The sequence below is a fragment of the Orbaceae bacterium lpD02 genome (genome assembly GCA_036251875.1).
Classification (GTDB): domain Bacteria; phylum Pseudomonadota; class Gammaproteobacteria; order Enterobacterales; family Orbaceae; genus Orbus; species Orbus sturtevantii.
On record CP133960.1, the window covers coordinates 1,499,459 to 1,730,144 of the forward strand.

Below are 230,686 nucleotides of genomic sequence, written 5' to 3' on the forward strand. Positions count from 1 at the left end.
GCTCAAGTGCAAGTACCCAGCCGTGCGCGGTACAAGTATAAAGCCTATCATTGACTTTTAACGGAGTATTTTCGTTGGTTAACTCAACCGGATCATTATCGGTTGGTAAGTCACCGGTTTGAATACGCCACACTTCTTGCAAATTACCAATATTATCAGCTGTAATTTGATTCAATTTTGAATAATGTAAACCGGCATTAGTCCCACCATAAGCAGTCCAGTTATCACCCGCGGCTTGCTGTGGGTTAACGGTTACTAACTCTTTCGGTACGATTTGACCGGTTATGACACCTGGTGAGGTAAACAATGAAGCAAAACCAGCAATAAAAGTGATGATAACACTGGTTGATAAGAGTTTTGGCGCCAAACTTACAGATCCATTAATTAACGGTTTTCGCCACCAAGGTAATAAAAGTAAAATACCAACAATAAACCACACCCATAATCTTGGTACTAATTGCCACCAGTTAAGTCCGACTTCCCATAAAGCCCAAATCGTCGAAATAGCTAAAACAAAAGCAAAGAGCGTTAATGCTGATGCACTACGCTTAAGTAACAATAACGCAGTAAATAAAATCGCGATCCCACATAACAAATAATACCAAGAGCCACCAAGGCTAATAAGCCAACCGCCAGCGATGATCAATATTACAGACATCAATATCAAAATAATCGCAGTTAATATTAATAATAGCTTGTTTTTACGCATAAACCCCACCAATATATTGTTTAGATTATCTACCGATGAGTTTACACCGATTGCGTAATTAAAAAAGCATAAAATAGCGTTTTACTCTTTTATTTGAGGTAAAAGTAATAATAGCGAACAGCTAACTAAACTTTTGTATTATAGGTGATTATTTGAATGAGGAGATCGCGTAAATTGACAATGATATTTTTAAACGAGTTAAGTTAACGATTAAATTTATTGACTTACCAAGCTGCTTTGCTTAGGCTTTGATATCTATGCCCTGCTTAAATAGGTTATCAACCTGCACATCTGTCAATTTAAATTCCGTTTGAATCATGCCTATAAATGTTGAATCACGACAAAATTCCTGCGCGGTTTCCCATGCCGTTTTAACCGTAACACGTTCAATTGTATCATCAGCAAGCGCATTGATATAATTATCAGCAGATTGATAAAGTGATGAACCATCATCTAATTTTGTCAATCTTAAAATAGTTAGCATTTGGAAGCGGTTTAATAACTGTGGAATTTGAGCTTCAATTTTTGCCCTAATTAAGTCTTGCGCTTTTTTTACTAACTCGTTAGCTTCTAAATTCGATATTGCGATTAAATCACCAGTAATATAGCTATCTTGAGAACCATCGCTTTCATAAGCATAAACTTCATTATTACTATTTTTAAAATATTTCATAGTAGCTATTCTCCTTATTTACCGTAATTCAAACCATGATGCTATATTATTAGATGCTGATGCTACTTTATATGTCTCACCAACCGGAATGATTATATCGAGTGATGCCGAAACGTATGAACCATTAGAATTAAAGCCACTCCCATATTTTGTTACAGGCACATCATTCACCCACACATTGAGAATAACAACACGCTTACCTGCACCATAATCGTTAGAAGCAACAGATAGAAATATTGGGGTTCCAGTCGTATTTGTATATGTTGTGTTTAGTGATCTTGATGCTGTAACATCGTACCACCGTTGGTTAATACCAACACCGTACTGATAATTAGATATGTTTGAAGTTGTTATAACCTCTTTCCAAGATTCCCATTCCCATTGCCACCCACTGCCAGAATTCCGATATCCACCAAAACGCTGATATGTTGTATTATCTTGATATAAGGTTAGCACTACGCCATTAACGTCATATAATCTGCGTTCAACCCTTAATATACCAGACCAAACCTTAGAATCATCAGGGGTGTATTGGTAATTTCCAGCTAAAGTAAACGATTGATTAGCACAAATCACATGGGTCGAGACCAATGGAGTTCCCACTTCAAGTAGTGGTGAACTAGAATATAGTCCCCCCATTCCTTGAGTTAAGATATCGTTACCACCTTGCTGTAACTTTGCAGTAAAGTTGGTATCGCCCGTTACCGTTCCGCCGTTAAATTGACTAACACTAATATCGCCATCAACAAGTACTTTTTTATCATTAATAAAAAGATTGTTATCGTTGTTACTGATAGCTGCCTTACCAATATTTATTGAATTCACAACATCAATGTTCGACGTTTGCAGCTTTCCAGTAAAGTTTGTATCACCCGTTATAATTCCGCCGTTAAATTGATTAACATCACCATCAACAAGTACCTTTTTATCATTAATAAAAAGATTGTTATCGTTGTTACTGATAGCGGCCTTACCAATATTTATTGAATTCACAACATCAATGTTCGACGTTTGCAGCTTTCCAGTAAAGTTTGTATCACCCGTTATAATTCCGCCGTTAAATTGATTAACATCACCATCAACAAGTACCTTTTTATCATTAATAAATAGATTACCTGTTAACGTTCCACCAGTTAGTTTTAAAGTATTTGATAAGTCGACATTACTCGCACTCTGCTCAGCTTGTTGGGCAAATTTGGCTGCTTCATCTTTACTATTTTTAGCATTTAGGGCGCTAAGGTTAGCGTTTTCTTCTGCTTCGCTAGCTGTCTGAACAGCAGTTTCAACTTCAACCGCTAATTGTTTCACTGTCGAAATTTGATCCGTTATATCTTGTGCTACTAGTTGAGCGGTTTTAGCGCTATCAATTGCCAAACCACTGTTAACGTCTGTTTCACCTTTTGCCTTGAGTGTTAGAGTTAAAGCATCATTAACTTGCTGCGCTACTTGTTTTACGTCTATCGCCGTATCATCAACACCAATTTTAACATCTTGAATACTTTTCGCGACGTCCTCAGCTGTCGCTGCAAATTTTTTACTATCGTCGCGAAGTGCGGTAACTTGTGCTAAAATTTCAGGCGTGATCTCATTTTCATTAGGATTAAGTAGGTAATCATTTAATGAACCGTCTAATGAATCAGCATAAATATCAATAATGCCGACACTAGCAGGCGAAAAACCTGGCCTTACAATCACCACCTCATATTTACCGACTTGAGCGTCAATTGAATAAAAACCCTCTTTAGTTGTGGTGGTTGAAACCACTTTATTTAATACTGTATTGGTATTTTTTAACGATCTCAGTTCAATTACTGCATCTGCAATAATTTGACTTGCACCGTCAGTAAGCTTACCCGATATTTTTGCCATTTTATTTTTCCTCTTTTTAGGCATAAAAAAACCGCCGAGGCGGTTATCATTTAGAAATTCTAATTATTGAAAATATTTATCATAAAAATCGCATTTTATATAGGCAATTTTTCTTATTCTTGTGAATTTACCATACCATGTAGGAAAAGGAGGGAAAAGGCTCGTTTCTGTTGAATACCTAGTTGTAGATGATAGAACGTTAATGGAAATTTTTTTATCTCCAGCACAAATAAACTTTGACCATTGAGAGGTTGTTATATCGTACCCCTCATGTTCCCATCTTCCTGGTCTAGTTTCTCCCCATACCTGTTCGGTTTTCCAATAACCAGGTTTCACTTCATAATATCCATCCTGCCACTCTGTATAACCATCTTTCCATACATACTTACCGTTTTCCCAAATATATTTCCCAGGAATTGAAACATATTTACCTGGAACTCTAACTGTTTCTGAAGGAACCCAAATTTTATTTGTTATATAACCATGTTCTGGTCCATAATATTTACGTATAGGTGTTGTTGAATAATTTCCATCAACCTCACACATACAAGCTTGGACAGCAACATTTTGAGTAAAGCTTTGAGACTCAATATTAGTATCAAAAATATCTATTTTTAAGGGTAAACACTCATTATGAAAAATAGGTTGATTATTTTTGTTATATATACAAAAACCGTACTTAGGAATATCAGGTGTTTTGTTACTAAAGATATAAAGAATGAAATCTGCTCTATTTATTGCGCTAAATACCTTAATTGACCATTTCCCATTTAAAATAACATAATCAAATAATAACCCTTGGCAACCTTGGCCATTTGCGGTTCTGACAAATGCAATAATTGAGTTGTCTGACTCAATATTAGTTTCTATAAGTTTTTTTTCATTACAATCCAAGTTAAAACAATTAATTAAATATAGAGAAATTGGAGTAATATTAGGTGATATGACGGTTCCATTGGTATTATTCAACAATAATCCAAAATTCATTTTACAGACTCCATATAAACAATTAAACAAATTGAAACAGGGATTTCATTCCAATAAATTTCATTATTTCTAACAACTATTCGTGTATTTATTTCTCCTCCGCCATAAAAATCTTGATAATTACAAGCAATATATTTTAATTCATAGCCATCTTCTAAAGGATACCTTTTCGAGCCATTATCTTTTACATACGTAATATCCAAAATATAGCTAAAATCAAGGTTACTTATTTCTTCCATTGGCTGATTTCTAAAATAGTTCATAATTCCATAATTTGACATAATACACCACTTAAGTTAGCTTATTTATGATAGTTTCCCTAATTTGACTTTGATATAACCCTTTTCATCATATACAGTTATAGTTTCACTATTAATATCCATTCTACCACCACTACGAGATGCAGAAATATTAACTAAACCATATTGATCAACCTTAAAACAGTTATTAATATTAATTTCTCCTCCATAAAATTTACCCGCATTAACTTCTCCACCATTGATAATCGGCGCATTAATCTCCGTCCCAGCGGTAATACGATCGCCTCTAATCGTGCCTTCGGCAATGAGATCACCATCAAGGAATAGTTTAGGTTCAACCCATTTACCGCCATCGTACATTTTGGCTTCTTTATGGCTGATTTGACCTTTTGGGTCTAAGGCATAAACCATCAATACCGCATCTCGTGCTGGGTAAAAGCCAAAATTAGCTAAGAAGAGCTTATTAGCCTCGTCATTGGCTGGGAATATGCCATCGTCAGTTTGTAGACGGAACATACCGCCAGCACCATTTTCAGCAATTAGCGTTTTTGTATTGGCAATCAGCATCTCTGAACGGCCAACCACATTAATGGCATTAACCCCATACCAATATTCGCTATCAGGCAAACAGTCTTGGTCGACCATTGTCATTCCACGGCCGAGGTAATAACTGCGAGCTATTACTTCCTCCTGAGTTCGCCCTTTATAAAATTCATACTGAGTACCTAAGCTACTTATTGTAGTTGTGATCGGACGGATCGCAACGCTTGATAAACTTGGAGTGAGTAAAATTTGTGCTGGTTTAGCGGGTGCTGCTATTGAAAAGGCGATCACCGTTTCATCGCCAAGTTTTCCCTGCTCACTTACACCGCGCACGCTAGCATTAAAGTGACCTTGTTGTAAGTCAGTAATATAATATTCGGTGCTATTAATCACTTGCCGGCTTATCAATAGATCATCACGTAATATTTTAACCTCAAACTGTAAATTATTTACGCTACGTGGCGTTGACCAGCTTAAACGCCCCTGATAACGATCTGATTCAGGCATTACTTCAATTTGCAGCTGTTCAACCGGCGGAACCGCGAGACCAAATGCACTGCTAGTCTCATTTTCAAATATAGCGCCAGCATCAACAATTGCCTCTTTATTTGGTTGATGTTCGAGCGCGGTAATTGAATACGATCCATCATCATTTTCACCTATTTTGAGTGCTTTAAATAAGCGTGGTTTTAATGCTGGATCGATTAGCATCCAAACTGACCATTTATCGGCAAACACGTCATCAACTAAAACTAACTGATTTGGATTTGGCTGCGCTTGAACGGCTACTTTAACTAACTCAACCTGCGAATTGGTATAGGTTAAATAGGCACTACTGATGTTACTAAGCTCAACGTCGCGATCAAGTGTCACGGTATTGCCATTAACCTCAACAATGCGTCCGCCAATTTTAGCGCCGGCGTAATCATTATCAGCAATGCCAATAATATCACCAGGTAAATGCCGAAGCCCTTCACGACCAATGGCAAATGTAACGGTTTGTTTTTCAAGCTTTTCCGTTTGAACTAGCCACTTACCAATGCGATGTGCCTGCCCGCGCGAGGTACAACCAAACGCTTCAATTTTGGCAACATTTAAGCCAAAACGGCGAATAAGATCGTCATCAGCAACATATTCTGTCGCTGTTTTCCAGCCATTATCTGGATCAACATAGCGTACATGCACTGCCGAATGACGCTGCTTTTGCGCGGAAGATGAATAATTGAATTGCCCTTTTACCACATTGGCATTGGTATAAACCGCAACCATATCGCTAGGGCGATCCATGATGGCAGTTAGCTGGGTACCATTCCATACTGGCATCGCTCTAAATACCGAGCAAAGATCATTAATCACATCATAGGCTTGACGTTGGCTAGTAATAAAACAGTTACAGGTAAAACGTGGCTCTTGATTGCCAAATCCATCATCCACCAATTGGTCACAATACTGAGCAATTGAGTAGAGCATAAACTTATCAACACCAAAATTACCTAAACGCTCGCCAAGTCCATAGCGCCCATTGGTCAATAGATCATAAAAAATCCAAGCTGGATTATCAGTCCATGCCAGTTTAAAATTGCCTAACCATAAACCATTATAGCCACGATTCTCCGGATCATAATTATCAGGCACTTTAACAATCATGCCTTTAATAAGATAATTGCGCCTTGGTATGCCATTAAATTGTTCAGAGTCGAATTTAAGCCCAGTAATTGCCGTATTTGGGTAAGCAAGTTTAATATCATAAATCTCGGTGTATGATGACCATAAGGTGCTGTTTACCATTTTTGACGATGTGCTATCGGCTGTTTCGCGCACAATTCGAATATTGAATGGCGTTTCAGGTAAATGGTCTAAAATCACTGATTGTAAATATTTGCTACGGGTTTTTTTATCTTTTAACTCAACCGTTTCAACGGTGCGCCAAGAGTTGCCAGAACCAACTTGTACCAGCATGCTAACGGTGGTTGGATTAATATTGCCGTCATTATCTTGTGCGTACATTGCCGATACGCCAACGGTAACGCGCACCCGGTCAACATTCGGATCGGTAACGGTTCTAACAATTGGGGTTGTTTGCTTAACTTCTAGATTAACGGGTACTTCATTTTCAGTATAGTCAAAACCAGATAAGGGCTCTTGCGCTTGTGTCCCTGCTGTCCATTCGACTTCTAAACCTTTAAAATTATATTCGCCATCGCTACTTTGTACCGGCGTATCATTCAGGAAAATACTTTGTAAACCATTTACCGGCCCTTCAATTTGCCCTTCGCACAGTAGATCAATAATATTAAGCTGCTGCTTGGATTTTAAGTTATCAACCGCCTCTTTAGGCGTTTTTTGTTTACCACCACCTTTACCCATTATATTGTCTCCAAACCTTGTGAAAGAACTTTCGATCCAATTTTCATCGTGCCATAACAAAGCGGCACTGGCGCACCTTGCGCGATGGTGTTATCTAAACTGGAAAAAGAGGTGTTTTTACTAGTACTTTCATCTGTAGTATTCGTTGTAGGTAACTTAGTTAACATCATTGATACACCGCCAATCATCATACCAATTCCAGCCGCAATAAATGGCGCTCCCCAACCACCTAAAACACATCCAATGATACCAACAACAACCATCGCGGCTCCTGCAATGATACTAAAGAGTCCACCATTTTTTGCCCCAGCAACTTGAGGAACTAAATGGATCACCGCATCGTCGGTTAACTTAGTATGCATACCAAATTTCAAGCTATCCTCTGTCATATCGTGGCCATTAATGCGGATGCGAAAATAACCATTCATAATATTTTGCCGTAAACCTTTTATTTGCAGATATAAGCCGTTAAGCGCTTCGGCTGCTGTTTCGGCATTTAGTTTAAATTTAGTGCCATATTGTTTAAGATCGCCGTAAAAGCGGATGGTTGCCATGCGTTATGCCTCCAAATTGAGTGTGTATATTTAAGCCAATAACCGTTATATAAGTCACGGGTTGATAAACGTTTTGGGCAGTGATGTAAAATCATCTGATCACCGATATAAATTGCCGCATGATTAGGTACCTTAGCGCCTAAGCAGACCAAAATAATATCGCCCTCTTGAACGTTATCAACTTGATAAAATTCATTAACCGGTAATAAGTCGAGGTAGAGATTTTGACCATTATTCCACCAATTGTCTTGCCGCCCATAATTAGGCAGCAAAATACCGGTTAGCATATAAGCATCAATCATCATAGTAAAACAGTCATCAACACCATGTTCAAATTCACGTCCAAGTAGTGGCTTAATCGCGTTAAATTGGTAAATTTTATTATTACAAACCAACCACCAGTCAAGTTTAGTTTGCAACTGAAATAGCTGATCTGCCTCGCTTAAAATAGGCAAACCATTAGGGTGCGAATGAACGATTGTGGTAATTTCACCTTGGTTTTCAGCCTTGATCCAATCGTCGGGTGAAATTTCGAAATTATTTTGTGGATCGAGGGCAATATTATTACACGCAATATACTGTTTATTATTAATAATAAGTCCGCAGCATTCATTATCACCGCACGCTTTTGCATGCTTTAAGATTTGTTTTTTCATCATCCATTACACGAGTTAAGAGAGTTTTGCCGCGGATGGAAAACCACCAAACGGTAAAATACCATGCTCACCAAAACGTAACTTGCACCCTTTTAAGCAGCGACTGCATTTATCTTTGGTTAGGTCATCAGTTGGTTTATCAAATTCATCAGCAACCGCCTTGCCAGTATAACCACACTCTGATGAACGATATTGCCAAGCACAAGTATGAGCAATAATTACCCTAGCCGGAATTAATGCTCCATCAGATTCACATGGTAGCGCTAGCTCAAAACTTGCCGTTTCAGAATTTAAGCTAGTTAATCGCTCGATAACATAATTGGATATCACTTCTTGAGTAGGGTCAGCAGCAGGATTGCCCGCGGTAAAATTACCACTATCTAAAAACTTAACGATTACCTGATGCCGCGTTACTACTGCGCCAAGTAAATCGTCGTAATCTTGACTTAATCCAGTAATTAGCCCGGAAATATTAGCCACCGTTAAGGTTGGCCGATTACTGGTACCTTGGCCACTTTTTTCAAATCCTTGCGCCTTAATGGGGTAAGGTTCATAAATATTACCCTGCCAAATAATCGCTTGGCGCATTTCGTTCATACCGTTATGGAAACGAAATACCGTTTTATCACCAATAATCTTGCTTAAATCAACTTCAAATAGCTCAATTATGGCATCTTGTTCGATTTTATTGAGTTCTAATAAGCTATTTTTTAAGATCATGCGACGACCTCTTCAAAACTAGCGGTGATCGTGGTTACGGTATTTTCAACTGAGGTTGACCACGTCGGGCATTTTACCGTGATAACGCGATGGCGATTAGGCTCCCGCCACAGGAAGGCTTTAACCCCTTTATGCTCACTCAAAAAATTATCAATATACTGCGATTCTTGCCTCAGGACTTTTAATGTCACTTCATAAGTTCTTAAATCACTATTAATGCCATCTTGCTGCCGCTGCTCATAGCCATCACCAAATTTAATAGTTTTGACCCTCGGTTGAGTGCGCTCTGTCATGTTTGGCATAACATGCCAATGAAATTGTTCCATAATTTTCCCCAAATATGGTTACCTTAAATTTTATGCAATAAAAAACCCCGCAGTTGCGGGGTTTTTAAACTGGAAGAAAGATTATAAATAATTTGCGATATTTTTAGCCACATCCAAAGCAACTAGATCCCAAGCTGACTCAAGAACGGATACTTTAGTCGCATCTCTTATACCGCCTTCATGCGTCTGAGCAAAAAAATCTTTTGACCAGCTCTTACCATCTAAATTAAACGTTAAACTAAGATTAACCTGAGCGGTGTCAATATTAGTAAAACTAGTTGTAAACTTAGTTTTAGCTGAATCAACAATGATAATTAATGATTTACCTTTATCACTGATATTAGCATATGTAGCAACAGCCTCTTCAATTCGAGAAGATAGTCCGACTCCAGTTGGAATTCTAAATCTAGACCCCGCATTAATAAATCCTGATGCTCCCTGAACATCGACTCTTTGAGGGAAATCATTTGGATCCCAAATAATATTTATTGTCGGCTTATCCTTTAAATTTATATCAGATTTTATTTGTTTTAGAGATTGATAAGATAAGCGATCATTAAAAGGAAGATAAACGCCGCACCCAGTAAGAATAAGGATCGAAATAATAATAATAATTTTTTTCATATCATTTTATTTTCTTGATTTACGTTCCATAAATAATATCTTATTCTTCAAAACAATGGTAGATAAAAATCAATACCGGTTTAAGACGCCACCTGGACGTTGTTGCTCTTGAATAATACTCATTACCGATTGTTTAATCATACTACCAAGCTGCTTACCATCTTCTTCAGACACATCGCCACCACTAATCGATACAGGTACGTTAACACTAAAACCTGATTGGCTTTGATTTGAGGATTGTAAAAAGTTTTTCAAATCGGCATTAGTACGCGCATCAACCACACGTTCACCTTTATCTAATAACCATGTTCCTTCACTAGGAATAGAATCGATTCCTGAGTGTGCCATACCTGATATGCTTTGTGCCGCAATAATTCCAATAGAAGCATAGCCCATACCTCGAACTACACCAGACATAATCGTTCCAAATGTTCCACCGAGTTCCAAAGCTTTAGTTGCAGCTACTTCGGTATTAACAACAGCTTGTGCCAGTGCACTTGCTTTGCTAGCTAAAAACATCACTTTATAAGCAGCAGAACTTTCACCCGCAGTCTGCTTTAACAAATCAGCAATGCCCCCCGCCATCGTGCTAAACATATCAATTGACGTCATTGTATGCTCTTGATTTAGAGCACTCAATTTGTCATTCATATCCTGCTCAATAGCGGTTACGTTATCGGCATACTGTTGTTGATTAATTTGTTTTTGTTCTAATGCTTCTTTTTGATAAAGTAAATCATCATTATATTTTTTCTGAAGATCGTCTTTTTGATCATTAATTTGATCTAATCGATTAGAGCCTGATGTTAGTTGTCCAGCAATAGAAAAACCTTTTGAAACATCACCTAATACTGTTGAGGCTAAATTATTTTTACCAAAAGCATCGCCAGCAATGCCTGCATAACCAGAAAATAGTGATGACATTTGATCATATTGATAAACATCTTTTTCACTATTAACATCTCTTACATCACGGCCATATTGCTTATCCTCAAGTTTACTTTCATATTGCCATAACCCAGCAAGTCCTGAATATTTTTTTGCATTTTTAGCATATTCGAGTTGTTTTTGCTGATGGATGCTTTCAAGTTGTGCTCGTTTTTCATCAAAACCTTTTAAACCATCATTCATGCTAGGGACAATATTATTGCTCAAGTCAAACGCTTTAGACATCGCCGATAAACTTTTAGTAATATTGTGCTCAGCTGATAAATATTTGGTTGAAATGGCTGCTAATTGTGCGGTAGCAATAGTACCTGAAGATAACTGAAATTTTAATTTTTGTTGCTCTAGTTGATAAACTTCGTTATTAAATTTCTCTGTTGCTTTTATTTCTAGGTCATTGAGTTTTTTAGTCGATTCAAATCCTTTTCTTCGCCTAACTTCTAAATCAGCTAAAGTAATTTCTAATTCGCTAATTAATTTTTGTTTTTTAATACCTAAATCGGTATTGTTATATAAAAAATCAGGCATGAAATTAGCTGCGGCAGCTGTGATATCAGACGTTGCCGCAACTGATTTATACACATCACTATCTTGGGAAATATGTTTGCCAAGTTCTTTAGTTCCTGATGATGTGATTTTTTGATAAAAATTTAATTTTTTAGTAAGAGTATCTTTATCTAACTGATTTTTCGATGATAAATAACTAAAATTTGATTGTGATTGTTTACTTAACAATGGCACTAAATCATCTAATGATGCTAAAGAATGAAGCGCTTTATTAAATTGAGCATCATTCTTATCATTAGATTTAATAAGTTCTACCTCACGATCTTTAAGTTTATTTAAACTAGCCGCAAATTTTTCAAGATAACCGATTGCATTAGGAATTTTCGGCGATGTGAGCAATTTATTTAATGCAGTAATTTTATTTTGTGCGTCGCCAAATTGTTTGCTTGTTTTATTGGTTTCACCAAGTATTTGACCTGAAGTATTTTGCATTTTAGCTAATAACTCAAGTGTATTTTTAAGCTGCTTATCTATATCGCCTTGCTTGTTTTCAACATTTGTTTTTAAGTCTGATGCCATGTCATTCCCTTATAATAATATCTGATTTGCTATTTACCGGCTAATTGGGTAAAAAGATCTTCCAGATTACTATCAGTTTCGTGTTCAGCCGTCTTCTTCCCCCAATCAAGCACAATGTCTTGTAACGCCACCTTCGCACCCTTAGATTGGTAAATAGCAGCAGCTACTTGGGCGGCTTGAATATCGGCGCGCTCATCACCAATAGGGTTTATTTGATCAAAGCCAATCCATAAATAAAACTCACGCGCAGTCATTGAATCTTCAAGATGCGAAAGTGTCATACCGAGTCGTAAGGCAAGCTTCATTTTAAAAAATAGATCGGCATTATCGGCTACTTTTTTTTAGCATCCTCGATCGGCGTTTTACCAATTCCAGACAGTTCTAATGCTTGATTAAGTAAACGGGAATGAACAGGGCCATAATTAGCAATAAGATCATCGTATTCACCATCAAAAATAATATTGCCTTTTTCATCGCATAAGGTTGAGGCAAATAAGATTGCTTCTGCTTCAATGCGTTTACTATGTTTATCATCAGCATCATTGTTATCTTCAATTTGGCGTAGTGTTTCGGCCCAAATTGACCATGCACCAACCGATGGTTCCCTTAGTACCACAGTAATACCGCCCCATTCAGGGACGGTCAGTGTGGTCGTTCGGAAGCCGGCATTTTTAGCAGAAATTAATTTTTTTAAATTTGTCATGTCGCTTCCTTATTAATTAGATTTCAACTAATTTACCTTTCATGCGTAATGTATAAGACGCTGTTACCACCGCACCTTTAGCCACTGAGAAGCTGTTTTGACGCACTTCAGCCATAAAAGCGTAGCCTTTGCCTGATGGAAAGGTAATTTTAAACGCATGAGTGGCATCAGTATCGTACGCAGCACGTAACGATTTTTGCGCTTCATCATCAATAACCCAGTTACCCGAGAAGGTAATTTCACCAGGTGCAGGTAAACCGTTGGTCATCTCTTGTTCAGTCGATGCTAGCGTTGTAACCTCAATATCTGATTTTTGTCCACCGTTATAGCTAAACTCTGTTACCGTGCCACCAAGATCAAGCCATACTGCGCTTGCTGCGTTTGCTTCCGTTGCAGCAGCTTTTGATACGCTCAGTTTAGTTCCTTGAGTTAATTCATATTTACTCGCCATTAATTTTCTCCATATATAAAAAAACCACCTATTTGGTGGTTGTAGTTGATTGTTCAATAAGAACTCGGTTCTTGCTCAAAGTAACAACTTGAGGCTAGTTAAGGCATATTAAATATGCCGGTTGATTAGTATTACTCACCTTGCGCAAGTAACATAATTAGTTTCGATGTTAAATAAAGTCTGCGCGGTATTGCTTCTAGATTAACGTATTCAGCGTTACTGGTATGATATCCTGCGCCGGGTAAACCTAGCGCTTCAATAACAGGTTTACCTGATAGGGCGGCAAAAGCGGCATCTGAACCTCCGCCGGTTTTAGGGAAAATAATCAACTGGTGACCAATCGATTTATAAATTGCAACGGCTTTATCCATTAGCTGTTTACCCTCTTCGGTTACATCGAAGGCTGGGCGAGTTGTATCAATCACAAGTTCGATTTTTGCATCAACAAGTTTTTGATTAGCGACTCTCGCTTCTAATTCAGGTTTGAAGGCTTCAAACATTTCATTAGTTGGGAAACGAATATCAGCGAGTAAACTTGCATGAGCTGGTATGGCATTTCTTACTTCGCCAGCCTCTGCCATAGTCCAGTTAAAGCGCACCCCATTAGGACCTTGATCTAAATCAGCAGTGCGCAATATTAAATCTGCCGCTTCAACAAGTGCATTAACGCCTTTTTCAGGTTCGGCACCAGCATGCGCGGCTTTACCAGTGATTGTAACCGTCGCGGTACCAATACCAGAGGTGCCTGAAATCAAGCCTTCAGGATTAATAATTGTCGGCTCAAACGATAAAATATAATCATTGAGCTGTGCCGTTGAAGTAATTAACTCTTTTGAACCCACTGAACTTTGTTCCTCATCGGTATTAAATAGTACCGTGATTGAACCAAAATCTTTGAAACCTCTATCTTTTAGTAATTTGAGGCTATGTAATATTACCGCAATCCCACCTTTATCATCGGCGATCCCTGGACCATAAGCAAAATCACCATCTATATAGAAAGGTGATTTTTCTAGCGTCCCTCTTTGATAAACAGTGTCTTGATGGGCTTGTAACATAATATTTTTACCGCCATTACCTTTCAATACACCAACAATATTATCACCAAGACTCACGCGCCCTTCACTAGATCCTTTGCTTGGATGGCGAGTAACGCTAAAACCTAAATCGTTTAACTCTTGCTCTATTTGATAGTTCATTTCCTCGATGCCGGCTTTATCGGTTGAGCCGCTTTCTATGCCAACTAAACACAATAATGTTCTTATTAAGGCACATTTTTCTGCTTCGGCTGCGGCTAATAGTTGTTGATCAACCGCTAGCGCGGCTGAGTCAGCCAATTGATCGTTAATTTTAGAAATATCATTTATCGTTTTCATATCGGTTTTACCTTTTAAAGTTACTTTATGAAATCTATATTTCCATGAAATATAGGTTAGTGGTAGTACATTCAATGTACGTATAACGAACGAAAAACTATCCATAGCATAGAGTAAAAAACGAGACTTTAAGTGACTAAAGGCTAGTTTCAAGTTGGTAAACTGATTAGTTTTGAGGGTATTTCATCTTATGAATTGATGACAAAATGTAGATTTTAACAATATTGAGAATTTATAATGAAAACTCCAACGTCGCACAAAATAGTGCTTTGTCTTTATCATAACGCTGCATACCTTTAATATTATAAGGTTGCAAAGATTTTAAATTTTCATAGGCTTGGTTTTTAATCGTCTCAGCTTGTTTCATATCGTCAGCAAAAATATTGACTTGAAAACAGTAGGCGGTACCAATAGGCCCATCTAATACATCAATCGATGATTCCAATTTTTTACGATAGCAAATATAAGGAGTTTCGGTACCAGGTTTAGCAACTAATGGGCTTATTCGTCCATCACAAAGCGATATAAGCGCGAATTCAATGTCAGTTTCGATCATAATAAGGATCCTTTTGTAAAGTTAAGCAATAAAAAAAGCCGACATAAGCCGGCTTAAGTAAATGAAAGGTTTAATTTGCTAAGCAGATAGCGGTGATATATTTCTGTAATGCAATAATCATAGTATCTTTGGTAATTATGTCGTCTCGGAGTAAATAATAATTTTGTCGAGCTTCTCCAGAGAGTTCGCTGGCTTTTGCATCATCCACGTTGGTGGTGGCGGTTTTATTGATGTTGAACTGCAACCGGCCAAGACCATTGATAACATTATTATATAGCTTATTATTTTCAGCTTTTGCATGAGTTAGCTCCTGAGTAAATTTATCATCAATATCACGTACTTTTTGTGCTAATAGTTGATATCGCTTAAATTCTGCTTTTATTTGTGATAATTCAGTTTTGATGCCACCAAGCTCAATATAAGTATTGCGAATATCAACCCAAATAAACCCTAAAAAGAGTAAAATGAAGACTGCTGCACTAGCAAAAATTAACTTAAATCGATTAGACATAATAGTCGTTCCTTTTCTCTTCGAATGATTAAACCATTTAATAGTTTGCCATTTGATTTATTCCAACGAGGTAATTCGTTACATGCTTTTTGATATTCAGCGCGATTAAGATATCCATACATCGTTGAAACTCTCATTTTGGAACAGCCGACATTAAAGGTAATTGATACAGCAGCATCAAAAATAGATTGTGACAGTTTTTTACCATTAGCATATTGATTAACGCACTGCTCCGCGCTTTTAATATCGTTCACCCAGCGCCGTGCAATTTCATCATCAGAGTATTTACGCGGCTGTATTTCCCCAGTTGTGGAACCAATACCTATCGTTAAAATACCTGCTGGACAGTGATAAGGTTGATTGATACATGATTCTGCATCGCCAATAAGCTCAAGCCCTGCACGACTAATTCGAATATCATTGGTATAATCATTTAACACGATGCCAATTATGACTGAGACACTACAAATCGCGCCGGTTGCGATCTTGGCTATATTTGGCATAGTAATCTTCCCTTAGCTTCTTTTTGTGTAAAAAATCTCGTCTTCTATATAGCCAGTTAATTATGAATGTTACAATTGATAGTAATATGCCAATAATTACAGCGATATCATTAAGGCTTAAGGCTCCCAAGAGAGTACACAATGCCCCCCAAAAATAAGAGATTGGAGATGAATATTTGTCCATAATAAAGCCATAAATAGAAGTTAATAGAAAGGAGTTAACGCGGCTCTTATGTATAAAAGTACACATATCTATTATTTATCCGCGAACTCCTGTATTTCAGTAATAAAAAAGCCCCGATAATATGATCGGGGCTAATAAAAAACCACTGTTAAGGTGGTTATATACAATTTGTCACTATGGGATAATAATATCATGCGCCGTCCCAAAAGTCAACTTTTATTTAATTAAAAGGTAATTAAAGTTAACTTTTGTTTTAATATACTCTCTGTAATATATTGCTCGGCTTGCTTTTTTCGGTTGGATACCGTTGATTTAGGTAAATTTAGTAGCTCACTAATTTCTCGAATGGTTAACTTTTGACTCCAATCATAACCATCAATAACTAAATCAATGCCCTTATAATAAGCTTCGATAATAGCATATTGCTGTTGTTGTTTTGGGGATAATGAATTTTTCATTTTCAATATAATAGTATCAATCAAATCAATATCTTGCTCAATAAAAATAGTATTTTTATCAGTTTTAAAGTTAGTAACAAAAGCGCTATGACGCTTAAATCCACAACGGCTAATATAACGATGATAGTCACCCCACATGGCGAGTAAATCAATAATATAAGTAGGTGGTTTTGTGAAATTTCCCTCAATATTAGAAAGCTCGATAGAACTATTATTTGCAGGGGTAATTAATTCATAATATTGTTCATTCATTGTCTATAACATCCTCATATTATTGATTGTGTCATGCTAATAAAGTTAAAAGCAAGACTTTAGTTAACTTAATAATAATTAAAGTTAACTTTCAAGTCAATTTATATTTACCTTGAATGAGTTAATATAAGTTAACACTAATAATGGAGAGTAAGTCATGTTAGGCAACAGAATTAAGCAAGCAAGGCTTGCTGCGGGATTAACCCAACCCGATATAGCCCAAAAGCTATCGATTTCGAAAGCGGCCGTGTCTAAGTGGGAAAAAGGCGAAAATATACCGAAAGAACTTGACCTTCTGGCAAAACTATTACGCGTTAATCTGCACTGGCTTAGAACGGGTAAAGGCGAGATGTTAGTGCAAGACATTAGGTTGAATGAAATGAAAACAATGCAGGTTGATGAATGGGATGATACAACGCCACTTCATAGTGATGAAGTTGAGGTACCTTATTATAAATCAATAGAATTAGCCGCTGGCGCTGGCGCAACAGCCGAAGTTGATTATAATGGTTATAAATTGCGATTTGGTAAGCGTTTTTTCCGTCGCAAAGGCGTCCAAAAAGAGAATGTGATCTGCTTTCCCGCTAGAGGCAACTCAATGGAACCCATTATCCCAAATGGAGCTACTGTTGCGGTTGATACAGCTAAAAAAGAGATCATCGATGGCGATATTTATGCCATTTGCCAAGATGGTTTATGCCGTTTAAAGCGATTGTACTTGATCCCACATCATCAAATTCGCATCAATTCATTTAACTCAGACGAGCACCCTGATGAAATTGCAGACTTAAACCATGTTGATATTATTGGTCGCGTGTTCCACTGCTCATTTGAATTATAAATAATATAAATAAATTTTTTATCTAACGAAGGTTAAATTGATATCTAACCTTCGTTAAAATGAGAAATCCGTAGATATTTTATCGCTAATCACTGTTATGATATTATCCTTTTCTATCTAATTTAATTTGACTAATTATGAATCGATTTTTTTTAGCATTCGCTGGTTTTTTCGGCTTAACGGGAATCATCTTTGGCTCGTTATCATCGCATGCTCTCACTCATGTATTGACAAATGATCAACTCGATATTTTTAGACTTGGCATACAATATCAAATGTACCATACGCTTGCTTTATTTGCGGTTGCTGTTTGGCTTAATCACCAGAAAAACCTATTTTTGACCATCGCGGGTTGGTTATTTGCGTTTGGTATTCTCTTTTTTAGCGGTACAATGTATTGCATTACTTATTTTGACTTACCTAATATTGGCACAGCACCGATCGGAGGCTGTTCATTCATATTAGGTTGGCTGTTATTAATTATTGCGGCATGTAAATATGATTAGGGAAGTACAAAAATATTTGTACTTCCCTGATAAAGTATAAATGACAGGTATGTTAATTATTAGATTTAATTTTATAGATTAATCAACCAACCGATTGAATAAGACAATTAAATATCATTAATGACTTGTACGACAATACCAATAACGTCGTATTGTCCAAAATCATTTTTGTGAACCTCTAACGTTTGAGCACTATTATTGTTCTGTAGTAACCAGCCATTGATGGTTAAATGAATGCGCCTTAATAGTGTCATATCGCCATATTCAACTAGATAAATGCCACCATCAACTATATTTCGAGTGCTGGTATCGATAATTAAACCATTATTATTTTTAATTTCAGGCTCCATTAAATTACCTTTAGCCCAATAAATAATCATATCTGCAGGATTTAATCCTCGATAAGCTAGCCACCCTGCTAAAACGGGATAATTCATCACTGGGGGTGAATCTCGAACATATTTTTGAGTTTTTGCTTCTTCAACGCTTGGCATTTGTTTGCTATAGACTGGTATGCGGTGTATTTTTTCATTATAAACAGTTTCATCAGAATTAGACTCAATTTCTTCAAGAGAATATCCGGTTGCAAGCCAATTAAAGGATGCCCCACAGTTTTCAGCGATGATCCCCAAACGACTCAAAGAAGGGTAGGTTTTTCCTGATAAATAATCTCGAATTACCGTCTCAGACATGCCACACTTTCTTGCAAAAGAAGGAACAGATTCACCTTGTATCGACGCTAATAATCTATCCTTAAAAAATTGTATTTTTTCATTTTTTGACATAATTATTCCAATAATAAATAAGCTTATAGCACAACATAATTTTGTTGCATCATACATCACGATCACTTTAAAAAAAACAAAAGCCTCGCAAAAAAGATGTAAAAAAAATTACATTTCTTTAACGCAATTAATAAATTAAAAAATATTTTTATAATTAATTGATATAAAACATATAGTTACCATTTTTCAAAAAATATACAAAAAAAAAATTGCTATGATCCTATTTTTAAATATACTTGCTTTGTCTTTTTTATTCTTTGCTTTTTTGCATAAAAAAGGAATATAAAATTCATTTACACTTAATTTTAACTTTTAAATATATTAATTAAAATTAATAAGCAACCAATCAGTTGTTTATTACTCATTATCACTTTATTAAAGGCATACTATGAAAAAATTATTACTTACAACAACACTTACTTCTTTGCTTTGTGTACCCTTTTCTTATGCAAGCACTCCTGATGCAACTGGCGGACAAATAAACTTTTTTGGTACCGTATCTGATGTTTCTTGTACTATTTCTGTCGATGGGCAAGGTAGTGACGCCAGCGTATATTTACCGCCTGTATCTTTAAAAGAAATACAAGCTGCAAAGGCTGATACGTTATTACGCCCAAAATCTTTCATTATTGATGTAACTAATTGCCAAGCTGCTACTGAAGAGGAAGAAGGAGCAACTAAAACGATTGGTGTTACTTGGACGGGCGGTAATGTCCTATTTGGTGCAACAGGCGTTTCTGCTGGTTATTTAGCAAATACTGAAGCATCAACTGGTGCCAAAAATGTTCAATTTGCTTTAGCTACTGATAGCGATGCAACATTAAAAAATAAAATAGTACCAGGTAGTAAAACGCAGCCAGCTGCAGTTGTTGATACAAAAACAGTCGCGGGTGGTTCACGATTTACTTACTACGTAGGTTATGTTTCTTCTGCACCTCAAACAGCAACAGCTGGTGAAGTGAAAAGCTATGCAACTTATGAGATTACTTATCAGTAATTAAGTATAGAAAGATATAAATACTCAAAATATAAAGCGATAGGATCGCTACCGCTTTATATGGGATTAATTATGAAAGCGTTTACATTAATTTTTGCTCTACTTTTTAGTTTTTATTCATTAGCCGGCAATATTATTATTAATGGTACACGCTTCATTTTTCATGAAAATGCAAAAGAAATCACAATAAACATGATGAATTCAGCTGACAGGCCTGCTGTTGCACAAGTTTGGTTGGATAATGGCGATGAACAAAACTCTCCAGAGATGATAACAATACCTTTTCAAATCACACCTCCAGTAGCAAAAATAGAAGCGAAGGGGGGGCAAGCATTGCGTATCAAAATGCTTGATAAAGAGCACCTTCCAACAGATAGAGAAAGCCTCTGGTGGCTTAATGTTTTAGACATTCCCCCTATGAATACTGATGAAATCAATGCGCTGCAATTAGCGATTAAATCTCGATTTAAATTTATCTATCGACCAACTAATTTAGGAAAGCCAGAATTAGCAATAAAACAATTAATATTTAAGGCTAATAACAAAGAATTAACCATAGAGAATTCAACACCTTTTTATATTACGATTATTAAAATTACTGAAAATAATAAAAAAGCCTATTTAAATAACGAAGCTATTATGCTTGCTCCTAAATCAACAGAAACAATCCGACTAAATAAAGCGTTGAGATCTGGAGAGACACTGATAGTTAGCAATATCAACGACTATGGTTCAACTATAGCTAGCAAAATTATTGTTAAGTAATGTTTTGCGAGGCTAGAGTGATTATAAAAAAACGACAATTAGCAGCGATGAGCATGTTAATAATATGTCCAACTGCTATATTCAATTTAATGATTGAAGGTCTATCTATACGCAGATTTAGCGTAAATTTTTTATTACCTCTCGACTGGTTCAAGAAAAAATCAACATTATTATCAAATAACTTATTAAGTCATTCAAACTCTAGTTCAAATAGATTCACTATAAATAAAAAATTTGAGCATGAGCATGGAGTAACTCACGGAAAAAATACCGTCAATATTAAGCTACAAAGCGGACAATATAGTTTCTCATTTGAAAATGATAAAGCAAAATATAAGGCATTTATGTGAGAAAATTAATAACATTTGCGCTAATTTTTAGCATATTTTTTATCAGCCAAGCTTACGCCAGTTGTATAAAACAAAATGTACCTAGTACCAATATTTATACAGATATGGGCCGCGTCATTGTGAGTCCCAATTTGAAAGTCGGTGATATTATTGCTCAGCAATCATGGCATTTTTCTAGGATAAATCGTGCATTCCTGTGCCAATCAATAGATGATAACTTGGATGGCGAAGTTGTTATGACAAACCTTTCTGCTTACAACGGTACTATTTTTCAGACTAATATTCCTGGTATAGGAATACAGTTTATGCGTGCAGATAGAATTTATCCTTATACTTTTTCAATAAAAAATAACAATACTTATGTGTCAGTTACTGCCGAAAATATTATTGTAACCCTCTATAAAACAGCAGAATATGTTGGTTCAGGAGCGATTGCGCCAGGGTTATACACAAAATATGGTATTAAGTCTGATGTTAACGGCTCTATTTTAAATACCTACATGAGCCAGAATGGAACGACTATTGTGTCTCCTTCTTGTGTTGTCGATAGCAGAACCACTCAAGATATTAATTTGGCTTCGATTAATTACAATCAACTTAAGTCAGTCGGCTCAACGGCGGGTGAAATACCTTTATCTATTCAGCTAAAATGTAGTGGTGGCTCTTCAACCAATACAGGATATAACAATATTAATTTAACATTTTCAGGCTCGCCACCAACAGGAATGAAAAACTCAGATGGTGTGCTCGCAAATACTAAAACATCATCTGATGCTGCTCAAGGTATAGGTATACAAATATTAGGCAATAATAAAAAGCCTCTAGAATTTAATAAAAAACAAAAAATTGGACCTCTAGCAAATACTGCTAATCACAACCTTATTACATCAAATTATACTGTTAGCTACTATCGGTATGCAAAGAATATTACAGGGGGAGAGGTTGAAGCAAAAATGGTATTTAATATTACTTATGATTAGCTCATAAATAGATAAATAAAATATTATAACCTATTATAAAGTTTGCTAGTGCTATAAGGTTTTTTAACAATGAGCCATAAATATTGAGCTAAATATAATAAACTAAAATCATACTTAGCTGAGCAAGCCAATGCAATAATTGCTATATTTGGATTGCTATTTAATACTGTAATAAGTGTTAAAACAAAGTTTTAAGGAAATTAAAAATGCCATCACAGCAAAACTGAGATGGCATATAACGATATATTCTAACATTTATGATTATAATTAAAGCAGCATGTGTTAGTCATACTTTTAAGGACCAATCATTGACCTTAGTTTTTCTCTATCACCATACTACGATAAACGTAGTATTCATGGCAAGTAAAATCTACGATTATCGTAATCTTTGAGAGCATATTGTAGAGAAATCAAAGATGTCAACGCCCCATAAATACCGTGATACATTTTGTAAGAGACTAAAAAATATCAGGCTGGAACGTGGTTTATCACAAAAAGAACTAGGTAAACTTGCAGGGATTGATGAATTTGTGGCAAGTACTCGAATTAATCGTTATGAGCAAGGGATCCACGAAGCTGATATTGAAACTGCAGGAAAACTCGCTCAAGCCCTAGCGGTACCCCTTGCTTATTTTTATGCGGACAACGATAAATTAGCAGAAATGATTTTACTGTTTGACGAAGATAAATAATCTAAACCAATATAAATCACCTATTTCAATTCCTGATGCCATTAGAGAAGCGTAATTAGATTCCATCAAAAAAGCGGCAATAGCTCCTCTATGGTATAAACGAAATTATAGCAGAAAGCATTGTTATCAAGATTTATGCAGGGTTCAAACCGCAATTAGTTGATTAACCTAATTGTTTACGTGCATTACGGAACATTCTCATCCATGGGCTATCTTCCCCCCAACTATCTGGGTGCCATGAGTTACTTATTGTTCTAAATACGCGCTCAGGATGAGGCATCATAATGGTCGCTCGGCCATCTTTAGATGTCACCGCAGTAATTCCATTAGGGGAACCATTCGGATTTGCAGGATAATTTTCCGTCACTGAACCAAAGTTATCGATATAACGTATTGATACTAATTTAGATGCTTCAAGCATAGCTAAATGTTCACTATTTTTAACTTCAACATAGCCTTCTCCGTGTGAAACAGCAATTGGCATATGTGAGCCAACCATTTCATCAAATAGTAATGAAGGGCTTTTTTCTATTTTAACTAAACTAAACCTTGCCTCGAACCGCTCTGATAAATTACGTACAAAACGAGGCCATAGCTCAGCACCAGGAATAAGCTCTTTTAAATTAGACATCATCTGACAGCCATTACAGACGCCCAATGACAACGTATCTTGGCGATTAAAAAATGTTTCAAATTCCTCGCGAACGGGCTGATTAAATAAAATCGATTTTGCCCAGCCCTCACCTGCACCAAGCACATCGCCATAAGAAAACCCGCCACACGCAACTAAGGCATTAAATCGTGCTAATTTTGTATTGCCCGCCAATAAATCAGTCATGTGAACATCAAATGCATCAAAACCTGCGCGGTAAAATGCTGCAGCCATTTCAACATGTGAGTTAACGCCTTGTTCACGTAAAATAGCGATCTTAGGTTTAATGCCTTTAGCAATATATGGAGCTGCTACATCACAATTAGTATCAAAGGTCAGTTTTACATTTAATCCAGGATCTGCTTCAATTTGTTTCGCTTGGTGTTCTTGATCTGCACAATCAGGATTATCACGTATTCTTTGCATCTGCCAAGTCGTCTGTGCCCACCAAGTTCTTAAACTACTACGGTTCTGGCGATAAATTACCTCATTATCGCGGCGAATTATGATCTCATTACCATTTATAGCGCAACCTAAATCATAAACATAATCGCCCAAACCAAATGATTTTAAACATTTTTCAACATTAGTTTTTTCAAATTCGCTAACTTGAATTACAACGCCCAGTTCCTCAGTAAATAAACTAGTTAAAGTGGACGGCCCTAATGCTGATAACTCAATATCCCACCCACAGTGCCCAGCAAACGCCATTTCAAGTAAAGTAACAATCAATCCACCATCAGAGCGATCGTGATAAGCCATAATCTGCTTTTTTTCGACCAGTTGCTGCATTGCCTTATAAAAGTTAGCCAATACTTGAACGTCACGCACATCTGCAGCTTCCGTTCCCAATTGGCGATAAACCTGCGCAAGTGCTGTTGCACCAAGAGTCTGTTCACCACACCCTAAGTCAATAAAGAGCAATCGGTTAGCGGTTATTTTTAGCTCTGGTGTAACCGTTTTGCGTACATCTTCAACACGAGCAAATGCAGAGATAACTAATGAGAGCGGGGCAATCATTTCTTTTTGTTCGCCATCTTGTTGCCAACACGTTTTCATCGACATTGAATCCTTACCAACAGGAATAGCTAGCCCTAATTGTGGGCAAAGTTCTTCTCCGATCGCTTTAACCGCTTGATATAGACCTGCATCCTCGCCGGCATGACCGGCCGCAGCCATCCAATTTGCCGATAATTTAATTCGCTCAATATCGCCAATATTATTAGCTGCAATGTTAGTGAGTGCCTCACCAACGGCAAGCTTCGCAGATGCGGCAAAATCGAGTAAAGCGACCGGTGCCCGCTCGCCAAGGGACATCGCTTCACCATAATAACTATCCAAACTTGCCGTAGTCACTGCACAATCGGCAACGGGGATTTGCCAAGGACCCACCATTTGATCGCGACTGACCATCCCGGTCACACTTCTATCACCAATAGTAATGAGAAACGTTTTTTCAGCGACAACGGGTAGATGTAAAACCCGTTTAATCGCGTCTTCTAGATTAATTGTGGAGAAATCAAATGGCTCCCCGACAGCTTTAAGTGATTTAACATCTCGTTGCATTTTCGGTGTTTTGCCTAATAGTAGCTCAAGTGGCAAATCAATGGGATTGTTATCAAAATATGCGTCATATAATGCTAAATTTTGTTCTTCAGTGGCATAACCAACGATGGCATAAGGCGCTCGCTCTCGCCGACAAAGTGCATCAAATAATGGTACACTTTCTGGTGCGATAGCAAGCACATAACGTTCTTGTGACTCATTGCACCAAATTTCTAACGGTGACATTCCTGGTTCATCGTTAAGAATATTACGTAATTCAAACTGGCCACCACAGCCACCATCGCTAACGAGTTCAGGCATTGCATTAGATAGTCCACCGGCGCCAACATCATGAATAAATAAAATCGGATTATCATCTCCTAATTGCCAACATCTATCGATGACCTCTTGACAACGTCTTTCCATCTCTGGGTTATCTCGCTGCACGGAGGCAAAATCTAAATCAGCATCAGACTGGCCTGAAGTCATCGACGATGCAGCTCCACCTCCAAGGCCTATATTCATCGACGGTCCACCTAGTACAACTAACTTTGAACCTGCAGGAAATGCTCCTTTTTTCACATGTTCACGACGGATATTACCAATCCCCCCTGCAAGCATTATTGGTTTGTGATAACCGCGTAATTCTTGACCATTATGGCTATTAACCTGTTCTTCGTAAGTGCGAAAATAACCTAAGATCACCGGCCGCCCAAACTCATTATTAAATGCAGCCCCGCCAAGTGGTCCATCGATCATAATATCAAGTGCGGACACAATACGGCCTGGCTTGCCAAAATCTTGCTCCCACGGCTGAATGAAGCTAGGGATTCGCAGATTAGATACCGAAAAACCGACTAAACCGGCTTTAGGCTTAGCTCCTCTACCCGTTGCACCTTCATCTCTAATTTCCCCCCCACTTCCGGTTGCCGCGCCTGGCCAAGGCGAAATAGCAGTGGGATGATTATGTGTTTCGACCTTCATCAAAATATCGGCAAACTCTTGATGAAAACTATAATGGCGATCGCTATGATCAGGGAAAAAACGACCGATAAATGAGCCATCCATGACCGCAGCGTTATCTTTATAAGCAGATGAAACATAATTAGGTGTGCATTCAAAGGTATTTTTGATCATTTTAAACAATGATTTTGGCTGAGTTTGATCATCAATAATCCAGTCTGCATTAAAAATTTTGTGGCGACAATGTTCTGAATTTGCCTGAGCAAACATATACAATTCAACATCGCTAGGATTGCGCCCCAATCGCTTAAAGTTATCGAGAAGATAGTCAATTTCATCAGATGCTAGCGCTAGGCCTAATTTAATATTCGCATCATCTAGCGCTCGCCGACCTTGGCTCAATATATCAATAATAGTTAATGTTGCAGGTTGCTGCACGGTAAATAGGTGTTTGGCTTCAACTAATTCCGTCAATATACACTCCATCATTCGATCATGAATTAGTGCGATAAAATCAGCTTGCTCAGCGGCTGTTAATGGCTTGCTTTGTATATAGTAAGCAATGCCGCGCTCTATGCGTCGAATTTGCGCTAAACCACAATTATGCGCGATATCCGTCGCTTTCGATGACCAAGGTGAAATTGTCCCTACCCGGGGAGTAACTAAAAACAGTTGCCCTTTTACGTCTTGCCGAGTCGCTTGAGGACCATATTGTAATAATTTTTTTAACGTTGCTTGCTCATCTAAAGATAATGGCGAAGTTAAATCAATAAAATGAACGTATTCGGCATAAATAGATTTAATCGGGATCTGTTTTTCAAGGCAAGTAGCGAGTAGTTTATTGGTGCGAAATGCAGATAATGCAGGTGAACCACACAAAATTTCCATAAAAAATTCTCTTTTAGGCAAGATAACATTTAGGAACACATAAAGTAGAGCGCTATTATAAATCAAACTGATGAATTTTTGAACCTGATCTTAATATTGAGATGAGAATAATTTGAGCTAGTTAATCATTCAAATTGAAAGTAAATATACACAAAATGATCGCTTAATCGCTAATTACACTTTATAATTTTTGTTAAAATAATTAGAATGGATTGATCATGTTTAACGCTTCCCCCAAAAAAACATATTACCGTTGGTGGGTAATGTCATTTATTTTTGTCATTTATACTATTGCAAATGCAGATCGCGCAAATATTGGTTTTGCGCTACCCTATATTCAAGAAGAATTCGAACTCAGCAATACCATGGCAGGAGTATTAGTCAGCTTATTTTTTTTGGGATATTCACTCAATCAAATTCCATCAGGGATGTTAATCAGTAAAATGGGCGTGAGGAAAGTTTATGCAGGAGGAATGTTTTTTACCTCTATTTTTACTTTTTTTATGGGGATCCTCGACTCTATTTGGGCAATAAAAATCTGCCGTTTACTGGTCGGTGTAGCAGAGGCCCCTGTCGCAGTCGGCTGCAGCGTAACAATCAACAACTGGTTTCCTAGTAAAGAAAAAGGTACCGCTGCAGGTATCTATTTAGCGAGCTCAAAAGTTGGTCCTTTAATTGTTCCTCCACTTTGCGCTTGGATTATAATGCATTTTAGTTGGCACTACATTTTTCTATTTTTTGCCTTCCCTGGACTAATAGGGGCAATCTTTTGGTACATAATGGTACACAATAAGCCGCAAGAGAGCCCATTTGTGTCTCAAGCCGAAATTGATTATATTCACCAAGATGATAAAAAAGAAGCACCTAAAACGCAAAAATTAATCGCCCCCATAATGCCATTTAAACGCACGTGGATTGATAGTATCATTCGAACAAAGCCAGCAAGAACACTGACCTCGACAAGGCAAGTATTTAGATGTTGGGATATTTATGGCGTAGCTATTGGCTATTTTTTTATGGTTGGAACTGTAAGTGTTCTAATGGCTTGGCTACCTAAATACTTACTGCAAGAAAGGCATTTTGCTATTATGAGCTCGGCATTACTTTCTGCTTCGCCTTTTTTAGGAACGATATTTGGTAACTTTTTAGGTGGTTTTCTATCCGATAATCTCTTTAAGAAACGGCGCAAACCATTAATGATAGTTAGCGCGGCATCAACCAGCTTAACCATGTATAGTTTAGTCTACGCGCCTGAAAATATATACTTATTAGGTAGTTTGCTGTTTATAACAGGATTCCTCTTATCGCTGGGATACTCTGCATTTATTGTTTATCCAATGGCCAGAGCAGATAAAGCCAGTTATCCAACTGCATTTGCCATAATCAATATGGGAGGACAATTAGGTGGCATGTGTGTACCGCTTTTTGTTGGGATTATTCTTGACTATTTTAGCTGGGGTGCAGTATTTATAACGTTAGCAATTGGCTCTTTATGTTGTTTAATGCTAGTATTATCAGTCATTGAACCTGAGCCAACTTATTGATACTTAAATAAAGCTAATTTGTACAAGCTAGCTTTATTTAGTGAATATTTAGCTAATATTGATAAATTATTTTTGACAATGTTCACAATAGAATGTATTTCTCTGGGCAATTTTTTTCGCTTTAATTGGTGTATTGCAAACCAAACAGTTTTTTTCTGCACGCCCGTAAACGTGTAGTTGTTGAACGAAGTAACCGGGTTTACCGTCTGACTGCAAAAAATCTTTTAGTGTTGTTCCGCCCTGCTGTATTGATTTTGCTAACACATCTTTGATTGCTCTAACCAATAACGTTATTTCTTTTAGGTTAAGTGTATTGGCCAAACGCATTGGTAGTATTTTAGCCATAAAAAGCGACTCTGAAGCATAAATATTACCGACACCAACAACCATATGATTATCCATAATTAATGTCTTAATTGGTATTTTTTTATTTTTTGCTATGTTATAAAAATAATTTGCATCGAAATCATCGCTGAGTGGTTCGGGACCAAGTTTTTTTAACTGTGGTAACCACTCTAAAAATGGCGTCCATAACCAAGCGCCAAACCGTCGAGGATCAGTGTAACGTAATACCACTTTATTTGTTAACACCAAATCAACGTGATCATGCTTTTCTACTGGTTTGTCCTCTTGCAAAATACGCAGACTACCTGACATACCCAGATGAATAACAATCCAACCTTGCTGCAATTGTAACAATAGATATTTAGCTCGACGCTTTACATCGATAATTTCTTGCCCTATTGCCATTGAAATATCAGGATCAATCGGCCAACGTAACTTAGGCTGACGAATAATAATATCAGCAATAATTTGTTTTTTTAGGTAGGGTACAATACCTAACCGAGTAGTTTCGACCTCTGGAAGCTCTGGCATAATAATGGCTCAATGTGTACATAATAAGTTATCCTAACACAGCTTAACAAATAGCAACAGATCACCCATCTACTCCTCAGGACGAATATTCATACTCAGACTTAATCGTTATGTTACAGCACTAAAATGAGCTATCAATTAAAAAGTATTTGGCCAAAGTTTTTAACTGCTTTGAGATTATTGGTATATAATAAAGAATAATTTTTACTCCAATACTCAATATTATGACAGATAATCCACTGCTACCATTACGACATAAAATCACTGCGTTAGATAAACAATTATTAGAACTTATTGCACAGCGTAGAGAACTCTCTACCGAAGTTGTGAATACTAAAATTAAAGCAAATATTCCAGTAAGAGATATTGAACGCGAACAAGTTCTTGTCAGAACTTTAATTGAACAGGGTAAAAAACTCCACCTTGATGAAATGTTTATTAAGCGGCTTTATCAATTAATTATTGAAGATTCTGTTTTGTTACAGCAACGAATTTTGCAAGAAAAAATCAATAAAAACACGATAAAATCGGCTAAAATTGCGTTCTTAGGACCGAAAGGCTCCTACTCTCATTCAGCAACTCGTCGTTATGCAAGTCACTATTTTGATCAAATCACCGAGTCTAGTTGTTCAAGCTTTAAAGACATTTTTGAACAAGTCGAAAATGGGTTAGTTGATTACGGTATATTGCCGATTGAAAATAGTAGCTCTGGCTCAATTAATGAAGTATACGATTTATTACAAAAAACAAATTTGCATATTATTGGTGAGCTATCTTTACCCATTGATCACTGTATTTTAGCAAATAAACAAACCACATTGGAGAAAATTGATACAATTTATAGCCATCCTCAACCATTCCAACAATGTAGTAATTTTTTAGAAAACTACCCAAATTGGAAAATTGTTTATTGTGACAGTACCTCATCAGCAATGGAAAAAGTTGCAGAGATAAACCAACCCAATGTCGCAGCAATCGGTAATAAAGATGGTGGAGAACTTTATGGTTTAAAAGCCTTAGAACATAATTTTGCCAACCAACAAGAAAATATTACCCGCTTTATTGTATTAGCTCGTAAACCGATTGAAGTTTCCGATCAGATCCCTGCAAAAACAACCATAATAATGAAAACAGGTCAGCAAGCAGGGGCACTTGTAGACGCCTTATTGGTTTTGCGCAACCATGGTATTGTAATGAATAAACTCGAGTCTCGCCCAATTCATGGCAATCCATGGGAAGAGATGTTTTATATTGATTTGCACGGCAATCTTCAAACAATAAAAATACAACAAGCCTTGAAAGAGCTATCATCCATTACTCTATTTTTAAAAGTTTTGGGTTGTTATCCTAGCGATAGCATATTTTGAATTAGCCCGTTAATAATATTATGACAATATCATTTTCTGATTATATTTTAGAGTGGTACGACAAATACGGGCGTAAAACATTACCTTGGCAAATTGAAAAAACACCTTATCATGTTTGGCTATCTGAGATCATGTTACAACAAACCCAAGTTGTAACGGTTATTCCATATTTTAATCGCTTTATTACCCGCTTTCCAACCATAACCGATCTTGCAAACGCCTCTATGGATGAGGTTCTCCATTTGTGGACGGGACTCGGCTATTATGCACGAGCTCGTAACTTACATAAAACAGCAAAAATAATTGCAGAAAAATTTGTGGGTATCTTTCCAACCAAATTTGATGATGTATTAGACTTACCGGGAATCGGCCGTTCAACGGCGGGAGCAATCTTATCCTTATCGCAAAATCAGCATTTTCCGATCTTAGATGGTAATGTCAAACGGGTATTAGCGCGTTATTTTGCCATCGATGGTTGGCCAGGTAATAAAGTGATTGAAAATCAACTATGGCAATTATCAGAACTCGTTACCCCACAACAGCAAGTCGATAAATTTAACCAAGCAATGATGGATATCGGTGCGATGATTTGCACTCGCAGCAAACCAAAATGTACGCTATGCCCCCTCAAACAAGACTGTATCGTTTTTGCAACAGATAGCTGGCAAGCTTACCCGACTAAGAAACCCAAAAAAGAGTTACCAACCAAAACAGCTTATTTTCTTGTACTAGCAAATAATGGAACCGTTTGGTTAGAAAAACGCCCACCGGCAGGAATTTGGGGAGGACTATACTGTTTCCCCCAATTTTCATCGGATGATGATATTGATGTTTGGCTAAAAAAAGTGGGGATTATCGCCCAAGTGCGCTCTCAACTCATTGCTTTAAAACATACTTTTAGCCATTTTCATCTAGATATGGTGCCTATCTATACTCAAATTGAGCAAAATAACGCGTGTTTAGATCAGTCAGATGGTTGTTGGTATAACTTATCATCTCCGCCTAAGATCGGACTTGCCGCTCCAGTTAGTAATTTATTAAGACAATTAGCACTCGAAGTATAATGAACGCTTTTTAGCGAACGTTTTTTCAGCTATAATTTTGAGTACCAAAACGAAGGGAAAAAGATATGAGTAGAATGATTTACTGTCATTTTTTAAAAAAAGAAGCGCCTGGCCTCGATTTTCAACTCTACCCAGGAGAACTTGGTAAACAAATTTTTAATGAAATATCAAAAGAAGCATGGTCGCAATGGATGAAGAAACAGACTATGTTTATCAATGAACACAAGCTAAACATGATGAACCTAGCGCATCGAAAACAAATTGAAGATGAGATGGTCAAATTTTTATTTGAAGGACAAGATATAACTATTGCAGGCTACACTCCCCAAAATTAGCTCTAATTATGGATGTTTAATTTGATGACAACAAAAATAGTTTATTTCAAAATATTAAGTTTATGTACGGCAGTTAGCCTGCTAAGTGCATGTTCTGGTGGGTCAGGAGATTATTATCAATCCCCTCCGGTCTATGTAAAAGATACCAATGCATTTAATATACTTATTAACCAATACGCTAATAATATTGAGCAAATTTGGGGATCACAAGAGATACTAATCGCTGGACCAAAAGATTATGTTCAATATAGCGATGATTTGCAAACTCGGGTCCATATTAACTTTGTCTCAGGTAAAATTACGGTCGAGACACTATCAGACGATCCTATAACGCAATTAACGCAAGCTGTTGTAACGACAATTTTAATGTCGGAACCGGAAGATATTATTAAGCAATCACAATCGAATATTGATGTTACAAAAGAACCTTTTCTGTACCAACAAATTGTTGACGAAGCGGGTCAACCTATTCGTTGGCAATGGCGAGCTGTTCATTTTGCACAATATCTTATTGATAATCAGTTAAAAATTCGAATGTCGGGCAATAAACAGATCAATTACCTGACTCTTAATTTAGTCCCTGATCATGTAAACGAACGCGCACATAAATTTATGCCATTAGTGCAAGAATGGGCAGCTAAATATCATCTAGACGAAAGATTAATTTTAGCGATTATGGAAGTAGAATCTAATTTTAACCCATATGCGGTTAGTCGTAGCGATGCGTTAGGCCTAATGCAAGTACAACAGCATACAGCTGGAAGAGATCTTTATAAACGTTGGGGTAAACATGGTGAGCCAAGCCGAACATTCTTACTTGAACCTCGTAACAATATTAATTTAGGCAGTGCGTATTTAGCACTTATTCGTGATAACTACCTAGCCGGAATTAATAACCCTATTTCGATGCGATATGCAATTATTACTGCTTATAATGGTGGCGCGGGTAGCGTGCTTATGACTTTTTCAAAGGACAGAAAGCAAGCAGTAAATATTATTAACTCGTTAACACCAGAGCAAGTGTATAATAAGTTAACCTCTTCGCATGCCTCACAAGAGTCGCGAAAATATTTAATAAAAGTAAACGGTATTTTGACCAAATAGCAAGAAGATAATGCACTGCTTTGATTTGAACGATGAGCAAAAATAATCAATCATCGTCTAGTTAACCGATATAGTTATAAACATCTGACTAGACGATAAAATACTTATATGACAATATTCAAATTATAATAAATAATATGACAACACCTTTACCCGAAAATGAATATCAATTTTTACTTGATAAAAAAGTACAACACATTACCACTCTATTTGGTGAATTTTCATTACCACCATTGGACATCTTCCCATCACCTAGCCGCCATTATCGTATGCGCGCTGAATTTAGGATCTGGCATAATAAGGAAGAGTTATACCATGTGATGTATGATCCTTATACGCAAAAACGAATTCGAGTTGATAGTTTTCCTATCGCATCAAAGCTTATTAATTTAGCAATGCAAGCAATTGTTCCATTACTAAAATCAAGCGAAATATTACGAGATAAATTATTTCAAATTGATTACTTGTCAACATTGAGTAATCAATTGCTTATTACGCTAATTTATCATCGTAAATTAAATGAAGATTGGCTTATCGCGGCAAAAAATTTAAAACAAAACTTAACTAATCAAGGCATCGATGTTCATATTGTTGGCAGAGCATCAAATCAAAAAATTTGCTTAGACCAAGATTACATCGATGAACGGCTCAATATACTCAATCATATTTATACGTATCGCCAAGTCGAAAATAGCTTCACTCAACCAAATGCTAAAATTAATATCGATATGCTATCTTGGGCAATAAATGTAACTAAAGAAATATCTGGTGACTTGTTAGAACTTTACTGTGGTAATGGTAATTTTTCGATTGCTTTAGCACAAAATTTTAATAAAGTTTTAGCTACCGAGATAGCTAAAGCATCGGTTAAAGCCGCTCAATACAATATAACTGTGAATACTATTAATAATGTTAAGATTGCAAGATTGTCCGCAGAAGAGCTTACCGATGCAATGAAGGGTGTTCGAAAATTCAAGCGGTTAGATGGTATCGATTTAGCGGACTATCAATTTAGTACTATTTTAGTTGATCCTCCTCGCAGCGGTCTCGATAAGAATACTCTCGAGATGATAATAAAATATCAAACAATTATTTACATTTCTTGTAATCCGCTGACGTTAAAAGATAATTTATCCTTTATTTGTAAAACACATAAAATCGGCCAACTCGCTATTTTCGATCAATTCCCTTATACAGACCACCTAGAAATAGGTTTAGTTCTATCTAAAAAAGACGAGTGATAATGGTACGTTAAATTGAAATTACAAAATTTAAATAAAAAAGACCTAACCGAAGCTAGGCCTGCAGTAAATTGCAAGGAATAGATGAAAAGGAAATGGTAAAACAGTAACGCAAGAATAACCGCTTCTCTTCGACGAAAAGATGACATTAAAATGACAAATCAGTCATTATTATTTAATGAATAATTTTCGTTTGATTAATGTATTATATATGGTACCGAAACAATAAAATAAACCATCGTAAAATGGAGTGAAAATGAAATTACTCGTTGTTGAGGATGAAGTAAAAACAGGAGAATACCTTCGGCAAGGATTAGTCGAGTCAGGCTTTATTGTTGATCTTACTAACAACGGATTAGATGGTTACCATCGAGCAATGACCGAAGAATATGATCTAATTGTATTAGATGTCATGCTACCAGATATTAGTGGTTGGAAAATAGTTCAATCTTTACGAGAAGCGGGTAAAGACACCCAAATCATTCTACTCAGCGCTATGGGTAGTGTTGAAGATAAAGTCCGAGGCTTCAATCTTGGGGCGGATGATTATTTAGTAAAACCATTTTCATTTGCAGAATTACTTGCTCGAATTAAATCCTTATTAAGGCGAAATGTCCCACAAGTCAATATGCATCAATTAAGCATTGTAGATCTCGTAATGGATTTACCTAAACGAACGGTAATGCGTAATAAGAAACGAATCGATTTAACCAATAAAGAATTCTTACTTTTAGAATACTTTTTACGTTATCAAGGAGAAGTGTTACCTCGTTCACTTATTGCTTCACAAGTTTGGGACATGAATTTCGATAGCGATACTAACGTTATTGATGTGGCCATACGCCGATTGAGAAATAAAATTGATGCTAATTTTGAACCAAAACTAATTCATACAATCCGTGGAATGGGTTATAAACTTGATGTTATCGCAGAAGAAGAATTATAGCTCTAAGCTTTCTTCCCTAACCGTAATTAAAATGCCGCTTATTGTGTGTTTATCCACATGTGCATTACTTTATACGCTAAGCTATTTTATAGAAAACTCATTCGAAAAGTATACTGTCTCTCAAAATATCGTAGAGCTAAACTCAGTGATCGATTCTGTTGAACGAGAATTATCCTATTATGATTCAAATAAAGGGCGTAACGAATTAATTCCAAATATCTTACTGATTTTAACTAGCCACTCTCAGCTATTTATTGATATCTCTGATGAAAAAAATAATACGGTATACAAAACACGCGGACCTGATTTACCGCAAATAATTAAGAAAATAAATATAGATGAGATTATTACAAACGATAGTACAACCGTTTGGAACTCAGGTCATCACTCATATCAAATAGGTGCGGCAAAAGCGGTGACTGCCGATAATAAGGAATATCGAATAATCGTTGCTATCAGTCGAAATTTACAATTAGAATTTAATCAGCGATTACATAATGGCTTGTTAATGCTGATTATGATTGCTTGCATCATCGTTCCATTAGGTACTCTTTATACTACCTACTTAACACAAAAGCCAATTAACCGATTAATCAAAAAAATTAGTTCAATTAACGCCAAAAGCCTAAATGAGCGTATCCCTAGATCTTTCGTACCAAATAAGTATAGTAGCTTAGTTGATGCATTTAATGAAATGATCTCAAGAATGGATTCAATTTTTCAACGACAGCATGACTTCACCGCAGATATTGCGCATGAAATGCGTACACCAATTACTAACTTGACGACGCAAACCCAAATTGCGCTAAGCAGTGCAAGAACAGCGGTAGAATATAAAGAAATCCTCTACTCTAATTTAGAAGAGTTTGAACGTTTGTCGCAAATTATTACTGACATGCTATTTTTAGCTCAAGCAGACAATAAACAACTCATCCCACAACTAACTGAAATTAATCTAGCAAGTGTCTATATAACCATGTTTGACTATTATGAATATTTAAGTGAAGAGAAAAATATCACACTTAAGCTTGAAGGTCATTGTCCGCCAATTCTTGGCGATCATTTAATGATAAGACGGGCAATCAGCAATCTACTATCAAATGCAATTAGACATACACAAAATGGCGGAACAATTACCGTTACACTAAGCAGAATAAACAATAAATTTGTAAAAGTAGTCACCTCAAACCCAGGGAAAGTAATTGAAGCAAAGCATTTACCATTACTTTTTGACCGTTTCTATCGAACTGACGAATCGCGTCAACGTAATAATGAAGGAACAACGGGAACAGGGATTGGGCTTGCGATTGTAAAATCAATTGTAGAAGCACATAAAGGTGAAATTACCGTTGAGTCAGATACAAATTCAACTCGGTTGATCATGCTGTTCCCTATTTTATTAAAAAATAAAAAATTATCATAGGCAAAAAATTAGGTTATTCAGCGCGTAAGTTGTTATATAATAAAAACAGTATAGTGACCTTAATTTGCTACTGCACTATTTTCTAAACTTTTTATGAAAATATTTTTATAATGTAGCAAATTGCAATGATTTAATTGGGAAGCCCTGTGAAGTTTTTAAAAGTTCTTAAATTTATACTAAAATTTAGTACTGGTTGTATTCTGTCTGGTATGGTCATTGTTATGGTAGGTTACTTTTATTATTCAAAAGACCTGCCTGATGTATTACAATTGAAAGATGTTCGGTTGCAAACACCAATGCAAATTTTAAGTAGTGATGGAGAACTGATTGCTACATTTGGTGAACGGCGCAGGATGCCATTAAAATATGATGATATTCCCCCTGTTGTGCTCAATGCTGTCATTGCCACTGAAGATTCTCGCTTTTATGAACACTATGGTATAGATCCTATCGGCATTTTGCGCTCGGTATATATTGGACTTAAACAGGGCGGATTTTCACAAGGCGGCAGTACCATTACCCAACAAGTCGCAAAAAATTTCTTCCTAACCCCAGAAAAAAGCCTTGGTCGAAAAATTAGAGAGATGATTCTAGCTATTCGTATAGAAAAAGAACTATCGAAAGAAGAAATCATTGTGCTGTACCTAAATATGATTAATTTTGGCTCTAGAGCTTATGGTATTGGCTCCGCGGCTTACACATTCTTTGGTAAAGATGCGAGCGAACTGACACTAAGCGAGGCGGCACTTTTAGCTGGCTTGCCGAACGCGCCATCTGCTTATAACCCTATCTCCTATCCAGAAAGAGCATTATCTAGACGAAATTGGGTACTTCATAGAATGTTTGAGCAAGGTCTTATCACTGATGAACAATATAAAAATGCCACCATTGAACCATTAGGTGTCAAATATTATGTACCTAAGATTGCGTTTTCGGCACCTTATGTTGCAGAAATGGCAAGACAGTTTATGTATGATAAGTTTGGCGAAAAAGCTTATACAGATGGCTACAAGGTCTATACCACTATTTCAAAGCTTGATCAAATCGCGGCAACTGATGCCATTCGAGATAATATTCTCAAATATGATATGCGTCACGGCTACCACGGCCCTGAAAAAATATTATGGAAATCTAATGAAAAAGCCTGGGACGAAACGCAAATCCTATCCGCTCTAAATCGTTATATGTGTTATAGCGAGATCTGCCCTGCTGTGGTCATAAAATCAAACCAAGATGAAGCTACTGCTATATTGTCAAATGGTAATAAAATTACTATCAATTTTGATGGTGTAAAATGGGCAAGACCATACATTAATGATAACCTTCAAGGCAAACTACCGACTACGGTATCTTCTGTAATTAGTGCAGGTCAACAAATCTGGGTTAAGAAACAAAACGAACAATGGGAATTAAGTCAAATACCAATCATTAATGGTTCATTAATATCTATTAATGCTGATAACGGCCAAATAAAAGCGTTGGTAGGTGGATTCAATTACAATATAAGTAAATTTAACCGTGCGACGCAAGCGATTAGGCAAATTGGTTCGACAATCAAGCCTTTTATTTATACAGCAGCATTAGATAAGGGTCTCACAATGTCAACCATACTCAATGATGCGCCAATTATGCGCAGCAATGCAGGTAGTGATGTTTGGCGACCGAAAAACTCCCCAGCGGTTTATCAAGGACCACTGCGCTTGCGTGTTGGACTTAGCACATCTAAAAACGTCATGATGGTTAGAACATTAAGGGCCATAGGTGTCGACTATGCCGCAGATTATCTCGAACGTTTTGGTTTTCCTAGAGAAAATATTTCACGCCATGAATCGCTAGCTTTAGGCTCTGCTTCATTTACGCCATTGCAAGTTGCTAGAGCCTACTCCGTCTTGGCGAATGGTGGCTATTTAATAACACCCTATTTAATTGATAGAATAGAATATAGCGAAGGTGGTATTATCTATCAACATTCGCCAGAAATTGCTTGTTCTAATTGTCTTGATGACAGAAATGAAAAACCAAGTAACAAAGTCGCTAATTTGGATAATGTTGAAAATGCGCTAGACTCATCCGGAACAGATGAACCAGAACAATCTAAACTAAAAGCTGATGACAACATATTATTACCCGATCCGAGCATTTCGTTTGAAGGATTAATTAATCAAAATGGCAGTAATGTCCGCCCATTAGATAAAAATAGTGGCGTCATTTATGCCCCTCATGTTATTAGTAGCGAAATAGCCTTTATTATAAAAGATGCGCTAAAATCGACTGTATGGGGGGATCCAAATGGTTTATGGAGTGGTACCGCTTGGCGGACCAAATCGTTAGGAAGAAAAGATATTGGAGGTAAAACAGGAACAACAAATGCCTCAAAAGATGTTTGGTTTGCAGGTTTTGGTGCAAATATCGTTACCACCGTTTGGCTTGGGTTTGATGATCATAGGCGAGAACTTGGTAAAGCGAGACGAGATACGCTTAATGATAATTCCTATATCGCAACTGAAGGAGGCGCTGTGACAGCAAATCCACTTTGGAACGATTATATGAAAGCTGCATTGCAAGATATTCCAGAACAGCAAGAAACTAAACCTTCATCAGTGGTATCGATTTTAATCGATAAGAAAACAGGCTTACTTGCCCCACAGCCAGGAACGGATGCAATTATGGAGTATTTTATCCTCGGAACCGAACCAACAAAATACCCAACCCAAGAAGTCGGCACAAAAGTTACCGACGATCAAGGCAATACATATGAATTGTTTTAGAATGCAAGTTTAAAGTAAGGTAAAATAGAAGATACCCGATTTATGAATGGATTTATTAGAATTATTGGTGGGAAGTGGCGTGGACGTAAGTTATCAGTATTAAATAGTGAAGGCTTGCGTCCGACTACGGATAGAGTAAAGGAAACGCTATTTAACTGGTTAATGCCAGTTATTGCTGAATCCTCTTGCTTAGATTGCTTTTCAGGCAGTGGCTCTTTAGCGTTTGAAGCACTTTCAAGAGGTGCTGCACACGCACTACTAATAGAAAAAAATAAGTCCACAGCAATTCAACTGACAAAAAATAAGCAGCTCCTACAGGCATCAAATTGCCATATTATTAATTCAGATACGTTAAACTGGTTAAAACAAACTGCAAATCAACAATTTGATATTATCTTTATAGATCCACCGTTTTATCAACAATTAGTGCCACACATAATAATCCTTATTGAGCAAAATAATTGGATTAAACCAGGTGCTTATATCTATATTGAAACAGAAAAAAACGGTTTACAATCAAGCCATATTCCCGCGACTTGGCAACTTCATCGCGAAAAAATTACCGGTCAAGTCCAATCATATTTATTTATAAGCGAGCAAGTATAATGTTTATCCTTATTGGCAAAGCTATTTATCTTTTTATTTGGTGTTTCTTATTATTTAATCTTATTTACCCTTACCCAAAACCGGCAAATCTAATTGCCTATTTAGCGTTAGCGACCTTTGTTATTGTCCATGGTCTACAAACTTGGTTATTAAGTTCAACATTGAGTAGTCAGGAAAAATCACGAGATCGTTTTAAAGTACTACGAGTGTTCATATTTGGCGCTTTTGAAGCATTAAGCTGGAAACAAAAAAAGAACAAATAGCAAAAAATACTTGCTAGAAAAAACATTTTTTGTATAATGATTGCCTCTTCTTAGGAAGAGTGCTTAAATGCGGGAATAGCTCAGTTGGTAGAGCGCAACCTTGCCAAGGTTGAGGTCGCGAGTTCGAACCTCGTTTCCCGCTCCAGTTCAAAATTTATAATCTTTTATAATCAAGCACTTAGCGGTGTTTTCTCTTTTAAAATCAGTCATTAAGCCTTGTTTTGTACTCCATTAAAGGGTACTGACGTGTACTGAAATCCACTCTTAAGTGGTACATCCAAAGGTACATCGAAATAAACAAGTGGTACTTTGGATTGTTGACTGACTTTTAGTTCTATCTCCTAATAATTGGAATCTCCTTTTTTCTATTTTGCTGTTGAGGAGATTGTCTATGGCTTTGTCTGATGCCTTAGTTAAACATTGTAAACCTAAAGTAAAAGCTTATACCTTGAAAAATATTGAGGGGTTGGCATTGTTTGTGTCGCCTTCGGGGTGTAAGTCGTGGCATTTTCGTTTTACGTTGCAGGGAAAGCGGCAACGCATTTCGTTAGGGGTGTATCCTGAGATGGGGCTTGCTGAAGCAAGGCTACGTTGCGAAACTAATCGTTCGTTGGTTAAGCAGGGGTTATCGCCTGTTTGTATGTCTGTTGCTGATGAGTTATCGGTCTCTAAATCGAATGCTGTTGATAACTCAGTTCTGGCGAATAGTGGTTCTTTAGATTCAACGGTATCTTCGGTGGAGTCATTTGCTGCCTTTAGTGTACGTTGGAAGTTGTTTAAGTTTCGTAAGTTGGGGTTGGATAAGCGGGATAAACGACAAAGTACCGCCGTACAAATTGAGCGGTATTTGGGGAAGGATATGTTGCCTGTGCTGGGTGGGTTAGCAATGGATAAAATTGGTAAGGCGGATGTGCTTAAAGTATTACGAGGTATTGAAGCACGTGGCGCGTTGTCTATTGCGGAGAAGTGCCGTGGTTGGTTGTTTGAGTTGTTTCAGCATGCGCAGGCGGAGGGGTTGATTGGTAGTAATCCAGCGGCGGAGATGACGGTGTTGGCTCTACCGAAAAATCCAACGCAGCATAATCCGTTTTTACGACAGGAGGAGTTACCAGCTTTTTTGGTAAGACTGGCTGATTATCAGGGTGCGATTCAAACGCGATTGGGGATTTATCTGTTGTTGTTAACGGGGGTGCGTACGGGTGAGTTACGCCAAGCTAGGCCTGAGCAGTTTGATTTGGATAAGGGGTTGTGGTGTATTCCTGCGGAGCAGGTAAAGCAGTTGCAACGTTCAGTCAGGCATAATGGCAGTATTCCACTGATCCTCGCCAAAATATTAGACAGTGCTCGCCTCTATAAATGTGTTATTTAAGTAGTACTGATTTTCATATTGTTCTGGCGATATCCAACCATTAGCTGAATGGCGACGAACCCGATTATAATAGATTTCAATATATTCAAATAGTGCTTTATTTGCCTGCTCCCGTGTTTTGTAATAACAATCATGAATAATATGTGCTTTTAAGGTATGAAAGAAACTTTCTGCAACCGCATTATCCCAGCAATTACCGGTTCGGCTCATGCTTTGTTTAAGTCCGTTTAGTAATATTAATCGTTTAAAATCCGCACTGCAATATTGACTTCCTCTGTCACTATGGAGCAAAACACCTTTTGGAAACTGGCGACGGAATAAGGCATTTTTGAGTGTATTACAGACTAAATGCCTATCAATACGGTGACTCGTTTGCCGACCAATTACTTTTCGCCCGAATAAATCAATAATCACACAGAGGTATAGCCAGCCTTCACCGGTTTTGATATACGTGATATCGGTCACCCAAACGTTATTAGGTTTATCCGGATTAAACTGCCTGTCTAAGGTATTTGGCGCCACATCATGAGATAGCTTTGGCGCAGCCCGATAGTTAAATTTACGTGTAGCCTTACTCCGCAAGCCTAATTTTTGTAATACTCGACTGACCGTTCTCTCTGACACATTATAGCCCTTATCCCTGATATCGTGCACTAAGCTTGGTGCGCCCAAACGGGCTTTATGCCACCAATAAAGTGTCTTGATGTTATCAATTAGTCCGTTTGATTTGGGCTCACGTCTGAGCCAAGCATAGTAACCTGACACGCTAATATTTAACTGACGACAGATTAACGGCACTGAATAGGATGATAAGTGTTGCTTCATGTACTTGTACTTCACCGACTTGGATGGTTGATGAAGTACACATGCGCCTTTTTTAGGATTTCATTCGCCATTTTGAGCTCTTTTACCTCTTTTTCTAGGGCGATAATTTTTTGCTGCTCAATGGTGAGCTCTCGACGACTGGTTTTATTTGGCGCTAGCAGCCTTATCCACTTATCAAGGGTCGATTTACCTATACCTAAATGGTTGGCCAGCTCAGTTATTGAAAGGTGAGCGTTAGACAGCGCATAATCGACCGATTGCTGTTTGAACTCGGTACTGAATTTTTTGACCATGATATGTTCTCCTCTGATTTTTATTTATATCATAGAGGTGGCATTTGTCCACTTTTTTGGCGAGGATCACTCACTAGTTTTTGGTATATGTATATACGCCTTAGGAGTAACTCCTGACATTTTTTTGAAAAAATATACAAAAGCACTGCCACTGCTAAAACCGAGGTTATTTGCTATGGATGATATATTGCTCCGTTCAGATAATAGCTCTATAGATTTGAGAAAACGCCACTGTTGTCGCCATTGCTGATAAGTTAACCCCGTTTCCCTCATAAAAATTCTGCTAATAGCTTTTTCACTTGCACCCACAGTAATACAAAATTCTTTCAATGGTGGCAGAAGTTCATTTACCGAAAAATTTAGTAAACGACGTTCAGTCGGGAGTCTTAATATTACTGGTTCACGTTGTGGTTGTGGTTGTGGTTGTGCTACGTTTATTTCATACTCAGCCCTGCCTTGATTTATATTGCTCAAGATTTTAATGTGAGCACTGAAGAGGCATCAAAAATACTATCCTTTTATTTTTTTGCCTTTGCTATTGGTGTTGTATTCTGGGGGCGAATTTGCGATTTATCAGGAAGGCGGTTTGCCATAATTGCTGGTTTACTACTGTATGACTTAGCTTCCATGATTGCATTGTATAGTCGGTATTTTGAGGAGTTACTATTAGCTAGAATGTTGACCGCTTTTGGCGCAGCCGTTGGTTCTATAGTAGATTGGGCTTTTTCTGATAAACCTGATTCTCAACTTACAGTAATGGCATTAAACATGACAATACAAAGACAAAAAGGAAATAGCCCGCCAATTTGGTGATACCATGCCGTCAAACAGGTTTTGGTAAGAAACGGATATCAACATAATGTCTTTTTTACTTCCTTGTGAAAATCATATCATAATGGTCAGATAAAATTCGTTTAAACGACGAACTAAATTTTGATTAAAATCAACTTATTTATCAGGATAGCACAATATTAATCTTTAATATTTTATAAAGAGTTGTTTTATTAACGGCGCATTAAAAACACTAAACCGGTAACCTCTTTGACGTAATTGAATATAACTATTTGAGTTTAATTATAAAAAAATATTTAATAATAAAGCCAACTAAAAGTGATAATTTTCATATATAACTATCATCAATTAATAATGATTTATTAATAAGGTTTCATCTATTGAATCAGCATATATTGGCCGATAGAATCGATTTTAAGTTAATGCGCTTGAGCATTGATTTCAGTGAAGAAAATGAATTAATAAATCTTATTGTAGAAAGGAGTAAAAATGAAATTATCTAATTCTATCCGTAAATTTGCACAAAAATTTGTAAAAAATGAAGCTGGTGTTACTGCAATTGAATATGCAATTGTCGCAGCAGGCGTTGCCGCCGTCGTCATGGTTATTTTCAAACCAGATAGCTCTGGGGCCGTTTATGAAATGCTAAGAAGGGTCTTCACTCTTTTATCAAATACTTTAGTTGACGTTATTAATGGCTAAAGGTCCTGCTATTAGCGATTAATAAAAATTATTGCTAAACCTTGATATTTTAGATTACTCACATTAAAAGCGCTTTCTAGGGGCGCTTAATAAATGTTCTGAATAGAAAAATCAACCTGCATGTAGTTAACAACAATAAACCATTTAATATAGTCTGCTTTTATCCCAACATGAGAACATAGTTATCTATCTTGATTAAAACCTTGCACGTTTCCTAACCCAATGCTGCCATAAATATTTATAAAAGCCTTAACAATAGCCTTACAGTTTATTGCTTGTCTTTTGCGAAGGTCATTTGCAATCAAATAATTTTAATCTTCATTGAAATATCAGCTTCGCTTTATCACTCTTATGGTTTCTACTAGAGTAAGAGGTATAACAATTATTTATTTTTGACTAAAATCAATTTATTTATCAAAATAAAACCGCTTTAGTCTTTAATATTTTAAATGCACTCATTTTTATTATCCCTAATAAAAAAACTAAAAAGGTAATCTATTTAAGGTAAAAAATATAACTATCTGACTTTAACTATAAAAAAATACTCAAGCATTAAAATACCTATACCGATAATTGATATAGATAATTCATTCCGATTGAAATTGAATTATTAATAGTTATACGCTTATTGAAACAACATATTTGGCTCGATATAATCCATTTCGAATTGATGCGGTATAGCATCAAGTTCAGTAAACAAAATAAATTAACAACCCTTACTATAAAAGGAAGTAAAAATGAAATTATCTAATTCTATCCGTAAATTTGCTCAAAAATTTGTAAAAAATGAAGCTGGTGTTACTGCAATTGAATATGCAATTGTTGCAGCTGGCGTTGCAGCGGTTGTGATGGTGATCTTCGCCTCTAACGGGCCTGTAGCTACCATGTTAACAGACGTGTTTAATGCTTTATCAACTAAATTACAATCTATTATTCAGTAAGATGAATTAAATAAATAGTTGTCCCCAAATAATTAGCTTTTTTTGAGCTAATTATTTGGTTTATAAAAATAAATAATAAAAATAAGTGATGAAAAAATACAATGAATGAAAAAATAAAAGTTCCTCTTGAGTGGGCTAAAATTAGGGATTTAGTATTCCAGTCACTTGATCTTGATTTAATTGAAAACCTAAAAAATGAGCCGAGTAAGGTTACTCGTGAAATTTTATCAATAATTCGGAGTATTATTAGTTTAGGTGATGCCTATATTTCGTTAGATGAATCAAACGCATTAGCAAGTATGATTTGTGATGAAATTATCGGTTACGGTCCTTTAGACTCATTGATGAATGATCACTCAATTAACGATATTTTAGTCAACGGTCCCAGCAATATTTATATTGAAAAAAGTGGCTCTTTGATTAGGACTAATAAATTTTTCATTAGTGAGCGTCAACTACTTGATATCGCCCGTCGTTTAGTCAATAAAGTAGGAAAAAACCTTGACGAAACCCATCCTTTAGTTGATTCAAGAATGCCTGATGGTAGCCGACTTAATGTCGTTATTCCGCCTATCGCCATCGATGGCGTCTCCCTTTCTATTCGTAAATTTGGCACAGGTAATAGAACATTTGCTGAGTTAATTAACCTTGGGACGTTAGATGAAAACATGGCTAATTTTTTAGTCATTGCCGCTCGCTGCCGTATGAATATTATTGTTTCAGGTGGAACTGGTGCAGGGAAAACGACTTTACTTAATGTTTTATCTCAATTCATTAATGACAATGAACGAACGATTACGTTAGAAGATGCGGCAGAATTACGTTTACAACAAGATCATGTGGTTCGAATGGAAACAAGAATCGGTGGTGAAGATAGCCGAGGCAAAATAACCATGCGAAACTTACTGATGAATGCCTTACGTATGCGACCAGATCGCATTATTCTCGGCGAGTGTCGCGGCGAAGAAGCGTTTGAAATGTTGCAGGCTATGAATACGGGCCATAACGGCTCCATGTCAACACTACATGCTAACACTGCTCGTGATGCACTATCAAGGCTCGAAAGTATGGTGCTAATGGCACAATCTGAATTACCACTAAATGCAATCAGACGTTATATCAGTTCATCCATCAATTTTATTATTCAAGTATCACGGCTACCAGATGGACAGCGAAAAATCACCAGTATTACCGAGGTTGTCGGCATGGAATCAGACAACATTGTTACGCATGACATATTCAAATTTCAAATTAATGAAGAGCGCGATAGTAACAGCAAAATTCAAGGTTTATTTGAATTTAATGGTTTAGTAAGACGTTCAGCGCTTTATGACGCAGCACAATATTACGAACTTGCAGGAATATTAGAAGATGTAATGATAAAAGCAGGTGGAATTAGAAAATGACTCTTATTTTAGCGGTAATCTTAATTTGTGCTTCGATGGTGAGCTTACTATCCTTAAGACGAAAGCAAGGGCGATTACATATTTTTAATAAAATTACTACGCAAAAAAAAATCTTCTCGTCTATGGTCGAAAGTAGTACTCAAAAAGATAAGGAGTTATTCCGTGAAAACGTGAATAAGTCACTGATCGGCAACATTAAAAAGAACTATTATTTAATAATGAATAGTTCAACTGACAGAATAAAGCTATTAGGAATAATAACATTAAGTATTATTGTCAGCTATATCGTTAACAAGCTATATTTTGACCTTAACCCCTATGCCATATTATTGGCAAGTTTTATTGTGACGATTATGACTTTACTTGTCATAAAGAAGCGCCGCCTGAAAAAATATTTTTATGAAAATTTTCCTGAAGCATTAAATATGATTCTGGGGGTGGTTTCTTCTGGTGCATCTGTTTCAGCTGGATTTAAAGAATGTGCGGAGAAACTGGAAGGAACAATAGGCTTAACAATGAAAGAAATATGTAATCGACTAGATGTAGGTGAGAATCCGCACAATGTATTACTTAACTCATACCGCCACCTCCCCTTCCCTGAATACTATTTTTTTATATTGACTATCATGGTAAACCTAGATGGAGGCGGTGAGCTGAAAGAAGTGTTATCCCGTTTATCAAAAATGTTAACCAACAATCGTATTTTGGCCAAAACACGTGACAGTAAAACGGCTGAACTGAGGATGACGGTGATGATTCTTGGTGCAATGCCGGGTCTATTCATTTTACTGCTTAGATTTATCTCGAAAGAAAACTTCGAGTACTTGATGGATACTGAAGGCGGGCATGTCATTCTTTACTATACCGTTGCGAGTGTTAGCTTCGGTGTATTGTTAATAAGAACTATGATAAATAAGATAATTTAACTTGGATGACCACTTATGGCAATTTTGTTTTCAGCATTTTTAATTGTATTTTCGGCTAAAGAACTATTTTATAGTTATCGTTACTATCAACGTAAACAAACGTTAGATTTATTATTGAATGTTGAGAAGGCGAAAGAAGCGATTACCGTTGCGACTAAAAAAAACAAGAATATCGCCTTTGAAAAAATTGTTGCTAAAAATAGCTTAGGTGTCAGTTTTTTACAGCGCTTTCAAGATCAACATTTATGGAAAATTTATGCCATTGTTATTCTTTTTTCCACACTATTTATTATCAATAACTTTATTAATTTTATTGAATTAAGCCAGACGGCTATTATCGTTTCGTTATTTGTTATTATCTGTTTGGTTATCATTGTGCCAGAAAGATTAGTTAAGGCACAAACAGAAAAAAAAATAAGAGGTGTCTCAAGAGATCTACCCTTAGTCATCGATCTGATAGCAATCATGATCAAATCAGGAATGACTATTGAAACAAGCTTTACTTACCTGAGTTCTCGAGTAAAAACGGTTAATCCCGACATTGCATCAATCTTTGAGCGAGCGTGCCTGATGATGGAAGTTAACGGCATCGCCCCTGCGATAGACTTGATTTACCGAGAGGTCCCAAGTAAAGAGATGCGGATGTTTTGTACAACACTAAAGCGCAGTATTAATTATGGCAACTCTATTTATGAAGTCTTGCTGGATCTTTCTTTTGAAATACGCGAAATACAAAGACTGAGTATTGAAGAAAAAATTGCGGCTATCTCCGCAAAAATGACTGTACCAATGATGATCTTTATTCTTTTCCCTGTGCTGGTAATTGTTGCAGGCCCAGTCATGGTTAAACTTTTTACGATGTTTTAAATATTTGTGACACAAATAACTTACTACTTTAAATAATAACAAGAGTATCAAAAGATAAGGGGTACCATGAAAGCAAAATTTCTATTTATGTTTACTATTTTTTTTATCATCACTGGATGCCAGAACGATACAACTAAAAGGGATCTTGATGAAGAACAAAAAATTTATATTAACGAAACAACTAAAAATTATGGTGGATTAATCGAATTATATAAGAATCGATTAAAAAATTCCGATACGGCAGATACTCGCTTAAAACTTGCTCAAGCTTATTACTTATCAGAAGATTTTAGTTCCGCTAAACGAACCTTGTCGCCATTAGTTGATCAAACTAAAGATGATAACATGTTGGTGCTATACGGTAATATTTTATCTAAAACAAAATCGCCAAATTATAACATTGCTAATAAATATTTGGATAGAGCCTTAGAAATTAATCCTAAAAATGGCGAGGCTTATAACCTTAAAGGTATTATTGAAGTCAAATTAGGTAAGCACGATGCCGCAGAATACTCATTCAAAAAATCAAGAGAAATGTTTTACGACGAGAATAAAGTATTAAATAATTTGGCCATGTTAGCAATCTTAGACAAAGATTATTTAGCTGCTTATGATTATCTTAATGTCTTATACAATAAAGGTTACCGAAATAAAACTGTTTTATATAACCTCGTTTTTGCGCTAGTAAAACTAGATAAAGTATCGGTTGCCAAGGAACTTTGCATTCAAAATAAAATGTCAAATCAACCGACTATTTTACTCGAAGAACTAAAACAGGTTGAGCCAAATAAAGGGGTTAATTTTAATGAGCTTATTCCTACTCCTAATGAAATGAAAAAAGCATACACCGAAGAGCAAAATGCAAATTCAATACCTAAACAACCAATAAAAATAACAGAAAATAGTAAAAATAACGCCCCAATAGTTAAGCCAAATAAAACAACGGCTGTTAATACTGACCTTATTGCTATTCGCTCAGGTGAACACAAGTATTTTTCTCGCATTACTATTGAAACAGATAAAAAGCTAAATAGCACTCAATATAGTATTCAAAAAGGCTTAGATAATTCATTTAAAATTAAATTAATCAATATAAATCTGTCTTCAACAAATATTGACCAGATTATTAAAAATATTAAAGACAGTAACCGTAATTTTGCTGATGTTACCGCACAATATAACGCCAATAAAACATTAACAATAAATTTTAAAGTAAAAAATATATCTAACTACAAAATCCTTTACCTTGGGAAAGCAAAAAATGGCCATCGTATTTCCGTTGACTTCTATCTTGCTCAATAGTTTTATAAATTACATAACCACAAAATGATAATAACGATTAATTTGGACTAACCTTTTATGAAAGATAAAAAACTTATTATTTTATATGTTTTAATGCTAGTGATCGGTTTTACGCTGCTCTTTAGTAATTCCTCACCTAAAACCGAAAATCAAATTGCTGAAGCTCAAGCTGAAAAAACACCATTAACCGAAATGGTTACTATAGCTGTCGCCAAGAGAGACATTCCAGCTAGAACCATTATCACTCCCGCTGACTATTATTTTAAAACGATAGAAGTGACTAAACGTGATTTTGATAAAACACAATATGTTTTAACTTCATCACAAATTAATCAACATGTTGTAAAAAATAATATTGAAGAAGGAACAATGATTCAGCACAACTTTGTTGCTTCGCCCAATAGCCGCGAATACCTTACATTGTCACTAAAAGCGGGAGAGTACATCTTTCCTATCGATATTGAGAAAGAAGATGCCTACCTACTAAATAACTTAAAGACTGGTGACTTAATTGATATTTATGTTGTCTATGGCGTAGAACAAAGCTCCAACCGGAACGACAACGAGATCACACTCACATCACCAAGCCGTAATTTTTCAAAAACCAATATAAAGCCACTGATTATGAGCAAAAAAATTCTCTTTATCGAAAATGAAATGGTAAATACTAAGCAAAACTTAGGACGAATTAACCTTGCATTATCGAATGATGAAATAAAATTAGTAAGAACGCTTATGACAAATTCAACTATCGTTGTCTATCCTAGCACTTTTACCCAAAGCTTGGATGATGGCATGATAATGCTAGGCGAGCAAGAAAAAGGCTGGCCACTATCTGAAAGACAAATCCTTAATTACAAACAAATTAATAAGCTAAGAGGAAATTAATATGTCGTTATTAACCCTGCATAAATATTATAAACAAGCACTTAGCTTATCTATTACATTGCTATTAATGGGTGTTTCTTCATCAGCTTTAGCCACAACCTATTACTTACAGCCAGGACAAAGCAAAACAATCAACCTATCCAATAAAATTCATACTATATTTATCGCTAAAGATTCTGTTGCCAATTATGAAGTCGTCGGTGATAAGAGTATTATTATTTATGCCAAAAAAGATGGATTAACCAGTCTCACGGCTTATGATGAAAATGACAATATCATACTAAACGATACTATTAATGTTGATCCTATCCTATCCCAAGTGATCTACCGTATTAAACAAGACTTCCCTAATAGCAATATTAATATTAGTAAATATGCAGCAGGAGGAGCGGGAGAACGCTTCACTTATGTTTTAAGTGGTAATGTTCCGGACTCGGAAACCAAAAATAGAATCCTTGACTTTACTGGCGCAATGATCGGTACAGGACAAAGATCACTTAAAGTAGATAGTTATGGTTCAGAAAATGACCATGAGCTTGAGTTTCTACAAAAAAAATTGTATGACAACATTATTGATAAAATTGAGGTCGTGCAAGAAACGCAAGTTAACGTCAAATTAACGTTTGTTGAAGTCAGTAAAGCATTTACCAATGCGTTAGGTATCGAATGGCAGAGTTTAACCTTAGAAAGTATGATGAAAAATGAGAGTAACATAAACAGTGTCGGTGAATTTACCCTATTAGGGTTAAAAAAAGGCTTTGATATTAATAATATTACAACGGCGATACGTGCTATAGACTCAGATAAGTTAGCTAAAGTATTAGCGGAGCCCAACTTGTCGGTCTTATCAGGTGAAACCGCCTCTTTTCTTGTTGGAGGAGAAATTCCTATTCTCGTAGCGAGTAAAGATAATGAGGCAAATACAATTGAGTACAAAGAATTTGGTATAAAACTAAATATTGGCGCAAAAGTATACAATGGCAAACGGATTCGTCTATTTGTTGCCAATGAGTTTAGTTCACTTTCTGGTAACTACCAATATAATGACTACAATATTCCGACCTTATCCACACGTAAGACTAGTTCCACCGTCGATGTCGCCGATGGCGATAGTTTTGTTATTGCTGGATTAATTAATGAAAAAGATAGCGAGTCGCTGACAAAAATTCCGTTTTTAGGCGATATTCCGATCTTAGGAGCACTTGCGCGTAGTACCATCACTCAGCGAGAAAAAACCGAACTTGTAGTGTTTGTTACCGTAAATTTAGTCACCCCTAATAATAGTTTTAATGGCGTCGAGCTACCAATATTTGAGCGAACGAACTCAACTAATTTATTTTTCAATATTAATAGTAATTTTGATAAACAAAAAGAAAAAACACTCCCTATTTCAAATGAAAGCGAAAAATTTGTAAATTATATGGGATTTATTGAATAGGAAACTCTGAGGTTTATATGCAACTGTTTAGTAAAAATAATCAAAAAAATACAATAATATCCGCTGACAATGCTAGCCAAGATTTTATTGAAGGCAAAATATCAAGCTTTAGTGTCGCCATTATTAGCACCAATAAACAACTCATTGATAATATTCGAGCCATCTTATTCTTATATAATGTATTAAGTATAGAAGTCTTTTCATTAGATTTAAATGGTATTAAAGAAGATACACGTTGGCGAGATTTTGATATTTTTATTATTGATATTGCTCAAGAAAAGGATGCAGAAAAAATTGCAGCCGATATTAATCGCTTTATTCCGATTAGGTCAACCACAATATTAGTGGGCGAAAATGACTCAATTATATTTGCAGATCTTCTGACTAAAAAAGGCATCCATTTTTTATTAAAAGACAAGCAGCTTGAAAAAATACCTGACATACTTTTTTTACGTAGCTCTACACCGCCAGGATCAAGCAAGCGAATTGGTAGTGTCGTAACCTTTCTGTCTTGTAAAGGCGGAATCGGCACATCTTCGTTAATCGTTCATGTATTAAAAAATATTAGCCAATCGACTAATTACCCGATTTTATATATACAAGGGGCAACAACCAGCCAAAATGCGGACTTTCTATTTGAAATGCCAATTGATAAAGAGGGTTTATTTACTCAAATTGATCAATCACTGCAAGTAAAAATAGAACAAGATGATGAAATCGGTGAGTATGGTTATCTGGATTCTGGCTCATTTAACATTACCATCTTAGATCAAAATATTGGTTTGCACTCTTGCGTAAATAAACTTGAGAGCATCGTTAATTTATCTAATATTATTTTTCTGATTGTCAATCGCGATCCTTATTCGATTAAAGTCGCGAAAAATGCATTAGAAGAGGTAAATAGAATGAAGCAAAAAGATAATCACATACAAAATAAGCGATTCTTGATTTGCATTAATGATAACTTACCTGTTGATAAAAAATCATCACTACAAAATGTCGATATAGAAGAGTATCTTGGCAAGCCAATTAATTTTACTCGAAAATATATCCCTAGTCAGGAAAAATTCAAAAAATCCTATCTGGATGCTGAAATCGAAAGTATCTCTGCAGCAGTTATTGGTATCGAAAAAGAGCATAAAAAACATTCAACTTTTTCTTCTTTTATCGCTAAAAAGAAAAGGTAATATGATGCGTAGATTTAATCATTCATTTTTAATGGGAAAAACAGGGGCAATTTCTATTGAGTTTGCCATTATAGTCCCTATGCTGATTTTGCTGTTTTTATTTGTATTAGAAATGAGCCGAATAATGTTAATAGGCTCGGCACTCGATCTCGTCTCAACGCAAATTAGCCGCAAAACTACTGTCACTGAAAATATCAATCAAAGTGCATCATCTTACTCTGTTATTTATAGACAGGCTTTAGCTGATGAAGTTCCTGGTTGGGGAATATTTACATCATTGAATAATTTTACAATAGCGGTAAATTTTTGTAATTCAATTAGTGATGTTATCAATAATCGTTGTAATGAAACACAACCTGCCGAAAATAAGATTATTTTGTTTGACTTACAATATCAATATTCGGCAATTTTTTCTTCCTTATTTAGCAAACTAATTGATGCCTCATTAAATAAGAAAGTGGTTGTTTATCGTGAATTTTATTCTTAATGGCAGGAATGAGTATGATAATAACTAACTTAAGAAAATTTATTAATAATAAAAAAGGTGTGCTTTCTATTGAGTTTGCAGTAGTATTTTTTATTTTTATCGCATTAACTTATGTTGTTTACGATATTTATAGTTCAATTATGTTACAAAATAAATTAGACCGTGCAACTTATACAGTTGCCTCTTTATTTCGAGAACGCACAAGTTTATACCCAACCATTGATGACACTACAAATGGCAATATTGATCCTTCTTTTTCTTTATGCAGTAAACAATCAACATCATGTTTTGAAACTAAAGAGTTACTAGATCAAAAACAAGTCGATGAGATGCAAAAATTAGCAAAAAAATTATTAAATAGAAATGTGGCAATTAAAATAGATAGTTTATTTATTTTACAAAATGTAGATTTCCCTGCCGATTTAAATCAGGCAAAACTAGTCAGTGTTTCTGGATTATCTTGTAATTCATCGGTTTGTAATAATGACGTAAAAAATTATTTTGATTCACTGCCAAATATTGCAGGCAAATCGGGGGCTTCTTTGGCTGACTATACAAAACTCGTACCTTATGTATCGCGAGTCGGAGCACAAGCGGGGATTAATGGTCGTTGGATTCCACTTTATAGAATAAATGTCTGTATCACAAATAATGAAAGCCTATATTTAAAACTATTTGATCGAACTCGCTCAGACAGTAATATTTTGCCTAATTTATGTAGCGAAGCAGTTGTTATCTCTCGTTGTAATGATCTCGGCAATGTAACAAAAAATTGCCCAATATACTTATAAAAATCATATGATAAGCAGGCGCTATGAAAATATCGAATAGACTACTAACTATATATAAAAAATTGATATTAACATTTATTAACAATAACGCTGGTAGCATTATTGTTGCATTCGCAATTATGTCGTCACTTATCTTTATTTGTTTTGTTGTTTCGCTCAACAATGCATATGTATTGAAATCAAGAGCCCAAATATCTGAGGCTAGTAATGAAGCATCATTAGCCATTGTTGCAGTAAATAATAAAAACGCAACAGTTGGGGATATAGATAAAAATGAAAAGCTAGCATTAAGTTATATGAATTATTATTTAACCAGAAAGATCGAGGATGCAAACAATGGCGCAAAAATTGGTGTGACATATAACTCCACAGACAAAGAGTATTATGTATCGTATCAACGAGACGTAAACGCACTAATCAGAATGAATACATTGGGAAAATTAGGTACTTCAATTGCTGTTGGTAACAAAAAAGAAAGTTTTGGTAATACGAGAAAAAGTAATGTACTAGCCCCTATTGACATCGGCTTTGTAGCTGACTTTTCAAGTTCAGCCACCTGCAATTATAATAATATAGCATGCAATGAAGACAGCATCGAATTTTATGGAGATCGCCGATTAGATTATATGCGTACAGCAATTGGAGGAATAATTAACCTTTTTGCCCCCTATTCGGCAATTAATTTTGCTTTTATTCCGTATGATATTGGCGTGCCAGTAAAAAACGATCAAAAAAATCAAGCTGGTGGTAACAGCTACTCCTGCTCTGTGCTTTATAAACTAAAAGATCCTTATGCTGGACTTGATTATAATTTCTGGGCTAATAAGAGTATTTTGTATGGCGAATGGCTAAAATTGAAGCAGCAAGGTGTCATTAATAATTATTTGACCTTTGATTATTTTAACCAGTACCGCAACATGATTTTTTATTACCTTGATTATTACCGCTACTACTATTATCAACAAATTGTGGGGCCAGCATTAAACTATAAAAGTGACGCTGAATTAGTAAGCAGCGGTCTTTGTACCAAAAAACACATGCTAGAAAGCGTTGTTTTAGGAGAATCGATGTATGGTTGTGGCGTAAGCGAAAGTGATTATCCATTAAACTCAAGTAATCGCAATATTGTCACGAACCAATATGCGAAAATGGTACAACTATACGATTATATGTATTCAGGCGATTATGACGCACATTATTCGTTTGCAAACGCACAAACTGTCGACATACAGGGAACATTAGATACGCTATTTAGTGATATGCAAGGCAACACAATAACGTTCACGAAACCTATCGCACCTGCAATGGCTGAATTTTCGCCTTTTATGGGCATGTGTTTGTCTCCAATTTATAATAATAAAATAATGGCTGGCTATAATAAAAATAACCCTAATGCGACATTAGCTAAGACGGCAGGAGCTATGGTAACATTTGACGATTCACTCCGTTTAATACCATTTGACCTAAATAATAATAATAGTGCTCAGCTAGCTAGTTACATAAACGGCAATAAATGGCGACCTGGTGGAGGGACCGATACAATGACCGCCTTGCTAAGGGCTGTACCCGTGTTTGCTAAAGGTCGCAGCCCGCACAAAGTGGTTATTATTATCAGCGATGGTAAAGATGATGCTGGTGCAGACACACTCAGGGATAATTTCCTTGATCAAGGAGTCTGCCAAGTGATCACCAATGGTTTAACCTCACCTATATTTGAACAGCAGGGTTATATTGATAAAGCAGCAGACTCTGCAGCGATATACTATATAAAGTTGGCACCAAAATCGACAGCGCTAGCAAATGATGCCGATTACGAAGCAGAATTTGGCAAATGGTTTACTAAATGTATGAATAAAAATAAACAGTATTTGTATATTGCAACCGATTATCAATCATTGTTTGATATCTCTAAATATATTATTGAGTCTGAAACAGGTGTATTTATTAAACACTAATGAACTAAGGAGGTATAGAATGATACAAAAATTACTCTCTTTTTTACTGATAAATTTATTTATCACTGGTGCATATGCACGAACTGATGCCACCTTATTAAGTACAAAAACCGCCTCGGCTGGTGGTAGCTCATCAAGAACAAATACCGTAAATAGTGGTGCAATTATCGAAAATGGCGATGTATGGGTTTGGGGATACCGAGATGGCGGTATTTCTGGTAATCAATATTTTTTACTTGAATGGGATAAGCCTGAAAGAGTGTCATATTTTGTAAGCCAAGGAAAAAAAATCATTCAAATCGCAGGAGGTGTGCAGCATTTTATTGCCTTAGATATGAATGGCGACGTGTGGGGCTGGGGACACAATGGTTATAATCAAGCTGATGGCGGACAATGCGGCTCTAAAGCAACCACGAATAGTCCATGTCAAGTTTTGCAAGGAAAAGACGTTATTCAAATTCATGCCGGTGAATATGTCTCCTATGCACTAACTAAAAATGGCGAGGTCTATACGTGGGGACATAGCTCACACGGTGAAGTTGGTAATGGTACGCTAAAGGCAACAAATAATGTATATCAGATCCCGCAAAATTATTTTAATAATAAAAAAGTAGTGCTAATTGGTGCAGCTTACGAAGGCGGTTATGCTATTAATAAAGATGGTGAGATTTTTGGATGGGGTGATGAACAAGCAAACTCTTTTGGCTATGATACCACCCCAGTATATCAACGTTCCGTCTTAACACCTAAAAAACTAAATATTTCGATTGATGGAAAGAATATTACCTATATTTGTGGGGGAGAAGGTTTTACCGAATATCTAACAGAAAATGGCGATGTATACGGAATCGGCGAACTGTCTAGAATTGGGCAAGGCGTTTCGCCCTCTTCTCACGAACGCACTGCTACACCAGTAAAAATCATGTCTGATGTACAAGACCTTTATTGTCGATACGCTGGCTCGACTGCAGTTAGAAATAATGATAGTACTCATATTTATACTTGGGGCTCCAACGGCAGTAATGACCCATATTTTATCTATGGGTCAACTCCGCAAAAACGCATAATTAATGGCAAATTAGTCCGACTTGATGGTGGAAAGGACAATTTATATTATTTAAATGATAACGGTGAATATTATGGCGTTGGCTATGGTGGTGGTAATAAATTTGCTCATCACAGTAATACAAATATTGATTGGCCAGGAAAAAGAATAGACTTTTTAGACGATGCAGTAAAAGAGGTTTATGGACAAGATTATATAATAGGACAAGAGGATATAAATAAACTGAAATGACAACCTGGAATAGTTTAGGCTTTTACGCAATTTGGCTAGTATTAATAACCATTTGTTATTCTGATATTCGTTACCGAATAATATCAAACAAGCAAGTAATAGTTTTATTAATCATCATATTACTTAACTATTTTTTAGGGCATGCTGAATTATCCTATTTTAGTGCCATTATTGCTCTAGTCATTGGGATTGTCTTGTTCTATATAGGAGCCGTAGGTGCTGGGGATGTTAAATTAATTAGCGTATTATTACTATCAATACCGAGTAATGAAATTTCGGATTTCCTTGTGATTATGGCATTATTAGGAATCCCTTTGGCATTAATTGCCTTAATAAAAAAAATACGCACCAAAACTAAAACAACAATTCCTTATGGGGTTGCCATTAGTTTAAGTTACATAATTATCACTAGCCAGATTTTATATATAAATTAATAAGACATAATATGTAGCAATAATTAGCGACAACGACACAGAACCTTATGTGCATTGCATAGAAGCACATTTAATGCGATTAAATTATAAGAAATAGGAATGATTTGCTTGTTAGTTGCACCCGATAAAGTATGAAACAAGATTTGGTAAATAACATCACTAGGCATATGAATAAAAATAAAAAATATTTTATACCAAAACTCATTACCAAAACTATTAATGGATCTATCTAACTATATAATTGAGCCTGAAGTGGTGCTCTTATTAAGCACTAATTAAACAAGGAGATATAAAATGATACGAAAAGTCATTCCTTTGTTGCTGATAAATTTATTGATCACGAGTGCCTATGCACAAACTGATGCGGTATTATTAAGTAAAAAAATAACTGCTGGCGGCAGTAACGCATCTAGAGTACATGCAGTAGATACAGGCGTAACAATCGAAAATGGTGATGTATGGATTTGGGGATTTAGAAACTCAGGCCAACAAGGTAATGGTCGGACAGATGTACACCCCACCTCCTTAGCTCCTGCAAGAGTAATGAGTTTTGTACAAAATGGATTAAAGATTACCCATGTTACGGGAGGAGCTTACCATTTAATTGCCTTAGATAGTAACGGTGATGTATGGGGATGGGGGCAAAATGGTTATCACGAGGCAGGAGCCGGTGTTTGCAGTGCGGGATATGTAAATACCCCATGTCGTATTCTAAAAGACCAAAAGGTTATTCAAATTGGTGCGGGTGAATATGTTTCATATGCATTAACAAAAGGTGGTGATGTTTATGCTTGGGGTCATGGTATTTACGGTCAGGTAGGTAATGGTGGACTACATAGCGTTAATAACTTATATAAAATTCCACAATCTTATTTTAATAATAGAAAAGTGGTACTGCTTGGTGCGGCTTACGAAGGTGCTTATGCTATCAATGAAGATGGCGAGGTTTTTGGCTGGGGAGATGAACAAGCAAATTCTTTTGGTTACAGCAACAAAGCTAATCATATTTATGTTAAAACACCCAAAAAACTAAATATTCCCAGTGACGTTGGGCGAAACATTACGCATATTTGTGGTGGTGAAGCGTATACCCAATATTTAACTACTGAAGGTAAGGTGTATGGAATTGGCGAGGAAGCTAAGCTAGGGCGAGGTAAACACTATGCTGACACGACGTCTCGTACGGCAACTCCTGTAGAAATTCTTACTAATGTGAAAGAACTCTATTGCCGGTTCGCAGGGTCAGTTGCGATCAAAAATAATGATAGCAATCATATTTATACTTGGGGCTCTAATGGCAGTAATGACCCATATTACATCTATGGTTCAAGCGTAACATCACGAACGATTAATGGAGAATTAATTAGAATCGATGGTGGAAAAGAAAATTTATATTATTTAAATAGTCAAGGTAACTATTATGGAATAGGCTATGGTGCAGCTAATAAACTTGATGATAAAAGTGTCAGAAATGTTAGATTCCCAGGAAACAAAATGAGCTTTTTAGAAAATGAGGTCAAAAACACTTATGGCGCAGATTATATAATGGGACAAGGATATAAATAAACTAAAATGGTTAGCCAAGTCCTTTAGTTTCAGTTATCGCGAAAAACTAACTAAACATTAACCAATCAAACTGTTTATTTAAAATTTTGATTGACTGCATAAATAAGATGGGTAAAATGCACACATTCAAAATGAATTACTTTAAAGTAATTGTTTTGAGCCCGGGTGGTGAAATCGGTAGACACAAGGGATTTAAAATCCCTCGGCCTTTTGGCCGTGCGAGTTCAAGTCTCGCCCCGGGCACCATTTATATGTCAAATCTCTATGCGGGAATAGCTCAGTTGGTAGAGCGCAACCTTGCCAAGGTTGAGGTCGCGAGTTCGAACCTCGTTTCCCGCTCCAGATTTTAATGTTAAAAACAATAAAGTTTGAAGCATATCAAAATTTATAACTAATTCTTGTATACGATATGTCAGTATTTTTTATTCAAATTTACAACGATAGGCTTTAAATTAAATCGGTCTAATAAATTTAAATATAACCAAAATGATCATTTAATCCTACCAGCGTCCCGATGCGCCGCCACCACCACTTCGACCACCTCCTCCGCCGCCAAATCGACCACGAGAACTAAACCCACCCCCAAAACCGTTGCCACCCTTGCCACGCCCTCCGCGAGGAGTATCATTTTTAGAAGGTAATGCAGATAAAATAGTGGAAGCAACAAATACTAAAAATAAAACCGACAATACAACTGAAATAGAAAACCCTTCTAATAAAGTATAACTACCCGCAGAACATCCATTTAATATACCAATAGCAAAATGCTTTCTACCTTTTGATTTTTTTAGCCATTTAAATAAAAATAGATTCACAACCAACAGGCAGATAACATAAGAGGCAATGCTATAATGAAGCAATTTCATACCAAAAGGGCTGCTCAACACATCTCCTACGCGCCATTCATGTTGCATATTATTTGGGCTTTGCTGTAAAAAAGACGCGCTATCATCAATTTTAGCTAACATACTGATTATTGATGTTAACGCATCATTAATACCATGATAATAACTATTCTGCTTTAATGCAGGAATAAAATCGTGTTCGATAATATGTTTAGCAGCTAAGTCCGTTAGATAACCTTCCAAGCCATAGCCCACTTCAATCCTAACTTGCCGATCATTTTTAGCTATGACAAATAAAATACCGTTATCGTTACCTTTTTTTCCTATTTGCCAAAGCTTAAACACACGATCAGCAAACTGCTCGATCGGCTCGTTATCTAAAGTTGGTACTAACAATATGGCTATTTGTGAACCAGTATCTTGTGTACTTTCATAATTACGTAGCGTTTTATCAAGTTGTTCAATTTGCTTATCAGTTAAAGTATTAGTGGTATCAACAACTCGTTGAGAATAAGCTGGTACTCCAACCATAGCCAACACTTGATAAGAAATAAACAGGCAACCAATAAACCATAATAGTACAAAGCGCATAAGATAATAGCTAGTTAAATTTAACGATTGGCGCGGTTGAAATTTGTTTTTCATTTTCTACCGTGAATTGGGCTTTTGATGCTAGGTCATAATAATTGGCAATCAACTTACCGGGTAAACGGCGAATATAGCTATTATAGTTTTGGATAGCTTGAATATAACGACCACGCGCGACCGCGATTCGGTTCTCAGTACCTTCTAGCTGAACCATTAAATCTTGGTATAATGAACTTGCTTTTAACTCAGGGTAATTTTCGCTTACTGCGAGTAAACGGCTTAGAGAAGAGCTTAATTGCTGTTGAGCTTGCTGGAACTTCGCCATTACAATAGGGTCAGTTAGCTGATCAGAATTAACTTGAATCGAGCCAACCTTTGCTCTCGCTTCAGTAACTTCAATTAATATATTTTTTTCATGATCAGTATAGCCTTTAACTGTACTCACCAAATTAGGTACTAAGTCTGCCCGCCGTTGATACTGATTAATTACTTCAGACCATGAGGCGGTTACTTTTTCATCATCAGATTGAATTGTGTTATAGCTGTTAAATAGAACCACACCAGCGATTATAATTAATGCAAGAATAAGATAAAAGGGCTTGAATTTCATGATACATCCTTTTCATGTCGAAATGGCTTAATGCAATCGATAACTGCATACATTGTCCTATTATACTATAAGTTAACAATCTATTAAGATAGGTTTGATTTCGTTAATATTTTATCGCAAGGCACTATTATAATGAAAAAATGGGGATTAATATCCCCCACTTTGTCTTTCTCAATATATTGGTTTAAATATTAGTTATTTACTATTCTCTTTGCCATCCCAACATTCAGTAACAAATCCATACTGCTTAGAATCAAATGGTGTCGCTTTATGCTTACGATAATGCTCAAGCGCTTTAAGCACAAATGGCAAACCTAATAGCAATAGCGGAATATTTAGATAGACCATAATAATATTCATTAAATCAGATATATACCATAAATTACCTAATTCAAGACCAGCTAGAATTGTCAAAATCCCAAATGGCACAAAAACTAACGAACCAAGAGTACGGATCCCTAAAATAAAGCTCTGCTTTTTAGAGATAAAATTAGCTGAAATCTCAGCAAATGAGATCATACCAAGCAAAGTTGTAAATGCAAATAAACCATAACAGGCACACATAATAATCTCGACTATCGCTGCAATCGAGGTTGGCACTAAAGCTTCCACCGAGCTTAGGTATAGCATAATTTTTGACGCTCTAACAGATTCCCACACAACACCGTCAACCGATCCGGTCCAAACATGCGCCATAACGACAATAAACCCTGTCATAGTACAAATAACCATCGTGTCAAAAAATACGCCAAAACTTTGCACCAGCCCCTGTTCACAAGGATGGCGGTTATCGGCAACTGCTGCAGCCATGGTTATGGTACCTTGCCCTGCCTCATTGGACATTAAACCCCTTTTAACCCCTTGAGCAAGAGCAGTACCAATGGTGCCACCAAAAATAGCATGCGGCAAAAATGCGCCGACAACCACTTCATGGAAAAAATACGGAATCAAGGGAAAATTAATCAGAATAATAATAATAGACATACCCACAAAGATGACGGCTTTAATAGGGACTAATACATCAGAATATGCAACTACTCGACGAATACCACCAAAGATAATGAATGCGCATACAATAACGAGTATCACCGCGATAATGTAGTACAAGTTTGATTGATGACTATATTGTTCACCCGTCGATGCCTCCGCTATCGCGCCAATAGCCGAAAAAACATTAAATGTTTGCGCGGGAATATTAAATAACGCGTAGAGAATAAAGACAAATGATAAAAATAAACCGATAAACCGTTTATTGCCTAAGATCCGTTTACCATAAAAAGGTAATCCACCGACAAACTCATCTCCCTTTTTCTCTTTAAATAGCTGAGCAAGCACTGATTCAGTAAAGGCCGATGCCATACCAAAAAATGCAGCAACCCACATCCAAAATAAGGCCCCAGGCCCACCAATTGAAATCGCACCCGTTATCCCAACAATATTGCCAGGACCTGCTCGCATTGCTAAACCAAGCATAAACGACCCTACAGCACTTACCCCTTGCTTAGAGGGCTGTCTGGCTAACATTATTTTTATTGCTGGCAAAAAGCTTTGTCGTTGAATAAAACGCGTCCGTATCGTAAAGTATATTCCCACCCCAATTAATAAAATAACAGGAAAAGAGAACTGACCTAAAACAGGAATCCGACTATACCACTCAATATTAGTGGGAAAATCCCAAACCGCATCAGTAATCGGCGCTAAAAAAGCAAAAAACTCATTAATTAAATCGAAAATTTTATTCACAACATCTACTCACTTTACTTATAGTAATATATAGGCTTAATCGCCATTAATTAATGGCGATTAAGCCTATTAAAATTTCATTAGTTTTTAAAAGAATGAATTGGAGCGGGGATTCGCCCACCGCGCTTAATAAAATCAGCAGAACTAAACTTATTAACTGGCATAATTGGAGCATGCCCTAATAATCCACCAAATTCAACGTTATCACCTACTGTCATTCCAACCGCTGGAATAATACGCACCGCGGTCGTTTTATGGTTAATCACCCCAATTGCCGCTTCATCCGCAATAATGGCTGAAATAGTTTCAGCCGGCGTATCCCCCGGGATAGCTATCATATCTAGACCGACGGAGCAAACACAGGTCATCGCTTCTAACTTTTCTAGGTTCAATGCCCCTTTATTAACCGCATCAATCATGCCCGCATCTTCTGATACTGGAATAAACGCGCCACTTAATCCACCAACATGACCGCATGCCATTACACCACCTTTTTTAACTGCATCGTTTAACATGGCGAGCGCCGCTGTAGTTCCATGAGTCCCAACAACCTCAAGTCCCATCTCTTCTAGAATATGCGCGACAGAGTCACCAATTGCTGGAGTGGGTGCAAGAGATAAGTCGACAATACCAAACTGCACTCCCAAGCGTTCCGATGCTTCTTTACCAACCAATTGTCCCATCCGCGTAATTTTAAAGGCTGTTTGTTTGATTGTTTCAGCAACAACATCAAAAGGTTGACCTTTGACTTTCTCTAATGCTCGTTTAACAACTCCTGGCCCGCTTACACCGACATTAATGACACAATCAGCTTCACCCACGCCATGAAATGCTCCCGCCATAAACGGGTTATCTTCGACTGCATTTGCAAATACCACTAGTTTGGCGCAAGCCATGCTACTATTATCAGCGGTCAGCGTGGCCGCTTGTTTGATAATTTCACCCATACGCTTTACTGCATCCATATTAATACCGGTTTGCGTCGAGCCAACATTAACCGACGAACACACTCGCTCAGTTTGCGCTAATGCTTGAGGAATGGAATCGATTAAAATTTGATCCCCCTTATGAAACCCTTTTTGTACCAATGCAGAAAAGCCGCCGATAAAGTTAACACCAACCGTTTTAGCAGCAGCATCAAGCGTCTTGGCAAACTCGACGTAGTCTTTATCATCGCTGGCGCCAGCAATCAGTGAAATAGGGGTAACAGAAATACGCTTATTGATAATTGGAATACCAAATTCAGACGAGATATCCTCACCAACTTTAACTAGGTTTCCAGCTAATTGAGTGATCTTATTATAAATTTTTTGTCTCGCTTTTGCGCCATCGCTATCAATGCAGTCAAGCAATGAAATCCCCATCGTGATCGTTCGGATATCAAGTTTCTCTTCCTCGATCATTTTAATTGTTTCTAAAATATGTTTAGTTTCCATTATGAGCTCTATTTTGTAAGGTTATAGGCGGTGCATCGCATCAAAAATTTCTTCACGTTGAATATTTACTTTTACTTTAAGCTGATCGCCCTTTTCAATTAATGCATTTTTTACCTCATCAAATGAAACGCTAATTTTTGCTAAATCAAGTAACATAATCATGGTAAAATACTCGTCCATAATAGTTTGCGTTACATCTAAAATATTGATGTTTAATTCATATAACTTTTGACTTATACCAGCAATAATTCCCGTTTGGTCTTTACCTATTACAGTCAAAATAGTTTTCATTGGATTCTCCACGTAAATTTTATACGAGTTAAAAATATTTATAAGCTGACTATAATAACATCTTCAAAAATTATCTAAATAGGAGTAGATTGGCTTATCAATAAAAGTTATAAAGATATCATTTCAATAAAGGACAATAATTATGGTGTCATTCGAAAAGTCGAATAAATTAGAGCACGTGTGTTACGATATTCGTGGACCTATTCTTGATTATGCGAAAAAGCTAGAAGAAGAAGGTCAAAAAATTCTTAAGCTTAATATTGGTAACCCTGCCCCATTTGGCTTTGAAGCACCAGATGAATTATTGGTTGATGTTATCCGTAATTTACCCACATCTCAGGGGTATAGTGATTCAAAAGGACTTTACTCTGCGCGCAAAGCAATTATGCAAAATTATCAAGCTAGAGGTATTTATAGCATTGATATCGAAGATATTTATATTGGTAATGGTGTATCGGAATTAATTGTGCAATCGATGCAAGCACTGCTAAATGCTGGCGATGAAATATTAGTACCTATGCCAGATTATCCATTATGGACAGCAGCGATTAGCTTATCTGGCGGCAAAGCAACCCATTATATCTGTGATGAAGAACAAGACTGGCAACCCGATTTAGATGATATTAAAAAGAAAATAACACCCAACACTAAAGGGATCGTTATCATTAATCCTAACAACCCAACAGGGGCTGTATACAGTAAAGAAATTTTACTCGAAATTGCGGAAATTGCTCGCCAGAATAATCTAATTATTTTTGCTGACGAAATTTACGATAAAATTTTATATGATGAGGCCATCCATCACTCTATTGCAGCATTGGCTCCCGACCTATTTATTATTACGATGAGCGGTTTATCAAAAACTTACCGCGCAGCGGGTTTTAGGCAAGGCTGGATGGCACTCAGTGGTCCCAAAAAACATGTAAAAGGCTATATTGAAGGCTTAAATATGTTGGCGTCGATGCGTTTATGTGCAAACGTGCCATTACAACATGCCATTCAAGCAGCATTAGGCGGCTATCAAAGTATTAATGAATTCATTAAACCTGGTGGGCGCTTATATGATCAATGCATGCTAGCCTGGCGATTACTGAACGAAATACCTGGAGTGTCATGTACAAAACCCAAAGGGGCTTTATACTTATTCCCTAAACTCGACATGAAGAAATTCAACCTACACAATGACCAGAAATTAGTACTCGATTTTTTACTACAAGAAAAAGTACTACTCGTGCAAGGTACTGGTTTTAATTGGCATAAACCCGATCATGTCCGCATTGTCGCACTACCTCACACTGGCGAGTTAGATGATGCAATTCATCGCTTTGGTCGCTTCTTAGCAAATTATAAACAGTAATTTTAGCACAAATTAAAAATATTCTAGGTGAATTAGATTTTGCCTAGAATAAAACTAGCTATAGATTTAAAAACTGACTAGCAAAGATCATAAAAAATAACATCACCTGACCAATAAAAAAAATAACTTGTTTTTTGAGTAGGTTTAGCGTGCCTTGTTGTCGTTGTAGCCAATTTTGATTCGATCGTTTTTTTAATCCCAAATTATTCAAAAAATCGTCTAACTCGTTAGCCCGCTCATCAGCTGATTGGTAGTGTAGTGCAAAATAAGAAAATAATTCCATATCAATAGCGATGCGCATTGCGTAGTATTTTTGTATTAGCCATAACAATACACTTATCATACCAAGCAAACCGATTATTGCCACCAAAGGCAGTTGCAGAAATAGCGAGCAGCAGCAGCAAAAAATCGTTATAATTGCGATGAATGTTGATGTCATATCAATATTTTTACCTTGCTGTAACAAACAACTCATTGCCAAAAAACGCGTTTGATTAATGTCTGTAGTTTTCGCCATTTAATAACCTTATCCATTGATTTAATATGATCACTTGTTTAGCATTGATTACACTGTTTGGTCTGGCTTTTTTTAAAATTTGAATTGCATCATCTAAGCTTTCTGCAATTCGGTTGGATAGTAACCATGCCAGAATGATCGTTGCACTGCGAGAATAGCCTAAAGCACAGCAAACTAGTACATCGCCATGAGCCAATCCGGTATTAATCGCCTCCACACCTTTGCGACATTCATCTAACGATGGTGCAGCCATGTCCAACACGGGAACTAAGATATAGTTCTCATAATATGTTGGCATAGGTAATTCTGCACATAAATCAACAACCGTGCTAAAACGGTGTTTTTTTAATGTACTGCGGCTAGGAATACGACCCAAGTATACCTTGTTAAAAACAAGGTTAAACTCATCATCACAGCGAGTCCAAAGGCGAGAATTACCCCACATAATTAATTGGTAAGGTAGTAACAAGAAACGGCCTATAATAGTAAAGCGGCCATTCTCTTGTTTTTGAAATCCCCTCGCTCCAACAAAATAGTAATTTAATGCGGTGATGGTAAGGGCTAAAGCTAGCCAGAGCAACCAAACCGCATTGGCACCAACCATCAAAGTTATCGTGAGTAAGATGGCCGTGAAAATTAAATAGATACTTCCCCAACACCACTGTTTAGGGTAACGCGCTTGATAAAATAATGAAGCCCCTTGCGCTGGCCATAACCAAATACAGAAAGCTCCCACCAGCAACCCCGTTGGCACATCAAAAAAATGGTGTTGCCATGTGGTTAATACCGATATTGCGATAAGAGAAAACCAAATATGCAATAGCCATTGCCATATGCCGTGTAGGTATTTTGCATAAAATACCCATAAAATAACAAGCAATGTAATATGTAAAGAAGGCGCTTGATTAAATGGCTTGTCAAATCCCATTAATAGATCAAATAGCATACCTGAATAACCATCGAGCTCAGGGCGCTCAAAAGAGAACATTAATGGCCATATCAAAAAACAAGTAATGCAAATAACTTGTGCGGAAAATAGCCTTTTCACCAAAATATTTAACTGAAATACGCTTGGTGCAAGCAAAATAGCTAATCCATAAAAAATATCAATTGACCAATAGGGGATAATAGTCCAAGACCATAAAGGGATTATTTTTTCCCATGAGAAAACGACAATACCTACATCACTTCGTTGTGATGTGAACCAATTAGCTAAGCCATAACTAGAAAAAAAGAAAAGGGTTAATAATAATAAATACAGTATTGAGCGAAACCAAAGGCCTCTTTCTCTAGTTAAAAACATTATCTCACTCGCTTAGCAATAGAAACCGTAAAGATACCCCATTGATCTATGCGCATATCAATTTTTCTAAATCCTGCTTGTTCAACTAATTGATCCATTTCAATTTGTGTTCGCCGGCGCATGACCCATGCTTGCCCTTCCCTATGGCTAGTTAATACTCTTGCAATAAACTCGAGTTGAGGGTGCCAAGGTTGCCCTGTATAAATAAGGTAACCACCATCGGCCATAATATCCGCAAGCCCTAATAACGAATTCGTTACCATCTGGTTATCACTAAAAAGTTCATACAATCCAGATACAACCGCTAATGTCGGTTTAATATCCAAAGAGGCCAGTTCTTGACGATTAAATGCGTCACCTTTTTCAAAATGAACAATATTACTTAACCCTTTGGCATCAATTAAGGCCAAGCCTTGGTTGACATTATTGTGGTCATAATCTCTTAGCAGAACTGAATCTGGTCGATGCTTTAATTGATTAATTGTATCTAAAATATAACGTCCATGCCCTGCTGCAATATCAATAATATTAACTAAATTTTGCTCTTTTTGTTGGGTCGTAATGGCCCATTTCAAGAGTTCTTCAACGTGTACTTTTCGCTGCCGAATTCCACGCCAGCCTATCGATTGTAAATAATTAAAATCGAGAAAACGTCCAAATGCTGTTGCACCTGATGGTTGATTTCGATAGACATAATCCAATGTGCTACCAGAATCAAAGCCAGTATCAAAACCGAGCGTAATTCCATCAGATAATTTATTGGCATATTTCAAACTGGCCCTAATACTCTGCCAGTAAACCTTTTTAAAAATATTTGCCGCGGGTGATGCTAAAGCATCAGCCTCTGCATAGGTGTATCCAGATTTATCTGCATGCAATAAGGATAAGGTTTTCGGCTCGGTAGCAAAACTAGCTAAAATAAATCGGCGAATATGTTTTATCGCTATTTTACGATCTTTTTCACCCAACGTGTCATGATAAAAACCAGATAAAACATGGTATTCTTTATTTGTTGTACCAAGGTTATCAAAAAATTGCTTTTGTGGTTTTTTACGAACAACATAGTCTGAGCCTGAAACTAAAATCTGTGTTGGTGTTTGTATGGCTTGGGCATCTTTTATAATTCGCTGAGAGGTCGAAAATAAGTCGAGCAATACGCGTACAGAAATCGGCCTTGTTATTAACGGATCTGAACTATATGATTCAACCCTCGCTAAATCATGTGTCAATAATTTAGGTTTAACATAACTATTAACAAAAAAATTACCTTTTAAATTATGTAGTAAAGCTAATCCTTGAATCGCAAAAGGGACATATAATTTAATTCTAAAAGCGGGTGATGCCAATATTAAAGCACGAATTTTAGGCACATAATCATGGACAAGAGTCGATGCGATAACAGCACCGACACTTTGCCCAATAATTGCAATATCTTGATCTTGTAAGCAATAGTTTTTTTAATATGTTTGATAAAGTCGTGAGCATCTCTGACTAATGTCGCGAAACTCTGCGCGTCACCACGCTCGCCACCAGATTGCCCATTGCCTCTTGCATCCCAAGCAAAAAATTCAAAATCATCAAGCTCTAACTCATCAACTAGATGCGCAATTCGCCCCGAATGCTCATGGCCTCGATGAAACAAAATGATAGCCTTTTTTGTTTGATCTAATTGAGCTACGGGCCAATGTCGATAAAAAATAGTAGTACCATCATAGCTGGTAAATATTTTTTGTTGTTCTTGACGCATAGATAGCCTCTTTTATTTTTTAATGTAACGTTTCACACAAGCCTGTTTTAACTCTATTTATAATAGTTAAAATCAGTAAAATAAGAATAATACTTAGTACAATATTAAGTGCAGTAGCAGGTAACCAGCCTAAAGCGAGACAAGCACTGATAATACCAAATAATAATGCACGATCACTTTTCCCCATTGGCCCATCGTAGCGTCTACTACCGCCAACCAATACACCTAAAACACCTGCATATTCGGTAAGAAATGCACCAATAATAAGCAGTAAAACTAATATCCAAGACGCATCTGGTAAATAGAACAAAATAATAAATAGCGAACTATCAGAAATAACATCGCATAGTTCATTAAGATAAGCACCTAAATTCGATTTTTGTGCAAACTCTTTGGCCAGCATGCCATCAATAGCATTGAGAGCCATACGCACAAACATCCATATTGGAATTAGCCATAATATCCACGTATGCGGCAAAATGAAGATAACAATGAATGTAACAAATAAAGAACCAAAGCACGCAGCTAAGGTTATTTGATTGGCAGTAACAGAATAATCATTTAGCTTCTTAACAAGTGGACGTAACAACGATTGAAAACGTGATTTTAATTGATAAACAGAAATCATTTATCATTCCTAACTGTTTTTATAATGGCAGAGATATTAGCGGATATTTAATAAATTTGATAGATAAAACCTAATTATATATTTGTACCCATTGGTTTTTTTAGATAACACAGAATTGATTAGCTTCATTTATTGTTTTATTGCATTAAATACGGAGTTTAATAAATAATCATGGGCGGTGTAGCCTAATTCCGTGCGGTAAGTGAACATTTGTAACGCTTTTTTATGAGAAAAATTTGTTTTTTCACATATTTGTTGCTCAACTGTTGAATAAGTACGGTAAATTAGCCACTGCCCACCTGCCCATGCAACCCAATCATCAAACGACCCGGATACTTGCTTTTTAGCAACATGAAGGTGTTTAGCTTGAATATTGAACCAACATTGGCTCACTGGCTGCGGTTCATAGGTATAAATTTGTGCTTTTTTTACCCATGATTGGATAAAGTGAACTTCGTGATTACCTATTCCGACTGGGTCCAAAGTGATTAAACACTCAACTGGTATGCCAGCCCTAGATAAAATAGCCGACAAATGTGCGCCATTCCAGCCTCCTAAGCTATGACCCACGATATAAACTTTAGTGTTATTACCGATGTTTTTTTTAATATCTATGTAACGTAAATTAGTAAGTGATGTGACATGTGAAGGAGGATTATTTTTTAGTTCAGCAAAGAAAACGTCAGTATAACTAAGATAATCAATTTTATAATATTCATCATAACGTTGGTTACTTTTTTCAGCTATATTAGCAAGTTTTAGATCGAGATTATGACGAAAAAGATTAGCTAGCTTACCCATAGTGTAATGGGGCTTTATTTTAGGAAAAGGTAAATTAGCGCTACCCCATATAAATGGCTCTTTATCAGCTGCTCCACCAATAAATAGGATATAAACACGAGGGTATGCCATAATTGATTACTCCGATGATGATTAGCTAATTAAAACATAAGCCTAAATTTGCCTCAATACTAAATATTAGATTTATTCGTTAATTTTAATGATTAAAATATTTTACATATCATTATCACTATATATAGTTGCAATAATATCAATAGATACTATATATTGTATTTTTTATTTAAAATCAATTATAATGCGTCATCTTTGTAGTGCATATTGTAGGTAGAAAAGTAATGAATAAATCACTGTTAGTAACCAAGCGCGATGGAAATAAAGAACCAATCGACCTTGATAAAATTCACCGAGTTATCGATTGGGCGGCAGAAGGACTGAATAATGTATCGGTATCACAAGTAGAGCTTAAATCACATATTCAGTTTTACGATGGCATTCGTACCGCCGATATTCATGAGACAATTATCCGTGCTGCTGCCGATTTAATCTCTCAAGATGCACCAGATTATCAATATTTAGCTGCGCGCCTTGCGATCTTTCATTTACGTAAAAAAGCTTACGGCCAATTTGAACCGCCTAAATTATATTCACATGTTAAAAAATTAGTCGATGACGGTCGTTATGATGCGCATTTATTAAGTGATTATAGCGAAGATGAATTTAACCAAATGGATCAATTTATTGATCATTGGCGTGACATGAGTTTTTCCTACGCAGCAGTAAAACAACTCGAGGGAAAATATTTAGTTCAAAACCGTGTTACAGGTAAAATTTATGAAAGTGCGCAATTTTTATATATCCTTGTTGCAGCCTGTCTATTTGCCAATTACCCTAAAGAAACACGCTTAGACTATGTTAAACGTTTTTATGATGCAATTTCAACGTTTAAAATTTCATTGCCAACCCCAATTATGGCTGGTGTACGTACTCCTACACGCCAATTTAGCTCATGTGTATTAATCGAGTGTGATGACAATCTTGATTCAATCAATGCGACAGCTAGCGCCATCGTTAAATATGTCTCACAACGAGCAGGAATTGGTATAAATGCTGGTCGTATTAGAGCGCTCGGTAGCCCGATTCGTGGCGGCGAGGCCTTTCATACTGGCTGTATTCCTTTTTATAAATACTTCCAAACTGCCGTTAAATCGTGCTCTCAAGGTGGGGTTCGTGGCGGCGCGGCAACCGTATTTTATCCACTATGGCATTTAGAAGTTGAAAACCTGCTAGTATTACGCAATAACCGTGGCGTTGAAGAAAACCGCGTCCGTCATCTTGATTATGGGGTACAAATCAATAAATTGATGTATCAACGCTTAATAAAAGGCGGCAATATTACCCTATTTAGCCCTTCTGATGTACCGGGTCTTTATGAGGCATTCTTTGCTAACCAAGCAAAATTTGAAGAGCTATACACCAAATACGAAGCGGATGTGACTATTCGCAAACGTGAAGTTAAAGCCGTAGAGCTCTTTGCATTATTGATGCAAGAGCGCGCATCAACCGGACGTATTTATATCCAAAATGTTGACCACTGTAATACTCATAGTCCATTTAATGCTGAGGTTGCGCCTGTAAGGCAATCTAACCTCTGTATGGAGATTGCACTACCCACTAAAGCACTCAGTAATATCAATGACGAAACGGGTGAGATTGCGCTGTGTACGCTTTCAGCCTTTAATTTAGGTAAAATTGAATCATTAGATGATTTTGAAGAATTAGCCAGACTTGCGGTAAGAGCGCTTGATGCATTACTTGATTATCAAGATTATCCAATTGCAGCGGCGAAAACATCATCAATGAATCGTCGTACTTTAGGGATTGGTGTTATCAACTACGCTTATTATTTGGCCAAGCATGGCGTTAAATACTCTGATGGTAGTGCCAATAATTTAACCCACCGCACATTTGAAGCGATGCAATATTACTTACTTAAAGCATCAAATGAACTGGCAATCGAAAAAGGTGCTTGTCCACTGTTTAATGAAACAACTTATGCACAAGGTATTTTACCGATTGATACCTATAAGCGTGACCTAGATGATATTGTGAAATCGACACTAAATTATGATTGGGAATCACTACGTCAGTCGATTAAAACTCACGGGTTACGTAATTCAACGTTATCAGCGTTAATGCCATCTGAAACTTCATCACAGATCTCTAATGCGACTAATGGGATTGAGCCGCCACGCGGTTATATTAGCGTTAAAGCATCAAAAGATGGTATTTTAAAACAAGTTGTCCCTGAATATGAAACACTAAAGAATTTTTATGAATTATTGTGGCAAATACCCAATAACAATGGCTATTTACAGCTAGTTGGTATTATGCAAAAATTTGTCGATCAGTCGATTTCTGCTAACACCAATTATGATCCAACTAAGTTTGCTAACGATAAAGTACCAATGAAGCAACTCTTAGCCGATTTATTAACTGCATATAAATATGGCGTAAAAACACTTTATTATCATAATACTCGCGACGGAGCTGAAGATATCCAAGACGATATTGCAACGAGTGAAAGCGACGATGGTTGTGAAGGCGGTGCATGTAAGATTTAGTTGCATAAATTGATGCCGTATATTTTAAGGAAAGTGTAGGATTTATCCTACTTTTCCTGGCCTCGTAAGTTAACATTACGAGAAAACTAGCTAGCAATAGTAAATTTTATTTATAAAGGATCGGATAATGAGTTATACCATTTTCTCACAAATACATAATAATCAACTCAAAGAACCTATGTTTTTAGGTCAACCGGTAAATGTTGCTCGTTATGACCAGCAAAAATATGAGATGTTTGAAAAATTGATCGAAAAGCAACTATCGTTCTTTTGGCGCCCAGAAGAAGTCGATATTTCACAAGATCGTATTGATTATGCTAACTTGCCAGAGCATGAAAAACATATTTTTATTAGTAATTTAAAATATCAAACGTTACTTGATTCTATTCAAGGTCGTAGCCCTAATATTGCCCTATTACCGCTTATTTCAATTCCAGAGCTCGAAACTTGGGTTGAAACATGGTCATTTTCAGAAACAATACATTCAAGATCTTACACTCATATTATCCGTAATATTGTTAATGAGCCCTCTATTGTCTTTGATGATATTGTGACCAATGAAGAAATTAAAAAGCGTGCCACTGATATCGCAGGTTATTATGATGCATTAATTGAATATTCAAGCTATTACAATTTATTCGGCACTGGTCAACACCAAATAAATGGTAAAGTGCTCGATGTTAATTTACGTGAACTGAAGAAAAAACTCTATTTGTGCCTGATGAGCGTGAATGCACTTGAGGCAATTCGTTTCTATGTCAGTTTTGCTTGCTCATTCGCCTTTGCTGAGCGTGAGTTAATGGAAGGTAATGCGAAAATTATAAAATTGATTGCACGTGATGAAGCCCTGCATTTAACGGGAACTCAATTTATGATTAACACCTTACGTAGCGGTGACGATGATCCGGAAATGGCTGAAATTGCCAAAGAGTGCGAAGAGCAATCCTATGCGCTTTTTTTAAAGGCTGCTAATCAAGAAAAAGAGTGGGCAGAATATCTTTTTTCTGGCGGTTCAATGATTGGGTTAAATAAAGATATTCTTTGCCAATACATTGAATATATTACTAATATTCGTATGCAAGCAGTTGGATTAAAACTACCATTCGAAACTAAATCAAACCCAATTCCTTGGATTAATAACTGGTTGGTTTCAGATAATGTACAAGTTGCCCCACAAGAAGCAGAGATGAGCTCTTACTTAGTGGGTCAAATAGATTCTGAGATTAATGAAGATGATTTAAGCGGTTTTGAACTGTAAATAAACTACCTTTAATTAAATGTAAATGCACAACAAAAAGGCTTATTTTTTATGAGCCTTTTTTATGACAATAAATTGGACTAATTATTGACATCTAACCGTTTTAAGGTAACGATAGAGATCATTAATCACCTAGCTATTGCATGATTGCACCATGAATGCTTCGACCTATTCACATATTAACCTTCCCTTTTCGCCACTTGATTTTAGCGATGAGCAATTAAATCTTAACCACTTAAAAGTTCAATTGGATAATTTTCGGCAATGGAGCATCACACAATTTAAAGCAAATGTCGAAATAGAAGTACTGATCGTTGCGCGTGCAAAATTTATTGACCAGTTACTGAATCGTTTGTGGCAGTTTTATCAAATCCCTCAACAATCTTCGTCGCTATTTAAGCGCAACCGTATCGCATTAATCGCGGTTGGCGGTTATGGACGAGGGGAACTGCATCCTCTATCTGACGTTGATATTCTCATCTTAAGTGATAAACCGCTGAATACACAACTACAAGAAAAAATGGGTCAACTTATCAGGTTGTTATGGGATTTACACCTTGATGTCGGTCATAGTGTTAGAACACTAAAAATGTGCTTACAAGAAGCAACAGCTGATATTACCATTATGACGAATCTGCTCGAATCACGCCTTGTGGTAGGCAACCAAACCCTACTCAATGAACTGCAACAGCACATTTTTACTGATAAAATTTGGCCATCACAGCAATTTTATCAAGCAAAAGTCAAAGAACAACAGCAACGCCATAAGCAGTATCATAGTACCAGCTATAATTTAGAACCAGACTTAAAAAATGGCCCTGGCAGTCTGCGCGATATTCAAACTATCCAGTGGATTGCCCTAAGACATTTTGGCGGTATATCGCTACAAGAAATAACAAAATTTAATTATTTAACTGTAGAAGAAATTGAAGAAATCAACAACTGTCGTCGTTTTTTATGGAAAATACGCTTTGCTTTACATACTGTCATTAGCCGATACGATAACCGCCTACTATTCGATCGCCAGCTCAGCATAGCACATTTATTAGGCTATCAAGGTGAACGAAATGAACCCGTTGAGAAGATGATGCGGGATTATTATCGTGTTGTGCATAATGTAACTGAGCTTAATCAAATGCTATTACAGCTTTTTGAAGAATCCATTTTAACCATTAGCCACCACAACAAGCCCTATAGTATCGATGACTATTTTCAGATTAGAGATAAATTAATTGACGTCAAAGATAATAACTTATTCACCCAAGATCCCTCAATGATTTTACAGCTTTTTCATACCATATTACTTAATCCACACGTTACGGGGATCTATTCAAACACGATCCGCCAATTACGCTCTGCTAGGCGAAAAATTAGCGGATTGCTCAGTGATATTCCAAAAGCTAGAGAACATTTTTTAGCGATTATCAAACATCCCGATGCCATACGGAAAGCATTATTGCCAATGCATCAATTTGGTATTTTAAGTGTTTATATTCCTGGTTGGAAGCGTATTGTCGGGATGATGCAATTCGATCTCTTTCATGCTTATACCGTCGATGAGCATACTATTCGTCTATTATTAGAGATTGCTGACTTTTCGACTGAAGAAGGGAAAAAGAAGCACCCGAATAGCTCAAAAGTTTACTTTACGCTCGATAAACCTGAGTTACTCACCATCACAGCGTTGTACCATGATATTGCTAAAGGAAGAGCCGGCGACCATTCAGAAATTGGCGCAAAGTTAGTTAAAGAGTTCTGTTTATTACACGATATTGAAAAAAGTGATAGCGAGCTGATCTGCTGGTTGGTTCAAAATCATCTATTGATGTCGGTTACCGCGCAAAGCCGTGATATACAAGATCCCGTCGTAATTAGTGAATTTGTTAACCAAGTTAACAGTAAAAAACGCCTAAAATATCTATTATGTTTAACTGTTGCTGATGTTTGTGCGACCAATGAAACGCTTTGGAATAGTTGGAAACAAAGTCTAATGCGAGAATTATACCTGTCAACCAAACATGTGTTTGATTTAGAAAATCATCAAATTCCCGCACAACGTAGCATTGTAAGGCTGCATAAAAAAGATGCGTTACATCTTCTCATCAAACAAGGCTATCATGAAAAGCTCATTATACAGTTTTGGCAAGATTATCGATTCGACTATTTCTTACGTTATACCGTTGAACAGATTGTTTGGCATGCCAAAAATTTATTAACCCATAATTTATCTGAGCCATTAGTTTTTATTAATGAAAAGCCTTTTCACGGTGGAACTGAAATCTGTATTTACTCACCCGATCGTCCCTATCTTTTTGCAACAGTAAGTAATGAGCTAAGTAAACGTAATTTAACTATTCACGATGCGCTGATTATTACGAATAAAAAAGAGTTCGCCTTAGATACGTTTATTGTGCTAGAACCAAATGGTCAGCTAATTGCCCTTGACCGGCATCACAATATTAAAGAAAGCCTTGAAAAAGCGCTCAAGCAAACGGATTATAAACGCGCAAAAATCAAACCTCTATCATCTAAAATTCGCCACTTTTCAGTGCCAACTCAAGTTAACTTTTTATCAACGCTGAGTGACCGAAAAACCTATATGGAATTAATTGCACTAGATAGACCTGGATTACTTGCACGCGTTGGCGAAGTATTCTCTAATCTAGATATTTCTTTACGCAGTGCTAAAATTGTGACGATTGGCGAACATGTAGAAGATCTATTTGTATTAACCGATAAACATAACCGCGCTCTCGATGCACAAATTTGTCATACACTGAGACAAGAGATTGTTGCGGCAATAGAAAGCATGGATGCTTAAAACAAGTAAAATCAGTACAATTATAGCCAAGGTGCTCAATTATCTATTGTTATAATGTACTTAATATCATGACACTAAAATAAAGTTGAAAAATAAATATGCAATTTTTTACTATCTTATTACCCATCTTTTGTATTTTTATTGTTGGATTTATTGCACAAAAAGCGCTTAGATTCGATGTTGCTAATTTATCAAAAATGTCACTTTATGTATTATCACCATTTTTGGCCTTTAAAACTTTTTATACCCATACACTGACGATCGATTACTTGTATTATATTTTATATATTGTTGCACTTTGCTTTATTTTAATTGGCATTATTTCATTATGGTGTTTAATTGTTAAATATAATATCAAAGAACGCTGCGCAATGATTCTGTGTTCTTGTTTTATGAATAATGGTAATTATGGTACCCCGGTCATTCTAGTTTTTTTTGGTGCAGTAGGCTTTGAACTAGCGGTTATTATGATGGTATTGCAGCAATTTGTTATGAGTACTGTTGGTATTTACTATGCGGCAAAAGGAAGTGACTATCAAGACACCGTTAGCCAAAAAGAGGTCATAATGAAAGTTGTTCGGATGCCTGTCGCTTATGGCGCATTGCTTGGTATTATATTTCAACTGTGCAAAGTTTCGTTAAGCCCTGCTGTCTTAACACCTATCGCAATGATTGGGGACTCATCTATTGTCGTTATCATGATTATTTTAGGTATGCAATTGGCAAAACTAACCGTCAAGCAATTGGAATACTCTAAATTATTCGTCGCACTACTCGTTAGAATGGTTATTTCGCCGATCATCGCTTTAGCCTTAGTCTATTTTATGCCAATTGAGCATATGTATAAGCAAATTCTAATTGTGCTAGCTGCAATGCCCTCAGCGGCAAACACCACGTTGCTGTCAGTACAATTTAATACCAAACCCGAACTGGTATCAAGTGCAACATTCGTTAGCACGATTGTAAGTTTAGTTACATTACCTATTGTGCTTTGGCTAACGGGTGTTCCCACTCCATTTTAAAGCTCGAATATAAAATTGCCGCTCTATATCAGCGACAATTTTACTTTGGAATGTCATCTTAATTTAGAAACCATTGTTTTTATAAACATCATCAGGGTTTTGACCGATGCGGAGGTTTTGATTAAGACCGTCAATCCCCTGCATTTCAGATTCTGTTAACGCAAAATCAAAAATATTAATGTTATCAGCGATGCGCTTAGGGTTACTTGATTTAGGAATTGCAATATAACCATTTTGTATATGCCAACGTAAGGTGACTTGTGCGGGTGACTTCTGGTATTTTTTTGCTAAATCTATCAATAGTTTTTCATCATTAATCTTGCCTCGGCAAAGAGGAGACCAAGCTTCAATCGCAATTTTTTGCTGTTTAAGATATTGGACTAAAACGCTTTGGGTCATATAAGGATGTAACTCAATTTGATTGATCATTGGCTTTATATTCGCCTTGGTTGCTAATAGCTCTAGGTGGGAAATATTAAAATTACATACACCGATTGCTTTAGCTCGCTTTTCTTCATAAATTCGCTCTAACGCTTTCCAGGTTTCAAAAAAGGGATTGCTTAATGGCCAATGAACTAAAAATAGATCGACATAATCCATCTGCAAATCCCGTAATCCCTGATCAAATGCCTTGAGTGTTTGTTCATACCCTTGGTTTTTATTATCAATTTTAGATGTCACAAGATAATCGTGCCGTTTGTAGCCACTATTTTTTAATGCTATCCCTAATTCTCGTTCATTATTATATAACTGCGCAGTATCAAAAGCTCGATAGCCAACCGTCAATGCTTGGCTAATTGCGGTTTCCATCTCGGCTAAATCAGTAATTTTATAGGTTCCAAAGCCTAGTTGTGGTAACTCAACTTGATCGTTTAACTTGATTACTGAAGATTGTAATAATGACATAAAACCCCCTAGCGATTATTAATGAATTGATTTGTATTAATACCTAAATAGAAACACCTTTTTTAAATTTCACACCTTAAGTAAAAGACCAAATATCGTTTTCTATGGCTTAGTGACTTATACTACGTAATAGTACTCCAACTTCGACCATTAACAGATCTATCATTATAGGTTGCTTACCTCTTTTAGGCTGGCTTTTAAATTATTCTAAAATTTACACTACATCGATGAATTCAAGTTTAAATCTATTGCCATTTTTATAACGTACAAAATATCACAATAAAATACCATAACAAAATAATAACCAAAATTACAATAAAGCATTTATTTTTATTGTTTAAAAGCAGTATGATAATAACGTCAAATAACTAATTAGGAGTCAATTATGAAACTTTACTACAGCCCAGGCGCATGCTCATTGACGCAGCATATTCTTCTTTGTATGTCAGGTCTTGAGTTTTCTATTGAGCGAGTCGATCTTAAAACTAAAAAGACAGAACATAATCGTAATTTTTTAGATGTCAATCCTAGAGGTCAAGTCCCAACGCTTGAGTTAGATGATCATGCAATTTTGACTGAGAATATTGCTATCGCTCAGTATATTGCCGATAAAGCACCTAATGCGAAACTTCTTGCACCAATTGGTCATATTGATCGCTACCAAACACTATCGTGGCTAAGCTATGTAGCAACCGAGCTGCATAAGGCATATGGACCACTTTTTAGGTCGCAAGTGCAAGCAGAAAAAGATGAAGCAATTAAAGTATTGGAAGATAAATTCGCTTACCTCGACGCAAGACTAAAACAGCATAAATTTATTGCAACCGATTGTTTCACTATTGCCGATGCCTATCTTTATGTGGTACTGCGCTGGCGTAAAATTATTCCTAATTTACCTGCTTATCCTTCAATTGATCAATTTATGCAACGAATTGATGAAATCCCTGCGGTAAAAAAAGCTCTCGCACAAGAAGCTTAACGGGCTTAGTTAAAAAAGAAGGCGCGCTTGCGCCTTTTTGTTTAATTATCATTGAGCGCGATAATTTTGGGTTTATAGCTAATTGATAATACGGTTCCAACTGAAGAAATAATAATCAATAAAATAGATAACCATTGATAGCCAGATAGTGTTTCATCTAAGAATAGTAATCCTGATAAGGCACCAAGTACCGGAGATAAGCTCATTAAGGTACTAAATGTTAATGCTGGAACCTTTGGCATGGCAATCATATCGAGGGCGTAGGGGATAGCTGAAGCAAGTAAAGCAACCAGTAAAGCTAACGGTAGTACATCTAATGAGAACATTACCTCGCCACTTTGCCATACCCCGATTGGAAATATCACAAATGAAACAATCACGGACCCCAAAGCAACACTCGAAGCTCCTTGCAGTTGCCCTGCTTTACGCCCAAAAACGATGTACATTCCCCAACAACTACCGGCGCAAAGCGCCAATATAACGCCAATTAAATCTAAATCGGTACTGGCATTGTGAATAGGTAGTAACATAACCAAGCCGATAATAGCTATAGCAAGCCAAATAAAATCAATCATTTTTCTTGCCGCAAACATAGCGACAACAATCGGACCTGTAAGCTCGATTGCAACTGCGATCCCAATAGGGATCCGTTTAATTGCGGAATAATAAGATAAATTCATAAAACCTAAAGCGAGGCCATATAATATAATATACTTCCATGCTTGCTTGGAGATAGGCTTACGCCATGGCTTAAAAATAAGCAGTAACATAATTGACGAAAAAACTAATCGCCATCCGGCCATACCCGCAGGACCTAAAATAGGGAATAAATACTTAGCAAGTGATGAACTTCCTTGCACTGATGCCATCGAAATCAAAATGATAACGATTGGTCCAAAACGACTTAACATAGCTTATTGTTCCGTTTGAATTAATCGCTTTGGTGATATCGAATTATTGAGCCATTGACCGATACCAATAAAGAGCGTTTGCTGATATAACCTAACTAACTGAGTTTGCACTGTCGACTGACTAATTTCGATTGTTCTACCTAATAAAATATCGCGCCCCTGCTCATCGGTTAGCGCTATTTTAGCATGATCTTGCACAGGACTATCAACAGATAATAACAGTGAATCAAGTAGCTCAATATTACTAGCATGTTCTTGAATAAACGATAATGAGACCATTTTATCACTAGGGTAATTTGATACTTGTAACCGACGTAAATAGATAATATGTGCACCGCATCCCAATAACTCGCCAAGATCATCAATAATAGTACGAATATAAGTTCCCTTAGAGCAGTGAATTTCAAGTTCTAATTCATTATTATTAAAAGCAATAAAACGATTTTCATATACAGTAATCGGCCTTGGTTGCCGTTCAATAGTAATTCCTTGTCTGGCATATTCGTAAAGCGGGCGACCTTGATACTTTAAAGCGGAAAACATGGTAGGGATTTGCATAATATCACCTCTAAAGTGAATTAATCCCTGTTCAATATCTGGTTGAATGACCTTAACCAGCTTTTCCGCAATAATTTGTCCGTCTGAATCTGAAGTATCCGTTCTTTGGCCTAAACGTGCAATCACACGATAACGTTTATCCGAATCTAGCAGATATTGTGAAAATTTAGTTGATTCGCCAAAACAAATCGGCAACATTCCGGTTGCAAGAGGATCTAAGGCTCCCGTATGACCCGCTTTTTGGGCATTAAATACTCGTTTTACTTTTTGTAATACGTCATTTGATGTCATACCCGCTGGTTTATCTAACAGTAAAACACCTTGAACATCCCGACCTTTGCGCTTTCTTGCCATTTTATACCCTACGAAATTGTCTTAATAAAAACAAAGAGGCTAATAAATAGCCCCTTTTTTACTATTATACACTTTCATCCTACCACTGGTAACGATATCCAACATTTAATTTCCAAAGTTGTTTAAAATCAGCCCCACGGGATTGGTCAATATCAAAATAGATATTATGTGAATGTTTAACTTGTGCATTAAAGCCTATGCCGTAGTTCCACCAATTACTCCCTAAATCAGTCTTAATCGTCTCATCATTAATTTTTCCTTCTAAATCGCCTGAAAATTCATGGAAATAGTTAGTTTTTAAGTAGACGTTAAATGGATTACTAGATGACTGTGAAAAATCATAACCAATAATCACTCCTGCTTTACCTAATACTGATGAGTAATTATCAAAATTAATTTTTTGTCCATTACTTGCCGTAAAGGTATCACTATCAACATGGCTATATGCTATTTGTGCAGACGGCTGAGTAAACCAACCTGATTTTTGCTCGCCAGCAAAGTAGTATTTATAACCGAGTTCTGCACTTACACCAAAAAGACTACTATCGGTATCACCATTTACAGAGTTATTTTGATTATCTTGTAGGTTAAAATCTTGTTTTTGCCAACCTATCTTAGCAACACCATCGAGATAAAGACCATTAGCATTGGTATATGAGCTATACGCGTTAACATAATATGAATCAATATTTCCATCACCTCTAGCATAGTCTTGGTCACTACGAGTATAACCAAATGCTAGCCCTAAATAAAAATCAGCATTATCATTTAGCATTTTTCTGGTATCTGTACCAACTTGAATACCATAAAATTTTTGGTCAAACGCAGACAATTGACTATTGCCATCAACTTTATTTTTCCCTGCTAGAATTTTTGCCCATAAATCGCCGCCAGATTTTGTACTTCTTAATTCACCCATTCGCTGCAATAAGCTTTGATTTTCATTATAATTCATTAAGTAACCAGCTCGTAAACCATTTATCGCATTATTGGTTGTGAGAGAAAATGAGCCAGGTCTTGTTAACTGCCAATTATTGCCTACTTTTTGCAGACCGTATTGATATGCACCAATATTAGCTAATGTTGGCATGCTAAATATGGCATTCCCTCCTTGCGTAGATATCAACGTCACCCCGTTAGCATCATTAGAACCATTAGTACCAGAATCAAGTACCTCAACCGTATGACTACCTATGGCAGCATTACTATCGGTAATTGACAGTGATGTCCCCACAGTATAATTATTAAATATAAGATAGCCTTGCCCAGCCAGAGAGTTAATTGCTGAGCTATCAGTAATTGTCCATTGGCTACCTGAACCGCCAAAATTAAGATGGATTTGACCCGCTGCTTTACCTAATCCAGGGTCACTATAATTATTCAATTTACCTATGATGTTGGAGTTACTCGATAAAGCTAAATCAACTACTCCGCCTGTATAAGCTTGAATATCGCCATCAATATCAGCTTGACCGTTAACTTGAATCAATCCTGATGCAGATTCCAGTATCGTATTATTACTCGCGATTAAATGGCTGATACCATTAATTTGAATAGTATGGTTCTGCTTCTCAGATACAATTCCTGTACCGTTAGCTATTTGAAGATCTAGCCCATCGCTAAACGATATAGTCGAACTATTAAGGCCTCCTGTGCCCCCATCTTCAACCTTTATACCATAGCTAGCGAGACCATTCATGGTAATGCTTACATTTTTATCAAACTGTAGCGAGGCAACCCCATCAGGGCTCACAACCTGGCTAGAAATACCGTAGCTATTATCACCATGAGAGACAATTGTAACTTGATCTTTAAATCGTCCATTAGATGGAATATTCGATGGGTTAGTCGCTGAGCTATAAGCACGAATACCCATTGAACTAGGGCCAGTAGAGGTGATATCAAGCTTTTTATTAAAAAGCGCATTCCCTTCATTGGCGACATATACGCCAGTACCCGAATTAAGGCTGATATCAATATTACTATTAGAAATAAATGCACCGTCACTTGAGATACGAATTGCCTTAAAACTATTATAATTTCCTGCAAAATTAGAACGGATGCCAAAAGTATCCGTGCTATTTATGGTCAATTGATAAGTATTGCTGGCAACTAAGCCTTCACCTGCAGAGCTAGAATCGATATGGGGGGAAAGGATACCATTTGTTGTAGTGTTTATAAAAACATGATTAGCATCTGCTAAAACAGTCGATGTAGGAAAATTACTATCGGTTAAAGTAATTATTGCTGCATGCAAATTATGTGAGTATAAAGCAGAGACTACAGCTAACGATAGAACTTTATATTTATATTTATATTTCTTTTTCATCATGTTACTTCCTTATTTTATAATATTATTGGTAGTTTTTTACGCAATATAATATAAAACAATATCTTTATCTAGATAATATGTAGGGATATAGGTTGAAATTTACAAAATTATTTAATACTCGAAATTATTAAGATAATGGATAAAAAGAAGAATAAAACTAAATGAGAAGAAAAATATAACCTGAATAAACCGCATTCCAGATTATATTTTGGCTACTTAGTCACCTTTACGGCGATTTTGATCTTTGTTAATGACTTCTGTAACTAAATTTGACATGCGCATTCCTTCAACTAAAGATTCATCGTAAACGAACTTTAATTCAGGAATAATTCTTAATTGCATTGCTTTTCCAACTAATGAACGGATATACCCCGTTGCTTCATCAAGAATTTTTAATCCTTGGGTAACAACATCAGCATCCTTGTCATAAAGGAACGTTACAAAAACTTTAGCATAGGATAAATCTCGAGATAGCTCAACACCCGATACGGTCACCATGCCTAAACGAGGATCTTTTATCTCTCTTTGCAATATTATCGCAATCTCTTTTTGTAGCTCATGACCAACTCGTTGCGGACGACTAAATGATTTTGCCATATAAAAATCCTCCTTTTGATTTAAAAAGCCCTTGTTACAATGCTATGCACTATGTAAGGGCTAAAAAACTAATAACTGATTTTTACTAAATTAAATAGTACGTTTAATTTCGATGGTTTCAAATACTTCAATGGAGTCACCTACGCGGACATCATTGTAATTACGTACGCCAATACCACATTCAATACCATTACGCACTTCATTTACATCATCTTTAAAGCGACGTAATGATTCCAACTCACCTTCGTAAATAACGACATTATCACGTAAGACGCGAATTGGATTATGTCGCTTAACGACACCTTCAGTAACCATACAACCAGCAATTGCGCCAAATTTAGGTGATTTAAATACATCTCGAACGTTAGCAAGGCCAATAATTTGTTGTTTATACTCAGGTGCAAGCATGCCACTCATCGCTTGTTTAACTTCATCAATTAAATCATAAATAACGGAATAGTAGCGTAGGTCAAGATTTTCTGATTCAATAACTTTACGGGCAGACGCATCAGCACGTACGTTAAAACCAAGAATAATTGCATTCGATGCTGCCGCGAGTGAAGCATCTGTTTCGGTGATCCCGCCGACACCAGAACCTATAATTTTGACTTTAACTTCATCAGTTGATAAATTCGTCAATGCATCAGAAATTGCCTCAGTTGAGCCTTGAACGTCGGCTTTAAGCACAATATTTAATTCAGAAACATCGCCATCAGCCATGTTGGTAAACATATTTTCAAGTTTTGCTTTTTGCTGACGAGCAAGTTTAACATCACGGAATTTACCTTGTCGATAAAGTGCGACTTCTCGTGCTTTCTTCTCATCTCGTACAACTGTTGCTTCGTCACCCGCAGATGGAACGCCCGATAGACCTAAGATTTCAACGGGCATAGAAGGACCAGCCTCAATCACCTCTTTACCTAGCTCATTACGCATCGCCCGAATACGACCATATTCAAACCCACAAAGCACAATATCACCTTTATGCAAAGTACCAGACTGAACTAGAACCGTTGCAACAGGGCCGCGGCCTTTATCAAGGAATGATTCAATAACTACGCCACTTGCCATACCTGTATCGATAGCCGTTAGCTCTAATACTTCAGCTTGTAGTAAGATAGCCTCCAGTAATTGGTCAATACCTGTTCCTGCTTTAGCTGATACATGAACAAACTGCGCATCACCACCCCAATCATCTGACATAACGCCGTATTGAGCTAATTCACCCTTAATACGTTCTGGATCGGCATCCATTTTATCGATTTTATTTACTGCCACAACGATCGGAACATTAGCTGCTTTGGCATGCTGAATAGCTTCAATTGTTTGTGGCATTACGCCATCATCCGCGGCAACAACTAAAACGACAAGGTCTGTCGCCTTAGCTCCGCGAGCACGCATCGATGTAAATGCCGCATGGCCAGGAGTATCTAGGAATGTGATATCACCATTTTCGGTTTTAACATGATAAGCACCAATGTGTTGTGTGATACCGCCGGCTTCGCCTGAAGCGACTTTTGCTTTACGAATATAATCAAGTAATGATGTTTTACCATGGTCAACATGTCCCATAATCGTAACAACAGGTGCTCTTGATACTTTTTCTGCGCCAGTATCACGGTCACTCATTAATGATTCTTCTAATTCATTTTCACGGCGTAACACAACTTTATGCCCCATTTCTTCAGCAACAAGCTGAGCAGTTTCTTGATCAATCACCTGATTAATCGTTGCCATCGCGCCCATTTTCATCATAGCTTTAATTACTTCAGAGCCTTTAACCGCCATTTTGTTAGCCAGTTCAGCAACTGTCACCGTTTCACCGATAACAACATCACGGTTAACTGCTTGAGCAGGTTTATTAAAGCCTTGTTGAATAGTACTTTTGCCTTTCTTTTTATGGCCTGTACGAGTAATCGCTCTTACTTCTTCACGTTCCGCTTTACCTTCAGAAAGCTTGCTACCTTTTTTCTGTTTAGCGACTTTACTACCGCGTCCATGAGCTCGACCACTTTCAACTTCACGATCATTATCATCTTCAGCTGCTCTAGCATAAACCGACGTCGTTAGATGATAATCTTCATCTTCAGGGCCACGCTCTGGCTCTGTGCCATCTTTATTATATTGCTCAGCTAACTTTCGAGCTTCCTCAGCCATACGTTTCGCGTCTTCCTCAAGCTTGCGGTGGTTCTCTGCTTCAGCTTTACGTTTAATCTCATTTGCCTCAGCTTCTAAACGCGCTTTCTCTTCGGCTATTTTTTTCGCCTTTGGATCTAAGGCGGCTTCTTTTTCGATCTGTTTTTGCTCTTTTTCGGCATTGGCTTTGGCAATAACTGCTTGCTTTTGCTTCTCTTCTTGCTCTTTTACTTGGCGTTTTTCCTCTTCTTCTTGCTTTTTAGCCTTAGCTTTTGCCTCTAATTGCGCTTTTTCTTCTGCCGCTTTTTGTTCTGCTTCTAAACGCGCTTTTTCCTGTTCGGCAGCTATTTCCACAGGGTCCCGTTTAACAAAGGTTCGTTTTTTACGAACCTCAATTTTGACTTCTTTATTTTTACCACCTGAACCTTGAACATTCAAAGTAGAGTGTGTTTTACGCTGCACTGTCAACTTTGTTGGCCCTTTTTGTGGATTCAAATGCGCAAGTAACGCCTCTTTTTCTTTCTGGCTAACAAAATCTGATGCATTTTTTTCTATACCTGCATCGGCAAACTGCTGCAACAGGGTGTCAACTGGAGTCTTGATCTCTTGCGCTAGGGTTTCTATTGATACTTTAGTCATGTGTTACTATCCCTTCCTGTTACGTTTAATTATTCATTTGCAAACCAACAAATATTTCGAGCTTTCATTATTAACTCACCAGCTTGTTCATTTGTCAGCCCTTCAATATTTAGCAAATCATCAGTTCCTTGCTCGGCAAGATCTTCTAACGTAATAATATCATGAGCTGCGAGTTGATAAGCTAGCTCCTGTGTCATTCCCGCTAATCCCAATAAATCAGCTGCGGGTTGCTTATTGCTACTATTGGCTAGAGCTAAGGTTGTTAAAGCCCCTTTTGCACGGCTTCTTAAGGCATCAACGAGCTCTTCATCTAATGCTTCGATTTCTAACAACTCATCTACAGGAACATAAGCAAGCTCCTCTAAATTAGTAAATCCTTCTTCAACCAATAATGTAGCTAAGTCTTCTTCTATATCAAGATGCTTCATCAAACTTTTAATAGCTGAGAACGATTCCGCATGGTGTTTTTCTTGTAGCGCATCCGTTGTCATTACATTTAGCGTCCACGCGGTGAGCTGTGAAGCTAAGCGAATATTTTGTCCATTACGACCAATAGCCTGCGGTAAGTTATCTTCATGCACCGCGATATCCATAGTATGTTTATCTTCATCAACAACGATTGAAACAACATCAGCCGGAGCCATGGCATTAATAACATATTGAGCTGGATTATCATCCCATAAAACAATATCGATTCTTTCGCCACCAAATTCGTTAGAAACAGCTTGAACCCGTGCTCCTCGCATACCAACACATGCACCAACTGGATCAATTCGGCGGTCATTACTTTTTACAGCAATTTTTGCTCTCGACCCCGGATCACGAGCAACACCTTTAATATCGATCATCTCTTCGCCAATTTCTGGCACTTCTATACGGAATAATTCTTCCATCATTTGCGGATTTGAGCGGCTAATATAAAGCTGAGCAGGCTTATTTTCGCTCTCGACAATATACAAAATCCCACGAACGCGATCACCTATACGAAAGTTTTCACGAGGTAGCATATCCTCACGCGCCATCATTGCATCAGCGTTATTTCCTAAATCTAAAATAACGCTATCTCTATTGGTCTTTTTAACAATACCTGTAACAATTTCGCCAATACGATGACGAAACATGTTAATAACCATCGCACGTTCTGCTTCGCGTACTTTTTGTACGATTACTTGTTTCGCAGTTTGGGTGGTGATTCGATCAAATGTAACTGATTCGATTTGTTCTTCAACATAATCGCCTAAGTTCTTTGATGGGTCGTCATATTGCGCGGCATCTAATGTTATTTCACGGTATGGCTGTGTCACTTCATTGACCACCAACCAGCGACGAAATGTATCATAATCACCTGTTTTATGATCAATTTTAACAACAACGTCAATATCTTGCCCATGTCTTTTCTTTTTTGTTGCCGTTGCCAACGCAGACTCTAAAGCTTCAAAAATTTTATCTCGTGATAAGGCTTTTTCATTAGATACTGCTTCAACAACCGCTAAAATTTCTTTATTCATCCTATGCTACCTTTTCAATTTAGTCTAAAATTTAGGCACAATATTGGCTTTTTGAATATTACTTAAAGCAAATATTTCGTCTTTACCTTCAATAATAAGTGTGATCATTTCGTTATCATCTATTGCTTTAATAATTCCTTTCCAATTTCGCCTATTCGCAATAGCAATACGTAATGAAATTGAGATCTCTTCACCGATAAAACGACGATAGTGCTCAAGCGTAAACAATGGTCTATCCATTCCAGGAGACGATACCTCTAAGCTATAGGCTGTTGTAATCGGATCTTCGACATCTAATACCGCACTAACTTGACGACTGACATCTGCACAATCATCAACTGTTATACCATTATCACTATCAATATAAATTCGTAATACCGGATTACGGCTTCTAACATATTCAACGCCGATAAGCTCAAATCCTAGCGCCATAATAGGAGCGCGAATGATATCGTCTAACCGTTGTTCTAAACTAGCCAAATAAACCTCCGTAGCATAAACAAAATAAAAAAGGGCATATAGCCCAGCTTATTGTTTGATTAATTAAACGTAAATACACTTCAATAAGCGCAAAAAAACCCCGACGAGCGAGGCTACATTTAAAATCCTGTAATGAAGCCACTTTGCTGAATTAACTATGAAGTATCGTGAGTAGAAAATTCAAGTGGTTGCGGGGGCTGGATTTGAACCAACGACCTTCGGGTTATGAGCCCGACGAGCTACCAAGCTGCTCCACCCCGCTTTAGATGAACAAGGATTATACGCATTCCCATTAAAAATGCAAATATTAATTTTGATAAATTTGAGCTAACACAATTTATTTCTATAATAGATTATTTTGAATTTACTAGACTTAAAATATTTAAAATTGCAGTTTTCGCCTGATGGCTATTTTTCCAACACGTCGAGCCTGATAATAGTGCTCCCTGGGATAAAATATCATCTAATGTCGTTTGTTTAAGTTTGTCGAAAGAATCCAATTCCATCTGCTCTAAACGCTCGATTATTTTAGCACCAACATATTTTAAGTTAATTAGCTGATTATATTCTGATTGAGAAAATGCCATAACAAAACCTATACCGTAATTTTAATTAGACTAGCTTATATAAGAGTTTAAAATATAGCGTTTAGCAAGTGTAGAGCATAATGTGTGCACTAATGATATTTGGCTATCTAGTGCTTTAAATATACAATGACGATCAATCGATATTGAATTGGTGCCGTGAGCGGGACTTGAACCCGCATGCCCTAGAGCACTACCCCCTCAAGATAGCGTGTCTACCAATTTCACCACCACGGCAGCAAGAAGTAATTATTCAGGAATGTCAGATGTAGGATTAGCAGACTCAACTGGCGTTATTGTCGTTGTAGCTGACTCACTATTATTTGTCTGGTTTAAATCTGCCGTTTCTGTTGGGGAACTTGACGTGCTCGGTTCTTCCAAGTTCCAAAAGCCATCATTGCTTGCTTTTTTGCTACCAATATTGGATAAAGCAATGCTGATAATAAAAAATACAACACCTAAGATTGTTGTTGTGCGGGTCAAAAAATTACCTGTGCCAGCTGATCCGAATAAAGTTCCAGAAGCGCCCGCACCAAATGATGCACCCATGTCTGCGCCTTTACCTTTTTGGATTAAAACTAACCCGATGATGGCAATTGCAACGATAAGAAAAACAATAATAAGGAGTTCGTACATTTTAACCTACAGTTAATTCAATTGTTCTTTCATTGATTATAAAATATTTTAATATAAAAGAAAAATAAAAACATTGATGGCGAATATTATCGAAACCTGAGCCAACAAGCAAGTAGATTTTAGCATTTTATTAAAATGAGAGTAAACAATAGTACGCATTAAGGTCATAAATAAGTATAATGTCGCCATTTTTATTAAGTGATAAATACAAAATATGAAATTTATTATTAAGTTATTCCCTGAGATCACAATTAAAAGTGAATCGGTTCGTTTACGTTTTATTAAAATTTTAACCAGTAATATTCGTAATATCCTCAAATACCATACTGATGTAGCCGTTATTAGACATTGGGATTTTATTGAAGTACGACCTAGAGTCAAAAATAGCGATGCTAAAATTCTCGATTTGCTTTCGCGCATTCCAGGCATTCACCATATTTTAGCTGTAGATGAGCTTACTTTTACTGATATTCATGATATTTATGAAAAATCTCGTGATTATTTTGCGTCAATTATTGAAGGCCAAACATTTTGTGTCAGAGTCAAGCGTAGAGGAAAACATAACTTTACCTCTATAGAAGTAGAACGCTACGTCGGAGGGGGACTAAATCAGTATGTACCGAGTGCAAAAGTTAAGCTCACTAAACCAGATATCACCGTTAATCTAGAAATTGATCAAGATAAACTATTACTAGTCAAAGGTCGCTACGCAGGTATTGGCGGCTTTCCTATTGGCACACAAGAAGATGTTTTGTCGCTTATTTCTGGCGGATTTGACTCAGGTGTATCAAGTTACATGCTGATGCGTCGAGGATCTCGAGTGCACTATTGCTTCTTTAATTTAGGAGGCGCCTCACATGAAATCGGCGTAAAACAAATGGCGCATTATTTATGGGATCGTTTCAGTAGTTCACATAAAGTACGTTTTGTTGCCATTGATTTTTCACATGTTGTGGGTGAAATTTTAGAAAAAATTGATGATGGACAGATGGGGGTTGTACTGAAACGAATGATGGTAAGAGCCGCCTCACATATAGCCGAAAAATATGGCGTACAAGCATTAGTCACAGGCGAAGCCTTAGGACAAGTTTCAAGCCAAACTTTAACTAATCTACGGTTAATCGATAACGCTACTGATACTTTGATTTTACGACCATTAATCGCTCATGATAAAGAGCATATTATCAAACTGGCAAGGCAAATTGGGACTGAAGATATTGCCAAAACAATGCCAGAATTTTGTGGTGTAATCTCAAAAAGTCCAACGGTAAAAGCCGTAAAAGAAAAAATTGAAGCGGAAGAAATAAATTTTGATTTTACTATCCTAGACAAAGCAATTAACGAAGCGAAAAATATTGATATCAGAGAAATCGCCAAACAAACTAGTACAAAAATTCAAGAAGTAGAAACTGTTTCTGAATTTAATAGCACGGATACGATCATCGATATCCGCTCACCCGACGAGCAAGAAGATAATCCATTAATAATGGCGGGCATAGAAATAATCTCACTACCATTTTATAAATTAAGTAGCGAATTTGCTAGTTTGAATCAGAATAAGCAATATTTACTCTATTGCGATAGAGGTGTAATGAGTAAGCTACAAGCATTATACTTAATTGAGCAAGGCTTTAATAATATTAAGGTATATAAATATCTAAAGGCCCAGTAGTCATTAGCAATTAGGACTTAATATGAAATAAAGCAGGGGGATGCCTATATTGATCCCCTTATCTAAAAGAATAGCAATAACCTAATTTGCGTAGCTGGTAATTCCGTTAGGTAGAATTAACTGACTAGCAACTTCGGCCGCTTTTGAATTACCGACTAAAACCGCAATAATTTTTAACGCAAAATCGATCGAAGTTGCAGGCCCTTGGCTGGTAATTAATCGATGCGCTTCATCATAATAAACACGCTCATCACTCCAATATTTAAACGATGATTTTGTTGTTGGATAACCGGTCATAGTCGCATGAGGAAATAAATTATGATATTGCAAAACCATTGCTGGCGTCGCACAGATAGCTGCAATAAGCTGACCTTGTTCATATGTTCGCCGCAATTTTTCAATAACTTGCTTCGAATCTCGAAAATTTTCTGCCCCTTTTACGCCACCAGGTAATATCACCACATCAAACTGGTGATCACTAACTTGAGCAAAAGACTTCTGTGCTAAAATAACGACACCGCGAGAGCACATAACCTCTCGCTCTTGAGTAATGCTTGCGTAAGTAACCTCAATACCTGCACGGGTTAGTAAATCTATAGTGGTTACTGCTTCGGTTTCTTCACAGTCTTCTGAAAGCAAGATTAAAGCTTTTGACACAAAAACCCCCTTTATCGAATCGCATTAATGACTATGTGTATAGCTTATTATAAATAATTAAGCTAAACCATGTTATCCCTCACAATTATCATGATTATGAGGGATAAAATTAGTTACTTTTTATTCTATCAATTCTAGCGCCAAGCCCTCGAAGTTTTTCTTCAATCATCTCATAGCCACGATCAATATGGTAAATACGATCGATAAACGTGGTACCTTTAGCAATACAACCCGCTAAAACAAGACTTGCCGATGCGCGTAGATCAGTAGCCATAACTTCTGTGCCTGTAAGCTGCTCTACGCCTGTAGTTATCAATGTATGACCTTCAATCTCAGCTTTTGCGCCCATTCTAATTAGTTCAGGAATATGCATAAAGCGGTTCTCAAATATGGTCTCTTTAATAATGCCGGTACCTTCAGCAACAATATTAAGCAATGAAAACTGTGCTTGCATATCGGTAGGAAACCCAGGGTGAGGGGCGGTATTAATATTGACAGCTTTAGCCCGTTTACCCTGCATATCAATACTGATCCAATCTTTTCCTGTTTCTATTACCGCACCTGCATCGCGTAGCTTTGCAATAACTGCATCGAGCATGCTTGGATCGGTATTACGACACAAAATTTTACCTTTTGAAATTGCCGCCGCAACCAAGTAAGTACCTGTTTCTATGCGATCAGGCAAAATTTTATGGACACCACCACCAAGCTTATCAACACCTTCTATTACTATGTGATCTGTACCTGCTCCCGTTATTTTAGCACCGAGTATATTTAAAAATTTAGCTGTATCAATAATTTCAGGTTCACAGGCGGCATTTTCAATGATCGTTGTGCCTTCGGCTAATGTTGCCGCGGTCATGATTGTGACAGTTGCTCCAACACTCACTTTATCCATCACAATATGAGCACCTTTAAGTCGTCCGTCTACTGTCGCTTTAACATAGCCTTCATCAAGAGTAATCGTCGCGCCAAGTTTTTGTAGCCCTGAAATGTGTAAATCAACCGGTCTTGCTCCTATTGCACAGCCACCAGGCAATGAGACTTGCCCTTGACCGAAACGCGCAACTAACGGCCCAAGCGCCCAAATTGAAGCCCGCATTGTTTTGACCAGCTCATAAGGGGCACAGAAGTTATTAACTTGACTCGCGTCAAGGTTAATAGTGCCATTACGTTTGATGTTAACACCTAAACGCTCTAACAATTCAAGTGTAGTATCAATATCCTTCAATCTTGGGACATTTTTAATTTCCACTGGTTTTTCAGCCAATAACGCAGCGAATAAAATAGGCAATGCTGCATTTTTAGCCCCAGAAATAGTGACTTCACCGCTAAGCTTAGTCGGCCCTACAATTTTAAACTTTTCCATAAAAAAATGATCTCAATACACTCTCTAAAATTTAATCTCATTATAAAGATAATCATTTAAGAAGTAAGTAGTTATTAGTAAAAATTAACTAATTATTTAATTTTCCAGTATAAAAATATCTATTATGTCAATTACAGTTTAAAATTACGCGCTGAATTTAGATGAGAGATTTTTACTGACCGTGATTATTTCACAAAAAAATGCTAGGATAAAAACTATTAAGCAATGAGCGGCGCAATTTAAGGAAAAACTATGTTTGATAATTTAGCTAAAGCAGGTAAATATCTTGGCCAAGCGGCTAAATTGATGATCGGGATCCCTGATTATGATACCTATGTCCAGCATATTAAGTTAACCCACCCAGAACAGATACCAATGACCTATGAAGCGTTTTTTAAAGAACGACAAGAAGCTAAATATAGCGGCAAAGGTGGATTTAAATGTTGCTAATTTCTATTGATGTAAACAAAGGCTGCCAATGACACAATCATCACCACTTCCCGTCACCATTTTAACTGGCTTTTTAGGTTCAGGTAAAACAACGCTTATAAATTATCTACTAAACCATAATCAAAATGAAAAAATTCTTATCATTGAAAATGAGTTTGGGGCTGTTAATGTTGATAGTGGATTACTCAAAAAAGATGCCAACATAGAAATTATAGAAATGACTAACGGTTGTATTTGTTGCAGTGTACAGGGAGAACTTACCCAAGCATTACATCAGTTACACCAAAAACGGATGAGTGGCGCAATCGAGTATGATCGCTTAATTATTGAAACAACGGGTCTTGCTGATCCTGCACCAATTGTGCAGACTTTTTTTATCGACGAGCTTATTCGCGAGACAATCCAACTTGATGCTGTCATTACTCTAGTCGATAGTGAACATATTTTAAAACAGTTAAATGAGCATCGTGTAGCCCATCTACAGCTTGGGTTTGCTGATCGGATTATTCTGACTAAAACCGATCGCATTAGTGAGGAACAAAAACAAACGGTCGTAGAGAGAATTCATCGAATTAATAATAAAGCGATTATCTTTGCGGCAATCAAAGGGCAAATAGCCAAACAGCAGTGGCTAGATATTCACGCTTTTGATTTAAATGATGAGCTTGAAGTAAGTAAAGGATTCTTTGTAATAAGTAGCATAAAACCACTTACACCTGAAGATTTTAGGCCAATTAGTACCGATAATAACGCAAAGCAATCATGGAATGATGATATTTGTTCCTATGTTTTTGAAGCGGGCGAACTGGATTTAAAGAAAATCGGCCGCTTTACTGAACAGCTAATCGAGCAATATGGTAATGATATGCTACGTTACAAAGGTGTTTTAGCAATACAAGACCAACCACAACGTTTAATCGTACAAGGTGTACATAAGGTGGTTGGATTTGATTACGGTTCGGTTTGGGATGACGAAAGCGAACGAATATCAAGAATGGTCATTATTAGCCGTAAGCTACCTTTTGATGAACTCAAGCTAGCCTTTTTAGCTACAGTTGCCTGCAAATAACAAGCTCATTACTAGCATCTAGATTGACAGCTAAAAATAAAGCGGGCTACTCCACCCGCTTTAACCAAAAGGATAAACTGGTAATACTTCGATTATAATCCAAGTAATTTTCGTTCTAGTTTCCATTGTGCTGAGGTATAAGTTTTAATGGATAGTGCATGGATACGATTATCAGCAATATATTCCGCTAACGGAGCATATACCGCTTGCTGTTTTTTTACTCTGCTTAAATCAGCAAATATATCACCGACGGCAATAACTTGAAAATGACTACCATCCTCGCTTATCGCATAAACTTCATCTAACATCAATGATGACTTTAATTTTTGTTCAATTTCTTTTTTATCCATACCATTACCATCATCTGCAACTAAACCAAAATAACTGGATCTAAATCATAAAGCTCAATCAATGTTTTGAGCTGTAACGAAATACCCGTTAACTTGGTTTGATATTTAATACATAAATAAGTTAATAACGCTAAACCTGATGAGTCGACTCTATTGAGTTGTGCCACATCAATATTATGAATGTCCGTTAATAGCTGTGAATGTTGCGACCAGATTTGCGCAAGAGAATTACAATCAAGAACACCCTCTAGATACAATGTACTTGCTTGCTTTTGCACACTAATCGAAGTCAACATAATCATTCCTTATCACTATTTTTTACTATCAATTAATTTGGCTGTACTGCATCTGGATCAATTTTTTGGCTAGCTAAAGACTGTAGTTGTTTAGTCAAACCATCAATACCATTGACTCTAAGAGTTGTTGCCCATTCGCCCTGCTTTGTGGTGATCATGCTAATGCCTTCGGCGATTAGATCATACGCTTTCCATTCCCCTGATACAGTATTTTTGCGCCATTGGAAATCAAGACGAATAGGTTGTTGTCCTGAGTCTGGATTAATTAGCAATACACGAATAGAGATAAGATTTTTGCCAGTTAGGTCTTTTTCACCTTCAATTTGGTACTGTTGACCTTTATACATCGATAATGCTTGTGCAAAAGCTTGCACTAAGTAATTTTCAAACGCGGCGAAATAAGCATCACGCTGAGCGGGAGTTGCTGATTTATAATAACTACCTAAAACTAACGCACCGGCATATTTAACCTGAATATAAGGCAATAGATCTTGTTTAACAATATCGCGTAATATTTCAGGATTCCCCTTAATCTGCGCTGCTTGGCTGTTAATTGAACTAAAAATTTCATCCGCAGCAACCCGCATTTGCTGATATGGGCTTTGGTTGTCACTTTCTGCTGCCATTGAGAACGGTGCAAAAAATAATACGAAAACCAGCAACACTTTTTTAAACATAATGAACTCCTTGTTATTCAATCTGCTATTTTTCAGTTTTATTTGTTTGCTCAGATGATCCTGAACTATACAAAAACTGACCAATTAAATCTTCAAGCACAACCGCCGGTTTAGTATTATGAACGATAAAACCTTGCTCGAAGTATTTAGGTAACTCAATAACCGCGTTATTTTGATGTATTGTACCACTTTGCCGCGCATCTTCTGCGTCAATATCATCAATTAAATCATTCTCAAGACCCATCGCAACGTCAATAAATTGCTCACCAAGCAAACCCGATGTTTTAATCGATAAACCACTACTGCTTGGAATTTCATTGTACTGCGAATTAATATCAATCGTCACATAAGGTTTGTAGTTATCTAATGTGATATTAGAAATTCGACCGATTACAACACCACCAATTTTAACTGGCGAGCGAGCTTTAAGTCCGCCGACATTATCAAATATAGCATAAATACGATAAGTTGAATTATTTGTAAATGTTGTTGAATCCGTGACCCTAAAACAGAGAAAGAGTATCGAACAAATAGCAATAACCATAAATAATCCAACGGTAATTTCAACTTTACGATTCATGTTTACATGACCTCAATTACTAAACATTAATGCGGTTAGAATAAAATCCAACCCTAAAATAGCGAGCGATGAATAAACAACAGTACTCGTTGTTGCTTTACTAATGCCTTCTGATGTTGGAGTACAATCATAACCGTTAAAAAGTGCAATCCACGTTGCCGCAATGGCAAAAATGAAACTTTTAATAAAACAGTTAACCACATCATGCCACCAATCCACATTACTTTGAATTGATGACCAGAAAAATCCTGAGTCGATTCCCTTCCAATCAACACCCACAATTTCACCGCCTAAAATACCTATGGCGATAAAGATCGCAGTTAAAAATGGCATACAAAAAAAGCCGGCCCAAAAACGAGGCGCTATAATGCGTCTTAAAGGATCGACCGCCATCATCTCCATGCTCGATAGCTGCTCGGTAGCTTTCATTAAACCAATTTCAGCCGTTAATGCTGATCCAGCGCGCCCAGCAAATAAAAGCCCAGCAACAACCGGTCCTAACTCCCGCAATAAAGCTAACGATACCAGCATACCAAGGCTTGCCTCAGCACTAAACATGGTTAAAATAAAATAACCTTGTAGGCCTAACACCATGCCAATAAATAGCCCTGAGACCATAATGATAGTGAGTGATTGTACCCCAATAAAATAAAATTGCTTAACCCAAAGAGGAAACTGTTTTTTAAACTGAGGTTTACCAATTAATGCGCCAAATAACATCATTCCTGAACGGCCAAGCATGGAGATAAAATTGCAACCCCATTGCCCCATTTTAGCAAGTATATTTAACATCAATTATTACCTCGACTTAGATCCACTTTGTAATCATCAGCTGGATAATGAAATGGCACAGGACCATCAGCGAGCCCTTCTAGAAATTGTTTTACCCGCATATCATCGTTGCTGCGTAGCTCTTCAGCCGTTCCACCAGCAATAATGTGCTGCTCTGCGACAATATAAGCAAAGTCAGCAATACTAAGCACTTCATTAACATCGTGTGATACAACAATGCAGGTTAATCCTAATGATTGATTAAGTTCGGAAATAAGCTTAACAATTACGCCCATAGAGATCGGATCTTGCCCTGCAAATGGCTCATCAAACATAATCAGTTCAGGATCAAGCGCGATTGCGCGCGCTAGAGCTGCGCGCCTTGCCATACCACCAGAAAGTTCTGAGGGCATCATATTGGCGGCACCTCGAAGTCCAACCGATTGTAGCTTCATTAAGACTAAATTATGCAAGATTGGTTCGGGTAAATTTAGATGCTCGCGCAATGGGTACGCTACATTATCGAATACCGATAAATCCGTAAAAAGCGCACCTGATTGAAATAGCATACTTATGCGTTTACGCACTTCATACAAACGAGAGCGAGAGAGTTCGGGAATATTCTCACCATCAAATAGAATTTGCCCAGATTGCGGTTTTAATTGCCCGCCGATTAACCTTAATAGTGTCGTTTTACCGATTCCAGAAGGTCCCATAATCGCGGTAATTTTTCCTTTCGGCACCGATAAGCTCATATTTTTATAAATAGGCCTTGTACCACGATAAAACGACATATCATGGACTTCAACCAGATTATCCGCTTGTGATGAGTTGATTGTAGATATTGTCATCGATTGAACTCGTAATAAAAAATCATCATTAATATGCGATAGCCATATTCTACCCGATATTTAACTATTATGAAAATAGAGAAATTTTTAATATCTATTCATAGTGTTATCAATTGTTAACGCCCAACCATCAATTCCCTGTTTGAGGCTATAAATCAAGTGTTCATCAAAACCATTATAAATCAAAAAACTCGCAACATTTACACTGCGTATCCCATGATGACAATAAATAACAATTATTTTATCATCAGGAATACGATCAAGATAAAGCGGGATATGACTCATTGCTATATGGTTTGCCCCATCAATTGAACAAATATCAACTTCATTATCCTCACGTACATCAAGTAAAAAAATATCATTGGTATCGGCTTTGAGCTTATCTGCTAACTCTTTACTCGTAATCTCTTGAATATTCATAATATTATTACCGTTCACCAGAGTGTTTTAAATAAAAGCTAGGAGGACATTATTCATATAACGCCACCACTAGTGTTTGTTTTAATTGATGATAATATAAAATTTATAACTCTAACGCTTTAGTAATTTTTTCATATAAATCACGCGATAAATTATCAAGTTGTAATAATTGTGTAAGCGCTTGACGCATTAATTCTGCGCGTTTTTCATCGTAGCGTTTTAGGCGAATCAATGGATCAATCAGCCTTGATGCAACTTGTGGATTTTTCTGATTAAGCTCTGTTAAAATTTCCACTAAAAAAAAGTAACCACTGCCATTAATCGCATGAAATAACGCGGGATTGTTATTAACAAAAGCACCAATTAACGAACGGATTCTATTGGGATTATTTAAGGAAAAAGAGCGGTGAGTTAATAGTGCTTTTACTCTCGCCAAGGTATCTTTTTGTGGACTGGTTGCTTGCAATGTAAACCATTTATCCATTACTAAACCATCTTGATTCCAACGGCAATCAAAATCGCTTAATAGCCTATCTTTACACGGCAATTGCGCTTTAACTGCAGCATTTAAAGCCGCTAAGCTATCAGTCATATTATCGGCTTGTTGATATTGTTCATTAATAAGTTTATCAACAACATGTATTTGACTTGTAAATGCCAATATCTGTAGACAGGTATTTTTTAAGGCGCGTTTAGCAATATCGACATGGTCAATTTGATACAATGCGGTGGTATTGTGCCGATACACTGCTAAAAGTTCATCAAACATGTCATTAGCAAACGTAGTGAGTAACCACTCACGAACAACATGAATCGAATCAGGATCGACCACCTTAAATTGGTTAGCTATTTCATTTTCAGAAGGCAATGTAAGAATTTGCGCCATTAATGCAGGATCTAATGAAGGTGATAATAATACCGAGCGAAAAGCATCAATAACCGATTCGGGTAACATCATCGGCTTAGCTTGTTGGTGATTGCTCACATTTATCGCAATATATTTTGCTAATAATATTTGAGCTGAATCATAACGATTAAAAGCGTCAGTCGCATATTGCATCAAAAAGATTAGTTCACTATCTTGATAGTCGTAATGCAGCTTAACTGGAGCCGAAAAATCACGTAGCAAAGCAATAATTGGTCTCTCGCTCACGTTATCGAATAAAAATACCTCTTTATCGTTGTGGATATTAAGCACCTGATGAATCGCATTTGCTTGGTATTGCAGTGGGATCACCTTGCCATCGCGTTTATATAGTTCAATATTAAGTGGAATATGTAATGGTTGTTTATCTTTTTGATCTTGAGTTGCTGGTGTTAATTGTTTTATCGTTAAGCGATACAACTGTCTATCGGCATCATAATCGTCGTTAATTGTCAATTCAGGCGTACCTGACTGGCTATACCACAATTTAAAATGTGACAAGTCTATTGCCGATGCATCTTGCATCGCTTTAACAAAATCGTCGCATGTTGCTGCGCTACCGTCATGCCGTTGAAAGTATAGCGCCATGCCAGCTTGAAATTTTTCCTCGCCTAACAAAGTATGTATCATACGAATAACTTCCGCGCCTTTCTCATAGACGGTCACCGTATAAAAATTATTCATTTCAATTACTTGCTCTGGCCGAATAGGGTGAGCCATTGGGCTTGCATCTTCGGTAAATTGAACAGCGCGTAGAATTTTGACATCATCAATTCGTTTCACCGCCCTAGAACCAAGATCGGCACTGAATTCTTGGTCACGAAAAACCGTCAACCCTTCTTTAAGGCTAAGTTGGAACCAGTCTTGGCAAGTAACTCGATTCCCCGTCCAATTATGAAAATATTCATGACCAATCACCGCTTCAATCGCTAAATAATCATCATCAGTTGCCGTTTCTGGCTTAGCTAAGACGTATTTTGAGTTAAAAATATTAAGACCTTTATTTTCCATCGCGCCCATATTAAAGAAATCAACGGCAACAATCATAAAAATATCCAGATCATATTCTAAATTAAAACGGCTCTCATCCCAGCGCATCGAATTTTTAAGGCAAGTCATTGCCCATTCACTTCGATCTAGATTTCCTTTATCAACATAAATTTCTAATGCAACTTGCCTATTTGAACGGGTGATAAATTTATCCTTTAGTACATCAAAATCACCAGCGACTAAAGCAAACAAGTAACATGGCTTAGGGAATGGATCTTGCCACTGCACCCAATGACGCTCGTTATCGAGCTGCCCTTTAGCAATGCGATTTCCATTAGAAAGCAAATAAGGATATTGATTTTTATTAGCAGTAATACGGGTGCTAAACCTAGCAAGAACATCTGGGCGATCTAAGTAGTAAGTGATATGCCTAAAACCTTCTGCTTCACATTGAGTACATAGCGCATCACCTGACACATAGAGACCTTCCAACGCAGTATTATCAATGGGCTTAATTTCATTAATAATCGTTAATACAAACTGATCTGGTACAGAATAAATTTCAAGCCCAGTTGCAGTTAACTTATAATCTTGCCAAGGAATATCATCAATATTTATTGCTATAAGCTTAAGTGCTTCGCCATCAAGCACCAGTTTAGTTACCAAGGCATTTTTTTTAATTACATGGCTTCTGGCCACAACCGTTGTTATTTCAGGTGATAAGTCAAAATCAAGATCAATATCGGTTATAGTAAAATCAGGTTTAACATAATCTAAACGATACTTAGCAATAGGTTGATTTGAGTTCATAGTGTACCTGTTATTAAAAAGAGTTATTTAAGCGGATTAAAAAAGAATAGAGTAATAGTATACGAAATCACAATAATCATCATTAAATAATATACCCCTTAATTTTTATTCTGCTATAATCGATAGACTTTTTTATGCAAATACAATTAATCGATTTACATGCTGTCACCAATCTTAACATCGCTTTTAGATACCGATGCTTATAAACTACATATGCAACAAGCCGTTTTTCATCATTACCCCGATGTAATGGTTGTAGCTGAATTTCGTTGCCGTAATCAAGAACAGCTTGGTCAATATATTGATGAAATCAAATATCAAATTAATTTAATGCAGTCATTGCAGTTGACTGACGATGAATTTAGCTATTTGCAATCACTCCCCTATTTCAAGACGGATTACCTCATTTGGTTAAAAAATTGGCATTATAATAGCCGTTTAGTCACAATAACCAATCAAGAGGGGCAATTATATATTCGCATCGAAGGGAAGTGGGTTGATGTTATCTTGTGGGAAGTACCATTACTGGCAGTTATTAGCGAAGTTGTTCATCGAGCTCGTACACCTAACATTGGGGTTAATGAGGCCATTTTACATTTAAAAAATAAATTAGTACGCTTTGCTGAAAATAGCAAATCACATGACATGTCCCAGTTCAATTTAATGGATTTTGGTACGCGTAGGCGTTACTCCTTCGCAGTACAAAAAGCAGTTGTCAGCTATTTAAAAGATAATTTTCCCAACTTTAATAGCACCAGCAACTATTTACTCGCTTATCAGTTTGGACTAAAACCAGTCGGAACTCAAGCTCACGAATGGTTTCAAGCTCATCAACGTCTAGTTAAAAATCTTGCTGATTGCCAAAATAAGGCCCTGCAAGTCTGGCTAGATGAATACCCAAATGATCTCGATATTGCATTAACTGATTGTATTACGATGGATGCTTTCTTAAATGATTTTGACCTAGCTTTAGCATCTAAATACCAAGGACTTCGCCACGACTCTGGCGATCCTATTGAATGGGGTGAAAAAGCGCTCGCGCATTATCAAAATCTAGGTGTCGATCCTAAAACCAAATTATTGGTTTTTTCTGATAGTCTAAATTTTGATAGAGCGATTAAGATTTATTGCCATTTCTATAACCGCGTTAGATTATCATTTGGCATGGGTGGTCACTTAGCTTGTGATATACCAACAACAGCCGTATCAAATACTAAATCTCTCAACATAGTAATAAAACTAGTTGAATGCAATGGTCAATCTGTTGCAAAATTATCGGATAGTCCTGGCAAAACTATCTCACAAGATATTGTATTTATTGAAGAGTTAAAAAGAACATTTAATGTTACCAATAATTAATAGGAACGAGAAAATGAACGTTATTGCATCAATTAGCGATGTTTTACAAGGCAAAATTGCCGTAGGTAGTACGATTACAGTTCAAGGCTGGATTAGAACTCGTCGTGATTCTAAAGCAGGGATTTCGTTCCTCGCTATCTATGATGGATCATGTTTCAACCCAATTCAAGCCGTGGTGGAAAATACATTAACGAATTATCAAGATGATGTTTTAAAACTCACAACTGGCTGTTCACTTCAAGTAACGGGAAAAGTGGTCGAAAGCCCAGGGCAAGGTCAAAAATTCGAACTACAAGCAAGTGCAGTAAAAGTGTTTGGCTTTGTAGAAGATCCTGATACTTATCCAATGGCGGCAAAGCGTCACTCGATCGAATATTTACGCGAAGTCGCGCATTTAAGAGCAAGAACCAATATAGTGGGTGCTATTACCCGTATTCGTCATACTCTCGCCCAGGCCATTCATCAATTTTTTGACGAACAAGGCTTTTTTTGGATTTCAACGCCAATCATAACCGCTTCTGACACGGAAGGCGCAGGTGAAATGTTTCGAGTATCGACGCTAGATTTAGTTAATTTACCGAAAACCGAAGCAGGTAAAATTGATTTTGATAAAGACTTTTTTGGTAAAGAAGCTTTTTTAACCGTATCAGGGCAATTAAATGCAGAAACTTACGCTTGCGCGCTATCAAAAGTGTATACTTTTGGACCGACATTTAGAGCTGAAAACTCTAATACAACTCGCCATTTAGCTGAATTTTGGATGATGGAACCGGAAGTTGCTTTTGCCGATCTTAACGATGTCGCCAAACTATCCGAAAAAATGTTGAAATACGTATTCAAAACGGTGCTAGAAAAACGTGCGGATGATATGCAATTTTTTGCTGAACATGTAGATAAAGACGTGATATCACGCTTAGAGAGTTTTGTTAATTCTGAGTTTGCTCAAATTGATTATACTGATGCAATCACAATTTTACAAAACTGCGGCGCTAAATTTGAAAACCCAGTAAGTTGGGGAATTGATTTATCATCAGAGCATGAACGTTACTTAGCTGAACAACATTTCAAAGCACCCGTTGTCGTCAAAAACTACCCCAAAGATATTAAAGCATTTTATATGCGTATGAACGAAGATGGGAAAACAGTAGCAGCTATGGATGTTTTAGCCCCTGGTATCGGTGAGATTATTGGTGGTTCACAGCGTGAAGAACGCTTAGCGATGCTAGATAACCGCATGGATGAGATGGGACTGAAAAAAGAAGATTATTGGTGGTACCGTGATTTACGCCGTTATGGAACCGTTCCACATTCAGGTTTTGGGTTAGGCTTTGAGCGCTTAATTGTTTATATTACTGGGGTACAAAATATACGAGATGTCATCCCATTTCCAAGATCGCCAAGAAATGCAAATTTTTAATAAAAAAATAGTATTGGAATCAATAAAAATATAAAAATGCTTATTTTTTAAGCAATTAAGTCAAGTTTTACACTATGACAGCTTGATTTATTAAAAGTTCACTTGATTTTAAAAAAAAATCGAGATACCGTGTACATGCATTTACAAATAGATGATTACTTATGGTGAGTGGTCATCCTGATTCTGACACCAAACTCTCAATGGTGATAACCTAGAGCAGTGGCAGGTGTCTTAAATAACAACACCAATGAGGGTATAAAATGAAACGTAATCTACTAGCTATCGCTATCCCAGCGCTTTTAGTTGCTGGTGCAGCAAACGCATCTATCGAAATTTGGAACAAAGATGGCAACAAACTAGACCTATATGGCCGTGTTTATGCATTAAACTACCTTGGCGACAAAGGTAATACTATTGACGGTGAAGGCGATAAAACGACTGCACGTATTGGTTTTTCTGGTGAAACTCAAGTAACTGATATGCTTTCTGGTTATGGCCGTTTTGAGTGGGAAACTCATACTGGTACAGATGCTGAAAACGAAACTCGTTATGCATTTGCAGGATTAAACTTTGGCGAATACGGCTCAATCGATTACGGTCGTAATGACGGTGTGTTAAAATCATTAACGGCTTACACTGACGTATTACCTGAATGGGGCGGTAATGCTTCAAACAATAATTTCTATCTACTATCTGCTCGTACTGATGGTGTAGCGACTTACCGTAACTCTGGTCTTTATGGTTTAGTTGATGGTTTCGATTTTGCTGTTCAGTACGCAGACAGCAAAGAGATTGATCCATCAATAACTAGCCCGAGCGTAGCGCAAACTCTTGGCAAAAAAGAAGCTTATGGTATGACTGCACAATATGCTATCTTAGATACAGGTTTATCTGTTGGTGCAGGTTATGCAACATCAACTAAAGCTGGTGACGATGAAAGAGCTAAAAGCTGGATGGCTGGTGTTAAGTATGATGCATACGATCTATATTTAGCTGCACTTTATTCACATACATCATATGGTGTCAGTAAAGTCAAAGGTGTTGAATTAGTTGCACAATATGGTATCGACTTTGAAATTGGCCGTTTAACTCCATCTTTAGCATACATTCAACATAAATTGAATGATGCAATTGTCACAAATGGCGGAGTCTCTAGCCTAGCTTCTGATTATGTTGCTAAATATGTTGAAGTCGGTCTACAGTATGACTTTAACAAAAACTTAACTGCGCTTGTTGACTATAAAATCAATCTTCTTGATGATGATAAAGGGTTCGGATACAGTAAAGCTGATACTAAAGACACTGTTGCTTTAGGTTTAATCTACCAATTCTAATTAAATCTTAATCGATTTAATCATGATGATAAAAGGCACTTCGGTGCCTTTTTTTTACTTTATCAACATATTACCTATTTTTATCTTCTAACATATTGCACTTTTTTATATAGTCTGCTAAAACGCTAAAGACAATATATAATAAAGGTCATTTAAGATGTTATTTACTACTCGCACACTAAGTGCTAAAAAAAATATCGCTCTCATCGCTCATGATCACCTAAAAATAGCCCTGCTTAATTGGTGTAAAATCAATAAAAAGCAGCTTGCACACCATCATTTATGCGGCACAGGTACGACTGGCACACTAATCAAAAATGAAACTGGTCTTAATGTTACCACTATGCTAAGTGGCCCAATGGGAGGCGATCAACAAATTGGTGCGCTAATTGCAGAAGGTAAAATAGATATACTGATCTTTTTTTGGGACCCACTAAATGCGGTACCCCACGATCCTGATGTTAAAGCATTACTTAGACTGGCAACCGTTTGGAATATACCCGTTGCAACCAATCAAGCTACCGCAAATGCTTTAATTCAATCACCAATATTTACTAATCAAGTAACCATTGATATTCCAGATTACCAGCAATACCTTACAGAACGGACAAAATAGATGCAAGTTCCCTCCCAAGCTCGTAAATCAGGTAAGATCATATTGCTGCTAGATAACTTATTTATTGTCTTAGGATTTTATGTCGTTTTTCCATTAGTGTCGACCCACTTTGTGGGTCAAGTCGGCTGGAGCGCTTTGTTTGTTGGTTTTGCCCTAGGTTTTAGACAATTTATTCAACAAGGTTTCGGGCTGATTGGTGGTGCTATCGCTGATAGATTCGGGGCTAAACCAATGATTATTTTCGGTATGTTTTTGCGCTGTATTGGCTTTGTTTCAATGGCATTGGCTTTTGAGCCTTGGATTTTGATTGTATCTTGTCTATTATCGGCTTTGGGCGGGTTGCTTTTTGACCCACCGAGAATGGGACTCGCTATAAAATTTACCCGGCCTCACGAACGTGGTAGGTTTATTTCGTTGTTAATGATACAAGATAATGCTGGTGCGGTTATTGGTGCATTAGTTGGCGGTTTACTAATTGATTATGATTTCCAATTGGTTTGCTGGTTAGGTGCATTAGTCTTTTTATTGTGCGCTATATTTAATCTCATCTATCTACCTGCTTATCATATTGCTTTAGGTAAAGCGCCTGTTCTTAGCGGAATCAAAATGGTTATGGCCGATAAAAAATTCACCTCGTATGTCTGGTCACTCACTGGTTACTATATTTTATGGGTTCAGGTCATGTTAATGCTACCACTCACTGTCGCTAAAATATCGGGTAGTCCAAGTTATGTCAAATGGATGTATGCAATTCAAGCCATTATTTCATTATCTTTTCTTTACCCACTCGCGCGCTGGAGTGAGACTCGTTTTCGTCTAGACCAAAGGCTAAAATTTGGTCTATTTTTAATGTCATTAGGTTTTATCCTAATCGCTTTTGTATCGGACGTTGCATTGTTATTTGTACTAATTGCCCTGTTCTATTTTGGTGCAATTATCGCAGAACCGGCTAGAGAGACTCTAAGCACCATTTTAACCAATCCTAAAGCAAAAGGAAGCTATATGGGGTTTAGTCGCTTAGGTCTCGCTTTAGGTGGGTTTATTGGCTATACTGGCGCAGGCTGGTTGTATGATGTTGCTTTAGAAATTGATTTACCAAAATTACCTTGGTTTATACTAACGCTTATCGGCATTGTGACATTGATCTATTTGCAGTATCTATTTAAAGATGAAGCGCCTGTGATAAAAAGTAATACCAAAAAATTGGTTAATTAAAAATTTGTTCACCCTGTTTAAATAGGCGCGATTCTCCGGATGCAATTTTTTGCCAAATTTCATTAGATGTGAGTGGACTAGTAGCAATCACCGTAACAACATCGTTAGGCGTTGTATGCTGCTGAAAATCAATTTCAACATCTTCATCAATTAACTTAGCCCGACCAAAAGGCGATTTACGCGTGAGCCAATAAATATTGGTCGAACAATAGGCAAATAAATATTGCCCATCAGAGAGTAACAAATTAAATACCCCCAACGGCCTTAGTTCATCAGCGCAGCGTTTGATAAATCGAAATACATTCGGCCAATTATTAGGCCTATTGTTATATCGCTGCTCAAGCTTGTTTAATATATAGCAAAATGCATATTCACTATCCGTTTGACCAATAGGTTCAAAACGGCCAATAGGTAATTTTTTATAATTGCTAAGCTGACCGTTATGAGCAAATGTCCAATTTTTACCCCATAACTCACGACTAAAAGGATGTGTGTTTTCTAAGGCAATTTTACCTCTATTTGCTTGACGAATGTGCGCAATAATCAATTTTGACTTGATGGGGTAATCTTCTAGCATTTTAGCTATCGGCGAAAAGCTACAAGCCTTCGGATCTTTAAACGTTCGGCACCCCTTTCCCTCATAAAAAGCGATCCCCCACCCATCTTTATGTGGCCCTTTATCACCACCGCGCTTTGCGAGGCCCTTAAAACTAAAGCAAATATCAGTCGGCACGTTAGCGCTCATTCCAAGTAATTCACACATAGTAAGCTCTACATATTAGGGTGGTAAAGACTTAAGCTGTTTTAGCCATCTCTTGTTCGATTAATAAAATAAGAATATGAATAACTTTAATATGAATCTCCTGTACACGGTCGGCATAACCAAAGTGAGGAACGCGAATCTCAACATCTGCTAAGCCATCTATTTTTCCACCATCTTTACCCGTTAAGGCAATCACTTTCATACCCTTTTCTTTAGCCGTATTAATCGCTTTAATAACATTAGCAGAATTACCTGATGTTGAAATTCCAAGTAGCACGTCGCCTTTTTGCCCAACACCTTCAATATAGCGAGAAAAAATAGAATCAAAACCAAAATCATTACCAACACATGAAATATGGCTCACATCAGATATAGCAATCGCAGGGTATGATGGCCGATTGTCACGGTAACGCCCCGTTAACTCCTCAGCAAAATGCATCGCATCACAGTGCGAACCGCCATTACCACAAGATAGTACTTTGCCGCCTTGTTTAAAGGAATTAGCTATCAATAATGCAGCATTTTCAATAGATTGAATATTTTTTTCGTTATTGATGAAAGTTGCTAGCACCTCAGCAGATTGATTCAATTCATAACGGATAGCGTCCAAATACATAATTAACTCCGATTAACTAGAAATTTATAAAATCATTTTAATAAATTATATATTAGTTTAAAACGTAAAAATTACAATATAATTACTCTAGCCAAGTTTATCATATACATAGTATAGTGATAAAAATTTAGCCATACTGGTAATAAATGAATTAAGATAATTAAGCCCAATATTTGACTTGCCCAGAGAGTATTGACCAATGACACATAAATGTAAATCCAAACATAAAGAATACGCGCTGATATTAACACTTATAACATTACCTGTTTTATATTACTTTCAAAATAATCATAATTTGTTCATTATTGTTATGGTTAATATTTTATCTTTAACCAGTATTTTATATAGTGCTTTCAGCGTTGTACGCCATGCCGATGTATTAGCTCATCGTCTTGGTGAACCTTTTGGTTCTTTAATTTTAAGTTTATCAGTCGTCATCTTAGAAGTTAGCTTAATATCAGCGTTAATGGCAACAGGCGAGGCCGAACCGACCTTAATGCGAGATACGTTATTCTCAGTTATTATTATTGTAATTGGCGGACTCGTCGGCGTTGCCTTATTGATTGGTGGTCAAAAGTTTGAAACTCAGCATGTAAATTTGGCAGGAATTAAACAATATTTAATATCAATTATTCCATTAGCCTTTATTGTTTTAGTCTTGCCAAGAACATTACCCAATAACTCTTTTTCACCTTTACAAATGGGGGTAGTTTCAGGTCTGTCTGCCGCGATGTATGCAGTTTTTTTAATTATCCAGACCAGAACACATCAGGAGCTATTTATTTATGAGCATGAAGATGAAGAGAATGACGAGAGCGGCCACCATGGTAAACCGTCACCGCATAATAATTGGTGGCATGCGGCTTGGCTTATTATTCATCTCATTGCGGTAATAGTGATAACAAAAATGAATGCAATACCACTCGATCACTTATTAGACGCGACAAATGCACCTCCTGCATTTACAGGATTTCTAGTCGCATTACTAATTTTATCACCAGAGGGACTGGGCGCATTAAATGCGGTCATTAATAATCACGTACAACGTGCAATGAATATCTTTTTTGGCTCAGTTATCGCAACCATTTCATTAACCGTACCAACAGTCTGTTTGATTGCTTATGCCACTAACCAACATCTTGAATTTGGCTTATCAATACCAAATATTGTTATTTTATCCACCGCGCTATTATTATCTGTTGTCTCATTTTTGACTGGAAAAACCAATCAATTAAACGGCACCGCACATTTAATTGTATTTGCCGCTTATATCATGATTTTATTATCTTGATGCAATCTAAAAAGAAAAGGCTAACCTTTGTATTTGTTAGCCTTTAAGATATGAAATGACTTAAGTTGAGTTTAAATGATTTTATTAAATGGCGGTGAGGAAGGGATTCGAACCCTTGATACGTTGCCGTATACACACTTTCCAGGCGTGCTCCTTCAGCCACTCGGACACCTCACCACGTTTATTAAGGCGCATACTATAATCGCCAGCCATAATTAGGTCAAGCCATTATTATGCATGCCAGCTATAATTGGCTAATTAATACTAGTTAGTTGCAACAATAACACCAAAAATAGCAAGTATAATTAAAACACCGACAACAGCCATTAGGGCTAATTTAAAATTAGTACTCATTGCATAGGTTCCTTACTTTTGTTACTTACTTAAGTTGATTAACTGCAATCCCGTGGGCAATGCAGAAGTCATTGTTTGTGGATAAAATTTTTCAAAATCTAATAGGATCTCAACCGTTTCATCCAAATATGCATCTCGAATTTTAAAATCTTTAGGTAAATCATCTAAGTTTTTAATTTCCGATAAATTTTCTCGTTTTAAACGCTCATTCATTCTTAGTAAGAATTTATGATCATTTTGTTCTTGTTCTTTTTCACGATAATTTTTATTTAAAGAAACAATATATTGCTGATCTCTTTTCGCATTATAATCGACAATATCTTGTTCTAAATAATTAAACTCAGGCTCTTGTGCAATTCTTATTTTATGCAAGCGAGTTAATTCCGGTAGAATCGATTTAATATTAAAAAAAGTTTTATAATTAGCAATAGCAACCTTATCCCAAGGTAATGCATTATCTAGATAACGCTCACCAGTTTCATCAACATATTGCAGCGAACTAATTTCAATGTCGGGCTCTACCCCTTTTAACTGGGTACTACCACCGTTGATACGGTAAAATTTTTGAATGGTGTATTGTACTCCACCTAATTCAGGCCAGTCTGGATGAAATTTAGCATCGATTGGATACGCAATATTGCGGGAGGTTTGTACAGTCCCTTTACCATAGGTATTCTCACCCACAATAACTGCTCGACCATAATCTTGCAATGCGGCTGAAAAAATCTCAGATGCCGAAGCACTATAACGATTAACCATTACGGCAATAGGGGCGTTATAATATGCATAATCCTCTTTATCATCATACACAACTAAATGCTGCATATTATCTTTAACTTGAACCACCGGACCCTTATTAATAAATAACCCCGTTAGTGCAATAACTTCAGCGAGCGAACCCCCACCATTATTACGTAAATCAATAATAATACCTTTTAACTGCTTTTGGTTTGCTTCAATCAGCAATTGTGAGACTTTTTCTGTCAAACCAATATAAAAGCTAGGAATTTCAATTATACCTATATTGCCTCGCGAAGTATCTTTAAAGGACAATTTCGCTTCGCGATCTTCAAAATGAATTTTATCTCGTTTTATTTCGATCGTTTTAGGCTTGCTATTATTGCCTGCTGGTAAAATTTCTAAAGTAACTATCGTACCTTTGGGTCCTCTGATTTTCTCGACAATGTCATCGAGCCGCCAACCAATCACATCTTCAAATACTTTACCTTTTTGACCTACACCTATAATGCGATCACCTATAGCTAATTGTTTACTTCTATCTGCTGGGCCTCCCGTAACAAACGAAACTACTTGAGTATAATCACCTTCTTGATTTAAGGTTGCCCCTATTCCTTCAAAAGATAGACTCATTTCTGAATCAAAGTCACGTTTTATGCGCGGAGCTAAATAGCTAGTATGAGGATCGATCTCTTTTGCAAAAGCATTCATAAAAACTTGAAACGCATCCTCGGGCTTAGTCTGAACGAGCGTTCTTAACATTTGATTATAGCGTTTAGACAATGTTTCTCGAATCTGTTCTTCGTTTTTTCCTGTCAATGCTAGACTCAATTCATCATATTTAACTCGCTTACGCCAAAAATCGTTGAGCTCATCTTCAGTCGCAGACCAAGCAATATCTTCTCGATTAAAATCAATAGATTCATTAGTACTAAAATCCATTGGTTCAGATAATAATTGCAAGGCATATTGATAACGTTCAAATCGCTTTTTAGCTGCTAAGTTGTATATATCAAAAGCCGTTTTTACATCACCATTTTTCAGCTCTTTACCTAAGTTAGTCTGCTTTTCACGGAACTGGTCAAGATCATTTTTAACAAAATACGATTTATTGTTATCGAGCAGCTTAAAATAGCGATCAAAAATCTTAGAAGAAAAAACACCATCTAAATCAAAATCACGAAAATGAGATTGAGTAAAATAATTTGTTACCCGACGTGCAACGACCTTATGAATTGGCTCAGCCTGAAGAATAGGCAACTGTTCAAGCGTATAGTTTTTTGCCTGAGTAGGGTTAACAAATAATAACCCCACGATAAAAATAGCACCTAAGAAATAACACTTATCAGACAAACAACCTATTATTTTCTTCATTTACAATCTCATTTTATCTGAAAACTATAATAAAATACGATCTGGTGTGATCGTTAGCTCCATGCCTGATGGAATTTTAACTCTTATATGCCCTTTTTCAATACTAGACACAACTACTGATATTGGTTTAGTGCCGATTAATACTTTAATGGCTAAACCTATTTTCAGCTGCCCCATATCAATATTTTGTAAAACAGGCTTGATTTGGCTGTTATCTTTATTTTTAGCTACAGATGAATTGTTATTACGTCGATTATTAGTCGTTTTATTTTTTATTTTGTCAGAACGAGAGGGTTTATCTCTATTTTCTGCTACCCTTTTGGCTTTCGCTTTTTCCTTGCTTGCTTTTAACTCTGCTTGAGCATGCTCAGCTTGTTGACTAGTAACGGTATCACAAACGTTTCCGTCCAAGTCAACACGATTAACGCCGTTTTTGAGGCAGTATAAATAACGCCAACTTACGGTATATGAACGTAGTGCTACTCGCAATTTAGTTTTACTGAACCGTTCATCATGGGCGAATTTTTCAACAAGATCTTGAAAAATACCAATTTTTAATGGTCTCGCTTCCCCCTCAATGGTAAAACACTTAGGGAAGTGATTAGATAGGTAAGCAATGATTTCTTTACTATTTTTTAATTCTGGTTGCGTATCCATTGATAATTCCATTACAGCTATATTTTATGTTATTAAAAACCATAGGGATAAAGTATATCCTAGCTTAGCCCTTTAGCAAATAGATATTAGTAAAGAAATAATTTATTCATTATTTCCGTCTTTACGTTTTTGTGCTTCAATAAAATGGATCAATCCCGTTATACCATCTCGAATTAACCAAGCCATCACATCTTCTTGTTCATTAGTTTTTAAGCGCAAAAAAGCAGATACCCATATTTGTAGAGGTTCAACAGGAGAAATGCTATAAATAGCGGGTTGTTTTTGGCTGTTGATTAGATAAGATTTAACAAAATCAGGTAAACTGTCAATATGATATTCGATTGCTTTACCTTGTACGCCGCTTCGTTTTCGGCTTTTCCATCCTTCAACTCTTGCTTTGCGATTAATGCCTTGCATTGTCGATGGTAAGCCTTCTATTGAAGACAGATCTTTTGATGAATACCATAATTTTGCCATTTTATACCCATTTAAAGAAAATATAATGAACTTTAAGAAAATATGTTACAATAAATTAGATAACATATTTATTTTACTTAACTTAATATAAACACTTACTAAGTTAGCTAATTAAAGAGAGAGCATATCATAAGATAGAAAATAAGGAAAAGAATAATGGCAAATTCATATAATGACTGGCATCCTGCTGATATAATTGCAGCACTAAAAAAGCGAGGGCTAACACTTTCAGGATTATCTCGTCAATCAGGCCTAAGCTCTTCAACATTAAGCAATGCCTTAGTTAGGCCTTGGACAAAAGGAGAAATGCTCATTGCACAAGCACTCAATATGAAAGCGGAAGATATTTGGCCGAGTCGATATAGAAATTACATCAATAATAAACCGATCACAAGACATCTACGTAATAAGTTAGCGGATTAGCGTCAATTATAGATAATCAGTTGAGAGGTTCATCCTATCAACTGATTAAGAACGCACTAAAAACTAAAAAATACATGAAATTATAGTTAATTTAAGCGTAAAATAGTTCTATCTGTTTATTATATCTAAAGAGGAATTTTATGAAACCTTTCACTCCAGACATGAACTCCCTTTTACCTAAGCTTAGAAATAATTGTAGTTGGTTTTTTGCGGTTGGCATAACTCTACTTATACTTGGCTTTTTAGCACTATCATATCAATTTTTAGCCACCGTATTTTCCATATATTTTATTGGTACATTATTATTTATTGCTGGAATTGTGCAAGCATTACACTCTTTTAAACTCAAGGGGGTTGGGCAAACAGCATTATGGGCAGTCATGGGTGTACTATACATCATCGCTGGGATTCTTTCATTCACCCAGCCGGTCGCCGTATCAGCAGCATTTACATTAATTATTTCATTTTTACTAATTGTTAGCGGTATCACACAAATTATTAATGCTCTTCATAACAGAGGGTTCCCTAAATGGGGTTGGTGGTTATTTTCAGGGGTGATTACCCTAATATTAGGGTTTATGATAATAATGGGATGGCCAACAAATAGTTTATGGGTACTTGGCATGTTTGTTGGTATCGATTTAATGTTTCAAGGTTGGGCTTATATCGCTGTTGGATTAGCAATTAAATCAGCAAAGCAATAAAATACCGCGCTCAATCAATAAAATATTACATATCATAGTATCTATTCTGCTTATTTAAATGCTCTATTGGTTTTTGCTTTTACCTCACGCATGGTTTGCAAAATGCGATGATAATTATCTAAACGCCATGTAGCTATATTTCCAGATTCTGCGGCTTTTACTAGGCCGCAATTAATATCTGTTAAGTGATTGCAATCACGAAATTGACAATCAGATAAATAATCATAAAACTCAGGGAAACCTTGTATAACTTGCTCAGGCTCTAAATGCCATAAGCCAAACTCTCGAATTCCTGGCGAGTCAATAATATTGCCTCCCGTAGGTAAATGATATAACCGTGTCGATGTCGTGGTATGTTGCCCTAATCCCGAGGTTTCAGATATTTCTCCCACATTAACTTGTATTGATATTTCGGGTAATAATTGGTGAATAATGCTGGATTTGCCAACACCAGATTGCCCGACTAAAATAGATGTCCTACCTTGTAATTGTTGCTTAAACTCATCTAAACCTTGCATGTTTCTACACGATAATAATAAAACGCGGTAACCACGCTGGCGATAGTAGTCAAAAATATCAACCATTTCTTGATATTGAGATTCATTAAGCAAATCAATTTTATTTAATACAATAATTGGTTGAATATTAGTTACTGCACAAGCAACTAAGTAGCGATCAATGATATTTAATGATAGCTCTGGTAATACGGAAGAAATAATCATAATTTGATCAATATTTGCGGCGACAGGTTTAATACCATCATAAAAGTCAGGCCGAACTAGCTCGGAATAACGGGGATGTATCGCTTCGATTACACTGTTTATCTGTGAGTCATTATTTTGCCGCCAAATAACACGGTCTCCAGTAACGATTGAAGCTAGTGTTCGTCTTATGTTACAGCGAAATACTTCACCCTGTAAACTTTCAACGTCCGCAACTTTACCAAAACGACTAATAACAATGCCGTCTTGCGGTGCTAAAAACTCCCCTTCATTATATTGCTCATCTGCTCGATTTAGCCGCTTATTATGTTGAGCCGCAACCCGTCGTTGTTGAACTTTTGATAATTGATTTTTAGCCACAAAACCTCTTTTGTTACTTAAATAGTATTATACTGGGCTATTGTACAGCAAATTTAGCCACTCTTTTTTTAATTATATTAATTCAATAGTTACGCTCATAAACTCTGGACCAACCACAATCACTAGTCTTTTAAACGTACAAAGGTAATAATGCTACGTGTTTGCCCCTTATCTGCCCAGTTTGGCATAATCCGCCAAGGCGTTAATACTTGCAATCTATCACCTTCTATTTTAAATTGCCGGGCTTGCTCTGTACCAACCCATGTGGGATTCCATGCTACTTGCACGGAGGTGATCCATTTATCACCTTCAATTCGATACTCACCCGCATAAGCGACCATTGAATCAAGTAATTGTGCTTTTTCTTCTGCTGTATTTGCAGCAATGCGCCCATTACCCGTGAGCATAAACCAAGTTCTGCCTTCTGGTGTAAAAATCGTATATCCAGTAGGATGTTGACCCATCGGGGAAATGGTTTCACCTGTTTCTTTTACTTCAATAATATAAGAGGCAAGTTGCCAAACACCTTGAATTTGCATACGATCATCCTTTGCAAACGCGGGACGAAGAAATACAAAAGTAATAATAAGCGCCAAAAGATAGTTTTTTTTTATCATGTTAAAACCTCAAAATAGCTATTAGCTAATTGATTATTATTGATTTCAAACAATTTATTTTTAATCGTTTAAAATTGAATTGAGTAATAATATATAAATAATAACTAACTAGCAAAAATAACATGATTATTATCCATTATTAGTTAAATAAGACAGAAAAAAATTGTAATGATCGTAAAAAAATCTACAATAATTTGTAAAACTAGTTATTAAACTAAGACTTCTAGCCAAAAATAGAGTAAATTAGTCGATACTTAAGTTATAACTAACTCAATATTGATTTAGATGATGCGTAATAGTGAACCTCAATCTGTAAATAGCCTACTTAATGTTAATACTTTTTTGACTATTCAAGAAAAGAGTAGGACTTTATACGCACTTAACAACCTAATTTCGAAATTATTACCTGAAAGCTTAAGCCAAGAGTGTCGCGTCGCTAATTATCGACAAGGGATCCTTATTGTAACTGTATCATCAGCAGGCTGGCTAACTCGTTTGCGTTACGAACAAGAAAAGCTGCGTTCTTTTTTACGCCAAAATGGACTCAGTGGATTAACCTCGATTCAATTCAAAGTGGACCCTAATCTTAACCGTAATAAATGTATATTGCATAGTAAAGATAGCGATTTAAACAAAAGGCAGATTACGCAGCAAAGTGCTGAGCTATTAATGAGTCTTGCTCAAAATTGTTCTCAAAAATTAAAAAGTAATTTGATTAAGCTTGCCAAGCATGCAACAAAAATAGACAATATATCAACTAATTAGTCGAAGTAATCTCTACGATATTAAGGAGAACAGATGGATTCGGAAATGACAACATACCTTATCATGGGTTTAGTTTTAGGGGCTATCATCGGTATTATCATTACGAATGTATTTAGCTCAAAAGCGAGAAAATATGAGCAAATGAAACGAGAGCTCGAAGTAACAAAGCAAGAATTAGCCACACAAAAGCAGATGATAATTAAACATTTTTCCCATAGCGCTGAAATTTTAGATAACATGGCTAAAGAATTTCGCCGTCTCTACCAGCACATGGCTGATAATTCAAACAACTTGGTGTCTCAAGAAGATTTAAACACATTAAATTTAACGCCAACTATGAATATAAATACAGATAAAACTGTTTTAGAAAGTAAAATTCAAGGCTCTACCCCACCGAAAGATTATTCAAATAATCCATCTGGATTATTAAAAGGTGAAGAAACAAAGATATAACGTATTTAATTAAAATATAATGGTTATGTGAGCTCAAAAAGCAATAGGCTATAGCAAACAAAATCGTTAGATTAATATTATTTTTAAAGTAAAAGAAATGAGAATCATTAAAATGAAACAAAAATTTAATTATCCGAAAAAATGCTTAACTATTTTAGCATTAACAATTGGTTTGAGCTTAGGTTCATTTGCTCAAGCTAGCATTAAATTACCATCATTTATTTCAACACCTTCAGGCAACACGCAAGAATTACCTAGTTTGGCACCAATGCTTGAGCAAGTGTTGCCTTCAGTGGTTAGTATAAAAGTTGAAGGAACAGCACAAGTTCAAAATAATATACCTGAAGAGTTTAAACGTTTTTTTGGTTATCCTGAAAACCAATCTAGAGCTTTTGTAGGACAAGGTTCAGGGGTAATTATTGATGCAGATAAAGGTTATGTCGTAACCAATAATCATGTCATTGATAACGCTGAAAAAATAACTATTCTAGTCAATGATGGCCGGGAATTTACTGCCAAACTTATTGGTAAAGATCCTCTTACTGATATTGCATTATTACAGATAGAAAATGGCAAAAATTTGACGGCAATTAAACTTGCTGACTCAGATAAATTACGTGTTGGTGATTTTGCTGTTGCTATCGGTAACCCGTTTGGAATTGGTCAGACCGTAACATCAGGAATTATCTCAGCGTTAGCAAGAAGTGGATTGAATATGAATGGATTTGAAAACTTTATCCAGACTGACGCTTCGATTAACCGAGGAAATTCTGGCGGTGCATTAATCAATTTAAACGGTGAATTAATCGGTATTAATACGGCCATTATTGCTCCCGGTGGTGGTAATGTCGGTATTGCCTTCGCTATTCCTAGTAATATGGTAAAAAATCTAACCGAACAATTCTCTGAATTTGGTCAAGTGAAACGAGGCGTTTTAGGCATCAAAGGTAATGAATTAACATCCGATATTGCAAAAGCATTTGATTTGAATGTTCAAAAAGGTGCATTTATTAGCGAAGTGCTCGAAGATTCGGCCGCTAAAGAGGCGGGAATCAAAGCTGGTGATGTAATTATATCAATGGACGGTAAACCTATTGAAAGTTTTGCTGAACTAAGGGCTAAAGTAGCAACAGCTGGCGTAGGGCGAGAAATAAGTCTTGGTCTAATTCGTGATGGCAAGCAAGTTATGCTCAAAGTAAAACTTAAAACCAGTGATGAGTCAACGACTGAAGCTAAAACAATTCATCCAAGCCTAGATGGTGCAAGCTTAGCTAATAGCGATCAAGACGGCAAGGATGGTGTCTTAATCGATAAGATCATAGCTGGCTCTGCTGCATCTAAGCTAGGCTTAAAAGAAGGTGACTTAATTACAGGAATCAATAAAGCACCGATCAAAAACATTGCCGATTTGCGTAAAATTATTGAAAATAAACCTGCTGTAATTGCGCTCAATATTGTACGGGATAAGAGTAATATCTATCTTATCTTACGCTAATACTAGCAAAGTAAAATAAGGCGCAACTTGGCGCCTTATTTTATTTCAAATCTCGATAATGAAAATTTAATTATTATCAAGATAAATAACTAACTAAAAGAAAAACACATCTGATTTCTTAGCTTTGATTATTTCTATGATATTATCTAAAAATGTTATAGATAAATTAATATTGTTGGATTACTTTTATGCTAAAAAAAATACTTTGGCCGATGTTAATCGGCACGGTTTTAGCAATCGTATTATTAATCATTTTTCCTTCCCTAAAAAATGATAGCCATCTTTCTTTACCTCAAACTATCTTTAATAGTGAACCTTTAAGCTATCATCAAGCAGTCAAAGCCGCCGCCCCAGCTGTTGCTAATATTTATAGTCGCACAATGAGTGTTGCTTCCACAAAAAAGAAAGGTGAGATAACACCATTAGGATCGGGTGTTATTATCAGTAAAGATGGCTATATTATTACTAATTTTCATGTAATTGAAGGTGCCCAACAAATTATTGTTGCGTTACAAGATGGTCGAATCTTTGAAGCGTTAATCGTCGGCTCTGATAAACTTGTTGACATAGCCGTACTTAAAATCGAAGCATCAAATATTCCGGTTATTCCTATCAATCCGAACCGAGAGCCTCAAATTGGCGATATCGTGCTTGCTATTGGTAACCCATATAATATAGGTCAAACAATAACTCAAGGAATTATCAGCGCAACTGGTCGCGATGGGCTGAGTCCATTTAGACGGCAGAATTTTATTCAAACAGATGCATCGATTAACCATGGTAATTCTGGGGGAGCATTAGTTAATAGCAAAGGTGAGTTAATTGGTATCAATACCTTATCATTCGTTAAAAATAGCGCTAATGACATACCAGAAGGAATTGGTTTTGCGATCCCAACTGCCCTCGCGACAAAGATTATGAAAAAATTGATAAAAGATGGCAAAATTATTCGTGGGTATATTGGTATTGATGGTTTAGAGTTTTCACCGACACAAAACCCAAGCGACCATCCCGTAGTACTTGGTATTTTAGTTACCAATGTAGAAGGGCCTGCAAGCAAAGCAGGCCTAAAAGCTAACGACATATTAATTTCCGTTAATAATCAACCAGTAAAATCGATCATTGAAACAATGGATCAAATTACAGAAATAAAACCAGGCACAATAATTCCTGTTACCGTACTGCGTAATGGAGAAAAGTTGCCACTGGAAGTAAAGATAGAGCAATTGCCAATTTAAATATTAGTAATTGTTTGGAGTTGAAGCTTGACGAAATATAAAAATAGCGGTAAAATTCGCAACCTTATTCGTGTTATTTAACATTTATATGGTGTATAAATTTTGTTGTAATGCAACCATTTATATAGCGATATAAACAAAAGAGGCTAAAAATGAAAAAAGGTATCCATCCTGAATATAAAGAAATTACGGCAACATGTTCTTGCGGTAATGTAATTAAAACTCATTCAACCATCGGTCATGATATTCACTTAGATGTATGTGGAGAGTGTCATCCATTTTATACCGGTAAACAACGTGATGTTGCAACGGGTGGACGAGTTGATAAGTTTAACCAACGTTTTTCTATGCCAAGTAGTAAGAAATAGTTTCTTACCTTCAAAATAAAAGCGCTAATTAAAACCAGCGCTTTTTTTATATCAATATTATTAATATTCTAATGAATCGGGGTCAATACCTAATTCAAGCATTAATACTTTTGCTTGCTGTGGAATCCCATCCGACAGCTCTTTGCTTAAATCTTTATCACTCGGTAGTGGTTGCCCTGTAAATGCATGCAAAAAAGCCTCACATAAAAGCTCACTATTTGTCGCATGCCTTAAATTATTAACTTGTCGACGCGTTCGTTCATCTGTCAGTATCTTTAATACTTTTAATGGAATCGAAACTGTAATTTTTTTAACCTGTTCATTTTTCTTTCCATGTTCGGCATAAGGACTAATATAGTCACCGTTCCACTCCATCATCTGATAGCCTCACTCTTTCACACATTAGTATCATAAATAGCAAGGATAATTTTATCTTTTTTTTTAATTAGTAGCAATCTATACATTAAGATATTTAGACATCTGGACGTATTGACGTCTTTTTACTTTATGCTATTCTAATAGCCTTCGCTTAAAAAAGGTGAAATATTATGATTAAAAAAACCAATAGTTCCTCGCCAACAAAAACACTATCACAGCGAACAATTACCGTCCGAGGTGGGCTCAATAGTGATGATCAACATGGTGCTGTCATTCCTAAAATATCATTATCAACTTGCTATCGTTTTACTGAGTTTGCGAAACCAAGGGCATTTGATTATGGTCGAAAATCAACACCAAACCGTTATTCAGTTGAAAAAACGATTGCGGAATTAGAAAATGGCGTTGATGCTATTTTAACGAATAGTGGTATGTCAGCAATTCATTTGCTGTCTGTCGCCTTATTATCACCTAATGATTTAGTCATCGCTCCTCATGATTGTTATGGCGGAAGTTATCGATTGTTCGATAGTCTGAGTCAAAAAGGTTATTTTAAAGCAAAATTCATTAATCAATCCGATGATGCTGCACTTGAACAAATACTTAACTTGAAGCCAAAACTGGTTTTGATTGAAACACCGAGTAATCCTCTTTTACGTGTTGTCGATATACAAAAAATCGCTAAACTGGCTCACCAGTCTGGAGCGCTCGTTTTAGTAGATAATACATTCATGACTCCTATTTTACAAAGCCCTTTCCTGTTAGGTGCAGATATTATTATTCATTCATGTACTAAATTTCTTAATGGTCATTCGGATTTACTTGCTGGAGTATTAGTTTTTCGCGAGCAAAGTATTGCTGAACAGGTTTTATGGTGGTCAAATAATATCGGTACGGCGAATTCGTCATTCGATGCTTATTTGTTACAAAGAGGATTACGTACATTGTCGGTTCGAGTGCTTGCTCAGCAAGAAAGTGCACTTAAAATTGTCAATTTTCTGGTTAGGCACCCTAAAATTGCAGCAGTACATCATCCATCGTTAGTCTCTACGCCTGGCCATGAAATTGCTAAGAAACAACAGAAAGGATTCGGCTCATTATTAAGCTTTGAACTAAAAGCAAGTATCGATAAAACAGCAATTTTTATAGAAAAACTAAAAATTTTCACTCTTGCTCAATCGCTTGGTGGCACAGAAAGTCTTATTTCACACCCAACTACGATGACTCATTCAGGTATCAGCGCACAAGCACGCAAAGCCGCTGGGATTTCCGATCAGTTATTAAGAATTTCGGTTGGGCTGGAAGATAGCGATGATTTAATTGCCGATCTAGAGCAAGCACTAATGGCTATTTAAATAGTTGCTAATGTTCGCTACTTAGCCATAATAATACTTAAATTAGTAGAGTGACCAAATTTAACGATGATGAAATAACTAAACACCTTTTAATATTTTTTTGTGGCGTAAAAATTACAATGGATAATTTTTATATTTGTTATTTTTTCTTTTTCTTGCTAACTTTGTGACTAATAGTATTAGTCAAACTTCTATGCCAATAATAAAGATCTTTTGCTGGTACATAAATCAAACCTGCGATAGGTTCTACCCATGGCTGGGAGGCTTCATTTTCAATACTATACGGCTCGCTCTGCGCAAATAATTGCTGTTTAGTATCGGCATCGTTATCATCACTATCGTTCAACATTTGGCAATTATCAAGTAAGTTCTGAGCTAATAAATCAGGCCAATTAATAACTGCATTTTTGGGTGTGACATAAGCGGAAATATGGCGGAGCATATCCCTAAATAATAACAGATAAACCATTTGTACGTTGCGCCCCGATAAATTTTTTAACTGCTGGTCATCTAACGAATTATTAATAATAGCAGGTCCCCATTTAAATAAAAAAGTCTCTTTATAAAATTTTATTAATGGGGTAATGTCTCGATAATATTTATTAACTAGGCGATCTATTTCTGTTGAAATTTGCATAGTTGGATAACCGACATTATTGCGCCCATATAGCTCTCTACCGGTAAGAGGAGCTGATTCCTTTTTTTTAGGGAGAATTCTACTTAAGAGATTAGCAAACATAACAAGTCCTTTTATTAAAAATAGCGCTATTTATTCTGATCACCTTTTTGTCTAACAGATTCAAAAAGGCAGATACCCGTTGCTACTGACACATTTAATGAAGAAACAAATCCTGACATAGGGATACTAATCAACTCATCGCAATGTTCCTTAGTCAAGCGCCTCATCCCTTCACCTTCTGCGCCCATAATAATGGCAAGCTTTCCTGTTAAATTACTCTGGTATAATGAATGATCGGCTTCACCAGCAGTACCTACGATCCAAATTTGATAATCTTCTTTTAACATGCGTAATGTCCTTGCTAAATTAGTCACTCGGATAACAGGTACACTTTCAGCAGCACCGCATGCTACTTTTTTAGCAATCGCATTTAATGGGGCCGATTTATCCTTAGGGATAATAATGAGATCTACACCTGCCGCATCAGCGGTGCGGATGCATGCCCCTAGATTATGTGGGTCGGTTACACCATCAAGAATTAAAATTAATGGTTCAGCTTTTTGCATCAAAAGATCGGGTAAATCATTTTCATGGTAATTACGACCTTCTTTTATTCTAGCCATGATCCCTTGATGTACACCTTGTGAACTTTGTTCATCGAGCCATTTTCTATCGACTAGCTTAACTGGTAGCCTTAATGACTCAATTTCTTGTACGAGCGTAGTTAACCGTTTATCATCACGATTTTTCAGTAAATAAACATCTAAAATTCGCTCTGGGGAACGTGCTAGCATACCTTGTATCGCATGGATACCATATATCATTTCACTCATTTAACTGACTTCTTCTTTGTTGATGATTTTTTCGCCACTCTCTGACTGACCACTTTTTTTTCTGACTTATTTTTACGGCTTTTATTTTTCAATTTATCTTTATTTGCTATTTCCTTCATTTGTTTATTATTAGTTCTATCTTTAGCGGTTTTACCTGGACGGCGAGGTTTATTATCACTACCAATTAAACTAAAATCAATTTTTCTCTCTTCTGGATTAACGGCTTCAACCTTAATTTTAACCTTATCACCTAAACGATAAGAGAAACCGCTATTCTCGCCGATTAAACGCCCTCTGCCTGCATCAAAATTATAGTAATCATTTTCAAGGGTTGATACATGAACTAAACCGTCAATAAAGAGATCATCTAGGCGAACAAAAAAACCAAAGTTAGTAACACTTGATATTACCCCATCAAACACTTCCCCAACATGATCTCGCATAAAATCACATTTTAACCAATCGACAACATCGCGCACGGCCTCATCTGCACGTCTTTCAGTCATCGAGCAATGCTCGCCAAAATAGAGCATATCATTAAGATTGTAAAGGTGACCACCTGTTTTGCTTTCTTGATGATTTTGATTTGCTAAAATCCATTTAATAGTTCGATGCAGTAATAGATCCGGATAGCGGCGAATTGGCGAGGTAAAATGAGCATAAGAATCAAGTGCTAACCCAAAATGTCCTCGATTTTCAGGATCATAAATAGCTTGCTTCATTGAGCGTAAAATCATTGTTTGTAGCATATCGCGATCAGGTCTTTCCGCAATCTGATCCATAAGCTTGGCAATATCTTTAGGTTGAGGTTTATCTCTACCTTCAAGTATTAAACCCAATTCGCTTAATACGCTACGCAAATTATTTAACCTATCTTCATCAGGTTTATCGTGCACACGATAAAGAGATGGAGTGCCTAATTTTTCAACTAACTTCGCTGCCGATACATTAGCTAGAATCATGCACTCTTCGATGATTTTATGAGCATCATTACGCTGGGCAATTTCAACGCGCTCAATACGTTTATCTGCATTAAAAATAAACTTTGGCTCTGCAGACTCAAAACTAATCGCTCCTCGTGCTGCTCGGGTTTTATCCAGCAACTTATAGAGTGCATATAGATTTTCTAGATCTTTAACCTGTGATTGGTAATGTTCACGTAATTCTTCATCACCATTGAGAATTTTTTGTACTTTAGTATAAGTTAAACGTGCATGAGAATTCATTACGGCTTCGTAAAATTGATAACCCGTTAGTCGACCTTGGGTTGAAATTGTCATTTCGCATACTAAACATAAGCGGTCAATTTGTGGGTTTAACGAGCAGAGACCATTAGATAGTACTTCTGGTAACATTGGAATAACCCTTGATGGAAAATAAACCGATGTCCCACGGATGCATGCATCTTTATCTAAAGCGGTCTTTGGGCGAACATAATAGCTAACATCGGCAATCGCAACCCATAATCGATAGCCCCCTCCCTTATTCTTTTCGCAGTAAACCGCATCGTCAAAATCTCTAGCATCTTCGCCATCAATAGTAACTAAAGGTAAATCAGTTAAATCTTTTCGACCTTTTTTGGCTTGATTTGATACGGTTTCGGATAATTTACTCACAGCTTTTTCGACTTCTGGCGGTAAAATATAAGGAATTTCATGATTACGAATAGCAATCTCTATTGCTAAATTCGTCCCCATATTTTCACCCAAAATCTCAGTAATTCGCCCAACTGCTTTTTGCCGACGTTCTGGTCTTTTTAGCAATTCTACAACCACAACGGCACCCATTCGTACCGTTTCTGTTAATTTTTCAGTAATTAAAATATCAAAATTTAATCGGCTATCGTCAGGAACAACAAAACCAATGCCTTGTTCGATAAAATAGCGACCAACAATTTGATTACTACGAGGTTCAAGTACTCTCACTATACGAGCCTCGGTTTTCCCCTTGTATTGCTCACTCATCGGTTGTGCTAATACCACATCACCTTGCAATGTTTTGCGCATTTGCTCTGGTGATAAAAAATAATCCTCAGGCCGCCCTTCTACACGTAAAAAACCAAACCCATCACGGTGAGCAATAACAGAGCCTTTAACCATCGCTAGCTTTTCAGGCAACGCATAACATTTTCGGCGAGTAAAAATAAGCTGACCATCACGTTCCATGGCTCGTAAACGACGATGCAAGGCCTCTTTTTGCTCTTCACCACTAAGCTGCATAGCTTGCGCAATATTATCCAAATTAGCAGGTTTGGCGATTTTTTCTAAATAGTTAAGAATTAATTCACGACTAGCAATCGGTGATTCATATTTTCCAGCTTCGCGCTCATAAAATGGATCTTTAATCATGTCATATTATCCTTTTGATAATTTTAGAATAAGCATAACATAATTTTTCATATGCGATGAATGTCCAATAACGGTTTTTATAAAATAATTGATTGCCATAAATAAAAAACCACTCCGAAAAGTGGTTTTTACTATGTTAATGCTATAACTATACTTGATTAGTGCGCCCATACGCCAAGTTTAAAGCCTTGTAAGCCAGCTTCTGGTTGAGTTGCGCCAAGCGCGGTTGCGGCACCCGCGCTAGTATTATTTTGAATTCCCTGATTTTCTGTGGCAGAAGCAGCAGTGAAAGTGACTGCGGCATTCGTCGCAGGTAACGTAAATTGTGCTGATGAACCTTTTTGTACAAAGTAAACATTATCAGCACCAGATGGAACAGTACCATTAGCTGCGCTATTGCCTCCTGTTACATACCAATCGTAGCTAGTAAGACCAGCGTCAGCGGTAACATCGGTATTTGCATCCCAGACTTGAACTTCATACGCATCAGTCAATGTAACATTTCCAGTACCTACACCAGCAGAGACGCTACCGTTTGCGACTTGGTAATCCTGACCAACAACTACGCTACCTGAAGAGGTAACCGCAACAATTTTAAGCCCAAAAGTATCACCTGGTTGAACCGGACCTGTTGAACCATCGCCGTGCTCTCCTCCGCCAGTACCACCATCAGGAGGATTTACTGGAGGGATAACTGGAGGAGTAACTGACCCTCCATCCCCAGATGTTCCTGAGTTAGTAATATCAGAAATGGACAACCAGTTATTTCTATCCGGTGACCCGAATACAGTAAATGGCTGAATAATAAAACCAATTTGAGTCGCATTCACAGCGCCAGCAGGGATAGCCCATTCTACAACTTGATAACCAGTTAGATCGACACCATCATCCGATGCAGTACCTTGTCTAGAACTGCCCGTTAAATAACTGGCAGTCCAGCTACCATTTTTTAAGTAACTAAAACGAACAGAATCAGCACTTCTTAATACATCCGTATCACCATCGGCATCATTAGCTTTGAATATTAATTTAATTCGATCTCCAACGGACCATTTACTACCAGTAGATAATTTAGTTGAACCATGATAAATTTGAACATCAATAGAGTTATCACTTGTTGATGGGGTTGTCGATTTGCCATTTATAACTGGTGCGGTACCTAAAACGTCTAAGCTTGTTGTCGCGTTTAATGCAAAAGCACTACCAGCAGCATAACCGGCCAACAATAAACCTAATGCAATTTTTTTTATAGTTAACGTTTTCATAAGTAATTTATTTTCCTATTTTATTTTTCAACATATTGCTTTGTATTTATATCAACACACCTTGTTGGTGTTCTACCTAAGTTTATAAAATAATTTATAAACTAAACTTTTAAAACATCATTAATCAATGTCAATTCTAAGCTTAAATCCTTGATCCCCCGCGCACGCATTGGCAGAATTAACGCCACCAAGACTAATACTTGCAACGCTCTTGCCATTGAGGCTCGTGGCGCCACCTGGTAGGCCCGCATAACTAGCAACTGGCAATGTAAGACCTCTCATTTGATAGCTAATACTATTGGATACATTAAATAGATCACTTGCCACCAAAGCGCTATTTGGATCATCTCCTGCTATACTCGTGTCACCTGGTAGGATAGTATTTGCGCCAGCACAAGCCCCTACGTTATCTCCAACTAATGACCATGCAACATTAGACGTCGTTGTAATATCATTATTTGCAGAATCTTCAACTTTTATTGTGTATGTTTCGCCTACCAATAAATTACTAACAATCGTCAAAATATTACTATTGTTAGCAACACCGATCACTGTTCCACCATTCAAGATAGTAATCTTACTAGGTGTGCCGCCTGAAAAAACGATTGTAGTCGGTGCAGCTCCTGTACCATGGTTAGGCGAGGAAGACTCATAAGACGAAAACTTTAAGCTGACATCAACGCTTCCTAATGATGCGCTAGTTGCGACTTCAAGCAAGAAATCATCAGAAATTGTGCTACTTCCAACCACTTTACTAATACTTTTAACTAATAAACAACTGGGTACCGTACTTGGGCATTTATGCACCGGATTATCTGCAATGAAAGTCACTTTATTACCACCACTCGTCGCAGAATAAAGCTGGTTAATCTTTTCTATATCAGCAGCAGTTAATGATGAAGAAGAATATGATTGACCTATCGCTAATGGAGCCGCACTAACATCTAATGGATATTCGGCAAATGTGGCATAGTCAGCAAATCCAGTGACCAAACCGCTTGGAATGGGTGATGTCGCTGCTGAACTAATGTTAACCGGTGCTGAGACTAAGTTAGCCTGTAAAAAAACAGAAGAAATACCATCAGCAGCTACGGGATCCGTTACCGATCCTAATGCACCAGTACCGCCTGCGGGCACCGGCGTTACATTATTGAGCAAAAGCTGACGGCTTGAAGATGGCTTAATTGCAAGCCAAGAGGTATTTGATGTTGCTGTTCTCCCCTTACCATCCGTTAACAAAACATCAATAGTATAGCGCCCAGCAACCGCAACATTGCTACTTACAATCGGATTACGCTCACCCGTTATGCTATTAATATACTTAGGTACTAATATTGACCAGTTGTTAGTATCGGCTGTAGTGATTGAGTTCCACAAATTACTAGATGAACACACAGCCGAGCCAGCCCGGTTATAACAAAGATCACCATCCGCACCAACAGAAGATAAAGCCGCTAGATCAAGCAATCCTGTTACCGTGTTCCATGATGAAGGCGAAATAGTTATACCATTTTTGGCATTATGTGCCACAATTCCGAGTGGAACAACTGTATTTTCTTCAAATACCCCTAATGAAGCTAAATCAACAGTAAATTTTTTCTCTTTATATTCAAGCACGATAAAGTTATTACGATCAACCAAATCATACCTGCTCCCCTTGAGTGAACGGGCAACTTGTACCATATCGGGATCCAATTGATCCTTTAGCGGTACCCCCAGACGGTAATTCATCGTTAGCTCTAGTTTAGCTGCTTTATTTGAATCCTGACCTTGTTTGTGTTCACCTTTTATAGTAAATAATGGTACTGGGGTATAATCGACACCCACCGTTATAGCATAAGGATCCTTTTGTAAATTATCCTTACCAAATAACGCAACTTTCTCGCCAAAATATTGCTCAAACATTAATGAGCCACCTAAATGAGGATAAGAAGGTAGGTAGCCTTGAAAGCGAACATCAAAACCTCTTGCCGCTCTTTCTAGATAATCATCAAAGTCTTTAGAATCTTTCCAATCAGACAATGGAGTATAGTAGTTTGCTGCAAGCTTCATATAATCAGACCAGGCTTCAAGACCCAATCCTAATCTATTATGATTGCGGCTAAAGTCATGATCAAAAAATAGATTGTAACCAAACAACCAGCTCTTATCAGACGCATCCCAACGCTGGCCTATCCCCAAGTTACCAATTCGGCGGTTTTGTTCGTACTCTTGGTAGGTGAATTGTGAAAAAAGCAACATGTTTTCACTGTCATACCAAGGGCTAAAAAGCTTAACATTGACATTATTAAGCCTAGCTTGATCGCTCACATCAAACTGTAATTGAGCAGTACCAAAGTGCCCTAAAAAATCTTGTGCGGCAGATCGAATAGGATCAATGACTTGGCTATTAACTTGATTACGGACATAGTTTTCAGCATAATCTTGAGTTTTTGAATTTAACTCTTCTTTGACTTTCTGGGAAGACATACTGTCCCAATCTTGCTGCCCTAATGTCTGTAGTACTGAAGCAACGTGATGATCCAATCCATCACTATTCGCGCTCAGCTCAACTTTATCTGACGAACCTAAACTAGGCAAGTTACTATATTTATCTTCTACTGGGCTATGTTCTGCTTCTTTAGGCAATAATGGAGAATTAGCCGGTAAGACTATGCTATCCCCTATTTTTACGATATCAGTCTGATCATAATCCCCTTTATTAAGCTCACGTAATTCAGTCACCGAAATACCACTTAATAAGGCAATTTGATATAAACTGCGCTGCTGGTTATTAATGAATATACGCGATTCATTTACGCTTGTAGGATTGATATTTTCATCTATAACTGATGATGGTTGGCTGATCTTAGCTTGAACAATATTGCAACCTAATATGACCATTAAAAACGTAGAAATTATTGATAAATTAAGATTCTTTTTCATCTTAATTATTCCTTATTTATTCATCATTATTATTTATATTTGTTATTTATATTTATTATTAAATTTTCTTTACAAAAAAGCTTAAATTCGTCAATTTATTAAGGGTAAGTATTGTATTTTATTAAAATTTGACGATAAATTTGGCATAATCGCTATTTTTTTAAATAAAATATATAAAATTGTATATCATTAATAAAATCACAAAAATTAACACTTCCTTACAAATAAGGTATGAAATTTACAATTTCATTAACGAGTAATCAATGTTTTTTTTGTTAATTTTTGGTCATTTATTAACCATGAAAGGTTTGTGGCCAACGAATTTTCCTTGCGCCATCTAGTTTATGCGGGAAATTTTGTATACAAAAATAAACTCGTTTAATTTGTAAAGAAATAAAAGAGATTAAAAATAATCTGACTAATTATAGTCATTATATTTTTTATTTTTGCTGCCAAGTGTAATCAAACGTTGTTTTTATGTCGAATTGATCTAAAACCCGAGTTAGCGATTGATTAATCAGCTCATCAATAGTATTAGGCATATGATAAAAGGCGGGTACCAGCGGCATAATAGTTGCTCCGATTTGATTTGCTGCAAGCATTAATTGGATATGCCCTAAATGTAGAGGTGTTTCTCGCACACATAATACTAATCGCCGACGCTCTTTTAGCGTAACATCTGCTGCTCTAATAAGTAAATTGTCGCTATAGCTATTTGCTATCCCAGACAAGGTTTTAATTGAACATGGCACAACAATCATACCGTCAGTCTTAAAAGAACCCGATGAAATATTAGCTGCAATATCTTGAACATTATAAAAATAATCGGCAAGCTCAATTACTTTGTCATAACTATAGTCGGTTTCTAATTTGATAGTTTGTTGCGCTGAGCTTGAGATAACTACATGCGTCTCAATATACTCCTGTTGAGCTAAAAGCTCTAATAGCCGAATACCATACAAAGCACCACTCGCTCCAGAAATACCAACAATAATACGTTTTTTAGCTACACACTGGTTAGTTATTTTCATAGTAAACTATCACTGCCCTACATTATAAATTTCTAAATTTTCCGATTCTTTACTCGTTTGAGCGCTTTTATTTTTATCATTACGACTATTTTGTAAATTAGCCAAATAAATTGTACCAATATCGCCAGTGACATACTTTCCATCAAATACAGAGCATTCAAATTTTTGCAAATCTGTGTTACCCGCCCGAACTGCAGCAATAAGGTCGCCTAGGTCTTGAAAAATTAACTTGTCTGCGCCAATTTTCTTTGCTATTTCATCAACATTACGATTATAAGCAATAAGCTCATTAGCGGCTGGCATATCAATACCGTATACATTAGGGTACCGTATTTCTGGTGCAGCAGACGCTAAATAAATCTTTTTAGCGCCCACTGAACGCACCATTTCTAAAATTTCCTGCGATGTCGTACCACGAACAATCGAGTCGTCAACTAATAAAACATTCTTTCCTTCGAACTCAATTCGATTAGCATTCAATTTTCGCCTAACTGAACGCTGTCGCATTGTCTGTCCTGGCATAATAAAGGTTCGCCCGACGTAACGGTTTTTAACAAAACCTTGTCTATACGGTTTATCTAATATACGAGCAATTTCGAGTGCAGCATCGCAAGACGTTTCAGGGATAGGGATCACCACATCAATATCAAGATCTTGCCATTCCCTCGCTATTTTTTGCCCTAATTTTTGCCCCATCAAAATTCGAGACTGATAGACTGAAATGCCATTCATTAATGAATCTGGGCGAGCAAAATAGACATACTCAAAAATACATGGACAATATTGTGGATTATTAGCACATTGCCTTGCATATAGTTGCCCATCTTGAGAAATATAAATAGCCTCTCCTGGCTCAACGTCTCGTAAAAACTCAAAATCTAAGGTATCAAGTGCAACACTTTCAGATGCGACCATATACTCAGTCTGATGAGCATTAATAGCTCGTTTACCTATTACTAAAGGACGAATACCATTTGGATCACGAAACGCGATAAGACCATGGTTAATAATCATTGCAACACATGCATAAGCACCACGAAGCGTTTTATGTAACTGTTCAATTGCGCTAAAAATATCACCTGGAGTTAATGAGTGCGCGGTAAACTTATCGAGTTCACTTGCTAAAATATTTAATAATACTTCAGAATCAGAACTAGTATTAACATGGCGCCGAGCAGTTTTTAAAATATTGTTTCGCAAGTCATTAGTGTTGGTTAAATTACCGTTATGAGCAAGTGTGATCCCATATGGCGAATTAACATAAAAAGGTTGAGCTTCAGATACATTAGCGCTTCCTGCGGTGGGGTAACGGACATGACCAATGCCGATATTACCGCGTAAACGGTGCATATGCTCAGATTGAAATACATCTTGTACAAGACCGTTAGCTTTACGTAATCGAAAATAATTATTCTCATCAATAGTGACAATACCTGCAGCATCTTGACCTCGATGTTGTAACACCGTCAAAGCATCATAGATGGATTGATTCACGGCGCTAAAACCAACAATTCCTACGACTCCACACATACTATCACTCCTAATAATTAACTAAACTAAATCATTAATTTGCTAAAAACGAAGATGAACTTTGTAATACGCCAAAAAACCAACGAATAATAAAATCAAAATGAGGGATCAAGATTGACTCTTGCCATGCATTACTTTTTGCTAATGGGGTAAAAGTATCAGCAAAAAATAAGATTGCCGCAGTTAATAAAACACCTCTAAGTATACCGAAAAAAATGCCCAATACCCTGTCCGTACCAGATAGGCCGGTTTTTTGTACCAGCTGAGAAATAATATAGTTAATAATGCCACACACAATAAGAGTCGCAATAAATAAGATTGCAACGGCAATCGCATTGCGGACAAATTCATCATGAAAATAAGTAAAATAATCACTAATATAAAAATAGAACTGACTTGCAATAAAAAATGCACAGATCCAACTTAGTAATGATAGAGCTTCTTTAACAAACCCTCTCATCACACTAATAACAGCAGAAAAGACAATAATACCGATAATAGTAAAGTCTACCCAATTCATAACAATTTTATCTCTCTTTTTCCCTGCTATTTATAAAATAGCAAAATTAACAGTATACTTCAGCTAATTTGTTGCAATAAAACCCTTCAATTTAGTCAAATTTTCTAAATCAATAATTACTGTTTCTGCTTGCGCTTTAGTTGGGTAATAACCGACAAATAACCGTGTTAACTGTCCTTCTTGTGCAACTTTAGGTATGGTATAAACATCATAATTATTTAATCTCAACAGAGCAACCAACTCCTCAATTTTTTGCTTATTTTTAAGCGCAGCCAGTTGTATCACATAATCGTTTTCAAAATTATTAATAATGCTAGGGTCAGCAGATTCCTCTATCAATACCGATTGCGGATTAGTTTCGATTTGCTGGCTCGTAATAGGCGAGCTAGCGGTTGGTTCATAAATATCCAGCTCATGAATATTATCACCTAACTCTAGTTCATCGGGTGAAGATAAAATTGGAATTGTTGACTCTATCTCTTTAGATTTATTAGTGAGAACGTAGGGCGCCAACAATAGCGCCAATAGAATTAAAGTAATAAAACCAACTAATTGATAGTACTTTTTATTCATTTTCAACCAAGCTTAGTGCTTCAGATACGGTATGAAACGAACCACAAACAATAATAATATCATTTTTATCAGCGTCATACTGAGCTTGGGCTAGCGCCTCTGAAACTGAAGGGAAAGTGTAGATCGGAGAATGGGTATTTTTCACTATATTAGCAGCAATATATTCAGCACTGGCTCCTCGTTCGCCATAAAGCGAAGCGCAATACCAAGCGTCTGCTTGCAAAATCTGCATTGTTGATGCGATGTCTTTATCTTTTAACATTCCGATAACCATACGTAATTTTTTTGCAGCTGGTTTATTGGCTATAAGTGCCTGTAACTGCTTATGTAGGTAAGCTGCGGCGTGAGGATTATGTGCAACATCAACGATAATGATTGGGTCATGACCAATCGTTTGAAATCGTCCAGTTAATTCCGTTTTCATTAAACCACGCCGAATGCTATCTTCGTTAATCTCTAACGATGAATAACTTAAAGCAGCTAAGGCTGTTGCCGCATTAGCTAAAGGAATTTTCGCTATCGGTAACGCTTCGTAACTTGATTGACTTGACTCAAATTGCCAAAATTGCTGATTTATCTGCTGATATTGCCAATCATAATTATAGTTTGGTTGACAGCAATGCAGCTGAGCGTTTTTTTCGATAGCAAAATTATAAATAGATTGTGGCATATCGGGTTCACCAACAATTGCAATGCAATTCTCTTTAAAAATACCCGCTTTTTCTCGCCCTATACTGTCTCTCGTATTGCCAAGATAATCCATATGATCTAAAGCAATAGACGTGATAACTGCAACATCTGCGTTAACGATATTAGTCGCATCAAGTCGACCACCTAAACCGACCTCCAGAATTACTACATCTAAATCCGCCTGCTTGAATAGTAACAATGCAGATAAAGTAGCATATTCAAAATATGTTAACGAAATATCTTGGCGACAATGTTCAATCTGATCAAATGCTTTTACATGGAAATCATCAGCCACTTCTTGGTTATTAATTCGAACTCGCTCGGTATAACGCAATAAATGAGGTGAGCTATATACACCGACTTTAAAGCCTGCTGTCAGTAAAATCATCTCTAATGCACGGCACGTTGTTCCTTTGCCATTTGTACCCGCAACCGTAAATACGTAAGGAGCTGGCTTGAGTACATTTAAACGAGAGGCTACTTTAGCTACTCGTTCCAAACCCAACTCGATTGTTTTTGGGTGAAGTTGCTCTAGATAAAAAAGCCATGCATCTAGAGTCGACATGGCATTTGGTTTTACTGAAATGTTTGTATTCATAATAGTATTATATAGACGTCATAAATTACTGATTCATCAACGATTCGATAGAATTTTCACTAAATAGATCTGGCATCTTCAGCATTTTAGCAAGAATTCCCGCAATTTTAACTCTCATATCTTTACGATGAATAATCATATCAATAGCGCCTTTTTCTAATAGAAATTCGCTACGCTGGAAGCCTTCAGGTAACTTTTCGCGTACAGTTTGCTCTATTACTCTTGGACCAGCAAAACCAATCAAAGCTTTTGGTTCTGCAATATTGACATCACCAAGCATAGCAAGACTTGCAGATACTCCGCCCATAGTTGGATCGGTCATAACAGAAATATAAGGTAAGCCAGCATCTTGCATTTTAGCGAGTATAGCACTGGTTTTTGCCATCTGCATTAAAGCAAATAGTGCTTCTTGCATTCGGGCACCACCACTAGTTGAAAAACAGACGAGTGGACATTTATTTTCGATCGCTTGCTCCGCTGCACGAACAAACATAGCTCCAACGACAGATGACATTGATCCACCAATAAAACCAAATTCGAACGATGCAGCTACAACTGGAATACCAAATAGCGTTCCTTGCATTGCGATCATTGCATCTTTTTCATTGGTATCTTTCTGCGCGGTAGAGAGACGGTCTTTATATTTTTTTGAATCTTTAAATTTTAAGATATCTTTGGGTTCTAAATCAGTACCAATTTCAACATTAGACCCTTCATCTAAAAAGCGGTTTAATCTAATACGAGCCGAGATTCGCATATGATGATCACATTTAGGGCACACTTCTAAATTACGTTCAAGCTCAGCTTGATAAATAACTTGCTCACAGCTGGTACACTTGGTCCAAACTCCGCCAGGAATATTCGCTTTTTTGTGATCCGATGAGATATTATTCTTATTCAGAATTTTTTCAATCCAACTCATTATTAACCTTCTATTTTTTCTTACCAACAATCAAACTTAAAAACAATCACTATTGTATAGTATTTTATTCGGTTACTTAATAGCTATTTTTAATAAATACAAAATAGTTAACCGTTAAAATGTGACTGTAATATCTAAGTATAGCGAAAAATCGACGTTTTATCACGCTCTAATCATTTATTCAAATTTAGTCATTTTTTGCTCAAACAATAAACAGAGGACCGATAGGTGTGTGAGGTATTTGAAAATCCTCTGGGTAAATCACATCGACTAAATACAATCCTTCTGGTTTAGCCGTTGCTCCTGCACATTTTCTATCTTTTGACTGCAATAATTCATACATCCAATCCTCTGATTGGTTACCGTTGCCAACTTCTAATAAGCTACCAACAATATTGCGTACCATATGATGAACAAAAGCATTAGCTTGAATATCAACAATAATATAGCGCCCTTGGCGGCTGACTATTATATGCTCAATGTTTCTCCAGGGTGATAACGATTGGCATTGTGCCGCTCTAAACGCGCTAAAATCATTTTCGCCCAGTAGATATTGCGCAGCTAAATGCATCTTTTTTTCATTAAGTTCCTGATAGTAATGGCTAATTCCATGATTTAATATGGCGTGGCGATAGGGATGATTGTAAATAATATAACGATACCGCCTAGCTTGAGCACTAAATCTAGCATGAAAAGCATCATCAACAATTTGCCCCCATTTAATTGCAATATTATCAGGTAAGTGAGCATTTACACCCATAGTCCAAGCGCTGGACGGGCGTTCACAGTCAGTTTCAAAATGAATAACCTGCCCTGTTGCATGAACACCAGCATCAGTACGACCTGCGCAAAATATCGTTATCGTTTGGTTTGCTATGCGACTTAACGCCTCCTCAAGTTTTTGTTGAATTGACAGAACATTTTGTTGTTTTTGCCAACCAAAATATTGACTCCCATCATATTCGACACCCAATGCTATTTTCATTAGAATAACTCATCTTAATCTACATAATTTGTTAATAAACTTTCAGCCGTTTCTAATAAAATTTTTCCACCTAAATAGCGAATATTATCACTGACACTCATAAATTGTATTTGCTGTTGGAAGCCATAACTATGGTGTACATTTGCTAACATGATTGGTTGATGGCTACTTTGCTCATTATTAATAACAGTAACAGGCGTAGGGTAGTCTGAAGTTAATAGCTCAATGCCATTTTTTTCAAATAATGATACGTCATATTGCCCAAGGCCATAAGGTTCGGCAGAGGTAAACGAAACAGTTTGAGTTAGCCCATAAAAAACAGGTACTGATATCGAATCAATAGTAATAGATAGTTGATAATTACCCGTAATCCTTCTGATTTGCTCAACAATTAGTTCGTCATCGACGAATCCATCAAGCAAAACATTAAATGCCAGCTGCTTAGTAAAAAAACTATTCTCGGCAGGCAGACCATTTAATAACCTAGCACTTTGTCCTGCCAACTCATTGATACCTTTTTGACCATAGCAAGAAGCTGAGATGAGATTAGTAATATGCAACTGATCGAGTTGCTCAAGATCAGTTAAACTAGTAAGACAACGCAATACTTGGCTAACGATAGGGTTTGCAACCGCAATAATATTTTTATCACGATAATCATTTAATAAAAAATCATTAACTTTAGGTAAAACCAATGGAATAGAGTTATCCAGTGCAAATGCACCTGTCGAGTCAAGTACAATACAACCAGAATCAGCAACTAATTGAGCATATTTATTAGTCACATCCTGATTTGCAACAAAAAAAGCCAAATGGTAGTTAGACCACTCCATATCATCAATATGTTTAATTGTTAAATTTTTACCAGCAAAGCGTATTATTTCACCTTCACTGTTATCACTACCAATTAAATCGAGCTGATCAATCGTAATAGAACTCTTTTCTAACTGTTCAATCAGCGATCTACCAACCTGCCCATTTGCACCAATAACGGCAATATTCCACGATGACATATTTAATAACTCAGTAAAATTAATAGAATTGGGCATGATTATACTGATAATTAGAGTTAAGGTACAACAATAATCAATATGCAATTACTTCGATAATGAAGATTGGAATAGAGTACTGAATGCCTCTATCCCATAATAGTTATTATAAAATCAATTTACCTGCATTATTGTCCAAAATTGATTGACCGATCCCTGACACCTCTTTTAATTGTTCAATCGAAACAAACGGACCAAATTTTTCCCGATATTCAACTATTTTTTTTGCTTTATTTAACCCAATACCATTTAAATTTTTTGCCAAATCCTCTGCTGAGGCTTGGTTAATATTTACTTGATCGATTGTTTTAGATTCAATTATCGAATCTACTTGCTCGCCAAGTGGTTCTGCATAGCTAGAAAAAGCATAAAATAATGAACTTAAAAAAAGTGTACTAATCGCTAAATAGCGTGGTAAGTTTTTCATTGGTAACTCCTCATAGATGATGACAAATTAGTCTTATTACTATGCCATAGTTACTTGTAGTATAAATTTTACGAATATAATTATGCTAAAAGCCACGAAAGTGGCTTTTATATTTGAAGTATTAACCAGAATTATTGATATGTTTATCACAGATTAGCGTTTGGCATAATCTCAATTTTAGCTTTTGAGCGCAGATCTTTCGACAAAGAATCTCGATTCCAAATTACTATTTCTGGCTTTATTTTGTCGGATAAATCATCTGCTTTTTCAGGGAAAGTGACACCGGTTAATACAAAAAACTGGGCGTTACCATCATCAATTAAAGTAACACCATAACTATTCCCTTCTACTGCAGGAACAATGGAGAATACATCTTTAACAGTTTTTTCATTAATTCGGTCATCAACTAAATTTTGCGTTACGGGTATTCGTTGCTTAAACGATAGTCCGTCAGCAGCACCTGTTTCTTTTAGCTGAGCTAATAACGTATCAACCTTTTGTGAGAATACTTGCTTTTTCTTTTCTGCAACCAATTTAGCTTTTATGGTATCTTTTACGTCATCAAAACTAGGAATGCCTGCATCTTGGTAATCGGTGACTTGAATAATATATGAACCATCATATTGTGCAATATTGATAATATCAGATATTTTGCCTGTAGGTTTACCATCTTTGATCATCTCATCACTAAAGGCTACCTCATTAATTTCAGGATAACGACCGACAGAAAAACTCTCTTTTTCATAGGTCCAATCCGAATCATATAACGGTAAGCCTGATTCTTTCGCAATTTTATCCAAAGTAGGTAACTTAGCTGCGCTTTCTAATTTAGCTTGTTGCGCACGGTATTTCTCATCAACTTTTTGCTGATAAAGTAAATCGTGAATCGATTTTTTAACATATTCGAATGGTAATTTTTTGGATTTTTCAATTTTATCTAAGCGAATAATATAATAAGCGCCATCTTGTTCGAGAGGCTTAGATATACTACCTATCGTCTCTAATTTCACCTTAGTCAATAATTCTGGGGATTGGTCATCAAGAACAAACCAACCTAGACTATCCATTTTTGCTGACAACCGCTGCTTACTTTGCATTTTTTCCATCAAATCATATTCTTTCTGTGCAGCATCAAGACCATCAAATGACAGAACACTATAAAGTCGTTTTTCGGGTAACATAGTACCCTCTTTACCATTAGCATAGTATTTTTCAACTTCGGCTGGTAGCACATTAGTATCTTTCTTTATCGCAGGTAGAAAGTTAGTAACAAACTTCATTTTTACGCGCTTATCGTGATAAAACTCTTGTGCATTATTGTCATAATACGCTTTTATTTCATCATCAGAAACAGTTGAAGCATCGTCATTATTCATATTATCAATTGAATAATTAGCTACATAGATCGATCTCGTTTGGTTATTTAGTAAAGAAATATCAGAGTCACTAGGCAGAGTAAAGTCGGATAAAAACAATGCATCCGTTACTTGTTGTTGCTTAATCGCTGAGCGTAAACTATTCGCATAAGTGTCTGGTGTATAACCATTCGCGGCTAATAATTGTAAATATCTCTGGTTATTAAAATTACCATTCACCAAAAAAACAGGTTGCTTGCGAATCTCTATTTTCACTTGCTCATCGCTGATATTAGCATTTAAAGAGTCTGCAAATTGATAAGTTAAATAGTTATCAATTTGATTTGATAATATTGAACCTCTGATCATTCTAACAAATGAATCGTCATCATTATTGCCAATCAGATGACTATTTTGCTGTATTAACTCTTGCGCTTGCTTTTCAAAAGCATTGCGGCTTATTCCCTCACCATCGATCTTAGCAATATATAATTGCTCATCATTGGCATTGGATCCTAACCCAAGAAAGCCCCCAACACCGGTAAAAATAAATGCTAAAATGATTATGCTAAAAATAATTTTCACAATAATACTATTAGCCGCAACCCTAATTTTTTCCATCATATCTTTCGTTCTCCATTGAATAACCTATCTTTATAGCGTCTATTCACTGAAATAAGTAACCATATAGCCCAATATTAATGCCGAAAAGTATACCATATCTGTTGAGATTGGCTATTGTATAAATGTTAATAAAAAGGCTAACATCAGCTAGCCTCTTAGAGTTAGAATAAAATTAATTAATTGTGCCTGAAACTGGGACAATATCTTTATTTTTCTTTACTGGGCGCTTGATAGTGGTTTGCACTGCTTGAATCGGCTCCATCCCAAAAGGGTTATTTGCCAACGCAATGGTAATAACATCATCAATCCATTTAGCGGGATGAATATCTAATTCAGCTTTGACATTGTCAGGAATTTCCTCTAAATCTTTCACATTATCTATAGGAATGACTACCGTTTTTATCCCACCACGATGTGCGGCTAATAGTTTTTCCTTTAATCCTCCGATTGGCAACACTTGCCCCCGTAAAGTGATTTCACCAGTCATTGCCACGTCTGCTTTAACAGGGTTACCTGTTAGTGCTGAAATTAATGATGTACACATTGCAATACCTGCACTCGGTCCATCTTTAGGTGTTGCACCATCAGGCACATGAACGTGGATGTCGCGTTTTTCATAGAAATCATTATTGATACCTAGTTTTTCCGCTCTTGAACGAACAACTGTTAATGCCGTTTGAATTGATTCCTGCATAACATCACCTAAAGAACCGGTATAAGTCAATTTACCTTTTCCTGGCACACTAACGGACTCAATAGTAAGTAAGTCTCCACCAACTTCAGTCCAAGCTAGACCATTGACTTGGCCTATACGATTTTCATCGTCAACTTTCCCATAATCAAAACGTTGCACACCAAGAAAATCTTTAAGGTTATCGCCATTAACTACAATACGCTTAATCTTTTTATCGAGCGCTAATCGCTTAACAACTTTACGACAAATTTTCGCTATTTCTCGTTCTAAGCTACGCACGCCGGCTTCACGAGTATAATAACGAATAATCGCCATAATGGCAGAATCGTCAACGACGATTTCACCTGCTTTAAGACCACTATTATCGATTTGCTTTTGTAATAAATGCTGCTTAGCAATATTTAGTTTTTCATCTTCGGTATAACCTGACAAACGTATTACTTCCATTCTGTCAAGTAATGGCGCAGGAATACTCATTGAATTAGCCGTTGCCACAAACATTACATCAGATAAATCATAGTCAACTTCGAGATAGTGATCATTGAAAGCATTATTTTGCTCAGGATCAAGCACTTCTAATAATGCTGAAGCGGGATCGCCTCTCATATCAGAAGACATCTTATCGATTTCATCAAGCAAGAATAGCGGATTTTTAACGCCAACTTTAGCCATACGTTGAATGAGTTTACCTGGCATAGAACCAATATATGTTCGCCGATGCCCTCTAATCTCAGCTTCATCACGCACGCCACCCAACGCCATTCGAACATACTCGCGCCCTGTTGCTCTAGCAATTGATTGCCCAAGTGATGTTTTACCAACACCTGGCGGCCCGACTAAGCAAAGAATTGGCCCTTTCAGCTTATTCACTCGACCTTGTACTGCTAAGTATTCTAAAATTCGATCTTTAACCCGCTCTAAACCATAATGGTCTCTATCAAGTACTTTTTGTGCTTCTTTAATACTCTTTTTAACTTTGGTTTTCTTTGCCCATGGAACCTGCAACATCCAATCGATATAACCCCGTACAACGGTTGCTTCTGCCGACATGGCTGGCATCATTTTAAGTTTATTAAGCTCGGCTAAAACTTTATCTGTCGCCTCTTTAGGCATTTTCGCTTGTTCAATTTTATTTTTAAGATCTTCATACTCATCTGGTTTATTTTCAATATCACCAAGTTCTTTATGAATGGCTTTTATTTGCTCATTAAGGTAGTACTCTTTTTGAGCTTTCTCCATTTGTTGCTTTACACGCTGACGAATATTTTTTTCGACTTGCAGTAAGTCAATTTCAGATACCATCATTGAGACCAAAAGCTCAAATCGTTTTTCTAAATCTAAACTAGCTAAAATTTCTTGTTTCTGTTCTACCTTAATAAATAAAGTAGCAGCAATAGAATCAGCTAACTGTGCATGATTTTTAATAAGCCTAATTGAATCAGTAACTTCTTGTGTTATTTTCTTATTTAATTTCGAATATTCTTCAAAATTAGATAATACAACGCGGACTAATGCTTCATTGACTAAATCAGTACTCGGTTCTTTTGCTTGCAAAACATTACCAATGAAAAATTCATCAGCGTCTTGCTCTATAATATTAACTAATTTGGCTCGTTCAATACCTTCGACTAATACTTTTATCGTACCATCAGGTAATTTTAGTAACTGTAAAATATTGGCAATTGTGCCAACAGAAAATAGGTCTTTTTCTTGTGGGTCATCTTGAGATGCGTCTTTTTGGGTAACCAAAAAAACTTGTTTATCCATTTCCATTGCTCTTTCTAAACAACGAATAGATTTATCTCGACCGACAAACAACGGAATAACCATGTGAGGAAACACCACAACATCCCGTAGTGGTAGAACGGGCATTACCTTCTTGGTTTGTTTTGTTCTCATATCACGCTCTCTAGCAGTATCAATTTCTTATTCAATCTATATAGGGTCTAATTATTAATATTCAACCCTAGTTATATTTATACTATTTTTGCAGTAAATATCGCTGCAAAAATAGCGAAAAGTAAATTTCATAGTCATACTTACTTTTTATGATAACGATCAACACTCAAAGCCAATAACTTACTATTAAAGTTAATCGCTTTATTTGCAATTTAGTCATATAGTTATGCTGTGATAAATCGTGTTAAGATTGAGAATCTACATTCTTCTTATGATATAAGAAGAATGTAGAGTAGATTATTTTTTATAAAAAATTTCAGGAGGCATTTGTTTTTCAATTGTATCTTGAGTTACGACAACTTTATCGACATCATTTAATGATGGCAAATCATACATAATGTCTAACAAGATATTTTCTACAATAGAACGCAGTCCCCTAGCACCTGTTTTTCGTTTCATTGCTTTATCTGCAATGGCATTTAACCCGTCATTAGTAAACTCTAATGTGGCATTTTCTAGCTCAAACAATGCCTTGTATTGTTTCGTTAATGCATTTTTAGGCTCTGTTAAGATCTGAATTAAAGCCGCTTTGTCTAGTTCCGCAAGGGAAGCAACAACAGGAAGCCGACCTATAAACTCAGGAATTAAACCAAATTTAATTAAATCTGTTGGTTCTATTTGAGTTAGTAGCTCTGATTCAGTTGCTTTTTGCTTTTCAGCTTTAACTTCCGCCCCAAAACCAATGCCAGAATTAATCGAAACTCGATTAGCGATTACTTTATCAAGCCCAGCAAACGCGCCTCCACAAATAAATAATATTTTCGAAGTATCAACTTGTAAAAACTCTTGCTGCGGGTGTTTTCTTCCACCTTTTGGTGGAACAGACGCAACCGTCCCTTCAATAATTTTCAATAATGCTTGTTGGACTCCTTCACCAGAGACATCACGAGTAATTGATGGGTTATCTGATTTACGAGATATTTTATCAATCTCATCAACATAGATAATGCCCCGTTGGGCTTTCTCAACATCATAATCACAATTTTGTAGAAGTTTTTGGATAATGTTTTCTACATCTTCCCCAACATAACCGGCTTCGGTTAATGTTGTAGCATCCGCCATCGCAAAAGGGACATCAAGAAAACGAGCCAGTGTTTCGGCCAATAATGTTTTTCCACTACCCGTTGGGCCAATAAGGAGTATATTGCTTTTCCCTAGCTCAACGCCATCTTGAGATTTAGTCGCACGTAAACGTTTATAATGATTATACACGGCAACAGAAAGAACTTTTTTTGCTCTCTCTTGTCCGATCACATATTCATCTAAGTGTGCTCTAATTTCATGAGGGGTTGGCAGCGGCTTAGCGGGAATCTGTTCTTGATGAGTAAATTCAACCTCATCACTTTTTAGCATCTCATTTAAAGAGCTGATGCACTCATCACAAATGTAAATTGATGAAGAGCATTCAATTAGCCTCTTTGCTTCATGCTGGCTTCTGCCACAAAAAGTACAGTAAAGTAATTTACTTGAGTTCTTTTTATTCATGTTACTCACCTGTCATTAGAATATACTGAAAATAACTAAAAAAGTCTGTCTAACCCTATTATCGATGTTTTATGCTCTTTTATCAAAAATAGCGTCAACTAATCCATAATCAACGGCTTGTTGTGCAGACATAAAGTTATCACGATCAGTATCTTTCTCAATAATGTCTAATTTTTGTCCTGTATGTAAAGCCATTAGCTCATTCATTCTATTTTTTACTTTTAGCACTTCTTTAGCATGAATTTGTATATCAGAAGCTTGTCCCTGAAATCCACCTAACGGTTGGTGAATCATCACTCTTGCATTAGGTAAGCAATAGCGTTTACCTTTGGCTCCTGCCGTGAGTAAAAAAGCCCCCATTGAGCATGCTTGACCAAGGCAGATAGTGCTTACATCAGGTTTAATAAACTGCATCGTATCATAAATAGACATACCAGATGTAATAACCCCCCCAGGAGAATTTATGTAAAGATAAATATCTTTTTCTGGGTTTTCTGCTTCTAAAAATAGCATCTGAGCCACAATTAAATTCGCCATATGGTCTTCTACTTGCCCAGTCATAAAAATGATACGCTCTTTTAGTAATCTAGAATAAATGTCGTACGCCCTTTCACCTCTAGAGCTTTGTTCTACAACCATAGGGACAACGTTCATTCTTTCCTCAAATGAATTATTGCTATAAGACATTCTTCCTCCTAACTAAATAAAACAGCCCAAAAAAGAGTACTCTTATTTTGGGCTACAATGTGTTATAAAAATCAGCTCAGATTATGCTGGTTGTTGATTCATTAGCTCTGCAAACGAATATGATTTTTCAGCAACTTTAGCTTTTTCAACTAATAAGTCAATAACTTGATCTTCTAAAGCGACTGATCTTAAGTTCTCTAAAGCTTTTTTATCTTTACTATAATAAGCAACAACTTCTTTTGGATCTTCGTATGCAGTTGCAATTTCGTCGATGAGCTCTTTGACTCGATTGTCATCAGCTTTTAGTTTATTATTCTCAATGATATCACTAAATAACAAACCAATTAATACTCGGCGTTTAGCTTCTGCCTCGAATAACTCTTTCGGTAATTCGGCTGCTTGTTTTGCATTATTACCAAAACGAGCCATCGCTTGCTGGCGTAAGACATCAATTTCGCGTTCTATCAATGATGATGGGACATCAATTTCATTATGTTTTACTAATCCATCAATAACTTGGGCTTTTATTTTATTACGAATCGTTGCTTTTAGCTCTCTTTGCATATTTTTTCGCACTTCAGCTTTTAAGCTATCAAGCGAACCATCTGCAATACCAAAACGTTTAATTACATCGATTGTTAATTCAGGCAATTCTAATTCTTCGACTTTTTTCAAGGTAGATGCAAATTTTGCGGCTTTACCTTTCAAATTGTCTACATGGTAATCTTCAGGGAACGTTACATTAATATCAAAGCTATCGCCGGCTTTATGACCTAAAATGGCATCTTCAAAGCCAGGGATCATTCGACCTTGACCTAGAACAAGAGCAAAATCAGTTGCTTTTCCACCTTCAAACTCTTCACCATCAACAGTTCCTAGAAAATCAAAAACTACACGCATTTGATCTTGTGCTTCTTTAGTAACTTCTTTCCAAATCCCTTGTTGCTTGCGTAATGTATCAATCATGACATCAATATCAGCATCAACGATATCAACAGTTGGTTTTTCCACTTCGATTTTATCAAGGTCTTTAATTTCTACTTGCGGATAAACTTCGAACTCAACTGTAAACGGGTAATTTTCACCTTGCTTATATTGGGTTGGAATATAAGTTGGAGATCCTGCTGGGTTAATCTTTTCCTGAATAATCGCTTCAATAAAATTACGTTGCATTAAATCACTTAATGCATCTTGTAAAATTGATGCTCCATAACGTTGCTCAACAATGTTTAATGGCACTTTACCTTTACGAAATCCATCAATACGGACTTTCTTAGCCGTATTAACTAGTTCTTTACTAATCGCTTTTTGGATATCTTCTGATGGAATAGTTATCGTTAAACGTCGTCCTAATCCTTGTGTTGTTTCCACCGAAACTTGCATCTTTGAACCTCAGAATCATGAGTTAAATTGTGTTTTTGCAATTAAAAGTGACTTAGTCTACAAAGCAAACACAAAAAAGTTTATAAAATAGCCATGCATTATACAGGCCGATATAGCTTACGTCGAGAATTTTAATAGTTTCTTCTCTAACGATTTTAGTCGTTTATTCATCTCATCAATATGCAATACTAATGAAGCTGTTTTACGCCATACTTTGTTTTCCTGCAAAGGAATGCCTGACGAATAAACACCTGGCGTCGTAATTGGTCGCATAACCATCCCCATTCCTGTGACGGTAACTTTATCGCAAATTTCCATATGGCCGTTGATTACACTCGCACCACCAATTAAACAGTATTTACCAATTTTTAGGCTGCCTGCCATAATCACGCCACCAGCGACGGCAGTATGCTCGCCAATATAGTCATTGTGCGCAATCTGACACTGGTTATCAATAATAACACCATCACGAATAATTGTATCATCAAGTGCACCACGATCGATTGTCGTCGATGCGCCAATTTCTACATTATTACCAATAATCACAGAGCCTAATTGTGGGATTTTAATCCAATTACCGCGATCATTAGCATAACCAAATCCGTCAGAACCGATTACTGCTCCTGACTGAATTAAACAATTATCACCAATTTGAATCTTGTGATAAACAGAGACATTAGCCCATAATTTAGTGTTTTTACCGATTTTACTATTTTGGCCAATAAAACACCCTGCACCAATAACTGCATTGTCACCAATCTCGACGCCAACCTCGATAACTGCATTAGCGCCAATAGCAACATTTTTTCCCAATAAAACACCATCAGCAATTACAGCCGATGATGCAATACCTTTTGCCGGTAATGGCGTGTTATCGAGTAACTGGGCAAGTCTTGCATAAGTTAAATAGGGATTGTCAACTATCAGTGCCGCGCCACGCCAGTATGGCAAACTTTCTTCGGTCAAGACAACGGCAGTAGCCTGACAATTTTGGAGCTGTTCCTGATATTTTTTATCTGATAAAAAAGTAATCTGGCTTTGCCTCGCATTAGCCATAGAAGCAATGCTACTGATAATAGTATTTGCATCGCCGACTAGAACAGCACCTAATTTTTCCGCTAGTTCTTTTAACTTATACTCCTGCATTATTTTTTAACCTGTTCCAAAACCTTTTTAGTTATATCAATTGAATCCGTTGCATAAAAGGCAGCTTCAGCCTTTAAAACTAAATCATATTTATTAGCAGCTACAATTTTTTTCACTGCATCTTGTATTTTTGCTAATAATTTACCCGCTTCTTCGTTTTCACGTTTACGGTAATCCATCGAGAAACTTTTTGCTTTATCTTCAAATGCTTTCATAACATTAGTTAATTTTGTCTTATCTGATGCAGATAATGTCATGCCGTCTTTTTGCATTTTTTGATTTGCTTCAATGGCTTTTTTCTCTTCTTCTTTTAATGCTTTGGCTCGGGATTCAAACTCCGCATCAAGAGCCTTACTAACCGATTCTCTTTGTGGCATTTGTTGTAAAATATAAACAACATCAACAACTGCGATTTTTGTCTCTGCAAAAGCCGTGCTGCTTAATAATAACGCCAAGCTCAATCCTATAACCGATACAATCTTTTTCACTTTAATCACCCTTTATATTAAAAATAACATATTACCATGTAGAACCAATATTGAACTGGAACTGTTGCGATGAGTCACCATCAAATTTCTTAATTGGCTGCGCGTACGAGAACACTAACGGCCCTAGCGGCGACATCCATTGTACAGCTAGACCAGCTGAAACACGAATATCTGATGGAGAACCATAATCAGGAATATTCGCTGCCCCTTTCATATCCCATTCCGTATCCCATACTGTACCCGCATCAACAAATACTGATGTTCTGATGCTATTTGAGTATTTTTCACTGGCAAATGGTGTTGGAACAATTAACTCCCCACTAATAAAGGCTAGTGCATTACCACCAACCGAATCTGATGAAACTGTGCAGCCGCTATAGTTAGACAAATCACAACCCCCACCATTAAAATAGACTGCTTTTGGACCAACAGTATTTGATTTAAAGCCTCTTAACACCGAAGAACCACCAGCATAAAAATTTTCATAGAATGGTAATTCTTTGCCACCAAAGCCCGTACCATAACCTAAACGACCCCGCGCTAATGCAACCCATTGGTGATCAGAGTCCAATGGATAATAATAAGAGCTATCAGCGATGAATTTAGCATATCTGTTATCAAAAACAGGAACCGTAACTTTAGCATTCGCGCTCACTTTAAGCCCTTCGGTTGGGAAAAAACCGCGGTCTAATGTATTGTAGCTCCAGTAGGCATTGACTAAAAAGTCGCTAGTGTTGTAATCTGCATCCGTTGTTTTCCCACGCATATTTTCGCCCATTGACTGCAAATAGCGCCACATACCATATTGAGGTTTCATGTCGCTTAGTCGATGGCTTACAAATTCAGAACCAAAGCGAATGAAATTAGTCTCGCTAATTGGAAAACCTAAGTTCGCGGTAGCACCCCAAGTTTTACTTGAGTATTCAGATACATCGCCACTTTCTTTATCTGCTTGATAAGTGTTGTAGTAAACACTCCCACCTAAGCTAACACCATCAACGGTAAAATAAGGGTTAGTAGCAGAAAGCGATGCAGTTTTATCTGAGTTAGTAGTATTTACATCAAATGAAACACTATTGCCCGTGCCCAACCAGTTGTCCTGCGAAATACCAGCATTAAAACTAACCCCACTATCAGAACCAATACCGATACCAAATTTTATGCTACCAGTATTACGCTCAGCTACCTTATAAGTAACATCGACTTGATCGTCTACATCTGGTACCTTTTGCGTTTCAGTTTCAACGGTATCAAAAAAGCCTAAACGATTGAGTCTTGTCTTACCGAGCTCAACTAAATTATTACTTAACCAAGCAGCCTCCATTTGGCGAAGCTCTCGGCGAATAACTTTTTCGCTGGTAACCATATTTCCAACAATATTGATCTTGCGAACATAATAACGAGGACCTGAATCGACAAACACAATTAAGTTCACCGTATGGTCTGCATCATTAATTTCAGGGTGGGTAATCACTCGAGGATATGCATAACCATAATCAGCTAGCATTTTTTTAATCTTATCTTCAACTTGGGTAATCTTTTGGCCGTTATAAAGCTCGCCTTGATGAATTTGCTCATTCACAATTTGGTCTATTTTATCTCTGTAGCCAGTATAACTACCTTTAATTTCTACACCAGAAAAATTATACTGCTCACCCTCATGAATGTTGATAGTAACATAAATACCTTTTTTGTCGGGTGTTAAACTAACCTGTGTCGAATCTATACTAAAACGGGCATAACCTTTATCAAGGTAAAATCCTTGAAGCTCATCCAAGTCAGCTGCCAATTTCTGTTTTTGATACTTGCGGTCACCTAGCATGTTCCACCAAGGAACTTCATCTCTTAATGAAAAACGAGAAATCAACTCATTTGATGAATAAGCTTTAGCACCAACAATATTTATTTGATCTATTTCAGCAGATAACCCTTCAGCAATATCTAGTTTTAGATCAACACGGTTGCGTGATAATGGCGTCACAACAGCTTTAACTTTAGCGTTATATTTACCAATACTATAATAAAAATCTTCAAGGCCCTTTTCTATTGCCGATAGCGTTGTACGATCTAATGATTCTCCGCTCCTAACACCTGAACTTTCCAAATTTGATATTAGCATGTCATCTTTTACTGACTTGTTTCCAGAGAAAGTAATGCTCGCTATAGTTGGGCGTTCTTGTACGTTAATAATCAATATATCGCCGTCACGAGAAATGGTAATATTTTCAAAATTTCCGCTAGCATATAGCGATTTTACAATATTACTAAGATCCGACTCGTTTACGTAATCCCCTATTTGGACAGGCATTTTTAATAACGCAGCTCCAAGCGTTACGCGTTGCAATCCTTCAAACTTTATATCTTTTACCTGAAAATCATCAGCCGCAAATGCTGCTTGGCTGTAAGTAAAAGAGCTAAAAACCAAAGACGCTATGAGCAATTTACTAATTCTCATTTGTGAAGCTTACCTTTCATTATATGTTAATCCATTTAATCACAATTATAAGTGTAAAAAATCGTTAAATAACGCAATACCCATTATAATCATCAATAAAACAAAACCTACCCGATAAAAAATTCCTTGCACTTTACTTGAAACGGGGGAGCCTTTTATTTTTTCAATCAGCAAAAATAAAAGATGCCCCCCATCTAACATCGGCAAAGGAACTAAATTAATTACACCTAAACTAATACTAATAAACGCTAAAAAAAACAAGTAAGGAACCATCCCATAACTCGCTGTTTGCCCGGCCCCTTTAGCAATACCAATGGGTCCCGATAAATTTTTAATACTAATAACACCTGTTAACAACTGATAAAATGAGCGCATCACCTGCTTTATTGTTAATTTTGTTTGCTCAAATCCTTTAACAAATCCGTCTACTATACCATACTGTTTTACAATTGTGTTACTGCTTGGATAAATTCCGGCAACTCCAACTAATTTTCCTTGTTCATTAACACTAATTTTAGGCTGTAAATCAAGCGAAATTATCTCATTTTTACGTTTTATTGTTAATGCTATTGGATCACCTTTTTTTACTAATTGAGAAAAATTATCCCAATTATCATAATCTTGCTTATTATAACTGATAATTTCATCGCCAATTTCAAGCCCAGCAGCTTTAGCTGCCGAATTATCGATAATGGCACTAATGACTGGGCGAGTTCCTACCTGCTCAGGTATAAAACCAAACGCGGTTATTGGTGATTCTTTTTCTACATCATACTGCCAGTTTTTAATACTAATTGTCGTTTGATATAACTCATCTGCATTTGCAGTATAACTGAGTTCGATACTATCCTTGCCCATTTCACTAATCAGTACTGAACCAACATCTGCCCAACTCTCTATTTTGATGCCTGCAATAGATTTTAGTTCCGCACCTTGCACAATATTTACACTTGCTATAGGAGTATTCGTAATGGTTCCCGCAATTTTAACTGGATAAGTTATAATGCCAATTTGAAAAACTACCCAGTAAACAATAACTGCTAGAATAAAATTAGCAATCGGACCCGCGCTAATAATCGCCGCTCGCTGAATAATTGGTTTATGATCGAACGCGAATTGTTTTTGCTCTTCTACCAGAGGTTGATTGCGACCATCAAGCATTTTAACATAACCACCCAGTGGAATAGCGGAAAGGGTATACTCAGTTCCTTTTTTGCTAGTATAAGACCAAAGCTTTTTACCAAAACCAACCGAAAAACACTCAACGTTAACACCGCAAAATCTGGCCATAATAAAATGTCCAAACTCATGCACCGTAACAAGCACACTAATAGTGATAAAAAATATTACCGCTGACCAAATCAAAATTATGTCCTATAAAACATGAAGAGAAATAGCCGCAAATATTGGAATTGCTGCAGTTAAGCTATCAATACGATCTAAAATTCCACCATGACCAGGAATTAAATGGCCGCTATCTTTAATTTTTGCTTCACGCTTAAACATACTTTCAGTTAAATCACCTAATATTGAAACTAGTATTGCAAATATAGAACTAATCATTAAATTATATAGCGAAATGGTAAAATAATGGCTTAAATAAACAACAACACTAATTAATAGCGATAAAATAACACCACCAATAAGTCCTTCTATTGTTTTTCCTGGCGACACTTTTGGTGCTAACTTGTGCTTACCAAATATCCTTCCTGCAAAATAAGCACCAGAATCAGTGGCCCACACAAGGACCAAGACGTAAAGCAACCAAAATGCTCCTTGGAATGAGTCACCATCATAATTAATCTGTCTTAAAGCAATCATACCAACGAAAAAAGGTGCTAATGTGAAACACGCAAATAAAATTTTAATGTAATTATTCTGCCAGAAACGAACTGAGCTTGGATAGGTGACAACTAATAATAAAGCCACTAACCACCAAACTAGAGAAACGAGCAAAATATATTTAAACACGTCTATTTTGCCTGCAAGTAAAGCAGATACATAATAAATAGCAACGATAAAAAGGGTAAATATTAGCGCAAATATGCCTCTACTTTTAACAGATTTAATTTGCAGAAACTGTGCCCATTCCCATGCAGATAGTGCACAAATTATAACCATCAAAGAAATAAATCCTGATAAGGGTATAAAAAATAAACATAAAATAACCAAAGGGATTAATACAATAGCTGCCAATATACGCTGAATTAACATTACATGTCCTATTTTTTAACAATCAACAACCTGACCAAATCGCCGTTCTCTTTTATTAAAGATCGAAATTGCTTCATCAAATGAATTTAGATCAAAATCCGGCCATAGTATATCAGTAAAATAAAATTCAGAATAAGCAATTTGCCATAGTAAAAAATTACTAATCCTATGCTCACCGCCAGTTCTAATAACAAGGTCTACTGCGGGTAATTCATGCAATGAAAGCTCCTTACCAACAACATCTTCTGTAAGATCATCAATCAATAGCTCATTATTATTAACTTTATCAATAATTTTTTTAATTGCATGAGTAATATCCCACCGCCCACCATAATTTGCGGCAATATTCAGTACAAGACCGGTATTATTGAGAGTCATGCTTTGGACATCAGCAATCATTGCCTGTAATTGACTAGAAAATCGAGAAATATCGCCGATGATATTTAAACGGATATTATTTTTGTGCAATGTTTTTGCTTCTCGATTTAAAGCATAAACAAATAAAGACATTAATGAAGAAACTTCTTGCTCAGGTCTTTTCCAGTTTTCACTACTAAAAGCATATAAAGTCAAAGCTTTTATGCCAATTAGGCTAGCATGCTGAACCACTTTTCTTACTGCTTTTAGCCCAGCTTTATGCCCAACCACTCTTAATTGATTCCTACTTTTAGCCCACCGCCCATTTCCATCCATAATAATTGCTACATGATTGGGAATATGTTTTTTTTGCGACATGCCTTTCCTATTTACATTTCTATAAAACGGTTATCGAGTACCGTAGACAACAATTGTTTTACCATGAGCAGAAATCAAATGTTGTCCTTCTAACATTTTTAGAATTCGCCCAACTGTCTCTCTTGAACAACCAACAATCTGACCAATTTCCTGTCGAGTAATTTTTATTTGCATTCCATCAGGATGAGTCATTGCATCAGATTGCTTAGCTAAATTTAGTAAAGTTTGGGCAATTCTACCTGCAACATCAAGAAATGCCAAGTTACTCACTTTTTCTGATGTTACTTGTAAGCGATTTGCCATTTGTGCTGCAAGTTTCACTAAAATATCTGGATTAACCTGAATCAGTTGTTTAAATTTTTTATATGATATTTCTGCAACTTCACAGCTCGTTCGTGCTTTAACCCAAGCACTGCGCTCTGTTCCTTCTTCAAATAAACCAAGTTCTCCGATAAACTCACCTTGACTTACATAAGATAAAATCATCTCTTTGCCTTCATCGTCTTTAATTAAAACGGCTGCGGCACCTTTTACGATGTAATATAACGTTTCAGCTTTTTCACCTTGATGAATTAATGTACTTTTGGCTGGATATTTATGGACATGACAATGAGATAAAAACCACTCTAATGTTGTATCGGATTGCTGTTTACTAATAATCATTAAATCCTACTCCAGTTATACAATTTCTAGTTATTATATGATGTCACTATATCAAACTTATCTACTGAATAATATATCAAAATCAATTTTGCTCATGGGGGAAGCCTATAACTTACTTTTTTACAAAACATCTTCAGTGCATTTTAAATCTATCGTCTCATGCAGTTCAGACCAAACTATGACAATTTTTCCTTGCTGCAATAGTTTGCCAATATCATCTACTTTCTCGGCTAATGTTTTTTCCATCAAACCGTAGTCAGTTCCTTCTCGCAAAATAAAACTTTCAATAATGTTGAGTAAAGTATCTTGTTCCAACTCTTGCCAAGGAATTATCACTGTACCAACCTTATAACCGAGATAATAAAATTATTTGTTATTATTAACACTAAACTCAAGAAATGCAACTAGCGCATTAATAATATTGCGAGCATTAACGAGAAATATCATTAGTAATACCAAATCTATAACAATTTTGTGCCTATTTGAAGTATTATAGCTAGAAAATAAAAAAAAAAACCACTCAAGAGAGTGGTTTTTAAAGCAAATTTACGTTTATGCTTCATCTGTCGAATTAAGTAACTCGGCTAAATTAGCAGTCGCTTCCTCGGCTGTCACAATAGATTCTGAGACAACATGAGGCTCTGCCATTAGTGCGCGTTTACGCAAACGCTCTTTGTGGTATGCATATCCAGTCCCGGCTGGAATCAGTCGCCCAACAATAACGTTTTCTTTTAAGCCGCGAAGTTCATCATTTTTACCTGCAACAGCTGCTTCCGTTAACACACGAGTTGTTTCTTGGAATGATGCTGCAGAAATAAATGACTCTGTTGTCAGTGATGCTTTCGTAATACCTAATAAATCATGCATATAAGATGCTGGCTCTTTACCTTGCGCCTCTAGTTCTCGATTAATGATCTTGATGCGAGAAACTTCTAATTGTTCACCTTCTAATAAACGGGAATTACCGATATTACCAATTGTTGCTTTGCGTAACATTTGACGAACAATAACCTCAATATGCTTATCATTAATTTTTACACCTTGTAAACGATAAACTTCCTGAACTTCATTCACAATATAACGCGTTACAGCATTGACACCTCTTAAGCGTAAAATATCATGTGGAGACTCTGGACCATCAGAAATCACGTCGCCACGCTCGACATGCTCGCCTTCGAAGACGTTAAGTTGACGCCATTTAGGAATCATCTCTTCATATGGTTCACTACCATCTGCTGGTGAAATAACTAGACGACGCTTACCTTTGGTCTCTTTGCCAAATGAAACGATACCATCAACTTCAGCAAGAATAGCTGGCTCTTTTGGTCTACGCGCTTCAAACAGATCTGCTACGCGTGGTAAACCACCCGTAATATCTTTTGTACCAACAGAAGCCTGTGAAATACGAGCCAAAACATCACCAGTGTTAATTGCCGCCCCATCTTCTAGTTGAACCAACGCTTTTCCTGGTAAAAAGTACTGTGCAGGCATCTCAGAACCCGTAACAAACACATCTTTACCTTTAGCATTTACAATTTTAATTGCTGGACGTAAATCTTTACCAACAGCGGTTCTTTCTGCTACATCAAGTACTACGATTGAAGATAAGCCAGTTAAATCGTCAGTTTGACGGGTTATTGATTGCCCATCAACCATATCGACAAACTTAATAAAACCTTGTACTTCAGAGACCACTGGCATGGTATGAGGATCCCAGTTTGCAATGGTTTCACCAGCTTTAACTGCTGTACCTGTCCCTTTAGTCAAGATCGCACCATAAGGAACCTTATAAGTTTCTTTCATTCGACCTAACTCATCAATGACAGTTAACGTCGTATTACGTGAAGTGATAATAAGTTTCTTCTCTGGATTGATAACAAATTTTGCATTAGATAGTTTGATAATACCGTTATTCTTAACTTGTACGCTTGATTCAGCTGCGGCTCTTGATGCAGCACCACCAATATGGAATGTACGCATTGTCAGCTGTGTACCCGGCTCACCAATTGATTGGGCAGCAATTACACCAATTGCTTCACCTTTATTAATTAAATGACCACGAGCTAAGTCACGACCATAACAATTAGCACAAACGCCAAAATCAGTATCGCAGGAAACCACCGAGCGAACTTTAACACTATCAATCAGTTCTTCTTCTAATAAATCGCAAAAACTTTCGTCCAATAATGTATTACGTGGGATCAAAACATCAGCAGAGCCAGGTTTTAATACATCTTCCGCTGTAACCCGCCCTAGTACGCGTTCACGAAGTGGCTCTTTAACATCTCCGCCCTCAATAACAGGCGTCATCACAACACCTTCATGAGTACCACAATCGTCTTGAATAACAACCAGATCTTGTGCTACATCAACTAAACGACGAGTTAAATAACCCGAGTTAGCTGTTTTTAATGCGGTATCAGCTAACCCTTTACGTGCACCATGGGTAGAAATAAAGTATTGCAGTACGTTTAATCCTTCGCGGAAGTTGGCAGTAATTGGTGTTTCAATAATCGAGCCATCTGGTTTTGCCATCAAACCACGCATACCAGCGAGCTGTCTGATCTGTGCTGCAGAGCCACGAGCACCAGAATCGGCCATCATGTAAATACTATTAAAAGATGGTTGAGACTCTTCTTTACCTTCTCTGTTTATAACTTTTTCTGTCGATAAGTTATCCATCATCGCTTTAGCTACACGCTCATTCGCTGCAGCCCAAATATCAATAACTTTATTATAACGCTCCCCAGCTGTAACTAAACCAGATTGGAACTGTTCTTGAATCTCTGCAACTTCAGCTTCTGCTTCGGTAATAATCTCAGCTTTTTTCGCTGGAATCACCATATCATCAATACCAACAGATACCCCTGAACGAGCTGCATATGCAAAACCAGTGTACATAACTTGGTCTGCTAGAATAACTGTCTCTTTCATACCTAACTGACGATAGCAAATATTCAAGATTTTAGAAATCGCTTTTTTACCTAATGGTTGATTAACCACTGAAAATGGTAAGCCTTTTGGCATGATCAACCATAAAATAGCTCGACCAATTGTTGTATCAACTAAGGAAATAGACGTTTCCCATTCATCGGCATCATTACGGGTGTATTCAGTAATCCGAATTTTAACTCGTGCGTGAAGATCTGCCAAGCCTAGTCGATAAAGCTTTTCTGCTTCTTTTGGACCAGTTAAAACCATACCTTCGCCTTTTGCATTAACTCGATCACGAGTCATATAATAAAGGCCTAATACAACGTCTTGTGATGGCACAATAATTGGTTCACCACTCGCTGGAGATAAGATATTATTCGTCGACATCATTAACGCTCGAGCTTCAATTTGCGCTTCTATCGTTAATGGGACATGAACCGCCATTTGGTCACCATCAAAGTCAGCATTGAATGCCGCACACACTAATGGATGTAACTGAATAGCTTTACCTTCAATCAAAATTGGTTCAAATGCTTGAATACCTAATCTATGAAGTGTTGGCGCTCGGTTTAATAAAACCGGATGCTCACGAATAACTTCATCTAAAATATCCCAAACAATTGCGTCTTCACGTTCAACCATTTTTTTCGCTGCTTTAATGGTCGTAGCATAACCGCGGCGCTCTAATTTACCGTAAATGAATGGTTTGAAAAGTTCAAGCGCCATTTTTTTCGGTAAACCACACTGGTGTAGGCGTAAGTATGGGCCTACGGTAATTACAGAACGTCCCGAATAGTCAACACGTTTACCTAATAAGTTCTGACGGAAACGACCTTGCTTACCTTTAATCATATCAGCAAGCGATTTTAATGGACGTTTGTTTGAACCGGTAATTGCGCGACCTCGACGACCATTATCTAATAACGCATCAACAGACTCTTGCAGCATACGTTTTTCATTACGCACAATGATGTCAGGAGCGGCTAAATCTAATAAACGTTTTAAACGGTTATTACGATTAATAACTCGACGATATAAATCATTAAGATCAGACGTTGCAAAGCGACCGCCATCTAACGGCACTAAAGGACGTAAATCAGGTGGAAGAACCGGTAATACATTTAAGATCATCCATTCAGGTTTATTTTCTGACAGAATAAATGCTTCTAGAATCTTAATACGCTTAGTTAATTTTTTACGTTTCGTTTCAGAATTCGTCGTTGACAACTCATCGCGTAATAGTTCACATTCCGCAGCTAAATCTAAATTACGTAACAATTCTTGAATAGCTTCGGCACCCATGCGCGCATCAAACTCATCACCAAATTCTTCCAGCGCGTCTAAGTATTGCTCTTCGGTTAGAATTTGACCTCTGTCAAGGTTAGTCATTCCACCATCAAGAACCATAAATGATTCAAAATAAAGCACTCGTTCAATATCACGTAATGGCATATCAAGCAATAAACCGATACGAGATGGTAACGATTTTAAAAACCAAATATGGGCTGTTGGTGAAGCAAGTTCGATATGTCCCATGCGCTCACGACGCACTTTGGCTTGCGTCACTTCAACACCACATTTTTCACAGATCACACCGCGATGCTTTAAACGTTTATATTTACCACATAAACATTCATAATCTTTAACGGGTCCAAAAATTCTGGCACAAAACAAACCGTCACGCTCAGGTTTAAATGTACGATAATTAATGGTTTCTGGTTTTTTAACCTCACCAAATGACCATGAACGGATCATGTCAGGTGACGCTAACCCAATTTTAATAGCGTCAAAATCTTCAGTTTTAGTTTGCGCTTTTAGAAACTTTAATAAGTCTTTCACTAATTGGCTCCTATGGAGTTAAACCAACTGGGCAATCGTTAAATAACTAACGATTACCCGTATAAATAGCAATCTTATATCAGATAAAATTACTCTTCATCTAATTCAATATTGATACCTAACGAGCGAATCTCTTTTAATAAAACATTAAAGGATTCAGGGATCGCAGGTTCCATACTATGATCGCCATCTACGATATTTTTATACATCTTCGTACGACCGTTTACATCATCTGATTTTACTGTCAACATTTCTTGTAGTGTATATGCTGCGCCATAAGCTTCGAGCGCCCATACTTCCATCTCACCAAAGCGTTGACCACCAAACTGAGCTTTACCACCAAGAGGTTGTTGAGTAACCAAACTATACGAGCCAGTTGAACGTGCATGCATCTTATCATCGACAAGATGATTAAGTTTTAACATGTACATATAACCAACTGTTACTGGTCGCTCAAATTTTTCACCTGTACGACCATCATGTAAAATAATTTGCCCTGATGTTGGAATGTCACCGAGTTCAAGTAAAGCTTTAATTTCAGACTCTTTAGCACCATCAAATACCGGTGTCGCAAGTGGCATACCATTACGAAGATTTTGAGCAAGCGTCATCACTTCTCGATCAGAAAATTCAGCAACATTCACTTCTTGAGCCGCGCCAAGTCCTAGGTCATACGCTTTTTGAATAAATTCACGAAGCTTAGCTAGCTCTTGTTGCTCTTTAAGCATTGCATCAATTTTATTACCGATACCTTTAGCTGCCATCCCTAAATGCGTTTCCAATACTTGACCGATATTCATACGAGATGGAACACCGAGTGGATTTAATACTAAATCAACTGGGCATCCATCTTCATCATATGGCATATCTTCGATTGGATTAATTTTTGAGATAACCCCTTTATTACCATGACGACCAGCCATTTTATCACCTGGCTGAATCTGGCGTTTAACAGCTAAATAAACCTTAACGATTTTTAATACACCAGGCTGTAGATCATCGCCTTGAGTAATTTTCATACGTTTAGCTTCAAGCCGTTTATTAAAATCAGCTTTAATCTCATCATGTTGAGCAGCTAATTCTTCTAATTTAGCTTGTTTATCTTCTTTTGATAAACCTATAGTCAGCCATTTTTCACGCGGTTGTGCGTCAAGTTTATTCGCATCAATACCACCCGAAATTAAAACATCTTTGATTTGAGCAAAGAGAGCTGCTTCCAAAATCTTTAACTCTTCAGTTAAATCTTTTTTCGCTTGTTTTAGCTGCATATCTTCTATTTCAAGCGCTCGCTTATCTTTAACGACACCATCACGGGTAAAGACTTGAACATCAATAACAGTACCAGAAACACCATTTGGCACTCGTAGTGAAGTATCTTTAACATCAGATGCTTTTTCACCGAAGATAGCTCTAAGTAGTTTTTCTTCAGGCGTTAGTTGTGTTTCACCTTTCGGCGTTACCTTACCAACTAAAATATCACCACCTTTAACTTCTGCGCCAATATAAACAATACCTGACTCATCAAGCTTAGAAAGTGCTGACTCGCCCACATTTGGAATATCTGCACTAATTTCTTCTGCACCTAATTTTGTATCGCGAGAAACACAGGAAAGTTCTTGAATGTGAATAGAAGTAAATCGGTCATCTTGCACCACTCTTTCAGAAACTAAAATAGAATCTTCGAAGTTGTAACCATTCCATGGCATAAACGCCACACGCATGTTCTGACCTAATGCTAGCTCACCTAAATCGGTTGAAGGACCATCGGCTAATACATCGCCACGCTCAACTTTTTCACCTAATTCAACGCATGGAATTTGGTTAATACAAGTATTTTGGTTAGAACGAGTATATTTAGTTAAATTGTAGATATCAATCCCAGCTTCGCCAGAATACATCTCATCAGAATTAACATTAATGACTATTCGCGATGCATCAACATACTGCACGGTACCACCGCGTTTGGCAACGGCCGTTACACCCGAATCAACTGCTACGGCTCGCTCCATACCTGTACCAACAAATGGTTTTTCTGCTTTCAATGTAGGTACTGCTTGGCGTTGCATGTTCGCACCCATCAAGGCACGGTTAGCATCATCATGTTCAAGGAATGGAATCAATGATGCCCCAACAGAAACGATTTGTTGAGTTGAGACGTCCATATAATCAACTTGCTCAGCATTATATAAACCTGATTCACCATTTAAACGACAAGTGACTAAATCTTCTTTAAAACGACCATCATCGTCTAAATTTGAGTTAGCTTGAGCAATAACATAAGCACTTTCGTCAATAGCTGATAAATAGTTGATTTCATCGGTCACAATACCATCAATGACTCGGCGATAAGGGGTCTCTAAGAAACCATACTCATTGGTTCTTGCATAAACTGCTAATGAGTTAATTAAACCGATATTTGGACCTTCAGGCGTTTCAATTGGACAAACACGACCGTAATGGGTTGGATGTACGTCACGGACTTCAAATCCAGCACGTTCACGTGTTAAACCACCAGGACCTAATGCAGAAATACGACGTTTATGTGTGATTTCAGATAATGGGTTATTTTGATCCATAAACTGAGATAATTGGCTTGAACCAAAGAATTCACGAATCGCGGCTGAAATTGGTTTAGCGTTGATCATATCTTGCGGCATTAACGCATCAAGATCACCTAATGATAAACGCTCTTTAACAGCACGTTCAACCCGAACTAAACCAATTCTAAATTGGTTTTCTGCCATTTCACCAACACTACGAATTCGACGGTTACCTAAATGATCAATATCATCCACATCACCATGACCGTTACGAATGGCAATAAGCTTTTTCATAACGTCGACAATGTCATCGTTATTTAAAACACCACTACCTTCGATATCTTCACGATTTAAAGAACGGTTAAACTTCATGCGACCTACCGCAGATAAATCATAGCGTTCCTCTGAGAAGAAAAGGTTAGCAAATAAAGATTCAGCCGCTTCTTTTGTCGGTGGCTCACCAGGACGCATCATACGATAAATTTCAACAAGTGCACCTAATTGGTCATGAGTAGGATCAACGTTGATTGTTTCAGAAATAAACGCACCGTGATCAAGATCATTAGTAAATAATGTCTCGATTTTTTTATAACCTGCTTGAGTTAATTCAGCAAGCAACTCCAATGAAATTGGAGTATTAGCTGGTGCAATCATATCTCCCGTGCTAGCATTAATATAATTTTTTGCTAGTACTTTGCCAATAATATACTCAACAGGCACATCTATTTTTGTGATGTTATCTTTTTCTAGTTGTCGGATATGTCTTGCCGTTATACGTCGACCTTTCTCTACATAAATCTGATCTTTTGATTCAATATCAAACTGTGCTGTTTCACCACGTAGGCGTTCAGGAATAAGTTCTAATTTTAATTTAGATTTAGCTACTTCAAAAATGCTTTTTTCAAAGAAAATATCTAAAATTTGCTCAGTTTCAAAACCTAGTGCTCTTAAAATTATTGTTGCAGGTAATTTGCGACGACGGTCGATACGAGCAAATAAGTTATCCTTCGGATCAAACTCAAAGTCTAACCATGAACCACGATAAGGAATAATTCTAGCGTTATATAAAACTTTACCAGATGAATGGGTTTTACCTTTATCACTATCAAAGAACACACCTGGGCTACGGTGCAATTGAGAAACAATTACACGTTCAGTACCATTAATAACAAATGTTCCATTATCAGTCATAAGAGGGATTTCGCCCATATAGACATCTTGTTCTTTAATATCTTTTACAGTTCCTTCTGGAGCATCTCTGTCATAAATAACTAAACGTAATTTAACACGTAATGGCGCAGAATAAGTGATCCCTCTAATTTGACACTCTTTTACATCAAAAACAGGCTCACCCATTTTAAATGATACATACTGAAGTTCTGCACTGCCACTATAACTCTTTATAGGAAAGATTGAACGAAAAGCGGCTTCTAAACCATATTGACCTTCAGGATCTTGGTCAATAAACTTTTGGAACGAATCAAGTTGAATAGAAAGAAGATAGGGTATATCCAACACTTGTGGACGCTTACCAAAATTCTTACGAATTCGTTTTTTCTCGGTATAAGAGTAAACCATTAGTTCCTCAACTTGCTGATCAGCCTCGATATATAATTTAATATCATATCGGCTTTATTAAATATTCATCAGATCTTAATTATTAAATTAAATCTGACACCTGCTCGAAATATTTATAAATATCAATTGATTAGGTTTTTAATTATATACTATTTCATTTGTAACTAAATAATAACTTTTTTTCACATCTACACAGACGCAAAAAGGCTGGAGATATAAACCACCAGCCGTCAGCCTTTTCAGGCTGTATATAATTGCATCAAACTTATTTAAGTTCGACAGTCGCACCAGCTTCTTCAAGCGCTTTCTTAAGTGCTTCAGAGTCATCTTTGCTAGCAGCTTCTTTAACTGTTGCAGGAGCTGATTCAACAAGGTCTTTAGCTTCTTTTAAGCCTAAACCAGTTGCACCACGAACCGCTTTGATAACTGCAACTTTGTTAGCACCGATATCTTTTAATATGACATCAAATTCAGTTTTTTCTTCAGCTGCTTCAGCTGGGCCTGCTGCTGCTACTGCAACCGCTGCTGCTGCAGAAACACCAAATTTTTCTTCCATCATTGATACAAGTTCAACAACATCCATTACAGACATTTCAGCAACTGCATCTAAAATTTGTTCTTTAGTGATAGACATAATATAGTTTCCTAAATATAGAATTTTTTAAAATTAGTAAATTGTTCAACAACTAAAATAACCTGCTCTTTTGTAAATAACAAAATTAAGCAGCTTGTTTTTGGTCGCGAACTGCCGCAAGTGTACGAACCAATTTGCCAGCCGCAGCTTCTTTCATGGTCGACATCAAACGAGCTAATGCTTCTTCGTAAGTTGGTAATGTAGCTAAACGATCAATATTAGCCGCAGTAATTAACTCACCTTCAAAGGCTGCTGCTTTAATCTCAAAGTTGTCATTTTCTTTAGCAAACGCTTTAAAAATTCGCGCTGCAGCACCTGGATGCTCATGAGAAAATGCAATCAGAGTTGGACCAACAAACGTATCTTTTAAGCACTCATAAGGAGTACCTTCAACTACGCGACGTAATAACGTGTTACGAACAACACGGATATAAACGCCAGCTTCACGAGCTGATTTACGTAATGCAGTCATTTTATCTACAGTGACGCCACGAGAATCGGCAACAACTGCAGATAGCGCACCTTTGGCAACTTCGTTAACTTCAGCAACAATTGCTTGTTTATCTTGAAGATTTAATGCCATTAGTTTTGCTCCTGAATTAAACTAGGTTTTCACCTAGACTCTCACTGTACCAATTATTGCAAGCAATAATTAGCCTATTTACGGTGAGCAGAGTCCTGTTAATTCAACTATATTTATCTAATTAAAATAACGTTTAGGTTCTGTCACCGTCTACGTAGGAACATTAAGTAATAATCTTAAAATGACAGATATTACACCTACGGTCTTGGACGGGGTCTGGATTAGGCCAGACACCAACCGATTCTTTCTTACTTAATAAAAGTAGCTAGAAAGTTAAACTGTTGCAATCAAACTAGTTTGATCAATAGCAACACCTGCACCCATAGTGGTAGACAAGCTAACTTTCTTAATAAAAATACCTTTAGAAGATGCTGGTTTTGCACGCTTTAAAGCAACAAGTAATGCTTCCAAGTTTTCTTTCAATTTATCAGTATCAAAATCTACTTTACCGACAGTAGTATGGATAATACCATTCTTATCATTACGATAACGAACCTGACCTGCTTTAGCATTTTTAACTGCTTCTGCTACATTAGGTGTTACAGTACCAACTTTAGGATTTGGCATTAAACCACGTGGACCTAAAATTTGACCTAACTGACCAACAATACGCATAGCATCTGGAGAGGCAATAACAACATCAAAGTTCATTTCGCCTTTTTTAATTTGCTCGGCAAGATCTTCCATACCAACTAATTCTGCACCCGCAGCTTTAGCGGCTTCTGCATTTGCACCTTGAGTAAAGACAGCAACGCGAACACTACGCCCTGTACCATTAGGAAGTACAATCGCTCCACGAACATTCTGATCTGACTTACGTGCATCAATACCTAAATTCACAGCAACATCTACACTTTCAGTGAATTTAGCAGTTGCTAATTCTTTTAGTAAAGTGATAGCTTCATTGATTTCATATTGTTTAGTAGCATTAACTTTTTCACGGATAAGTTTAGCTTTTTTAGATAGTTTAGCCATTGGTTATCCCTCCACTTCCAGACCCATTGAGCGCGCAGTTCCTTCAATAGAACGCATCTTAGTCTCAATAGTTGCACCATTCATATCTTCAGCTTTCAGTTCAGCAATTTCGCGAATCTGAGCGCTCGTTATTTTACCTACTTTTTTCTTGTTTGGTTCACCTGAACCAGACTTGATTTTAGCCGCTTTCTTTAGCAAAACTGCAGCAGGAGGTGTTTTAGTAATAAAGGTAAATGAACGGTCAGAGTAAACGGTAATAACAACTGGTGTTGGTAAACCTTTTTCTAAACCTTCTGTTTTGGCATTAAATGCTTTACAGAATTCCATGATATTTACACCATGTTGACCAAGAGCTGGACCAACTGGTGGGCTTGGATTTGCTGCACCAGCTGCAACTTGCAACTTAATGTAGGCTTGTACTTTCTTTGCCATTTTAGCTTCCTTCTTTGGGTACTAGCGCCCTGTTAACCCGATAACAGACAGCTCCCCTAAGTTAAATGAGGGCGACATTTTCCTACAAATATAAAAAAATTGCAATGATTATTTAACAGTATTCGCGAATTGCTTAAAATAATTACTTAAAACAGTGATATTGTTATAAGCTCATTACAGGGAACTGTGCTCATCTGATATTACTTATTTTATTTTTCGACGCCTGGGTAAAAACGAGCAAATCTTGATAGAAAATCTTAGCACTTTCAATATAACCTTGCTTTGTTAAATGAATTAAATCTGGCCGCGCTAAATCTAAATATAGCCATTTTTCTATAATGCCATCTCCCCCCATTGCCATTTGCCAATCCCAATATAGCGTTTTTTCTTGCTTTGCGACCTCTTGTTGTATTTGCCTAATATGATAGTAATTAACTGGCTTGCGATTATTCACGTTATCGCTTTGTTCTCCCTTTAACATCGTGTCAGGCGAGCTCATTACTAATACAACTGCACGGGGTAAAGCCTTTCTTATTTTTTTGATATTTTGTATAAGGTTATGTCGATACTCTGTTAAATCTAAATTTGGATCGAATGCTTCATTCGTCCCATATTCTAAAATCACCATATTGCTTTTTGTCATCGCGAGTTCTGTATACCAGTTTGGTGACCATTTTTGCCAAATAGACTGCTTAGCGCCATTCGTTCCAATCATTGAAACAATTACACCTGATTGTTGATAACGCTGCAACCAAATACCCCCTAACTCGGCCTCACCTTTATTAACTTTAATTGTAAACGGGGCTGTAATTTTAATTGGTGATATTTGCCATTTGCCTATTTTACTTTTTTGAGTAAATGTGATTTGGCGCATGTTTTTCTCTGCATCAAATAGTTTGACTTTCGTTGATTTATTTAAGGGCTTAATTGTCAATTTAACTGACCATATATCGTTAATATCAACATTTTTGGGTAGAACTTGAATATAGCCATTATTTCTACTCGGCTCAGCAATATATCCCCCCATCGGAAAATCACGATCATTGGTGTTTCTGCTACTAAAAAGTAGCCAGTTACTACTTTTCCATGCTATCAAAGAATGGTATTGACCTGCCACTGACATCGGTGTGACCCAACCGATTCCAGCATTACCATATTTTGCTTGCAATAATGTTCGTAGTTCCCCAGTAAAAAAATCCGCGGCAGAATGTGAGTCACCAAATTGGGTTATTGTCACCACTCGATTAGCCACATTCGGTTTCTCTAACTGATAAAAATCTTTTTTAAATGCATCGCTGTTCGGATCGCCAAAATTAATAATTCCATGAAAAGAATCACTTTTATCTAGATAGGCTAGGCTGATTGTGGGTGTAAATACAGACAAAACGAATACAATAATGCACATTATAGCTTTGTTTATATTACTCGCAGTCATTATTGAATTGCCTCCTTCTGTTCAGCGGATTCGATAGTCATCTCGTTGATAATTCTATTAGCGAGAATCTTCTGACCAAGAACAGAAAAATGGATACCATCATCGATACGAACTTTAGCATTTCCTTTATTAGTTGTCACAAAATTAGCATACTCTTTATCACTACATCCCAATAATTCACTGGTCGGAATATAATGCCCGCCAATTTTTGCAACTTCAGAATGGTACAGCGTATTTAAGTACACGACATCACGATGCAATTTTGCTTTGCGCATACAAGGTACCCCTAACCAAATGACATCAGCCTTATTCAATTGTGCTGCCTTTAGAATACGGTTAATTCTATAACGATAAGTCGCTTCCCATTGCGCTGATTTAAATTGTAAATATTTTGCATGTCCTTTGACCGGAAAATTCCAAGGATCATTAGGTCCAAGAAAGACAACCACGACTTTTATCGATGGTTCTTGCGCAAGCGTATCTTCAACCGTTTTCGGCCAATTAAATGCTCCAGGATAAGATAATCCAGTACTTTGCTTACTTAAATCTAAACTTTCAATATGGTATTTTTGATACAATGAACGCTTAACTCTTGGCGCAACGCCTTGCATCAAAGAATCTCCAATAAACAATATCTTATCTACAGGGTGAACCGTAATTGGAACGACTTGTTGAACGGGATCCTTCAGATTCGTCGACATTTCAACGCTAGATTTAGCTTTTATCGTTACGTCTTTTGCCTCATCATTTTTAGCTTCATTTTTAATGCTAAGCGTTGGTGTAGTTAAAAGTGGTGGTGCCTCATCTCGTTCAGTTTTAGCATGGACAGGTTCTAGTGCTGTTTGTTTACTGGCTAACTTCGATGTTGGCTCATCTTCATGGTTCGTCTTGCTATCATATGTAACGTGGTCAAAAACGTGCTCATCTTGTGATGATTTTGTTTCAAGAATCAAATGATTATATTTTTGAACTAGTTGATCATTAAAATCAGCTACCGCCGAAAAATAGATATCTTCGTCAGCTAATAGCTGCTGATTTAATTTAGCAATTGATGACAAAAAAGGCTTATCTTGCCAGCCAAACAACGGCATCGATCGGTGATAAGTTTGCTGCCAATAGATAGCGATTGATTGCTGATATAGCAACAATAATCCTATTAATGTTACGAAAAAAATATAACAAACTCTAAGAATACTCATCATACTACTTAAAACCCTGCATAAATAAAATTAGGAATGCCTGATGGGGCAAAACTAATAACTAGCCATAAAGTAAGAATAAAGATGACTGGAAGCAATGACCAATGAACTTTATGCATGCATTTGACTATATTAACTTGTAAATTAGTGGCCAATGGATATAAATAATAACCCAGCAGCAACAAGAACATATAAAATAGAGAATTAAAGTGTAATGGAATATGCGAAAAGTTATTTATTATTGCAGATAGATATTCCAGTGATTCAGAAAAACTACTACTACGAAAAAAAATCCAAGCGAAACAGACATAGTGGAATGTTATCAATTTCGCCAAAAATAAAAATCGATCTGCTAAACAATTACGCCCAAAATATTTGTCACCGATATTGAGCAATACCATACCAATACCATGAACCCCACCCCAAATTAAGAAATTTAGGCTAGCACCATGCCATAGTCCCGATAACAACATGGCAATAAGCAAGTTAATTTGTGTCCGAAAAAATCCGCTCCTGCTACCCCCTAAAGGGATATAAACATAATCACGTATCCAACTTGATAAACTAATATGCCAACGTTGCCAAAAATTTCGCAGATTACTTGCCAAGTATGGCAAATTAAAATTAATCGGTAACTTAAAACCAAGTAATAAGGCAATCGCAGTTACTAAATCAGTATAACCTGAAAAATTTAGATACAATTGGATCGCATAAGCATAAAGAGCAAAAATGAGATCTAATGAACTATACTCCGCCGGATTGGCAAAAACGGGGTTAACCCATGTATCAGCTATTGCAGAGCTTAGCCAATAAACTTTAACAATAGCAAATAAAATTAATGTAAATGCCCGATAAGGCTCCAACAATTCACGGCTAATTTTAATCTGAATTTGTGGTAAAAAATCACGAGCCCGGTTAATCGGGCCTGCAACAATGCTTGGGAAAAATGATAAAAAGAGCATAAACGAAATAAAATCAGCTCGTTCAATTTCCTTTCGTTTAATTGAAACAATATAGCTAATCGAATGAAAGGTATAAAAAGAGATACCAATTGGCATGATAATTTCAGTACTTGGAATTAAAAAACTTAAGCCGAGATTATTAATAATCACTTGTAATGCATTAGTGAAAAAATCAAAATATTTGAAGACAGCTAAGTTACCCATTGCAGCCATGATTGAAATAGTAAACCAAAACCGCCGATATTTAGACTTATCCAGCAAAAAAGATAGACTAAAAATAACAATCGAGTAACCTGCTAAAATTAATGCAAAGGTATAATTAAATGAAGCAACAATACCATAGCTGGCAATTAACAATAAATAATTTTGTAATACTGGTAATTTCCGGCAAGACCAATACAAACAGAAAAAAATCAAAAATAAAACCGAAAATTCAATGGATAAATAACTCACTCTTACCTACTTAACGATCACTAACAAACTCATCTAAAACTAGCTTATAACATCATTGAGATATAAAACTAAATACCTAATTCATCCCAAATTTCATCAATATGGGCAACAACTTTAGCATCTTTTTTAATAATAGTCCCCCACTCTCGAGTTGTTTCCCCTGGCCATTTATTGGTGGCGTCTAAACCTATTTTAGATCCAAGCCCTGAAATAGGCGAAGCAAAGTCTAAATAGTCAATCGGTGTATTCTCAACAAAAGTAATATCACGCTTAGGATCCATTCTCGTTGAAATCGCCCACATAACATCTTTCCAATCTCGAGCGTTAACATCATCATCACAAATAATGACAAACTTAGTATACATAAATTGGCGCAAGTAGGACCATACGCCCATCATGATACGCTTTGCATGCCCAGCATACTGCTTTTTAATCGTAACAACTGCGATTCGATACGAGCACCCTTCTGGTGGCAAATAAAAATCAATAATTTCAGGAAACTGTTTCTGTAAAATTGGAATAAAGACTTCATTAAGTGCTAACCCCATTACCGAAGGCTCATCTGGTGGACGCCCAGTATAAGTAGAATGATAAATAGCATCTTTACGTCGTGTTATATGTGTAATGGTAAAAACAGGAAAACGTTCAACTTCATTATAATAGCCGGTGTGATCACCATATGGGCCTTCTAACGCAGTTTCATTAGGATCAATGTACCCTTCTAACACAATTTCGGCACTAGCAGGTATTTGAAGATCACATGAAAGTGCTTTGACTACTTCGGTTCGATGACCACGCAATAGACCCGCAAATGCATATTCAGATAATGTATCAGGTACTGGCGTGACTGCACCTAAAATTGTTGAGGGATCGGCCCCTAGCACCACGACAACGGAAAATTTTTCGCCAGGGTTTTCCTTTGTCCATTCTTGAAAGTCAAGGGCTCCTCCTCGGTGGGATAGCCAGCGCATAATCAATTTATTTTTAGCGAGTCGTTGCAAGCGATAGACGCCAAGGTTCTGCCTTTCTTTGTAAGGCCCCTTAGTAACTGTCAACCCCCAGGTTACAAGTGGTGCAACATCATCTGGCCAACAATGCATAATGGGAATTTGCATCAAATCAACGTCATCCCCCTTAAGCACTAAATCTTGACATGGCGCAGAAGAACGCAACTTAACAGGCATATTTAATACTTGTTTATATTTTGGTAGTTCAGAAAAAAAACCTCGAATACCTTTTGGTGGATCGGGCTCACGCAAAAATGCTAGCAAATGCCCAACGTCTCGTAGGGCGGATACATTGTCTTGCCCCATTGCCATCGCAACTCGCTTGGGCGTACCAAATAAATTGCACAAAACGGGCATATCGTAACCAATTGGATTTTCAAATAATAATGCAGGCCCTTCTCGACGCAATACTCGATCGGCGATCTCTGTTATTTCTAAATGGGGATCCACTGGGTAGCTAATTCGCTTTAACTCCCCTTGCTTTTCTAATTGTGCAATAAAATCTCTTAGATCGTTATATTTCACGTTTTATCTCAAAAAATGGATTTAGGCCTACTTTAAGTTATCTCACAACTAACATCAACTTATAAATAAAAATCATAAGGATATATAACCGTTTTATTTAACTCACTTTATTTAGATAATATTATTTAGTCATTCACTGTTTAGCGGATACAATGACCAATAAACTTGATAGGCGTCACAAATAAAAATTATCATATATGATGATGTGAATATTTTCTATAATTTATTAGCGTTACTTGCTAAACTAGCAACTGTTTTAGTCAATAAAAAATGCTTGCTTAATAGTAAAGAGTGATTAGAGACTAGCACAATATTTTCACTACAACAAAAGCATTACTAAGGTAAACAATGGACATAAAAAATCGCAATAAAATACTGCAGTATGGGCGAGAATTGCTTGAGTTAGAGCTTTATGAAGCACAAAAACTATCAGCTCGTCTTGGCGATGATTTTGTGAAAGCCTGTGAACTAATCCTCTCAATAAAGGGCAAAGTTGTAGTCTCGGGCATCGGTAAATCAGGTCATATTGGCAAAAAGATTGCGGCGTCATTAGCGAGCACTGGGACGCCTTCATTTTTTATGCATCCATCGGAAGCATTACACGGTGATTTAGGAATGGTAAGCAGCAGTGATCTTGTTATTCTAATTTCTTACTCGGGCAGGGCCAAAGAATTCAATCTAATTTTGCCAATCCTGAAAGAAATGAAAGTACCTATTATTGCAATTACTGGAGGATCAACATCTCCTTTAGCATTATCAGCAGAATCAGTATTGGATATTTCTGTTGAAAAAGAAGCCTGCCCGATGGGACTCGCGCCAACATCGAGTTCAACAAATACCCTGCTACTAGGTGATGCATTAACCATTGCACTAATGCGTATAAAAGGATTTAAAGAAGAGGACTTCGCTCGCTCACATCCTGCCGGAAGTCTTGGCGCAAAATTACTTAATCACGTAAAAGATGTAATGCGCACCGGCTCAGTTGTGCCTCAAGTTAAGGATGATGCAACAGTTTTTGATGCAATGTTAGAGTTAAGTCGTACCGGTTTAGGGCTTGTTGCGGTATGCGATATAAGTAATAATATTATTGGTGTATTTACTGATGGTGACTTACGCAGATTATTGCTCAATAATGGGACGTTACAAGATCCAATTATTCAAGTGATAACTAAGCCAGGCTATCGTTTACCTGAAGAATGGAAAGCTATTGAGGCACTAAAATCATTTAACGACCACAACATTACGGCAGCACCTGTTGTTAATAATGAGGGTAAACTTGTAGGGGCATTAAACATCCACGACTTACACCAAGCAGGAATTTATTAATAGTTTTAAACAATTGAAAATAAAATTTTTATTGGCTATTTTAAAAAAAATGCTATCATTTTTTGATAAAAAGCAAAATCAGAAAATTCCTATTGCAAAATAGCACTGTCTCCTGCGATAATCGTCGCCCTAAATTTTTGTCGTTAGACGGAGACTATGACTAACTATTACAGTTCATCTTATTAGCAAGATTAAAGAATGAATTGTATATTTTTCAACCAAAAACAGATGATGAAATTATAATGGCAGAGAAGCGAAATATCTTTTTAATTGGTCCAATGGGTGCAGGTAAAAGTACTATTGGTCGGCAGATCGCACAGCAACTTGGTATGGATTTTTTTGATTCAGATCAGGAAATTGAAAAACGAACTGGTGCTGATATTGCCTGGATTTTTGATCTGGAAGGCGAAGATGGCTTCCGTGCAAGAGAAGAGAAAGTTATTAATGAGCTAACCGAAAAACAGGGTGTTGTTCTTGCAACTGGCGGTGGTTCTGTCCTATCAAAAGAAACAAGAAATCGACTCTCTGCACGCGGAATCGTTGTTTATTTAGAAACAACTATCGAAAAACAGATGGCTCGAACACAAAAAGATAAACGTCGCCCATTACTTCAAGGTAGCGATACACCAAAAACACTTTATCTAGAGTTAGCAGAAGAACGCGTTCCTTTATACGAAGAGATTGCAGATATCACAATAAAAACTGATGAGCAAAGCGCTAAAGGTGTAGCAAGCTACATAATTGAAAAAATAGAGCAAATATAATATATCAAATAATTGAAAACGATTATACTTGCGAAAACAGGTGCTTAGAGTGGAAAGGAGAAAATGTGAACGAATCAATCCGTCCTGAAAAGGAAGATCGCTATATAGCAGATAGTTCCGTAAAAAAAACCTTATCACCTAAGCTCAATGATATTTTTTTATCAAAAAAGAAATGGATTATTTTAGTTCTAGCTTTATGCGTTATTTTATTACTATTAAGCTTTGCCATATTTAAACCTACACCAGAAAAGCAATCATCATCGACTGTAACTGATTTAGTAACTAGCCATGACTCGCAACCTGCAGAGTACCATACCTTAACGCCACCAGCAATATCACGATCGGCAACGGAAACAGAAACTAAACTAGATGATACAACGGCTAAAGAGCGAATAGAAGTCCCTGGTGAAGTGACTGATATCTTGGCAAATAAAATTGCAGAACTAAATGAAAAAAATCAGATTGCTGACTCAATTTTACTAAAAGGAAAAAATAGTAATATTAATAAAAAAGCCAATGAACGTCCATTGCAAAAAACATTAGCGAATAATCACTATACAATCCAAATCAACTCGTCTTCATCCCTTGATGGCATAATGGCATTTGTGAAACAATATCAATTAACGAATTATCAAATTTATGAAACTCGTCGCTCACAAAAACCATGGTATGTCCTGATAAAAGGCGACTACACTAGCATTGAAGATGCAAAAAATGCGATCAAATTATTACCTCAAGGATTACAAAAAAATACCCCATGGGTAAAATCGGGTGAAGTGGTTAATAAAGAGAAATCATCGAAATGATGATTTTGTCATCTGTATTTTATACCAAAATTAGGGGTCTTGTTTGAAAAAGCAACGCGCTTTTCTTAAATGGGCCGGCGGAAAATATACGCTTATTGAGAAAATCACACAATATTTACCTAAAGGTGACTTATTAATAGAACCTTTTGTCGGTGCGGGTACTGTTTTTCTTAATACTAATTATGAACGCTATATCTTAGCAGATATTAATCAAGATCTCATTTCACTATTTAACATCATCAAAAAACAACCTACTCAATTTATAGAAGATGCAAAGTTATTATTTACCAAACATAATAATCAAGCATCTGCTTATTATGAACTACGTGAATTATTCAATAATAGTAAAAATAGTTATCAAAAAGCGTTACTTTTCCTCTATTTGAATCGTCATGGTTACAATGGATTATGTCGCTATAATAATAGTGGTCAATTTAATGTACCATTTGGTCAATACAAAACTATCTATTTTCCAGAAAAAGAAATTATGGCTTTTTCTAAAAAAGCGCAAAAAGCAGAATTTATTTGTGCTCCTTATAACAAAGTAATGGCAAAAGCGAAAAAAGGAGCGGTTGTTTACTGTGATCCTCCTTATATCCCCCTATCTGAAAGTGCCAATTTTACGGCTTATTACTCGATAGGTTTCAGTATGAAAGACCAAAAAAACCTAGCTACATTAGCTGAAAAATTAGTTAAAAAAGACATTCCCGTATTAATTTCAAATAATGATACAACTCACACACGAAATTGGTATCAAAAAGCAGATATTTATTTAGTTGAAACAAGACGTTCTATTAGTTGTAATCAACAAGGACGAAAAAAAATTGATGAATTATTAGCGCTTTATTTATGATATTTCCACCATCTTTAATAGTTGCTTTAACTTGGATATAATATAATAAATGTTGGTTTTACCGATTATTCTTTCTTCAACATGAATCTCAGACAGGTTTAAAAATAATGAAAAAATTTTTAATTGCGCCATCCATACTATCGGCAGATTTTGCTAGGTTGGGGGAAGAAACTAAAAAAGTAATAGAATGCGGTGCAGATGTCGTCCATTTTGATGTCATGGATAATCACTACGTACCTAATTTGACCATGGGGCCAATGTTCTGTAAAGGCTTGCGTGATTATGGTATTACCGCACCGATTGATGTACATTTAATGGCCTCCCCTGTTGACGAATTAGTTATCTCTTTTGCTGAGGCCGGCGCCACGAACATATCTATCCATCCTGATGCAACAACACATCTTGATCGCTCTATACAACTGATCAAAGATCACGGCTGTACAGCGGGTGTTGTATTAAATCCAGCAGTGTCTCTTGATTGTCTTGATTATATTATTGATAAAATAGATTTAATTCTAATCATGGGGGTTAATCCTGGTTTTGGTGGTCAATCTTTTATTCCTTATATTTTGAAAAAAATAACACAAACTAGAACGCTAATTAATCATAGTGGACGGGATATTCGTCTCGAAGTTGATGGCGGAATCAAAGTGGAAAATATAGCTGAAATAGCTAAAGCGGGAGCCGATATGTTTGTCGCTGGCTCAGCAATTTTTAACCAGCCTGATTATCGATGCGTGATTGATGATATGCGCAAACAACTTGCAACAGTAGGATGAACCGTAATGAATAAACCAACCGATATTCAAGCTATTGCTTTTGACCTTGATGGCACTTTAGTTGACAGTCTTCCTGGGCTTTCACTTGCAATTCAACGAATGTTAGCCGAGCTATCACTACCAACGGTCAGCAACGAACAAGTAAAAAATTGGATCGGTAATGGTATTGATGTCATGATAAAACGAACATTTAATTGTGTAGGTGCGTCTGATTCACTGTTTGAACAAGCAAAATTACTCTTCAATCGCCATTATGAGCAAGTTATTGATGAAGGAACCAAAGTATTCCCAAATGTTATATCAACATTAGATACATTACAAAAAAATAACTACCCCATGGCGCTCGTGACCAACAAACCAGCTCAATTTTTACCTACGCTCTTGCAAACATTAAAACTCGATAGCTATTTTTCATTAGTATTAGGAGGCGGAGATGTCGTCAAGCTTAAACCTCATCCAACGCCTTTATATCAAGTAATGGCAACATTTGGTCTATACCACGATCAATTGCTATTTATTGGCGACTCGAAAAATGATATCTCCGCGGCAAAAAATGCACAATGCCTAACTGTTGGTCTAACCTACGGTTATAATTATGGTGAACCAATTGCAACAAGTGAGCCTGATTATATATTTGATCACTTTGAAAGCATATTAACACTTTTACCTCTTCCAAAAGCTGAACCCAAAAAATAATAAATTGAATTAAAATTAAATAGGAAAACATTATGAGTAAACCAATTGTATTCAGTGGTGCCCAACCCTCAGGAGAATTATCGTTAGGTAACTATCTTGGCGCGTTAAAAAATTGGGCTAGCCTACAAAATGATTATGATTGTATCTATTGTATTGTTAACCAACATGCAATAACCGTGCGTCAAGATGCCGAAAAGCTAAGAAAAGCAACGTTAGACACTTTAGCGCTTTACTTATCATGTGGCATAGATCCGAATAAAAGTACTATTTTTGTTCAATCACACGTTTCTGCTCATGCGGAGCTAGCATGGGTGCTCAATTGTTACACTTACTTTGGTGAACTCAGCCGAATGACGCAGTTCAAAGATAAATCAGCCAGGCATGCAGAAAATATTAATGCTGGTTTATTCGATTACCCTGTACTTATGGCGGCAGATATTTTAATTTATCAAACGAATTTAGTCCCTGTCGGGGAAGATCAAAAACAACATTTAGAACTTTCCCGCGATATAGCTGCACGATTTAATGCGTTATATGGCAATATATTTAAAATACCTGAACCTTTTATTCCTAAAGCAGGAGCAAGGGTCATGTCGTTACAAGATCCAGCTAAAAAAATGTCGAAATCAGATGATAATCGCAATAACGTGATTGGATTACTTGAAGATCCAAAAAGTGTTGAGAAAAAAATTAAACGGGCCGTCACTGACTCCGATGAGCCACCGCTCGTTAAATATGATCTAAAGAATAAGGCTGGGGTATCAAATTTACTTGATATCTTAACTGGCATTACAGGAAAACCAATTAAGACGCTAGAGCAAGAGTTTGCAGGAAAAATGTACGGTCACTTAAAGGCTGAGGTTGCTACTCAAGTATCAATGATGCTTAGCGAATTGCAAGAGCGATATGCTCACTACCGCAATGATGAAAAAGAGCTCTATGAAATTATGCAAGAAGGCGCCAAAAAAGCCAACATAAGAGCGAGAGAAACGCTAAATAATGTCTATGACGCTATAGGATTTGTTAGGTAAATATCGGTTATAAATAAGAGTGACTAAATTATGAAAATCATTATTCTTGGTGCAGGTCAAACAGGTAGTGCACTCGCTGAATATCTTGTTACTGAGCATGAAAAAAATGATGTAACCGTAGTTGATGAAGCATCCGAGCAGTTACAATCCTTGCAAGAACGCTTTGACTTAAGAGCCATTCAAGGAAAAGTGTCATACCCTCAAGTCTTAGAAAATGCTGGCGCTGAAAATGCAGACATGCTGGTTGCCGTAACAAACTCAGATGAAGCAAATATGCTTGCCTGCCAAATTGCGCATTCACTCTTTAATATTCCGCAAAAAGTTGCACGAATTAGAGCTGTTGAATATAGTGATGATAAATATCAACTTTTTTCTATTGATAACGGTATCCCGATTAATCATATCATTTCACCAGAAAAATTAATCACGCAACATATTAGTCAGTTAATTCAATATCCAGGAGCATTACAAATTGCTTCATTTTGTGATGACAAAGTCTATTTAGTGGCAGTAACCGCCTACTACGGGGGAGCGTTAGTTGGTAGCGAACTCTCTGAGCTTAACGAGCACCTACCTCATGTTGAAGTTAAAATTGTTGCTATTTATCGCCAAAATCGATTTATTAGACCCATTAATTCAACTATCATCGAAGCGGGTGATATGGTTTATTTTATCACCGAACCATCCAATATCAAGGCAGTAATTAGCGAACTACAACGCTTAGAAAAAGCCTATAAACGTATTATGATAAGCGGTGGCGGTAGTGTCGCTATTGCGCTCGCCAAACGGTTAGAAAATGATTATCAAGTCAAACTCATTGAACGCAATGCCCAAAAAGCCGAACTTATTGCTGACAAACTGGTGAATACTACGGTTTTACATGGTGAATCGGCAGATCAAGAGCTCCTATCGCAAGAACAAGTTGAACTAACCGATCTATTCATCGCAGTAACTAGTGATGACGAGTCTAATATCATGTCATCAATGTTAGCAAAAAGAATGGGCGCCAAAAAAGTTATTGTTCTCATTCAGCGTCAAGCTTATTTAGAGCTAATTAATGATAGCGTAATTGATATTGCTATTTCCCCCCAATTAGCCACTATTTCCGAACTATTAAGCCACGTAAGACAATCTGGAATAGCTAAAGTAATCTCCTTGCGTCAAGGCTCATCAGAAGTCATTGAAATCATTGCGCATGGCGATAAAGACACATCAAAACTAGTTGGTCGCTCAATTAATGAAATTAAGCTACCCGCAGGAATAACTATTGGTGCGATGATTAGAGGTGATGATGTTATTATTTCTCAAAATGATCTTGCCATTGAGGACAATGATCACTTAATTATCTTTTTACCAGATAGAAAAGCGATTAGCGAGATAGAGAAACTACTCTGTACTTAATTATTAAATACTAACATGACTAAATACTTATTATATATTATGCCTTATACTCGATACTTACTTCTTATACTATTTTTGACACTATCTTCTTCCTGTTTTGCCGACACCGTCTGGATGAAAAACGGCGACCAACTATCTGGTTCGATAAAAGTCATTGATCGAAATAAAATGGTTATGGATACCAAATATGCCGGCACAATTACGATTAAAGCAACCGAAGTAAAAACATTTACTCTTGATCAGCCAGCGGTGGTAAAAAATGATCTGTATGCAGAAAAATTTTTTATTAAGCAAATAAAACCATCAGAAGAACCTGGCGCAATTATTATTGTTGATAAAAAGGATCAAGAACAAACCGTATCAATTACCAACAATCTAATTTTATATAAGCAAAAAATAAATGAATTTATCGATAACATAACCTTTAACGGTAATATTAAAGGTGGCTTTTTCTTGGATAAGGGAACTAAAAAAACTGAGCAATATATGCTTGATACTAATATTTTTGTTAAACATAATTTATGGCGACACAATATTTTGACTAACTTTCGCCGTAATTTTAAAAATGATAATGTAAGTACCTACTACTACTCAGCACAATACAATCTAGATAAATTTATTACACCCGAATTTTTCTGGCAATCGAGTGTGCAATATCGCCACGACTGGATAGAAGCAATTAATTCGAAAAAAAGCTTTGGTTCTGGCCCTGGTTATCAGCTATGGGATAATGAGCTTAGCTCGCTTTCGCTTGCTTTACTTTTAAACTATCAAGAAATGCACTACCAAGATGGCGATGAGTCTCGTCATCCTCTTGGCACGATGCGTTGGGACTATCAGCGCTTTTTCAACGGTAAAGCTATCCGTTTATTTACAAATGGATCAATAGGAAGAAGCTTTAATCACTCCGTGTCGCTAGATTTAAACACCGCGATTGGGGTGTCATATAAACTAACTGATTGGTTTACGATAAACTCGACCTTAAACAAAGCTAAAGATAAAACCAAAGACGGCAATAGTAATAATGTTAATTATAATTTAGGTGTTGGCGTAACTTGGTAACGCGGATTAGTAAATAAATGCACACATAAAAAACTGCAAAGTTATTACTTTAAGTGTGAGTACTTAATCTTGCAGTTTCATTATAAATTTAAGCTAAGAAATGCATTTTTCTTAAACAAGTATTGATTTGAAATTTTTCCATGATCGAATTTAATTCGTTAGTGAAATTTTCAGTTGATGTAACTAAAGCAGTTATCTCTGCTTTAGTTAACTCGTCAATAATCGCTTGGCGTTTTTGCTCGGTCTGTTTTTGATAAAGTTCATCAATCTCATTCCATTTGCTTAAGCTTTCATCGCTATACCATTCACTTTCATAATTTATCGCTAAGCGGCCGATAAGATCTGCCGTCCACGGTGTGCGTAATCCCTCTTGTAGCTGTTTATGGGTGAAGGGCGGTAAAACGTAAGGTAGCGCCTTGCTAAGGGGCGTCTTAGTTAAAATATGGTGCATTGCCGACATGGTATCGGTGTAATCATTTAAATCTAACGTCATCTTACGATTAGTCTGTTGCTTTTCAACAAAGTTAGCCACATTGGCGGTCTCTTTTATGGTTGAATATCCCGTCCATGCCCACGGGCTGACCCGTTTAATATACGGCTGTAAATATTCGCTCTCACCTTTACTGATATTCACCCCCCCCTAATCGGGCTGCCATGTTGATTACCGGCGGTAATATAGGCCCAGTGATTAGCCTCCTTATCGATAGCGATATGATTTTGAGCATTAATTTATTTTACGCATCGGTTCAATTTCACTTGAACAATATATTTATTTTTTATTATATTTTTCGTTAATGTATTTTTTTACTTCAGCAGCTGTTTTATATTTAAAGTGAGACTCTTCTCCATCGGATTCGCCTTCAAAGCCCGACAAATTATTATCTTTCATAATATTTTTATCTAATTGAATAATATTCTTTGGGGAATTGGTAATCCTCCCATTTTTAATGGAAGCTAGGCGTAGAATTTTGCTGTTGTATTAATTTAAGTTTTTGTATAGGTGTAATTCCACCAATTCCCATATTAGGTCTTTCGTGATTATATGTCCACAACCAGCGGGTCGCTTTATCTTGTAATTCAGTAATATCACGGTAAATGTAATGACTTAGCCAATCATAGCGAACAGTCCGATTAAAACGTTCAATATAGGCATTTTGCTGTGGATTACCTGGCTGGATAAAGCATAATGTTATTTTGTTCTTTTTAGCCCAACTCGCTAATTGATAACTGATATATTCAGGCCCATTATCACAGCGAATCGATTTCGGCTTTCCTCTCCATTCGATAATTTGATTTAACGACCTAATGACACGCGCTGCTGGTAACGAAAAATCAACATCAATTGTTAAGCCTTCTCGGTTAAAATCATCAATGACATTAAACAGGCGACAACACCTGCCATCAGCTAACTGGTTATGCATAAAATCCATTGACCAACATTCGTTCATATTTTTAGGTGTCGATAAGGGCTCCGGCTTTTCTCTTTTTAAACGCTTACGAGGTTTGATGCGTAAGTTAAGCGATAATTCACAGTAAATGCGATAAACCCGTTTATGATTCCAAGTATGACCTTTTACATTGCGTAAATATAAAAAACACAAACCAAATCCCCAATTTCGTTGTCGCTCTGTTAATTCAATTAAATGCTCAGCAATGATTTGGTTTTCGGTTATTAATATAGGTTCATAACGATAACAGGTTTCACTAACACAAAATGTTCGACAGGCTTGTGAAACCGCCATTCTATTTTGTTTGACGACCTCTTTAGCTAATATTTTTCGCTCAGAAGCCTTTACCACTTTTTTGCCATTGCCTCCTGTATCACTTCTGCTTTAAGACGTTCTTCTGCATACATTTTTTTGAGCCGACGATTTTCATCTTCTAGCTCTTTCATTCTAGCCATTAACGATGCATCCATGCCACCGTATTTCGCACGCCATTTATAGAATGTTGAAGTAGCCATTCCATGCTCTCGGCATAATTCGGGTACGGGAACACCATTTTCGGCTTGTTTTAATATATTGAGTATTTGATTGTCTGTGAAAGTCATTTTTTTCATATTTTTCTCCGAACATTATAGTAAGAGAAAATTCTACTTTTGACTTCTATTATTTTTAGGGGGGATTACCTATTGATGCAAAAATATCTTTGGTTTGCTGCGTTAAATCCTGATCTATTAATGTTGACTCAACTAACTTATTATCCTCAATATGAAATTCGTAACTTACGCTCAAGATATTTTTATAATCGTCATATATTGGTGCATTGTAATAATTGAATTTAGCAATTACATTAAAATAATTTGATTCATTTTGAGTGATATTAATAATACTAGAAAAAGTTTCTCCATAGATATTAATAACTAATGGAGACTTATTTTGTTTGCTATCACATATTACTTCTGCACCTTCTGTAGAAAAGGATTGAGTTTCAAACGATTCAGCATAAATATTTTTAGATAATAAACATAAATGAAGTATAAATATATTAGTCAACCTTAACATAATCTTCATCATCACGTTCTCCGTTATTATATTTTTTTAGCAATTGAGTGGCTTTAAAACCAAATTTCATTTCAAAATGTGGATAGTCTTAATCCAACACCTTCCCCATGCATGAGCTGATGAAGACCAATAATATGATCGCTATTGGTTTTGAACAGTACTGGCGCACGTTATCAGGTCTACATTGATAGCGATTGAAACTCAATAGATGATAGACATTGGCCTGTGCATAACAGCATTCACCTTTCGAGCTAGTAATCGTGATTCACCGCTCAGCTGCGTATATTGTTCAACGAATATCACCGATTTTTTATTAATATTATAAGCTATCGTCTAAAAATGGTTAAAGGCATTACTTTTTATCCATTTAACTATTTCTCCAAGTTTTTTACTTCTGTAACTTACTTTAAACCATAACTTATTATTTTCATCCCAATATTCATCTAGAATAATAACTATGTCACCTTTAACTAGATACATCTTTATTGAATGTTTATCATTCGGTTCATTATAAAGTGTTGCTCTATCCCTTTGAATATAAGCTTGGATATCCCTTTTATCCGTTGATGTATTTAATAATTTTAATAATGATTTTTTATCATAAAAGGCAATATCATGATTTTCAGTTATAACATCTAGCCCTATAAAATTAGACTCATTTGTCATTCTTTGATAGACCTTCGAATTTTTAAATTGATACTGTTTATCTTTTGAAGAGACGATAAGGTCATATTCTTCTGACATGTAATCATTTTGAGACAAATACCGTCGATAAATACTCAAATCATCTATTTTACCAATAAATATATCAAAAGGTTGATTTAATGAATGTTGATCAACTAATGAATAATCTGTAGTTTCAAATAATGGTTCTAGATAGAAATCAGGAATTAAGCTTTCAAGATCTAATTCATCAACGATTAATTGATGTTGACCACAAAATGAATATTGTGTATTGATAAGATTCTTCAATCTATTACTTACATAAATACAATCAATAAAAATTGCTTTATTTTCGATAGATAATGTCATATATGCTTCAGTTCTTGTTGATGAACCGCTATAAAAATATAAAGATGGCCTATTATTCCAATCTAATATACCGCTATCGTCCATCCCTTTATGTCCAATAATATTTTTTAATGTAATATTGAGATCATTACTTTCAATTTTTAAAATAGTTGGACTTATAAACCTTTGCTTATCACAATCACAATCATAAGAACTAAAATTATAGCTTTTATTGTTTTGATAAAAAACATGAGGCTCACTTGACTCTTTGTTTATGCAATTATCTGTTGCGCAACAAACAAAACTATAACTTAAAAAAGACCACAAAAAAAACTGCCTAATCATCATAAAAATCCTCAGTTAGCAACGATGTTTGGCGAAGAATTGATTCAAATCGTTGAGCATAAGATGCTATAAGTTTCTTTTTATCTTGACCATTTATTACTCTTCTTGCCTCTTCATAGTCGACCCTGTTTTTATTAATATATCTAGATAATTTTCTCGTCGTAAAAATACCGTATCTCATACCCCAGATCATTATAGGTACAGCATAACCATACTCGCTAGCTTTGTCTGGATTATTAATAAAATCAATATTAAAATAATTTGTTGCCGCTTGATAATTATTTTTCCATGTTAGCTGTACTAATCCTCGGCCTCTATATTTATAACCATCACCCTGCAAAGTGTTACCATTTAACATAGCTACTTTTTTTCTTACCGCGGAGTCTGCAAGAATTGGATCATATCTATTAAAATAAGAAACGGAACCTCGTTCTCTTGTTTCAGAAAAGTAATTATTTCCATACGAAGATTCATGTCTAGCCGTTGCTAGCATATATGAAACTTCATAAATATTTGTAATATATTCAGGGTGTTCTTCATAGAAAACATTAATACTCTCTATAATTAAACGTATCGCATTTTTTGAAATGTTATTTAATTTAGGAGTACCAGCAGCAAAAAGCTGATGTTGCTGTTCATATAATCTGAGGAACAATTCAACATTAATTAATGCACCTGAAAGTTTAAACTCCGTCATCCCCACCGGATGCAAATGCCACGCTTTACCGTCTGCAGCTAAGTTGGATAAGACAGGTTGGCCAGTTGTTGCGGTATCTGTTGTACTCTGCGCTGCCTGCGCCTTAGCCACTTCATCCCACCATAGCGAGGGTTTAATGCGGTGTTGCTTTTCTAACTGCCATTCATTTATTCGGTATGCCGCGTTTTTATCGAGTATCCCACACGCATGTTGACGTAACACTGGAGCAGTTATCTCTGCTTTAGTTAACTCGTCAATAATCGCTTGGCGTTTTTGCTCGGTCTGCTTTTGATAAAGTTCATCAATCTCATTCCATTTGCTTAAGCTTTGGTCTGCATACCATTCACTCTCATAGTTTATCGCTAAGCGGCCGATAAGCTCTGCCGTCCACGGTGTTTGTAATCCCATTTGTAGCTGTTTATGGGTGAAGGGCGGTAAAACGTAAGGCAGCGCCTTGCTAAGGGGCGTCTTAGTTAAAATATGGTGCATTGCCGACATTGATTCAGTGTAATCATTTAAATCTAACGTCATCTTACGATTAGTCTGTTGCTTTTCAACAAAGTTAGCCACATTGGCGGTCTCTTTGATGGTTGAATATCCTGTCCATGCCCACGGGCTGACTCGTTTAATATGCGGTTGGCGATAATCAGTAGCGCCTTTGCTAATATTCACCCATCCCCTAATCGGGCTGCCGAGTTGATTACCGGCGGTAATATAGGCCCAGTGATTAGCCTCCTTATCGATAGCGATATGGTTATCACTCTTAAGTGAGGCAAGCGGTAGCGTGCGTGGGTAATAAACGGTATTAGAGTTATCTGCCGCGGGTAAGTTTGTTAAGCTTAAAGGGAAGGTTTTCCAATAGGCGATAGGCTGATTTAACTTACCTTCACCGCCTTGTAAGTGCATAACATCACATGCGTTAACCCAATAAGCGCTGTCACCGCCCACTAAACTAAAGCGCAGCTGCACCTCATCACGCACGCCATGGTGCATGTTACCGTCTGATAAGGTGCTCAGGCTGGAGTCAGAAAATGACGGCGCATAACCAATAAGCAGCGCCGTATCAGGAATATTAGCGACTGTTAACTCTGGATATTGAAATTGATAGTAGGTAATCAGTTGGGCTTTATCTGCCGCAGTTAAGCGGTAGGTGGTTGGCTGAGGGTCAGCAAGACTATCCCATGCGCCATCAGGTAAGGTATGGGTATCAATAACTTGCTCAGCATGGCAGTCCTGGCGATTGATATTAAGCACATAATAAACATGCGCCTGTATATAGCAACTCTCACGCGGTGAGCCAATCAGGCTAATGCGCCGACCGGTTAATATTTCGCCATCACTTGGGCTTTCACTAATAAGCTGCGCCCCTTCTTCAACCAAGATAAGGTTTTTTTCGCTCTCTGGCAATTTATCGGCAAGTAGACGAGTTTTAGTGATAAACGCCGGTAAATCGTCACAGGTAAATAATTCCACGTGCCCTTGTAAGGTGAGTTTGTGATTAGAAGGGCGTTTTTCAGTGGCTAAAACTTGCCTTTTAGCTTGTGAAAACTGACCATTACTACTCACATTGTGTCCTAAATAGCCGATAAAGTCACCGGCACTAATCGCCATCGGACTATCGAGTACCACCACCTTATCAAGCGCTTTAGGTTCATAGTCGAGTTTGCCCACAGCAATAAAAACTATTGGTACATACTAACACGCGTCAATTGCTGAACAATGTAGCCATTTATGAATAAGCCCCTTTTTTTGGCTATTATATTCGATTAAATAAAAATCATCCTGTCGTTGAAGCAACCTAACCTTATCACCAGTGACTAAATACATTTTTGTTTTATCTGTTATCATTGGGCTATTTAATAAAATAGTTCGTTTTTTGATTTCTTTAGTTATAGCTTCTCTCATATTCAATAATTCATTATCTGTAACCATAGCGTATTTATTGCTATCTACATAAAATCTTTGAATCATTCCGCAACCAATACATTCATCTGTCAATACTAATTGATAATAACCATTTTTTTCTTGGTATAATGTTTCATACCATTTTGCACCATCTCGGAAACTATTAATTAATTGGTGACCAATTTTTTCATATAAACAAAGGCTATGATTTTCCTCCAATAAATAGATTTCATCACTTTGTACTGTATTATTATCAATAAGATATAAAGTGTAACAAGTATTAGCTGTAGAATTATTTTTAAGCGTTGTTAACAAATATTTTTTCCCAAAAAAGGTATCTATAGATAAATTACTATCAATAATGTAATCCTCTAACTCGTCAGGAACCTTAAATATATCACAGATTCCCCCTCCATTTGTACAGCTATAGATTGACTTATCAAGCTGATGGTATGTAAGCTCTGCATAGCTTATCGTTGAAAAAAAAATAAAAAATAAAATTATAAGTTTTAGTATGTAATTTTTAAGCATTATTTAAGTTCCCACTCACGCTTTATCGCATTAAAAAGGTTCATTCGATGCTGCAACCCATTCTCCCCACCATTTACCGCCAATGTAACTAATTTAACATTATTTTTTTCATTATCTATTAAGATATTAATATCACCTTTTGCATTATATTTTTTATATAATCCTCCATGACAACGCCAAAACCAGCAAGAAACATCTATTGCATATTCCATATTTTGAGATATCAAATCAGGATTTGATACAAAATCAATATTTTTAAATAAAGAGTAATCTTTATAATTATTTTTCCATGTAAGTTGAATTAGCCCCCTTCCCCTATATTTCGGACCGTCTCCTATCTCAGTATTTCCATGTTTGATTGCATTTTTATGTCGACCTGGATCATATCCTCTTCCAGATGCGAATTCTAGAGTTGATTCAAAATTAGCTGACTCATGAAAACATTGAGAAAGAAAATGCGCTTTGTGATAAGGGCTAGTAATATTATATTTCTGCAAACAAGAATTAAATAATGATACAAAATTTTCTTTATCTAATTGGTATACATTAGGGTGTGTAGCTTTAAACATTTCTTGAAACTTTTTATCACTCCCTTTACCATTAAACCAATTTCCCGTTTTCCCTGTTATTTTTTCAATTAGTTCTACTGTTATTAAATAATCTTCGCCAATAACAAACCCTTCCATCCCCACCGGATGCAGATACCATGCTTTACCATCTGCTGATAAATTGGATAAGACGGGTTGGTTGGTCGTCGCTGTTGTATCTGTTGTGCTTTTTGCTGCCTGCGCCTTAGCGACTTCATCCCACCATAGCGACGGTTTAATGCGGTGTTGTTTTTCTAGCTGCCATTCATTTATTCGGTATGCAGCGTTTTTATCGAGTATCCCACACGCATGTTGACGTAACACTGGAGCAGTTATCTCTGCTTTAGTTAACTCGTCAATAATCGCTTGGCGTTTTTGCTCGGTCTGCTTTTGATAAAGCTCATCAATCTCATTCCATTTGCTTAAACTTTCATCGCTATACCATTCACTCTCATAGTTTATCGCTAAGCGGCTGATAAGCTCTGCCGTCCACGGTGTTTGTAATCCCATTTGTAGCTGTTTATGGGTGAAGGGCGGTAAAACGTAAGGCAGCGCCTTGCTAAGGGGCGTCTTAGTTAAAATATGGTGCATTGCCGACATTGATTCAGTGTAATCATTTAAATCTAACGTCATCTTACGATTAGTCTGTAGCTTTTCAACAAAGTTAGCTACATTGGCGGTCTCTTTGATGGTTGAATATCCTGTCCATGCCCACGGGCTGACTCGTTTAATATGCGGTTGGCGATAATCAGTAGCGCCTTTGCTAATATTCACCCATCCCCTAATCGGGCTGCCGAGTTGATTACCGGCGGTAATATAGGCCCAGTGATTAGCCTCCTTATCGATAGCGATATGGTTATCACTCTTAAGTGAGGCAAGCGGTAGCGTGCGTGGGTAATAAACGGTATTAGAGTTATCTGCCGCAGGCAAGTTTGTTAAGGTTAAAGGGAAGGTCTGCCAATAGGCGATAGGCTGATTTAACTGACCTTCGCCACCTTGCAAGTGCATAACATCACATGCGTTAACCCAATAAGCGCTGTCACCGCCCACTAAACTAAAGCGCAGCTGTACTTCATCACGCGCGCCATGGTGCGTGTTACCGTCTGATAAGGTGCTCAGGCTGGAGTCAGAAAATGACGACGCATAACCAATAAGCAGCGCTGTATCAGGAATATTAGCAACCGTTAACTCTGGATATTGAAATTGATAGTAAGTAATCAGTTGCGCTTTATCTGCCGCAGTTAAGCGGTAGGTGGTTGGCTGAGGGGCAGCAAGACTATCCCATGCGCCATCAGGTAAGGTATGCGCTTCAATAACTTGCTCAGCATGACAGTGCTGGCGATTGATATTAAGCACATAATAAACATGCGCCTGTATATAGCAACTCTCACGCGGTGAGCCAATCAGGCTAATGTACCGACCGGTTAATATTTCGCCATCACTTGGGCTTTCACTAATAAGCTGCGCCCCTTCTTCAACCAAGATAAGGTTTTTTTCGCTCTCTGGTAACTTATCGGCAAGTAGACGGGTTTTAGTGATAAACGCCGGTAAATCGTCACAGGTAAATAATTCCACGTGCCCTTGTAAGGTGAGTTTGTGATTAGAAGGGCGTTTTTCAGTGGCTAAAACTTGCCTTTTAGCTTGTGAAAACTGACCATTACTACTCACATTGTGTCCTAAATAGCCGATAAAGTCACCGGCACTAATCGCCATCGGACTATCGAGTACCACCACCTTATCAAGCGCTTTAGGTTCATAGCCCAGCCCAGTTAAGTTCGCGACCTTTACCCAACCGTGGTGCGGCGAATCAGCCGTTGCACCACCTTCAACTTTTAAGCTTGTAGGGATATAATTGGTTTGAATTTTTTTAATTTTTGCATAGCCATCTTCTTGTCCATCAAACTCAAACCGTGTCTCTTTGGGCAAGTAGGCTAAAACATCCTTACCCTCTTTATTGGCGTATACCGTAATCCCCGCTACGCTAACCTCCGGTGAACCAATTTTATCGTTATTGTCTTTATTTACCGTATAAACCGTATTTTTATGGGTTGTGGGATCGGACTCAATGGAGCCAATCTCTTTACCGAACACATATCCAGTTATTGACACCAAATCTGCGTAAAACGTTCCATTGCTGTTTACTAAGCCACCTTCAATAATCGATTCTAATTTATACCATCCGCTCTTATTAATTTGGTCGCCAAGCTTGATTTTGCTACCTTTAAGTAATAAGGCGACACCAGGGGTTTTTGCGCCATTATGACGGACAATGGTACCTCTGATTGGGTCTTTGCAGTGACTGCTCACGCGCCCTGATATTAAGTGCCAGTACTGCGGCTGCGCTAAGGACGCTTCTTTGGCTAACTCTTGATAACCATACCAATCGAGTTGATGCATATATAAACTATAAAGCGTTATGCTTGGCGGGGGATCTGTTTCACCTGCCACCTTGGGCATAGCAAAATAGTGACGGACTAAGGTAAAACTGGTTGAAAAATAGGCTACGCGTTCTCGACCATTCACTAATGGTGACGTAGGGGGCAGCGTGTCTTCATAGGTTACTTTTGGGTAAACCGAGTTGACCCGATAGGCAATCACTTCACCCTGCGCCATACAGCGAAGCATATTGTCATTACGACTGACGTTTTTAAACACGCCATCATCAATATGAATGCCACCATGCCATAAGCCATTTTCGCTAAACGGATAAAAACCATTTTTCGCCTCGGACAGGGCGCGATAGTAGGCATCTTGGCTCAATATTTTATCGCCAACGGGGAAGATAAAATGGGTAACTTTTTTTATTGTCATGGTAACTCGTCCTTGGTCACTATTTTATTTTAGGCACAGAATTTTAACACAACCATTTTTTTTGACTATTACCGAAAACAGTTAGTGGCTCGGCGGCTATAAAAAGTTCCTTATTTTAAGGATCGTTATCCTGCCATAGGCTTATATTAAGTAATTTTTGGGATATGTCGCGCAATAAGGACTCTTTTTATCAGCATTAACGCCTAAAACGCTCAATTTCATTTTGAATGTCAAACCATGCCATTTCACTCTCATCAAGCTCTGCTCTGGTCTGGCTCTGTTTTAGGAGCAAATTGGTTAGTGCTTCTTTCTGTCCTTGCTCATAGATAGCCGGATCAGCAAGCTTAACTTCAATATCTTTAAGATCATTTGCTAGCTTATCCATCATCGCTTCGGCTTTTTGCAGTGACTTTTTCAGCGGTTGTAATTGCGTTCGTAATTCTGCCTCTCGCCTTTTCTGCTCTTTTTTATCTTGCGCCGAAAGGTTACTGGTCGACTCTTCCACCGCGTCAATCGGGCTTATTTTCTGCTCCTCAGCAAGCCATTTTTGATAATCATCTAAATCACCATCAAACTGCTCAACACGCTGATTATGAACCAGATAAAACTCATCGGTAGTCGAACGTAGCAAATGCCTATCATGAGAGACCACAACCAATGCCCCCTCAAAATCCATCAAGGCTTCAGTTAAAGCTTGACGCATATCAAGATCTAAATGGTTAGTCGGTTCATCTAAAAGGAGTAAATTAGGACGTTGCCATACAATTAAACCTAATACTAACCTAGCCTTCTCTCCCCCAGAAAAGGTCCTTACCGGTTCGGTCACTTTATCACCACGGAAATCAAAACCGCCAAGGTAATTACGGAGTACCTGTTCACTATTTTTAACATCGGCAATTTGGGTTAAATGCCAAAGTGGTGATTCATCTGCTCGCAAATATTCTAGTTGATGTTGGGCAAAATAGCCTAACTGTATGCCTTTAGCGAGTGCCATCTTACCCGATATTGGCGCTAGCTCTCCAGCAAGTAACTTAATCAATGTTGATTTCCCTGCGCCATTGCGACCGAGTAAGCCGATACGAGAGCCTGGGACAAGATTTAATTTAATATTATCTAAGATAATTTTATTACTATAACCAGCAACCACTTTTTCCATCGTTAATAGTGGGCTAGGCAAAGAATCTGGCGCTCGAAATGAAAAATGAAAAGGATTATCAACATGTGCAGGGGCAATTTTTTCCATCCGCTCTAGCATTTTTATGCGACTTTGCGCCTGTTTAGCCTTAGTTGCTTTAGCTCGAAATCGATCAATATAATGTTGTAAATGAGCAACTTTTAATTGTTGATGTTCATAAAGTGATTGCTGCTGAGCGAGTTTACTCGCACGTTGGATTTCAAAGGAAGAGTAATTACCCGAATACTCAAATAGTGATTGTTGCTCAATATGAATAATTTTATCGACTAAAGGATCTAAAAAATCACGATCATGGGAAATCAGCAACAGCGTGCCATTATAGCTTTTTAGCCACTTTTCTAGCCACATAACCGCATCGAGATCTAAATGGTTGGTCGGTTCATCGAGCAATAATAGATCGGAACGGCACATCAGTGCTTGCGCCAGATTAAGACGCATACGCCAACCACCAGAAAAAGACTTAACTGGCTGAGTAAGTTGTTCTTGAGAGAACCCCAACCCATTGAGTAAAGATGCGGCTCTTGCTTGAATGGTCCAAGCATCAATAACATCAAGTTTGCTATGAATTAACGCAATTTGGTTACCTTCGTTTTTTTCATTAGCTACGGCAAGTTCATGTTCTAACTTGCGATATTCCCGATCACCATCAATAGCATAGTCGATAGCCGCCATGTCAACCGCCGGCGTCTCTTGGTTTACCCAGGCAAGTTGCCAATGATTAGGTATCGAAAGCTCACCAGCATCGGCGACAATTTCACCTTTTATTAAGGCAAATAGCGTTGACTTACCCGAACCATTTTTACCAACAAGCCCCACTTTCTGACCTGGGTTAATTTTTGCCGAGGCATTATCTAAGAGTAAATTAATACCACGGCGGATCTGTATTGAGGATAGGATAATCATATTCTTATATCTAACTTAACTTTTTAGCTGCCTATCCTAACAAAAAAATTGTTAAATAACGACTAACTTCACACTCTTTTATCAACAATCTTGTGATGAAGGATCAATTGTATATGATAACCAAATGGTGATGTTTGCACCTAAACAACCACCAACAAAATAATTAATTAAAACTGAGATATGTGGTAATGCATAGTTACAATTTAACAAGTCAATTAGCCAAAGAAATTGTCGATAGAACGATGAAAATTATTGATTGCAATATTAATGTAATGGATGCGCATGGTCGTATTATTGGTAGTGGCGATTTGGATCGAATTGGCGAAATTCATGAAGGTGCCATGCTTGCTATTTCACAAAAAAGAGTGGTATCGATTGATCATGCGACAGCACAACAACTACATGGCGTTAAACCTGGCGTAAATCTCCCCTTACATCTCAATGAACAAATAGTCGGTGTAATTGGTTTAACAGGAAAACCAGAAAATATCACTCAATTTGGCAAGCTGGTTTGTATGTCGGCTGAAATGATGATGGAACAAGCGCAGCTATTGCATGAAATCTCACAAGATAATCGCATAAAAGAAGAACTCATACTGTCTTTAATACAATCGGATAACTTAAGCACAAACTTATCTGAATGGGGAAGAAAGCTCAATATTGACCTAACATTACCACGAGTAGCTGCCGTAGTTGAAATAGACAGTGGACAATTAGGTATTGAAAGTGCAATGAGTGAACTACAAAACCTACAAAATGCATTAGAATCGGTCACCAAAAATAGCTTGGTTGCGATTCAATCATTAACTGAAATCGTAGTCCTAATTCCGGCTCTAAACCGTTTTAACCGTTGGGATCTCACCGAACATCAAAAAAAATTAGAAAACCTAATCTCGCAAATAAAAAACTCTAGCCCTTTAGAGATCCGCATTGCATTAGGTAACTTCTTCACTCAGGGCTGCGATAGTATCGCCAAATCTTATCAAACGGCTAAAACCACCATGCTAATTGGTAAGCAAAGAATGCCTGATTTACGTAATTATTACTATCAAGAGCTTATTCTACCTGTGTTACTACATGGTTTAAGCTATGATTGGCAAGCAGAGGAACTTTTGCTACCACTAAAAAAATTGAAACTATCAGACCGAAATGGCGTATTGCAAAAAACGCTACTCACCTGGTTTAATCACAATTTACAAAATAGCGAAACAGCTGATAAATTGTTTATTCACCGTAACACATTAGAATATCGCTTAAATAAAATTGCTAAATTGACCGATCTTAATTTAACCAAATTTGATGACCGAATGCTACTTTATATCGCGCTACAACTAGATAAATAAGCAACGATTTTACATGTGACTAAGCTAGTATAAAAAAATATAATGCTATACCGCCAAATAACCATCCTAAAAAATAGATGATTATTTGGCAATAATTGACGGCTACGTTATCGGTGCGGGATTAAAAATAGCGAGAGGATTGTGTAAGCCCCAATGATCTGACCAAGGCTTTTTGCCACTCGCCACAGCTAAAATAAGGTAAAAAAGCCGCCAACCGATGTCTTCAATGCTTGCTTTACCAATCGCAATATCACCCGCACTAATATCAATTAGGTCAAACCATTGCTCAGCGACAAGATTACGGCTAGACATTTTAATAACAGGCACCATTGCAAGCCCGTAAGGTGTCCCTCGCCCGGTAGTAAATACTTGCACGGTAATACCAGATGCAACTTGCTGAGAGCCACAAACAAAATCACTGGCAGGCGTTGCTGCAAAAATTAAGCCTTTTTTAGTTGGTTTTTGCCCAGGAGAGAGCACTTCAACGATAGCACTTTTACCTGATTTGGCAATAGACCCCATTGCCTTCTCAACAATATTATTAAGGCCCCCTTTTTTATTCCCCGGTGTCGTATTGGCACTTCGATCGACCTTTCCTGCAGCCAAATAATCATCATACCATTGCATCTCACGAATGAGCGCTTTACCGACCTGTTCATTAACCGCTCTTGGCGTTAGAAGATGAATACCATCACGCACTTCTGTCACTTCTGAAAACATCACCGTAGCACCGGCTCGAACAAGCAAATCCGAGGCAAAACCGACCGATGGGTTTGAGGTAACACCGGAAAATGCATCACTGCCACCACATTGCATCCCTACAATCAGCTCTGATGCTGGCACGGTCTCACGCTTACGCTGATTTAATCGCTGCAAATGCTTTTCTGCAACAACTAAAATATGTTCAACCATGGCCTTAAAGCCATGCTCATCTTGTAAAGTAATCACATCATCGCTACTTTGTAATCTAATCGGAATGGTATCGGCTGTACCTTTTAATAATCTCGCAGGTTGAAATTTTTCACAGCCAAGGCTTACCACCATTATTTCCCCACCAAAATTAGGATTTTTTGCAAGATTATGAATTGAACGAATCGGCACTATCGCGGCAGGTGCATCAATCGCAACACCACAGCCATACAAATGGGTTAAAGCGACCACGCCATCTACGTTAGGGTACTTCTGCAATAAATCACGCTCAATTAGCTTCGCTACATACTCGACAACACCAGATACACAATTAACACTCATTGTGATCCCAAGTATATTACGTGTTCCAACAGATCCATCTGCATTACGGTAGCCTTCAAAAGTATAGCCTTCCAGTGGCGGAAGCGGTGGTGGAATTTTAGTCGCAATCGCTAATTCATCCAATTCAGGTGCTGTTGGCATTTTAGTGATAGACTCATTAATCCAGCTCCCTTTTTTAATATCAACTATTGCATAACCAATAGTTTCACCATAACGAATAATAGCCTGATCTTTATCGATATTAGTTAACGCGACTTTATGTCCTTGTGGAATATCGTCTTGCAATATTAATCCATCAGCAAAGATGGTCCCTTTTGTTAATCCATTGTCATTAACAATAATAGCGACATTGTCTATTTCATGTATCTTGATATAGAGTGGCTTGTCTAAATGATTGGCCATTTTTTGCTCCAAATATTATGTTATAACGCTTCGGCTATCTACTACTTACTTATTAAATAATTGGTTATATGAGAATTACAGCATGTGAGCTCACCGCAAACACCCTCACTATTAAAAATAGTGCAATACCACAAAGACTAGTAATAAAAGGCTTTTATCACTATATATTAAGTAAAAATGGATAAAATAATATTGTTAAAAAGCCAATTTTTTACATAAAAATATAGCTAATTTTGTGAATTTGACTATATCTAAGTGATGAGTATCACATAAATCAACTTATTGAATTATTTTATGTGAAGGAGTTAACATTATTTAGTAACTCATCACATAAATAATCATTTAATTCACCAATATTCTATACATTTGCCCAATGACCTTTATTGCTAATCTCTCCATACTAATTGCCAATTAATTTTAATATTAGCGTTATTAATTTATTTTCTAGTTCACCGTCACCCAATAGAAAATTATAAAGTTAATAAGTTTAGGGGTTAAAAATGGAAATAAGCATTAAAACGAATCTGTACAAAAGAAGCAACGCTCGCTGGATGATAGTCGTATTTTTATTTATTGTGACCGCCGTTAACTATGGTGATAGAGCAACGCTAGGCATTGCAGGGAAAGCGATGCAAGGTGAGCTTGGTTTTAACGCTGCAGATATGGGTTGGGTTATGTCCTCATTCGGTATTGCCTACGTTATAGGTCAATTACCGGGTGGCTGGTTACTTGATCGATTTGGCTCGAAGCGGGTCTATTTTTTAAGTATTGCATTTTGGTCCATTTTTACCCTCTTACAAGGTACTGTTCACTTTTTTATTGGTGCTTGGGCGATTATTATGCTGTTCACTTTCCGTTTTCTAATGGGATTTGCTGAGGCACCTTCATTTCCGGGTAATAGCCGGATCACCGCGGCCTGGTTTCCCGCTAAAGAAAGGGCAACGGCAGTTGCTATTTTTAACTCAGCGCAATATTTTGCCACCGTCATTTTTGCTCCTATTATGGGCTGGCTTACTCATGAATATGGTTGGCAATCCGTGTTCTTTTTCATGGGCGGTATTGGCATCTTAGTTAGCATCGCAACGTTAGTGGTTATCCGTAACCCCAAAGATCACCCCTGGGCAAATGAGGCTGAAGTTGACTATATCAAAGAAGGGGGAGCGTTAATTGATATGGATCAAAAAAAGAGTGGTGGGAAAAAACAGGGTCCAAAGCTGAGTTACCTATTACAACTCATAACGAATAGAATGCTATTAGGAGTATATTTAGGTCAATATTGTATTAATTGCCTAACGTTTTTCTTTATTTCATGGTTTCCTATTTATTTAGCGACAGAAAGAGGCATGAACATTAAAGCGGTTGGCTTCGCGGCAGCAGTCCCTGCTATTGCAGGATTTGTTGGTGGCATAAGTGGCGGCGTATTCTCTGATTATTTAATGCGAAAAACCAACTCACTTTCGATATCACGCAAAACCCCTATCGTCACAGGCATGTTACTCTCAATGACGATGATTTTTTGTAATTACGTTGATTCAATCGCGCTCGTCATTTTCTTTATGTCTTTAGCTTTTTTTGGCAAAGGCATTGGCGCATTAGGCTGGGCAGTTATGGCTGACACCGCGCCAAAAGAGATGAGTGGCCTTGCTGGTGGATTATTTAATATGTTTGGTAATGCTTCGAGCATCATTTCGCCGATCATCATTGGTTATATTGTTGCATGGACGGGTCGTTTTGAATGGGCGCTAGTATTTGTTGCCGTACACGCTTTAATTGCAGCATTTAGCTACTTAGTTTTGGTTGGCCCGATTAATCGTATGGAACTAAAAAAATAACCATCATTACGCCTAAGGATCATAAGAGGAAATTTATGATGAATACACAATCAGTACCAATTATTACCGCTATGCAAGTCATTCCAGTTGCAGGTTATGACAGTATGTTAATGAATATTGGCGGCGCTCATGGACCTTATTTTACTCGCAACATTGTTATCTTAAAAGATAATGCAGGCCATACTGGTGTTGGTGAAGCCCCTGGGGGAGCAACGATAGAAAATGCATTAAAAGAAGCTATTTCACATGTACAAGACCAGCCAATATCACTTTTTAAGCGTATTGTGAATAATATGCACCAAGGTTATCTTGATGCTGATTATGATACCTTTGGCAAAGGAGCGTGGACATTTGAATTAAGAGTCAATGCGGTAGCGGCTTTAGAAGCCGCACTGCTCGATCTTATGGGGCAATTTTTAAATGTCCCGGTTGCTGAATTACTCGGTTCGGGCAAACAAAGAGATGAAGTCACCGTACTCGGCTATCTATTCTATATTGGCGATGATAGCAAAACAAATTTAGCTTATGCTAAACCTAAATCGGATGGTCATAACTGGTATAAAATCAGGAGGCAATGCGCAATGAATACGTCCGCGGTTATTGAACTTGCCGCCGCCGCTAAAGATCGTTATGGCTTTAAAGATTTTAAAATGAAAGGTGGCGTACTCGCTGGCGAACAAGAAATCGTAACCGTTACCGCTCTTAAACAGCATTTCCCTGATGCTCGAATTACGCTGGACCCAAATGGTGGTTGGCGACTAGATGAAGCTATCGAGCTCTGCAAAGGTATGCATAATGTACTCACTTATGCAGAAGATCCATGCGGCGCTGAAGATGGATACTCTGGGCGCGAAATTATGGCAGAATTCCGCCGAGCGACGGGTTTACCGACCGCAACCAACATGGTTGCCACTAACTGGCGAGAAATGTGCCACGCTATTATGCTGCAAGCCGTCGATATCCCTCTTGCTGATCCTCACTTTTGGACGTTAACCGGTGCAAGTCGCGTCGCACAACTTTGCCATGAATGGGGATTAACATGGGGCTGTCACTCCAACAACCATTTTGATATCTCACTTGCCATGTTTAGCCACGTAGGGGCATCAGCACCTGGAAATCCAACTGCACTTGATACTCATTGGATCTGGCAAGAAGGTCAAGATCGTTTAACCAAAGAGCCATTACAAATAGCTAACGGCAAGATTAAATTACACGATAAACCAGGATTAGGTATTGAACTTGATATGCCGCAAGTGGAAAAAGCACATCAATTACACCAAAAGCTGGCTAATGGCAGTCGTGATGATGGAATTGCTATGCAATATTTAATACCAGGCTGGCAGTTTGATAAAAAGCGACCTTGTATGGTTCGATAATGCATAGCTAATAATAATTTATAATAGATGAGGTAAAACCAATATGACATTTTCAACACCAATTATCACTGCAATGCATGTCTATCCAGTTGCTGGATACGATAGTATGTTACTCAATTTAAGCGGCGCTCATGCACCTTATTTTACTCGCAATATTGTCATATTAAAGGATAATTCAGGCAACACTGGAGTTGGTGAAGTACCTTGTGTTGGCTCAGTCACTCAAACATTAGAGGATGCCAAACCACTGGTCATTGGTAAAAACATTGGCGAATATAAAAATGTTATGAATAGCGTTCGTAATCAATTTGCTGATCGTGATGCTGGCGGTCGCGGAAATCAAACATTTGATCAGCGCTCCACCATCCATGTTGTGACCGCTATTGAAGCCGCAATGCTTGACCTTCTCGGTAAACACCTTGGTGTTACAGTCGCCTCCCTACTAGGCGACGGTCAACAGCGCGATAGCGTTGAAATGCTTGGTTATCTATTTTATGTTGGCGACCGAACAAAAACAGATTTACCATACCAAAGCCAGCCAAACGAAAAATGCGAATGGTATCGTTTGCGCCATAATGAAGCTTTAACACCCGAAAAAATCGCACATTTCGCCGAAGCCACTTACGAAAAATATGGCTTTAAAGATTTCAAACTTAAAGGCGGCGTATTATCCGCGGAAGATGAAGCCGAAGCCGTTATCGCAATAAAGCACAAATTTCCAGAAGCAAGAGTCACATTAGATCCAAACGGAGGCTGGAAATTAGATGAAGCTATCAAAATTGGTAAATACCTGAAAAATATATTAGCTTACGCAGAAGATCCTTGCGGCGCAGAACAGGGTTATTCTGGGCGAGAAATAATGGCGGAATTTCGCCGAGCAACAGGATTACCTACTGCAACAAATATGATTGCGACAGATTGGCGCCAAATGGGTCATACATTATCGCTGCAATCCGTCGATATTCCTCTTGCTGACCCTCACTTTTGGACGATGAATGGATCGGTTAGAGTTGCACAGATGTGCCATGAGTTTGGTTTAACTTGGGGTTCACACTCTAATAACCATTTTGATATATCGCTAGCAATGTTTACGCACGTCGCTGCTGCTGCGCCAGGTAATCCAACTGCAATCGATACCCATTGGATCTGGCAGGAAGGTAATCAGCGTCTAACCAAAGAGCCGTTACAAATTGTAGCGGGAAAGATAAATGTACCGGAAAAACCTGGATTAGGCATTGAAATCGATATGGATCAAATAATGAAAGCCCATCAATTATTTAAAGCGATGGGCCTTGGCAACCGCAATGATGCAATGGCTATGCAATACTTAATCCCTAATTGGTCATTTGATAACAAAAAACCTTGCTTAGTGCGTTAATCACATTTTATTTATAAAAAATATGAAGGTAAATTATGAAAAAAACGACATGCCATAATCAATTTAAACAAGATATATCCAATCGTAAAACGTTAATTGGCTGTTGGGCTGCGCTAGGTAATCCCATTTCAACTGAAATATTAGGAATTGCAGGGTTTGATTGGTTGTTATTAGATGGAGAGCATGCCACTAATGATGTATTAACGTTTATTCCCCAATTAATGGCACTAAAAGACAGTATAAGCGCCCCCGTAGTCAGACCGGCATGGAATGATCAAGTATTAATTAAACGGTTATTGGATATCGGATTTTATAATTTTTTAATTCCATATATTGAAACGGTAGAACAAGCCAAACAAGCGGTATCTTATACTCGCTATCCACCGGAAGGGATAAGAGGCGTTTCCGTTTCACATCGCAGCAATGCTTTTGGTTCAATTAAAGATTATTTTGAAAAAATTAACCAAAACATTTGTGTCATGCTACAAATTGAAACCCAGCAAGCGCTCGATAATGTCGAGGAAATTGTCGCTATTGATGGGGTGGATGGTATTTTCGTCGGTCCAAGCGATCTATCGGCATCACTCGGCCACTTTGGTAACCCACAACACCCAGAAGTTCAAGCTGCAATTAAAAAAGTCTTTGACGTGGCCAAAAAACATGGCAAGGGCGGTGGCATATTAGCTCCAGTAGAAGCAGAAGCTAGAGAGTATTTAGCAATGGGCGCGACGTTCGTTGCGGTAGGCAATGATCTTGGGCTGCTACGTAGCGCAACACAAGCATTAGCCGATAAATTTTTAAAATAAATTAGATAATCTTGATTGAATAAAATAGAGGAGCTTAAAATGAAAATCGGTTTTATTGGTTTAGGGATCATGGGTAAACCTATGAGTAAAAATCTATTAAAAGCAGGTTATTCACTCGTAGTATGTGATAGAAATCAAGCTTCAGTAGATGAAGTTGTTGCTGCTGGGGCTAAAAGTGCAGAAAATGCTAAAGAAGTCGCTAAGCTGTGTGATGTAATTATTACTATGTTACCTAACTCACCTCATGTAAGAGAAGTGGTACTTGGCGAAAATGGGATAATCGACGGCGCAAAAGCAGGCACAACGATTATTGATATGAGCTCAATTGCACCTTTAGCAAGTCGCGAAATTTGTGCTGAGGCAGCCAAAAAAGGCATAACGATGCTAGATGCTCCCGTTAGTGGCGGCGAACCAAAAGCAATCGACGGTAGCCTATCGGTGATGGTCGGTGGCGACAAAGCGGTGTTTGATAAATACTATGACATCATGAAAGCAATGGCAGGATCCGTTGTTTATACAGGTGAGATTGGTGCTGGCAATGTAACTAAGTTGGCAAATCAAGTGATTGTTGCTTTAAATATTGCAGCAATGTCTGAAGCGTTAGTACTTGCGACAAAAGCAGGGGTGAATCCTGAATTGGTTTATCAAGCGATTAAAGGAGGGCTTGCTGGTAGTACCGTACTTGATGCAAAAGCGCCAATGGTATTAAATCGTAATTTTAAACCTGGCTTTAGGATTGATTTACATATAAAAGATCTACAAAATGCATTAGACACCTCCCATGGTATAGGAACATCATTACCATTAACCGCGGCGGTAATGGAAATGATGCAAGCGTTACGTACGGATGGAATGGGTGCGTGTGACCACAGTGCACTCGCGCGTTATTATGAAAAATTAGCCCATGTAGAAATTAAATAAACCCACTGTTATTGAGTATGGCAACATACTCAATAATCTTTAGTTGCTCTGGAAGGATATGTATGAAAATCGTAATCGCGCCTGATTCATTTAAGGAAAGCCTGAAAGCCTCTGATGTTGCAAGTGCAATAAAAGCCGGGTTCTCGCAGATATACCCTGATGCAGGGTATGTTCTCTTACCTGTTGCTGATGGTGGTGAAGGGACCGTAGAGGCAATGGTTAATGCCATTGGTGGCAGTATCATTAAAACAGTCGTTATCGATCCTTTAGGCCAGAAAAATGAATCCTTTTATGGCATCTCAAAAGATAAGCAATGTGCCATTATTGAAATGGCTGCGGCTAGCGGTTTAGAGCTTGTCCCAATCAATGAGCGAAATGCAAAAATAACAACATCTTACGGTACAGGGCAGCTAATTTATCATGCGTTAGAAAAAGGGGTGAAAAAATTTATCATCGGCATTGGCGGCAGCGCAACTAATGATGGTGGAGCGGGTATGCTACAAGCATTAGGGATCAAACTACTTGATAAAAATGGTCAGCAAATTGGCTACGGTGGGCAAGCTCTGGCCGATTTAAATGAAATTGATATCACAGGGATGGATCCTCGATTAAAAAATTGTGATTTTGAAGTCGCTTGTGATGTAACTAACCCCCTAACCGGGAAAAATGGCGCTTCATTCATTTTTGGTCCACAAAAAGGAGCTAATGCAATAGACATTGAATTACTCGACAATAACCTTAAACATTTTGCTAATGTCATAAAAAATGATCTCAATATTGATGTTGAACATATTCCGGGTACCGGTGCTGCGGGTGGAATGGGGGCGGCTCTGCTTGCCTTCTTAAACGCCAAGCTTAAACCTGGAATCGAAATTATTACCGAATTACTTAATTTAGATGAACTCATAAAAAATGCCGACCTCGTTATTACTGGAGAAGGACGCTTAGACCATCAAAGCATTAATGGCAAAGTGCCTATTGGCATCGCAACGATTGCTAAAAAATATAATAAACCAACGATCGCAATTGTCGGTAGCTTTGGTAATAACGCGGAACTTGTTTATCCATACGGTATCTCAGCCATGTTTAGTATTTTGTCAAAAATATCAACCTTGGCTGAAGCTCTTGACCCGCAGACAGCAAAGTATAATCTTTGTCTAAATGCTCGCAATATTGCCGCAACATTACAAATAGGCTCACAATTTAAATAGATCATAATCAGCAGTATAATTTATTTATACTGCCTTTATAAAATAGTTAACGTTTTCGCTAAACGGTTCAATATTTATTATTAAAAATACGCTATATAAAAAATTCCACCCCAATCGCTAACCGCTTGTAATAGCAAATAACAAGTGTAAAATTCGATTACATTTTTTGTTAAAATTTTTAATTTTTAAGGATTAAGTTAGATGAAAACATTAATCAAAGCAATACCACTATTAATGGCTTCAATTGGATTTGCATCGTCTGCATTAGCTGGCGTTCATTGGGGATATGAGGGTAGTGAATTGCCTGAAAATTGGGCACAATTATCACCTGAATATCAAATGTGTAGCTTAGGTAAAAACCAATCACCTGTCGATATTACTGGCACCATTAAAGCGCAAATAGGTGAGTTAGATGCTCATTATGGCCAAACATCTGGTACGATTGTTAATAACGGCCATACCGTCCAAATTACAGAAAAAAATCCCAATGATTATCTTATTGTTAATGGTGAAAAATACAACCTGATACAATTTCATTTCCATGCACCAAGCGAAAATAAAATTAATGGCAAATCATATCCAATGGAAGGTCACTTTGTACATGCAAATGAGAATGGCGATCTATTAGTTATGGCTGTAATGTTTGATGAAGGCACTGAAAATACATCAGCAGAACAATTACTATCATTACTTAGCGAACAAGAAAATAAACCAACCAGCTTTGAGAATATCAATATTGCCTCTTTTTTACCAAAAGATAAAAGCTATTATCGTTTTTCAGGTTCACTCACAACACCGCCATGTTCAGAAGGTGTAACATGGATTGTCCTAAAAAATCCGATGACATTATCAAAATCAGAAATAGATAAATTTGCACATGCTTTTAAACACCATAATAATCGGCCAATACAGCCATTAAATGGGCGTATAATCATATCTAACGAGTAATTCTTATAAAATGACCTATTTGATATAGGTCATTTTTTCCCGCATTTGATCGACAATAACTAAACTTTTTTATCTAAATTCGGTATACTACGGGCTCTAATCTAGCCTTCAAAGTCTATCTGGAGAAAATGGCATGCAACCAAAGCACCCTATTTGTCGTGCACTATTAAGTGTATCAGATAAGTCAGGAATTGTTGAATTCGCTAAAGCTCTGTCTGACCGTAATGTTGAGCTCTTATCTACTGGCGGAACCGCGCAGCTCCTTATACAAAATAGTATTCCAGTAATTGAAGTTTCTGATTATACCGGCTTTCCAGAAATGATGGATGGTCGAGTTAAAACACTGCATCCCAAAATCCATGGTGGCATTTTAGGGCGGCGTCAAATCGATGATGATATCATGACCATGTACCACATTAAGCCAATCGATATGGTTGTGGTTAATCTATACCCTTTTGCTGATACGGTTGCAAAGCCAAGCTGTACACTTGCAGAAGCAGTTGAAAATATCGATATCGGTGGGCCAACGATGGTCCGTTCTGCTGCCAAAAATCACCAGCATGTAGCGATTGTTGTCGATAATAAAGATTATCAGACAATTATTAACATGATGGATGACCAACAAAATAGTTTAACATTGGAGTATCGTTTCAATCTTGCAATTAAAGCCTTTGAACATACCGCTCAATATGATGGCATGATTGCCAATTATTTTGGAAAACTAGTTCCGCCTTATTTTGGAGAAACTGACAAAGTATCAGGTGAATTTCCGAGAACACTGAATTTACAATTTACAAAAAAACAAAATATGCGCTATGGTGAAAATAGCCACCAAAATGCGGCTTTTTATATCGATAATGAAATAAAAGAAGCAAGTGTTGCCACTGCCGAGCAGCTGCAAGGAAAAGAGCTCTCTTATAACAACATAGCTGATACGGATGCTGCGCTTGAATGCGTGAAAGAGTTTAGTCAGCCGGCCTGTGTGATCGTTAAACATGCGAATCCATGCGGTGTTGCCGTAAGTGATTCGATATTAAAGGCTTATTTGCATGCTTATCAAACTGATCCGACCTCTGCATTTGGAGGCATTATTGCCTTTAACCGCCCTCTTGATATGCAAACAGCCAAAGCGATTATTGAGAGGCAATTTGTTGAAGTGATTATTGCACCACAAATTGAAAATGACGCCCTTACAATACTTGAAGCTAAAAAGAATATTCGAGTATTGGTCTGCGGTGAATGGCAAGACCGCATTTCAGCTCTTGATTTTAAACGTGTTACTGGTGGCTTATTAGTACAAGAACGCGATTTAGGTATGGTAACTACGCGCGACTTCAACATTGTAAGTAAACGCAAACCAACCCAGCAAGAACTAACCGATGCGCTATTTTGTTGGAAGGTAGCAAAGTTTGTAAAATCAAATGCCATTGTTTATGCTAAAAATAACATGACGATTGGTATCGGTGCCGGACAAATGAGCCGAGTCTATTCAGCCAAGATAGCGGGAATAAAAGCGCAAGATGAGAATCTACCAGTAGCGGGCTCAGTTATGGCTTCAGATGCTTTCTTTCCATTTCGTGATGGTGTTGACGCTGCAGCCAGCGTCGGTATAACGTGTATTATCCATCCAGGCGGATCAATTAGAGATGAAGATGTGATTCAAGCTGCTAACGAACACAATATCGCCATGATCTTAACCGGAATGAGGCATTTTCGGCACTGATATTAAATAAAGTATTAACTAGTTACGTTTTATCTAAATGAGGATTGGTATGAAAGTATTAATTATCGGTAACGGTGGACGAGAGCATGCTCTGGCATGGAAAGTAGTACAATCGCCTCTAGCGACAAAAATTTTTGTCGCACCTGGTAATGCAGGAACGGCACTTGAAGACAATTTAGAAAATATTGCTATTAATGCAACCGATATTGAAGGTTTAGTTGCTTTTGCCAAAAAAGAAGAAATTGACCTAACCCTTGTTGGTCCGGAAGCTCCATTAGTAATGGGCATAGTAGATAGATTTCGCGAGGAAGGTTTAAAAATATTCGGCCCAACCAAAGCTGCCGCACAGCTCGAAGGCTCGAAAGCGTTTACGAAAGACTTTTTAGCGCGCCATAATATTCCAACTGCTGATTACCAAAGCTTTACTGAAATAGAACCGGCAATTAACTATATACATCAAAAAGGTGCGCCAATTGTAGTTAAAGCTGATGGGCTCGCTGCTGGTAAAGGCGTTATTGTTGCAATGACATTGCAAGAGGCCGAAAATGCCGTTCACGATATGCTAGCCGGTAATGCATTTGGCGATGCTGGGCATCGAGTGGTCATTGAAGAATACCTTGATGGAGAAGAAGCAAGCTTTATTGTCATGGTTGATGGTAAACACATAGAGCCGATGGCCACCAGTCAAGATCATAAACGAGTTGGTGATAAAGATAGTGGACTAAATACCGGAGGAATGGGTGCTTACTCCCCAGCTCCCGTTATCACCGATGATATTTTTAAACGCGTAATGGAACACGTAATTTATCCAACCGTCGAAGGAATGGCTGCGGAAGGTAATATTTACACTGGTTTTTTATATGCGGGTTTAATGATCGACAAGCAAGGTAACCCTAAAGTAATTGAATTTAACTGCCGGTTTGGCGATCCAGAAACTCAGCCAATTATGATGCGTCTACAATCAGATTTAGTCAAACTATGCCTTGCAGCGATCGATGGTAAACTCAATACCGTTCATGCCAATTGGGATGCAAGGCCAGCACTAGGTGTGGTTATGGCGGCTAGCGGATACCCAAACGATTATACAATAGGTGATGAGATAACGGGTTTACCTAAGTATGATAAGAATGACTGTAAGGTGTTCCACTCTGGCAGCGTTCTTAACGAGAATAAAGTGTATACCAACGGTGGCCGAGTATTATGCATTACAACTCTAGGGCTTTCTGTCGCGGATGCTCAGCAATACGCCTACCAACAAATAAAATCGATTAATTGGAATGGTTGCTTCTACCGCAATGATATTGGTTATCGAGCAATAGCACGCGAACAAATAAGCAAAAATTAAATTAATTTAATATATCAATACGATTAGCAAACGCTCAAAACAGGCGTTTACTAATCGGTTGTTAACCGATGTCCATTGCATAGCCAAAAGATTAAGCGCGATAATGTCATTTATAATCAACCTTATATGCAGTGATCTCAGTATATAACTGCTTGATATAGCAATAATAAACTACCCGCAGAGACAAAATTTCCCACTCATAATTGGCCAGATTTTGTTATAACATAGAAAAAACTAGTTTTCCTTGCTCTACTCTGATATTTGATACGCTTTTGAATGCCAGACGTTCAAGTTGATTACTCTGATCTAATTGATATATAGGATTATGTTCAAAATATAGCTGTAATGCTTGATTAAGGTATGGCAGCAACATACCAGAACTGATAGAACCGAGACGAGAATCGATTTGATAATCGGCTATTTCAACTTGTTTTAAATAAATGGCATCTTGTTGTTTGTTTATTTCTGGCAGTGCATTCAGATGCAATTTGATGCTAACGTTTTCGGTCGCCAATGGGGTTTGAATCGACAATTGTGCAGTACCGTTTGCTGCAACTTGATTTGCTTGTTGCTGACCAATATTTAAGTTAAGTTTATTAAAATCTAACTTCATTTTAAGCATATTACTTGCATCAATACTCTGGCTATATTCAGCTAGTTTTTTTTGTAAGGCACTGTTTAGCGCCTGTTCAGATAAACTATATTGACCAATTTGCTGGCAGGCTGAAAGCAGCCCAGCTAGTAAAAGTAGTGCCATAAATAGTGATAATTGTTTCAATCGCATCATTTAACTCACCCTTAATAGTATAATTGATCAACTATTATACAAGCCTAAAAAAGTATATCTACCAATAACAAAGATAAGGTTAATCTTCTTAGATAAAAAATCAAATAATCTTAATAATCCTCGATAACACTAAAATTGCATAATAATATAGCTTAGACACAATATTGCGACCCACGATACGAATAGGTAAAATATCCTAATAGCAATCCATCAATAACAACAAATAACAGTATAAGGGTGTAAGTAATTTGCACACTGCAAGAAACACACCAAAATAGGAGACAAAACATGAAACAGATTGGAATAATTGGCGTTGGCCATTTAGGTTCAGCACTAATCAGCGGTTTGTTAAAAAGCCAATACCTTGAACCTAACAACTTATTCATCAGTGGAGGGGCAAGTAATAAAGCCCAAAAACTTGCACAGCAATTGGATTGCCATTTTTGCGCAGATAATAGTGAATTGGCTAGCAAGGTTGATATTCTAATCTTAGCCGTTATTCCCCAAATACTGCCCAACGTACTCGAACAAGTGAAATTGTCTATCAAAGCAGATACAATTATCATTTCTGTCGCATCATCGTTTACCTTAGAGCAATTCTATCAACACTTACCGCCGCACACGCCAATTGTACGTGCTATTCCAAATATTCCAAGTTCGGTATGCCAAGGTATGACGGCAATTACCCCATCAGCACAAGTTAAATCAGCACAACTTGAGCTGGTAAAACAGCTATTTCTTGCCATTGGTAAAATTATCCTAATAGAAGAAAAAAAACTAGAGATTAGTGGCACGGTTGCAGGATGCTCACCGGCTTATGTTGCACTATTTACTGAAGCCTTAGCCGATGCTGGCGTACTGGCTGGTTTATCCCGTGATGAAGCATATTTGCTTAGCAAGCAAGCTGTTTTAGGCGCCGCAAGTGTACTTTTAGAGCAAGATATGTTACCTGCACAACTTAAAGATAGTGTTAGTTCGCCAGGAGGAACCACTATTCGCGGCATAGCACAACTAGAAAAATTTGGCTTACGCAATGCCGTTATTGAAGCCGTTAAAGCTTCCGCTAAGGTTAAGGATTAACTAAAAAATGACTTTAAATGAAAAACAGCCCAACAAATTGGGCTGTGATAAAGAGATAGAACTGATTTTTTACACTAAAATAATATGTTACGAAAAAATTTTAACGAAACTATTCAAATATAAAATAAATTTTACTTAATAAATTCATCATCATTAAGCACACGCAATGGCTCCATATCACTCTCACCTTTTATCACTAACGATGGATCAGAGCGTAGACACGTTCCACCATAATGCCCACCGACAGTGAAGGTACAAACCTGCACATATTTATTAGCAACCTTTGGTAAACACCAAAGCTGTTGATAAATATTCTCTTGCTGAGCAAATTTGCCTGCTGTTTTACCTAAGACTTGTTCATCATGATTGATTAACTCGATATTATCACCGCGGCGACCACCAATCGGTTTAATCGCATAACCTTTTTCAATCAAACTGTCATTTAACTCAAAGGTTGCTTCCAATAAATAACGGTGATTAGGGAATAATGACCAAAGTACCGGTAAAATGGCTTTATTACTGGGAATAACTGTCCATAAAGGCTCAAATACATTAACCTCAGGTCGTAATAAAACATCAATTAAACGCACTTGGTTGTCAGGATGCCCTGTCCTGATTGGTGGCGCAAAAAATTGTGTTTCACCATCTTGCTGCAATTGCTCTATCACTGTCTCCCATGCCCAAGTCTTCCAAACACAGTTGATACTTCTATTGTCAGTATCAACTAATTGGCCCCGCCGATCCCAGTGCAAATCATCTAAGCCATGCAAAATTTTACTCTCAAAACCGGCTTGCGTGAGTGCTTTTTGCATAAATAAAGCGTGATAATTTTCTTCACTATCATTATCTTGCATAATATGGACAAAAGGTTTGGCATCACTATGTTTCCACGCTTCAGTTAACACATCAATCAATCCATCACCAGGGTTAGTTCCGGCAGTTAGCCCGCCTTGTGCGGCCCATTTTTGTAAAATAATGCCCGTTTCGGTATGGCAAGATGCTGAATCAGCATTGTATTCATACACTTTTAATCCTCGTTCATCCATACAAAAATCTAATCGGCCTGTAATCATCTGATAGCGACGCATCTTCCACGATAGGCGGATTCGTGGCCACAGCATTTCTGGTACGTTAAAAGTGCGTAGTAATTTATCATCTTTTAATACCCGGTCAGTTGCATGCAAGTACATCAGATGCAACTCATTTGTCGCCCGAATAAGCTCTTGTTGCGCGCTCTCAGAGAGAGTGAAATATTGATAAGGATTATCGTGGTTCACATTATGACCACTAGCCATAACGTAAGCTTGCTCTAACGGATCGTTTTCGTTAAGCCATTTACCAGCAAATTGACCATTATTCGGTATTTGACGTTGATGAATAGGTCTAAGCTCTAACGGTGTTGTTGGCTGCTCTAAACTATCAGTGGGATCAGCGGTTTGTATCATCCATCCTAAAATAACCGTATCCGTAAAAGTATCATGCAATTGATACCCTCCACTAATATAGGTTAATGGTAACTCCCTCGTCCACTGCTGGCCGGCCGGTAAATGTGTATGTAAGACATTTTGTTCAACAATCCGAACTTTATCAGCTAAAACTTCAGTTATAATTGCGACATGACCGGTTCGTTTAAAGATCCCCGCTTCCTGCCAAACTAATAACGCGCCAGCTATAGGCTCTTTTTTTCCCCCATTTGCGAACGCTTGTAAAGGCAATAACTCTTCATCAACCACGTGACGTAAAATACGTAGCGAAAAAATTTCATGCGCCATGCCTACATCGGTAAATACGACGCCATAATTAAGGTATAAAAATCGTCTTGCAAATTCAACGCATTGCCACTTATACCCCATATATTCATGACCGATATAGCTACGAAAAGAAGCATCATCAGGATAATCGTCTTTATTTACTGAGCTATAATCAGAAGAGTAGATAGCAACACCGCCCGGCGCATAGCCTAGCAAAGTACCAAATGGCTCATTTTGTTCAGTTATATCTACCGGCATCGTGTTACCTTACATTAATGCTAAAAAAATCAATTCACTATCATATTCCAATTTATTATCTAACTCTAGATTAAAGAAAATTAATTAAACAATTTTATCGCGTTTGCTATTATCATAGCCGAGCTTAAAGGGTATGATAGTAAAACGATTCCCTCATATTAATATACACCATGCATGAGCTTACCCTATGCTACCAAACTTATGAAATGGTAGAGCAAAAAGCTAAAGCAATCGGGGCAAAACGAATTAATGCCATCTGGTTAGAAATTGGCGCACTTTCATGTGTTGAGATTGAGGCGATTAATTTTTGTTTTGAGCTCGTCTGTAAAGATACAATGGCTGAAAACTGTAAAATACATATCCATCAGCAACCCGCTAAAGCTTGGTGTGATGACTGCCAACAAAAAATAAATATTGATAATGTATTTATCCCCGAATGTAATTTATGCGGTAACGGTAATATTATTGTCGATGCAGACGATAAAGTATGGGTAAAAAAAATCCAAGTTGACTGATATTGTTATGCTATACTCGGTACTACGTAATAGGTAATAAGTAATAAGTACCCAATAAAAGCTAAAATTTATAAGAACAAATAGACCCATAAATTGATGAAATCATCTCTTTAAATCAATACATAAAAATATACCGATAAACGTGTTAGCTAATAATCCGTTAATTAGCCTATCGTTGTGTGTTACACGATAAAGAGAATAAATGAGGAGTACAATGCTATGTGTGTTACTTGTGGCTGTGATTCAGGACCTCAATCCGATGATGTTACTAATAAAGATATCAATAAAAATAAACCTTATATAATCGAGCATCACTACCACCATCAAGGCGATGTTCATCATCATTATCACTATTATGAGAGTGACAGCAAAATTAGACTCAACAAGCAACATGAACATGAACATGAACATGAACATGAACATGAACATGAACACGATACAGCAAATGCGAATAAAGCCTCACGGTTAATTGCCATAGAGCAGCATGTTTTAGCCAAAAATGATCATGTCGCGCAACACAATGCCCAACACTTTAGTGAACATAATATTCTTACGTTAAATCTTATGTCTAGCCCCGGTTCTGGCAAAACAACCCTACTCACCGAAACATTAAACCGCATTAAAACCAAAACGGACTGTTTTGTTATCGAAGGTGATCAACAAACCAATAATGATGCACAAAGAATTAGCGCGACAGGTATTGCCGTTATCCAAGTCAATACGGGTAAAGGTTGTCATTTGGATGCAGAGATGGTACATAAAGCCTTGCATGAGCTAGCGCCGACAAATAATAGTATTTTATTTATTGAGAATGTGGGTAATTTAGTCTGCCCGGCAAGCTTTAACTTAGGTGAAAAAAACAGAGTTGTCGTCATTTCAGTAACCGAAGGCGATGATAAACCGCTTAAATATCCTCATATGTTTGTTGCTGCCGATTTAATGATTATCAACAAAATCGATCTGCTGCCTTATGTTGATTTTGACATTGACGCCTGCATTGCGAATGCAAAGCAAATTAATTCCAACTTAACGACCATTAGCTTGTCATGTAAAACAGGTGAAGGCCTCCGTGAGTGGTTAGCTTGGTTGGAGGCACAACAGTGTGTATAGGGATCCCTTGCCAGATTGTGAGCATCGATAATCATGCACCTAACATTGCAATTGCAGAAGTGAACGGTATTGGCCGTCAGATTGATATTTCACTAGTTGCCAATAGCAATAACCCCATCACAGTCGGTCAATGGGTTTTAGTGCATGTTGGTTTTGCGATGAGCATATTAGATGAAGATGAAGCAAAACACACATTATCTATCCTTAATGCTATGCAAGAAGAAGAGCCTGATGTTAGTGTGTTATTCATAGGGAAGGAGTAACTTTGAAATGCAGTTTATTGATGAATTTAGAGATCCTAATGCAGTCAAATTACTATTAAATAAAATTAATGCATTAGTTAAACAAACTCAGTTTACCCAAGATTCACCGCTCAATATTATGGAAGTGTGTGGCGGCCATACTCACGCTATTTTCAAGTTTGGCCTAGACAGATTATTACCGCCTGAAATCAATTTTATACATGGACCGGGTTGCCCTGTTTGCGTACTGCCAATGGGACGGATTGACACTTGCATTGATATTGCCAAGCTGCCCGATGTCATATTTTGTACATTCGGTGATGCAATGCGAGTTCCCGGTCAGCAAGGTTCGTTACTCGCGACGAGGGGACAAGGCTACGATATTCGGATTATTTACTCTCCTCTTGATGCCTTAACGTTAGCAAAACGTAATCCCCAAAAGCAGATCGTTCTCTTTGGGTTAGGTTTTGAGACAACAATGCCAGGGATTGCTTTAACCATACAGCAAGCCAAGCAACAACAGCTAACTAATTTTAGCTTATTGTGCCAACACATCTCCATTATACCAACATTAAAAGCCCTATTAACATTACCAAATATCAAAATTGATGCCTTTTTAGGGCCAGGCCATCTTAGTATGATAATTGGCGTTAAACCTTATCAATTCATCAGTGAAAATTATGCTAAGCCGGTAGTCATCAGTGGGTTCGAACCGGTTGACATGTTGCAAAGTGTGGTGATGATTTTAATGCAATTGATAAGGCAGCAATACTTGGTAGAAAACCAATATCGACGAATTGTTGCTGACCAAGGTAATTTGCTTGCACAAGCCGTAATCAAACAAGTGTTTACCCTACAAGGTAATGATGAATGGCGTGGGCTGGGTGAAATATTAGGTTCTGGCGTTCGTTTGAGTAAAGAGTATCAAGAATTTGATGCTGAATTGCGTTTTAATACTAAACACTACTCGCATCAAGATGATCCTAACGCCCGTTGTGGGGACGTGTTAACGGGCCGTAGCAAACCGATTAATTGTCCTCTTTTCGGTAAAAAATGTACGCCTCAGTCGGCCTATGGCGCTTTAATGGTGTCATCCGAAGGAGCCTGCGCAGCTTACTATCAATATCGACAAGGTGACCTTATATGCTAAAAACAATTTCGCTTGCTCATGGCGGTGGCGGCCTCGCCTCAACACAATTGATTGAGCAGGTTTTTATGCGGGCTTTTAATAATCCGTTCTTACAAACACATGAAGATCAGGCCAAAATAGCGCTAACCGAATTAACTCAATTAGGTAATCGTTTAGCCTTTAGTACGGATAGCTACGTTATCGATCCGATTTTTTTTCCTGGTGGCGATATTGGCAAGTTAGCGGTATGCGGGACGGTTAATGATCTCGCTGTCGGCGGCGCAATTCCACTTTATTTATCGTGCGGGTTTATTATCGAGGAAGGGTTACCACTTGATACCTTGCAAAATATTGTTAATAGCATGGCGCAAACCGCCAAAGATGCAGGTGTAACAATCATAACCGGCGATACCAAAGTCGTTCCTCACGGCGCGGCAGATAAAATATTTATTAATACCGCCGGAATTGGCACGATCCCTACTCACGTTAATTGGGGTATGACTCATATCAAAAAAGGCGACAAGATTATTGTTAGCGGCACCGTTGGTGATCATGGTGCCACCATTTTAAACATAAGGGAAAAGCTCGGCCTAATTGGTGCCCTGTCAAGTGACTGCGCACCACTTTACCAGTTAATCCGTCAGCTACATGCAATTGAAGGTGTACGAGCATTAAGAGATGCAACTCGAGGAGGCGTAAATGCGGTATTGCATGAATTTATGCAGGGTAGTGGCTTAGGGATGCAAATCAAAGAAAGCGAGCTACCTTTGCAGCCTACAGTAAGAGGACTATGTGAATTATTAGGTTTAGATCCACTTAATTTCGCCAATGAAGGTAAAGTGGTTATCGTTGTCTCGCCTGACTGTGAGCAACGAGTACTACAACTACTACATAGCCATCCACTCGGTATTAATGCTTGCGTAATCGGTGAAGTTGTTGCCAAAAAACAGGTTACCTTGCAAGGACTCTATGGTATTGAACGGTTATTAGATTTACCACATAACGAACCATTACCCCGTATTTGTTAAGGTCATCAATGGCAATTGATAATGGTATTGCGATCCGCATAAAAGGCAAGGTTCAAGGGGTTGGCTTTCGTCCCTTTGTTTGGCAATTAGCTAAACGCTATCGTTTAATTGGCCACGTTTATAATGATACCTCTGGCGTTTTAATCAGGCTTTGGCACGATAAAAATATCGACCAGTTTTTGCAAGCCTTAACCGACGAATTACCCACACTAGCCAGAATCGATGAAATCGACTGTAATCATTATCACTGGCAATGCCAGCCAGAGACTTTTACCATCATGGCTAGCCAACTGGATGTCATCGACACATTAATTGTACCCGATGCCGCAACTTGCCATAAATGCTTGCTGGAGCTAGAAGATCCAAAAGATAGGCGCTTTCACTATCCTTTTACTAATTGCACCCATTGTGGCCCACGGTTTACGATTATTAACAGTATTCCATACGATAGAGCCAATACTTCAATGCACGGCTTTAAACTATGTGAAAAATGCCAAAAAGAGTACAACGATCCCGCGGATCGTCGCTTTCATGCTCAGCCAACCGCTTGCCCTATTTGTGGTCCCAAAATATGGTGCGCAAATGCCGAAGGAGTATCGCTTGCTCAAGAAGAGGCGGCTTTAGATTTAGTTATTAACTTTTTACGGCAAGGCAAAATAGTAGCCATAAAAAACCTCGGAGGCTTTCATCTGGTGTGCGATGCTCAGCGAGCAAGCGCGGTTAATTTACTGCGTAAACGAAAAAACCGCCCGCATCAACCTTTTGCGGTGATGATCCCAAATATTGATTGGTTAGAGGTGTGCGCAGATCCTTCGGCCAATTTCACGGCCATTAAACACGCTTTAACCAGTATAGCGGCACCAATTGTGTTACTTCAAGCAAAGCAAGATATCCCTATTGATCAGGCTGTTTTTCCTGATCTTAATGACATTGGTTTAATGCTAGCCGCTAATCCCTTACAGCATTTACTTGCCAAAAAATACGCACGACCGCTAGTGATGACATCGGCAAATGCCAACGATCAACCTCCAGTTTTAGATAACCAAAAAGCGTTGACTGAATTAGCTGGATTAGCAGATTATTGGCTTTTGCATGATCGGACGATTGTTCAGCGGGCTGATGATTCAGTTATTCGCCATCATCCACAAGGTATTGAAATAATTAGGCGTTCTAGAGGTTACGTGCCCGATACATTAGCATTACCGAGCGTATTCAAAAATACGCCGCCAATATTAGCTTTAGGAGCCGATCTTAAAAATACATTCTGTCTCATCAATAAACAAAAAGCATTGGTCAGCCAACATTTAGGTGATCTCACTTCAATTAATGCAATAAAACAGTGGCAAGAGGCCGTTGCAAAATGGCTCGACTTATATCAACCATCCTTAAGCTACATTGTAGCAGATGCCCATCCAAGTTATGTTAGCCATCAATACGCCAACCAACTCGGTCAACAATTGAATATTCCCGTTATAACAACACTACACCATCATGCACATCTGGTCTCATGTTTAGCTGAGCATAACTATCCACTTGATGATCCACAAGTCATCGGTTTAGTCCTTGATGGGTTAGGCTATGGTAAAAATGGTGAACTATGGGGGGGAGAATGCGTACTATTTGACTATCGACAATGTCATAAATTAGGCGGGTTGCCTGCTACCCCAATGCCTGGCGGAGATTTAGCCGCTCATCAACCTTGGCGAAACTTATTAGCTCACTGTCTTAACTTCGCGCCCCAAAAAATACCGCAATTAAGTAGCATCACTAGTATTGACCGCAATACTCTATCTTTAGTGATGCGGGGCATCAAACGGCAAATTAATAGCCCTCTTGCTTCATCAGCAGGGAGACTATTTGATGCTGTCGCCTGCGCATTAGGTATAGCTCCCGAAAAAGTGAGCTGGGAAGGAGAAGCGGCATCTAAACTTGAAGCCATCGCCAGCAATTACACAGGTGAAATCATTCCTGCATTAACGATGCCGGTAGATGAAAGTATGACCTTAGATTTAGCTTATTTTTGGCAACAGTGGTTTAATTGTAATAATAGTATAACGGCTAAGGCATACACATTTCACCACGCACTAGCAAGGGGAATGGCTGATTTAGCCAAAATAGCCAGCCAACGATATAAAAGTCGCATTATCGTGGTTAGTGGGGGTGTGTTACAAAATAAATTATTACGTAAGTTGCTATTACAATATTTAGCAGATTATACGGTTTATCTGCCGAATAATTTACCCTGTAATGATGGAGGGATCTCATTTGGTCAAGCGATTATTGCTGCCGCTACACTAAATGTAGGACCAATAACCAGTAGGTTGGATACTGATGAAATAAGCTGAGTTCGTTTAATCTCGGTTATATCACAAAAGCAGTGACAATAATTTTAATGCTATCGGCGAGTGTGATATATTACGAATATAATAATAGGCATAAAATTGATGAAAAAGAGATCATTTTGGTAAAGCAAGAGTGCTCAAAGCAACCAATCAATTTAAATACTGTTAATCAAACAATTAAAGACTGTCTTGGTAATGTGAGTGCATTGTCCAATAAATTGAGCAATGTCGATCAAATCAATATTATAGTTGAATTGCTTAATCTCGATATAACAATTATGGCGATGATTAATTGCCGCTCTGGTGAAACGTGCTTACAACATGTAAAACGACACGCTGATACCACCGTTAGTTTAGTGGCTAATCAAATTAACTATTACAACAAAATATCACCTAAACCTAATTTTAATGATAACCCAGCACCATTTTACCAAAACGAGTATTGCACTTATCACCTTCCTTTATATTGTGATGCCAATCTACGTTCTGCTATCGAATTTATTAATACATCAAACCAAGATTTTAATGCAACAGATATTATCAATTTTAGCCAAATTGCGGGTTTAATTGAAAATATTTTTAAGGGCTTTTCAATTATACAGGATCTAAGGCAAGAAAATATCGCGTTACACAAAGCGCATCTTGAAGACCATATTTTAGTCGATATAACAAATATCATCGTCTCTAATCACGATTTAGGTACCCTAATCCAGTTATTGTCTAGAGCAATTATTGATTTCTTTGCTCTCGATTATATCGGTTTTATCCTACCCTCCGATAACAAACCAGATCTTACCTCGTTTTATTCAATCTACAATACGATAAAGCCACAGGTTAAAACGACTTGCACACCAAGCAAGCAAGATGTATTGCTCAACCGACTATTTGCATTAAACGAACCGACATTATTTGACATTGATTCGCTATATCAAGCGCATGCTGATATCGATTATCTTGCAAATTGGCAAGAGCATTGTTTGACCGTTCTCTTTTGTATTCCATTAGCATTCAATAATCGAGAAAAAGGCTTATTACTATTAGCTCATAAAAATAATCAATTATTCACGAATGAAAATATTAAGCTATTTCAGCATATTGCCGATAGAATTATTGTTGCTATTAATAATATCCAAGTCTATAAAGATATAAATGCCTTAAATAATTCCTTAACAAATCAGAATTTATATCTCACCGAAGAGATTAAATCGATTGATATGTTTAAAGAAATCATCGGTTCGAGTCCAGCTATCAGGCGTGTTTTTGAACAAGTCGAAATGGTTGCTAAAAGTAATAGCTCAGTGCTATTACTTGGTGAAACAGGAACGGGCAAAGAATTATTTGCAAGGGCGATTCATCAATATAGCTTGCGCAATGATAAAAGGATGATCAAAATAAATTGCTCGGCTGTACCTGCAAATTTACTAGAAAGTGAACTTTTCGGTCATGAAAAAGGCGCATTTACTGGTGCAACAGCGCAGCGAATTGGCCGCTTCGAGTTAGCACAAGGCAGCACTTTACTGCTTGACGAGATTGGTGATATTCCATTGGAATTGCAACCAAAATTATTGCGAGTCCTACAAGAAAAAGAGATTGAACGTCTTGGTAGCAATAAATCGATCACCGTTGATGTACGAGTTATCTCTGCCACTAATTGCGATTTAGCGCAAATGATTAGTGATAAACGCTTTAGAGCAGATCTATTTTATCGCCTAAACGTGTTCCCGATTATTATTCCACCGTTGCGGGAGCGCGAAGGCGATATTCCATTATTAGTCCAGTTTTTTATTGAAAAATTTTCCCGACAAATAAAGCGAAATATTAATAGTATTGCATCACAATCGTTAAAATTAATGTGTGATTATCATTGGCCAGGTAATATTCGTGAGCTTGCCAATGTTATTGAGCGTGCAGTGATCATAAATAAAGGGCAAACACTGCATATTAATCGTTCATTTTTGAGTTTTGATGATAAATACGAATCATCAAATCTCGCTAAGACGATTAGTGGCGATAATACACCTCAATTCTCGCAGCCAATGAACGCTTCTCATGATGATCAGCTTAGACAACAAATCATAAAAATTTTGAAAGAGACTAATGGGGTTGTCGCCGGTCCCCGTGGTGCAGCTAACCGATTAAATATAAAACGCACCACGCTATTATCTCGCATGCAACGTTTAGGAATTTCAGCAAAAGATATCTGTCTTGAAGAATAAACTATTGGATTATTTAATATGCAATTATCACAGATTATGCAAGTAGAAAAGTGGTTAAGTTTAACAGAAATTCAGCCTTATCATGTTAAGCTCAGCCGCCCTATTGTTAGCGAAATTATTAAGTGGCAAATCGACCAATACCGTGAATTTATCATTAGAAATAACTTATCGGTGGATAATATACGCTTATTAAGCAATATTATTATCGCGTTAGAAAATGAATGCTTAAAGTGCCTGCAACCAGTTATTAATGCCACGGGCATTATTGTTCACACTAATTTGGGGCGTTCACCTTTGCCTAAAATGGTATGGGATAATGCATCAGATGCCATGTGTCGATACTCCAACCTTGAGTTAAATTTGCATAATGGTAAACGCGGTGATCGTATGGGTATATTGCCAACTATGCTTAATCGCTATTTTGGTGGTGAGTCAGCTTTGCTGGTCAATAATAATGCCGCAGCCATACATCTTATCTTAAAAGCCTTTGCACAAGGAAAAGAAGTTATTGTTTCGCGAGGCGAACAAGTTCAAATTGGGGGGGGATTTCGTATCCCTGAGATTTTAGCCGAGTCAGGCGCTATTTTACGTGATGTTGGCACGACCAATATCACCACCGTTGATGATTATCTAGATGCGATAACAGATAATACTTCGATGGTATTAATCGTTCATCAATCAAATTACTATATCGAAGGCTTTAGTAAACAAGCTGATATTATACAGTTAGCTCAAAAGTTACCTAAACACATTTTATTGGTGGTAGATCAAGGATCGGGTAATCAGCTTAACGGCATCAGTGGCGAAAAAACAGTCTCTCACTATCTAAAAGCGGGCGCCCACCTTGTCTGCTTTTCTGGCGATAAAATATTAGGTGGCCCTCAATCTGGCATTATTTTAGGTCAAAAATCAATAATCAACACCCTAGTCAAACATCCGATGATGCGAGTGTTTAGACCAGGTAAAGAGACTTATATTTTATTGGAAAAACTATTAATTCATTATCTAAATAAAGATAATGACGTCATGAGTAGAGTACAAACAGTATTAAATCACCCACTTGAGTGGCATAAAGAACGAGCTGAGCAGATTGCAATAATCGCCCCTAACCAATTAACTTTAATTAATGAAAAATATTTAATTGGTGGAGGTACAACCCCTAAAGCACAATTTGATACCTGGGCAATTGAAGTAAAAATTGCCATAAATCCGCATTTAATTATTGAACAATTGCGCAATAATAAGCCTTCGATTATCGCAACAATCAAAAAAGATAAGGTTATCATTTACCCAGTAACCTTATTTGATGATGAACTCGAAAGAGTAAAAAAAGTATTACAGCAAATACTCGCTAACTAAAAAGTAAGGGAATCACGATGAAAATTACCGTACTAATCACATCAAATAATATTGAAAAAGCGTGGAATGCGCTGCGCTTAATGAATACATTTTTGGCGATGGAGCACCAAGTATCCGCCTTTCTAATTAATGGTGGTGTTGAAACCGAATTTATCGATCATCAATTATTTGATATTCAAAAAAATTGGCAATTATTCTTTGAGCGTGGCGGCATAGCAACCAGTTGTGGCACGTGCTTAGATTTTCGCAAATTAACTGATCGCGTGCAAAAAAATACTATTGGTAATTTAATCGATTGCGCTAATTTAGTTGAGAATGCGGATAAAGTGCTAACATTTTGAATTTATAATACGTAATCCTTCTGACTGATTTAAACAAAATTTTTAATGAATAATCTTGTGGTTTGCAATAAAAAAGATAACAATAGCAACGTTATTATATACTATTTTATGTATGGAAGTTGATGTGATCTGGTGGTCTCCTCGGTCTTCAAAACCGATGTAAGCCTATCGGCTTTGGTAGGTTCGATTCCTGCCTCTTCCGCCACTTGCTTAAATAAAAAGTAACTGGCTAATTGCTCTGAATATACAAATAAGCGTTACAATTTTACCCAGCATCATTAGTGAAAAGAAGGGATTTTAATCCCTATATTCAACGTGCTCTCTACCTTGGATATAGCAAAATTTAATGTAAACACTCACTTACTCACAAAAATTAGTAATTATTTTTAGTCATTAATCTGGTGCGATAGTTATTTAAGATGCAGCTAAGCTATCAATAGCATTTGATTGTATGGCAAAAATACCGATTTTATGGTAAAAGTATTAAATAATTCGATTTAATTATAATTTTCTAAAAAGTATCATACTCAAAACTGATATTTGCAAATAGAGCACCTAGAAAATAAAATAGTAATAAACTATATGGATAAATAATTGCAGATGTTGTTAACTAACAAACCGAAAAAATCCTATTCGTGGGCAATATTCAAACGTTTATGGCCTTATATTAAACCTTATCGTCATGCCTTAATTTTTGCAGTAATCGGGTTAGTATTAAACGCAGGCGCTGAATCTGGGTTATTAGCGCTAATTAAGCCATTACTTGATAATGGCTTAATGGATAAAGATTATTCACTCATTATCTGGATTGCGATTGGAATCGTTATACTAATTACCTTACGAGGATTAACTAACTACGCCTCAACCTATTGTTTATCTTGGGTGTCAGGAAAAGTGGTTATGACCTTTCGCCAGCAAGTCTTTTCCCATTTTATGCGCAGCCCCGTTAGTTATCATGATAAAAATTCTGTTGGTGACTCCGTTGCAATTATTACCTTTAATGCCGAAATGGTATCACAAGCCTCATCAGATGCATTAATCATCATTGTACGTGAAACGATGTATTCTGTCGGCTTGTTAACTGTGATGTTCTATGGCAGTTGGCAACTAGCACTTATTGTCCTGGTAATTATTCCGATTGTTATATTTGTAGCTAATTTTATCGCAAAAAAATTCAAAGATATTGTTAAAACTATACAGCGTTCAATTGGTACAATTACAACTGTTACCGATCAAATGCTAAAAGGTCACAAAGAAGTACTAATTTATAATGCAAAGCAACAAGAAAAAGATAATTTTAAAGATACGAGCGACGTTGTCCGTCGAGGCATGTTAAAAATAGCGGCTATATCTAGTTTATCATCGCCAATTACACAATTAATCGCAGCCGTTGGTTTAGGTATCATACTCTACATCGTAGCGCGTAGTTACATTGATATTAGCCCTGGCTCTTTCATATTAGTTTTCTCCGCCATGGTTGCCATTATGCGACCAATGCGTGAGCTGACATCTGTCCACGTTCAGCTACAACAAGGATTTATTGCTTGTGAGTCATTATTTGCCGTGCTTGATTCTCCACTAGAAAAAGATAGCGGGACGATAAACGTCGAGCGAGTAAAAGGTCATATTGAATTTAAACATGTCACTTATACTTATCCTGGTCAAAGTAACCCAGCCCTTAATGATATTAATTTTAAGATTAAAGCGGGTGAAACGATTGCCTTAGTCGGCAGATCTGGCTCAGGGAAAACGACAATCACCAGCCTGTTAGCGCGTTTTTATGATATTGAAACCGGTAGTATCATGATAGATGACATTAATATTACCGATTATACCTTAGCCTCATTACGTTCACAGATAGGCCTTGTCTCTCAGCAGGTACATCTTTTTCATGACACCGTGGCAAATAATATCGCCTATGGTCGAGAAGATTATTACACTCGAGAGCAAATTATTAATGCAGCGGAAAAAGCTAATGCCATGGACTTTATAGCGCAAATGGAACACGGACTTGATACCATCATCGGCGATAATGGTACCTTGTTATCCGGCGGACAGCGACAAAGACTAGCGATTGCCCGAGTGTTGCTAAGAGATAATCCGATTCTAATTTTAGATGAAGCTACCTCAGCACTAGATACAGAGTCAGAAATAGCCGTGCAAGCTTCATTTGATGAAGTATGCCAAAACCGTACAACACTGGTTATTGCTCATCGTTTATCAACCATTCAAAATGCAGATCGCATTTTGGTAATCGATAACGGCAAAATTATTGAGCAAGGCAACCATGAACAGCTATTAGTTAAAAATGGTATATACGCACAGATGCATCAAATACAATTTGACGGTATAGCAGGTTCATTGTTTGACGATGAAACGCTAGTTGCTGATAATAATTTAAACAGTAGTAGGACTAGTAATGAAAGTTAATCACGACAAACTCGACAACGATGTTTCAACAATTAAAACATTTAAACGATTATTACCTTATTTGGTTTCATTCAAGTTTGTTCTTGTGGTAACTATCATTTGTTTAATATTAGCTGCAACAGCTGATACATCGCTCATTTCGCTACTTAACCCGCTATTAAATAAAGGGTTTGCCGACAGTGATCGTGATTTTTTATTAATCGTACCTTTTTATATAGTAGGACTAGTATTTTTACGGGGACTGACTAACTATATATCTTCTTATTGCTTAACCTATGTATCAGGTAAGGTTGTAACTAAGATTCGCCAACAACTCTTTAACCATTTAGTTGAATCACCAACGAGTTTTTTTGATCAAAGCTCAACGGGTAAATTACTGTCGCGTATTACTTATGATACCCAACAAGTCGCTTCTGCCACATCGAGTTCATTAATTACCATCGTTCGTGAAACAGCATTTATCATTGGCTTAATTACAACAATGTTTTTAAATAGTTGGCAGCTATCGCTGGCATTAATTATTGTTGCCCCTATTGTTATTACATTGATTGCCTTTATTTCTACTCGTTTTCGCAAATTAGCAAAAAATATGCAGAACTCAATGGGTGGAGTTAGCGCTTCGGTAGAGCAAATGCTTAAAGGTCATAAAGACATTATTATTTTCGGTTCGCAAAAGGTTGAAGACCAAAATTTTATAAAGGCAAGCAACCATTTTAGACGCAGCGGTATGCGGATGGTTACAATAACAGCGCTATCCACACCGCTGATTCAAGTGGTTATTGCATTTGCTATTGCATTTATGCTCTTTATGGCGGCAAATCCAGACCTTGATATCTCTCCTGGGGCATTTACTGTTGTATTCTCATCAATGGTTGCACTTATGCAACCAATAAAAAACCTTACTAATGTTAATGCTCAGTTTCAAAAAGGAATGGCAGCCTGCCAAACGCTATTTGCAATCTTTGATTTGCCTACCGAAAAAGATGAAGGCGATTTAAATATTGAGAGGGTAAAAGGTAACATCGACTTTGAACACGTTACGTTTACTTATCCAACCCGCCAACAACCCGCGTTAAATAATATTAATTTTTCCATCGCGGCAGGTAAAACAATCGCTTTAGTTGGTCGTTCAGGTTCTGGCAAATCTACTATTGCAAGCCTAATGATGCGTTTTTATGATCTCGAGCAAGGTGCTATTCTACTCGATGGTCATAATATTAAAGATTACACTTTATATAGTTTAAGAGAACAAATTGGCTTCGTGTCACAAAATGTTCACTTATTTAACGATACCATCGCCAATAACATTACTTATGGCTGTAGTGAAAAATTTACTCGACAGCAAATTGAGCAAGCAACTCGTCATGCTAACGCTTATGATTTCATCATGAAAATGGAAAACGGTTTTGATACATGGGTTGGCGAAAATGGCGCTCTGCTTTCTGGTGGACAGCGGCAGCGTATTGCAATAGCTCGTGCACTATTAAGGAATAGTCCTATTTTGATTCTAGATGAAGCAACATCCGCACTTGATACTGAATCAGAAAGAGCAATCCAACAAGCGTTAGAAGAGCTGCAAAAAAATCGAACATCAATCGTGATCGCTCATCGTTTATCAACCATTGAAAAAGCGGATGAAATTCTTGTTATTGATAATGGTAATATTCTAGAACACGGTAATCATCAACAACTATTAAGAAAAAATGGGGTATATGCCAAGTTATACAACTCGGGAATGCCTATTAATTAATGGCAATACATTTATCTCCACTTTAATAGAGAGCCCTGTCAACCTGCTAGGTACTAAATTAACCTGCACTAAGTAAATGGTTTAGGCAAGCCAGTCATAGTAAAATCAGCTGGCAAGGTTCGGCGTGTTATAGTTTAAAAAATACACAATCGCAAAACCAGTGCTAACAGATAATGAATGTAGATGTAAATTAATTTTTTAATTCATATATACGACAGACTTGCCGATCATTTTCAATGCGCTTCACCCAACCATCCCGCTCTAAACGGTTAAATATAGGAATAATTTGCTTGCGCGATAATCCTGTTCTTTGTCTGGCATCGGCAACATTAAATATCTCATTTAAATGGCGATCAGACATAACCTCAACAACAATTTGCTCATAAGCTGTGCGGCTAAAAAATAGTTCATTTTCAGTCGGTACAATGAGATCTCGTTGTGTCAATCCGCGTAATAACTTACGGATACCAACAATTTGTGATTTACTCGCATCAAATCCTTGTTTTGCAGATTGTTCGATTAATAAAAAAAGTTTTTGTAAATCAGTTGATAAGCAATTTTCTTTCATGCTGGCTAACGCTATTGCACCATCAATCTTGATCCATAGTCCCTGCTTGCACATCTCATTAGCAACTACCTCGACTAATTCCAATCGGTAGCCAGTCAACCGAGCTAATTCATTGGACAATATTGCTTGTTTTGCTTGAGCTAGCAGCTGAGTACAAAGCCGGCTAAGCTCACCAACCACAGCAACCTTTATCCACCAATCACCTAAGCATGTTACATCATCCGGTTTAACTAAGTGATCTATCGGCTTAGTAAAACCATTTAGGGTTAATTCTAATATCGCTTTATCTGCTATTTTATTTCGGCTATAAAGCGGTATTTCGGGCAAGATACTAATTAGTTGTTGTCGTTGTATACGATCTAGCGCCTGACTCCAGATTAACCTCCCTGAACCAATAACATGGCTTCCCCCCTGTTGAATCAAGAGTAATGGTTGCCCCCAAAAAGCAGGGATCACATTATTTAACTGCAGCCGGGCTAGCTGCTTATCGGCGTAAACATAACACTTTGCTTGTGTATAAGTCGTTCCTAGCGCAACTTCAACTACACTCTGTTTTTTTAAAGCAATGCTGGTATTTAAATTAAGTTGTACAACCCATTCATCACTAATTTCAACGCTATTTGGGTCAAAAACGAGGCAACTTCCTCTTTGGATCAGATTTTTATTAACTTGCTTTAAACCAATTGCCGTTCGTGTGTGAGGCAATGCGGTATGCAGTGTCTGGTGATAACTTTGCAAAGATCTAATTTTAACCAAGTGATTGCCTGGAAACAGGGTCAATTGTTGCTCGACTGATATTTCACCGCCACGCAGTGTTCCAGTAACAGTTGTGCCAATGCCATTAACCGAGAAAACGCGATCAACATAAAGATGCGCCGTTGAAACCAAAGATTCGTTATCCCTACTAAGCGTTTGAGTTTTTTTAATGATCATCCGTTTAAGATCCTCGATACCTTGCCTTGTTTTAGTGCTAACCACCATAGTATCAGGCAGCAGATCCATTTCAGCCAAAAAGTGTTCTAGGGATTGCTCTTCAACGGCTTGTAATTGCTTAACGTCAGCTAAATCGCCCTTCGTTATCACTAAAATGACTTGACGGATACCTAATGCCGCAATAACGTTTAAATGCTCTGTCGATAACGGCGCCCATCCTTCATCGGCAGCGACAACAAATAACACTAAATCCAATCCCCAAATAGCACTAACCATATTAC

General features: G+C 37.1%; 201 protein-coding genes and 7 tRNA genes (2 of these 208 cut by a window edge). 92 read left to right on the forward strand and 116 right to left on the reverse strand.

Going from position 1 to position 230,686, the window contains the following annotated elements; genetic code table 11:
- From RHO12_06470 to RHO12_06565, 20 genes are all read right to left on the reverse strand, one after another.
- Positions 1–709, reverse strand: partial view of a glucose/quinate/shikimate family membrane-bound PQQ-dependent dehydrogenase gene (locus tag RHO12_06470; protein ID WVD65038.1) — the 5' portion only. Its footprint begins 1,685 nt before the window's first position; 709 of the gene's 2,394 nt are visible here — the first part of the coding sequence; it begins with the start codon at positions 707–709; the stop codon falls past the left edge of the window.
- A gap of 241 nt (positions 710–950) precedes the next feature.
- Positions 951–1,382: a hypothetical protein gene (locus RHO12_06475; protein WVD65039.1), complete on the reverse strand. Its 432-nt coding sequence runs from the start codon at positions 1,380–1,382 to the stop codon at positions 951–953.
- Positions 1,383–1,400: 18 nt separating this feature from the next.
- Positions 1,401–3,251: a prophage tail fiber N-terminal domain-containing protein gene (locus RHO12_06480; protein WVD65040.1), complete on the reverse strand. Its 1,851-nt coding sequence runs from the start codon at positions 3,249–3,251 to the stop codon at positions 1,401–1,403.
- 63 nt (positions 3,252–3,314) lie between these two features.
- Positions 3,315–4,238 carry a hypothetical protein gene (locus tag RHO12_06485; protein WVD65041.1) on the reverse strand — a complete coding sequence of 308 codons (924 nt, stop codon included), beginning with the start codon at positions 4,236–4,238 and terminating at the stop codon, positions 3,315–3,317.
- The gene (locus RHO12_06490) at positions 4,235–4,519 is read right to left on the reverse strand and encodes a hypothetical protein (protein ID WVD65042.1); all 285 of its coding nucleotides are present in this window, start codon (positions 4,517–4,519) and stop codon (positions 4,235–4,237) included. Before RHO12_06490 ends, RHO12_06485 begins: the two co-directional genes overlap by 4 nt.
- Positions 4,520–4,543: 24 nt before the next feature.
- A complete protein-coding gene (locus RHO12_06495; GenBank protein WVD65043.1) occupies positions 4,544–7,408 on the reverse strand; it encodes a phage tail protein in 2,865 nt (954 codons plus the stop codon).
- Positions 7,408–7,962 (reverse strand): tail assembly protein, encoded by a 555-nt coding sequence (locus tag RHO12_06500; protein WVD65044.1) that lies wholly within the window; start codon positions 7,960–7,962, stop codon positions 7,408–7,410. Before RHO12_06500 ends, RHO12_06495 begins: the two co-directional genes overlap by 1 nt.
- Positions 7,905–8,621, reverse strand: coding sequence for a C40 family peptidase (locus RHO12_06505; protein WVD65045.1), 717 nt, complete (start codon positions 8,619–8,621; stop codon positions 7,905–7,907). The genes RHO12_06500 and RHO12_06505 overlap by 58 nt, the downstream gene beginning before the upstream one ends.
- 12 nt (positions 8,622–8,633) lie before the next feature.
- Complete coding sequence (locus RHO12_06510) at positions 8,634–9,338, reverse strand: phage minor tail protein L (GenBank protein WVD65046.1); 705 nt, start codon at positions 9,336–9,338, stop codon at positions 8,634–8,636.
- A complete protein-coding gene (locus RHO12_06515) occupies positions 9,335–9,664 on the reverse strand; it encodes a phage tail protein (protein WVD65047.1) in 330 nt (109 codons plus the stop codon). The genes RHO12_06510 and RHO12_06515 overlap by 4 nt, the downstream gene beginning before the upstream one ends.
- 81 nt (positions 9,665–9,745) lie before the next feature.
- Complete coding sequence (locus tag RHO12_06520; GenBank protein ID WVD65048.1) at positions 9,746–10,288, reverse strand: hypothetical protein; 543 nt, start codon at positions 10,286–10,288, stop codon at positions 9,746–9,748.
- 69 nt (positions 10,289–10,357) lie between these two features.
- The gene (locus tag RHO12_06525) at positions 10,358–12,319 is read right to left on the reverse strand and encodes a hypothetical protein (GenBank protein WVD65049.1); all 1,962 of its coding nucleotides are present in this window, start codon (positions 12,317–12,319) and stop codon (positions 10,358–10,360) included.
- Positions 12,320–12,348: 29 nt separating this feature from the next.
- Positions 12,349–12,600: a DUF4035 domain-containing protein gene (locus RHO12_06530; protein ID WVD65050.1), complete on the reverse strand. Its 252-nt coding sequence runs from the start codon at positions 12,598–12,600 to the stop codon at positions 12,349–12,351.
- A 50-nt stretch (positions 12,601–12,650) separates the two neighbouring features.
- The gene (locus RHO12_06535) at positions 12,651–13,022 is read right to left on the reverse strand and encodes a phage tail assembly chaperone (GenBank protein WVD65051.1); all 372 of its coding nucleotides are present in this window, start codon (positions 13,020–13,022) and stop codon (positions 12,651–12,653) included.
- A 16-nt stretch (positions 13,023–13,038) separates the two neighbouring features.
- On the reverse strand, positions 13,039–13,473 hold the full coding sequence (locus tag RHO12_06540; GenBank protein WVD65052.1) for a phage tail tube protein: 435 nt from the start codon (positions 13,471–13,473) through the stop codon (positions 13,039–13,041).
- A 131-nt stretch (positions 13,474–13,604) separates the two neighbouring features.
- Positions 13,605–14,849 carry a glutamate carboxypeptidase gene (locus RHO12_06545; protein ID WVD65053.1) on the reverse strand — a complete coding sequence of 415 codons (1,245 nt, stop codon included), beginning with the start codon at positions 14,847–14,849 and terminating at the stop codon, positions 13,605–13,607.
- Positions 14,850–15,081: 232 nt separating this feature from the next.
- Positions 15,082–15,405 (reverse strand): hypothetical protein, encoded by a 324-nt coding sequence (locus tag RHO12_06550; GenBank protein WVD65054.1) that lies wholly within the window; start codon positions 15,403–15,405, stop codon positions 15,082–15,084.
- A gap of 70 nt (positions 15,406–15,475) precedes the next feature.
- Positions 15,476–15,916: a lysis system i-spanin subunit Rz gene (locus RHO12_06555; GenBank protein ID WVD65055.1), complete on the reverse strand. Its 441-nt coding sequence runs from the start codon at positions 15,914–15,916 to the stop codon at positions 15,476–15,478.
- Positions 15,895–16,419 (reverse strand): lysozyme, encoded by a 525-nt coding sequence (locus RHO12_06560; protein WVD65056.1) that lies wholly within the window; start codon positions 16,417–16,419, stop codon positions 15,895–15,897. The genes RHO12_06555 and RHO12_06560 overlap by 22 nt, the downstream gene beginning before the upstream one ends.
- 408 nt (positions 16,420–16,827) lie before the next feature.
- The gene (locus RHO12_06565) at positions 16,828–17,313 is read right to left on the reverse strand and encodes a hypothetical protein (GenBank protein ID WVD65057.1); all 486 of its coding nucleotides are present in this window, start codon (positions 17,311–17,313) and stop codon (positions 16,828–16,830) included.
- Positions 17,314–17,470: 157 nt separating this feature from the next.
- Here RHO12_06565 and RHO12_06570 point away from each other — a divergent pair, with 157 nt between their 5' ends.
- Positions 17,471–18,154 carry a helix-turn-helix transcriptional regulator gene (locus RHO12_06570; GenBank protein ID WVD65058.1) on the forward strand — a complete coding sequence of 228 codons (684 nt, stop codon included), beginning with the start codon at positions 17,471–17,473 and terminating at the stop codon, positions 18,152–18,154.
- Positions 18,155–18,291: 137 nt separating this feature from the next.
- Positions 18,292–18,660 (forward strand): DUF423 domain-containing protein, encoded by a 369-nt coding sequence (locus RHO12_06575; GenBank protein ID WVD65059.1) that lies wholly within the window; start codon positions 18,292–18,294, stop codon positions 18,658–18,660.
- Positions 18,661–18,767: 107 nt separating this feature from the next.
- On the opposite strand, the gene RHO12_06580 is transcribed toward RHO12_06575, so the two are convergent.
- A complete protein-coding gene (locus RHO12_06580; protein ID WVD65060.1) occupies positions 18,768–19,445 on the reverse strand; it encodes an XRE family transcriptional regulator in 678 nt (225 codons plus the stop codon).
- A gap of 388 nt (positions 19,446–19,833) precedes the next feature.
- Between RHO12_06580 and RHO12_06585 the strand changes: the two genes are divergently transcribed.
- The 4 genes from RHO12_06585 (at position 19,834) to RHO12_06600 (ending at position 23,229) form a co-directional block, all read left to right on the forward strand.
- On the forward strand, positions 19,834–20,442 hold the full coding sequence (locus RHO12_06585) for a fimbrial protein (protein WVD65061.1): 609 nt from the start codon (positions 19,834–19,836) through the stop codon (positions 20,440–20,442).
- A 72-nt stretch (positions 20,443–20,514) separates the two neighbouring features.
- Entirely contained in the window at positions 20,515–21,207 is a 693-nt protein-coding gene (locus tag RHO12_06590) for a molecular chaperone (GenBank protein ID WVD65062.1), read from the forward strand.
- A 346-nt stretch (positions 21,208–21,553) separates the two neighbouring features.
- A complete protein-coding gene (locus RHO12_06595; GenBank protein ID WVD65063.1) occupies positions 21,554–22,537 on the forward strand; it encodes a fimbrial protein in 984 nt (327 codons plus the stop codon).
- Between the two features lie 416 nt (positions 22,538–22,953).
- On the forward strand, positions 22,954–23,229 hold the full coding sequence (locus RHO12_06600) for a helix-turn-helix transcriptional regulator (GenBank protein WVD65064.1): 276 nt from the start codon (positions 22,954–22,956) through the stop codon (positions 23,227–23,229).
- 163 nt (positions 23,230–23,392) lie between these two features.
- Here RHO12_06600 and purL read toward each other — a convergent pair whose 3' ends face one another.
- Positions 23,393–27,277 (reverse strand): phosphoribosylformylglycinamidine synthase, encoded by a 3,885-nt coding sequence (gene purL, locus RHO12_06605; protein ID WVD65065.1) that lies wholly within the window; start codon positions 27,275–27,277, stop codon positions 23,393–23,395.
- A gap of 218 nt (positions 27,278–27,495) precedes the next feature.
- Here purL and RHO12_06610 point away from each other — a divergent pair, with 218 nt between their 5' ends.
- Positions 27,496–28,821 (forward strand): MFS transporter, encoded by a 1,326-nt coding sequence (locus RHO12_06610; protein WVD65066.1) that lies wholly within the window; start codon positions 27,496–27,498, stop codon positions 28,819–28,821.
- 66 nt (positions 28,822–28,887) lie between these two features.
- Here the strand turns inward: RHO12_06610 and mutM are convergent, their stop codons facing one another.
- On the reverse strand, positions 28,888–29,697 hold the full coding sequence (gene mutM, locus RHO12_06615; protein ID WVD65067.1) for a bifunctional DNA-formamidopyrimidine glycosylase/DNA-(apurinic or apyrimidinic site) lyase: 810 nt from the start codon (positions 29,695–29,697) through the stop codon (positions 28,888–28,890).
- 224 nt (positions 29,698–29,921) lie between these two features.
- Here mutM and pheA point away from each other — a divergent pair, with 224 nt between their 5' ends.
- The 12 genes from pheA to RHO12_06675 all read left to right on the forward strand — a co-directional run bounded on the left by pheA (position 29,922) and on the right by RHO12_06675 (position 42,183).
- On the forward strand, positions 29,922–31,064 hold the full coding sequence (gene pheA / locus RHO12_06620; GenBank protein ID WVD65068.1) for a bifunctional chorismate mutase/prephenate dehydratase: 1,143 nt from the start codon (positions 29,922–29,924) through the stop codon (positions 31,062–31,064).
- A 20-nt stretch (positions 31,065–31,084) separates the two neighbouring features.
- Positions 31,085–32,128, forward strand: coding sequence for an A/G-specific adenine glycosylase (mutY, locus tag RHO12_06625; GenBank protein WVD65069.1), 1,044 nt, complete (start codon positions 31,085–31,087; stop codon positions 32,126–32,128).
- 65 nt (positions 32,129–32,193) lie between these two features.
- A complete protein-coding gene (locus tag RHO12_06630; protein WVD65070.1) occupies positions 32,194–32,463 on the forward strand; it encodes an oxidative damage protection protein in 270 nt (89 codons plus the stop codon).
- Between the two features lie 24 nt (positions 32,464–32,487).
- On the forward strand, positions 32,488–33,567 hold the full coding sequence (mltC, locus tag RHO12_06635; protein WVD65071.1) for a membrane-bound lytic murein transglycosylase MltC: 1,080 nt from the start codon (positions 32,488–32,490) through the stop codon (positions 33,565–33,567).
- A gap of 137 nt (positions 33,568–33,704) precedes the next feature.
- Entirely contained in the window at positions 33,705–34,808 is a 1,104-nt protein-coding gene (trmA, locus tag RHO12_06640; GenBank protein WVD65072.1) for a tRNA (uridine(54)-C5)-methyltransferase TrmA, read from the forward strand.
- A gap of 256 nt (positions 34,809–35,064) precedes the next feature.
- A complete protein-coding gene (locus tag RHO12_06645) occupies positions 35,065–35,754 on the forward strand; it encodes a heavy metal response regulator transcription factor (protein ID WVD65073.1) in 690 nt (229 codons plus the stop codon).
- The gene (locus RHO12_06650) at positions 35,729–37,177 is read left to right on the forward strand and encodes a heavy metal sensor histidine kinase (GenBank protein ID WVD65074.1); all 1,449 of its coding nucleotides are present in this window, start codon (positions 35,729–35,731) and stop codon (positions 37,175–37,177) included. Before RHO12_06645 ends, RHO12_06650 begins: the two co-directional genes overlap by 26 nt.
- A 146-nt stretch (positions 37,178–37,323) precedes the next feature.
- On the forward strand, positions 37,324–39,945 hold the full coding sequence (locus RHO12_06655) for a transglycosylase domain-containing protein (protein WVD65075.1): 2,622 nt from the start codon (positions 37,324–37,326) through the stop codon (positions 39,943–39,945).
- A 42-nt stretch (positions 39,946–39,987) separates the two neighbouring features.
- Positions 39,988–40,551 (forward strand): 16S rRNA (guanine(966)-N(2))-methyltransferase RsmD, encoded by a 564-nt coding sequence (gene rsmD / locus RHO12_06660; GenBank protein WVD65076.1) that lies wholly within the window; start codon positions 39,988–39,990, stop codon positions 40,549–40,551.
- Positions 40,551–40,814 carry a DUF1145 domain-containing protein gene (locus tag RHO12_06665; GenBank protein WVD65077.1) on the forward strand — a complete coding sequence of 88 codons (264 nt, stop codon included), beginning with the start codon at positions 40,551–40,553 and terminating at the stop codon, positions 40,812–40,814. The genes rsmD and RHO12_06665 overlap by 1 nt, the downstream gene beginning before the upstream one ends.
- Before the next feature lie 69 nt (positions 40,815–40,883).
- Positions 40,884–40,959 (forward strand) — tRNA-Gly (locus RHO12_06670).
- 246 nt (positions 40,960–41,205) lie between these two features.
- Positions 41,206–42,183 carry an integrase arm-type DNA-binding domain-containing protein gene (locus RHO12_06675; GenBank protein ID WVD65078.1) on the forward strand — a complete coding sequence of 326 codons (978 nt, stop codon included), beginning with the start codon at positions 41,206–41,208 and terminating at the stop codon, positions 42,181–42,183.
- Here the strand turns inward: RHO12_06675 and RHO12_06680 are convergent.
- Positions 42,148–43,301, reverse strand: a protein-coding gene (locus tag RHO12_06680; GenBank protein WVD65079.1) for an IS3 family transposase whose coding sequence is annotated in 2 segments (ribosomal slippage) — positions 42,148–43,055 and positions 43,055–43,301 — 1,155 coding nt in all. Because the reading frame shifts where the segments join, the coding sequence is not laid out codon by codon here. The genes RHO12_06675 and RHO12_06680 overlap by 36 nt on opposite strands.
- 483 nt (positions 43,302–43,784) lie before the next feature.
- Between RHO12_06680 and RHO12_06685 the strand changes: the two genes are divergently transcribed.
- From RHO12_06685 to RHO12_06770, 18 genes are all read left to right on the forward strand, one after another.
- Positions 43,785–44,114, forward strand: a complete 330-nt coding sequence (locus RHO12_06685) for an MFS transporter (GenBank protein ID WVD65080.1) — start codon at positions 43,785–43,787, stop codon at positions 44,112–44,114.
- Positions 44,115–44,582: 468 nt separating this feature from the next.
- A complete protein-coding gene (locus RHO12_06690; GenBank protein ID WVD65081.1) occupies positions 44,583–44,795 on the forward strand; it encodes a Flp family type IVb pilin in 213 nt (70 codons plus the stop codon).
- Between the two features lie 737 nt (positions 44,796–45,532).
- Positions 45,533–45,736, forward strand: a complete 204-nt coding sequence (locus RHO12_06695; protein WVD65082.1) for a Flp family type IVb pilin — start codon at positions 45,533–45,535, stop codon at positions 45,734–45,736.
- A 101-nt stretch (positions 45,737–45,837) separates the two neighbouring features.
- The gene (locus RHO12_06700; protein ID WVD65083.1) at positions 45,838–47,142 is read left to right on the forward strand and encodes a CpaF family protein; all 1,305 of its coding nucleotides are present in this window, start codon (positions 45,838–45,840) and stop codon (positions 47,140–47,142) included.
- Positions 47,139–48,068 (forward strand): type II secretion system F family protein, encoded by a 930-nt coding sequence (locus tag RHO12_06705; protein ID WVD65084.1) that lies wholly within the window; start codon positions 47,139–47,141, stop codon positions 48,066–48,068. The genes RHO12_06700 and RHO12_06705 overlap by 4 nt, the downstream gene beginning before the upstream one ends.
- Before the next feature lie 15 nt (positions 48,069–48,083).
- Entirely contained in the window at positions 48,084–48,935 is an 852-nt protein-coding gene (locus tag RHO12_06710) for a type II secretion system F family protein (GenBank protein WVD65085.1), read from the forward strand.
- Positions 48,936–49,001: 66 nt separating this feature from the next.
- Entirely contained in the window at positions 49,002–50,237 is a 1,236-nt protein-coding gene (locus tag RHO12_06715; GenBank protein WVD65086.1) for a hypothetical protein, read from the forward strand.
- A gap of 57 nt (positions 50,238–50,294) precedes the next feature.
- The gene (locus RHO12_06720) at positions 50,295–51,125 is read left to right on the forward strand and encodes a hypothetical protein (protein WVD65087.1); all 831 of its coding nucleotides are present in this window, start codon (positions 50,295–50,297) and stop codon (positions 51,123–51,125) included.
- A 1-nt stretch (position 51,126) separates the two neighbouring features.
- On the forward strand, positions 51,127–52,563 hold the full coding sequence (locus tag RHO12_06725; GenBank protein ID WVD65088.1) for a pilus assembly protein N-terminal domain-containing protein: 1,437 nt from the start codon (positions 51,127–51,129) through the stop codon (positions 52,561–52,563).
- Between the two features lie 17 nt (positions 52,564–52,580).
- Positions 52,581–53,750: a hypothetical protein gene (locus tag RHO12_06730; GenBank protein WVD65089.1), complete on the forward strand. Its 1,170-nt coding sequence runs from the start codon at positions 52,581–52,583 to the stop codon at positions 53,748–53,750.
- Position 53,751: 1 nt separating this feature from the next.
- On the forward strand, positions 53,752–54,237 hold the full coding sequence (locus tag RHO12_06735; protein WVD65090.1) for a pilus assembly protein: 486 nt from the start codon (positions 53,752–53,754) through the stop codon (positions 54,235–54,237).
- Positions 54,238–54,251: 14 nt separating this feature from the next.
- Positions 54,252–55,028: a tight adherence pilus pseudopilin TadF gene (gene tadF, locus RHO12_06740; GenBank protein WVD65091.1), complete on the forward strand. Its 777-nt coding sequence runs from the start codon at positions 54,252–54,254 to the stop codon at positions 55,026–55,028.
- 23 nt (positions 55,029–55,051) lie between these two features.
- On the forward strand, positions 55,052–56,983 hold the full coding sequence (locus RHO12_06745) for a VWA domain-containing protein (protein ID WVD65092.1): 1,932 nt from the start codon (positions 55,052–55,054) through the stop codon (positions 56,981–56,983).
- Between the two features lie 19 nt (positions 56,984–57,002).
- Entirely contained in the window at positions 57,003–58,280 is a 1,278-nt protein-coding gene (locus tag RHO12_06750; GenBank protein ID WVD65093.1) for a hypothetical protein, read from the forward strand.
- Entirely contained in the window at positions 58,277–58,714 is a 438-nt protein-coding gene (locus RHO12_06755; protein ID WVD65094.1) for a prepilin peptidase, read from the forward strand. Before RHO12_06750 ends, RHO12_06755 begins: the two co-directional genes overlap by 4 nt.
- Positions 58,715–59,008: 294 nt before the next feature.
- Positions 59,009–60,280, forward strand: coding sequence for a hypothetical protein (locus RHO12_06760; GenBank protein ID WVD65095.1), 1,272 nt, complete (start codon positions 59,009–59,011; stop codon positions 60,278–60,280).
- 159 nt (positions 60,281–60,439) lie between these two features.
- Positions 60,440–60,526: transfer RNA gene (locus RHO12_06765), tRNA-Leu, on the forward strand.
- 20 nt (positions 60,527–60,546) lie between these two features.
- A tRNA-Gly gene (locus RHO12_06770) sits at positions 60,547–60,622 on the forward strand.
- 158 nt (positions 60,623–60,780) lie between these two features.
- On the opposite strand, the gene RHO12_06775 is transcribed toward RHO12_06770, so the two are convergent.
- From RHO12_06775 to RHO12_06795, 5 genes are all read right to left on the reverse strand, one after another.
- Positions 60,781–61,770 (reverse strand): TPM domain-containing protein, encoded by a 990-nt coding sequence (locus RHO12_06775; protein ID WVD65096.1) that lies wholly within the window; start codon positions 61,768–61,770, stop codon positions 60,781–60,783.
- Positions 61,727–62,323 carry a LemA family protein gene (locus RHO12_06780; GenBank protein WVD65097.1) on the reverse strand — a complete coding sequence of 199 codons (597 nt, stop codon included), beginning with the start codon at positions 62,321–62,323 and terminating at the stop codon, positions 61,727–61,729. Before RHO12_06780 ends, RHO12_06775 begins: the two co-directional genes overlap by 44 nt.
- A gap of 195 nt (positions 62,324–62,518) precedes the next feature.
- A complete protein-coding gene (locus RHO12_06785; protein ID WVD65098.1) occupies positions 62,519–64,066 on the reverse strand; it encodes an amino acid carrier protein in 1,548 nt (515 codons plus the stop codon).
- An 80-nt stretch (positions 64,067–64,146) separates the two neighbouring features.
- Positions 64,147–65,502, reverse strand: a complete 1,356-nt coding sequence (locus RHO12_06790; protein WVD65099.1) for a PFL family protein — start codon at positions 65,500–65,502, stop codon at positions 64,147–64,149.
- A 21-nt stretch (positions 65,503–65,523) separates the two neighbouring features.
- Positions 65,524–65,793 (reverse strand): ACT domain-containing protein, encoded by a 270-nt coding sequence (locus RHO12_06795; GenBank protein ID WVD65100.1) that lies wholly within the window; start codon positions 65,791–65,793, stop codon positions 65,524–65,526.
- Positions 65,794–65,938: 145 nt separating this feature from the next.
- Between RHO12_06795 and RHO12_06800 the strand changes: the two genes are divergently transcribed.
- Positions 65,939–67,150, forward strand: a complete 1,212-nt coding sequence (locus tag RHO12_06800) for a pyridoxal phosphate-dependent aminotransferase (GenBank protein WVD67383.1) — start codon at positions 65,939–65,941, stop codon at positions 67,148–67,150.
- Between the two features lie 58 nt (positions 67,151–67,208).
- On the opposite strand, the gene RHO12_06805 is transcribed toward RHO12_06800, so the two are convergent.
- The 6 genes from RHO12_06805 to RHO12_06830 form a co-directional block, all read right to left on the reverse strand.
- Positions 67,209–67,667, reverse strand: a complete 459-nt coding sequence (locus tag RHO12_06805) for a hypothetical protein (GenBank protein WVD65101.1) — start codon at positions 67,665–67,667, stop codon at positions 67,209–67,211.
- Positions 67,645–68,970 carry a phosphatase PAP2/dual specificity phosphatase family protein gene (locus tag RHO12_06810; GenBank protein ID WVD65102.1) on the reverse strand — a complete coding sequence of 442 codons (1,326 nt, stop codon included), beginning with the start codon at positions 68,968–68,970 and terminating at the stop codon, positions 67,645–67,647. Before RHO12_06810 ends, RHO12_06805 begins: the two co-directional genes overlap by 23 nt.
- Complete coding sequence (locus tag RHO12_06815) at positions 68,970–70,400, reverse strand: class I SAM-dependent methyltransferase family protein (protein WVD67384.1); 1,431 nt, start codon at positions 70,398–70,400, stop codon at positions 68,970–68,972. Before RHO12_06815 ends, RHO12_06810 begins: the two co-directional genes overlap by 1 nt.
- Entirely contained in the window at positions 70,319–70,717 is a 399-nt protein-coding gene (locus tag RHO12_06820; GenBank protein WVD65103.1) for an alpha/beta hydrolase, read from the reverse strand. Before RHO12_06820 ends, RHO12_06815 begins: the two co-directional genes overlap by 82 nt.
- 19 nt (positions 70,718–70,736) lie before the next feature.
- The gene (locus RHO12_06825; GenBank protein ID WVD65104.1) at positions 70,737–71,345 is read right to left on the reverse strand and encodes a CDP-alcohol phosphatidyltransferase family protein; all 609 of its coding nucleotides are present in this window, start codon (positions 71,343–71,345) and stop codon (positions 70,737–70,739) included.
- 129 nt (positions 71,346–71,474) lie between these two features.
- Positions 71,475–72,257 carry a hypothetical protein gene (locus tag RHO12_06830; GenBank protein WVD65105.1) on the reverse strand — a complete coding sequence of 261 codons (783 nt, stop codon included), beginning with the start codon at positions 72,255–72,257 and terminating at the stop codon, positions 71,475–71,477.
- A 224-nt stretch (positions 72,258–72,481) separates the two neighbouring features.
- On the opposite strand from RHO12_06830, the gene nrdA reads away from it, so the two are divergent.
- The 4 genes from nrdA to RHO12_06850 all read left to right on the forward strand — a co-directional run bounded on the left by nrdA (position 72,482) and on the right by RHO12_06850 (position 79,868).
- On the forward strand, positions 72,482–74,767 hold the full coding sequence (gene nrdA / locus RHO12_06835) for a class 1a ribonucleoside-diphosphate reductase subunit alpha (protein ID WVD65106.1): 2,286 nt from the start codon (positions 72,482–72,484) through the stop codon (positions 74,765–74,767).
- A 127-nt stretch (positions 74,768–74,894) separates the two neighbouring features.
- Complete coding sequence (nrdB, locus tag RHO12_06840; protein WVD65107.1) at positions 74,895–76,025, forward strand: class Ia ribonucleoside-diphosphate reductase subunit beta; 1,131 nt, start codon at positions 74,895–74,897, stop codon at positions 76,023–76,025.
- 154 nt (positions 76,026–76,179) lie between these two features.
- Positions 76,180–78,846, forward strand: a complete 2,667-nt coding sequence (gene glnD / locus RHO12_06845) for a bifunctional uridylyltransferase/uridylyl-removing protein GlnD (GenBank protein WVD65108.1) — start codon at positions 76,180–76,182, stop codon at positions 78,844–78,846.
- A gap of 98 nt (positions 78,847–78,944) precedes the next feature.
- Positions 78,945–79,868 (forward strand): AEC family transporter, encoded by a 924-nt coding sequence (locus RHO12_06850; protein WVD65109.1) that lies wholly within the window; start codon positions 78,945–78,947, stop codon positions 79,866–79,868.
- Positions 79,869–79,931: 63 nt separating this feature from the next.
- Here RHO12_06850 and RHO12_06855 read toward each other — a convergent pair whose 3' ends face one another.
- Positions 79,932–80,774: an aldo/keto reductase gene (locus RHO12_06855; protein WVD65110.1), complete on the reverse strand. Its 843-nt coding sequence runs from the start codon at positions 80,772–80,774 to the stop codon at positions 79,932–79,934.
- Positions 80,775–81,159: 385 nt separating this feature from the next.
- On the opposite strand from RHO12_06855, the gene gstA reads away from it, so the two are divergent.
- On the forward strand, positions 81,160–81,753 hold the full coding sequence (gene gstA, locus RHO12_06860; protein WVD65111.1) for a glutathione transferase GstA: 594 nt from the start codon (positions 81,160–81,162) through the stop codon (positions 81,751–81,753).
- Positions 81,754–81,794: 41 nt separating this feature from the next.
- Here gstA and RHO12_06865 read toward each other — a convergent pair whose 3' ends face one another.
- From RHO12_06865 to secG, 11 genes are all read right to left on the reverse strand, one after another.
- A complete protein-coding gene (locus RHO12_06865) occupies positions 81,795–82,664 on the reverse strand; it encodes an EamA family transporter (protein ID WVD65112.1) in 870 nt (289 codons plus the stop codon).
- 3 nt (positions 82,665–82,667) lie between these two features.
- The gene (gene truB / locus RHO12_06870; protein WVD65113.1) at positions 82,668–83,576 is read right to left on the reverse strand and encodes a tRNA pseudouridine(55) synthase TruB; all 909 of its coding nucleotides are present in this window, start codon (positions 83,574–83,576) and stop codon (positions 82,668–82,670) included.
- A gap of 79 nt (positions 83,577–83,655) precedes the next feature.
- Complete coding sequence (locus RHO12_06875) at positions 83,656–85,908, reverse strand: autotransporter outer membrane beta-barrel domain-containing protein (protein WVD65114.1); 2,253 nt, start codon at positions 85,906–85,908, stop codon at positions 83,656–83,658.
- A 216-nt stretch (positions 85,909–86,124) separates the two neighbouring features.
- Complete coding sequence (gene rbfA, locus RHO12_06880) at positions 86,125–86,505, reverse strand: 30S ribosome-binding factor RbfA (GenBank protein ID WVD65115.1); 381 nt, start codon at positions 86,503–86,505, stop codon at positions 86,125–86,127.
- Between the two features lie 90 nt (positions 86,506–86,595).
- Positions 86,596–89,280: a translation initiation factor IF-2 gene (gene infB / locus RHO12_06885; protein ID WVD65116.1), complete on the reverse strand. Its 2,685-nt coding sequence runs from the start codon at positions 89,278–89,280 to the stop codon at positions 86,596–86,598.
- 29 nt (positions 89,281–89,309) lie between these two features.
- Entirely contained in the window at positions 89,310–90,788 is a 1,479-nt protein-coding gene (gene nusA, locus RHO12_06890; protein WVD65117.1) for a transcription termination factor NusA, read from the reverse strand.
- Between the two features lie 24 nt (positions 90,789–90,812).
- Positions 90,813–91,268 carry a ribosome maturation factor RimP gene (gene rimP / locus RHO12_06895; protein WVD65118.1) on the reverse strand — a complete coding sequence of 152 codons (456 nt, stop codon included), beginning with the start codon at positions 91,266–91,268 and terminating at the stop codon, positions 90,813–90,815.
- A 185-nt stretch (positions 91,269–91,453) separates the two neighbouring features.
- A tRNA-Met gene (locus RHO12_06900) sits at positions 91,454–91,530 on the reverse strand.
- 91 nt (positions 91,531–91,621) lie between these two features.
- Positions 91,622–91,855, reverse strand: coding sequence for a hypothetical protein (locus RHO12_06905; GenBank protein ID WVD65119.1), 234 nt, complete (start codon positions 91,853–91,855; stop codon positions 91,622–91,624).
- Between the two features lie 149 nt (positions 91,856–92,004).
- Positions 92,005–92,089, reverse strand: a tRNA-Leu gene (locus tag RHO12_06910).
- A gap of 12 nt (positions 92,090–92,101) precedes the next feature.
- Entirely contained in the window at positions 92,102–92,488 is a 387-nt protein-coding gene (secG, locus tag RHO12_06915; GenBank protein WVD65120.1) for a preprotein translocase subunit SecG, read from the reverse strand.
- A gap of 214 nt (positions 92,489–92,702) precedes the next feature.
- Between secG and thiI the strand changes: the two genes are divergently transcribed.
- The gene (gene thiI, locus RHO12_06920; GenBank protein ID WVD65121.1) at positions 92,703–94,160 is read left to right on the forward strand and encodes a tRNA uracil 4-sulfurtransferase ThiI; all 1,458 of its coding nucleotides are present in this window, start codon (positions 92,703–92,705) and stop codon (positions 94,158–94,160) included.
- 81 nt (positions 94,161–94,241) lie between these two features.
- Here thiI and RHO12_06925 read toward each other — a convergent pair whose 3' ends face one another.
- A complete protein-coding gene (locus RHO12_06925; protein ID WVD65122.1) occupies positions 94,242–94,817 on the reverse strand; it encodes a DJ-1/PfpI family protein in 576 nt (191 codons plus the stop codon).
- Between the two features lie 109 nt (positions 94,818–94,926).
- Positions 94,927–96,186: a UDP-N-acetylglucosamine 1-carboxyvinyltransferase gene (gene murA, locus RHO12_06930; GenBank protein WVD65123.1), complete on the reverse strand. Its 1,260-nt coding sequence runs from the start codon at positions 96,184–96,186 to the stop codon at positions 94,927–94,929.
- A gap of 252 nt (positions 96,187–96,438) precedes the next feature.
- Here murA and RHO12_06935 point away from each other — a divergent pair, with 252 nt between their 5' ends.
- Complete coding sequence (locus RHO12_06935; protein WVD65124.1) at positions 96,439–96,636, forward strand: YbdD/YjiX family protein; 198 nt, start codon at positions 96,439–96,441, stop codon at positions 96,634–96,636.
- Positions 96,637–96,664: 28 nt separating this feature from the next.
- Positions 96,665–97,705, forward strand: a complete 1,041-nt coding sequence (locus tag RHO12_06940; GenBank protein ID WVD65125.1) for a GTP-binding protein — start codon at positions 96,665–96,667, stop codon at positions 97,703–97,705.
- 92 nt (positions 97,706–97,797) lie between these two features.
- Here RHO12_06940 and RHO12_06945 read toward each other — a convergent pair whose 3' ends face one another.
- The 8 genes from RHO12_06945 to pepN all read right to left on the reverse strand — a co-directional run bounded on the left by RHO12_06945 (position 97,798) and on the right by pepN (position 104,375).
- Positions 97,798–98,055, reverse strand: a complete 258-nt coding sequence (locus RHO12_06945) for a BolA family protein (GenBank protein ID WVD65126.1) — start codon at positions 98,053–98,055, stop codon at positions 97,798–97,800.
- Positions 98,056–98,075: 20 nt separating this feature from the next.
- On the reverse strand, positions 98,076–98,351 hold the full coding sequence (locus RHO12_06950; GenBank protein WVD65127.1) for a hypothetical protein: 276 nt from the start codon (positions 98,349–98,351) through the stop codon (positions 98,076–98,078).
- Positions 98,352–98,383: 32 nt separating this feature from the next.
- Entirely contained in the window at positions 98,384–99,028 is a 645-nt protein-coding gene (mlaC, locus tag RHO12_06955; protein ID WVD65128.1) for a phospholipid-binding protein MlaC, read from the reverse strand.
- Between the two features lie 25 nt (positions 99,029–99,053).
- Positions 99,054–99,608, reverse strand: a complete 555-nt coding sequence (gene mlaD, locus RHO12_06960) for an outer membrane lipid asymmetry maintenance protein MlaD (GenBank protein WVD65129.1) — start codon at positions 99,606–99,608, stop codon at positions 99,054–99,056.
- A 12-nt stretch (positions 99,609–99,620) separates the two neighbouring features.
- Positions 99,621–100,400 (reverse strand): lipid asymmetry maintenance ABC transporter permease subunit MlaE, encoded by a 780-nt coding sequence (mlaE, locus tag RHO12_06965; GenBank protein WVD65130.1) that lies wholly within the window; start codon positions 100,398–100,400, stop codon positions 99,621–99,623.
- Complete coding sequence (mlaF, locus tag RHO12_06970; GenBank protein WVD65131.1) at positions 100,400–101,230, reverse strand: phospholipid ABC transporter ATP-binding protein MlaF; 831 nt, start codon at positions 101,228–101,230, stop codon at positions 100,400–100,402. Before mlaF ends, mlaE begins: the two co-directional genes overlap by 1 nt.
- Positions 101,231–101,317: 87 nt before the next feature.
- A complete protein-coding gene (locus tag RHO12_06975) occupies positions 101,318–101,650 on the reverse strand; it encodes a rhodanese-like domain-containing protein (protein ID WVD65132.1) in 333 nt (110 codons plus the stop codon).
- A 103-nt stretch (positions 101,651–101,753) separates the two neighbouring features.
- A complete protein-coding gene (gene pepN, locus RHO12_06980; GenBank protein WVD65133.1) occupies positions 101,754–104,375 on the reverse strand; it encodes an aminopeptidase N in 2,622 nt (873 codons plus the stop codon).
- A 159-nt stretch (positions 104,376–104,534) separates the two neighbouring features.
- Here pepN and pncB point away from each other — a divergent pair, with 159 nt between their 5' ends.
- The 5 genes from pncB to mdtH all read left to right on the forward strand — a co-directional run bounded on the left by pncB (position 104,535) and on the right by mdtH (position 110,316).
- Entirely contained in the window at positions 104,535–105,734 is a 1,200-nt protein-coding gene (gene pncB / locus RHO12_06985) for a nicotinate phosphoribosyltransferase (GenBank protein ID WVD65134.1), read from the forward strand.
- Positions 105,735–105,747: 13 nt separating this feature from the next.
- A complete protein-coding gene (asnS, locus tag RHO12_06990; GenBank protein ID WVD65135.1) occupies positions 105,748–107,151 on the forward strand; it encodes an asparagine--tRNA ligase in 1,404 nt (467 codons plus the stop codon).
- 260 nt (positions 107,152–107,411) lie between these two features.
- Complete coding sequence (locus tag RHO12_06995; protein WVD65136.1) at positions 107,412–108,485, forward strand: porin; 1,074 nt, start codon at positions 107,412–107,414, stop codon at positions 108,483–108,485.
- 157 nt (positions 108,486–108,642) lie between these two features.
- Positions 108,643–109,101, forward strand: coding sequence for a methylglyoxal synthase (locus tag RHO12_07000; GenBank protein WVD65137.1), 459 nt, complete (start codon positions 108,643–108,645; stop codon positions 109,099–109,101).
- Positions 109,102–110,316, forward strand: coding sequence for a multidrug efflux MFS transporter MdtH (mdtH, locus tag RHO12_07005; protein ID WVD65138.1), 1,215 nt, complete (start codon positions 109,102–109,104; stop codon positions 110,314–110,316).
- On the opposite strand, the gene RHO12_07010 is transcribed toward mdtH, so the two are convergent.
- Both RHO12_07010 and lpcA read right to left on the reverse strand, forming a co-directional pair.
- Positions 110,309–111,079, reverse strand: a complete 771-nt coding sequence (locus tag RHO12_07010) for a class II glutamine amidotransferase (protein ID WVD65139.1) — start codon at positions 111,077–111,079, stop codon at positions 110,309–110,311. The two genes, mdtH and RHO12_07010, sit on opposite strands and share 8 nt — an antisense overlap.
- Positions 111,080–111,110: 31 nt before the next feature.
- On the reverse strand, positions 111,111–111,695 hold the full coding sequence (gene lpcA, locus RHO12_07015) for a D-sedoheptulose 7-phosphate isomerase (GenBank protein WVD65140.1): 585 nt from the start codon (positions 111,693–111,695) through the stop codon (positions 111,111–111,113).
- Between the two features lie 199 nt (positions 111,696–111,894).
- Between lpcA and chaA the strand changes: the two genes are divergently transcribed.
- Entirely contained in the window at positions 111,895–112,986 is a 1,092-nt protein-coding gene (gene chaA, locus RHO12_07020) for a sodium-potassium/proton antiporter ChaA (GenBank protein WVD65141.1), read from the forward strand.
- Positions 112,987–113,075: 89 nt separating this feature from the next.
- Here the strand turns inward: chaA and RHO12_07025 are convergent.
- The 5 genes from RHO12_07025 to RHO12_07045 all read right to left on the reverse strand — a co-directional run bounded on the left by RHO12_07025 (position 113,076) and on the right by RHO12_07045 (position 116,586).
- Positions 113,076–113,163 (reverse strand) — tRNA-Ser (locus tag RHO12_07025).
- 87 nt (positions 113,164–113,250) lie between these two features.
- Complete coding sequence (locus RHO12_07030) at positions 113,251–113,340, reverse strand: YnhF family membrane protein (GenBank protein ID WVD65142.1); 90 nt, start codon at positions 113,338–113,340, stop codon at positions 113,251–113,253.
- A gap of 21 nt (positions 113,341–113,361) precedes the next feature.
- Positions 113,362–115,452, reverse strand: a complete 2,091-nt coding sequence (gene prc, locus RHO12_07035) for a carboxy terminal-processing peptidase (protein WVD65143.1) — start codon at positions 115,450–115,452, stop codon at positions 113,362–113,364.
- Between the two features lie 24 nt (positions 115,453–115,476).
- Complete coding sequence (gene proQ, locus RHO12_07040) at positions 115,477–116,109, reverse strand: RNA chaperone ProQ (protein ID WVD65144.1); 633 nt, start codon at positions 116,107–116,109, stop codon at positions 115,477–115,479.
- A gap of 102 nt (positions 116,110–116,211) precedes the next feature.
- Positions 116,212–116,586, reverse strand: coding sequence for a DNA-binding protein (locus RHO12_07045; protein ID WVD65145.1), 375 nt, complete (start codon positions 116,584–116,586; stop codon positions 116,212–116,214).
- A gap of 156 nt (positions 116,587–116,742) precedes the next feature.
- Here RHO12_07045 and RHO12_07050 point away from each other — a divergent pair, with 156 nt between their 5' ends.
- Both RHO12_07050 and RHO12_07055 read left to right on the forward strand, forming a co-directional pair.
- A complete protein-coding gene (locus RHO12_07050; GenBank protein WVD65146.1) occupies positions 116,743–117,009 on the forward strand; it encodes a helix-turn-helix transcriptional regulator in 267 nt (88 codons plus the stop codon).
- A gap of 140 nt (positions 117,010–117,149) precedes the next feature.
- On the forward strand, positions 117,150–117,713 hold the full coding sequence (locus RHO12_07055) for an HdeD family acid-resistance protein (protein ID WVD65147.1): 564 nt from the start codon (positions 117,150–117,152) through the stop codon (positions 117,711–117,713).
- A gap of 50 nt (positions 117,714–117,763) precedes the next feature.
- On the opposite strand, the gene rsgA is transcribed toward RHO12_07055, so the two are convergent.
- Both rsgA and RHO12_07065 read right to left on the reverse strand, forming a co-directional pair.
- Positions 117,764–118,795: a small ribosomal subunit biogenesis GTPase RsgA gene (gene rsgA, locus RHO12_07060; protein WVD65148.1), complete on the reverse strand. Its 1,032-nt coding sequence runs from the start codon at positions 118,793–118,795 to the stop codon at positions 117,764–117,766.
- 122 nt (positions 118,796–118,917) lie between these two features.
- Positions 118,918–119,412, reverse strand: coding sequence for a lipocalin-like domain-containing protein (locus RHO12_07065; protein WVD65149.1), 495 nt, complete (start codon positions 119,410–119,412; stop codon positions 118,918–118,920).
- A 285-nt stretch (positions 119,413–119,697) separates the two neighbouring features.
- On the opposite strand from RHO12_07065, the gene RHO12_07070 reads away from it, so the two are divergent.
- The 5 genes from RHO12_07070 to rpmE all read left to right on the forward strand — a co-directional run bounded on the left by RHO12_07070 (position 119,698) and on the right by rpmE (position 123,731).
- Positions 119,698–120,177 (forward strand): DciA family protein, encoded by a 480-nt coding sequence (locus RHO12_07070; protein WVD65150.1) that lies wholly within the window; start codon positions 119,698–119,700, stop codon positions 120,175–120,177.
- 33 nt (positions 120,178–120,210) lie between these two features.
- A complete protein-coding gene (locus RHO12_07075) occupies positions 120,211–120,630 on the forward strand; it encodes a DUF1043 family protein (protein WVD65151.1) in 420 nt (139 codons plus the stop codon).
- Between the two features lie 112 nt (positions 120,631–120,742).
- Entirely contained in the window at positions 120,743–122,125 is a 1,383-nt protein-coding gene (locus RHO12_07080; protein ID WVD65152.1) for a Do family serine endopeptidase, read from the forward strand.
- Positions 122,126–122,313: 188 nt separating this feature from the next.
- On the forward strand, positions 122,314–123,363 hold the full coding sequence (gene degS, locus RHO12_07085) for an outer membrane-stress sensor serine endopeptidase DegS (GenBank protein WVD65153.1): 1,050 nt from the start codon (positions 122,314–122,316) through the stop codon (positions 123,361–123,363).
- A gap of 152 nt (positions 123,364–123,515) precedes the next feature.
- The gene (gene rpmE / locus RHO12_07090; protein WVD65154.1) at positions 123,516–123,731 is read left to right on the forward strand and encodes a 50S ribosomal protein L31; all 216 of its coding nucleotides are present in this window, start codon (positions 123,516–123,518) and stop codon (positions 123,729–123,731) included.
- Between the two features lie 60 nt (positions 123,732–123,791).
- On the opposite strand, the gene metJ is transcribed toward rpmE, so the two are convergent.
- Positions 123,792–124,109 carry a met regulon transcriptional regulator MetJ gene (gene metJ, locus RHO12_07095; GenBank protein WVD65155.1) on the reverse strand — a complete coding sequence of 106 codons (318 nt, stop codon included), beginning with the start codon at positions 124,107–124,109 and terminating at the stop codon, positions 123,792–123,794.
- A 170-nt stretch (positions 124,110–124,279) separates the two neighbouring features.
- On the opposite strand from metJ, the gene metB reads away from it, so the two are divergent.
- Complete coding sequence (gene metB, locus RHO12_07100) at positions 124,280–125,464, forward strand: cystathionine gamma-synthase (protein ID WVD65156.1); 1,185 nt, start codon at positions 124,280–124,282, stop codon at positions 125,462–125,464.
- Between the two features lie 139 nt (positions 125,465–125,603).
- Here metB and RHO12_07105 read toward each other — a convergent pair whose 3' ends face one another.
- The 37 genes from RHO12_07105 to ubiD form a co-directional block, all read right to left on the reverse strand.
- Complete coding sequence (locus RHO12_07105; GenBank protein WVD65157.1) at positions 125,604–126,203, reverse strand: hypothetical protein; 600 nt, start codon at positions 126,201–126,203, stop codon at positions 125,604–125,606.
- 26 nt (positions 126,204–126,229) lie between these two features.
- A complete protein-coding gene (gene rlmB / locus RHO12_07110) occupies positions 126,230–126,976 on the reverse strand; it encodes a 23S rRNA (guanosine(2251)-2'-O)-methyltransferase RlmB (protein WVD65158.1) in 747 nt (248 codons plus the stop codon).
- The gene (gene rnr, locus RHO12_07115) at positions 126,973–129,324 is read right to left on the reverse strand and encodes a ribonuclease R (GenBank protein ID WVD65159.1); all 2,352 of its coding nucleotides are present in this window, start codon (positions 129,322–129,324) and stop codon (positions 126,973–126,975) included. Before rnr ends, rlmB begins: the two co-directional genes overlap by 4 nt.
- A gap of 158 nt (positions 129,325–129,482) precedes the next feature.
- The gene (locus RHO12_07120) at positions 129,483–130,589 is read right to left on the reverse strand and encodes a hypothetical protein (protein ID WVD65160.1); all 1,107 of its coding nucleotides are present in this window, start codon (positions 130,587–130,589) and stop codon (positions 129,483–129,485) included.
- A 120-nt stretch (positions 130,590–130,709) separates the two neighbouring features.
- Positions 130,710–133,514: an inverse autotransporter beta domain-containing protein gene (locus RHO12_07125; GenBank protein WVD65161.1), complete on the reverse strand. Its 2,805-nt coding sequence runs from the start codon at positions 133,512–133,514 to the stop codon at positions 130,710–130,712.
- A 440-nt stretch (positions 133,515–133,954) separates the two neighbouring features.
- On the reverse strand, positions 133,955–134,545 hold the full coding sequence (locus tag RHO12_07130; protein WVD65162.1) for a UbiX family flavin prenyltransferase: 591 nt from the start codon (positions 134,543–134,545) through the stop codon (positions 133,955–133,957).
- 9 nt (positions 134,546–134,554) lie between these two features.
- Positions 134,555–136,075 carry an amidophosphoribosyltransferase gene (gene purF, locus RHO12_07135; GenBank protein ID WVD65163.1) on the reverse strand — a complete coding sequence of 507 codons (1,521 nt, stop codon included), beginning with the start codon at positions 136,073–136,075 and terminating at the stop codon, positions 134,555–134,557.
- 34 nt (positions 136,076–136,109) lie between these two features.
- Entirely contained in the window at positions 136,110–136,595 is a 486-nt protein-coding gene (locus tag RHO12_07140) for a CvpA family protein (protein WVD65164.1), read from the reverse strand.
- A gap of 63 nt (positions 136,596–136,658) precedes the next feature.
- Positions 136,659–137,168 carry an SPOR domain-containing protein gene (locus RHO12_07145; protein WVD65165.1) on the reverse strand — a complete coding sequence of 170 codons (510 nt, stop codon included), beginning with the start codon at positions 137,166–137,168 and terminating at the stop codon, positions 136,659–136,661.
- The gene (gene folC / locus RHO12_07150; GenBank protein WVD65166.1) at positions 137,161–138,456 is read right to left on the reverse strand and encodes a bifunctional tetrahydrofolate synthase/dihydrofolate synthase; all 1,296 of its coding nucleotides are present in this window, start codon (positions 138,454–138,456) and stop codon (positions 137,161–137,163) included. The genes RHO12_07145 and folC overlap by 8 nt, the downstream gene beginning before the upstream one ends.
- Before the next feature lie 25 nt (positions 138,457–138,481).
- A complete protein-coding gene (gene accD, locus RHO12_07155) occupies positions 138,482–139,378 on the reverse strand; it encodes an acetyl-CoA carboxylase, carboxyltransferase subunit beta (protein ID WVD65167.1) in 897 nt (298 codons plus the stop codon).
- A gap of 202 nt (positions 139,379–139,580) precedes the next feature.
- Entirely contained in the window at positions 139,581–140,363 is a 783-nt protein-coding gene (truA, locus tag RHO12_07160) for a tRNA pseudouridine(38-40) synthase TruA (protein WVD65168.1), read from the reverse strand.
- A 14-nt stretch (positions 140,364–140,377) separates the two neighbouring features.
- Complete coding sequence (locus tag RHO12_07165; protein WVD65169.1) at positions 140,378–141,376, reverse strand: aspartate-semialdehyde dehydrogenase; 999 nt, start codon at positions 141,374–141,376, stop codon at positions 140,378–140,380.
- Between the two features lie 142 nt (positions 141,377–141,518).
- Entirely contained in the window at positions 141,519–141,839 is a 321-nt protein-coding gene (locus RHO12_07170) for a helix-hairpin-helix domain-containing protein (protein WVD65170.1), read from the reverse strand.
- A gap of 146 nt (positions 141,840–141,985) precedes the next feature.
- Positions 141,986–143,818 (reverse strand): SurA N-terminal domain-containing protein, encoded by a 1,833-nt coding sequence (locus tag RHO12_07175; GenBank protein WVD65171.1) that lies wholly within the window; start codon positions 143,816–143,818, stop codon positions 141,986–141,988.
- Positions 143,819–143,990: 172 nt separating this feature from the next.
- Positions 143,991–146,384, reverse strand: coding sequence for an endopeptidase La (gene lon / locus RHO12_07180; protein WVD67385.1), 2,394 nt, complete (start codon positions 146,382–146,384; stop codon positions 143,991–143,993).
- Between the two features lie 324 nt (positions 146,385–146,708).
- Complete coding sequence (gene clpX / locus RHO12_07185) at positions 146,709–147,956, reverse strand: ATP-dependent protease ATP-binding subunit ClpX (GenBank protein WVD65172.1); 1,248 nt, start codon at positions 147,954–147,956, stop codon at positions 146,709–146,711.
- Between the two features lie 69 nt (positions 147,957–148,025).
- Positions 148,026–148,643, reverse strand: a complete 618-nt coding sequence (gene clpP / locus RHO12_07190) for an ATP-dependent Clp endopeptidase proteolytic subunit ClpP (GenBank protein WVD65173.1) — start codon at positions 148,641–148,643, stop codon at positions 148,026–148,028.
- An 81-nt stretch (positions 148,644–148,724) separates the two neighbouring features.
- Positions 148,725–150,026 (reverse strand): trigger factor, encoded by a 1,302-nt coding sequence (gene tig / locus RHO12_07195; protein ID WVD65174.1) that lies wholly within the window; start codon positions 150,024–150,026, stop codon positions 148,725–148,727.
- Between the two features lie 117 nt (positions 150,027–150,143).
- Positions 150,144–151,172, reverse strand: coding sequence for a UDP-3-O-(3-hydroxymyristoyl)glucosamine N-acyltransferase (gene lpxD / locus RHO12_07200; GenBank protein WVD65175.1), 1,029 nt, complete (start codon positions 151,170–151,172; stop codon positions 150,144–150,146).
- Positions 151,172–151,660 (reverse strand): OmpH family outer membrane protein, encoded by a 489-nt coding sequence (locus RHO12_07205; GenBank protein WVD65176.1) that lies wholly within the window; start codon positions 151,658–151,660, stop codon positions 151,172–151,174. Before RHO12_07205 ends, lpxD begins: the two co-directional genes overlap by 1 nt.
- Positions 151,661–151,691: 31 nt before the next feature.
- Complete coding sequence (bamA, locus tag RHO12_07210; protein WVD65177.1) at positions 151,692–154,115, reverse strand: outer membrane protein assembly factor BamA; 2,424 nt, start codon at positions 154,113–154,115, stop codon at positions 151,692–151,694.
- A 45-nt stretch (positions 154,116–154,160) separates the two neighbouring features.
- Entirely contained in the window at positions 154,161–155,405 is a 1,245-nt protein-coding gene (gene rseP / locus RHO12_07215; protein WVD65178.1) for an RIP metalloprotease RseP, read from the reverse strand.
- Positions 155,406–155,489: 84 nt separating this feature from the next.
- Positions 155,490–156,329: a phosphatidate cytidylyltransferase gene (locus RHO12_07220; protein ID WVD65179.1), complete on the reverse strand. Its 840-nt coding sequence runs from the start codon at positions 156,327–156,329 to the stop codon at positions 155,490–155,492.
- 15 nt (positions 156,330–156,344) lie between these two features.
- Positions 156,345–157,064 (reverse strand): isoprenyl transferase, encoded by a 720-nt coding sequence (locus tag RHO12_07225; GenBank protein ID WVD65180.1) that lies wholly within the window; start codon positions 157,062–157,064, stop codon positions 156,345–156,347.
- A gap of 30 nt (positions 157,065–157,094) precedes the next feature.
- Positions 157,095–157,727, reverse strand: coding sequence for a cAMP-activated global transcriptional regulator CRP (gene crp / locus RHO12_07230; GenBank protein WVD65181.1), 633 nt, complete (start codon positions 157,725–157,727; stop codon positions 157,095–157,097).
- Positions 157,728–157,847: 120 nt separating this feature from the next.
- Entirely contained in the window at positions 157,848–158,063 is a 216-nt protein-coding gene (locus RHO12_07235; protein ID WVD65182.1) for a YheU family protein, read from the reverse strand.
- A 216-nt stretch (positions 158,064–158,279) separates the two neighbouring features.
- Positions 158,280–162,500 (reverse strand): DNA-directed RNA polymerase subunit beta', encoded by a 4,221-nt coding sequence (gene rpoC / locus RHO12_07240; GenBank protein WVD65183.1) that lies wholly within the window; start codon positions 162,498–162,500, stop codon positions 158,280–158,282.
- An 89-nt stretch (positions 162,501–162,589) separates the two neighbouring features.
- On the reverse strand, positions 162,590–166,618 hold the full coding sequence (gene rpoB, locus RHO12_07245; protein ID WVD65184.1) for a DNA-directed RNA polymerase subunit beta: 4,029 nt from the start codon (positions 166,616–166,618) through the stop codon (positions 162,590–162,592).
- 265 nt (positions 166,619–166,883) lie between these two features.
- Positions 166,884–167,252 (reverse strand): 50S ribosomal protein L7/L12, encoded by a 369-nt coding sequence (gene rplL / locus RHO12_07250; GenBank protein ID WVD65185.1) that lies wholly within the window; start codon positions 167,250–167,252, stop codon positions 166,884–166,886.
- Between the two features lie 85 nt (positions 167,253–167,337).
- Complete coding sequence (gene rplJ, locus RHO12_07255; protein WVD65186.1) at positions 167,338–167,835, reverse strand: 50S ribosomal protein L10; 498 nt, start codon at positions 167,833–167,835, stop codon at positions 167,338–167,340.
- A 273-nt stretch (positions 167,836–168,108) separates the two neighbouring features.
- Positions 168,109–168,810, reverse strand: a complete 702-nt coding sequence (gene rplA, locus RHO12_07260) for a 50S ribosomal protein L1 (protein ID WVD65187.1) — start codon at positions 168,808–168,810, stop codon at positions 168,109–168,111.
- Between the two features lie 3 nt (positions 168,811–168,813).
- Positions 168,814–169,242: a 50S ribosomal protein L11 gene (gene rplK / locus RHO12_07265; protein ID WVD65188.1), complete on the reverse strand. Its 429-nt coding sequence runs from the start codon at positions 169,240–169,242 to the stop codon at positions 168,814–168,816.
- Between the two features lie 190 nt (positions 169,243–169,432).
- Positions 169,433–170,677, reverse strand: coding sequence for a GDSL-type esterase/lipase family protein (locus RHO12_07270; GenBank protein ID WVD65189.1), 1,245 nt, complete (start codon positions 170,675–170,677; stop codon positions 169,433–169,435).
- Positions 170,677–171,879 carry an SGNH family hydrolase gene (locus RHO12_07275; protein WVD65190.1) on the reverse strand — a complete coding sequence of 401 codons (1,203 nt, stop codon included), beginning with the start codon at positions 171,877–171,879 and terminating at the stop codon, positions 170,677–170,679. The genes RHO12_07270 and RHO12_07275 overlap by 1 nt, the downstream gene beginning before the upstream one ends.
- Before the next feature lie 5 nt (positions 171,880–171,884).
- Complete coding sequence (locus RHO12_07280; protein ID WVD65191.1) at positions 171,885–173,291, reverse strand: MBOAT family O-acyltransferase; 1,407 nt, start codon at positions 173,289–173,291, stop codon at positions 171,885–171,887.
- Between the two features lie 68 nt (positions 173,292–173,359).
- On the reverse strand, positions 173,360–174,823 hold the full coding sequence (ubiD, locus tag RHO12_07285) for a 4-hydroxy-3-polyprenylbenzoate decarboxylase (GenBank protein ID WVD65192.1): 1,464 nt from the start codon (positions 174,821–174,823) through the stop codon (positions 173,360–173,362).
- A 348-nt stretch (positions 174,824–175,171) separates the two neighbouring features.
- Here ubiD and gutQ point away from each other — a divergent pair, with 348 nt between their 5' ends.
- The 9 genes from gutQ to RHO12_07330 all read left to right on the forward strand — a co-directional run bounded on the left by gutQ (position 175,172) and on the right by RHO12_07330 (position 183,541).
- Positions 175,172–176,149, forward strand: a complete 978-nt coding sequence (gutQ, locus tag RHO12_07290; protein ID WVD65193.1) for an arabinose-5-phosphate isomerase GutQ — start codon at positions 175,172–175,174, stop codon at positions 176,147–176,149.
- A 242-nt stretch (positions 176,150–176,391) separates the two neighbouring features.
- Positions 176,392–176,913, forward strand: a complete 522-nt coding sequence (gene aroK / locus RHO12_07295; GenBank protein WVD65194.1) for a shikimate kinase AroK — start codon at positions 176,392–176,394, stop codon at positions 176,911–176,913.
- 65 nt (positions 176,914–176,978) lie between these two features.
- On the forward strand, positions 176,979–177,719 hold the full coding sequence (locus RHO12_07300; protein WVD65195.1) for an SPOR domain-containing protein: 741 nt from the start codon (positions 176,979–176,981) through the stop codon (positions 177,717–177,719).
- Between the two features lie 43 nt (positions 177,720–177,762).
- Complete coding sequence (locus tag RHO12_07305) at positions 177,763–178,572, forward strand: Dam family site-specific DNA-(adenine-N6)-methyltransferase (GenBank protein WVD65196.1); 810 nt, start codon at positions 177,763–177,765, stop codon at positions 178,570–178,572.
- A 107-nt stretch (positions 178,573–178,679) separates the two neighbouring features.
- Positions 178,680–179,351, forward strand: a complete 672-nt coding sequence (gene rpe, locus RHO12_07310) for a ribulose-phosphate 3-epimerase (GenBank protein ID WVD65197.1) — start codon at positions 178,680–178,682, stop codon at positions 179,349–179,351.
- A gap of 6 nt (positions 179,352–179,357) precedes the next feature.
- Positions 179,358–180,047 carry a phosphoglycolate phosphatase gene (locus tag RHO12_07315; protein WVD65198.1) on the forward strand — a complete coding sequence of 230 codons (690 nt, stop codon included), beginning with the start codon at positions 179,358–179,360 and terminating at the stop codon, positions 180,045–180,047.
- 32 nt (positions 180,048–180,079) lie between these two features.
- Complete coding sequence (gene trpS / locus RHO12_07320) at positions 180,080–181,078, forward strand: tryptophan--tRNA ligase (GenBank protein ID WVD65199.1); 999 nt, start codon at positions 180,080–180,082, stop codon at positions 181,076–181,078.
- A 30-nt stretch (positions 181,079–181,108) separates the two neighbouring features.
- The gene (gene trkA / locus RHO12_07325) at positions 181,109–182,479 is read left to right on the forward strand and encodes a Trk system potassium transporter TrkA (GenBank protein ID WVD65200.1); all 1,371 of its coding nucleotides are present in this window, start codon (positions 181,109–181,111) and stop codon (positions 182,477–182,479) included.
- A gap of 15 nt (positions 182,480–182,494) precedes the next feature.
- On the forward strand, positions 182,495–183,541 hold the full coding sequence (locus RHO12_07330; GenBank protein WVD65201.1) for a DUF481 domain-containing protein: 1,047 nt from the start codon (positions 182,495–182,497) through the stop codon (positions 183,539–183,541).
- 88 nt (positions 183,542–183,629) lie between these two features.
- Here RHO12_07330 and RHO12_07335 read toward each other — a convergent pair whose 3' ends face one another.
- The 8 genes from RHO12_07335 to RHO12_07370 form a co-directional block, all read right to left on the reverse strand.
- Positions 183,630–184,175 carry a hypothetical protein gene (locus RHO12_07335; protein WVD65202.1) on the reverse strand — a complete coding sequence of 182 codons (546 nt, stop codon included), beginning with the start codon at positions 184,173–184,175 and terminating at the stop codon, positions 183,630–183,632.
- 310 nt (positions 184,176–184,485) lie between these two features.
- Positions 184,486–185,600 (reverse strand): IS3 family transposase gene (locus RHO12_07340; protein ID WVD65203.1). Its coding sequence is split into 2 segments (ribosomal slippage): positions 184,486–185,348 and positions 185,348–185,600, totalling 1,116 coding nucleotides; the frame shifts between segments, so codons are not numbered across the junction.
- A 55-nt stretch (positions 185,601–185,655) separates the two neighbouring features.
- Positions 185,656–186,057 carry a hypothetical protein gene (locus tag RHO12_07345; GenBank protein ID WVD65204.1) on the reverse strand — a complete coding sequence of 134 codons (402 nt, stop codon included), beginning with the start codon at positions 186,055–186,057 and terminating at the stop codon, positions 185,656–185,658.
- 321 nt (positions 186,058–186,378) lie between these two features.
- Positions 186,379–187,404, reverse strand: coding sequence for a hypothetical protein (locus RHO12_07350; protein WVD65205.1), 1,026 nt, complete (start codon positions 187,402–187,404; stop codon positions 186,379–186,381).
- A complete protein-coding gene (locus tag RHO12_07355; GenBank protein ID WVD65206.1) occupies positions 187,394–189,769 on the reverse strand; it encodes a hypothetical protein in 2,376 nt (791 codons plus the stop codon). Before RHO12_07355 ends, RHO12_07350 begins: the two co-directional genes overlap by 11 nt.
- A gap of 24 nt (positions 189,770–189,793) precedes the next feature.
- Positions 189,794–190,534, reverse strand: a complete 741-nt coding sequence (locus RHO12_07360; protein ID WVD65207.1) for a hypothetical protein — start codon at positions 190,532–190,534, stop codon at positions 189,794–189,796.
- Positions 190,534–193,932: a glycoside hydrolase family 19 protein gene (locus RHO12_07365; protein WVD65208.1), complete on the reverse strand. Its 3,399-nt coding sequence runs from the start codon at positions 193,930–193,932 to the stop codon at positions 190,534–190,536. Before RHO12_07365 ends, RHO12_07360 begins: the two co-directional genes overlap by 1 nt.
- 196 nt (positions 193,933–194,128) lie before the next feature.
- Positions 194,129–196,030, reverse strand: coding sequence for an ABC transporter ATP-binding protein (locus tag RHO12_07370; protein ID WVD65209.1), 1,902 nt, complete (start codon positions 196,028–196,030; stop codon positions 194,129–194,131).
- A 188-nt stretch (positions 196,031–196,218) separates the two neighbouring features.
- On the opposite strand from RHO12_07370, the gene RHO12_07375 reads away from it, so the two are divergent.
- Positions 196,219–197,373, forward strand: a complete 1,155-nt coding sequence (locus RHO12_07375) for a sugar diacid recognition domain-containing protein (protein ID WVD65210.1) — start codon at positions 196,219–196,221, stop codon at positions 197,371–197,373.
- 102 nt (positions 197,374–197,475) lie between these two features.
- Here the strand turns inward: RHO12_07375 and garD are convergent, their stop codons facing one another.
- On the reverse strand, positions 197,476–199,026 hold the full coding sequence (gene garD / locus RHO12_07380) for a galactarate dehydratase (GenBank protein ID WVD65211.1): 1,551 nt from the start codon (positions 199,024–199,026) through the stop codon (positions 197,476–197,478).
- 500 nt (positions 199,027–199,526) lie between these two features.
- Here garD and RHO12_07385 point away from each other — a divergent pair, with 500 nt between their 5' ends.
- The 9 genes from RHO12_07385 to purD all read left to right on the forward strand — a co-directional run bounded on the left by RHO12_07385 (position 199,527) and on the right by purD (position 210,566).
- Positions 199,527–200,858: an MFS transporter gene (locus RHO12_07385; GenBank protein ID WVD65212.1), complete on the forward strand. Its 1,332-nt coding sequence runs from the start codon at positions 199,527–199,529 to the stop codon at positions 200,856–200,858.
- Between the two features lie 35 nt (positions 200,859–200,893).
- Positions 200,894–202,234, forward strand: coding sequence for an enolase C-terminal domain-like protein (locus tag RHO12_07390; protein ID WVD65213.1), 1,341 nt, complete (start codon positions 200,894–200,896; stop codon positions 202,232–202,234).
- A gap of 43 nt (positions 202,235–202,277) precedes the next feature.
- Entirely contained in the window at positions 202,278–203,612 is a 1,335-nt protein-coding gene (gene gudD, locus RHO12_07395; protein ID WVD65214.1) for a glucarate dehydratase, read from the forward strand.
- Positions 203,613–203,647: 35 nt separating this feature from the next.
- Positions 203,648–204,418: a 2-dehydro-3-deoxyglucarate aldolase gene (gene garL, locus RHO12_07400; GenBank protein ID WVD65215.1), complete on the forward strand. Its 771-nt coding sequence runs from the start codon at positions 203,648–203,650 to the stop codon at positions 204,416–204,418.
- Positions 204,419–204,457: 39 nt separating this feature from the next.
- On the forward strand, positions 204,458–205,339 hold the full coding sequence (garR, locus tag RHO12_07405; GenBank protein ID WVD65216.1) for a 2-hydroxy-3-oxopropionate reductase: 882 nt from the start codon (positions 204,458–204,460) through the stop codon (positions 205,337–205,339).
- 62 nt (positions 205,340–205,401) lie between these two features.
- The gene (locus tag RHO12_07410) at positions 205,402–206,550 is read left to right on the forward strand and encodes a glycerate kinase (protein WVD65217.1); all 1,149 of its coding nucleotides are present in this window, start codon (positions 205,402–205,404) and stop codon (positions 206,548–206,550) included.
- 201 nt (positions 206,551–206,751) lie between these two features.
- Positions 206,752–207,498, forward strand: a complete 747-nt coding sequence (locus RHO12_07415) for a carbonic anhydrase family protein (protein WVD65218.1) — start codon at positions 206,752–206,754, stop codon at positions 207,496–207,498.
- A 133-nt stretch (positions 207,499–207,631) separates the two neighbouring features.
- Positions 207,632–209,221, forward strand: a complete 1,590-nt coding sequence (purH, locus tag RHO12_07420) for a bifunctional phosphoribosylaminoimidazolecarboxamide formyltransferase/IMP cyclohydrolase (protein ID WVD65219.1) — start codon at positions 207,632–207,634, stop codon at positions 209,219–209,221.
- 49 nt (positions 209,222–209,270) lie between these two features.
- The gene (gene purD, locus RHO12_07425) at positions 209,271–210,566 is read left to right on the forward strand and encodes a phosphoribosylamine--glycine ligase (GenBank protein WVD65220.1); all 1,296 of its coding nucleotides are present in this window, start codon (positions 209,271–209,273) and stop codon (positions 210,564–210,566) included.
- Positions 210,567–210,783: 217 nt separating this feature from the next.
- On the opposite strand, the gene RHO12_07430 is transcribed toward purD, so the two are convergent.
- The gene (locus RHO12_07430) at positions 210,784–211,353 is read right to left on the reverse strand and encodes a DUF1439 domain-containing protein (protein ID WVD65221.1); all 570 of its coding nucleotides are present in this window, start codon (positions 211,351–211,353) and stop codon (positions 210,784–210,786) included.
- A gap of 288 nt (positions 211,354–211,641) precedes the next feature.
- Between RHO12_07430 and proC the strand changes: the two genes are divergently transcribed.
- On the forward strand, positions 211,642–212,433 hold the full coding sequence (gene proC / locus RHO12_07435) for a pyrroline-5-carboxylate reductase (GenBank protein WVD65222.1): 792 nt from the start codon (positions 211,642–211,644) through the stop codon (positions 212,431–212,433).
- A gap of 131 nt (positions 212,434–212,564) precedes the next feature.
- On the opposite strand, the gene gss is transcribed toward proC, so the two are convergent.
- A complete protein-coding gene (gene gss, locus RHO12_07440; GenBank protein WVD65223.1) occupies positions 212,565–214,442 on the reverse strand; it encodes a bifunctional glutathionylspermidine amidase/synthase in 1,878 nt (625 codons plus the stop codon).
- A gap of 170 nt (positions 214,443–214,612) precedes the next feature.
- Between gss and hypA the strand changes: the two genes are divergently transcribed.
- The 12 genes from hypA (at position 214,613) to msbA (RHO12_07500) (ending at position 228,904) form a co-directional block, all read left to right on the forward strand.
- Positions 214,613–214,957, forward strand: coding sequence for a hydrogenase maturation nickel metallochaperone HypA (hypA, locus tag RHO12_07445; protein ID WVD65224.1), 345 nt, complete (start codon positions 214,613–214,615; stop codon positions 214,955–214,957).
- Between the two features lie 219 nt (positions 214,958–215,176).
- Positions 215,177–216,067, forward strand: a complete 891-nt coding sequence (gene hypB / locus RHO12_07450; protein ID WVD65225.1) for a hydrogenase nickel incorporation protein HypB — start codon at positions 215,177–215,179, stop codon at positions 216,065–216,067.
- Positions 216,058–216,330: a HypC/HybG/HupF family hydrogenase formation chaperone gene (hypC, locus tag RHO12_07455; GenBank protein WVD65226.1), complete on the forward strand. Its 273-nt coding sequence runs from the start codon at positions 216,058–216,060 to the stop codon at positions 216,328–216,330. Before hypB ends, hypC begins: the two co-directional genes overlap by 10 nt.
- Before the next feature lie 7 nt (positions 216,331–216,337).
- Positions 216,338–217,459 (forward strand): hydrogenase formation protein HypD, encoded by a 1,122-nt coding sequence (gene hypD, locus RHO12_07460; GenBank protein WVD65227.1) that lies wholly within the window; start codon positions 216,338–216,340, stop codon positions 217,457–217,459.
- Entirely contained in the window at positions 217,453–218,466 is a 1,014-nt protein-coding gene (gene hypE, locus RHO12_07465; GenBank protein WVD65228.1) for a hydrogenase expression/formation protein HypE, read from the forward strand. The genes hypD and hypE overlap by 7 nt, the downstream gene beginning before the upstream one ends.
- 8 nt (positions 218,467–218,474) lie before the next feature.
- Positions 218,475–220,811, forward strand: coding sequence for a carbamoyltransferase HypF (hypF, locus tag RHO12_07470; GenBank protein ID WVD65229.1), 2,337 nt, complete (start codon positions 218,475–218,477; stop codon positions 220,809–220,811).
- A gap of 116 nt (positions 220,812–220,927) precedes the next feature.
- The gene (locus RHO12_07475; protein ID WVD65230.1) at positions 220,928–223,024 is read left to right on the forward strand and encodes a sigma 54-interacting transcriptional regulator; all 2,097 of its coding nucleotides are present in this window, start codon (positions 220,928–220,930) and stop codon (positions 223,022–223,024) included.
- 18 nt (positions 223,025–223,042) lie between these two features.
- Complete coding sequence (selA, locus tag RHO12_07480) at positions 223,043–224,383, forward strand: L-seryl-tRNA(Sec) selenium transferase (GenBank protein ID WVD65231.1); 1,341 nt, start codon at positions 223,043–223,045, stop codon at positions 224,381–224,383.
- 17 nt (positions 224,384–224,400) lie between these two features.
- Positions 224,401–224,724, forward strand: a complete 324-nt coding sequence (locus tag RHO12_07485; protein WVD65232.1) for a DsrE family protein — start codon at positions 224,401–224,403, stop codon at positions 224,722–224,724.
- 114 nt (positions 224,725–224,838) lie between these two features.
- Positions 224,839–224,929, forward strand: a tRNA-Sec gene (locus RHO12_07490).
- A gap of 395 nt (positions 224,930–225,324) precedes the next feature.
- Entirely contained in the window at positions 225,325–227,154 is a 1,830-nt protein-coding gene (gene msbA, locus RHO12_07495; protein ID WVD65233.1) for a lipid A export permease/ATP-binding protein MsbA, read from the forward strand.
- Positions 227,144–228,904 carry a lipid A ABC transporter ATP-binding protein/permease MsbA gene (msbA, locus tag RHO12_07500; protein WVD65234.1) on the forward strand — a complete coding sequence of 587 codons (1,761 nt, stop codon included), beginning with the start codon at positions 227,144–227,146 and terminating at the stop codon, positions 228,902–228,904. The genes msbA (RHO12_07495) and msbA (RHO12_07500) overlap by 11 nt, the downstream gene beginning before the upstream one ends.
- Before the next feature lie 190 nt (positions 228,905–229,094).
- Here the strand turns inward: msbA (RHO12_07500) and selB are convergent, their stop codons facing one another.
- Positions 229,095–230,686, reverse strand: the 3' portion of a protein-coding gene (gene selB / locus RHO12_07505) for a selenocysteine-specific translation elongation factor (protein ID WVD65235.1). 202 nt of this gene lie beyond the right edge of the window; the window shows 1,592 of its 1,794 coding nt (coding positions 203–1,794); the start codon falls outside the window, past its right edge; it ends in the stop codon at positions 229,095–229,097.

What these genes read in the sequence shown, in the direction of transcription:
- RHO12_06475 (WVD65039.1), bottom strand. Translation starts at nt 1,382, where the DNA reads ATGAAATATTTTAAAAATAGTAATAATGAAGTTTATGCTTATGAAAGC.
- RHO12_06480 (WVD65040.1), bottom strand. Translation starts at nt 3,251, where the DNA reads ATGGCAAAAATATCGGGTAAGCTTACTGACGGTGCAAGTCAAATTATT.
- RHO12_06485 (WVD65041.1), bottom strand. Translation starts at nt 4,238, where the DNA reads ATGAATTTTGGATTATTGTTGAATAATACCAATGGAACCGTCATATCA.
- RHO12_06490 (WVD65042.1), bottom strand. Translation starts at nt 4,519, where the DNA reads ATGTCAAATTATGGAATTATGAACTATTTTAGAAATCAGCCAATGGAA.
- RHO12_06495 (WVD65043.1), bottom strand. Translation starts at nt 7,408, where the DNA reads ATGGGTAAAGGTGGTGGTAAACAAAAAACGCCTAAAGAGGCGGTTGAT.
- RHO12_06500 (WVD65044.1), bottom strand. Translation starts at nt 7,962, where the DNA reads ATGGCAACCATCCGCTTTTACGGCGATCTTAAACAATATGGCACTAAA.
- RHO12_06505 (WVD65045.1), bottom strand. Translation starts at nt 8,621, where the DNA reads ATGATGAAAAAACAAATCTTAAAGCATGCAAAAGCGTGCGGTGATAAT.
- RHO12_06510 (WVD65046.1), bottom strand. Translation starts at nt 9,338, where the DNA reads ATGATCTTAAAAAATAGCTTATTAGAACTCAATAAAATCGAACAAGAT.
- RHO12_06515 (WVD65047.1), bottom strand. Translation starts at nt 9,664, where the DNA reads ATGGAACAATTTCATTGGCATGTTATGCCAAACATGACAGAGCGCACT.
- RHO12_06520 (WVD65048.1), bottom strand. Translation starts at nt 10,288, where the DNA reads ATGAAAAAAATTATTATTATTATTTCGATCCTTATTCTTACTGGGTGC.
- RHO12_06525 (WVD65049.1), bottom strand. Translation starts at nt 12,319, where the DNA reads ATGGCATCAGACTTAAAAACAAATGTTGAAAACAAGCAAGGCGATATA.
- RHO12_06530 (WVD65050.1), bottom strand. Translation starts at nt 12,600, where the DNA reads ATGACACTTTCGCATCTTGAAGATTCAATGACTGCGCGTGAGTTTTAT.
- RHO12_06535 (WVD65051.1), bottom strand. Translation starts at nt 13,022, where the DNA reads ATGACAAATTTAAAAAAATTAATTTCTGCTAAAAATGCCGGCTTCCGA.
- RHO12_06540 (WVD65052.1), bottom strand. Translation starts at nt 13,473, where the DNA reads ATGGCGAGTAAATATGAATTAACTCAAGGAACTAAACTGAGCGTATCA.
- RHO12_06545 (WVD65053.1), bottom strand. Translation starts at nt 14,849, where the DNA reads ATGAAAACGATAAATGATATTTCTAAAATTAACGATCAATTGGCTGAC.
- RHO12_06550 (WVD65054.1), bottom strand. Translation starts at nt 15,405, where the DNA reads ATGATCGAAACTGACATTGAATTCGCGCTTATATCGCTTTGTGATGGA.
- RHO12_06555 (WVD65055.1), bottom strand. Translation starts at nt 15,916, where the DNA reads ATGTCTAATCGATTTAAGTTAATTTTTGCTAGTGCAGCAGTCTTCATT.
- RHO12_06560 (WVD65056.1), bottom strand. Translation starts at nt 16,419, where the DNA reads ATGCCAAATATAGCCAAGATCGCAACCGGCGCGATTTGTAGTGTCTCA.
- RHO12_06565 (WVD65057.1), bottom strand. Translation starts at nt 17,313, where the DNA reads ATGAATGAACAATATTATGAATTAATTACCCCTGCAAATAATAGTTCT.
- RHO12_06570 (WVD65058.1), top strand. Translation starts at nt 17,471, where the DNA reads ATGTTAGGCAACAGAATTAAGCAAGCAAGGCTTGCTGCGGGATTAACC.
- RHO12_06575 (WVD65059.1), top strand. Translation starts at nt 18,292, where the DNA reads ATGAATCGATTTTTTTTAGCATTCGCTGGTTTTTTCGGCTTAACGGGA.
- RHO12_06580 (WVD65060.1), bottom strand. Translation starts at nt 19,445, where the DNA reads ATGTCAAAAAATGAAAAAATACAATTTTTTAAGGATAGATTATTAGCG.
- RHO12_06585 (WVD65061.1), top strand. Translation starts at nt 19,834, where the DNA reads ATGAAAAAATTATTACTTACAACAACACTTACTTCTTTGCTTTGTGTA.
- RHO12_06590 (WVD65062.1), top strand. Translation starts at nt 20,515, where the DNA reads ATGAAAGCGTTTACATTAATTTTTGCTCTACTTTTTAGTTTTTATTCA.
- RHO12_06600 (WVD65064.1), top strand. Translation starts at nt 22,954, where the DNA reads ATGTCAACGCCCCATAAATACCGTGATACATTTTGTAAGAGACTAAAA.
- purL (WVD65065.1), bottom strand. Translation starts at nt 27,277, where the DNA reads ATGGAAATTTTGTGTGGTTCACCTGCATTATCTGCATTTCGCACCAAT.
- RHO12_06610 (WVD65066.1), top strand. Translation starts at nt 27,496, where the DNA reads ATGTTTAACGCTTCCCCCAAAAAAACATATTACCGTTGGTGGGTAATG.
- mutM (WVD65067.1), bottom strand. Translation starts at nt 29,697, where the DNA reads ATGCCAGAGCTTCCAGAGGTCGAAACTACTCGGTTAGGTATTGTACCC.
- pheA (WVD65068.1), top strand. Translation starts at nt 29,922, where the DNA reads ATGACAGATAATCCACTGCTACCATTACGACATAAAATCACTGCGTTA.
- mutY (WVD65069.1), top strand. Translation starts at nt 31,085, where the DNA reads ATGACAATATCATTTTCTGATTATATTTTAGAGTGGTACGACAAATAC.
- RHO12_06630 (WVD65070.1), top strand. Translation starts at nt 32,194, where the DNA reads ATGAGTAGAATGATTTACTGTCATTTTTTAAAAAAAGAAGCGCCTGGC.
- mltC (WVD65071.1), top strand. Translation starts at nt 32,488, where the DNA reads ATGACAACAAAAATAGTTTATTTCAAAATATTAAGTTTATGTACGGCA.
- trmA (WVD65072.1), top strand. Translation starts at nt 33,705, where the DNA reads ATGACAACACCTTTACCCGAAAATGAATATCAATTTTTACTTGATAAA.
- RHO12_06645 (WVD65073.1), top strand. Translation starts at nt 35,065, where the DNA reads ATGAAATTACTCGTTGTTGAGGATGAAGTAAAAACAGGAGAATACCTT.
- RHO12_06650 (WVD65074.1), top strand. Translation starts at nt 35,729, where the DNA reads ATGTTATCGCAGAAGAAGAATTATAGCTCTAAGCTTTCTTCCCTAACC.
- rsmD (WVD65076.1), top strand. Translation starts at nt 39,988, where the DNA reads ATGAATGGATTTATTAGAATTATTGGTGGGAAGTGGCGTGGACGTAAG.
- RHO12_06665 (WVD65077.1), top strand. Translation starts at nt 40,551, where the DNA reads ATGTTTATCCTTATTGGCAAAGCTATTTATCTTTTTATTTGGTGTTTC.
- RHO12_06675 (WVD65078.1), top strand. Translation starts at nt 41,206, where the DNA reads ATGGCTTTGTCTGATGCCTTAGTTAAACATTGTAAACCTAAAGTAAAA.
- RHO12_06690 (WVD65081.1), top strand. Translation starts at nt 44,583, where the DNA reads ATGAAATTATCTAATTCTATCCGTAAATTTGCACAAAAATTTGTAAAA.
- RHO12_06695 (WVD65082.1), top strand. Translation starts at nt 45,533, where the DNA reads ATGAAATTATCTAATTCTATCCGTAAATTTGCTCAAAAATTTGTAAAA.
- RHO12_06700 (WVD65083.1), top strand. Translation starts at nt 45,838, where the DNA reads ATGAATGAAAAAATAAAAGTTCCTCTTGAGTGGGCTAAAATTAGGGAT.
- RHO12_06705 (WVD65084.1), top strand. Translation starts at nt 47,139, where the DNA reads ATGACTCTTATTTTAGCGGTAATCTTAATTTGTGCTTCGATGGTGAGC.
- RHO12_06710 (WVD65085.1), top strand. Translation starts at nt 48,084, where the DNA reads ATGGCAATTTTGTTTTCAGCATTTTTAATTGTATTTTCGGCTAAAGAA.
- RHO12_06715 (WVD65086.1), top strand. Translation starts at nt 49,002, where the DNA reads ATGAAAGCAAAATTTCTATTTATGTTTACTATTTTTTTTATCATCACT.
- RHO12_06720 (WVD65087.1), top strand. Translation starts at nt 50,295, where the DNA reads ATGAAAGATAAAAAACTTATTATTTTATATGTTTTAATGCTAGTGATC.
- RHO12_06725 (WVD65088.1), top strand. Translation starts at nt 51,127, where the DNA reads ATGTCGTTATTAACCCTGCATAAATATTATAAACAAGCACTTAGCTTA.
- RHO12_06730 (WVD65089.1), top strand. Translation starts at nt 52,581, where the DNA reads ATGCAACTGTTTAGTAAAAATAATCAAAAAAATACAATAATATCCGCT.
- RHO12_06735 (WVD65090.1), top strand. Translation starts at nt 53,752, where the DNA reads ATGATGCGTAGATTTAATCATTCATTTTTAATGGGAAAAACAGGGGCA.
- tadF (WVD65091.1), top strand. Translation starts at nt 54,252, where the DNA reads ATGATAATAACTAACTTAAGAAAATTTATTAATAATAAAAAAGGTGTG.
- RHO12_06745 (WVD65092.1), top strand. Translation starts at nt 55,052, where the DNA reads ATGAAAATATCGAATAGACTACTAACTATATATAAAAAATTGATATTA.
- RHO12_06750 (WVD65093.1), top strand. Translation starts at nt 57,003, where the DNA reads ATGATACAAAAATTACTCTCTTTTTTACTGATAAATTTATTTATCACT.
- RHO12_06755 (WVD65094.1), top strand. Translation starts at nt 58,277, where the DNA reads ATGACAACCTGGAATAGTTTAGGCTTTTACGCAATTTGGCTAGTATTA.
- RHO12_06760 (WVD65095.1), top strand. Translation starts at nt 59,009, where the DNA reads ATGATACGAAAAGTCATTCCTTTGTTGCTGATAAATTTATTGATCACG.
- RHO12_06775 (WVD65096.1), bottom strand. Translation starts at nt 61,770, where the DNA reads ATGAAAAACAAATTTCAACCGCGCCAATCGTTAAATTTAACTAGCTAT.
- RHO12_06780 (WVD65097.1), bottom strand. Translation starts at nt 62,323, where the DNA reads ATGAAATTCAAGCCCTTTTATCTTATTCTTGCATTAATTATAATCGCT.
- RHO12_06790 (WVD65099.1), bottom strand. Translation starts at nt 65,502, where the DNA reads ATGGAAACTAAACATATTTTAGAAACAATTAAAATGATCGAGGAAGAG.
- RHO12_06795 (WVD65100.1), bottom strand. Translation starts at nt 65,793, where the DNA reads ATGAAAACTATTTTGACTGTAATAGGTAAAGACCAAACGGGAATTATT.
- RHO12_06805 (WVD65101.1), bottom strand. Translation starts at nt 67,667, where the DNA reads ATGGCGAAAACTACAGACATTAATCAAACGCGTTTTTTGGCAATGAGT.
- RHO12_06810 (WVD65102.1), bottom strand. Translation starts at nt 68,970, where the DNA reads ATGTTTTTAACTAGAGAAAGAGGCCTTTGGTTTCGCTCAATACTGTAT.
- RHO12_06820 (WVD65103.1), bottom strand. Translation starts at nt 70,717, where the DNA reads ATGCGTCAAGAACAACAAAAAATATTTACCAGCTATGATGGTACTACT.
- RHO12_06825 (WVD65104.1), bottom strand. Translation starts at nt 71,345, where the DNA reads ATGATTTCTGTTTATCAATTAAAATCACGTTTTCAATCGTTGTTACGT.
- RHO12_06830 (WVD65105.1), bottom strand. Translation starts at nt 72,257, where the DNA reads ATGGCATACCCTCGTGTTTATATCCTATTTATTGGTGGAGCAGCTGAT.
- nrdA (WVD65106.1), top strand. Translation starts at nt 72,482, where the DNA reads ATGAATAAATCACTGTTAGTAACCAAGCGCGATGGAAATAAAGAACCA.
- nrdB (WVD65107.1), top strand. Translation starts at nt 74,895, where the DNA reads ATGAGTTATACCATTTTCTCACAAATACATAATAATCAACTCAAAGAA.
- glnD (WVD65108.1), top strand. Translation starts at nt 76,180, where the DNA reads ATGAATGCTTCGACCTATTCACATATTAACCTTCCCTTTTCGCCACTT.
- RHO12_06850 (WVD65109.1), top strand. Translation starts at nt 78,945, where the DNA reads ATGCAATTTTTTACTATCTTATTACCCATCTTTTGTATTTTTATTGTT.
- RHO12_06855 (WVD65110.1), bottom strand. Translation starts at nt 80,774, where the DNA reads ATGTCATTATTACAATCTTCAGTAATCAAGTTAAACGATCAAGTTGAG.
- gstA (WVD65111.1), top strand. Translation starts at nt 81,160, where the DNA reads ATGAAACTTTACTACAGCCCAGGCGCATGCTCATTGACGCAGCATATT.
- RHO12_06865 (WVD65112.1), bottom strand. Translation starts at nt 82,664, where the DNA reads ATGTTAAGTCGTTTTGGACCAATCGTTATCATTTTGATTTCGATGGCA.
- truB (WVD65113.1), bottom strand. Translation starts at nt 83,576, where the DNA reads ATGGCAAGAAAGCGCAAAGGTCGGGATGTTCAAGGTGTTTTACTGTTA.
- RHO12_06875 (WVD65114.1), bottom strand. Translation starts at nt 85,908, where the DNA reads ATGATGAAAAAGAAATATAAATATAAATATAAAGTTCTATCGTTAGCT.
- rbfA (WVD65115.1), bottom strand. Translation starts at nt 86,505, where the DNA reads ATGGCAAAATCATTTAGTCGTCCGCAACGAGTTGGTCATGAGCTACAA.
- infB (WVD65116.1), bottom strand. Translation starts at nt 89,280, where the DNA reads ATGACTAAAGTATCAATAGAAACCCTAGCGCAAGAGATCAAGACTCCA.
- nusA (WVD65117.1), bottom strand. Translation starts at nt 90,788, where the DNA reads ATGAATAAAGAAATTTTAGCGGTTGTTGAAGCAGTATCTAATGAAAAA.
- RHO12_06905 (WVD65119.1), bottom strand. Translation starts at nt 91,855, where the DNA reads ATGGCATTTTCTCAATCAGAATATAATCAGCTAATTAACTTAAAATAT.
- secG (WVD65120.1), bottom strand. Translation starts at nt 92,488, where the DNA reads ATGTACGAACTCCTTATTATTGTTTTTCTTATCGTTGCAATTGCCATC.
- thiI (WVD65121.1), top strand. Translation starts at nt 92,703, where the DNA reads ATGAAATTTATTATTAAGTTATTCCCTGAGATCACAATTAAAAGTGAA.
- murA (WVD65123.1), bottom strand. Translation starts at nt 96,186, where the DNA reads ATGGAAAAGTTTAAAATTGTAGGGCCGACTAAGCTTAGCGGTGAAGTC.
- RHO12_06935 (WVD65124.1), top strand. Translation starts at nt 96,439, where the DNA reads ATGTTTGATAATTTAGCTAAAGCAGGTAAATATCTTGGCCAAGCGGCT.
- RHO12_06940 (WVD65125.1), top strand. Translation starts at nt 96,665, where the DNA reads ATGACACAATCATCACCACTTCCCGTCACCATTTTAACTGGCTTTTTA.
- RHO12_06945 (WVD65126.1), bottom strand. Translation starts at nt 98,055, where the DNA reads ATGGATAAAAAAGAAATTGAACAAAAATTAAAGTCATCATTGATGTTA.
- RHO12_06950 (WVD65127.1), bottom strand. Translation starts at nt 98,351, where the DNA reads ATGTTGACTTCGATTAGTGTGCAAAAGCAAGCAAGTACATTGTATCTA.
- mlaC (WVD65128.1), bottom strand. Translation starts at nt 99,028, where the DNA reads ATGTTTAAAAAAGTGTTGCTGGTTTTCGTATTATTTTTTGCACCGTTC.
- mlaD (WVD65129.1), bottom strand. Translation starts at nt 99,608, where the DNA reads ATGAATCGTAAAGTTGAAATTACCGTTGGATTATTTATGGTTATTGCT.
- mlaE (WVD65130.1), bottom strand. Translation starts at nt 100,400, where the DNA reads ATGTTAAATATACTTGCTAAAATGGGGCAATGGGGTTGCAATTTTATC.
- mlaF (WVD65131.1), bottom strand. Translation starts at nt 101,230, where the DNA reads ATGACAATATCTACAATCAACTCATCACAAGCGGATAATCTGGTTGAA.
- RHO12_06975 (WVD65132.1), bottom strand. Translation starts at nt 101,650, where the DNA reads ATGAATATTCAAGAGATTACGAGTAAAGAGTTAGCAGATAAGCTCAAA.
- pepN (WVD65133.1), bottom strand. Translation starts at nt 104,375, where the DNA reads ATGAACTCAAATCAACCTATTGCTAAGTATCGTTTAGATTATGTTAAA.
- pncB (WVD65134.1), top strand. Translation starts at nt 104,535, where the DNA reads ATGCTGTCACCAATCTTAACATCGCTTTTAGATACCGATGCTTATAAA.
- asnS (WVD65135.1), top strand. Translation starts at nt 105,748, where the DNA reads ATGAACGTTATTGCATCAATTAGCGATGTTTTACAAGGCAAAATTGCC.
- RHO12_06995 (WVD65136.1), top strand. Translation starts at nt 107,412, where the DNA reads ATGAAACGTAATCTACTAGCTATCGCTATCCCAGCGCTTTTAGTTGCT.
- RHO12_07000 (WVD65137.1), top strand. Translation starts at nt 108,643, where the DNA reads ATGTTATTTACTACTCGCACACTAAGTGCTAAAAAAAATATCGCTCTC.
- mdtH (WVD65138.1), top strand. Translation starts at nt 109,102, where the DNA reads ATGCAAGTTCCCTCCCAAGCTCGTAAATCAGGTAAGATCATATTGCTG.
- RHO12_07010 (WVD65139.1), bottom strand. Translation starts at nt 111,079, where the DNA reads ATGTGTGAATTACTTGGAATGAGCGCTAACGTGCCGACTGATATTTGC.
- lpcA (WVD65140.1), bottom strand. Translation starts at nt 111,695, where the DNA reads ATGTATTTGGACGCTATCCGTTATGAATTGAATCAATCTGCTGAGGTG.
- chaA (WVD65141.1), top strand. Translation starts at nt 111,895, where the DNA reads ATGACACATAAATGTAAATCCAAACATAAAGAATACGCGCTGATATTA.
- RHO12_07030 (WVD65142.1), bottom strand. Translation starts at nt 113,340, where the DNA reads ATGAGTACTAATTTTAAATTAGCCCTAATGGCTGTTGTCGGTGTTTTA.
- prc (WVD65143.1), bottom strand. Translation starts at nt 115,452, where the DNA reads ATGAAGAAAATAATAGGTTGTTTGTCTGATAAGTGTTATTTCTTAGGT.
- proQ (WVD65144.1), bottom strand. Translation starts at nt 116,109, where the DNA reads ATGGATACGCAACCAGAATTAAAAAATAGTAAAGAAATCATTGCTTAC.
- RHO12_07045 (WVD65145.1), bottom strand. Translation starts at nt 116,586, where the DNA reads ATGGCAAAATTATGGTATTCATCAAAAGATCTGTCTTCAATAGAAGGC.
- RHO12_07050 (WVD65146.1), top strand. Translation starts at nt 116,743, where the DNA reads ATGGCAAATTCATATAATGACTGGCATCCTGCTGATATAATTGCAGCA.
- RHO12_07055 (WVD65147.1), top strand. Translation starts at nt 117,150, where the DNA reads ATGAAACCTTTCACTCCAGACATGAACTCCCTTTTACCTAAGCTTAGA.
- RHO12_07065 (WVD65149.1), bottom strand. Translation starts at nt 119,412, where the DNA reads ATGATAAAAAAAAACTATCTTTTGGCGCTTATTATTACTTTTGTATTT.
- RHO12_07070 (WVD65150.1), top strand. Translation starts at nt 119,698, where the DNA reads ATGATGCGTAATAGTGAACCTCAATCTGTAAATAGCCTACTTAATGTT.
- RHO12_07075 (WVD65151.1), top strand. Translation starts at nt 120,211, where the DNA reads ATGGATTCGGAAATGACAACATACCTTATCATGGGTTTAGTTTTAGGG.
- RHO12_07080 (WVD65152.1), top strand. Translation starts at nt 120,743, where the DNA reads ATGAAACAAAAATTTAATTATCCGAAAAAATGCTTAACTATTTTAGCA.
- degS (WVD65153.1), top strand. Translation starts at nt 122,314, where the DNA reads ATGCTAAAAAAAATACTTTGGCCGATGTTAATCGGCACGGTTTTAGCA.
- rpmE (WVD65154.1), top strand. Translation starts at nt 123,516, where the DNA reads ATGAAAAAAGGTATCCATCCTGAATATAAAGAAATTACGGCAACATGT.
- metJ (WVD65155.1), bottom strand. Translation starts at nt 124,109, where the DNA reads ATGATGGAGTGGAACGGTGACTATATTAGTCCTTATGCCGAACATGGA.
- metB (WVD65156.1), top strand. Translation starts at nt 124,280, where the DNA reads ATGATTAAAAAAACCAATAGTTCCTCGCCAACAAAAACACTATCACAG.
- RHO12_07105 (WVD65157.1), bottom strand. Translation starts at nt 126,203, where the DNA reads ATGTTTGCTAATCTCTTAAGTAGAATTCTCCCTAAAAAAAAGGAATCA.
- rlmB (WVD65158.1), bottom strand. Translation starts at nt 126,976, where the DNA reads ATGAGTGAAATGATATATGGTATCCATGCGATACAAGGTATGCTAGCA.
- rnr (WVD65159.1), bottom strand. Translation starts at nt 129,324, where the DNA reads ATGATTAAAGATCCATTTTATGAGCGCGAAGCTGGAAAATATGAATCA.
- RHO12_07120 (WVD65160.1), bottom strand. Translation starts at nt 130,589, where the DNA reads ATGAAAACGTTAACTATAAAAAAAATTGCATTAGGTTTATTGTTGGCC.
- RHO12_07125 (WVD65161.1), bottom strand. Translation starts at nt 133,514, where the DNA reads ATGAAAAAGAATCTTAATTTATCAATAATTTCTACGTTTTTAATGGTC.
- RHO12_07130 (WVD65162.1), bottom strand. Translation starts at nt 134,545, where the DNA reads ATGAAAATAACTAACCAGTGTGTAGCTAAAAAACGTATTATTGTTGGT.
- purF (WVD65163.1), bottom strand. Translation starts at nt 136,075, where the DNA reads ATGTGTGGAGTCGTAGGAATTGTTGGTTTTAGCGCCGTGAATCAATCC.
- RHO12_07140 (WVD65164.1), bottom strand. Translation starts at nt 136,595, where the DNA reads ATGAATTGGGTAGACTTTACTATTATCGGTATTATTGTCTTTTCTGCT.
- RHO12_07145 (WVD65165.1), bottom strand. Translation starts at nt 137,168, where the DNA reads ATGAATAAAAAGTACTATCAATTAGTTGGTTTTATTACTTTAATTCTA.
- folC (WVD65166.1), bottom strand. Translation starts at nt 138,456, where the DNA reads ATGAATACAAACATTTCAGTAAAACCAAATGCCATGTCGACTCTAGAT.
- accD (WVD65167.1), bottom strand. Translation starts at nt 139,378, where the DNA reads ATGAGTTGGATTGAAAAAATTCTGAATAAGAATAATATCTCATCGGAT.
- truA (WVD65168.1), bottom strand. Translation starts at nt 140,363, where the DNA reads ATGAAAATAGCATTGGGTGTCGAATATGATGGGAGTCAATATTTTGGT.
- RHO12_07165 (WVD65169.1), bottom strand. Translation starts at nt 141,376, where the DNA reads ATGTCATCGTGGAATATTGCCGTTATTGGTGCAAATGGGCAGGTTGGT.
- RHO12_07170 (WVD65170.1), bottom strand. Translation starts at nt 141,839, where the DNA reads ATGAAAAACTTACCACGCTATTTAGCGATTAGTACACTTTTTTTAAGT.
- RHO12_07175 (WVD65171.1), bottom strand. Translation starts at nt 143,818, where the DNA reads ATGATGGAAAAAATTAGGGTTGCGGCTAATAGTATTATTGTGAAAATT.
- lon (WVD67385.1), bottom strand. Translation starts at nt 146,384, where the DNA reads ATGCCCGTTCTACCACTACGGGATGTTGTGGTGTTTCCTCACATGGTT.
- clpX (WVD65172.1), bottom strand. Translation starts at nt 147,956, where the DNA reads ATGAATAAAAAGAACTCAAGTAAATTACTTTACTGTACTTTTTGTGGC.
- clpP (WVD65173.1), bottom strand. Translation starts at nt 148,643, where the DNA reads ATGTCTTATAGCAATAATTCATTTGAGGAAAGAATGAACGTTGTCCCT.
- tig (WVD65174.1), bottom strand. Translation starts at nt 150,026, where the DNA reads ATGCAAGTTTCGGTGGAAACAACACAAGGATTAGGACGACGTTTAACG.
- lpxD (WVD65175.1), bottom strand. Translation starts at nt 151,172, where the DNA reads ATGCAGGAGTATAAGTTAAAAGAACTAGCGGAAAAATTAGGTGCTGTT.
- bamA (WVD65177.1), bottom strand. Translation starts at nt 154,115, where the DNA reads ATGAGAATTAGTAAATTGCTCATAGCGTCTTTGGTTTTTAGCTCTTTT.
- rseP (WVD65178.1), bottom strand. Translation starts at nt 155,405, where the DNA reads ATGGCCAGATTTTGCGGTGTTAACGTTGAGTGTTTTTCGGTTGGTTTT.
- RHO12_07220 (WVD65179.1), bottom strand. Translation starts at nt 156,329, where the DNA reads ATGTTAATTCAGCGTATATTGGCAGCTATTGTATTAATCCCTTTGGTT.
- RHO12_07225 (WVD65180.1), bottom strand. Translation starts at nt 157,064, where the DNA reads ATGTCGCAAAAAAAACATATTCCCAATCATGTAGCAATTATTATGGAT.
- crp (WVD65181.1), bottom strand. Translation starts at nt 157,727, where the DNA reads ATGATTATTAGTAAACAGCAATCCGATACAACATTAGAGTGGTTTTTA.
- rpoB (WVD65184.1), bottom strand. Translation starts at nt 166,618, where the DNA reads ATGGTTTACTCTTATACCGAGAAAAAACGAATTCGTAAGAATTTTGGT.
- rplL (WVD65185.1), bottom strand. Translation starts at nt 167,252, where the DNA reads ATGTCTATCACTAAAGAACAAATTTTAGATGCAGTTGCTGAAATGTCT.
- rplJ (WVD65186.1), bottom strand. Translation starts at nt 167,835, where the DNA reads ATGGCATTAAATCTTCAAGATAAACAAGCAATTGTTGCTGAAGTTAAC.
- rplA (WVD65187.1), bottom strand. Translation starts at nt 168,810, where the DNA reads ATGGCTAAACTATCTAAAAAAGCTAAACTTATCCGTGAAAAAGTTAAT.
- rplK (WVD65188.1), bottom strand. Translation starts at nt 169,242, where the DNA reads ATGGCAAAGAAAGTACAAGCCTACATTAAGTTGCAAGTTGCAGCTGGT.
- RHO12_07270 (WVD65189.1), bottom strand. Translation starts at nt 170,677, where the DNA reads ATGACTGCGAGTAATATAAACAAAGCTATAATGTGCATTATTGTATTC.
- RHO12_07275 (WVD65190.1), bottom strand. Translation starts at nt 171,879, where the DNA reads ATGATGAGTATTCTTAGAGTTTGTTATATTTTTTTCGTAACATTAATA.
- gutQ (WVD65193.1), top strand. Translation starts at nt 175,172, where the DNA reads ATGGACATAAAAAATCGCAATAAAATACTGCAGTATGGGCGAGAATTG.
- aroK (WVD65194.1), top strand. Translation starts at nt 176,392, where the DNA reads ATGGCAGAGAAGCGAAATATCTTTTTAATTGGTCCAATGGGTGCAGGT.
- rpe (WVD65197.1), top strand. Translation starts at nt 178,680, where the DNA reads ATGAAAAAATTTTTAATTGCGCCATCCATACTATCGGCAGATTTTGCT.
- RHO12_07315 (WVD65198.1), top strand. Translation starts at nt 179,358, where the DNA reads ATGAATAAACCAACCGATATTCAAGCTATTGCTTTTGACCTTGATGGC.
- trpS (WVD65199.1), top strand. Translation starts at nt 180,080, where the DNA reads ATGAGTAAACCAATTGTATTCAGTGGTGCCCAACCCTCAGGAGAATTA.
- trkA (WVD65200.1), top strand. Translation starts at nt 181,109, where the DNA reads ATGAAAATCATTATTCTTGGTGCAGGTCAAACAGGTAGTGCACTCGCT.
- RHO12_07330 (WVD65201.1), top strand. Translation starts at nt 182,495, where the DNA reads ATGACTAAATACTTATTATATATTATGCCTTATACTCGATACTTACTT.
- RHO12_07345 (WVD65204.1), bottom strand. Translation starts at nt 186,057, where the DNA reads ATGATGAAGATTATGTTAAGGTTGACTAATATATTTATACTTCATTTA.
- RHO12_07350 (WVD65205.1), bottom strand. Translation starts at nt 187,404, where the DNA reads ATGATGATTAGGCAGTTTTTTTTGTGGTCTTTTTTAAGTTATAGTTTT.
- RHO12_07360 (WVD65207.1), bottom strand. Translation starts at nt 190,534, where the DNA reads ATGCTTAAAAATTACATACTAAAACTTATAATTTTATTTTTTATTTTT.
- RHO12_07365 (WVD65208.1), bottom strand. Translation starts at nt 193,932, where the DNA reads ATGACAATAAAAAAAGTTACCCATTTTATCTTCCCCGTTGGCGATAAA.
- RHO12_07370 (WVD65209.1), bottom strand. Translation starts at nt 196,030, where the DNA reads ATGATTATCCTATCCTCAATACAGATCCGCCGTGGTATTAATTTACTC.
- RHO12_07375 (WVD65210.1), top strand. Translation starts at nt 196,219, where the DNA reads ATGCATAGTTACAATTTAACAAGTCAATTAGCCAAAGAAATTGTCGAT.
- garD (WVD65211.1), bottom strand. Translation starts at nt 199,026, where the DNA reads ATGGCCAATCATTTAGACAAGCCACTCTATATCAAGATACATGAAATA.
- RHO12_07385 (WVD65212.1), top strand. Translation starts at nt 199,527, where the DNA reads ATGGAAATAAGCATTAAAACGAATCTGTACAAAAGAAGCAACGCTCGC.
- RHO12_07390 (WVD65213.1), top strand. Translation starts at nt 200,894, where the DNA reads ATGATGAATACACAATCAGTACCAATTATTACCGCTATGCAAGTCATT.
- gudD (WVD65214.1), top strand. Translation starts at nt 202,278, where the DNA reads ATGACATTTTCAACACCAATTATCACTGCAATGCATGTCTATCCAGTT.
- garL (WVD65215.1), top strand. Translation starts at nt 203,648, where the DNA reads ATGAAAAAAACGACATGCCATAATCAATTTAAACAAGATATATCCAAT.
- garR (WVD65216.1), top strand. Translation starts at nt 204,458, where the DNA reads ATGAAAATCGGTTTTATTGGTTTAGGGATCATGGGTAAACCTATGAGT.
- RHO12_07410 (WVD65217.1), top strand. Translation starts at nt 205,402, where the DNA reads ATGAAAATCGTAATCGCGCCTGATTCATTTAAGGAAAGCCTGAAAGCC.
- RHO12_07415 (WVD65218.1), top strand. Translation starts at nt 206,752, where the DNA reads ATGAAAACATTAATCAAAGCAATACCACTATTAATGGCTTCAATTGGA.
- purH (WVD65219.1), top strand. Translation starts at nt 207,632, where the DNA reads ATGCAACCAAAGCACCCTATTTGTCGTGCACTATTAAGTGTATCAGAT.
- purD (WVD65220.1), top strand. Translation starts at nt 209,271, where the DNA reads ATGAAAGTATTAATTATCGGTAACGGTGGACGAGAGCATGCTCTGGCA.
- RHO12_07430 (WVD65221.1), bottom strand. Translation starts at nt 211,353, where the DNA reads ATGATGCGATTGAAACAATTATCACTATTTATGGCACTACTTTTACTA.
- proC (WVD65222.1), top strand. Translation starts at nt 211,642, where the DNA reads ATGAAACAGATTGGAATAATTGGCGTTGGCCATTTAGGTTCAGCACTA.
- gss (WVD65223.1), bottom strand. Translation starts at nt 214,442, where the DNA reads ATGCCGGTAGATATAACTGAACAAAATGAGCCATTTGGTACTTTGCTA.
- hypA (WVD65224.1), top strand. Translation starts at nt 214,613, where the DNA reads ATGCATGAGCTTACCCTATGCTACCAAACTTATGAAATGGTAGAGCAA.
- hypB (WVD65225.1), top strand. Translation starts at nt 215,177, where the DNA reads ATGTGTGTTACTTGTGGCTGTGATTCAGGACCTCAATCCGATGATGTT.
- hypD (WVD65227.1), top strand. Translation starts at nt 216,338, where the DNA reads ATGCAGTTTATTGATGAATTTAGAGATCCTAATGCAGTCAAATTACTA.
- hypE (WVD65228.1), top strand. Translation starts at nt 217,453, where the DNA reads ATGCTAAAAACAATTTCGCTTGCTCATGGCGGTGGCGGCCTCGCCTCA.
- hypF (WVD65229.1), top strand. Translation starts at nt 218,475, where the DNA reads ATGGCAATTGATAATGGTATTGCGATCCGCATAAAAGGCAAGGTTCAA.
- selA (WVD65231.1), top strand. Translation starts at nt 223,043, where the DNA reads ATGCAATTATCACAGATTATGCAAGTAGAAAAGTGGTTAAGTTTAACA.
- RHO12_07485 (WVD65232.1), top strand. Translation starts at nt 224,401, where the DNA reads ATGAAAATTACCGTACTAATCACATCAAATAATATTGAAAAAGCGTGG.
- msbA (WVD65233.1), top strand. Translation starts at nt 225,325, where the DNA reads ATGTTGTTAACTAACAAACCGAAAAAATCCTATTCGTGGGCAATATTC.
- msbA (WVD65234.1), top strand. Translation starts at nt 227,144, where the DNA reads ATGAAAGTTAATCACGACAAACTCGACAACGATGTTTCAACAATTAAA.